Origin of the sequence: Rhizobium sp. R339 (genome assembly GCF_002211395.1) — a bacterium.
In the GTDB taxonomy this organism is placed as follows: Bacteria; Pseudomonadota; Alphaproteobacteria; order Rhizobiales; family Rhizobiaceae; genus Rhizobium.
On the sequence record NZ_LOKV01000012.1, the window covers coordinates 113,666 to 343,443 of the forward strand.

Sequence of the window (229,778 nt, forward strand, 5' to 3'; positions counted from 1 at the left end):
CCACGGGTCTCGACCATAAGTCCGCTTGAGACGCCGATTGCCGACCATCCTTCACGCCCGCCGGCGCAGAACGAACATCAGCATCGGGGCGCCGACTAGAGCCGAAATCAAGCCCGCAGGGACCTGGTAGGGAAAGGCGATCATACGGCCGGCCCAGTCGGCGATGACGAGCAGGGTCGCGCCGATCAGCGCAGCGGCGAGCAGCTGGGTCGAGGGACGGTGAAGGCCGAGGCCGTGGGCAAGGTGCGGCGCCATCAGGCCGATGAAGCTCAAGGGGCCGACGACGAGCGTGGCGGCGGCCGTCATGATCGCCGAGAGGCCGAACAGGATCGCGCGCGTGGGAACGATCCTCAGGCCGAGTTCGCTTGCGGCCTCCGGCCCAAGTTGCAATAGCGCCAGCCATCTGCTGGCGAGAAAGGCCGCGATGAGACAGGCGAGCGCAATCAGCATGGCGCTGGCCGCAACGTTGTTATCAACGAAATAGGTCGAGCCCGCCATCCAGCGGATCAGCGCCAGGCCGCGCGGATCGCCGCTTGCCGCGAGAACGCCGATCCCGGCGTCGAGGATCGCGCCGAAGGCGATGCCGGCGAGCAGCACACGGTTTGGGCCGAAGCCCGAACGGGCGCTCAACAGGAAGATCAGTAGCAGCACGGCCAGCGCGCCGCCGCCGGCAAAGGCAAGCTGGATGGTCAGCCCCGGTGCGGCGAAGGCGAACATGGCGGCGGCGACGCCGAGCGTTGCTCCCGCCGAAACGCCGAGCACTTCGGGACTTGCCATTTCGTTTCCGGTCAGCCGCTGCAGGATCAGCCCTGTCACGCCGAGAACGGTTCCGGCCCCGAAGGCGGCGGCAACGCGCGGTAGGCGAAGGGGAAGGATTTGGTCCCATGCGGCGGCCGGCAGCCAGGCCCAGCTTCCGTCCGGCGCGCGGCCGAAGAACACCGCGGCCGTTGCCAAAGCGGCAACCGCGAGGAGCAGCAGGACAAGCGATGTGGTTCTGCTGCCGACTGCAACCTTTGGCGAAGCCATGCCGGGCAGCGTGCGGGTAGCGGTGGCAAGGCGTGGCAGAAGCGCGATCAGGATCGGGCCGCCGAGCAAGGCGGTCACCGCCCCGGTCGGCACGAAATCGCCAGGCGCGAGAAGCTTGATCGCCTCATCGGTCAAAAGAAGAAGGCCGGCGCCGGCAATGGGAGACCAGATCAAGTGGCTGACGACGCGCCTTGCGCCGGCCAGCCGGACGATCTGCGGGGCGACCAGCCCGATGAAGCCGATGACGCCGACGGCGCTGGTGACGAGGGCGCTGAGCGCGATCGCGATCGCCAGGATGATGCCGCGCGCCCATTTGATCGGCAGGCCGAGGCTCGTCGAGCCGGCATCACCGAGCTGGCTCAGCGCCAACGGCCTCGCGGCGAGAAAGGCGAGAGCGGCGAGCAGGGCGACTTTCGGCAGCAGCGATATCGGGATCGCCCAGCTTTGCTGCGAGAGCGATCCGGCGCCCCAGATGAAGATCCCGGAGAGATATTGCTCGTTCATCAAGATCAGGATGGCGGCTGCGGCCCCGCACCAGAGACCGATGATCATGCCCGACAGGATGAGGGAAAAGGGCGAGAAGCCGTGCCGGGCGCTGATCGAGAAGATCGCGAAGGCGGCAGCGGCACTTCCGGCAAGCGCGACCGCGTCGCGGCCCCATCCCGTCAGCGACGGGAAGGCGAGCATGACGGAGACCAGCGCCAGATTGGCCCCGGCCGAAACGCCAAGCGTTGTCGGCGAAGCGAGCGGATTGCGCAGCACCTGCTGCAGGATCGTGCCCGACAACGCGAGGGCCGCGCCGGTGATCAGGGCTGTGGCCATGCGCGGAAGCGTCGAATAGAGAAGGAGAAGGTGCTGGGCGTCGTATCCGCCTGATGTCTCCAGATGCGGCAGCGCCGGCAGCAGGTCGAGGAGAGCCAGGCCGAGGCCCGAAAACAGCAGCAGCGCCGCGAGGGCGGGCGCGCCAAAGCCGGGAATTTGCGCTTTCATCAGGCGGCAGTCTCCAGAACATCGACCATCAAGGTCGAAAAGCGCAGCGCTTCCTGGACCATTCCAAACATCAAAACGCCTGGAACGACCGAGATCCGCTGCCGCCGGACGAAAGGAAGGCTGGTCCAGAGCGGGCTTTCGGAAAGCCGGGTCAGGACATCTGGCGGAAGCAGCGGCGAAACGACGACGAGATGCGCTTCTTCATCGAGCTCGGCGAGCTGTTCCAGCCCGATCGTCTGAAATCCCCAATAGCTCGCCTCGCCTTTCCAGGCGTTCTCGAGACCGATCCGGCGCATGGCGCCGCCGTAAAGTCCCGGGCCGCCATAGATGCGCGCATGCCTCTGGTCGATGAAATTGATGACGGCGACCGGCGGCGCCGACAGGCTTTTTATCCGGTCGCGCAGCCGATCGAACGTGGCGTCGGCGCGAGCGAGAAATGCTTCCGCTTCCTGACGTCGCCCGATCATGGTGCCGAGACGCAGCGTTTCGGCGTAGGAGCGGCCGAACGCCTCGCCGTTCTCGGCATAGACGGTGAAGGTCTCCACCGGCGCGATCCGGGACAGTTTCTCATCCATGGCTGCAAGAAAGGGTGTGCTGAGGATGAGCGATGGCCGGAGGCTTGTCAGGACTTCGAGATTGATCTCGGCGGTGGTGCCGATATCGACAACGCCAGAGGGCATCGCCGGCTCGACCACCCATTCCGGCCAGTTCCTCAAGGAAGCGATGGCGCGCGGCACGCTGCCGAGTGCCAGCATCGTCGATGCCAGCCCATAATCGAGCGAAACAACGCCGCCGTCACCGGCCTGTGTGATGGCGGGAGCGCCGGTCATTGCCAAAGCGCCAAGAAGGAAGTCTCGTCGTCTCAAAGCGCGGTCCTGCCCGGCTGCGTCTCCGTGAGCGGCTTGACCATGAACAGACACGGATGATCCTCGTGCCAGAGTTTCGGAAAGACCTCGGCCTTGACGAAGCCGGTCCGGTCATAGAAACGCCGCGTCGCCTCGAATTGCGGTTCGTCGCGGCCGCGTGGCGCAAGCGTCTTGACCGTCAGTAGCCGGGCGCCCGATTCATGGGCGAAGCGTTCGGCCGCGTCGACGAGATGACGCCCGGCGCCGCGGCCGTGATAGTCGGGCCGGGTCGCGATCAGCGCAATCTCGACGGCATCAGGCAGATGCGGCTTCAGCGCGATCATGGCGGTGACGACATCCGCTTCGACATAGCCGAACACCGGCAGTTCCTCGACCGCCCGGGCGCTTGCCTCGATGACTTCGGGTTCCGAAAACCAGTCGGGCAAAGCCCCCATGATCGATCGGCAGAGCTCCGCCTTGCCGGTCAGAATCTCGACTGTCCGTCCCATTTTTTCTCGCCTCCGCTCGGTCGATTTAAACTTGACTCCTGTTATCACCTTAAATTAGACACTGCAATCACATCGTGTACCTTTGTTCAAAAAGGAACACCGAGGCCGAACCGACCAGCAACGACAGAGCCTGATTTTCCATTTGTAAAAAGGGTACAGGACAATGCGAGCATCGCATCGTGATGTGAACGGAAATGCCGTGGTCAACGCCATGATCGAAAACAAGGAAAAGCTCCTGAAGACGATTGAAAGCGTTGTCAAATCAAGATCATATTCTGAGGATATATTTCAGGATGGCGTCATCAAAGCTTACGGGGTCAATATCGAGGGCGTCCGTTGCCCGATCGGCTATGCCTTCCGGATGGTCTATAACCTCGCACTCGACGAGAGCCGCCGGCGCCGCCAGCAGATGAACAACTATAGGTCGATAGACCAGGTTCAGGAGATCACGGCGCCCATCCCCACCGTGCTCGACCAGTTGGTCGCCGCTGAAACCCTGCGCGACGTGCTTGCCTCGCTCGAGGCGCTGCCGAAGCGCACCAACGACGCCTTCATCCGCCATCGCCTGAACGGCGTGCCGCAGAAGGATATCGCGGCCGAGCTCGGCGTCTCCCGAACGCTCGTCAATTTCATGATCAAGGCGGCGGAGCAGCATTGCCATCTGGCAATGGCCGAGCCTGCCCGCCCCGATCACGAACGGCCGCGGGATATTACCGCTTCGCGGCGTGCAGCGCCTGCTGCAAATCGTTCCACAGCAATTCCGGCTCTTCCAGCCCAACGGCGAAACGGATCGTCTGCTCGCTCACGCCGAACCGGATGAAGGTGGTCATCCGATCGGGGATCTGCAGCGCAACCTTGGCCGGAACCACCAGCGTTTCCGGCCCTCCCCAGCTGACGCCGAGGCGGATCTCGCGAAGCGCGTTGACGAAGCGCGCGACATCGATATCGGGCGTGAGGTCGAAGGCGAAAAGCCCGGCATAACCCGAGAGCGTCGCCCGGCCGGGATGATCCTGAAAGGCCGGGTGGCGGACACGCGCGATGCCGGGATGCTGCTTCAGCCGGTCGGCGAGCAGAAGCCCGCTGCGCTCATGCTCCTTGAGGCGCACCCGCAGCGTGCGCATGCCGCGCAGCAGCAGCCAGGCCTCGAAGGGCGCGAGCTTGGCGCCGATATAAGGGTAGGATGTCGAGTTGATCTTCGCGATCGCCTCCTTCGTACCGACGACGACGCCGGCGACCGTATCGCTATGGCCGCCGAGATATTTCGAGGCGGCGTGGATGACGATATCGACGCCATGCTGGATCGGCTTCTGGAAAAGCGGCGTCGCCCAGCTATTGTCGATGATGGTCGTCACGCCGGCTTCTTTCGCCATGGCCGAAAGGGCGACGATGTCCTGAAGCTCGAAGATGAAGGAAGACGGGTTTTCGAGATAGAGCAGCTTGGCGCCCGGCAGCGCCTTGCGCACCTCGTCATGATCGGAGGGATCGACGAAATCGACGGTGACGCCGAGCCTGCCGAGCAGCTTCACCAGAAGGCGGTAGACGTCATTATAGAGGTGACGGACCGCAACGACCCGGTCGCCCGCTTCCACCAGGCTGAGAATGGTCGCGGTGATGGCGGCCGTTCCGCTGGAGAAGGCGCGCCCGTCTTCGGCACCCTCCAGGCGGGCGACCAGCAGCTCGAATTCGCGGACGGTCGGATTGTCGCCGCGCGAATAGATGAAGTTGCGCGTCCGGCCGGCGAATACATCCTCCATCGCCTCGTAGCTGTCATAGGTGAAGAGCGACGTCTGGAAGATCGGCGGCGAGACGGCGTTGAAGGCGGCCGGCTCGACCGGCGTGAAGAGATCGTCGGCGGCCGCATGGGCGCCAAGGTCGCGGGGGCTGAACGACTGGTTCATGATAATCCTCTCATGGACAAAAGCTGGGATGGGGGCGGAGAGCGGTCAGATCGTTAGCCGAGCGCTGCCGAAGCGCGGCGAGCGATCTCGCCAGGCAGAAACATGACAGTAGGCCGGTCAGCGCCGAGGCCAGGAACATGGCGGCGAGCAGGCCGGAGAAGCCGAAGAAGGGCGGCAGCAGCGCGAGCAGCGGAAAGAGAAGATATCCGTTCTGTGCCAGGCCGACGGCAAGGGCGGCTTTCGGCCTGCCCTGCGCCTGGAAGAGGATTAGCACGGTTTGCCGGAGGCCGAACAGCAGGAAGGGAAGGTGGGTTGCGACGATCGCCTGGCCGGCGATCGAAAGCACGGCGGCTTCGTCGGTGAAAAACGCGGCAAGACGTTCGGAAAAGATGATCGCTGCCAGCCCGTAGACGCCGCCGACCGCGCTCGTGACAACTGAGAGCATGCGGGCTGCCGCCAGCACGCGCGATATATCCCCGCGCCCCCAGGCAAAGCTCAGGATGGACTGCGCCCCGAGCGAAATGCCGATGACCGGCAATGCGCCGACCGCAAGCAGCCGCAAGGCAATGCCGACGCCGGCGATGCCGTCTTCACCGTGATAGGTGCCGGCGACCGACAACATCAAGGCAATCGCACCTGCTGTCGCAAGGCTCGTCAGCGTCGTCGGCGCACCCACCGCAAGCACCGGCTTGAGATGCCTGATATCGGCGAACCGCCAGGAGAACGTCAGCCGAATCGTCCCGAGACGTCTCGCGTGATAGGCGCCGTAGATCGAGAGCGCCACGAGCTGGGAGAGGATGGTTGCCATCGCCACGCCCTGCAGGCCGAGGCCGAAGCCGAAGATCATGATCGGGTCGAGGATGATGTTCAGGGCGAAGCAGGCGACGAGCGTCCACATGCTGAAGCGGGCATTGCCCTCGGCGATCGCCAGGAAATCGAGAATGATCTGCGCCATCGTCAGCGGTATCGAGATCGCGATGATGAGGAGATAATGCTGCGCCAGCGGCTCGATCGCTGATGTGGCGCCGAACAGCAGGGCAGAGGGAAAGGCGACGATCGCAACCGCGCTTGCCGCGCCGAAGGCGACGCCGGCGGCAAGGCTGACCGAGGCAAGGGTGCTCGCCCGCGACCGGTCGCCGGCGCCGAGCGCGCGTCCGACCTCGGTCGCCACACCGACGCCGATGCCTTCGCCGAAAGCAGCGACGAGCATGAGGACCGGCAGCACGATCATGATGGCGGCGATCTGGTCTTCGCCGATCATGCCGACGAAGACCATGTTGATCGTGTGATGCGCGGCATTGATCGACAGGCCGAACATGGCGGGCAGCCCGAGCCGCAGCAGCAGCCTGAACAGCTGCGGGCTGGCAAGATCTTCCGGCGCAAGCCGCCGTTTCCGCAGGCTGCTGCTCATTTCGCTCATGTCGTTCATGATGCGGGCACCCAGAGATGATCGCCGAAGAAGCGCTCGCGGCTCAGCATGACGAGCAGTGCCCGCTTATGCGGAAAATCGAAATGCTTGATCTTGGCGAAGCCCGAGCGGTCGAGATTGCGGATCTGCTGCTCGTGGCTGGCGCGCGGCTCGCCGACGATGCGCTGCGTGCGGGGATCGTCGAGGAAGATGAAATGCATCAGCGAGGGAAGCCAGGCGCTGATCCATTTCTTGCCGCGATAATCCGGCTCGCCGATCGCGACATGCCAGCCGCGATCGTAATCGTCGGCATCGTAGAACGGACCGAGCCGGTTCTCCTTCGCCCAGTAGACCTCGAAATAGCCGAAGGGAATGTCGGCGAAACTGCCGATCAGCGGCAGCACATGCGGATCGGCGATCCGTTCTTCCAGGATCTCACGGTGTTTTTCGAGCGAGCCCGCATCCTCCCAGATCGTGTTGACCTGCTCGTCGTTCATCCAGCGGTGGAAGGCGGCAAGATCGGTCTTGGGATCGGCCACCCGGAAGCTGATGTCCCGCTCCAGCCAGGGAATGAATCGCTGGTAGACGGTGCCCTTCGGCTTTGCCGGCCGGCGCGGATGATAGCGGCCGGCGGTCATCTCTTGCACGGGCGGCAGCGGATAGGCGAGTTGCGGCAGCCATAGCGACGGCCATTGCCACAGGATCGCGGAATCGAGCTTTCCCGCGCTCGAAATATGCGGCGGTAAGCTCGCCTGATGCCCCTCGAAACGGACCGACTTGACCGACCGATCCTCCGCCGTCACCGCTTCGGCCGCCGCCATCAGAAGCTCCGCCGATTGCGTGGGATCACCGTGGTAGAAGGTGATTGTTGCGACGCCGGCCTCGGCCTCATAGGCGGCTTCGTGGTGCCCGTGCGCGGTCTTCAGGTGGACGATATTCGGGGCGAGCCTGATGTAGCTCCGCGACTGCAGAGCCCGCCTCTGTTTGGCGGCGTCGAAATCCATGATGTTCTCCTTGATCGGCAGGACTTTTGACGCTGCGAGCATGAAGCCCACTCCTGTGCCGATTTGGTAGAATGACGATCCATCTCCGGCCCGATTTAGGGTTTGATGAAGAAAAAAATTCTCATCATTTTTCTAAACCGCGGTCATCAGGATCCGTCATTTGCGCATGACGTCAATCTCTGCAGGAGCTTCGAATGGACAATCTTGAGCCCCGCGACGATCTCTGGATCGTCGTCATCGACACCGAGCGCCACTACTCGGTCTGGCCGCAGGACAAGCGGATTCCGGTGTGCTGGGAGGCCGAGGGCTTTGCCGGTTCGCGCCAGGAATGCCTGGCCCATATCTGCGACGTGTGGACCGATCCCCGCCCGCTCTCCCTGCGCTCGGCGATGGCCGGCGATGCGCGTCTCTGAAAACCTCTGGATGGCAAGATGAACAAGCAGATCACCAATTTCGCCGATGCCCGCCCGACCGACACAGTGGACGCCGTCTTCGAGAGTTTTCCGCTGACCATCGCGCAGAAGCGCATCTGGTCGCTGGAGCAGATCGGCAATTACACCGTCTTTCCCGACCAGGTCATCGGGCTGCGGCTGAGTGCCGCGATCGACATCGAGACGATTGCCGGCGCCTGCCGGGCGCTCGTGGCGCAAAACCCGTCGCTCGCCTCCCGTTTCCGCCGGCTGGCGGGCGGCCGGATCGAGCAATATCGCGGCGCATCGAGCGCAGTGCCGGTCGAAATCCTCGGCACGGACGGCGCGGCTCTTTCCGAGCCGGATGCCTTGGCCGCACGGAAAGCCTTCCGCGACAAGCGCTTCGATCTCTTGGAAGGCCCCGGTGCGCGCATCCAGATCATCCGGCTTGCCGATGGGCAATCGCTGCTAACGATCGTGCTGCATCCGATCATCTGCGACGACCGCGAAAAATCCGTTCTTGCCGGCTCGCTGGCCCGCACTCTCGATGGCGAACCGGCCGGCGACGTGCAGCCGGTGGAAATCTCGGCCGGAACGCGGGAGGCCGATTGGCTGGAGACGGATGAGGCGCGGCAAGCGCTTGCCTATTGGCGCGATACGATCGGTTTGGACTATGCCGGCTCGACCTTCCCGACCCGCTTCAACAGCGGCGGACTGGCAGGCGTGGCGCGCGCCGAGCATCGGTTTTCGATCGAGCCCGACCTCTGGGGCAAACTCGAACGGCATGCGAGAGGCAAGGGCATTCAGATCGAGCGGGTGTTGCACGCCGCCTTCTGCGCTCTGCTGGCACGCTACAGCGGCAACTACGCCCTGCTGACCGGCCTGCTCGTCGCGCGGCCGCGCACAGAACATCTCGCCAGCCGCGGCCGCGCCGAACAGGTTCTTCCCCTCGTGCTTTCGCTGACCTCCAGGCAATCGCTCGACGACGTCGTCGCGGCGATCTCGTCGGTGACGCAAGAGGGGCTTGCCCGCCTCGTGCCGCTGGAGCGCATCACGCAGGAGCTGGTCGTCGACGAGGCCTCCGCGCAAGAAGCCGTGGTCAAGGCCCTGTTCGAATTCCGCGAACCCTATCCCGTTCCAAAGCAGGCGACGAACCTGGAGCCGTCAGGCGCACGTGCCGACAGCGAGCTTTCCCTGGTGATCGAGGCGCGTGCCGACGGCGCCGCATACGGGCTGATCGACTATGCCGGGGATCTCTATGACGGCGCCCTAATCGCGCGTGTCGCCAGGCATTTTTGCCTGGTGCTGGAGCAGATCGTCGCTGAGCCGGATCTCAGGATCAAGGATATCGAACTCATGGGCAGCGACGAGCTCGACTGGCTGTCTGCGCCCTATGAGGATGACGTCGTCAACGACGACCGGCCGGTGCACGAGCTGATTTCGGCCCATTCGCGCCGCACGCCCGACAAAACAGCAATCGTCTATGGCGACGAGGAGTGGAGCCATGGCTGGCTGGAGGCGAGCACCAACCGCCTCGGGCATCGGCTGCGGCAGCTCGGCGTTCGCGCCGAAGTGACGGTCGCCATCTTCATCAAGCGTTCGCCGGAGGCGATCGTCGGCATCCTCGCGACCTTGAAGGCCGGCGGCGCCTATATTCCGGTCGAGCCAGACCATCCGCCGGTGCGCAACCATCACATCCTGCGCGATGGCGACGTCAAGATCGTGCTCACCCATAGCTGGCTGCGCCATCGCCTGCCGGAAGAACTCGACGCGACCGTCCTCGAACTCGACAAGCTCGATCTCGACGGCGAGCCGGATACGCCGCTCTATGTTCCGACGCACAAGGACCAGCTCGCCTATGTCATGTACACCTCGGGCTCGACGGGATTGCCGAAGGGTGTCGCCGTCGAGCACGGGCCGCTGACCCACCATCTGCAAAATACCTCGCGCGTCTATGGCATGAGCTCGGAATCCCGCGAGCTGCCCTTCCTGCCTTTCAGTTCGGACGGCGGCCATGAGCGATGGATGAACCCGCTGATGGAAGGCGGCAGCATCATTCTTCCCGACCAGCCGCTCTGGACACCGGAAGAGACGCTGACGGCGATGCGCAAGCACGGCGCCAACAATGCCAGCATCCCCACAACCTATCTGCAGCAGCTGGCGGAATGGGCTGATATCACCGACGGCGCGCCGCCGATGCGGCTTTACTCCTTCGGCGGCGAGGGGCTGGCACAATCGACCTTCGACCTCCTGTCGCGGGCGCTGAAATCGGAATGGCTGATCAACGGCTATGGTCCCACGGAAACGATCATGACGCCGATGGTCTGGAAGGTGAGGGCCGGCACGAAGTTCCAGGGCGTCTACGCCCCGCTCGGCCGCGCCGTCGGGCTCCGGCGCGTCTATGTGCTCGACCCCGACCTCAATCTGTGCCCGATCGGCGTGACCGGCGAGCTTTATATCGGCGGCGAGGGCATTGCGCGGGGTTATCTCGGCAAGCCGGATACGACGGCGGACCGCTTCATCCCCGATCCGTTTTCGCAAGAGGGCGGCCGGCTTTACCGCTCCGGCGACCTCACGCGCTGGCGCGAAGACGGAACCGTCGAATTCGTCGGCCGCGTCGACCATCAGGTGAAGCTGCGCGGCTACCGCATCGAGCTCGGCGAGATCGAAGCGGCGCTGCTCCAGCAGCCGGGCGTCGGCGAAGCCCTGGTCGTGCTGCGCGACGACGATGCCGGCGAGAAAGCGCTGGTCGCCTATGTCGTTCCGAAGAAGGACGAGAGGCTCGATGTCGAGACTGTTCGATCCGGCCTCGAACGCAGCCTGCCCTCCTACATGGTGCCGGCGGCCGTGGTCGAACTCGAAAAGATGCCGACCAATCCGAATAGCAAGCTCGACCGCTTCGCGCTGCCGGCGCCCCAGCCGGTCAAGCGCGCCATCATCGAGCCGGCGACCGCGCTGGAAGAAGAGGTGCTGGATGTCTGGCGTCAGGTTCTCAAGCTGGAAGCGATCAGCGTCGAGGATAATTTCTTCGCCATCGGCGGCAATTCGCTGGGCGCGATCCGCATCCTCACGCAGCTCAGGCAGCGCCGGCCGAAGGTTCCGCTGACCGTCGCCGATATCTTCAACAACCCCAACATTCGCGCCTTTGCCGGCGTGATGGAGCAGGGGGAGGAGCGCGATCTCTCCGAGGTGATCGTGCTGCGCGCCTCCGGCGCCAAGCCGCGGCTCTATTGCTTCCCGGGGCTTCTGGTCAGCACACGCGAATATGTGAAGCTCGTCGATTATCTCGGCGCCGACCAGCCGGCGACCGGCTTCATTTGCCATTCGCTGTCGGAAAAGAAGGAAGTCGGCGCGCCGATCGAAGAGATCATCGAGAGCTATGTCGATTACATCAGGACGCATAGCGGAGGCGCGCCCTGCTATTTCCTCGGCTGGTCCTGGGGCGGGCTTCTCGCCTACGAGGCTGCCCGCACCCTCGGCAACGAAGTCGATGTCAGGATGATGGCGATGGTCGACGTTTGCGATCTCGGCTCGGAATTCGCGATCGGCGCCAAGCCTCGCTTCCGGCCCGGCGAGCGCGATGCGCTGCATCGCGATGTGCAGGCATGGCTGCAGAAGACGGCGATGCGTCCCGAATGGGACCGGCTGCTTTCGACGATGGACGCAGATACCTACGAGCAGTTCCTGCGCTTCGTCGGCGACGAGAAGGATCCGCTTCCGACCGACGGGCCTGACATCAGCAGCCGCGAGCATACGTTCTGGGTGCTGATCGACAACGCCCTGATCTTCCGCAAGCATCGGCTCGTTCCCCACGATGTGCCGATCTATCCCTGGGCGGCCGACGACAGCCTCAACCGCGGCCTCAACCTGATCGACTGGCGCCGCCTGTCGCCGCGGGCGCGCGCGGCCGAAATCATCACCGGCACCAACCATCTGCACATGATCGGGTCTCCCGCCTTCCATTCAAGGCTTGCCCTGCGTCTCAAGGAAACAGAGAAGGATAACGCATGACCGTCGCTTTTACCCGCAGGGATGCCCTCAACGAGCCGCTCGATCTTGCCGGCATCGGCATCGGTCCCTCCAATCTGAGCCTTGCCTGCCTGCTGGAATCCGTGCCCGAGATCCGCAGCCGCTTCTTCGAGCGGCGCGGCACGTTCGACTGGCATCCCGGCATGATGATGCCCGGCGTCGAGCTGCAATCATCCTTCCTGAAGGACCTCGTCACCCCGGTCCTGCCGACGAGCCGATGGTCGTTCGTCTCCTATCTGGTGGCGCATAAGAGGCTCTACGCCTTCCTGAACGCCAATTACGACGCCGTGCCCCGGCAGGAATTCGCGCGCTATCTCGCCTGGGTCGCCAATGGCGTCGACGGCTTGCGTTACGGAACTGATATTCGCGACGTGGAGCACCGCGACGACCGTTTCGTCCTGCGCTTCGACAACGGCCAGGAAGAAGCGAAGAACCTGGTGATCGGCACGGGGTCTTCGCCCTTCGTGCCGGATTGGGCGAAACCCTTCCTTGGGCCAGATTGCTTCCACAACAGCGAGGCCAAAGCGCGCCTCAAGGATCTTCGCGCCGCCCGCATCGTCGTGGTCGGCGGCGGCCAGAGCGGCGGCGAGGTGGTCGAGGCGCTGCTTGGCAATCCCGATGAGATGAAGGAGCTGACCTGGATCAGCCGGCGCCACAATTTCGAGCCGATCAACGACACGCCGTTTTCGAACCAGGTCTTCTCGCCGGAATATGTGCAGGCCTATCTGAAGCTCAGCGGCGAGCAGAAGCAGGCGGCGCTGAAGAACTCGATCCTGACCAGCGACGGCCTGTCGATTTCGACGATCCACTCGATCTACCGCCGCCTCTACGCGCTGCGCTACCTCGATCAGAGCACGCTCACCGCATCCCTGTCGCCGAATCGCGACGTGATCCAGATGGAGCGGAACGGCAATGCCTATCGACTGATCGTCCGCAACCATTTCGACGGCGGGATCGAGGTGCTGCATGCCGATGCGGTGGTGCTGGCAACCGGCTACCGGTTCCGTTTGCCGGATGCGCTCGGCTCGCTCAGCGAAAGGATCAGCCTCGACAGAAACGGCTATCCCACCTTGAACGACGACTACACGATGCAGTGGACGGGCCCGAGGACCAACCGGCTATTCGCGCAGAATGCCGGCCGATACTCGCACGGCATCGCCGACTCGCAGCTCAGCCTGATGGCCTGGCGCAGTGCAAGCATCGTCAATGCGCTTCTCGGCCGACAGCATTTCGACGCCGAACCCGACAATGCGCAGCTGGTCTGGGCGACGGAGGCCGCTTCCGCCATGCCGCATCAGCTGCGCGCCGGCTATTCGGACGGCCTGCTCTCGTCCTGAAACATCCGGAGATGAATGCCGGGGGCGCCGGATTGGGAGCGGACGGCCAGCGCGACGACGTGCTGGCTGCCGCTTTCGAGCAGAAGGTGATGCCATTGCCGGTCGGGTTCGCCGCTCTGAACCAGGACCGGGATGCCGTCCTGCCAGGAAAAGGCGACGCTGCGGGCATCCCCGCGCAAGCCCACCCCGAGCGCCTTGAGATGGCTCTCCTTGAGTGTCCAAAGGGCAACGGCCGCACGCGGCCGTTCGCCCGCAGGCATTTGATCGAGCCAGCGCCGTTCGTCCGGACTGCAATAGCTCTCCAGTGCCGCTGCTTCGATTTCGGCATCGGCGCGTTCGCAGTCGATCCCGACGCGCTCGTATTCTGACGTGACCGCGACCGCCACCAGCCCGTCGGCATTGGAAAGGCTGAACTGCAGCCTGTCGCGGCCCTCGACCGTCAGCTTGCCGTACGCATCCGCCAGCAACACGACCTTGTCAGGCTGCGTTTCGGTATGCGCGCTCAGCAGTTGCCGCAGCAGATAGCGGCCGGCGATGAACGAGGTCCGGTCGCGTTCGAAGCGATAGGTCGCGGCGCGCTCCCGCTCGTTCGGTGAAAGCGACCGCAGCCAGCGCTCCCCATCGCTCCCGTTCTTCGGATATTGCCAGAGCACGACATCGATGGCGGCCGCTTGATTGTCTGATTGCTGCATCAGGCCAGTATGCGTAACGCCGCCCGATTGGCAATCGCCGCGGTCTATTCCGCGGCTTCGATGAAGCGGTGGCGTTCGTAGAGGAACTTCAGCACGGCTTCGCGGCATTTGAGATATGTCCGGTCGGAGGCGAGTTCGAGGCGGTTGCGGGGGCGGGGCATGGTGACGTCGAGCACTTCGCCGATGCGGGCCGCCGGACCGTTGGTCATCATCACGATGCGGTCGGAGAGCAGCACCGCTTCGTCGACATCATGGGTGATCATCACCATCGTGTTGCCGAGCCGGACATGAATTTCCATCACCGCATCCTGAAGATGGGCCCGCGTCAGCGCGTCGAGCGCGCCGAAGGGCTCATCGAGCAGCAGGATCTTCGGCTCCATGGCAAGCGCGCGGGCAATGCCGACGCGCTGCTTCATGCCGCCCGAGATCTCCGCGGGCCGCTTGTCTCTCGCATGCGCCATCTGCACGAGGTCGAGATTGGCCATGACCCAGTCATGCCGTTCGGCCTTGGTCTTCGTTCGGCTGAAGACCTTGGAGACGGCGAGATTCACGTTCTCATAGACCGTCAGCCACGGCAGCAGCGAATGGTTCTGAAAGACGACGGCGCGCTCGGGACCCGGTTCATTGACCTCGCGATTTTCCAGAAGCACGGCGCCTGAAGACACCGGAGTCAGCCCGGCGATGAGATTGAGCAGGGTGGACTTGCCGCAGCCGGAATGGCCGATGATCGAGACGAATTCGCCCTCCGATATCGTCAGGTTGATATCCTTCAGGACTTCGGCGCGCACGCCGCCGCGATCGAAATGCTTGTCGATATGATCGAGCTTGAGATAGGCGTTCATCGTACGGTCCTCAGTTGGCCATGGCGCCGCGGGTGACGAGTTTGCCGAGCGCGGCCACCAGCTTGTCGAGGGCAAAACCGACGATGCCGATATAGGCGAGCGCGACGATGATGTCTGGAAGGCGCGAGGAGTTCCACGCATCCCAGATGAAGAAGCCGATGCCGACGCCGCCCGTCAGCATTTCGGCCGCGACGATGGCGAGCCAGGAGAGGCCGACGCCGATCCTGAGGCCGGTGAAGATGTAAGGGGCTGCCGACGGCAGCATGACTTTCCAGAAGAATTCGAGCTGGTTGAGCCGCAGCACCTCGGCGACGTTGCGATAATCCTGCGGAATATTGCGGACGCCGACGGCGGTGTTGATGATGACAGGCCAGATTGAGGTGATGAAGATGACGAAGATCGCCGAAGGGTTGGAATCCTGGAAGGCCGCGAGCGACAGCGGCAACCAGGCGAGCGGCGGCACCGTGCGCAGCACCTGGAAGATCGGATCGAGGCCGCGCATCGCCCAGATCGACTGGCCGATGATCGCCCCGACGATGACGCCGGCGACGGCGGCGAGGCCGAAGCCGTAAGCGACGCGCTGCAGCGAAACCAGCACGCGCCAGCCGAGCCCGATATCCTGGGAGCCGTAGTTGAAGAACGGATAGGCGATGAGGTCGTAGCTATCCTGCCAGACCTGGTGCGGCGAAGGCAGAGAGGCGTCCGCCGATGAACAGAGCGCCTGCCAGAGGAGGAGGACAAGTGCCAGCACGACGGCCGGCGGAACGACATTTTGAAGTGCGGTCAGCGCCGCACGGCGAAGATCGATCCGCGAGCCTTGCTTGCCGGAGAATGACAGCACCTTCGCCGCCGGCTTGGCAGGGACGACTATCGAGGGAATTTCTTTATTTGCCAGGGCGGACATCAGCGCGCTCCTCACGGGAATGGAAGGCCGGCGCGCCGCGCGCGCCGGAGGCGGGATCAGGAGACGGCCTTGATCGACAGGCTGTCGAGATAGGCGGAAGGATTTTCAGGATCGAAGACCTTGCCGTCGAAGAAGGTCTCCTTGCCGCGCGACGAGGAGGCGGGAATGTCGGCCGCAGCGACGCCCAGATCCTTGGCGGCCTCGCGCCAGATGTCTTCGCGGTTCACTTGGTCGACCAGCGCCTTGATGTCGGTTGTACCAGGCAGATTTCCCCAGCGGACATTTTCCGTCATGAACCAGGTGTCGTGGCTCTTGAACGGATAGGAGGCGCCGTCCTTCCAGAATTTCATATAGAGGTCGGTGGCCTTGGCTTCGCGGCCGTTGCCGTAATTGATGTCGCCCCTGAGGCGGCCGAGCACGTCCTTGGTCGGAACGTTGAACCATTGGCGCTTGCCGAGGATCTCGGCCATCTCGGCCTTGTTATCCATGCTTTCGCACCATTGCTGCGCTTCCATGACGGCCATCAGCAGGGCCTTGGCGGCGTTCGGATTCTTCTCGATCCAGTCGGCGCGCAGGCCGAGCGCCTTTTCGGGATGCCCCTTCCAGAGCTCGCCGGTGGTCGCCGCGGTGAAGCCGATGCCCTGGTTGACGAGCTGCTCGTTCCACGGCTCGCCGACACAGAAGACGTCCATGTTTCCGACCTTCATGTTGGCGACCATCTGCGGCGGCGGCACGACGATGGTGGAAACATCCTTGTTCGGATCGATGCCGCCGGCGGCGAGCCAGTAGCGGATCCAGAGGTCGTGGGTGCCGCCGGGGAAGGTCATGGCGGCCTTGATCTCCTTACCCTCCGCCTTCTTCTTCTCGAAGGCGGCCTTCAGCTTGGAAGCATCGAGCTGCACGCCGGTTTCGGCATATTCCTTGGCGACGGAAATGCCCTGGCTGTCGAGATTGAGCCGGGCAAGGATCGCCATCGGCACCGGCTTGTTGTTCTGCGTCACCTTGCCGGTCTGCATGAGATAGGGGAGCGGCGAGAGGATATGCGCGCCATCGATGCCGTTGGCTGCGCCGCCGAGCACCAGATTGTCGCGGGTGGCACCCCAGGATGCCTGCTTGGCGACGTCCGTTTCCGGCAGGCCGTGTTTGTCGAAAAAGCCTTTCTCCTTGGCGATGATGAGCGGCGCGGAATCGGTGAGAGCGATGAAGCCGAGCTTGACGCCCTTCACCTCAGGGCCGGCCCCGGCCGCAAAAGCGCCGGAGGGAAAGGCAGTTTTGACGGCGCCGATCAAGGCGGCCGCCGCAGTCGTCTTGAGCATGCTGCGGCGGGTGATGCCACTTGTCGAAATCCCAGTCGTCGAAATCTTTTTCATCTGCAGGTTCCCCTCTGCTGTGAATTCGCACGCAAAAAAACGCCGCCGGACATTGCTCGCGGGATGGGAGTTTCCCGACAGCAAAGACCTTGCGACGCCATTGTCTATTGCAGGCGCTTATGCCGCGCCTATCCGCGCCGGTCGCCGTTGACCGGTGCGTCTAGGACTACGCAATCGGCGTGCCAATTTAAGAGTTGGCCCCTAAAGGGCTGGCATTAAACGAAAAGTTCCGGATTTTTAGCGATGCCTATTTCTTGGGCGTTGAGAAAAAATGGTAATGTTTTGTGCGGTTGCGAGGGCGAGGCTTTTTGCAGGAGCGCGCTATTTGTGCAATGCACAGTGGCGTCTGACGTAGCCCAGAAGTCTACGAGAACGGCGGATCAGCGGGCTTATCGGCACTCGGCAACTGAATGGCTCGCGGAATGACGGCAGGCATGCTGAGCCATCTCGGCTGCACCGCATGGCGGCGCGATTGCCGTGAGATGCCGATTAGCACTCTATAAAATATTCAATGAGACATTTGGGCGAACGAAACAGCGAGATCGCCTTGAATACGAAACGGTCCAGAACGAATGTCGAGCTTGAGAACCTGCTTCGCCAGCTTGGCCTGGCTCTCGAGGCATCCGGGATCGGCATCTGGCAGCACAACATCGCAAAGAACCAGACGCGGTGGGACGAGCAGCTCAAGGCGATTTATGGCGTGCCCAAGGCGCCGCTCGATGTCATCTGGCTTGACAGCGTCCATCCCGACGACCTGGCGCCGACCAATGCGGTCTTTCTGCGCGCCATAGAAACCAAATCGGATTATGCATCCGAGTTCCGCATCATCCGGCCGGACGGGGTAGTGCGTTATCTGCGCTCGCGCGCCCGCTATTTCGTCGATGCGAGCGGCGATCCCTGCTTCGTCGGCGCCGAATGGGACGTGACCGACGACGTGCTTCTCAACAAGGAGCTCGAAAGAAGCCGGGAGGAGGCGCGGCTCGCCGCCGACCACGATCATCTCACAGGGCTGCTGAACAGGCGCAGCTTCGATTTTGCCCTGGCCGAATTTGCCAGAAAAGAAAGCGCCAAGGTCACGCTTTTCCACATAGACGTCGATCACTTCAAGGAAATCAACGATCGTTTCGGCCATGCGGTCGGCGATTTCGTTCTTTGCCATGTCAGCAAGATTCTGCTGAACGCCATTTCCGCAGGCGGTGTCGCCGCGCGTCTTGGTGGCGATGAGTTCGCAATCCTCATCCCCGAAGACGAAGGCGCCCGGATCGATGCGGTGCTCGATCATATTCAGGAGAGCCTGGGCAATCCGATCCCGGTCGGCGATCAGACGCTGATCGTGCGATGCTCGATCGGCGTTGCCAGTGCCGCAAGCGCCGATTTCGCCAAGCTGCTCTCGCATTCGGATCTGGCGCTCTATCACGCCAAACGGAACGGCCGGAACCGCGCCGCGGTGTTTTCCGATGAGATGGCTTCGGCGCTCGCCAACGAAAGGCAGCTTGCCCAGGACCTTCGTTCGGGACTGGCGCTCGGCCAGATCCGGCCTTTCTATCAGGTTCAGGTCGACGCCAGATCGTTGCGGATCAACGGCGTCGAGGCGCTGGCGCGGTGGCACCATCCGACCAGGGGGATTCTCGCGCCCTCGCATTTCCTGTCGCTCGCCGCATCGAACGGACTGGTCGCAGAACTCGATGACGTCATTCTGAAAGCCGTTCTGTCGGATATGGAATCCTCGGCCGCACTCGCCGGAATCCGGGTGTCCGTCAATCTCTCCGCCGACCGTCTCGACGATCCCGAATGGATCACCAGGCTCGGATCGTTCGACATACCGCCCGGCCGGCTGAGCTTCGAGCTGATAGAGACGATATTCCTCGACAGCCTGAGCGATCAGGTGCGGGAGAATATCCAGACAATCAAATCCTTCGGCATCGACATCGAAATCGACGACCTCGGTTCGGGTCACGCCTCCTTGCTGGGCCTGCTCGAGCTGCGGCCGGATCGCGTCAAGATCGATCGCCAGCTGGTGATGCCGATCCTGCAATCGGTGCCCAGCCGCCGGCTGGTCAGCTCGCTGGTCGACATAGCGCGCGCGCTCGATATGGAAGTCATCGCGGAAGGGGTGGAAACCCTCGATCATGCCCAGGTGCTTGCCGGTCTCGGCGTCCACACCCTTCAAGGTTATGCGTTCGGACGTCCGCAATCCTTTGCCGATCTGACGGCGCGGCTTGAGCAGGAAGAGGCATCGGAGTTGAGACGGGCCGATGCTGGCTGCGCGAGTCAGTAAGTTGAGTCTCGAACCAGCAAAGGGTTTGAAGGCTCACAGCTGTCGCGCGGCCTGTGCTCGCCCGTGCAAACAGTTGTTGGACCGAATTTCCCTCAAAGATCCATCGTCACTGACAGACATTGAGCGGGCGGCCTAGCTCTCTCTCGTCAATGCGTCGCCTCGGCGGCAGAATGTAGCCAAAGTTTCGGGATCTTGAGATGACACTTCAGTCTGAAGAAGCGCGCCCAAGCCGCTTTATGGATTGATAGTCGCGGCGTAAGTTTCTAAGAGTTTCTTCACCGCCAAAGCGCATCATGCTTGTAAGGGCCAAGATCCGGGTACGCCATGTGGAAAATGCTGCACAAAGAGAACGCAATCGAAGGAGCAGCGATAACGGTCCGCTTCGCAGAGCCATTAAGCTCTATGGTTGCAAAAAGGGTCGTTCGCGATATCGAGGGTAGGGCTTCTGACGTAGGCTTTTTCGATAAGCAGCCATTGCAGCAAATTCATTTCCAATTTGAGAGCCAAAACGCCGATATCCGGCAAACGCCGATTAACGGCATGCTTTTTCAACATAACTCTCTTGTTCGCGACGCCAATGGCGTGGTAGCGCCTCAACTTGCAAAGCAGTTTGTCGTCCAACCAGAACAGACGGTCATGCAAATACAAAGGTACCGCGGTTGGGATGTGGAGTGGCCAGACGCAGAAAAGCTGTTTGTTCCAGCACTAAGGATTGCATCGGAAGTTGTGCCGGTCGCTGCGTTTCGATTGGAATACCTCAATAGGTTCGTTTTTGACGGTCCAGTTGAAGAGGGGAATGTGAACCACCTTCTTCAGAGGTCAGACTTCATCGCTCCGCATGTTTTCGAAGCTCAAGATTTGTTTCACTCGCATACCGGGCGGTTTGACGAGATCTCGCTTTCACCGATGAAACGCCGTCTGACTCAGGTGAATGCTGATCTGCAAATTCTAAGCCCTCCACACCCAACCGCAGGAAATAGAACTTTATCACTTATGATGGCAGTGGAGTGGCAGTTTGGTGTGCCGGGACTCGAAGTCCCCCCCCCTGAGGTCGAGGAGGTTGTCTCTAAATACTTCTCTTGCTTGCACGACGATATTCATGCCTTATTTAAGAAGTTGGTCGACTCAAAGTTTGCTTCGGAGAATAATCTGCCACAATGAACCTTTCGGTTTTCAAGGTATCCGGCTCAAATATAGGGCCGGTTCTTTCGGCAACTGCTCTAGCTGTAACGTCAACGGTGTCCCCATCGCCAGCACGCGCTGAGGGACAGCAGCTAACTATTTTTCCCGGGCAGTATGTGATGCGCGCGCAATCTCCTACCGATGTAAAGTTCATGCTTGGGCGTGACCTGGGCGGTCAACAAGAGCCTGTTGATACCGCGCAGATGCCGCATCAGATAGTAAGAGGAATTGACGAGCAACGAGCGGCAAGGCTGTTACTTCTGAAGCCCGAAATGGAGTTAGGCTATCTTGCGCCCAGCCTTGCCACATACAAGCCGTCGCTCACTCCGGATCCTCCGCTTTTCGTCGGAAGTGCAATCCAAATGGCATCGGAATTCTACGACAACGTGCCGGCCGAAGCGCGAAGCGAGATGCTGTGGGATGTAGTCTCTCTTTCATATGCCGTCGGCGGTCCCACTCCGAGAGTGGACGTTGTCGATGGGATGACAACGGTTGATTTCTCAGCGCCTGGACACCTTGTTAGCATCTTGATCGATCAAGACGTTTGTCATCTGTCTGCCTTCAGTCGTCAGAAGGAATTGAAGATGACGTACGTTATGGAGAAGGGTGTGCCGCGGGACGAATTCGTCGATGTCGTTTGGGGCCAACTTCGTGACTTCCATCGCTCCTCAGAGGCGTAGTGCATGGCGCGTTGGAGCCCTGGCGAAGCCGTGACGCCTTCCGAGGTCATTGCACGTCGTGTGTTTGACAAAAACTCGGACGCTCCGCTCGATATGCAATCGCTTGATCCCAACTTATTTTTAGACACTAGGCTTCAAGAAGATCTTTCGTTGGACCGCCTTGGTGAGGGACAGCCACTCAAGGCAGTTATCAGTCATCTTACGCCAGCTTGCGATGACGATGCGTCAAGGCAAAAGAAGCACTTTCGGGGCTGGTTGGCAACGCAGCGTAAGAATGTGAAGTTTGAGGCGGTTCGACCCGATGTCTTGACCATAGAGAGGGATGGCGTAGACAATCCCTTTCATGCGCTGCTGGACAGGAGCGCGGCTCGTGAAAAGGGGCAAGCTTGGCATTTAAGCCGATCGCTTTTTATGACATTCAAGGAACATGGCGCGACGGTGGCTCCCCTCAGGCGAGAGACGGAGCCGTAAGCTTGCAACCTTTAGAGTGATCTCGGATTTCTAACCTTCATGGCTGTCAGCAATTGTCCGAAGCGCGCCGCCGCTCGTCTCAGTGGATCGTGGGCCATTGCGCAATATGTGGAGCGTGAGACGCTCCGGCGGGAGACGCTCGATGCCTGGGATGAATTTCAGGCGACTGGTCGGCACGTGACCGGCGATGAGGTCGAGAATTGGCTTTCAACATGGGGAACTGACGAAGAACTCCCCACGCCCGAATGCCACAAATAATCTTTTCCCCGGCTGCAATGCGAAGCAGGGAAACCGTGCTCAGCGCTTTCCCTTCGTCCGCGTCGCCAGGACGTTGCGGATCGAGAAGCTGGAGTGAATTCTGAGGACGCCCGGCAAGGCCGACAGGATTTCCTTGTGGATCCGCTCGAATTCGCCCGCATTGGCGACTTCCACGCGCAGGAGATAATCCGAGCCGCCGGTCATCAGAAAACATTCCCGGATTTCCGGATGCCGGCGGACTGCCGCTTCGAAGCGGTCGAGATAATCTTCCGTCTGCCGTTCGAGGGTGATGTTGATGATCACGGCAATCATCGCATCCGCATTGCTCGTATCGAGAAGCGCCGTATAGCCGCGGATCACGCCCGTCTTTTCCATGATCTTGATGCGCCTGAGGCAGGCCGACGGCGACAGGCCGACCTCGGCCGCGAGCTTGGCATTGCTCATGCGGGCGTCGAGGCGCAGCAGTCTGAGAATGTTGCGATCGGTGGCGTCGAGAGCGGGCATGATCGATTGTTCCAAATTTTCATCGACTATGCGCATAATATGCAAAGTACGCAATAATCAATGACAGAATCGCAGGCAATTTCGCTCATTGTTTCATACACTCTTGGAAAAGAGGGGTGGACATGGATAGCGACATTTTGGTTTCCCACGCACGTACTGCCACGATCATGCAGGGAGCCACCGGCTATCTGACGATCGACCTCGCCGCACTCGGCCGCAACTACCGCAAGCTCGTATCCATGCTGGCGCCCGTCCGCGCCGGCGCCGTCGTCAAGGCCGATGCTTATGGCCTCGGCGCCGAACGGGTCGCCAGAACGCTCTACGCTCAGGGCTGCCGGCATTTCTTCGTCGCCCAGTTCGTCGAGGCCGTGCGGCTCCGGCCGGCGCTTGCCCAGGACGCCCAGATTTTCGTTCTGAACGGCTTGCAGCCGGGCAATGAAATCGCCTGCGCCGAGAGGGGCATCGTCCCGGTCCTGAACTCGCTCGCCCAGTGGCGGCAATGGTCGGCGGCGGCGCGCGCGCTGAAGCGCTGCCTGCCCGCCGTCCTGCAGTTCGACACCGGCATGTCGCGGCTGGGCTTCCCCCGTGAAGAGAGGGCAGACCTCGCGGCCGCCCTTCGCGACGGCGGCAATGTCGAGATCCTGTTCATCATGAGTCACCTGGCCTCGGCCGATGAGACGGACGGCGAGCAGAACGGCGAACAGCTGGCGGAGATGGCCTGCATCGCCGAGGAATTTCCGGGCTTCGATATTTCCTTCGCCAACTCCGGCGGCGTCTTCCTGGGCGATGCCTATCATGGCGTGCTCGCCCGGCCGGGCATCGCGCTCTACGGCGGCGCGTCGAATGCCGGTGCAGAGAATCCGATGGAGCCGGTCGTCAGCCTCGATGTCGCCGTCGTGCAGACGCGCGCCGTGCCTGAAGGCACGAAGGTCGGTTATGGCGGCGCGCATGTCACGCATCGGGAAACGCGCCTTGCCACCATTGCAGCCGGCTATGCCGACGGCCTGCCGCGAAGCCTGAGCGGCCGCGGCGCCGTCTATTTCAAGGGGATCCGCCTGCCGATCGTCGGGCGCGTGTCGATGGACAGCATCACCGTCGATATATCGGCGCTGCCGGAGGGTGCTCTGACGCTCGGTAGCCTTGTCGAAGTGCTCGGGCCGCACCAGACGCTCGAGGATATCGCGCGCGATGCCGATACCATATCTTACGAAATCCTAACCGGTCTCGGCGATCGTTATCACAGGCAATATCGCTGAGATCAGGCGCTTCATCATTGGGAAGATCATGAAAGTCATCGTTCTAGGCGCCGGCATCCTCGGCGTCACCTCCGCTTATCAGCTCGCCAAATCAGGCCACGAGGTGACGGTCGTCGACCGTCAGTCCGGCCCGGCGCTGGAGACGAGCTTTGCCAATGCCGGCGAAGTCTCCTTCGGCTATTGCTCGCCGTGGGCGGCACCCGGCATTCCTGCGAAGGCCATGAAGTGGCTGTTCATGAAACATGCGCCGCTCATCCTGCGCCCGAAATTCGACGTGGCCATGCTCGCCTGGATGGCGAGGATGCTGTCGAACTGCACCTCCGAGCGCTACGCGATCAACAAGAGCCGCATGCTGCGCCTTGCCGATTACAGCCGCATCGCGCTCGCCGAGCTTCGCGTCGAAACCGGCATTGCCTATGACGAGCGCATGCAAGGGACGCTGCAATTGTTCCGCACGCAGCAGCAGCTCGATGCTTCGGCGAAGGACGTCAAGGCGCTGGCCGCCGACGGCATTCCCTACGAGGTGCTCGACCGGGACGGCTGCATCCGAGTCGAACCGGCGCTGAAGCATGTGCGCGACAAGATCGTCGGCGGCCTGCTGACGCCGAAGGACGAAACCGGCGACTGCTTCAAGTTCACCAATGCGCTGGCCGCCAAAGCCGAAGCGCTCGGCGTCCGCTTCGTCTATGGCACGACGATCAAGGCGCTTGATGTCGAGGCCGGGCGCGTGCGCGGGATAAACACCGCTCGCGATGGAGATCCCGATCGCGAGCGCATGAGCGCGGATGCGGTGGTGGTCGCGCTCGGCAGCTATTCGCCGCTGCTGGTCAAGCCTCTCGGCATCAGACTGCCGGTCTATCCGGTCAAGGGCTATTCGCTCACCATTCCGATCACCGATGCGTCGCGTGCGCCGGAATCGACCGTCATGGACGAAACCTACAAGATCGCCATCACCCGGCTCGGCGATCGCATCCGCGTCGGCGGCATGGCCGAGATCTCTGGCTATACCAACGATCTCGGCCTGGCCCGCCGCAGCACGCTGGAGCACTCCGTCACCGATCTCTTCCCCGGCGGCGATGTTTCCAAGGCGTCCTTCTGGTCCGGCCTGCGCCCGATGACGCCTGACGGTACGCCGGTCATCGGCCCGACCAAGGTCGCCGGCCTCTTCCTCAATACCGGCCACGGCACGCTCGGCTGGACGATGAGCACCGGTTCGGCGCGGCTGATCGGCGATCTCGTCAGCGGCCGCTCGCCCGAAATCGACGCCAAGGATCTTGCAGTCGGCCGCTACGGCTGAGCGCGCAAGCGGCAGGAAAGGGAATGTGCATGATTGTACAAATTGGTTATCCCTTTGGGGCGTCGTCACCCGAGGTCGCGAATGTCCGTTGATCCCCACAGGCACAGCACCGCCGATCTTTCCCGGGAGACGGCGATGGCAGGCATGTCCTTTCGGGAAATGGTGCACATCGGAACGGAGCCGGACCAGCTCTCGGAAGCATTGTCGACGCCCAAAGCAGCGATCAGGATGACGGCGGAGGGCAAGGCGCCGATTTCTTATCGCTGCAATTTCATCTCGGCGGGAGATGTCAGCGTTGCCGATTGCTCCTATGAAGGCACGCTTGTCGGCAAGCGGGACGGGGTTGTCGACCGATTGGCCATATTTCTGCCGACGCAGGGCAACATGCTCTTCGGCGGCGGCAAGGAGCCGATTTATTCCGTGCCTGGCCGGGGCGTCATCCTGGAGCCGGGCCGTGCCAGGGGCACCAGCATCTTCGGCCCCCGCCAACACCTGTGCATGTTCATCGATCGGGGGATGATCGTCAGGCGCCTCACGCATATGTTCGAGCGAACGATCACGGGCGACATCGGCATTCATCCCGATATCGATCTTGCGGCCGGCCCCGGGCTCATCTTGCAACAGATCGTGGCGAACCTTCATGCCGGTCTTGCCGGAAATGGACCGCTGCGGCGCTCGCCGCTGGCTGTCAGCTCGCTCTCGGATGCGGTGATCTACCTGCTTCTGGAGGCCTGTCCCAATCGCTATTCGGACGAACTGGCGCTGACCGCTCCGGCGCCGGCGCCTCGCCATGTCAAATGGGCCATCGACTACATGCAGGAACACATCGCCGAGCCGATCTCGCTCGACGACATCGCGGCGGCGGCCAAGGTCAGCGTACGGACCTTGCAGCAGGGTTTCCGGCAGTTCAGGAACACGACCCCGATGTCCTATCTGCATGAAATCCGCATGCTGGCGGCCCATCGCGAATTGCTGGAATCCGACGGCAGGCAAGCCATTGCCGAGATCGCGCTGAGATGGGGCTTTACCCATTTCGGGCGTTTTGCTGCCGACTACAGGAAGCGTTTCGGCCAGCTGCCGTCACAGGTCTTCAAGCAATGAGCGTCAGCCTGCCCGGAGCCGCCGGCGGACGATTCCAGCGTGGAAGTCTACCCCATGGAGCAGGCCCGCATCGTTGAAATCGTAGGTCGGGTTGTGGAGCGGCGGTGAGTTTTCGCCATTGCCGAGGAAGACGAAGCAGCCCGGCACCTTCGCAAGGAACTGCGCGAAATCTTCCGATCCGGTCATCGGCTTGCTCGCGACGGCGACATTCGAAGCGCCGTAGAGATCGCGCCCCACCGTAAGGGCTTCCCCCGTCAGGACGGGATCGTTCATGAGCGGCACGAATTCCCTGGTGTAGAGAACGTCGGCCTTGACGTTGTAGGTCATGGCCGTGCCCTCGGCGATGACGCGCATCTGCTTTTCGATGGTTTCGCTGATCTCCGGACGGAAGCTGCGGGCGTCGCCGAGAATACGGGCAAGGCCGGGGAGCGCGTTCCGCGTGCCGTCGGTGATCAGCTCGGTGACGGAAACGACGCCGATATCGGCCGGGTCCAGCCGCCGCGAGACGATCGTCTGCAGGTTTGTCACCAGCGCGCAGGCGGCGACGAGCACTTCATTGCCCCAATGCGGTCGCGCGGCATGGCCGCCGATACCGGTCAGTGTGATCTCGAAATTGTCCTCGGCCGACATGATCGCTTCGGGACGCGTTTGGAAAATGCCGACGCCAAGCCCAGGCATATTGTGGATGCCGTAGATCTCGTCGAAGGGGAAACGCTCGAACAGCCCGTCGGCGATCATCGCGAGCGCGCCCTTGCCCCATTCCTCGGCCGGCTGGAAGAGGAAGCGCACGGTGCCGTCGAAACCGCCTTCTTGAGCCAGGGTCTTTGCCGCGCCGAGCAGCATCGTGGTGTGGCCGTCGTGACCGCAGGCATGCATGGTGCCGGGGTTCTGCGACCGGTAGGGGACGTCCGCCTGCTCGCTGATGCGCAGGGCATCCATATCCGCGCGCAACGCAATGGCGCGATTGCCGCTGCCGCGCTTCAGCGTTCCGACGACGCCGGTGCCGCCGACGCCTTCGGCGACCTCGTCGAAGCCGAATTCCCTGAGCTTGGCCGCGACGAAGGCTGCGGTCCGCTGCTCCTCGAAGCCGAATTCGGGATGGGCGTGGAGATGGCGTCTCCATTCCGTCATGTCCGCGTGAAGCGCATTCCTGTCGATGCTCATGCCGGCAGTCCTTCCGTGGCGAGGCGGCGAACGACGTCGAGCAGGATGTTGGCGCCTGCGACGAGATCTTCGTCGGCGGTGTATTCCTTTGGATTGTGGCTGATGCCGCCGGCGCTCGGAACGAAGATCATCGCCGATGGGGCGATCCTGGCGATCATCTGCGCATCGTGGCCGGCGCCCGAGGTCATCCGCCGGCAGGCGAGACCCCGCTTTCCTGCGGAGTTTCCGATGAGCTCGACAATTCCCAAATCGAATTTCACCGGCTCGAACCGGGCAAGCCTTTCCACCGATATGCCGACCTGCTCCTTCGCCGACAGGCTCTCCAGGAAGGATGCGAGCGCGGCTTCTTCTTCGCGGAGGCGGCCCTCGTCCGGATCGCGCAGATCGACCGTGAAGGTTGCCCGCGACGGGATCACATTGATCGCGTTCGGTTCGAAATTCATGCAGCCGACCGTCGCCACCGTCGGCGTGTTCGAGGCCTTTGCCCGGTCGCGCAGGAAGGTGACGACCCGTGCCGCGGCATGACCCGCATCGCGGCGCATCGAGATCGGCGTCGTTCCCGCATGGTTGGCGTCACCGATGATAGTCACCTTCTGCCAGGAAATGCCCTGAAGGTCTTCCACGGCGCCGACGGGAACGCCCTCGCGCTCGAGGACCGGCCCCTGCTCGATATGCAGTTCGACATAGGCATGCGGTTTCAGGAAGCCCGGCTCATATTCGCCGGCATAGCCGACGCGCTTCAGCTCCTCGCCGAGCACCGTCCCGTCGGTGCCGATGGTGGCAAGCGCGGCATCGACGTCGAGACCGCCCGCATAGACCAGCGATCCCATCATATCGGGCGCGTAGCGCACGCCTTCCTCATTGGTGAAGGCCGCGACGGCGATCGGCCGGGATGGCGCCAGACCTTCCGCCTTCAGCGTCTCGATCACTTCAAGCCCCGACAGCGTGCCGTAGCAGCCGTCAAAGATGCCGGCGCCGATGACCGTGTCGATATGCGAGCCGAGCAGAATGGGGGCATTGTCCGCCACGCCATCGGGCTTCCAGATGCCGAAGATATTGCCGATGCGATCGACGGCGACTTCGAGTCCCGCGTCTTCGATCCACGCCACGAACTGGTCGCGGCCGAGCTTTTCGCTATCGGACGCCGCCAGCCGGACGAGCCGGCCTTCGCTATCCCGGCCGATCTCGCCGAGCGTCCTGATGCGTCCGAGAAGACGCGCCGCATCGATGGATGGCCTGGTCATGCCATGGCTCCTTGCCGGTTCTTCGCGGCGACCGCGGCGGGCGGCAGTCCGGTTATTTCTTCATATTTGCCCGGATCGGTCGCGCCCTCCGTGTTGACGACGAAGATGCGGGAGCCTTGGCCGATCGCAAGCGCCGCCCTGATCGCCGGGTCGGCGGTGGCTTTGATGGCGGCTGCGAGGCCGACGCCGCCGCTTTCACCGGCGACGATCGCGGGATCGCCGGCAACAGGGCGGGCAAGGCGGTTCATGATCGCGGTCGCCTCCGTCTCCTCCACCGTCATGAAGGCATCGGCCGCACGCGAAAGAACACGCCAGGCGACCAGGGAGGGCTCATAACATTCCAGCATCGCCATGACAGTCGGCTCGCCATGGGCGACCGTAACGGGCTGGCCGGCGCGCGCCGTCTCGAAGAGGCATGCCGCGCGGGCGGGATCGACGACGGTGAAGACGGGACGCCGCTCGCCGAGCGCGATCGCCAGATGGCCGGCGACCGTCGCGGCGATGCCGCCGACGCCCGATTGAATGAACACATGCGTCGGCGGCTCCGGCATCTGCGTGAGAGCTTCCCTGATGAGCGCGGTATAGCCCTGCATCACCAGGCCGGGGATGCGCTCATAGCCCGGCCAGGAGGTATCCGAGACGATGATCCAGCCCTTCGCCTCGGCGATGCGGGCCGCCTCGCGGACGGAGTCATCATAGGTGCCCTCGACGCGGATCATCTCCGCGCCGAAACGGGCGATGGCGGCGACGCGTTCGTCGCTGACGCCTGCGTGCACGAAGATCGCGGCGCGCGCACCGACGAGCTCCGCGCCCTGGGCAACCGAGCGGCCATGATTGCCGTCGGTGGCGCAGGCAACCGTCATCCCGCGCGCAACGGCGCGAACCTCCTCCGAATGCAGCTCGGCCATATCGACGTCGCGGCCGAGTTTCTGCCGCGCCTGTTCGAGCACGAGGCGGATCACCGCATAGGCGCCGCCGAGCGCCTTGAAGCTGCCGAGGCCGAGGCGATGGCCCTCATCCTTGACGTGGATTGCGCCGACGCCGATCTCGCGCGCCAGTCCCGGCAGGGCGACGAGCGGCGTAACCGCATGGTCCTCGCGGAAGGCGAGGTAGCGCTCCACCTCTTCGGCGGCGGCGATGCCGAGCGTCTGCTCGTCTCGCGGATCGAGCGGCAGCCGATAGCCGGCAGTGGTATTTGGAAGAAACATGGCGAACCTCGATTTCGTGATGCCGCTGAACTCTATTGCACCGCTGGCGAAAAAGGCGCTGATATTGGCGGGTTCATATGCAATTTTGTTTCGCCGGAGCACTCATTTGAGCAAGCGCGTTCAGACCTCTCCTCTCGATGCCTTCGACCGCAAGATCCTCGCCATCCTGCAGCGGGACAATATGACGCCGCAGCGCACGATCGGCGAAGCAGTCAATCTTTCGGCGCCCGCCGTTCAGCGGCGGATCAAGCGGATGCGGGAGGAGGGCGTGATCCGGGCGGACGTCGCGGTCGTCGAGCCGGAGGCGGTCGGACAGTCGATCACGATCTTCGTCGAGGTGGAGGTGATCAGCGAAACGGCCGACCAGATCGAGCGGGCGAAGAAGGAATTCGCGGCCGCCGCTGAGATCCAGCAATGCTATTACGTCACCGGCGAAGCGGATTTCATTCTGGTCATCGTCGTGCCGTCGATGGCCGATTACGAGGCGCTGACGCGGCGGCTCTTCTTCGGCAACAACAACGTCAAGCGCTTCCGGACCTTCGTTGCGATGGACCGGGTCAAGGTCGGGCTCGGCGTGCCCGTCGGCTGAGCCGATGCGACAGCCATTCGCCCCCGCATCGGCTGGTTGGCAAGGTTATGCCGCGCGCTTCAGCGCATCGGCGATCGTCGAAACGATCGTGTCGATCTGCTCCTTCTCGACGATGAGCGGCGGAGACAGCGCGATGATGTCGCCGGTCACGCGGATCAGCAGGCCCTTCTTGAAGCAATCGACGAAGACGTCGTAGGCGCGGGTTCCGGGTGCAGCGGCGCGGGGTGCGAGTTCGACCGCGCCGACCAGGCCGAGGTTGCGGATGTCGACGACATGGGGCAGGCCCTTCAGCGAGTGGAGGGCTTCCTGCCAGTGGTCGGCGAGCTCGGATGCGCGGGTGAGCAGGCCCTCTTCCTCGTAGATTTCGAGCGTGGCGAGACCTGCGGCGCAGGCGACGGGATGACCGGAATAGGTATAGCCGTGGAAGAGCTCGATCGCATTTTCCGGGCCGACCATCAGGCCGTCGTAGATCTTGCGGCTGGCAAAGACCGCGCCCATGGGAATCGCACCGTTGGTCAGACCCTTCGCCGTGGTGACGAGATCGGGCATGACGCCGAAATAATCCGCCGCGAACGGCGTGCCGAGACGGCCGAAGCCGGTGATGACCTCGTCGAAGATCAGCAGGATGCCGTGTTTGTCGGCGGTGGCGCGCAGCTTTTCGAGATAACCCTTCGCCGGCAGGACGACACCCGCCGAGCCCGACATCGGTTCGACGATGACGGCGGCGATGGTTTCGGCGCCATGCAACTGCACCAGCCGTTCGAGATCGTCGGCGAGCTCGACGCCGTGAGCCGGAAGGCCCTTGGAAAAGGCGTTTCGCTCGACATCGAGCGTGTGGCGCATATGGTCGGCCGGGATTTGCGGGAAGACCCGGCGGTTGTTGACGAGGCCGCCGACGGAAATGCCGCCGAAGCCGACGCCGTGATATCCCTTTTCGCGTCCGATGATGCGCGTGCGGGTGCCCTGGCCGATGGCGCGTTGATAGGCGATGGCGATCTTCAGCGCCGTGTCGACCGATTCTGAACCCGAGCCGGTGAAGAAGATGCGGTCGAGCTTGGCGTCAGCGCCGCCCGGCGCGTTTGCCGCCAGTTTCGAGGCGAAGTCGAAGGCGATGGGATGGCCCATCTGGAAGGTCGGGGCATAGTCCATGGTCGAAAGCTGCCGCTCGACGGCCTGGGCGATCTTCTTGCGGCCGTGACCGGCATTGCAGCACCAGAGGCCGGCCGTGCCGTCGAGAACCCGGTTCCCATCGACATCGGTGTAATACATGCCCTCGGCAGCTGCGAGAAGCCGCGGCGTGGCCTTGAACTGCCGGTTCGCGGTGAACGGCATCCAGAAATTTTCGAGTACGGGCGCGTTCGTCTTGTTGATCTGGTCCATTCTGGCCTCCTTGGGAATGAACCGAGAATGGCGTGATTTCCGCTTTGCAAACAAGTCCTTTTCTTCAATTGCATAACGCATTGAAATATATGGCAGCGAAGGATATGTTTTCGATATTCTGGACAACAGCAACGAGCCCATCATGTCTATCGATATCGGCGGCCGCCTTCGCCATCTCCGCATCGCCCATAAGCTTTCCCAGCGCGAATTGGCCAAGCGCACCGGCGTGCCGAATTCGACGATCTCGCTCATCGAATCGAACGCCTCCAACCCTTCGGTTGGGGCCTTGAAACGCATTCTCGACGGCATTCCGATCGGGCTCGCCGAATTCTTCGCCTTCGAGCCCGACCGCCCGCGGAAGGCCTTCTATGCGGCCGAGGAACTGGTGGAGATCGGCAAGGGCGCCATTTCCTTCAGGCAGGTTGGCGAAAACCTGTTCGGCCGCAGCCTGCAGATCCTCAAGGAGTGCTACCAGCCCGGAGCGGACACCGGCAAGGTGCCTCTCGTCCATGAAGGGGAAGAGGGCGGGATCGTGCTGTCGGGAAGGCTTGAAGTGACCGTCGATGACGAGCGGCGCATTCTCGGGCCGGGGGATGCCTATTATTTCGAAAGCCGGCGCCCGCACCGCTTCCGCTGCGTCGGTCCGGTGCCCTGCGAAGTCATCAGCGCCTGCACGCCGCCGACGTTCTGAGTGATGTCAGCGGCCCTCGATGCGGGCAAGCACGCCGTCGAGCGCAGCATTCAGCGCGGCAAGGCCGCCATTCTTGTCAAAGTCGGAAAACACCTGTTCGTTGAGGCCGCCCTTGGTGGCGAATTCGCGGCTCAGGGCGCTGAAGGGTTCGTTGCCGGGATTGTTGGCCTTCTGCGCCAGGCTTGCAAAGAGCGGGGCGATATAGGCTTGGCCTTTTGTCCTTTCGAGACCGCTCTTTTCCAGCCAGCCAGTGATCGATTCCATGACGCCGAAATAGGTCGACATGACGGCGCTTGCGGCCGCGAGGAGATCGTACTCCTTCCTCGACTGACACTGGACGGCCGTGCCGAGCGTGTCGAACAGCGCCGCGATGGCGGCATTGGCGGGATAGATGGCGGTGACGCCGTGGCGCTGCGCGACGAAGGGCAGGGGAATGGCCTGAACGAGATTGACGTCGGCGCCAATCCAATCAAGCAGCGCCTGGCGCTCCGTCGCCGCGACGAGGCTGACGACCGTTTGACCGGTCCGGAACGACAGCGTGCGCACGACCTCCTCGGCAATCTGCGGCCTTATCGCCAGGAACACCATGTCGCTGCGGTCGACGACGGTCTGATTGTTCCCGGCAATTCTGACCGAGGCGAATTCGGCCGCCAGCGTCGCGGCGATGTGAGCGCTTCGCGGCGAGACATGAATCTCCGAGGCATAGGCCGGTTCGGCCAGAAACCCGCGGACCATGGCTTCGGTGATGGCGCCGGTGCCGACGAATCCTATGCTGTCGATCTTCATCCGATTACTCCGCCGCCCGCAGCGGGCCCAGCGCGACATCCGTCGTGTAGTTCTCGCGCATGAAGTTGATGAAATTGTCCTGGAACTGGCGCGTATGGGCGTGAGCGAGCTCGTCGGCCAGATCGACGTTCTTCTCCCTGATCGCATCGAGCATCAGCGTGTGCTCGTCGGTCAAGAGATAGCCTTCATGAGTCCGCTCCAGATATTCGAAATGCAGGTGGAGCATGCGCTGGCCCTGCGACAGGAGCTTCTCGTAGAAGGAAGCGAGATACTGGTTCTTGCCGGCATGGGCGATCGCCATGTGGAATTCCTTGTTGGCTTCCGACATGGCGAGATGATTGCCCGTCTTGACCGCCGCTTCGAACGACTTCAGGCGCTTGGCGATGATCTTCAGGTCGGCCTCGGTCCGGAGCGCCGCGGCTAGCCGCGTGTTCATGCGCTGGGCGATGTCGAGCGCCTCCACATATTTGGGAAAGGTCGCGACTTCGATGGGCGCGACGATCGTGCTGCGGTTCGAAAGCGTCACCACCAGTTCATCGGCGCCGAGCCGGATCAGGGCTTCGCGCACCGGTGAGCGCGACATGTCGAAGCGTTCCGCAAGCGTCATCTCGTCCAGAAGCTGACCCGGCGGCAGAGCGAGCGACAGGATCTCATTGCGCAGCGTTTCATAGACGCTTTTCCAGCCGGTCCCGCGGATGCGTTTCACTTCCGATTCTTCAGACACTTAAGTCCCCTTCTCCAGACGCCGGTCCATTGGGCCAGAAAAACAGCGTGTCGGCAATGTAATTTTTCCGCTTGACTTTGTCGACACGCTGTTGACATATTTCCTGCAGTCGACACGCAGCCGACAAAAAAACAATAGAAACGGCTTGAGCCGACGAGTGGAACCGCGCGCTTTGCGCACAGCAAAAGAGGAATGCCCGATGATTTCGAAGTTGATCGCGTCCGCCTTGCGGGCGCTGCCCGCGCTCGCCCTGATGGGAGGTCTTTCCGCAACCGCCGCACAAGCACAGACCGCCGAGGGATACTGGCAGGGCGTGCAGAAGGCGGGCGTTCTGCGCTGCGGCGCGGCCGTCGCACCGCCCTATGTCATGCGCGATCCGGCGACGGGCGAATATTCCGGCTTCTTTGCCGATCTCTGCAAGGAATTCGCCGATGTCCTGAAGGTGAAGCCCGAATTCGTCGATACGACCTGGGACAATATCGTCGCCGGTCTGCAGGCCGGCAAATGGGACGTGTCGCTGGCGCTCAACCGCACGCCGGCACGCGCCATGGCCGTGCAGTTCTCGATCCCGGCGATGGAGTACCAGATTTCGCTCGCCTATAACAAAAACAATCCGAAGATCGCCGCCGGCGCCGCTTCGGTGGCGGATATCGACAAGGCAGGCGTGACGCTTGCCGTCATGTCCGGCACGGCGCAGGACAAGGCTATCTCGGCAGCAGTGAAGAACGCCACGATCATGCGCCTACCCGGCAATGACGAGACCCGGCTGGCGGTCACCTCTAAGCGCGCCGACATCCTGGTCGACGCCTCCGACACCAACCAGCTCTTCACGCAGTCGAACCCGGACTGGGCGGTGGCACTCAACCCGACGCCGGCGCTCGCCAAACAGGGCGTCTCCTTCGGCCTGCCGCACCAGCTTTCGGCCGCCGATGTCGAGGTGGTCGACATCTTCCTTGAGGAGAGGATTGCGACTGGTCACGTCGACGAGTTGATCAAGAAGGCGGTCGACGACGTGCTCAAGGGCGCAAAGTAACCTCGCCGGGCCGGTGCGGGATCGCGCCGGCCCCCTCCAGCTTCGATCACCGGAGATTGGCCATGACCACGTCCTTCAGCCTTCCCCTCGTGAAAATGCAGGCGCTGCATAAAAGCTATGGCAGCGGCGCCATTCAGGTGCTGAAAGGCATCGACATCGAAATGAAGCCCGGCGAGCGCGTCGTCGTCATCGGCCCGAGCGGCGGCGGCAAGAGCACGCTGCTGCGCGTGATGATGGGGCTGGAGCAGATCGACAGCGGCTCGATCAGCTTCGATGGCAAACCCTATATTTCCTCCGACGGCGCGGCCAGGAAGACCCGGATCGACACCGATGTCCGCCGCTCGATCGGCATGGTCTTTCAGCATTACACGCTGTTTCCGCATCTGAATGTCACCCAGAACCTAATCCTGGCGCCCTGCAAGGTGCGTGGAGAAGCCAAGGCGAAGGCGACGGCCCGCGCCCAGGCGCTGCTCGAACGCTTCGGGCTCGGCGCCAAGGCCAATGCCTATCCGGCCCAGCTTTCCGGCGGCCAGAAGCAGCGCGTCGCCATCGCCCGCGCGCTGATGCTCGATCCGAAGCTGATGCTGTTCGACGAAGTCACCTCGGCGCTCGACCCGGAGCTCGTCAGCGAGGTCGAGCAGGTCATCCTGCAGCTCGCCGCCCAGGACATGCCGATGATGATCGTTACCCACGATATGTGGTTCGCCAAGAACATCGCCTCGCGCGTCATCTTCTGCGCCGGCGGCGTGGTCGTCGAGGACGGCCCGCCCGAGCAGGTGCTCGCCGCCCCGCGCGAGGAGCGGACCAAGGAATTCATCGACCGCGTCTTCCACATCAAGCAGTAGGAGGGGCAGGCCATGAACTACACGTTCGACTTCCACGCAGTCACGCTTGCGCCGCTCTTGCAGGGCCTGTGGGTTTCGCTGCAGCTGACGGCGGCGGCCAATGTCATTGGCATCGTCTTCGGCTTCGCGCTCGCGCTTTTGATCATGAGCCCCTACCGGCTCGTGCGGCTGCCCTTCATGCTGTTCGTCGAATTCTTCCGCTGCACGCCTGCGATCGTCCAGATCGTCTGGATCTTCTACTGCGTGCCGATGCTGTTCGACGTCTTTCTCGATCCGATAACGATGGGCATCATGGCGCTCGGGCTCAATCTGATGGCTTTCAACGCCGAAGCCTATCGCGCCGCGATCCAGGCGGTGCCGCGCGAGCAGCTCGATGCCGGCATCGCGCTCGGCCTCAATCCGCTGCAGCGGGTGCTCTACATCGTCTTCCCGACGGCCTTCCGCGCCTCGATCCCGGTGCTTTTGACCAATGGCATCGTCATCTTCCAGCAGAGCGCGCTGGTCGCGATCGTGGCGATCCAGGACCTGATGTACCAGGGCAAGACGCTGGCAACGGAGACTTACCGGCCGATCGAGACCTTCACCGTCGTGGCGCTGATCTATTTCGCCGTGTCCTTCCCGATCACCCAGATCGTCGGCCTGCTCGAACGCCGCCGCCAGATCCTCGTCAGCTAGGAGGCCAGCATGATGACGCTCGATTTCTCGATCCTGCTGCGTTTCGAAAACGCGCTGCTGCTCGGCCTGTGGATGACGATCAAGCTGACGCTGATCTGCATCGTGCTCGGATGTTCTCTCGGCTTCCTCGTCGGCCTCGCGAGGTCGTCGCGAAATCTCGCGCTACGCGCCACTGCCGGCGCCTATGTCGAATTCTTCCGCGGCACGCCGGTTCTGATCCAGCTCTTCTGGATCTTCTTCTGCCTGCCGCTCCTCCTCGGCGTCGAACTTTCGAACCTGGCTTCAGGCGTCATCGCGCTGACGCTCTATATGGGCGCGATCACCAGCGAGACCTTCCGGGCGAGCCTCAAATCCATCGGCCGCGAGCAGCTGGACGCCTGCGTCGCTCTCGGCCTGCCGAACAGGGTCCAGGTCGTCAATGTCGTGCTGCCGCAGGCTGTGCTGCGGGCAATCCCGACGCTGCTGTCGAACTGCGTCAGCCTGTTCAAGGAGAGCGCGCTGGTCTCCGCCGTCGGCATGGCGGACCTGATGTTCGTCGGCCAGAACATCTCCAACAATACCGCCCGCCCCGTCGAAGTGCTGACGGTGGTCGCCCTCATCTACTTCGTCATCGCCTTCCCCCTCACGCGGGCGGTCTCCCTCATCGAGGGACGCATTCTCAAGAAGCTCGCAATCTAAACAGCCGTTCCCAGGACAGGAGACATCTCATGAAACTTTCCGGCGTCATGCCCGCGCTCATCACTCCCTTCGACGCGAACAACAGGATCGACTTCAAGACGTTCGAAAAGCTTCTGGCGCATCTGCGCGAGGCAGGCGTCACCGGCTGGGTGCCGAACGGCTCGACGGGGGAATATTTCAGCCAGTCCAGCGAAGAGCGCCGCGACGTGCTGCAGTTCGTCAAGGAATTTGCCAGGCCGGGCGAAATCCTGATCGCCGGCACCAACGCGCCCGCCACCCGCGAAGTGATCGAGCAGACGGCGATGGCGAGCGACATCGGCTACGACACCGTGCTGCTGGCGCCGCCGTTTTATACCCGTCCGACGCAGGCTGAACTCGTTAAGCATTATGAAGCCGTGCTCGGCGCCGTCGATGTGAACCTCGTCCTCTATTCCTATCCGGCCAAGGATGGCTCGGACATCAGCTTCGAGCTGATCGACCATTTTGCCGACAATCCGCGCGTCATCGGCATCAAGGAAAGCTCAGGCGTGCTGCAGCGGGCGATCGACATCGCCAGCCGCTATGAGGGCAAGATCCAGCTCGTCAGCGGCTCCGACGATATCGCGCTCGATTTCATGTTCTGGGGCGCGGAAAGCTGGATCTGCGGCCCGTCCAACTGCATGGCCAAGGCCTGCTGCGATCTCGACCGAACCTACAAGTCGGGGGACCTCGGCAGGGCGCGCGAGATGATGAAGACCCTCTACCGGGCGATGAACATCCTCGAAAGCGGCAAGTTCGTGCAGAAGATCAAGTATGGCTGCGAACTTCAGGGCTTGCCCGTCGGGCAGTGCCGCGCGCCGCTCGGTGAGCTGACAGCGGAGGAAAAGGCGGAGTTCCGGGCGGCGATGGAGCCGATCCTCAACTGGTAACGGATAACAGATCCGGGGCGGCCAAGCCGCCTCGAAATCTCTGAAATTGCGAGGTTTCCGTGTCATCCATCGTGGTCGTCGGCGCCGGCATCATCGGCACCACCATCGCCTATGAACTCCAGCGCCGGGGCAACAGCGTCGCCTTGCTCGACAAGGCGCCCCCCGGCACGGGCGCCTCCTATGGCAACATGGCGAGCATTGCCGTCACCGAATTCATGCCGGCTTCGCGGCCCGGCATCTGGGCGCAGATGCCGAAATGGCTGCTCGATCCGGAAGGGCCGGTTCGCATCCGGCCCGGCTACCTGCCGAAGCTGGTGCCCTGGTTCCTGAGGTTCCTCGCCGCCAGTCGCCCCTCAAAATTGAGGGAGTTGGAGGCGGCCGGCGCTGCGCTCTGCGGCCGTGTCTACGAAGATCTGGACGCCCTACTCAAGCAGACCGGCCTGACCCACATGCTGACGGCCGAGGGGTGCCTCAGCCTCTATACCGACGACGCCGAGTTCCGGGCGGATCGGGAGCACATCGAAATCCTGGAGCGCTTCGGCTTCCGGCATGAAATCCTCGGCAGAAACGCCATCCGCGATCTGGAGCCGGCCTTGACGACGAAGATTGGCAAGGCGGTGCTCTTTCCCGACAACCGCTCGATCACCGATCCGTACAGGCTTGTGACCGCGCTTGCCGAAAAGTTCCAGGCGCTCGGCGGCCGGATCGTTCAGGGTGATGTCGTCGGCTTCGAACGGAGCGAGGCCGGCGTCTCGGCTCTGCGCCTGGCGGATGGGCGGAGCCTTGCGGCCGACAAGGTCGTGCTTGCGGCCGGTGCCTTCACCGCCCGGCTTTCCCAGATGCTCGGCGAACACATCCCGCTCGAAACCGAACGCGGCTACCACACGCAGATCATGGAACCCGGCATTTCGATGCGCCATTCGATCATCTGGCCGGCACGCGCTTTCATGGTCACGCCGACGGCGGGCGGCATCCGCGTCGGTGGCACGGTGGAGATGGCCGGCCTCGACGCTCCGCCGGATTATCGCCGCGCAAAGATCCTGGTGAAACGGGCTCGGGAGGCATTGCCTGATCTGGTGCCCCGTAGCGTGACGGAATGGATGGGGCATCGTCCGGCACTGCCCGACACCGTTCCGGTCATGGGCCCATCAGCCAAGCGCCGCAATGTCTGGTACGCGACGGGCCACGGACATCTCGGTCTCACCTATGCGGCCACCACCGGCCGTCTGATGGCCGATCTCATCACGGGCGTCGAACCGCCCGTGGACATGAAACCCTATCGCGTCGGCCGCTTCTGAAAGCGGCGCCGGCGCAAGGCAAAAGGGAGTGAACATGCGAAGCGAACTCTATATCGACGGACAATGGGTGAAACCAGTCAAGGGCGGCACCTGCACGGTGACCAACCCGGCAACGGAAGAGGTAATCCAGACGATCGGGGCGGCAACGGCCGAGGATGTCGATCTCGCCGTCAAGGCAGCGCGCCGCGCCTTCGACAAGGACGGCTGGCCGAAGCTGACGGGCGCTCAACGCGCCAGGTATCTCCGTGCCATCGCCGACGGCATCCGCGCCCGCCAGGCCGAGATCGCCCGGCTCGAAGTTCTCGACAACGGCAAGCCGTTTCCGGAGGCCGACTGGGACGTCGCCGACGCGGCGGGCTGCTTCGATTTCTATGCGGGTCTTGCCGAACAGCTCGACAACAATCCCGAGGAGGCGATCGCGCTTCCCGATCAACGCTTCACCTCCAAGGCGGTGCGCGAGCCTCTCGGCGTCGCCGGCGCGATCATCCCCTGGAACTATCCGCTGCTGATGGCGGCCTGGAAGGTCGCCCCGGCACTGGCCGCCGGCTGCACTGTGGTGCTGAAACCCGCCGAATTGACATCGCTGACGGCGCTTGAACTGGCGGCGGTTGCCGACGAGGCCGGGCTGCCGGCCGGCGTGCTCAATATCTTGACCGGCGCCGGGTCGGTCGCCGGCCAGGCGATCATCGATCACAAGCAGGTCGACAAGCTTGCCTTCACCGGTTCCGGACCGGTCGGCTCGAAGATCATGGCGGCAGCCGCCCGCGACATCAAGCGCGTCAGTCTCGAGCTCGGCGGCAAGTCGCCCTTCGTCGTCTTCGAGGACGCCGATATCGACAAGGCCGTCGAATGGATCATGTTCGGCATTTTCTGGAACCAGGGCCAGGTCTGCTCGGCAACGTCGCGGGTCCTCGTGCAGGATACGATCTACGAACGGCTGCTTGCCCGGCTTATCGAGGAAACGAAGAAGATCAAGATTGGCAACGGTCTAGACGAGGGCGTGCTCCTCGGGCCGCTGGTTTCCAAGCGCCAGCACGAGCAGGTCGTCGCGGCGATCGAAGCGGCGCGGCAGGCCGGCGCCACGGTCGCCTGCGGCGGCGCGCGGCCTGAAGGGTTTGACAAGGGCTATTACCTCCAGCCGACCGTTCTGACCGACGTTCCGCTCGACAGCGCCGCCTGGATGGAAGAAATCTTCGGGCCGGTCGTCTGCATCCGGCCGTTCAAGAGCGAGGAGGAGGCGATTGAGCTCGCCAATAATTCCCGCTTCGGCCTTGCGGCCGCCGTGATGTCGAAGGACGATGCCAGGGCCGAACGCGTCGCCGCCGCCTTCCGCGCCGGCATCGTCTGGATCAATTGCTCGCAGCCGACCTTCACCGAAGCGCCCTGGGGCGGCTACAAGGAATCCGGCATCGGCCGCGAGCTCGGCCGCTGGGGCCTCGACAACTATCTCGAGACCAAGCAGATCACCCGCTTCGTCAGCGAGGATCCCTGGGGCTGGTACATCAAGCCGGAGGCGGCCGAATGAACTGGGAGCGCAGCCTCGACCTGCTGCAAGTCCATTGCCAGGGCGAGATCGGCAAGGTCATCGTCGCAGGCGCGCCCGAAATACCGGGCGCGACCATGCTCGACAAGATGAACCACATCAACACGGTGGACGACAGCCTGCGCCGCTTCGTTACCTTCGAGCCGCGCGCCAATGTCGCCATGTCGGTGAACCTGTTGGTCGCACCGACGCGCCCAGGTGCCGATGCCGGCTTCATCGTGTTGCAGGCCGACCGCGCCCATCCGATGTCCGGCAGCAACTGCATCTGCGTGGTGACGGCGCTGCTCGAAAGCGGCCGGGTGCCGATATCGGAGCCGGAGACGGTCGTTCGCCTGGACACGCCTGCCGGCCTGATCGTGGCGCGCGCTACCTGCCGCGATGGCCGCTGCCTCTCCGTCAGCCTGGACAATGTGCCGAGCTTTGCCGAGGCGCTGGACAAGCAGGTCGAGACGCCGAAATGGGGACGCATCAGGATCGATATCGCCTTCGGCGGCGTCTATTATGCGCTCGTTGATGTCGATCAGCTCGGCCTCGATATCGCGCCTGCCAATGCCCGGCTGCTGGCGGAGGCCGGGATCGAGCTCAAGTCGCTGCTCGCAGGTCAGGTCTCGGTCGCCCATCCCGTTCTCAGCGGCGTCAACGAGATCGCCTATGTGATGTTCCGCGGACGCGAGGCCGATGGCGCTGTCAGGACCTGTACCACACTGCAGCCCGGCCGTGTCGACCGCTCGCCCTGCGGCACCGGCAGTTCGGCGAACCTTGCGACGCTCTTTGCCCGCGGCGAGGTTTCCGTCGGCGACATGAGGACGTCGCGGTCGATCATCGGCGGCGAGTTTTTGGCCGAAGCGATCGGCGAGACGGAGGTCGGCGGCCGCCGCGCCGTGCTGCCGAGAATATCAGGCCGGGCCTTCATCTATGGCCGTGAACAGCTTCGCATCTCCGACGACGATCCTTTCGCCACTGGTTTTGCGCTGTCCGATACCTGGGGACCCCAGGTCGGTTTACTCAGGTAGGAGCCGCCATGTCTCATCTTCAACCTCTGACCGGCCAGACCGTTCTCGTCACCGGAGCATCGGGCGGGATCGGCGCGGCGATCGTCGAGCGTCTGTCCACCGAGGGCGCGCGTCCGATCATCCATTACGGGCGCGACAGGCAGCGCGCGGAAGCCTTGCTTCACAAGCTTGGCGGAAATGGATTGATCGTGCAGGCCGACCTCTCCAATCCGGACGGCGCCTTCGCGCTCTGGCGCGACGTGCTCGCGGCGGCGGGGCGTATCGATGCTGTCGTCAACAATGCGGGCATCCGCACAGAGATCTCGATCGATGCCGACGCCTCCGATTGGCGGGCCGCCTGGCAGAAGGAATTTCAGGTGAATTTCTTCGCGGCGGCGGATCTTTGCAAGGAAGCGCTGGTGCATTTCAAGCAGCATGGCGGCGGGCGGATCGTCAACATTGCCAGCCGCGCCGGGCAGCGCGGCTATGCCGCCGACGCCATGCCTTACGGTGCGACGAAGGCGGCGCTCGTCAATCTCACAAAGTCGATCGCGAGGAGCTTCGGCCGCGACGGGGTCGTCGCCGTCTCCATCGCGCCGGGCTGGGTGCGCACCGATATGGCCGAGGATTTCGTCGCCAGGCACGGCAAGGATGCCGCTGTCGCCGACATCCCGATCGGCGAGATGGCCGAGCCGGATGAGATCGCCGAACTGGTCGCCTTCCTGCTTCGCCCTTCGCAGGCATCGGTCAATGGGGCGACCTTCGACGTCAACGGCGGCAGCTATATCAGATAGGGAGATTCGACATGAAGAGGTTCCACGGCAAGGTTGCGGTAGTCACGGGCGGAGGCGGCGGCATCGGCTCTGCCATATCGAAGAGGCTTGCCGATGAAGGCGCCCTCGTGGTTGTGACCGATGCCAATGCGCAGGCGGCGGGCGAGGTCGCTTCGCTTATCGAGGCGGCGGGCGGCTCGGCGGTCGCGATTGCGGCCGACATCTCGCGCAAGGAGGATTGCGTCGAGCTCATCGCCAAAGCCTTCGCCATCAAGGGGCGGCTCGACGTGCTCGTCAACAATGCCGGCATCAACCGGCGCGGCAACCTGCTGTCACTCTCGGATGAAGACTGGCAGCTGAGCTTCGCGGTCAATCTGGATTCGATGTTCCATCTCTGCCGCGCGGCTCTTCCGCATATGATCGCCGCCGGCGGCGGCGCGATCGTCAATACGGCCTCGCAATGGGGGCTTTACCCCGCGCCGAACCACATCGCCTACAACACGACCAAGGCCGCCGTCGCCGCCTTCACGCAGAACCTCGCCCGCGACTATGCGCCCGACAAGGTGCGCGTCAACGCCGTCTGCCCCGGGGAGATTCACACGCCGATGCTCGAAGCCGGCGTCAAGCGCTCCGGCCGGACGATCGCCGATCTCGACAAGCTCGTTCCCTATGGCCGCATCGGCAAGCCGGAGGAAGTGGCGGCTCTCGTCGCCTTCCTCGCATCGGATGAGGCGGCCTTCATGTGCGGCTCGCTCGTGGAAATCACCGGAGCGCAGGCCGTCGCCTAAAGCGCGAGCGGCCTTGAGCAAGGAGATCGTCTACGATATCCCAGGCGGGATCTTCATTCCGGAAGAAGGAGCCTGGGAATGCCTTTCAACACCGCGCAGGTGATAAATCTCGGCAAGGCGCCCACGGCCTCGGATGTGATCCTGAAATTCATCCGCGATTCCATCGCCGATGGGTCGCTTGACGAAGGCGAGCCGATCCGCCAGGACGATGTCGCCCGGCTGTTCAACGTCAGCAAGATTCCGGTCCGGGAGGCGCTGAAGCGGCTGGAGGCCGAAGGCCTGGTTGAATTCCACCGCAACAAGGGCGCGATCGTCACCAGCCTCTCCGAGCCGGAGATCGCCCAGATCTTCGAGGTGCGTGCGATCCTGGAAACCAATGCCTTAAAGCTTTCGATCCCCCACATGACGGAAGAGACCTTCAAAGAGGCGCTGGGCTATTGCGACGCGTTCGCGGATGAAACGGATGTCGCGCGGTGGTCGGAGCTGAACTGGCGGTTTCATAGCCGTCTTTATGAGGACGCCCGCCGGCCGTTCCTCATCAATACGATCCGCTCGGTGAACGATCGGCTGGAACGATATCTCCGGGTGCAGCTGACCCTGTCGCACGGCCAGCAGACCGCCGATCGCGAGCATCGGCAAATTCTCGAAGCGTGCCGCAAGCGGGATGAGGAAGCGGCGGCGGAACTGCTCTACGCCCACATCATGAGCGCCTGCCAGTCGCTTCTCCAGCATCTCCCCGCGAAGACGCCCGGCTGAGCCGTCAGGCGCCCGCGACCCTGGTGACGGCCTCGAAGACCGAGCGCGGCACTTTCAACATTTCCGACGCCGGCCTCGGATGGTCGATGCCGCTGACCCCCGGCACGAAGACGCCCTTCTCCTGAAGGCGGCCGGCCTGGCGGCGGGCGCGTTCGATCAGGCTATCATCAGTGCGCCCGGGCATCATCGCGACGACGGTCAATCCCACGGCGGGGCTGGCGCTCCCCTCCCTGAAGGACGGCGTGTCCAGGGACCAGGGGCCGCCGGAGAGGCCTGCGGACAGCATTTCCACCATCAGCGCCACATTGGCGCCCTTGCGCCCGCCGAAGGGAAGCAGCGCGCCGCCAAGTGCTTTCGCCGCGTCCTGGGTGTCCTTGCCGGCTTCGTCGACGGCCCATCCCTCCGGAATGCTGCGCCCTTCGGCCGCGGCTGCCACAATGTTGACGTAGGCCGTCGCGCTCGACGCCTGGTCGATGACAACAGGCAGCGAGCCTTCCCCCAGCGGAAAGCCAAAGGCCATCGGGTTGGTGCTGTAGACGGCGGGCCCGCCCGCCTTGGCGACCACCATGGCATTGGCATTGGTGGCGGCGAGGCCGACGATACCTTCGCCAGCAAGCCTGCGGACGTAGTAGCCGAGTTCGCCGGCCGTATAGCTGTTGGTCTGCGTGAAGATCGCAACGCCGAAAGTGCGCGCCGCCTCGACCAGGTGCTCGAAGGCAAGGTCGAAGCCGAGCTGGGCGATGCCCCGGTCGGCATCGGCGACGAAGAAGGCGGGGTAGGGCCTCTCGCAGGTCGGCGTGGGATCGCAGTTGATGCGGCCCTCGCGGAAGCTGTCGAGGTAATCGACCATATGCGGAAAGCCGAGCGCCGCAGGACCATAGAGCATGGCGGACAATGTGGCGTCGACGAGCGAGCGGGCGGTGGCTTCCCCGGCACCCGCTGCCAGGCAGGCCCGCATCGCCAAAGACTCGGCTTGCGCCCGCTCGAGTAGAACCTCATCCGTCATCGCAAATCTCCAATCCTTGTGTTTCCCTCGCCGCCGTGCCTTCGACGCTTCCGGTGAAAATGTACATCTATGTTCATAAACATGACTATCGTGATTGACAAGCTCGCGACTTCGTATAAATGATATCGTATACGAAATTTCTACAAATGGCGCAGCCGACCTCAGAGGAGAATGGTCATGGGATTCAAAAGAACGATCCACGCGGTCGATACTCACGCAGGCACGCCGATGCGCGTGATCACGGGCGGCGTGCCGCATATTCCCGGCAACTCCGTCTATGAGAAAATGAAATGGCTGGAGACCAATGACGACCAACTGCGCAAGCTGATGCTGCGCGAGCCGCGCGGTTATCCCGCCCATTGCTGCAACATCATCGTTCCGCCCTGTCATCCGGAGGCAGATGCCGGCTATATCATCATGGAGCAGGTCGAATATCCGATGATGTCCGGCGGCAATACCATCTCGGTGGTGACGGTCCTCCTGGAAATGGGCATGCTGCCGATGAAGGAGCCAGTCACCGAGCTGGTTCTCGAGGCGCCGGCCGGTCTCATCCGCGTGAAGGCGGAATGCAGCAATGGCAAGGTCAAGAGCGTGACCTTCAAGAACGTGCCGGCATTCGCCGCCCATCTCGACGCCGTCATCGATGTGCCGCATCTCGGAAAGGTCACTGTCGATGTCGGCTGGGGCGGCATGTTCTATGTCATCGCCGATGTCCGCCAGTTCAAGGGCCTCGAACTGATCCCGGCGCATGGGCGCGAGATCGCGCGCGTGTCCGCGATGATCCGGCAGGCGGCCATCGAGCAATTGCCGGTTGCCCATCCGCACTATCCCGGCGTCGGCATCACGATCTCGCAGCTCTCCGGCCCGACCGACGATCCGAACGCCGACTGGAAGAATACGGTGACGATGGCGACCGGCGATCTCTCCTGGGACGATCCGGCGACCTGGACGGGCGCGCTCGACCGCTGCCCCTGCGGCACCGGCACCTGCGCGAAGATGGCCGTTCTGCATGCCAAGGGCGAACTGCCGCTCCATCAGGATTTCCGGCATCAGGGGATTCTCGGCAATGTCTACACCGGCAGGCTGGTCGAGGAAGCAAGGATCGGCGACAAGGCCGCCGTCGTTCCCACACTGACCGGCACCAGCTGGATCTCCGGCCTGAACACGCTCGTTCTGGACAATGACGATCCTTTCACCGAAGGCTTCATGCCGGGCGATATCTGGGCCTGACGAAGGGCAGGCGGCATCGCCTGTGGCGACGATCCTGCTTCCGTTTCGGAGTTCGAATGTTTACAAGGCTGAGCCATGAACATTCGACCGAACGGAAGGCTTCATGAAGCTCATGCGTCGCACGCTCCTCGGCTCCCTATGGGCGATGATCGGCTGGAAGCCGTCCCTCGCCACGGAAACCAGCCCTGATACCAAGGAGGAAACGACGACGCGGGAGGAGGCGTCGTCGGTGAAGCCAAGGCATGTCCTCTGTTTCCTCGGCAGGGATAGCGATCTCAGCCGCTTGTCCGAGGCGGCGTCGCAGGCGATCGGCGATTTCGCCGCCGGCTTCAGCGTCGATGAGGATTATTCTCAGGGCGAGCCGGACGACAGAATGAGCCGATCCTTCGACGTATGCTGGGATCGGGTCGAACCCGACGCGTGGAGCGCGGCGGACGAGCAGGCCGTCGCGGATCATCAATCCGTTCTCTACGTCCTCGGGCCGGGCATGGAGCAGGCGGAGACGGTGAAGGTTTCGATGGTGGCGCTCCGCCTCATCGAACGGATGATCGATGCGGGCGCGGTTGCCGTAAAAGGCGAAAGCGCCGGCATCGCGCATGGGCTCGATCGCTGGAGAGCGCTGATCCGGCAAGGCGCCGATGCGCAAAAGGCGGGCGACACTCTCGCCGAGCAGCGCATCGACCGTCTGGCCTTCGCCAAGCGGCCGCTCTCGGCGCGCGGATATCTCGAAAGCGTCGGCTTCCATCTCGTCGGACTGCCGGAGGTCTATGTGCCCGACACGGCGGGCAGCGAAAGACAGATCGTCGCCATCATGGACGCCGTTGCCGACGAGATCGCCAGGCAAGGCCTCGAAGCCACTCTAAAAGCGCGCGGGGCTAGCCTCTCCTTCAAGTCCACCTATGAAATGGACGAGTTCAAGTTCAATCCCTACGGTACCGTCAAGCTCGCCGGGTGAGGCTCGCGGCTTAGTATAGGCTGGAGTGATATCGCCGCTGCAGCGTCTCGCTCATATACCGCCGCTCAATCGTTCTGCTGTTCCAGGGTCTTGGCGAGTTCTTCGTAATGGCGGGCAGATCCCGCATTCTTCTCGGCGGCATATTTGGCGCCGACCATCCGCGCCGCCTCGGCCGCGATGCGAAAGGCGTCTATCCTCTCCTGCGGGTCGGGATCGGCTTGTCCGCCGATGTCGCCGTCGCTGAAGTTGCCGGCCCTGTATCCGTCGGTCAGATCGACGACGCCGATCTCGGGAGTCCCGTCCTTCATCCGGCCGAAGAAGGCAGCCCCCGCCTTGTCGCCGTCGCGCCGGCGCAGCATGCCTTCACCCGACGCCTTTCCGTCGACGCATGCGCCGATCCAGAAGGTTGGTCCTGTCGTCAGGGAGGCCGGCGCCACGAAGCTGCAATGGCTGGCCGGGTCCTGCGACCAGTGAAGATCGGCTTGCGCCGCCCTTGAAGGCGCATGGAAACTCACGATCGCGGCCAGCACGATCGGCGCGATGGCAGGCAGTTTCCGTATGGCGCGGCAAGCTTTTCCTACCGTCATTTCACGTCCTTCATAGTCACGATGATGCATTGCGATTCCCTGGAAAAGCCGATCCGCCAAATGGCCGAAGCAATGCACCATTGTCGCGCCGGCGACAACGGTCAGAATGTCACCGAGCCTGCGGCTCAATTGTATTTGATCGTGTCGCTGACCCTAGGGCGATTGAAGAAATGATGGTCGAAGCCGTAGCCGTTCTGTCCGGTGAAATTCGAAAAGAACGCCGAAACCGGTGTCGTCAACGTGTATTCCACGCGGGTCAGCACCACCTGCACGCCGGTTTCCTGTATCTTTTTCGGTATGTCGATGGCGCTTGCCGTGCCGGAAGCGAGCGACGAGGTGTTGAACGCGGCCGACCAGTTGACGGTCGCCTTGCCGCTATTGTCGACATCGTTGACCGTGACCGTGATCGTCAGCCCGGTGGTGTCATAGGGCTGCAGGATGAAGCTCGCGCCGGAGAGAAGCTTGGTGACGTCGGTCTTCGTCCAGGTGCTCTGCTGGGCGATCATATCGCCTGTGCTGGACGCGATCTCGTCTATCTTGCGGCTGACGGTGAGGGCATGGCCGAGATCGACGGTGCCGAACAGCAGCATGATGAGGATCGGCAGCACCAATGCGAATTCGACGCCCGAAGCGGCCGTACGGTCGCGTGCGAGCCGGCGGATGCGGGAGCTGACGAAGGCGAGGAAAGCGAGGCTCCGTTTCATGATCATGTCAGAAAGGCTCGTTGCGGAACAGAGCGGACGATCCGAGGAGATATCGGCCGTCGGAAAGCTTGGCGCTCGACAGGCTGAAGAAATTGACGGTGGCTTCCCAGGGCAGGAATGCCTGCACCAGGATGTAGTCGCTGCCCTTGCCGATATCGTAGGTCTCGGTGACGGCGAGCTTGCCGCTGTTGTTGATGGGATCGGTGCTGGCGGCGGATGACAGGTCGGAAAGCACGCTGACCTTGACGACGAGACCGCTGGAACAGCTGAAAGCGAGAAACATGTCGTCGCAGATCTTGGCCTTGAAGCTGTTCAATGTGATCTTTGATGACGCGACCTCCCCGGTGCGGATCATCCGGGAGATCTTGTGAACCGAAGCGTCGAGCGAGGAATTGACGAAGAACATCAGCGACACTTCGATGATGCCGAATATCATGATGAAGAGCGGCAGCGCCAGGATCGCAAACTCGATCGCGGCCACCCCCTTGCGATCGCCGAGCAGGCGGCGAAACGGCGCAAAGCGTTTTCTTTCGGTCATTGGGTCAGCCGGACGGAAGAGAGATACTGGGTGAAGAGCGTCGACAGACCGGCCGTGATTTCCGAGGATGACGATGCCGAGATGAACAGGCTCTTCGATGATGCGCAGCCGGCAAGCGCATAGGGGATGTAATCGCGTCTCGTAATGCTGCTCGAAACGCCGCTGTCCATGGTGCCGCCCCACGTGTTCTTCCAGTTGGCGCTGGCCATGGTCGAGCCGACGGTCGCGTTATAGCCCCAGTCCGAGGTGATCGGCAGATATTCGGTGTAGAGCACCGCCATCGTGTTGGATTGGTTCTTGAGATAGCCGCACCATTCGGGATTGAGCGGCGCCACCTTGTTCCAGTATGCCCCGTACGTCCTGTTCTTGTTTACGCCGTCGGTTACCCATTCGCGTTGCGACTGCACGCCGTCCGTCAGCAGCAGAACCAGCTTGAGCGGCGAGCCTGAGGAAGTTCCATCCCCTCCGGCACCGACTTTCTGCTTGAGCGTCGCAAGCGATACATCGAAATAGGTGGCGGCCTTCGAGGTCGCGCTGGTAAGGCCGTAGCTCGCGTCAGCCAGGCGGGTGCGCGCCGTATCCGTGCTCAGCGTCGGGGTCAGAACTTCCGTGAGCGTATCTCCGAGGCTATAGAGCCCGATCTTGATCCGTTCATGATTGGCGTCGGATTCGTCGATCATGTCGAGCACTTCGCGCACGGCGTCGCCGGCGACGTCGGCACGCAGCTTTATCTTCTTTTCCGAGCTGTATTCGTAGTTGTTGGCATATGTCTTCTTGCCGATGGTGTGCGCGTCGCCGGTGTGGCAGGCGAACTGGCATTTGATGCCGGCATACATCGTCGCCTGGCCCGATGTCGTTGCCGCCAGCAACATCGAGGGCGAGGTGTCGATGACGATATAGACGTTGAGATAGGAGGTGGCCGGCCCCTTGACGGCGCTCGCCACGCTGACATCGACGGTATCGATGTTGGCGATCTTCATGAAGGTTGTGGGAACGGTGCCGCTCGCCGTCGCCGTGATGTTGTGATTGGCGGTATCGATGTCGATTTCACCGAGCGTGTAGCTGTTGTCCACCTGCGAGTGGAACCAGTCGGAAACCTTCGTCTTGAGGGCGTCGGTGTCCTCGGCGTTGTTGATCTGCTTGACCGCGGCGATCAGGGCCGCGTCAAGGTCGCTCTGCATTCGCTGCCGGACATTGTAGCTGCGAATGTAGTCGAAGCTCGCGCCGACCGCGACGAGCATCGGCACGAGGCTGAGGGCGACGACGATCGCGACGTTGCCGCCCCTCGCCCTTCCGAGGCCGCGAAGGGCGCTTGCAATTCGATCACGTGAGGATGAAAGGGCCGACTTCAAAAAACACCGTTGCGCAAAAGAAAAAATAGCAAAAGCAAGATGTATCCGGAAAACTTGAGGGTTTGTTAATTTCCCCGGTTCCCTGGAAAACCAGGCCGCCAGCCCGTTGTTTGCTGCGCGTTTCGGACATGTCTGCGACTTCTGGATATTCGCGCATCGCCGCATCTGCGCGCCGAGCCTCCCCTCAGCGCTGCATCAGCAGGTCGTGCAGGCGTTTTTGAACGTCTTGCGAAGACATGGTCCGGTCGTTGAAAAAGTCGCCGATCACGGCAATCCAGCCCTCCGACATCTGGGTCGGCATCGCCTGCGATTGGGCGCTGACTTCACCCTTCCTGGCCTTGATCATCTCCAGCCCGAGCTTGCCGCAGCGATCGAGCCCGGCTGGATCGACGTCGGTGCGCACCGGCAGCGATCCCTTGATCCGGCTGAACGCCACCTGATTGTCGCGATCGAGCACCATGCGGGCGAAAGCCTGCTGCGCCTGCGTCGCGCCGTCGCGATTGGTAAGCGGGAAGGCAAAGGCATCGACCACCATGAAATAGGCGATCGAGGTGCCGGGAACGAGGCTGCAATCGAAGTCCTTGTCGGCGCTGTAGCCGCGCGCCGCAAGCTCGCCCTTGGCCCAGTCGCCCATGAACTGCATGCCGGCCGTGCCCTGGCCGACAGCCGCCGTTGCATCGGCCCAGGTCTTGTCCTTGCGCTTCTCGAAAGGTTCGACATAATCGGACAGACGCTGCAGCAGGTCCAGGGCTTCGATCATGCGCGGATCCTGCACCAGCGCGGCATCGCCGCTTATCATACGGGCATAACCTTCCGGACCGAACTTGTGATAGACGATGTCGTTGAAGATGAGCGACACCTCCCACCGCTTGCCGCCGAGCGCGATCGGCACGCGTCCCGTCGCCTTGATCTTTTCGGCCGCCTCAAAGATCTCGTCCCAGGACTGCGGTGTCTTCACGCCCGCTTCGGCAAATGCCGCCGTGCTCGTCCAGAGCCAGTTTTCGGCGTGGATGTTGGTCGGGGCGAAGTAGACCTTTCCCTTGTAGGAGATGCGGTCGAGAACCGTCGCGGGAATGACGTCCCGCCAGTGATCCGCCTCGGCGACATCGTCGATATCCTGCACGATGCCCATCTCCGGCAGTTCGCGCGATCCTTCGTTCGCATTCCATTGCATGACTGCCGGCGCGTATCCGTTGGCGATGCGATCGCTCACCGCGCGCTGGACGGCGACCTTATTTTCCGCCGGCATGTCGGCCCACTGGTTGCCGGCCGCCGCCCAGGCCTTGCGGAAGACGTCGAGCGCGGCAGACTCGCTTTTCGACACCCAGAAATGCGCGACATCGACTGCCATGCCTTGTTCCGCAGAAGCTGATGCCGCAGGAGCTGCGGCCGCCAAAGCCGCGGCAAGCCATGCAAGTTTGATTGTCCGTTTCATGTCTTGCCCTCTTTTGATTGATTGATCCCGCTCCCGCTCAGGAGACGGCATCAGCCCGCAACTTTCTTGACCGCCCCGTTACTTCCCGCGCCGCCGGACGGCGCAGCAATCGTTCGGTCGCCACCGAAGCCGGTTCCGGCTTGGCGAACAGATAACCCTGGCCGGTCTCGCAGCCGGCGTTCAGAAGGAAGCCGCGCTGCACTTCTTCTTCGATGCCTTCCGCAACGCATCTCTTGCCGAGGTTGCGGGCGAGATCGATGATCGCCCTGATGATTTGTTCCGAGCGGACGTCCTTGCCGATTTCGGCAACGAAGCTGCGGTCGATCTTGAGCTCGTCGAAGGGGAAGTCGCGCAGATGCACGAGCGAGGCAAAGCCGGTGCCGAAATCGTCGAGCGAGACGGAGACCCCATGTTCGCGGAACCGCGAAATGGTTTCGGCGATCTGGTTGGCGCCGCGATTGAGAAACACGTCTTCCGTGACCTCGATCGCGAAATTGCGCCAGTCGAGCCGGTTCGCCTTGACCGCGGCGGCGATGAGATCATAGCCGTCATGGCTGACCAGCAGGGCTTCCGGCAGATTGATGGCGACCGAACCGGCGCTGAGCCCCGCCGCCTTCCATGCCCTGAGATCGCGCGCGACCGTATTGACGATGCAGCGCGTCATGCTTTGGATCAGGTGGCCCTCCATCAGCGGCAGGAAACGACCGGGGGGCAGGATGCCGAGCTGCGGGTGGCGCCAGCGCACCAGCGCCTCGAAGCCGAGATGCCTGCCCGTCTGCAGGTCGACCTTCTGCTGATAGTAGACGACGAACTCGTCACGGTCGGCGGCGAAGGCGAGGGCTGCGGCAAGCTGGTTCTGTTCCAGGCGCTGGGCGAGGGACGCTTCGTCGAAGATGACGGCCGTGTTGCGCTTGGCCTTGGCGGCATAGAGCGCCACGTCGGCGATGCGCATGAGGGTCGCCTCGTCGGCGGCGTGGCCGGGAACGACGGCGCCGCCGATGCTTGCCGAAACCGGCAGCAGCCGGCCCTCGAAATGACACTCCGCCGCAATGGCGGCAACGGCGCGCGCGGCAATGCCTTCCAGCGTCGCGGCGTCCGAAATGCCGGGAAGGAGCGCGGCAAACTCGTCGCCGCCGAGCCGGGAGACCACGTCGCCGGCGCGGAAGGTCTTCTGCAGCGCCTTTGCGACGTGGCTCAAAACGGCATCGCCTGCCGGATGGCCGAAACTGTCGTTGGTGGCCTTGAAGTAATCGAGATCGACCAGCAGCATCGAAAAGCCTGCGCCCGTCCGTTCGAGGGAAGCAAACAGCCCGTTCAAGGCGTCGTTGAACGAGGAGCGGTTGCCGAGGCCCGTCAGCGTGTCCGTGTGCGCGAGATGGGTGAGCTTGATCTCGAAATCGAGCGTCCGGCGGTGCTCTGTGCGCAGCTTTACCAGCAGCGGTATGAAGAGGATGAGGGTTGCCAGAATGAGCGTGGCCGCGGTCAGGCTGAGGAGCACGGCGCTGATGAGGCGGGTATGATCGATGCTCACGTCGCTCCTGTCATGCGCGCTGTCGATCAGGGCGCTGAACTGGCGCATCAGCATGCTGTCGGACGAAACCGCGAAATCGATCGGCCCCCAGAAGCTGTAACGCTCCCGCCGCTCCTGCAATTTCGCCGAGACGACGCGTTCGGCGCGATGAAGAAAATCCTCCAGCCGCCCGTCGAGTTCGAGCCGCAATTTCTCGGCCGCCGGGTCCGGCCCGTTGAGCCGCTGGAGGAAGTTCGCCTCGACCCTGTCGTTGAGGTCGTTCAGCTCGACGCTCATGGCGCGGATCTCGCCGATCGCCTTTTGAACGTCCTCGACCATCGGCCGGATGATATATTCCGGCATATTCGGATCGGTCGAGGCCCGCATGACCGCCCGCGTCTGGTTGGCGAGCTGCTGGAAGCGGATGAACTGGCGCCCGGTGAGATAGCTGATGTCCTGTTGCAGCGAATGGCGATCGAGGGCCACCTTGACCGTGAGGAAGGTCGCGCCGATCAGAACCGTCATGACGACGACGGCGGCGACGTAGTGCCGCCCGATGGAGCGAATATATTTCGCCACGGAAGAATGGGACTCGCCTGACGGCGCCGTATCTTCGATATCCGATCCGATCACCATTCGCGCTCCATCAGGAAAGATAGCCGGCCGAGCTGCTTTCGGCCTCAGCGCCGGTGAACTCGTTCTTGAGATTGTTCTGTTTCCAACAGGCAGGCTTCGAGCCACACGTTTTGGCGCCGGACGGTTGCGTCACGATGATTTACCTAGAGATCGGCCGTCATGGCCCTGGTCCGCGCGCCGGGCACTGGCACGCCGGGAATATGAAACCGCGCCGCCGATGGGCGCCGTTACTGGCGATCGCCGCCGGCTGCAGCGCTGCCGCGGGAGCTCTTGAAACCGCGGCAGCGCGCGCCTTCGCTTGCGGCGCTTGCCGCGAGCAAATGCCGGCGCAGGTCTGCGCCTTACGAATGTCAAACGACGGGAATGTTCCGTTTTTCAGGGCCGGCGCCGTTGCGCCGCGCCGTTAAGAGCTGCCGTCATGCGGATCCTGAATTATCGACCATGTTCCTCCCCCTTCGGCCTATGCCGTCTTCCCTGACGCACGGCGCGGATTCTGGCTCGTCCTGCGATCCGTCGTCATGGCGGAGAAGTTCAAGCGGCACCTCATTGATGATCAAACTGCGGAAGGTCTGGTTTCAGAAGCGTAAATGCTTTTGCCGAAAAGGCAATGAAACCAGTTTCTTGCAGGAATCGGATATGAAAGCGTCGTGATTTGGCTATAGGGTTCGGATTTCGGATAAAAATCTGTCCCGTTTCGAAACTGCTTGCGCTGGCCGCGCGTTCCAGCCGTCCGGCCGATGCCCTACAGGCGATTGCCGCAGCGAAAACCGGGCGATCGCCCGCGGTTTTGCCGGCATGACTATCCACTTTGCGCGCGGACGATCCGTATCGCGCGCCGAAAATTGCACCACCTCTGCAGACAGAGCGATCTTTTAATTTTCTGACCGCAGTGTTTCGGCCGAGCGACGTGCTCGATTGCAGCGGACCCGCGCCTCTCAAATGACTTGGGCGGCTTCTTGGAAGAATACTCGGCCGGTGGATGACGCATCTGGTTGTTGCTCATGGTGAGTAAATTCATGACGAAGCCATCGTCCCAATCGTCTCGGCCGCCTGCCCGCTTGATGGAAAAGCACGGCGGCGAGGGAAAAGGCGCTGAGCATCAGGACGCCGCGATCGACCGGGAAGCGCTTCTCGATGCGCTGCTGGGGCCGTTTCCCCTTCCGGTGTTCTACAAGAATTCGGCTGGCCGCTATGTTGGCTGCAACAAGGCTTTCGAAGATTTCTGCGGTCATGGGCGCGAAGAGATCATCGGGAAAACGGATTTCGATCTCAACTCGAAGCATCTGGCTGAACTCTATCTGATCGAGAACGAAGCCCTCCTCGAAAGAGGCGGAGCCCAGTATTCCGAAAGGAAGATGATCGCCGCAGATGGCGCGGTGCGGGATGTCGTCTGGAACAAGGCGGTGCTCTCGGGCGAAAACGGCACTCCGGCCGGCCTGATCGGCGCCGTCGTCGACATTACCGAACGCAAGCAGGCCGAGCGCGAGCTGAAGAAGGCGCTCGAATTCGCAGAAGGTATTCTCACCGCCATACCCGACGTTCTGTTCGAAGCGGACGAGGAGGGCCGTTATCTCCAGGTCTGGACGCGAAATCCCGACCTGCTCGCCCAGCAGAAGGAGATGCTGCTCGGCAAGACGGTCAACGATGTGCTTGCAGCCGATCAGGCCGCCATCGCGATGGAGGCTCTTCGCACGGCTGGCCGGGACGGAGTAGCCTACGGGCGATGCATCAGCATCGCTTTGCCGAATGGCGAAACGCGATGGTTCGAGCTGTCCGTGGCCAGGCGGCCGAGCGCCGATCCCACGGCCGAGACCACGCTGCTGGCATTCTCGCGCGATATCACCGAGCGAAAACAAGCCGAAGACGCCATCAACTCGGTGCGGACGCAGTTGCTGAGCGTGCTCCAGACCATGCCCGACATGATCTGGGTCAAGGACATGAATGGCGTCTACCTGCTGTGCAACCACACTTTCGAGCGGCTGACCGGGCTGACGGAAGCCGAGGTCGTCGGAAAGACGGATTTCGAGCTGTTCGATATGGAAAGGGCCCGGTTCTTTCAGGAGTCGGACAAGGCGGCGATCAAGGCGGGCGAATGCATCCTCAGCGACGAGGAATGGGTCGTTTCGCAGGAGAGCGGCCAATCCATTCTGCTGGAAACACGCAAGGTGCCGGTCACGGATGCGGCGGGAGAAATCGTCGGCGTTCTCGGCGTCGCGCGCGATGTGACCGAGCTGAACGCCTCGCGCCAGAAAATCCACCAGATGGCCTTTTACGATCCGCTGACCGCGCTGCCGAACCGCTCGCTGTTCAACGATCGGCTGCGGCAGATGATCACCTCGGCAGGGTCGCGCGGCCAGCGGGCCGGCGTGATGCTGATCGACATCGACCATTTCAAGGTGGTCAACGATACGATGGGCCATCCCGTCGGCGACGAATTGCTCTGTCAGGCGGCCGCCCGTCTCAATGCCAGCGTCCGCGATTACGATACCGTTGCCCGTCTCGGCGGCGACGAGTTCGCCATCCTGCTGCCGGATCTCCGGCAAGGCGATGATCTCGGCCGCATCGCCAGCAGCATTCTCGAAAAGTTCAAGGGCGGCTTCCTGCTCGATGGCAAGGAGGTCTTCATTTCCTGCAGCGTCGGCATCGCCCTCTATCCCGGCGACAGCGCCGACGCCAACGATCTGGTGAAATATGCCGACTCGGCGATGTATCTCGCCAAGCGCTCGGGACGAAACAATTTCAGCTTCTATTCCAAGGACCTGACGGCGAGCGCCGAGGAGCGCATGCGGCTGGAATCGGAGTTGCGCCGCGCCATCGAACGCGAAGAGCTGGAGCTGCACTACCAGCCGAAGGTGCTTCTGGACAGCGGCGCAATGGTCGGCTCCGAAGCGCTGCTGAGATGGCGTCACGCCGAGATGGGCATGATCCCTCCCGACCGGTTCATTCCAGTCGCCGAAGACACCGGGCTGATCGTCGAACTCGGGCGATGGGTTCTGCGCGAGGCCTGCCAGACTGCGGTCGAATTGAATGCCGGCAGCCAGGCGCCGCACAAGGTGGCGGTCAACCTGTCGGTCAAACAGTTCCAGTCCATCGGGCTGGTGAAGTCGATCGCCGAGATTCTCGACGCGACCGGCTGCCGCGCCGAATGGATCGAAATCGAAATCACCGAAAGCCTTCTCCTGGATCAGAAGGACGAGACGCTGCAGACGCTCTCCGAACTTCGCGGCATGGGATTTTCGATCGCCATCGACGATTTCGGCACCGGCTATTCGGCGCTGAACTACCTGGCGCGCTTTCCGATCGACACGCTGAAGATCGACCGATCATTCATCAACAGCGCCGACCGGCGCAACGAGGAGCTCGTCAAGGCGATCCTCTCCATCGCCCGCTGTCTCGGGCAGAATGTCGTGGCGGAAGGCGTCGAAACCGCCGAGCAGGCGGCCTTCCTCGCCGCCAACGGATGCGGCTCGGCGCAAGGGTTTCTCTACAGCAGAGCCGTGCCGAAAGCTGAGATCATCGCCCTGCGGCTGCGCTCTCCGGCCGGCGGCTCCAGCCCGGGCGAGGTGTGGCCTCGCGGGTGAGCGCGTCCGTGCGTCAACTATCCGCGTTGATGGTCCCAGCCGCGCCGGCAAGCCTCGCCTGAAGCTCCACGGTAAGCCACCGCGCCGCAGGCCTGGTCTACCTCAATCAATTCGCAAATCATTTCAGAAATTACACTGAACGGCAGAACATTTCACGACCACCTCTTGCCATTCGTAGTACCACAACAGACTTTGCGCGATAACAGTTGAGACGCCGACAACCAATATCATCTGTCGGAGCGTGAGGGACTTCCAAAACACAAGCCGAGCTAGAAGTAGGCAACTCGTCATTCCTGCCGGAAACATCAAAACTGGCACGAACGAACTAAATTCTGCTTCAGCTCGGTTTTTCGACGAACAACACAAGAAGTATTTGTGGTCTTCCGAAAGCCCAAAAACGACATCGGTCAACGCTATATACCCACTCCAAACCACCGACACCGGGCCAAGAAGAAATCCCGCGACAGCGACGACAAGGAACGCTCCGAATAAAAACAGGAACGCATTCAGGCCAATCATAAAAGCGAGTGTTTTCAGAACGAGGAAGATTGGCGATGCCAGAACACAAAGCAACGTCGCCAATGCCCAAGCCCTGTTTTGTCTCTGAGTTGGAAGGTCGACTTCCGCTTGCACATCCATGTGCGGCCCCTCAAATGTGAAAAAGCAAAACGACCATGTGGTGGTAGTGCGTGACCAAAAGCGTTGATCCCGCGATTAGTCTAACTCCAACCGCCGGCCTGCAGCCTTCGATTGCGCTATCCGATTGTCGCAGCTCTGTCCACTTGGCGCAGCAAAGCCGCAAAGTGAGCTGCGCGGCGCCCTAAAGTAGGATTTTGTTAAGGCTGATCCGGCGTTTACTGTCATACGAACACAGAGCAACTCATTGAAATGAATGGCGAACTGTTCCGGTTGTCCGGCGATGAAGCACGCCGCAGCCCATGCGCAATCGGACCTGGAGACATGAGCGTTTCCTGTCCTCCAGAATACGAAATAATGAAATGCACATTGCCGAAATCATTCCCTTTCCCCATCAGCTTTCCAACATCCCGGTAGACGCTTGCGAGCCGCAGGCCGTGGGCGGGCCGTCCGCCGTCACGGATACCGATATTGATCAGATGCTTCAGGCGCGCGCCCGGATCCGCAAGGTTCTGGACGAACTCGACAGGCTGAACGGTGAGTTGAGCCAATTGATCGTCGAAGGTTGATAGAGCAGACGATCGTCGGCGGGATCTTCACCGGTCCCGCCGACTGACTTCACTGAGGCGATTTTTCCGCAAGGCGGAGCGGGATGCAAAGCGGCCGGCCGTGAACGGGATCGGTGATGATTTTCGCCTGTACGCCGAAGACGTCTGCCACCCTCTCTTCGGTGACGAGATCGGCCGGCGCGCCGGTGGCGACGATCTCGCCGCCCCTGAGGAAGACCAGCATGTCGCCGTAGCGCGCCGCGAGATTGAGGTCGTGCAGGACGAGCACGACAGTTCTGCCGAATTGCTGCTTGAGACGGTAGACCAGTTCGAGGCATTCGAGCTGGTGGGCGAGATCGAGATGGTTGACCGGCTCGTCCAGGCAGATGATGTCGGTTTCCTGCGCCAGCACCATCGCAATCCATGCACGCTGCAACTGCCCGCCCGAGAGGGAGCCCAGCCTGCGCTCGCGCAGATGCCCGACGCCTGTGCCGGCCATCGCCTGCTCGATCGCCTCCGCATCGCCGGCGCTCCAGGGCTGCAGCAGCGTCTGATGCGGATAGCGGCCGAGGCGCACGAGCTCCTGCACCGTCATGTCTTCGGGCGCTGACGGGCTCTGCGTCAGCAGCCCGATCTTCCTGGCAAGCGCCTTTTCACCGAGACTGTGCAGATTGAGCTCCTCGAGGAGGATATGCCCCTTGCTCGGCTTGTGAAGCCGGCGGATTGCGCGCAGCAAGGTGGACTTGCCGCAGCCGTTCGCGCCTGCGAGCACGGTGATCTTGCCTCGGGGAATGGCGAGCGACAGGGAGTGGAGGACGTTGAGCTTGCCGTAATCGAGGCTGAGCTCCTCGATCGAAATCACGCTGTCGATGGCGGTCGTACTAGTCATGGCGCTGGTTTCTCATCAGGAGATAGAGGAAGTAGGGAGCGCCGATGACGGCCGGGACCGTTCCGGCGGGCACTTCGGTCGGCGAAAAGAGCACCCGGACGAGAAGGTCCGCGCCGACCAGCATCGATGCGCCGATGAAGAAGCTGCCGATCAGGCCGAAATGGACGGTCCGCCCGATCAGCCGGCGCGCGAGATGCGGCGCCATCAGGCCGATGAAGCCGACGCCGCCGACGAAGGCGGCGGAAAGCGCGGTGATGGCGGCGGCAAGGATGAAGATCTGGATGCGGAAGCTCGGCAGGTTGAGGCCGACGCTTCTGGCCGAGGTCTCGTCGAGATCTGCCGGCGGCAGCCTGCGCGCGACGATCAGCACGAGAAGCACGAGCGGCAGCATGCCGATCGCGGTGATGCGGATTTCATTCCAGTTGATCTCGTTGACCGCGCCGGCGATCCAGCGCGCCGCCTGTCCCGCCTGATAGACCGGGCCGACGAGCATGGCGATCACGGTCAGCGATTTCAAAACCGCGGCGACGGCGGTGCCGAAGAGAAGCAGGCGGATCGCCGACGCCGCCTGCCGGCCCGCGAAGGAGAAGACGACGAAGATCGCTGCAATCGACCCGGCGACGGCGGCGACCGGCTGATAGGCGACCGAGGTGACGAGGGCGTTGGACTCGTTGGAGAGCGCGGCGAGGAAGCAGACGACCGCGAGTGCGGCGCCATCGACGACGCCCAATATGCCGGGCGAGGCGAGTTCGTTGCGGGTGACGCGCTGAAGAAGATAGCCGGCGATCGCAAAGCCGCCTCCGGCGAGAGCCGCGATCACCACGCGGGGCAGGCGGAATTGCAGGATGATGACGGTCTTGCCGCGGATGTCGGCGCCGAGAAGCACGTCCCATACCTGCGCGAGCGGGATCCAGGTCGAGCCGAACGCGATCCCCGTCAAGGCGAGGACCGCGAAGAGAAGGATGATCGCGGCGAGCGTCAGCGGCGCTCTGGAGGCTGCGAGCGGGCGGGCAGGGGAAATCATGCCGCTCTCCGCTTCAGCAGGACCAGCAGGACGATGCCGCCGACGGTCGAAGTGATCGCGCCGACCGGCGCCTCGGCCGGGTAGATGATGAAGCGCGCGAGGATATCGGCCGCCGTCGCGTAGATCGCGCCGATCAGCGCCGAGGCGACGATGAGGCGGCGATGGCTGAGGCCGACGAAGCGTCGGGCAAGATGCGGCACGACGAAGCCGACGAAGCCGACCGGGCCTGCCATGCAGACGCCGGCGCCCGTCAGGAGCGAGATGGTCAGGAAGCCGGCCCAGCGCACGACGGCAAGCGGCACGCCGAGGTTTGCCGCCGTCGTATCGTCGGCCTGCAGCGCATCGAGCGGCTGCGCCAGCATCCAGGCGACTGCGAGCCCGGCCAGCACCACGGGCGCGCCGCCAAGGGCAAAAGCGATGGGGCGGTCTGCAAACGAGCCCGTCAGCCAGAACAGCAGCTCCTTCAGCTGGGCTTCGTTGGTGGTCAGGATAATCTGGACGATCGAATAGCCGAGGCCTCCGACGGTGACGCCGACCAGCACGATGCGGATCGGCGAGAAGCCTCCGGAACTGGCGGCGACGCCGAAGACGAGCAGGCTGGTGGCGAGCGCGCCTGATATGGCCGCCAGCGACATTCCGGCGATCGAGCCGACGCCGAACCAGACGCTCGACGCGACGACCGCGAGCGCCGCGCCGCCATTGATGCCGAGCGTATCGGGAGAAGCGATGCGATTGCGCGCCAGCGTCTGGGTCAGGACGCCCGCGACACCGAGCGCGGCGCCGACGAGCGGCGCGAGAAGGGCGCGGGGAATGCGCAGCGTGGTGATGACGACGGCGCTTTCCGATCCATCAAAGGAGAAAATCGCGTTCCACATCGCGGCCGGCGAATATTGCCGGTATCCGAGCGCCACGCTGGCGACGACGGCGGCCATCAGCACCGCCCACAGCAGGATCGTCAGCGATATCCCGGGTCGGGAAGAGGTGGAGACGGCAATCGGGCGCACGGTTTCAGCTTGACTTTAAGTGGACAATGTATCTCATCTTATGGCCCGACCGATTGGTCGGAAAATCATCCGATTGTCAAGTTCGAGGCGTCTGTGCGTACGAAATCCATTCTGCTTGCGGTCTTCACGGCCTTCCTCTCCCTCATCGTGGTCAATGCGGCCAGCGCGCGCGAAGTGACCCATGCCATGGGCGTGACAGAGGTGCCGGATGCGCCGAAGAGGATCGTCGTCCTGACCAACGAGGGAACGGAAGCGCTGCTTGCGGTCGGCATCAAGCCGGTCGGCGCCGTGCGTTCCTGGCTGGGCAAGCCCTGGTACGATCACATCGCAAAGCAGATGGACGGTGTGACGGTGGTCGGCGACGAATCGGCCGTCAATCTGGAACTGATCGCCTCGCTCGAGCCCGATCTCATCCTCGGCACCAAGTTCCGGCAGGAGAAGATCTATTCCCAGCTGTCGGCCATCGCGCCCACCGTGCTTTCCGAGCGGATCAGGAGCGATTGGAAGGGCAATATGAAGCTCTATGCCACCGCCGTCGGCAAGCTGGCGGAGGCGGATGCGGCCTTCAAGGCCTATGACGATCGCGTCGCGGCGATCAGCAAGGCGCTCGGGGACAAGAAGGCCGAGAAGATTTCGCTGGTGCGCTTCATGCCCGGGCGCACCCGGATCCTGCTGAAGGATACTTTTGCCGGCAACATACTGAGCCAGATCGGCTTTGCGCGGCCGGCAAACCAGGACCGGATGGAATTCGCTGACGAAGTGACGAAGGAGCGCACGCCGGAATTCGACGGCGACCGGCTCTTCTACCTCGTCTACGACACGGGCGACGGCAAGACGGCCGCCGCCGCCGCCGACTGGACTTCCGATCCGTTGTGGAAGAACCTCGCCGTCGTCAAGGCGGGCAAGGTCGACGCCGTCAGCGATGCCGTCTGGAACACGGCCGGCGGCATCCTCGCGGCAAATCTGATGCTCGACGATATCGAGAAGCTCTACGGGCTGCCTGCCTCGCGTTAAGGCGCCAAGCCAGGAACCTCACGTCATCCCGCTCAAGCACCGCAGGCTAGCGAGGCCTGTGGTGCTGCAGCCATTGCCGAAAATATCGCCGAATGATGGCGGCAATCGCCACCTGGCGCTCGCCTGAGAAGGCGTCGGGTCTTGGTCCGTTCGGGCTTCGGCCTTCGATCCAGCACTTCATGAAACGAATGATGGTGTAGCGCAGTTTGGGTGGCGGCATGCGCCCGTCCATCGCTGTTTCCCAGCGGATTCACTTGCCGAAGGGCAGGTCTTCGTGCTGTCGTCGAATTTCCAGTATTTACTTTTATAATTATATAATGCAAATTCCTTCCGTCCGGCTCAGAGGTGAGCCCCGCGATGCGAGGAGGAAAATCGCGATGCGCAATTTCATGAAATACGGTTTGATGGCTGCGATGATCGGCACCGCGCTGAGCGTCGGAAGCATCTCCGCAACTGCCCAGGATCTTGAACTGACCATCACGGCGCCTGCCGGCGCAGGCGGCGGCTGGGATTCCGCCTCCCGCTCGCTGCAGGAAGCCATGATGGCGAGCGGCAATGCCAAGAGCGTGCAGGTGGTCAATGTTCCCGGCGCCGGAGGCACGGTTGGCCTTGCCCAGTTCATTGGAACGGCTAAGGGTTCGCCCAACCAGCTTCTCGTCGCCGGCATCACCCTCGTCGGTGCCAGCATTTCCAACAAGTCGCCGGTCGATCTGACGCAGGTGACGCCGCTTGCGCGCCTGACCGGCGATCCGCTCGTGATCGTCGTCCCGAAGGATTCGCCGATCAAGTCGATCGACGATCTGCTGGCCGCCATCAAGGCCGATGTCGCCAAGACCATCTGGGTTGGCGGATCGGCGGGCGGCGCCGACCACATCCTGGCGGCGCTCGTCACCAAGGCGGCCGGCGCGGATCCGGCCAAGATCAATTATGTCGCTTATTCCGGCGGCGGCGAATCCCTTGCCGCCATGCTGGGCGGCCAGGCGACGGCCGGGGTGTCGGGCTATGGCGAATGGGAAGGCCAGATCAAATCGGGCGATCTCAGAGCGCTCGCCATTTCCTATCCGGAGCCGATCGAAGGCGTCGAAGCCAAGCCGCTCAAGGCGCAGGGCCTCGACATCGAGCTGGTGAACTGGCGCGGCATCTTCGCCGGCCCGGGCGTTGAGGGCGCCGATCTCGACGCGCTGAAGGCGGCCGTCGACAAGACGGTCAAGTCGGAGCAGTGGAAGGCGATCCTGAAGGCGCGCGGCTGGTCCGACTATTACGCTCCCTCCGACGAGTTCAAGAGCTTCATCGCCTCCGAGACCGATCGCGTCAGGACGATCCTGACCTCGATCGGGCTTGCCGACTGACGTGACGGCGACGGGGAGGGGTGTTGCTCCTCCCTTTCGCGGCGAGGAAACCATGACCCCCAAGACAATCCACTCTCCGACCCGTCCTCCGGTGGTGATCGCCGTCGTCCTGTTTGCGATCGCGGCCATCACCTATTGGGACGCCAGCCATATGACGGCCCGCGCGGCCTACGGGATGAGCGCCAGCGCTGCGTCGTACTTCGTCGCTCTCCTCTTCGCCGTTCTCGGCATCGGGCATCTGTTGTCAGCCTTCAAGCCCTCTGATGTCGAGGTCGAGACCGCCGACTGGAAGGCTGTCGCCTGGGTCGGCCTGGCACTCTGCGGCCTGATCGGCTCCATTTGGCTCGGGGCAGGTTTCATCGTCGGTTCGACCTTGCTTTTTGCCCTGACCGCCCGTGCCTTCGGCCGCAGGGCCTTTCTGGCGGATCTCTGTCTCGGGGCCGGAATCGGGCTCGTCGTCTTCCTGCTGTTCAACAAGCTTCTGACGCTCGCCTTGCCGCAAGGCCCGCTCGAGCGGCTTTTCTGAGGGACGCCCGATGGATTCAATTTCCTTTCTCATCGACGGCTTCGCGCTCGCAATACAGCCTGCAAACCTGATCTATGCCGCGATCGGCGTGATGATCGGCACGGCCGTCGGCGTCCTGCCCGGCATCGGCCCGGCGCTCACCGTGGCGCTGCTCCTGCCCGTCACCTTCAAGCTTGATCCCGGCGGCTCGATCATCATGTTCGCCGGCATTTATTACGGCGGCATGTATGGCGGCTCGACCACGGCGATCCTGCTGAATACGCCGGGTGAAAGCGCTTCCGTGGTGACCGCGCTCGAAGGCAACAAGATGGCCCGCTCGGGCCGGGGCGGCCCGGCGCTGGCGACCGCCGCCATAGGCTCCTTCGTCGCGGCGCTGATCGCCACGCTCGGGCTCGCCTTTCTGGCGCCGCTGCTGGTCAAGATCGCCGTGAAGTTCGGCCCATGGGACTATTTCGGTCTGATGCTGATCGCCTTCGTGACGGTCTCGGCCACATTCGGTTCCTCGCCGATGCGGGGCCTGACGAGCCTTGCCTTCGGCCTCTGGCTCGGCCTGATGGGAATAGATCAGCTTACCGGCCAGGCCCGGCTGACCTTCGGCGTTCCCGAACTGCTCGACGGCGTGGAAGTGACGACGCTCGCCGTCGGCCTGTTTGCGATCGGCGAGGCGTTTTTCGTCGCCTCGCGCCATCTCCACAAGCCGGAGAAGCCCATTCCCGTGAAGGGTTCGATCTGGATGACGAGGGAGGACTGGAAACGCTCCTGGAAACCCTGGCTGCGGGGAACTTTCATTGGTTTTCCGATCGGCGCGCTGCCGGCGGGCGGCGCGGAAATTCCGACCTTCCTCAGCTATAATATCGAGCGGCAGCTGAGCCGGAAACCGGAAGAATTCGGCCAGGGCGCGATTGAAGGCGTCGCCGGGCCGGAGGCCGCCAACAATGCCTCGGCCGCCGGCACGCTCGTGCCGCTGCTGACGCTCGGGCTGCCGACCTCGGCGACAGCAGCGGTGATGCTCGCCGGCTTCCAGCAGTACAATATCCAGCCCGGCCCGCTGCTGTTCACCCAGCATGCCGATCTGGTCTGGGGCCTGGTGGCAAGCCTGTTCATCGCCAACGTCATGCTGCTCGTGCTCAACCTTCCCCTGGTCGGCATGTGGGTGCGGCTTCTGGCGATCCCCCTGCCGTGGCTCTATGCCGGCATTCTGGTCTTCGCCTCGATGGGAACGATCGCCGCCAATCCCTCGGTCGTCGAATTGCTGCTGCTGACGGGCTTCGGCATCGTCGGTTTTCTGATGCGGCGGTACGATTATCCCATCGCGCCGGCGGTCGTCGGGCTGATCCTCGGGCCGCTGGCCGACAATGCGTTGCGCCGTTCGCTGCAGATGAGCCTCGGCGATCCGATGATATTGCTCCAGCATCCGAGCTCGGCGATCATGATCGCCATTGCGACGATTGCCCTGATCGCGCCTTTCATCTTCCGTGGCTTGTCGCGCTTCCGGCAGGATGAGGATTGACGTCGTGGCGCCGGTTGCGCGACATGCTGTGGATGATGTCGGGCAGCCGGGACGCCTCGTTCCTGTTGTCGAAGAGAAGAAGTGGCTCCGGACTTACATGGCAAGGAATAGCCTCTCACCGCAGATCAGCACGAGCATTATCGAATTCGTGAAGAGCAACGGGATGCGCAAGGGCGAACATCTGCCGTTGCAGATGCTCGCCGACACGTTCCGCGTCTCCCGCGCGCCGATCATGAGCGCGCTGCGCAAGCTGGAGGAGCGCGGCATCGTCCGGGCCGAGCCCAATCGCGGATATTTCCTCGGCATGGATGGCAACGAGATCGAGGTGGTGAAGGCGGAGGGCGATGAGCAGCCGGATGGCGACGAAGCGGTCTATTTCAAAATCGCCGAGGATCGGCTCTCCGGCGTCCTGCCCGAGCGCGTCAGCGAAAACGAACTCATGCGGATCTACGATCTGCCGCGCACGAAGCTCCTGAAAGTCCTTCATCGCATTGCCGACGAAGGATGGATAGAGCGCCTTCCCGGCAACGGATGGTCGTTCCGTCAGACGCTCACGTCCAGGCAGAGCTACGAGGAAGGTTATGTCTTCCGTGCGGTGATCGAACAGCAGGCGATGCTGCTGCCGACATTCGAGCCCGACGAGGAGGGCTTCCGCAAGGCGCGGCAGACGCAGACGGCGTTGCGCGACGGCGGATACGAAACCTGGTCGCGCGCCGAGATATTCAAAGCCAACAACGATTTCCATGAAATGCTCGTCGCCTGCTCGAAGAACGAGTTCTTCCTGGATTCTTTGAAGCGCATCAACAGGCTGCGGCGGCTGGTCGAATATCACATCACCATCGACAGAAGCCGCTTGCCGCGGCAGACGACGGAACATCTGCATATCCTCGATCTGCTCGAAAGCGACCGGCGCAGCGAAGCGGCGGCATTTCTCTACACCCACATCATGGGCGCCGGGCGCATCAAGGCGCCCAAGGTCTAGTTCACGAGGTTCTCAGCAATTCGACTACGGAACGCGATGAGGTGATGGCAATGTCAAATTGCATTTTATAATCATATAATGTAAACAAATGCGGATAGGATGCGGGAAGTGACGATGATCTCCAAAATGACGATCGATGAGAGGGAATATGATTTCATCGACCTGCCCAAGGCGGCCGGCGACGAACTCGAACGGCTTCCCTACATCCACCGCATCCTGCTGGAAAACGTGCTTCGCACGGCGGGGCAAGATGCCGGGAGGGCGCAAGCCGCGATCCTGGGGTGGCTCGATACCGGCACCAGCGATCTGGAAATCCCGTTCCTGCCCAACCGCGTTCTGATGCACGACACCACCTGCGGTCCGGCCCTCGTCGATATTGCCGGTATGCGTTCGGCCTTGGCCGAAGCCGGCGCCGATCCGGCGCGGCTCAATCCGGTCGTGCGCGTCGACGTCTCCACCGATCATTCGGTGGCGGTCGATTTCTTCGGCGGCGCCGGTTCGCTCTCCCGCAACATGGCGCGCGAATTCGAGCGCAACGCCGAGCGCTACCGCTTCATGAAATGGGCGACGAATACCCTCTCGGACTTCCACGTCCATCCGCCCGGCACCGGCATCATGCACACGCTGAACCTCGAAAGGCTGGCGACCGTGGTGAGCGTCATCTCCCGAGGCGGCAGGACCTGGATTGCGCCCGATACGCTGATCGGCACCGACAGCCACACGCCGATGATCAACGGCATCGGGGTGCTGGCCTGGGGCGTGGGCGGATTGGAGGCCGAAAGCGTCTTCTTCGGCATGCCGGTCGCGCTTCGCGTACCCGATGTGGTCGGTGTGCGGCTGTCGGGCGCGTTGAAGGACGGCGTGCTGGCGACCGATCTTGCGCTCGTCGTCACCCACATTCTTCGCAAGATCGATCTTCAGGACAAATACGTCGAATTCTTCGGGCCGGGCGTGTCGGCGCTGACGGCGGGCGACCGGGCTGTTGTCGCGAATATGACGCCGGAATTCGGCGGCAATAGCGGCTATTTCCCCATCGACGGCAATACGCTCGCCTATCTCGGCGCCACCGGCCGGACAGAGGCGCAGATCCGCCTGGTCGAGACCTACTGTCGCCGTGCCGGCCTCTGGTTCGATCCGGACGCTGCGCCGCGCTACACGAGCATCGTCGAGATCGACCTGTCGCTCGTCGAGCCCAGCCTCGCAGGCCCGGCGCGGCCGCAGGACAGGCTGGCCGCGAGCGCGACTAGGGCGGCGATCGCCCCGATGAAAAAGGCCTCCGCGCTCGCCGCCGGCGGGCCGAACGACGGCGCGGTCGCCATCGCCGCGATCACCAGCTGCACCAACACATCCGATCCGAGGCTGGTCGTCGCTGCCGGCCTGCTTGCCCGCAAGGCGAGGGCCTACGGGCTGCGCCCGCCGCATTGGGTCAAGACCTCGCTTGCGCCGGGCTCGCCGACCGCCGAGCGCTATCTCCGGCGCTCGGGGCTGCTTGACGATCTGGAAGCGGTCGGTTTCGGGATCGTCGGCTATGGCTGCACGACATGCATCGGCAATTCGGGACCGTTGACGGAGCCGATCTCCACCGCGATGGCCGAGCGTGGCATCCTGCCGGTCGCGGTTCTCTCGGGAAACCGGAATTTTCCGGGTCGGGTCCATCCGCAGCTCGAGGCGGGCTTTCTGGCCTCGCCGCCGATGGTGATCGCTTTCGCGCTCGCCGGCACGGTCGAGCTCGACATTATGACGGATGTCATCGGTCATTCCGGGGCCGGCGAGCCGGTGACACTGTCGATGCTCTGGCCTGAGAGTTTCGAGATCGACGACGCCCTCCTTTCAGCGTCGGACCCTGACGACTTCACGCCGGCCTATGACGAGGCGGAAGCCAGCCGGATCTGGCGGGAGCTCGAAGCCCCTGAAACCACGATCTTTCCCTGGGACGAGGCTTCGACCTATATTCGCAGGCCCCCCTTCGCCGGTGCCGGCAAGGGAAGCCTGCTCGGAACCTATGCGGCGCGGCCCCTGCTCGTGCTTGGCGACGACATCACCACCGACCATATTTCGCCGGCCGGCGCCATTCCCGCCGCCAGCGAGACGGGCCGATATCTGATCGGCATGGGCGACAGCCCGACGGATCTGAATGTCTATGCCTCCCGGCGCGGCAATTGGGAGGCCATGGTCCGCGGTCTCTTCACCAACCGGACGGTCCGCAACATGTTGGGGGATGAGATCCCTGCCGGCTCCACGATCCATTGGCCGTCGCAAGAAATCCTGCCCCTGTGGAAGGCGGCGGAGCGATATGCGGCCGAGCGGCAGCCAGTGGTGATCGTCGCCGGTGAAAGATACGGCATGGGCTCGTCGCGCGACTGGGCGGCGAAAGGCGCGTCGCTGCTCGGCGTGCGCGCCGTGCTGGCGCAAAGCTTCGAGCGGATCCATCGCTCCAATCTCATCGGCATGGGAATATTGCCGCTGCGGCTACCGTCTGGATACGAGCCGGCTTCACTGAAGCTCACGGCCGGCGATGTCATCGAGATCGCGGCGGAAGGCCACCTCGTCGCGCCACGCTCTCCCGTCCGCGTGACCATCCGGCGGGCCGGCGGCGATCGGATCTCGTTTGCGGCGGCGGCCGCCATCGAGACGATGGCCGAGGTCGAAACGCTCAAAGCCGGGGGGATTCTGCCGCTGATATTGCGGGATATCATCACGACTGCCGAAGAGCGGCGATGACGCGGTCGGCCATGAAAGCGCAGCGGGCGCCATCGAAGGGAAACAGCGCCGAGAAAGCGCCCGAGAGACGTTTTTCGATCGACTGGCGCATCATCCGGCGCGCCCGGTGCAGCCGGGTCTTGGCGGTTTCGGGCCTTATGCCGAGATAGGATGCGGCCTCGTCGGTGCTCATGCCCTCGACATCCCGCAGCACGAAGACAGCGCGAAAATCATCCGGCAGTTCGTCGACCGCGTTTTCCAGGAGATGCCGCGCCTGGCTTCGCGACAGCTCGGTTTCCGGATCGGCCGCCGGCAGGGAGGATGGAAACTGCAATAGCTGGCCGCCCGGCGACGTCGTCTGCATGTCGATTTCCTCGAGCGCGGTGGTGTTTTTCCGCGCCCGCACCCGGCCGAGCGCCTCGTTGAGCGCAATCCGGGTTAGCCATGTCGAAAGCTCGGCCTCGCCGCGGAACGCAGCCAGATTGATGAAAGCTTTGACGTAGGCTGCCTGCACAACATCCTCCGCCTCCGCATCGTTGCGGATGACGGCGCGGGCGGTGCGGAACAGGCGCCGATTGTGACGCTGGACCAAGGCGCGGATGGCGGACTCATCACCCGTCTTCGCAAGCGAGACGAGATCGACATCGGAAAGCGTCGATATGTCAGGCCGGTGTTGCGGGGCCGGAACCGGAATGGCTGTCATGGAAACTACGCCTGCTGCTTTGTCGTTCCTTCGGAGTCCGGCCTAAGGCCGGACCTCCAGTTTGCCCGTCATGGCGGGATGAAAGCGGCAATAGAAATCGACCGCTCCCGCTCGGCTGACCGTCATGCGGCCCTCCGATTTCGGCGGCAGGTCGATATCGAAGCTTTTGTCGCGGGCCGTTGCCGTGTGCCGGAATATATCATCGTTTCGCCAGACGATCACATCGCCGACTTTGAGTCCGGCGGGCGGCGGGCCGAATTTCATGCCTGATATGGTGACCTGATAGTCCGCCGCCGGGGCAGCGCCCGCCCAAAGCAGGGCGGAGAGCAGCAGCAGCGATTTCATCGGCGAGCCCATCCCCGGCCTACTTCATCGCCGAAGCAAGATGTTCGGCATGCATCTGGTGCTGTTTGAACAGGGTCAGGCCCGTTTCCAGAAGCGACTTCAGCTCCTTGTTTTGAGCCGAAGGGATCAGCACCTTGGCAAGCGCATCGTTGACCGACTTATGATAGGCGACCTCGTTTTCGACATAGGCCTTGTCGAATGCCGCGCCGTCGAGCGCGTCGAGCCTCGTCAGTTCCTTGCTCGCCTGGCTCGACAGCGACTGGCTGATGGCATTGTCCTCCGGCGTAACCTTCAGCGTCTTGACGAGGGCGAGCGCCTGGTCGTTGACGGCCTTGTGGTCGCGTTCCATGGTCTTGGCGAATTCGATAACGTCGGCATTCTTGCTTTTCTTCAACGCCTGCTCCGCGGCGGTGATGTCGATCTGGCCGGCCGTATAGGCGATATGGGCGATCTGAGGGTCGGTCGGCTTGGCATCGGCGGCAATCGATGCCGTGCCGAGCGATGCCGCGAGCAGGGCTGTGCCGAGAATTCGTTTCAACATGATCTGTCTCCCTTATGTCATAGGACGGAACCTCTTCCGGCAGCGGTGGTGCGCTTGGAAGCGAGCATTGGATGCAGATCGGATCAAAAGGTTCCCGATTTTTTTTTGGCCCCGGCAAAATGGTTCGTCAGCGCTTGCCGATGAAATGCCTAAGCACGATCGCGTGGTTGTGGTCCGCGTCTTTCGCCGCATAGAGAAGCGTTGCCGTCGATTTCCCGATATGGCGTTTAAGGTCTTCCACGGCCGACGAATTCTCTTCGAGTTCGTCGCGGTAGCGGCGCTGGAACTCGGTCCATTTGGCGGGATCATGGCCGAACCATCGGCGCAGCGCCGGGCTCGGGGCGATATCCTTCAGCCAGATATCGACCGGCGCATCCTCCTTGCTCAGCCCGCGCGGCCAAAGCCTGTCGACAAGGATGCGCGTGCCGTCCTTGTCGTCCTTCGGCTCGTAGATCCGTTTGATGTGCAAGGCCATTCGATCATCCGTCATGTTCGGAAAGCTCGTTCCCGACGAACAGGTCGGCTGAGGATTTGGTTCCGCCGCAGACAATGGTTGCCAATTAGCCACAGCGGTGCGCCTCTGAACTGTCACAATTGATTTTTCGCGTGCAACTGGTATTGCTCGGTCATTCACCGCTGATATTTTCCGATTCTCTCAACATTGCCAAAAGGATACGTGATGCGAAAGTTGGCGCCGTTCGTCCTTGTCGCGGTTCTCAGTGCCTGCGCCCGGCCATCGGATGGCCCAACTGCTGGTGGTTTTTACAACGCCACGTCGCCGCAAACCAATGAACGAATTCCGGTTGTACGGCTTTCGGAGGCGCCGATGGGGCCGGTTTCCGCCACGCCGCTCGCCTATGCCTCTACCGATCCGGGCCTCAGCGCCATGCGCTCGAGCGGATTTGCCGATACGCGGCTCAGGCGCGGCGACGTCATCGAGGTGACGATCCTCGATCCCGGCGAGGACGGGCTTTTCTCTTCGACCGAGAGCAAGACCCTCAATCTCGGCCGCTTCACCGTCGATTCGACAGGCAATGTGACGCTTCCCTTCGTCGGCAAGCAGCGGGTCGTGGACTCCTCGACCGAGGCCCTGCAGACGCGCATTGTTGCCGGCCTGAAGGGCTCCGCCGTCAATCCGCAGGCCGTCGTCACGGTGGTCGACAGGCCCTCCAGCGGCGTCACCGTCAATGGCGACGTGCGCTCCGCCGGGCGTTTCCCGCTGACCGCGCGCAAGGAGCGCGTGCTCGATGCGGTCGCGCTTGCCGGCGGCGCGTCTTCCGCGCCGGGCTCGGCGACCGTCACGCTGATGCGCGGCAAGCAGCGCGCCACCGTGCCGCTGCAGCGCGTCATCGACGACAGCAAGCAGAATGTCTACCTGCTGCCGGATGACCAGATCTACGTCGACAAGGATTCGCCGACCTTCACCGCCTTCGGCGCCTTCAAGAGCGTCGGCGAGTTCGAATTCGAGCCGGGCAGGCTGACGCTGGCCCAGGCACTCGGCCGCGCCGGCGGCCTGCTCGACGACCGGGCCGATGCGAGCAATTTCTACGTACTGCGCAACCAGCCGGTCTATACCCAGGTCGCGGCGGCGAATGCCAAGACGGCAGCGCCGGTCGTGGTCAGCAGCAAGCCGGCGATCTACCGCGTCAACATGAAGGACGTTTCCAATCTGGCGCTGATGCAGCGGTTCCAGATGATGGACGGCGATATCATCTATGCCAGCAATGCCGGCCTGGTGGACTTCGCGAAGTTCTTCAACGTCTACCAGAAGAGCGTGCCGACGGCCGCAGCGCCGATCCCCGGCTCGAGCGGCAACTAAAAAACAACAGCAGATTTCCAGGGGCTGCCGAGCAGATGCAAGGCGGCCTCTGCATTTTCTGGCCTGTCTTGCGGGTTCGGCTGGGAAAGACGGATGGCCAAAGCCTCCAACCCCTCGTCGCGTTCCGTGCAATGGCTGAGCAGCAGGGCCAGCAAACGCCCGGCCGCGTAGAGATCGCACCGCCCGTCGAGCGTCTCGCCGGCCGTCTGTTCCGGGGAGGCGAAATCCGGCTGACCGGCAAAGGCAAGATCGAACTCTTCGTGCCGGCATCCGGCTTTCAGCGCGATACCGAAATCGGCGATCTTCAGATGCGAGAGGTTGCCATCGAACAGAAGGTTGAGCGGCGACAGGTCGCAATGTACGAGGCCGGCGGCGTGGATGGCCTCCAGGCCGGAAAGCACCGAAGTCATCACATCAGTGATTTCGCGCGGGTTTAGCGGCCTTTCCTGCAAAAGATCCGCAAGTCGGTTTCCGAGCCATTCCGTGATGAGCGCAGGGCGTCCGTCGGCAAGGCGCAGGACGATCTGCGTTCCCGCGATATGGGGATGGCGGAGCGCCGTGCCGATCTCGGCCGCGCGCAGGATGAGTTTCCTGAGCACGGGGTCGTCGGCATGGTCGGGGCGCGGCATCTTGATGGCGTGAAGCGTTCCGAGATCGCGATGGCGCGCCCGATAGACCTGGGTCGCCGCGCCGTCATGAACCAGCGCCTCCAAGACGAAGCTGTTGGCGATGATCGCGGGATCGGCCTCGTCGAGGCGAGCCTCGCCCCGGTCGAGCGCGTCCCGGACCCTGTCTGTCAGCATCTTCCTGATATCAGGCGAATGGGCATGGCTGTTCAGCGCCTGCCAGAGATGCGAAAAGCGCCGGGCGATTTCCTCGAAATCCACGGGATGATCATCCGCCATCGGTCTTCACGTCGATCACGATGGCGCTGAGGTTCTCGCGGCAATTGGCGATCAGCCCTTCCTGCACGAGAATATCGGCGGCCTTTTCGATGTCTGCCGAAAGCAGGATTTCGGCGATGTTGCGCTCGGGAACGGCGTGCGGAAGGGCCGCGCTGCAGAGCAGGAGCCGGTCGCCGGCCTGCAATCCGCCGCTCACGACTTCGGGCGTTAGATGTCCGCGCATGCCGATGGCGCGCGAGAGCCTGCGCCGCAGGCCGATCTCCACATGATCGCGGGTGAGGCAGCGCATCATGCCGTCCCGCAGCAGATAGCAGCGGGCGTCACCCCCCCAGATGAGGGCGCAGTTCTCGTCAAGCGTGGCGAGCACGACGATGCTCGCAACCGACGGCTCGCGGTCCTGGGAAAGATAGGCCGACTGAAGCAGACCGTGGGCGCGGCCGAGCTTGCCTTTGATCTCCTGCACCAGAGCTTCGATCATCTGCTGCCCGACGGTTTCAGCCAGTACATGAACGGCGATCTTGCCGGCCTCGGCCGCGTTGTTGCCCTCGCCAACGCCATCGGCGACGGCAAAGAGCGAGGGCGTTTCGGAAATCAGCAGTGCATCGGCATTGACCGTAAGCCGGGTGCCGGGATGCGTGGCGTGACTATGCCGGAGCAGCAGAGAATGCTGCTGTTCGGCGATGACGGGGCGGGGCGTCGCGGCTGTTTCGGGCGGCGGCGAAACGGGTGGAGAATAGTCGTGCAGCAGCTTCGAAAAATGCGCGGGTTCGGGGGCGCCGCTGACGCCAAACCCCTTGGCCCGCCGCTCCTCCGGGTCGATCCGCCACCAGATCGTGCCGCGGCTGGAAGCTCTGTCCCGCAGCGTCTCGTTCTCCGCGAGGTCGGCCGGGCGCAAGCTGCGTAGCCGCTTCAGGCTCGCGGTGAAATGATTGATGTCGAAATCGCGCTTGGCCGAACTTTCGCCGATCGCCTCGACCGCGGTGAACCATGTGTCGTCGAGATAGAGCTGGCGCGGATGTTCGGCAAAGCCGTGAAGCTGGGCGGCGATGACGAGCGGAAAACTGCGGCCGACGCGGTCGAGGCTGGGCAGCAGCACCCCGGCGACGGTTGCCGATCCCCAGAGGCCGCGTTCGATGATAAAGCGCCAGGCCGGCATCGCGCGGAAGCGGCGTTCCCAATCCTCGCCGAGTTCCTGCTGCGCCGCTTGCATCCCCGCCTGCAGCCAGGCGTCGAGCGCAGATTGCAGGCTGCGGCCGAGCCCCATCGAAACGAAATCGCCGTGGCTCGGCAGCTTACCGTAAAAGCCGATCCTGTCGGCTTCGGCAGGATTTCGCTCGAGGGTGGCGCGCTCGTTCATGACGTCCCGATCAGAACTGTGCCGGGCAGGAGAAGGCGCCGAGCGCCTCCAGCCGGAATGGATTGAGCACCGAACCGAACTGCACGTCGAACTCCGCCGCCCGGCCATCCTGCTCGAATTTCGCCCGGAAAAGATCGTCGCCCTGGATCGTGACATTCGCATCGTCGAAGAGCCGGAAGGGCGACCAGTCGCCGTTCTCGGTCAAGGCCTGCTGCCAGCCGCCCGGCTGGAAGGCGATCCGTGAAGCGTTGCTCGCTTCCGTTGACGGCCAGGTGATCGATTTCGACTGGATCGGGCCATGGAAATAGACCACCCGTTCGCCCTCGATCTCCAGCATCACGGCGCTGGCGGCATCGGTCAGGGACACCGGCTTGACGTTGATGGTGATCGACGGGTCTTTGCTGCCGGCCGGGAAGAAGGCGCGGTTGATCTTGTCGGCATTCTCGAACTGGGCGATCGCCGCGCTCGGAATGCTCGCCGCGCCGAAGGTGCCCTTCCAGCCCCATGGCGAAGCGCTGGTATCGACGAAGGCTTCGAGCTTCTCCTTGAAAAAGCTCTTGAACAGGCCTTCCGGCCCGAAAAGCCTGACGAAGTCGCTCATTGCCACGTCGCGCCGAGAGCTCCGGTCGAAAGGATAACGGCCGGTGACGACATTCGAGCAGAAGCCGGCGCCCTCCGCGGCCCAGGCCTCGCTGATACGCGAACGGGCGGATTTGACCGCCAGCGATCCGACATCGGCGGCGAGCCCGGCCATCCAGGTGTCGACCGGCGCGGGCAGCTTGCGTGCCTGCTGGAGCAGATCCTGATTGGCGTCGGTGAGCTGGCTGTCGACGTCGAAGACCTTCGCGACTTCCGCGGATGAGGTGGTGGCGCGCGAAAGCTGTTCCTGCACCCTCTGCAGGATCGGTTCGAGCTGCCCGATCTCAGATCGCGGCGCCTCCTTCTGGTCCGCAGCCGACGACTGGCCGGCCGGCGCCTTCAGCGCGTCGCGAAGACGGCCGAAGGGATCGGGCGCATTGGCGGCGCCGGCCAGCGCCGTGGTCGAACCGGGCAGGCTGTCACCGGCGGCCGAGGCGATCTCGGCGCCGGGGCCGCGCAGGTCGGTGGCGGCGACGATCGATTTCGCGATCGTCTCGACCGGGCCGGGCTTGCCCGCCAGGATGCGGGTGGTCTCCGCCGCATCGCTGATCGTCTGCGAAGGCCTCACCCTGATATCGGCAAGCAGCGTCGACCAGCGCTGATCGAAATTGTCGAAATAGAGCTGAAGGGTGGCCTGGGCGACGGTATCGACCGTGACGCCGGCGGGATTGGGATCGCCGCGCACCCATTGCTCGTCGAGCGCTTCGCGCGCGGCGTCGGTAATCCCGGGCAGGACGACGGTGCGGTAGCCGGTCGCGGAGAAGAGGCCGGGAATACCGTCCGCGAGCGGTGTTTTGGAGGTCCGCTCGAAAGCCTGTTCGCCGAGCGGTCCGAGCGCGCCGGCCGGGCTCCAGGCGGGAAGGGCGCGGGAAGCGCGGTATCCGGCCAGGATATCGTAGGCGCGGCTGGCGATGTTCTGCGAGCGGATGATCTCGCGCGCTTTGGCGATCAGCGCTTTGTCGAGTTCGATCGGCGGCAGCGCGCCACTCGCCATGGTCTCGGCATGGGCGATTAGCGCCTTGCGGGCCGCGGCCCGGCCTTCGTCGGGATAGAGCCTGGTGAACATGTCCTCCGCTTCCAAAGAAGCGAAATCCGCATTCACAGGGCCGAGCCCGCCGAGCATGCCGTAGAATTTCAGCGCGTCGAAGGTCCTGTTGATGTCGGTGGTCTCGGTCATGTCCTTCTGGAGCTGCACCAGCATGCGCGGCAGAAGCAGCGTGTTCAGTGCCCGCTGATAGGCTTCGCGCTGGCGGCTCGCGACCTTGCCCTCCTGATCGAGGCCGAGGCTCACCGGCCAGACGCGGGCCTTGGAAAAATCGGTGGTGACGGCGGCGAGATTGTCGAGCGCTGGCAGGATGCGCAGGAAATCCGCATCCGAGACATCGCGCACCGGCACACCGCGCACCAGCTGCTCATAGGCGTCGATGCGTCTTTCCGCGCCGGCGAGCGCCGTGGTGTTCTGGAAGTAGGTGGCGGTCCAGCTCGTCAGCACCACGGCCAGCAACAGGACTGCGCTCGCGTAAGCCGCGCGACGGAAGAGCATCTGCCGGCCCGAAAGCCGCTTGTCGCGGGCAACCAGCGAGGCCTCGCCGAAGATCACCTCCTTGAAGAGGCGCGAGAGGAAATAGCTGCGCCGCATGCGCGGCGTCGCGGCCGCTTCCTCCCTCTGGGTGCCGGAGGCGAAATAGATGCCGCGCAGCAGCGGCGCCTCGACCAGTTTCGAGCCCGAGCAAAGCTCCGTCGTCACTTCATGCAGGCGCTCCTTCAGCGAGGCGAGCTCGGCGGGGAAGCGGAAGATGCGGCCGCGCAGTTCGGGATTGGGCTCCTGCTGCAGGCGCTCGATCAGCATGGCGTCGACGCGCTGCTGCAGCAGGGTGAATTCTTCGGTGAAGCGTTCCGGCAGGTTCCCCGCCTTGTAGCTTTCGTCGAGCCCGAAGGTCGTGCCCCAGACCTGTTCGCGGTCGCTCTTGTTGAAACCGTCGAAGAACTCGACGAAGCCGGTCAGGAGATCGGCCTTGGTCAGGAGCAGATAGACCGGCACGCGCGCATGCAGGAGTTCGTCGAGCTCGGAAAGCCGCTGACGGATCGCCCGGATTTCCTCGCGCTGCGCTTCGGGGTCGCGCGTCAAGAGATCGCCGATCGACAGCGTCACCAGCGCGCCGTTGATCGGCTGCGACCGGCGGTATTTGCGCAAGAGGCCGAGGAAGCCTTCCCAGCCGGCCTTGGCGGTGCCGTTCAGATCGTCCTGCGTGGTGTAGCGGCCGGCGGTATCGATGAGGATCGCCTCGTCGGTGAACCACCAATTGCAGTTGCGCGTGCCGCCGATGCCCTGGACCGAATTGCTGCCGAGCGCATCGCCGAGCGGGAATTTGAGGCCGGAATTGCTGAGCGCCGTCGTCTTGCCTGAGCCCGGCGCGCCGAAGATGACGTACCAGGGCAGCTCGTAGATATAGCCGAAGCGCCTCTTGGTGATGCGGCGCAAAAGCTGCAGAGATTCCTTGAGCCGGCTATGGATCTCGCCGACCTCGGCCTGCTGGCTGGCGGCCGCTTCGGCTTCGGCGTCGCGCTCGATTCCCTCGACCAGCTGCTTGTCGCGGCGCCGGTCGCGAATGACCGTGAAGAGGAGATAGGCGAGCCAGGCGGCGATGACGACGCCGATCAGGGTCAGCCGCGTCGAAGCGCTGGCGAGCGGCTTGAAGTCGCCATAGGCGGCGAGATAGCCGTAGAACCAGATGACGATGCAGATCGCCGCCACCCAGATGATCGAGATGAAGCGGCGGCCGAGAAGACCGGCATAGGCCTCCACATAGGAGCGCAGCGTATAGAAATAGCTTAGCGGATTCATCGCGACGCGCCTCCTGCGGCGGCAGCCGGTTCATTGGGTCTTTCGGTCTCGATCGGCGGCGTCTCGAAGCTGGCGTCGCCCAGCCGTTCGCTCGGATCGGTCAGCACCAGGATCTCGGTGCGGCGGTTCATCTCCCGGCCCTCCTGCGTGTCGTTGCCGGCGATCGGATCGCTGTCGGCGCGTCCCTCGGTCAGGATCGCCCCCGGCCCGGTGAACGAGGCCAGGATTTCGCCGACCGCCTTGGCGCGGGCTTCCGACAGGTGCCAGTTGGATGGGAATTGGACGGTGCGGATCGGTACATTGTCCGTATAGCCCACGACGACGGCGCGGAATTTCTCCGCGGCGAGCGCGCCGCCGATCCGCTGCAGGAGATCGTGGAACTTCTCGCTGACCTCGGCGCTGCCGGTGGCAAACAGACCGGAATTGCTGATGCGCACCAGCAGCCTGCCATTCGAATCCGAGAGCGTGACGAGCTTCTTCTCGACCTCCGGCTGGAGGAAGGCGAGCAGATTGTCGAGCCGGCTAGGCGGCTTCACCTGCGGCGGCGGAGGCGGTGGCGGCGGCGTTTGCGCGACGACGACGGGCGGCGGTTCGCGCGGCGGCTCCGGCATCTCGACCAGCACGCTGGGCGTCTCGCGCGGCGGCAGCTTGGCGAGGCGCTCGAACGTGCCGTCGGAGGCGCGGTTGAGCGAAAGCGTGAAGAAGAGATAGCCGAGCGCCAGGATCAGCGTCAGGACGGAAAGAAGCGTCCAGAGTGCCGCGGCGGTGCGCAGCGGCTGGTGCCGGGCGGAAACGCCTTTCCAATGCGGCGAAAGCTCTCGTTCGAAGACGCCGTATTGGCCGAGCAGCGTCTTATAGAGACTGTCGCGGATGCGTGCGAGTTCCAGCCCGCCGCGCGCGGAAACGCGGGTGCGGCCCTCGAAGGCGAGCGACAGGCAGAGATAGATGAGCAGCAGCAGGTCCTTGTTGGCACCGGGGCTCTGGTGGAAATGATCGAGCAGGTCGAACACGCGTTCGCCGCCGGTCACGTCCATATGGAAGGTGGAGACGAGGCCGGAGCGCGCCCAGCCGGCGCGCACGCCCCAGGCTTTGCTCAGCACGACATCGTCGACCGTCGCGCAAACGACATAATGGGCGGCGCGCGCCCGTTCGGGGCTGATGCGCGCGCTCGCGAGATCCCGCTCGTAGCGGCCGACGGCTGCGATCGCCACCGCTCTGAGTTCATCGATATCAGGCTGCTCTTCCGTGTAGCGCAGGCCATGGGCGAGATTGAGCAGCGGTGCGGCCGAGCGCACCAGGGTCGGCACGTCTTCGGCGCCGAAGCGGAAATCCCGCACGAGCGTTTCGACCGACACCCCGCCGCTCGCGGACGCTCCCGCTCCCTTTTCTCCTTCGGGAAAATCGAGAACGTCGTCCAGCATCTCCGCCATCTTGCGGGCGGATTGTTTTTTCTTCACGCCATCCTCGGTCAGTTCGACGATGGTCGGCAGGCTTTGCCAGGTGGAAGCGGGTTCGTTCTTCATTCTCTAAGGGCCCACAATTCTATTTCGAGCCCGGGGAAATCGCCGGCGAGATGCACGGCGATGGCGCCGGAGGTATCGAGTTGTTTCCAGAGCGGATTCTTGGTGTCGAGTTCGAAGTAGATGGTGCCGGAGCGATAGGGCAGCTGGCGCGGCAGCACCGGCAGCGGCCGCACGGGAATGCCCGGCAGCGCCACATTGACGAGATCGGCGATGCGCTCGACCGGCCCGACCTTGATCTGCGCCGGCAGCTTGCGGCGCACCTCTTCGGCCGGCATTTCGGCGCGGACCGCCAGCACGAAGCCGGCATCGCGAAGCAGGGTGCGGTCGTTGATCGTGCCGATCCTGACACCATGCCGGCGTTCGGCAAGCTCGATCGCGACCGCCGCCTGTTCGAGCACGGAGGAAAGCGAGGCTCTGAGATCATCGAAGACGGCCGCGAAGGTCGCCTTCAGGTCGTCATGCCGGTAAGGCGCGAAATCGCTCGCCCGCTTGCGCTCCGTCGTGAAGGTGGCGAGTTCGCCGGCAAGCTGGATGCAATGCTCGTAAAAGACGATCGGGTGGATGCGCGTGGCATTGGCGGAAATATGCTTCAGCATCGGATCGGCGCGGTTGAGGATCTGCAGGAGCAGGTAGTCGCCGACCTCGGCCGTCCCGCGGATGGTGGGATCGCCGATCCGTTCGGCAATCGCCTCGGCGCGATGGCGCACGATGCCGAGAAGCTCGGTGATCAATTCGTTCAGCCGGCCCGCGGCCGTGCAGTTGAGGCTCGGCAGGATATAATCGGGATCGAGGATCACGGCTCTGTCGGAACGCACTTCGATGATGCGCGCGAGCCCGATCAGTTCGTAGCCGGCAAGCTCGTCGCCGGTCCTGAGATAACGCAGGCTGAGGCGGCCGACATCGATCGGCGCCATGAAGTCGGTCTCGACATTGGCATCGGGCGCCTCATAGGGCGAGGCCACGAGGCGGACGCTGTTGCGCTGAGCGCCGCCGTTCAGCGCCACATCCGCCTTGCCGGGCTGGCGGGCGGGAAGTGCGAGATAGACGACCGCATTCTTGGTGTTCTCGTCGAGATCGAGCGGCGGCGGCAGGTCCGCATCGACGGGAGCGTCGAACGGCGTGCCGTCGGGCAACACGCCGCGCAGGTTCGACAGCGCGAACTGGCCGATCGCCAGCGCCCCGCGGTCGATGCCGATCTCCATTATCCCCCAGGGGTAAGGCGACAGGCCGTGCGTGGCGGTGCGCACGAGCCGCTCGGTCCAGCGGTCCGCCTGCTGGAAATGCTGCACGCGAAGGAACATGCCTTCGCTCCAGGCCACCCGGTTCTCATTCCTCATGATGCGCGTCTTTTCCTTCCTGCCTGCCTTGCGGGCGAGGCCCTGCCTCTCTGCCATTTACCGCGCCTGACATCGCGTCGCGGAAAACATCCTGGATCGACCGGCTCTTGCCGTCCTTCTCGAATTCCGCCCGATAGGCCTGCCAATAGTTTCGGTCCCGCCGCCAGGGCAGGCCCCAGGCGCCGGCCTCGACCTGTGCTTCGACGATGCGCGGTTCCAGCCGGCCCGCCGCCTGGACAAGGGCCTCGAGCCCGGAATTGAGCTTGAGCTGCTGCCCGAGCAGCGCCTCGATGCGGGCCAGGAGCGCTTCCTCCCTGCCGGCAAACAGATCCTGCTCCCGGCCGGAGGAGGGCGCATTCATCTCGAAGACGCCGTAGGCACCCTCGACGGCCTCTTCGAGCCGGGCGAGCAGCGGTTCCAGGCGCTCCGCGAAGGCTTCGGGCCGGCCGATCGACAGCGTTCGAAACGTCTCGGCTTCGGGCTGCGGCTCGTTGTCGTTGACGATCTCGATCACCTCAGGCCGGCGCTGCCCGATCGGCACGGAGACGTGAGTAGCCGAGCCATGTTCGAGGTGGCTGCCGTAATCGGTCTCGTCGGAGTTCCAGTCCTCCGGCAGAAGCTGGGTGAGCGAACGGGTCTCCGGCGGGCCGCTCCAGCCGATCTCGACATTGCGGGAGGAGGCCGCGCCTTTCTTGCCGCCCTGTTCGGGCAGGGCCCAATCATCGGCGGCGCGCTCGCCGAGAATGCCGCTGGCGGTACGCCCGCCCGGCGCGATGTCGGCAAGGATCGCGGAAATGGTCAGCGGCTCGTCGCTGAGCACGAGCCCGGCATCGGGATCTTCGATTTCCTGGTCCCTGCTGCCTGATATGTGGACGGAAAAGCTCAGTCCGCCCATTTCCAGCCGCGACCTGTCGGAAAGCCTGGCGATCTCGCCCTCATGCACGGCGACGCCGTCGACGCGGGAGCCGTTTGCGCTCTGGTCGCGCAGCAGGAAGCCGTCGCGGTCGCGCTCGATGATGCAATGGAGTTTCGAAATCGAGCGCCGGTCCTCCGGCAGCCGCCAGTCGCAGTCGGGCGCCCGGCCGAGCGTGCGCCGGCCGCGCTCGAAGAACCATTTCGGCCGGGTGGCCGTCGTATCGCTGGTGATCTCTCTCAGTTCGAGCCGCATTCTCGCCTCCTCACCGCATCTCGGCCGGCAGGCGCTCGACGATCACCGCGTCGCCGCTGTCCTTTGCCGCCGGTGCGACCCGCGCCCAGCTGTTCCAGCCCAGGCGCGGCGGATCGCCCGCCTGGCCCAGCCGGCAGAAGGGAACGTCCTCCTTCTTCAGGATGACCTGAATGTCGAAATCGAGTGCGGCGCCGACATAGAGCCGTGCCAGGGCGAAGAGCTCGGTAATGGCCCGCCCGCCCGGTGCCAGCTGGAGATAATCGGCATAACCGAGCGGGCCGATGACGATGCGAAAGCCGCCGCTGAAATCGTGGATCGCCGCACCCGCCGTCGCATTGACGCCGAGCTGCACACCCTGAGGCTGGCCCATGCGGCTGCGCTCCTCCATCGGGATGGTCAGCCAGCGGCCGCGGAACAATTCGATTTCCACCGGCAAGCCGCTGAATTCGGTCAGCATGGCGCGCAGGTTGACGGCATTGCGGTTGCGCGCGGCGAAGAAGCCGGAGAAACGCAGGATCAGTTCCTCGTCGACGCCGCTCTTTTCGACGAGACGCTTGGTGCCGAAGCCGGTGAGCGAGAGCAGTGTGGTGACGAAGGCGTTGCTCGCCCATATGCCGCCCCAGCGCAGCCGCCGGGCGATGCGGTATTTCTCGCTGGCATCGGCGAAGAGTTCCGTCATGCGCGCGCCGAAGAGATCGAAGAAGCCGGCGAGCGCCCGCGACCGGTTGCGCTCCTCGCGCATGATGAGTTCGTTATAGGCCGCAGGCATGGAACCGAGCGTGCCGACGAGACCTGCAAGGGCGCTGCGCACCGTCGCGCGGCCGGCCTTGCGCTTGTAGCCGCTGACCGCAAGCGGCGCCGGCGAGACGCCGACATGGGCGGCGACATCGAGCCGCCCTTCGCCGACCGACGCCTGCGCGACGCGGAAAGCCGTCACCGGCTCGAAGCGGCCGGGGTCGCGTTCGAGCAGGTCGGTCAGCGCATCTGGCTTGCTGGCGGCGTGCATGTCCATGGTTGGCTGGCGGTCCTTCCTTAGAGAAGCGGGCGTTCGGCGGCGCGCGCCGGCCACTGGGCGATCGGCCTCGACTGCCCCTTCATGCCGACGGTGAGCCGGGTGAAGCTGTTGACCGAGGTGTAGAGGCTGAAGAAGCGGTCGAGCAGGCTGCCGAACAGGAAGGCCGACGGCCGGTCGATGGCGGCCGGATCGAATTCCAGCGTGATCTCGGTGCCGGGCACCATGCCGCCGCTGCCGAGGCGGGCTGTCGAATTGGCGGCCTTGATCCGCACCAGCGCATCGACGAACTGCTTGGTCTCGGGGCTGTCGCGGAAAGCGTAGAGCGACAGGATATCTTTCAGCGCCGCGCCGCCATTGTCGAAGAGCGAGAGATGGTTGAGCACGAGATGCGAGATCAGCCGCCAGTTCCGCCCCTCCTGGTCGTTCATTCTAACCGACGGCGTCGGCGGGATCAGCGCCTCCACGCCCGCCGCCGCCTCATGGCCGGAGGCAAGCTGCAGGAAAGGATGACCGCCGCCGAAGGGCAGCTGTTCCGGCAGGTCGCGGTTGAGGCAGAGCGTATCGACGCTCGCCACCGCATCGACGGGACCGGCGGAGCGGCGCTGCCTGTCGACGAAGGCGATATCCATGTCGCTGGTCCGGTCGTCCTCGTCGAAGCGGCGATAGGCCTGCCAGTAGGTCGCGCTTGCGCCCGCCCGCTGCGACCGGCCGAAGAAGGGCTGGCAGAATTCCTCCTGGCCCCGCGATCCGGTCAGCAGCACGCGGTCGATCGAATAGATTTCACGGGTCTTCTGGCGCCGCGCATCGGGTATCAGGCGATATTCCGTGCGGGTGCCGTCGATGGCGATCGGCTCGCAGACCTGGCGGAAGAGATTGACGACGGGCGTGGCGTTGAGCGCGAAGTCGCGGACCGACACCGCTCGCTCCAGCTTGGCGTCGCTCTCCTTGAGATAGATGAAGAGCTCCAGCGTCTCGCCCTTCCAGGCATCGAGCCCTTCGATGTCGAGAAACAGAAACTTTCTGGGCAGGGCGAAGAATTCGGTGAGTAGCCGGTAACCGGTGAAGCTCGGCGCCGGATAAGGCAGCATCGCCTCTTCGGGCTCGAAGCCGACGGGCTTGAGATTTTTGGCCGGCAGGAAGACCGGCGAACGATCGTCCGCATGCTTGGCAAGCGCGATGCCGAGCGTGTGATTGGCGAGCAGCTCGTAGATCGCCACCGCCTGCTGCCAGGGGGAGGGAATGTGCAGACGCAGCCGGTTCAGGCCGAGGCTGCCCAGGGGTTTGCGGACATCGAGGGAGCGGATGGAGAGCCTGAGGCAGCCGGCAACGCCGGCATAGGCCGAAAGCGGCGCATTGATCGGCTGGCCGGAAAGGGTGGCGCTTGTAATTTCGATCGGCGCGATTTCCACATCCTGCGTCGTGCGGAAGCGGCAGGCTTCGCCGCGCACCGGCTCGGCCAGGATCTCGGTGTGGCGCGGCACGGTCTGCACCGAGGCCAGCGTATCGCTTGGGCGGAACTTCACGATGCTCATCGATGGCAGGGGCGCGAGATAATGCGGATAGAGCGTTTCGAGCAGGCTATCTGTCAGCTCGGGAAATTCGTCGTCGAGTTTCTGCCGAACACGCGCGGCGGAATAGGCGAAGCTCTGGATCAGCCGCTCCAAATGCGGATCGTCGGCGACGTCGCCGGTCATGCGCAGCCTGCCGGCGATTTTCGGAAAGGCATCGGCAAAGCGCGCGGCCCGGCGGCGCAGCGCCAGCAATTCCTCATTGTAACGGTGAAGGAAGTTTTCAGCCATGCGCGGCCTCCACCAGGAAACGCTGGGTGGAGGGATCGATGGTCGATTCGAAGCTGATCGGCGGCATGCCTTCATGCAGGCGGAAGGTCGCCTGGATGCGCAGGCGCAGCGCCCGCTCGGTCATCGTCCGGCTTTTCAGGATCGTCACCCTGACATCGGAAAGCCGCGTTTCGAAGAGCGCGATCCGCCGCTCAATCGCGGCCGCCAGCCTGAGCTTCGCCTCGTCGGTCATCAGATTGGCCGAGACGACACCATCGACGCCGTAGCTCACAAGCGCATCCTTCAGTTCGGCAAGAACGGCCGGCGGCGTGGTCGGGCAGCGGCGCGTGTTGAGCAGCGCTTCGAGATCGCGGCGGATCGCCTCGCGCATCTCGCGCACCTGGTCGACGAAGTTCACCGGCGGATCGGCGGCGCGATCCGGGGCCTCGTCGATCAGCCTGTCGAGGATCGAGCGGGCCAGGACGCGGTCGCGCTGCCGGTAGCGTTCGAGCGGATCAGCCATGCGCGGCCTGCCTGCCGGCAGAGCTTGCCGGGACGATCTCCAGAGTCTGGGTGTCATGGAAGGAGACGAGTTCGTCGCCGGCGAGGAAGCAGCGCTGGCCGCGGCCGGTGGTGATGCCGCTCTTTTCCTCGACCCACTCGGTTTCCCGGCCGAGTCTCAGCGCCGCATCCTTGCCGGTGCCGTGATAGACCGCCGGCAGCAGCACCGATGCGGCGGCGCCGTCGATCAGCGACAGTTCGGCGCGGCGGAAGGCGAGATCGCGCGGCCGGGCGATCGGCTCGATCGATACGGCTGAGATCTTGGCAAAATCGATCCAGAGATAGGCGCCGCCCGTCATGATGACCTCGAGGGCGTGCGGGATGCGGTCGTCGAGATCGCGGAAATCGGAGATTGCCTTGCCGTTCCAGATCAGCGGACGCTCGCCCCTGACGGTTTCGAGCGCATCGAGCGCGGCCTTCGCGTCATCGGCATTGCCGCCGCGATCGGCGATGCCGAGCCGCAGGGCGAGCTTGTCGAGCTCGCTCGGCCCCTGCGGAAACTCCGGCACGGCGCCGCTCACGAACCAGGCATCACGCGCTGCCATGGCCCGCAGCTCGTTGCGCAGCAGAGCAAAGCCCATCGTGGCGTCGGGTGTCAGCGTGGCGGCGAGGCTGCACTGATTGTCGGCGCGCTCATATTCGCCGGCAAGGACCAGAAGATCGATATAGAGGTGCCGCGCCTCCTGATCCGATGGCCTGGCCTTCAGATGCGCCTTGACCTCTTCGAGCGCCTCGTCGAGGGCGTTGTCGCTCAGCGATTGGGCGATGTTGGCGGAAAGCGTCATGCGGACATCCTCTCGGGCATGGCGACGGGACGGCTCAGGATCTGGCCCGTGGTCGCGGTCTCGGCGATCAGGTGGAAGCTCGTGGCGACGTCATCGAGCTGGAAATGCGGCTGCAGGCGGACGGTACAGGAGAAGCTGCCGGGCTTGCCCGGAATTTCGGCGACGCTGATGCCGGCGGAGCGGAGCGGAAAGCGGGTGCGCAGCGCGATATCGGCATCGTCGTTGCCGAGCGTATAGGCGGTCAGCCAATCCATGAGCTTGCGCTCGATCGAGATCGCATCGGAGAGCTGGCCGATCTCGTCGCGCATGATGACCTTGAGATAATGCGAGAAACGCGAGGCGCAGAGCACATATTGCAGCATGGCGGCGAGCCGGGCGTTCTGGCGCGCATGCTCGTTGGCATAATGCGGCGGCGCATGCAGCGACTGATTGGAATTGAAGATCGCCGAAGAGGAGAGATAGGTGGTCGCGGCGGGAATGATGCCGAGTTCGCAGAGCTGCTGTTCCTGGCTGCTGGTCAGGTGGATTTCGACAGGCGCCTGGGCGGAGAGCCCGTTGCTTTCGGTGCCGAAGTCATAGGGCGGCAATTCGGCACCGCTCAGCAGGCCGCCGTCGATCGCATCCTGGGTGACGCCGCGAATATCGGCGAACCAGCCGGAATTGATGAAATTCCGGATGACGACGGTCGCGAAGGCGAAGGCGGCATTGCCCCAGAGCAGCGAACTGCCGTCGGCGGCAATGCTTTCGCGGAAGGGAAAGCCGTCATTGCGATGGCGGGAATGCGGCATCAGCGGCGAGCGCATCAGGATGCGCGGCGCGGCGAGACCGAGGAAACGTGCATCCTCGCTGGCGCGGAGGCTGTTCCAGCGGATGCGGGCCGTCTCGGTGGCAAGCCAGGAAAAGTCGTTGACCCGGTTCAGCTCGTGAAAATCCTCAAGGCCGACCGCAAGCGGCGCGGCGCCCGCAACGAAGGGGCAGAAGGCGGCCGCCGCCACCATGCCGAGCTGCGACAGCGTGCTGACGGGATCGCCGTCGGCGGGATCGGCGGGAGACAGATGATAATCGCCGATCAGCAGACCGAAGGGCTCGCCGCCCGGCATGCCGAATTCGCGGCTGTAGATCAGCTCGAACAGATGGCTCTGGTCGAAATCGCTGGCGCGCTCCATGCTGCGCGCGAGTTCGCGCCAGCTGACGCCGAGCAACTTGACCTTCACTTCGCCGCTGCGGCTTGCCTCGCGCACGAGCATGGCAAGGCCGCGCCATCTCGCCTCCATCGCCTGGAAATCGGGATGGTGGAGAATGGCATTGACTTGCCTGTTCAACGCCTCGTCGATCAGCGCGATCAGCTGATCCGCCCGGCGCCGCCATTCAGTGCTGGAACCCATCGTCAACCTGAAAGAGATGTTTCGAGAGGACCCGCGCAGCTGGATTGCCGCGCCGGTCCCGGTTTCATCAGTTCTTCGAGGGAATCCGGGCGACCATGCGCAGTGAGGTGGTCAATTCCTCCATCTGCAGCCAGGGACGCATCCAGGCGACGGCGTTGTAGGCGCCCGGCCTGCCGGGGATTTCCTGCACGGTGACCTTGGCCTCGCGCAGCGGATATTTGGCGCGCGATTCTTCGCCGGCCTCGTCATTGGCGTTGACGTAGTTGGAGATCCAGCGGTTGAGCCAGGCCTCGCAATCTTCCGCTTCCATGAAGGAGCCGATCTTATCGCGGCCCATGACCTTGAGGTAATGGGCAAAGCGCGAGGTCGCCATCATGTAGGGCAGGCGAGCCGAAACGGCCGCATTGGCATTGGCCTCGGGGCGGTCGTAGAGCTTCGGCTTGTGCGCCGTCTGGGCGCCGAAGAACACGGCATAATCGGTATTCTTGTAGTGGCAGAGCGGCAGGAAGCCGAGCTTGCCGAGTTCGGCGTCGCGGCGGTCGGTGATGCCGACTTCCGTCGGGCATTTCAGGTCGAGATCGCCGTCGTCGCTGGAGAAGATATGCATCGGCAGGCCTTCGACCTTGCCGCCGTTTTCGGCGCCGCGGATGGCCGTGCACCAGCCGTTCTTGGCGAAGGCCTCGGTTAGGCGCGTGCCCATCACATAGGCCGCGTTCATCCAGCAATAGGAGCCGTGCGGCAGTTCGCCGGTCTTGGAGCCGCCGGTCTCATCGAAGTTGAATTCCTCGATCGGGCTGGTCTTCGGACCGTAGGGCATGCGGGCGAGCACGCGCGGCATGGCGAGGGTCACGAAGCGCGAATCGTCGCTTTCCCGCAGGCTGCGCCACTTGGCATATTCCACCGTTTCGAAGATCTTTTCGAGATCGCGCGGTTTTGCCAGCTCGCGGAAATCCTCGAAGCCGAACATGCGCGGGCTGGCGGCCGAGATGAACGGGGCGAAGGCGGCGGCGGCGATCATCGAGACGCCCTGCAGGAGCTGCACGTCGTCGAAGGAATTGTCGAATTCGTAATCGCCGATCAGCGCGCCCATCGGCTCGCCGCCCGGCGTGCCGAACTCGTCTTCATAGACCGATTTGAACAGCCGGGACTGGTCGAACTCGACGGCCTTGGCGAGATCCTTGGCGATATCCCGCTTGGATGCGTTGAGCACGCGGATCTTCAGATTGGCGCTCGTCTCGGTGTTCTTGACGAGATAGTGCAGGCCGCGCCAGGCGCCTTCGAGCTTGGTGAACTCGGGCGACTGCATGATTGCGGCGAGCTGGCTTGATATCGCCTTGTCGATCTCGGCGATGGCGTTGTTCAAGGTGATCGTCAGGTTGCGATCATAGGTGACGGTGCCCTTGAGGGCCTGGTCGGTAAGGGTGCGCAGGAGGTCCTGGGCACGGTCGGGCTCGGTCTGGCGGGTTGCGGCCACGACCTTCGAGAGCAGGTCCTGATCAGGCGCGAACCCTGCTTCTTCCCTTGTCTGCAATTGCGTTTCAGCGGTCATCTATACGATCCTTTTTGCGAAAGCGGCGGGCCTTGAGGGATGAGGCTTCCCTTCGAAGGGGCCGCTGCCGGACAACGACTCTTCAGAATTTCAGCGCAGGCCTGCCGGCCCGCGATTCCAGGCATTCAGTTCACCACGTCCTTCGGCTCGTCGGCCTTGCCGCCAAGCTGGGCGATCAGCTGCGAAAGGTCGGCCTTGTTCTGCAGAATGTCTTCGAGCAGCCGTTCCAGCTCTTCCGAGCGGTCCGCCTTGCTCATCAGGTCGCGCAGCTGGTTGCGGGCATTGAGCAGCGCCTTCAGCGCCGGCACCTGGTCGACGATCGCGCCGGGTTCGAAATCGGCCATGCTTTCGAATTTCAGCGAGACCGGAAGCTGGGTTCCGTTGTTTTCCAGCGTGTTTTCGACCGAAATCGTCAGGCCCGGCGTCATCCGGCGCATGACGTCGTCGAAGTTGTCGCGGTCGACCTGCACGAATTTGCGCTCGCCGAAGGGCTTCAGCGGCTGCGTGGGATTGCCGGAAAAGTCGCCGAGCACGCCGACGACGAAGGGCAGTTCCTTCACCACCATCGCGCCTTCGGTTTCCACTTCGTATTTGATGTGGACCCTGGGCTTGCGAACCCGTTCCAGTTTCTCATGCACACTTGCCATCGAGGCTCTCCTTCGTCTCATCGGCGGATTACGGATTGGGAAGATGCGGATTGCGGCCGGGCCGCACGCCGTCAGCCTCCCCTGTCGTTTGCGGGCTGTATGCCGGCTGCCGTCAGCACGGCATTGCGGGCGTGCTGTTCGGGCAGAAGCTCGGCAAGAAGCTCGGAAAAATCCATGCGGCCGCGGCGCACCAGCGTCTCGATCGACATGGAAATGGGTGAATGGGGCTCGGTACGGCGGAAATAGCGGGCAACGGCAGCCAGAAGCTCGAAGGCTTCTTCCCGCGAGCGAATCGCCTCGGTGCTGACGGGCCGCGGCCGAATGGCCTCCACCTCGCCGCCGCCGGCGGCTGGCGGGTGCTCGAAATCATGCGCAGCAGGGGCTTCGGACGCCGCGACGGGATCTTCTATACCGGCGAGTACGCGGATTGCAGCGGCGGCCTCTTGCAACACATTGCGTGTATTCGAACTCGGCGGCGCCTGGTCGCCGCAGTGCTCGTCAAGTATTTCGACCATGCGGTCGAAAGCGGCGATGCACTCGGTGAGCACGCCGAGATAGGCTGACATGTGAGCGACACCGGCTTCCGCCGCCGCCTGCTGCAATTCCTTGCGCCGCTCGATTTCGTTCGGCCGTTGCGAAAGCTGGAAATCCCACAGCGAAAATTGGGCGAACTTTCCGTCCGGGATCAACGATGTCAAACGAATAGCCTGGATCAGCGTTCCCTCGCCGCCCACGCCGTTGAGGCCCGCGAAAGGCGCAAACCGTTCCTCGAAGTCGCCATCCCCGATCGAATGCAAGGCATCGAAATACTTGTCTAAAAGCGACACGGTTGCAACATATACGTCACGCAATCCTGAGAAGCCGCGCAGCCGCAACTGGGCTTCGGCAAGCCAGGCCAATACTTCGATGTCCTTGCTTTGGGAAGAAAGGATTTGCAATCCAAGATTGCTAACATCGTGCCAAGCAGGTGCAAGCGTAATAACTTCACCCGGAGAAATACTACGTTCGGCTGTACGAGCGGCGTTTCTCGCGTCCTTAATTCTATAGTATATTTCACGATGGATAGTATTGTTGCGCACGTTTTCTCCGCACGGGCGATCTTCTTCAAGTGAATTTATAATTTCTCGGACGTTCACGCTGTTAAATACCTCGAAAATCAGAGCATACTGCGGAGAGCGGGCATTTTGGGCGGCCTGTATTGGCTTGTCAACCATTTCAGAACGATGACGGATTTATGACGACTTTCTTTATGCTCATTTTTTTAAATAGAGTCGTTTTTGTTCTGGACAAGGGTTTATGAGCGCCCTAGTTGTTGCTTCGCATCACGAGAGCGCGCCGAATTTCGACGTATAAACAGGACTTGCGGATGTCTCATATCGATCTCAATCGTCTCATAAGAACGCTTGAGCCCAATCTACGTGTCGGTCTTGAGACAGCGGCTTCGCTCGCCGTGCGTCATCAGCACGCCATGGTGGACATCGCCCACTGGCTTCGCTCCCTTCTTGATATTGCGGGATTTTCCGCCGTTTTCGAAGAACTCGCGGTTTCTTCCCAAGCGCTGAGAGCCGAGCTCGATGCCGCGATCGCCGACGTCCCCCGGGAAGCCGGCGCCGCGCTTGCGCTCTCGCCCAACCTGCTTTCCCTCGGCCGGGAGTCTTGGCTGGTTGCATCGCTGCAATGCGGGCGCAATGTCGTGCTTCTTGCCGATCTGCTTGCCGCGCTGACGAGCGATTCGGCGCTGCGCGCCGTTATCCGCGGCATTGCCCCCTCCCTGCGCAACCTCGACAGGGCGACACTCGACAGGCTGCTGGAGAAGGCGGCGCCCAGCGCGTCGGAACAGCTTTCCATGCCCGCCGCCTCATCCGGGGACAACGAGTTCCTGCGCCTCTACACCCACGACATGACGGCGGATGCCCGCGGGGGCCGTATCGATCCGGTTATCGGGCGCGATCGCGAGTTACGGCAGTTGATCGACATCCTGACGCGCCGGCGGCAGAACAACCCCATCCTCGTCGGTGAGGCGGGCGTCGGCAAGACCGCGGTGGCGGAAGCGCTGGCGCTGGAGATCGCCGCCGGCAACGTGCCGGACCGGCTGAAAGATGTGAAACTGCTGCTCCTGGATCTGAGCCTGCTGCAGGCCGGCGCCGGCGTCAAAGGCGAATTCGAGCGGCGGCTGCATGGCGTGGTCGACGCAGTGAAGACCTCGCCGCAGCCGATCATCCTATTCATCGACGAAGCCCATGGGCTGATCGGCGCCGGCGGACAGGCGGGCCAGGGCGATGCCGCCAACATTCTGAAGCCCGCTTTGGCGCGCGGCGAGCTGCGCACGATCGCGGCGACGACCTGGGGCGAATACAAGCGCTTCATCGAGAAGGACGCGGCCCTGACCCGCCGCTTCCAGACCGTGCATGTTCGCGAACCCGACGAGGAATCGGCGATCCGCATGCTGCGCGGCGTGGCCGAAAGCCTGAAGGCCCATCACAAGGTTCGCATCCGTGACGAGGCGATCGTCGCCGCCGTCCGGCTTTCGGCACGCTATCTGCCGGACCGGCAGCTGCCCGACAAGGCGATCAGCCTGATCGACACGGCCGCAGCGGCCGTCGCGCTCGCGCGCCAGACGATGCCGGAGGCGCTGAAATCGCTTTCCGAGGAACGCGATCTTCTGGAAGCCGAATCAAGCTGGCTGGCGCGCGAACCGGAGACGCCGGAAAAACTCGCCCGGCTTGAAGAGATCGCCGTCAAGCAGCGGGAGATCCTCGCGGAAATCGAGGCGCTCCGATCGAAATTCGACGACGAGAACCGGCTCGTCCGCGAGGCCGACCGGCTGGAGGAAGTCTTCTCTCCCGACGAAGCCGTCGCTCCGCTGGCGCCGGCCGACAATTCTGGCGACGGCACGAATGTCGCGCCATTCCCGCCCCAGGCCATGACGGTGGAAAGCGCGCGGGCCGCTCTTGCCGCGACCGAACGCAGCCTGGCGGCGGTGACGGACCGCACACCGCTGCTGCCGCGCGTCGTCGACAAGGAAGTCGTCGCCGCCGTGGTCGCCCGCTGGACCGGAATTCCGCTCGGCAAGCTGCTCGCCGACCAGATCGAGACCGTCAAGACGCTCGATGCCCGCCTGAAGGAAAGGGTGCTGGGGCAGGATGCGGCGATCGGTCGGATCGCCTCGGCCATGCGCGCGGCGCGCGCCGGGCTTTCCGATCCGCGCCGCCCGCCGGCCGTCTTCCTGCTCGTCGGCATGTCCGGCACCGGCAAGACCGAAACCGCGCTGTCGCTCGCCGACATGCTCTATGGCGGCAGCCGTTATCTCACCACCATCAACATGTCCGAGTTCAAGGAGGAGCATAAGATTTCCATGCTTCTCGGTTCGCCGCCCGGTTATGTCGGCTACGGCGAAGGCGGCGTACTGACCGAAGCGGTGAGGCGCCGGCCCTATGGGGTGCTGCTGCTCGACGAGATCGACAAGGCGCATCCCGGCGTTCAGGAAATCTTCTATCAGGTGTTCGACAAGGGAACGCTGCGCGACGGCGAAGGCCGCGACATCGATTTCAAGAACACCACCATCGTCATGACCGCCAATACCGGCTCGGAGATGATCGCCGCACTTTCGGCCGATCCCGAGACGATGCCGGAGGCGGAAGCGCTCGAAGCGATGCTGCTGCCGGAACTGCAGAAGCATTTCAAACCGGCCTTCCTCGGGCGCACCACCGTGCTGCCCTTCATGCCGCTTGGGTCCGAGACGCTGTCCGGCATCGTCGATATCCAGATCGGCCGCATCCGCGAGCGAGTCGGGACGACCTACGGGACGACACTTTCGCTCTCGCCGCAGGCGCGCGAGGCGCTGATTTCACGCGCCCGCACCAGCGAGATGGGCGCCCGCGCCATCGAGGTGATGATAGCGCGCGACCTGCTGCCCGTTCTTTCGACGTTTTTCCTCGAAGCGGTCGCGCAGCAGAAGAAGATTACGGGGATCACCATCGGTTACGACGGCCATCAATTCGGCCTCGATGCCGAGGAGGCCGCCCCACAGGAATTCGGCACGCCGGGGGAAAGCCGGTTGTCGGATGAAGTAACCCCGAGCCGCAAACGCACTCGGGGAGCAGCGAAAAGAAAGGCAACTACGCCTTAGACGCAACTAGGCACTCAACCGCCAATAGGAGAGCTGACAGCATGCCGATTTATCTTCAGATCGACGGTATCCAGGGTGATGCGACTCACGAGCAGCATCGCAAGTGGATGGACATCGAAGCCATTCACTGGAACGTTTCCCGCAACATGAACACCTCCGCCGGTTCGGCCGCGAACCGCGAGGCTTCCGAGCCGACCGTTTCGGAAGTGATCCTCACCAAGGTGAGCGACTCCTCGTCGACCAAGCTCTTCCAGGAGGCCTGCTCGGGCCGCACCGGCAAGCGCTCCGTCATCCACCTCGTCACGACGGGCAATCCCGGCGACACCTATATCGAATATTCGCTCGAGAACACGCTGATCGCCAGCTACTCGATCGATTCCAACGGCGACCGCCCGGTCGAGACGATCAAGCTGAACTTCACCAAGATGGAAGTGAAGTACACGCCTTACGACGACAAGCACTCGCCGCAGTCGCCGATGATCGCCTCCTACGATCTCGCCACCACCAAGGCCGCTTAAGCCTCTCGACATCGGCAGTGCCAGCCTTGCTGCTGGCACTGCAACTCCATGTTTCCGGCTGCCTTCCCCGCCCTCGGGAAGGCGCTGAAACATGCTGTTTCCGCAGATGATTTGAGAGACATCCTCGCGCTTTGACAATGGAGATGATCGTGTCGGCTGCAACTGAGCGTTTGAACGATATTCTGGTAGAACTGCCCAAGTACAAGTCCCAGTGGGAGACGAACGTTTCCAGTCCCTATGTCAGGGCCTACGATCTCGCCATCGATAATTTTCAGAAAACGTCGAAAGCCCAGGAAGCCCGCGACCGGATGCTGGCCGAGCTCTTCGTGTTTTCCGCTTCGATCCTGACGGGCAGCATCATGATGGCTGCCTTCGCGACGACCTCGGTGCGCGTGCTGGCCGGCCGCGCCGCGCTGAGCGTGATCTGCAACAACAACCTCAACCGCACCTTCAACGTCATGCATGCCGCCGCCAACAGCAAGGTGGTGATGTTTGCGCTGGGTGGCGTCCTCGACGAAGCCAAGAAGCTCGCCAACAAGCAGGTGACGAGTGCTGCGGAAAAACTGACGAGCAGCGCGCCGGTCGCCTCTGCGCCGACCGCTCTGAATTTCAAGACGCGGATCGACGATTTCATCGCCATCAACCACGTCTGCGTGCATGAATTCATCAGGGGCGTGCAGCATGACAACACGATCAGCGAAGCTGGCAAATCCAGGCTTGCCGATCTGGTCGGCCAGACGCCGTTCTGCAATCCGCCCGAAAGCAGGCGCGTGGACGAAAACCGCCTCTCCCAGAAGATGGAGCTGCTGTTCTACATGAGCGCGGTTCTGGATTCCGACAAGCTCGTGACCTATGCGCCCTCAACGGGCGGCACCGTTGGCGGCATCGGCCGCGACATCGAATATAGCAAGAAGGCCATCCCGCAGCTGCCTTCGGCAACCGACTATCCGAAATCCATTTCGCCGCGCCTGACGGGCCGGCCCTTCCAGCCCTACGATCCCGGTCAGCGTATCGAATACGACAATATCGGATCGGTCGTGCGCGAACGCATCAACACGCTCAGCCGTCTCACCGGCAATTCTTCCTTCTATCCGGAGCAGAATTTTGCCGAAAAGCTGTTCATCGATCCGACCGGCAGCGCCCAGATGGCAAAGGCGGAGCAGATCATCAACCGCCTTTCCGCCGATGCGCGGCCGAAGCAGCTCACCGATGTCAGGATGATCTAAGGCGGTGCCGATGCTGTTGACCGGTCTTCTCAAGCAAGGATTGATGGGGCGCATGCGCTGGCCGCTGGTTGCGGCCGCTTTCGCGGGTGTCATGGTCGCGAGCGCTGCCGCCATGGTCGGCGCATCCGGTTCCACCGATCGCTCCCTGCTTGAGATCGAAGCGGTGTCCTCGCGCCTTTCCGCCACGCCGGCCGCTGTCGAAAGCGTCGCCAAGGCGGCCGCCGACCGGAGCGTTCCCACATCCGATGCGCAGCCGCTGCTCGAGACCGCTGCGCGGTCTTCCTTCGATGCCGACGGCATGCTTGCCGAAATCTCGAAAGCGGTGGCTGCGGCTGGCAGCAATGCCGTGGACCCCAAGGCTTTCGCCAAAGCGGCCGCGGCATGGCAAGAGGGGCAGGCAAAGGTCGCGCGCATGTACCAGGCGCAGGATCAGGCAGCCGCGAAGGAGATCGAAACACGCCTTGCCGACCCTGACAAAGGCCCCGGTATCAAAGCGCTTGCCGATCTGATGGCCGGCCCGGATCTTGCTGTGGAAAGCGCCGTCACCTCGCAAGCCATGTATCTGTCGCTGGAGGCCCTTTCCAGCGCCGATGCCGGAAAACTGGCGTCGGTTTCGCAGGACAAGCTGCAATCCGAGATGAAGGGCGTGATCGCGTCGCTGCGTGCGAGAAGCGAAAACGAAAAGCCGCTTCCCAAGGATATGGCGCGGGCGGACGAAAAGGCGCGGCTGACCTTCGTGCTGGCCACCCTGCCGCCGGAAGACCTATCGGTGCTGACGGAATTCTATGAGAGCTCGGGCGGAAAGGCCAAGCGCGACGCGCTCGTCGAAAGTTACAGGCGGGTGTCCGACCAGGCCAACGGCCAAATGCTGGGGCAATATTTCCAGGCGCTGGCGGATTATCTCAAGACCCATCCTCGGCCGCAGCAGCAGTAATTCGGCTTTCCAAGACGGAACGTGATGTTATGGACGATTTGCAATCCCTCGCCGCCGATTTCATCCAGGCGAACCGTATTCTGAAGATCGTTTCGCCGCTCGGCGAGGACCAGCTTCTGCCGGAGCGCGTGACGATCGAGGAAGGCATTTCTTCGCTCTTCGAAATCAAGGTTTCGGCGCGCGCCAAGAAGCCGTCCGTCAAGCCGGAGGAACTGATCGGCCGCCTGATGGATGTTTCCGTGGAGGTGCAGCAGGGCGATGGCGAAGGCGGCGTGCGCCGGCCGTTCAACGGTCTGGTGACCGAGCTCAACGAAGGCCCGCCGATCACCCGCGGCCTGCGCTCCTATTCCATGGTGCTGAGGCCGCAAATGTGGCTCTTATCGCGCCGATCCGACTGCCGCATCTGGATGGACAAGACCTCCGTCGACATCGTCGAGACGCTATTTTCCGAGCATGGCATCCCGGCGCCCGATACGTCGGGCGTGATCACGCCACCGCCGCCGCAGCATTATTCGGTGCAGTGGAACGAAACCGACCTTGCCTATCTCACCCGCCGCTTCGAGGAAGACGGCCTGTTTTACTGGTTCTCGCACGAGGACGGCAAACACAAGCTGCATGTGGCCGACAGCGCCCAATCCTGGCTCGGCTCGTCGCCCTCGGCGCAGGGCGAGGCCCGGGTCCGCCTGGCGCAGGGTTCGGCCGACCGCAACCACATCACCGAGTGGAGCCGGCGCTATTCCTATGTGCCGGGGCAACGCGCCGGCGCCGACTGGAATTTCGAAACCCCACGCATGGTGCCCGGCACCATGACGCCGTCGCTCGTGCAGATGCCGGAAGCGACCAAGCGCGAACTCTACGAATATCCGGCGCGCATTTCCTCCGTCGCCGAGGCGGAACGGGCCGAAAAACTCAGAATGCAGGCCTCCGAAGCCGATCACGACCGGGTCTTCGGCGATTCCACATCCCGCATACTGGAGGCAGGGCGCCGCTTCACGCCTTATGAGGTCGCCCATCCCGATCACGTGTATGACGAGCATGTGGTGGTGAAGGCGACCCATACCGTCGTCGACCGCTCCTACGAGACCAACAGCAATGAGCCGGAATATACCAACACCTTCGAGGCGGTGCCGTCGCGGGTGCCGATGACGCCGCATCGCGGGACGAAGCGGCCGCGCATCGAAGGCACGCAGGTGGCAATCGTCGCCGGGCCCGTCGGCGAGGAGATCCACCCCGACCAGTACGGCCGCATCAAGCTATGGTTCCCCTGGGACCGCAAGGCCAAGAGGGACGGTTCCGACACCTGCTGGGTGCGCGTCAGCCAGGTCTGGGGCGGCGGCACCTGGGGCGCACAGGTCATTCCGCGCATCGGCATGGAGGTGATGGTCGCCTTCGTCGACGGCGATCCCGACCGGCCGCTGGTGACAGGCGTGGTGCCCAATCCTTCCAACACGGTTCCATACGATCTGCCGGCCAACAAGACCCGCATGGTCATGCGCTCGAACACGCACAAGGGCACCGGCTTCAACGAAATGACCTTCGAGGACGAGGCCGGCCAGGAGAACATGTTCTTCCATGCCCAGAAGGACCAGACGACGCGCGTGCTGAACGACCGCACCAAACGCGTCGACCGCCACGAGGTCTCGGCCATCGGTGGCAATCGCGCGGTAGAAGTGAGCGGCAACCAGAAGCACGAGATCGGCGGTTCGGTGAACACGGTCGTCGGCGGCACGGGGCCGATGGCGATGGCGCTGATGGGAGCGGTCAGCGGGCTCTCCGGACATACTGCGGGGCTCCTGGCGCAGGCCGGGCAAATTGCAGGCGGCGGCGGGGCCGGGCTTGCGGCCTTTGTCGGCACGGTTGCGTCTTCGGCGCTCGGCTTTCTCGGCGCCGGCGGACTGGGCAGCCGCGAGGGCGTGGTGTCGGGACCGTCGCCAAGAGCGGATGCGGGCACGGCGCTCGCCGGCTCCGGTACGGGCGTCGGCGATGCGGCTTCGGGCCTTTTCCCGATGCCAGGCATCATGAACACGATCGTCGGCGCCTTCAAATCCGACACGATCGGCATAGCGCGGGCCGAGCAGATCGGCATGAGCAAGGTCACCAATGTCGGCCAGACCTCGCTGGAGAGCGTCGGCAAGTTCAAGAAGATCGCGGTCGGCGAGGAATTCGTCATCGAATGCGGCGATTCCAAATTCATCATGAAAGCCAACGGCGAAGTGATCATTCTCGGCAAGACCTTCAACTTCGTTGCGACCGAACATTTCCAGATGCGCGGCAAGCCGATCGACCTGAACTGAGGAGGAAGTTGCTTGGAACTGATCAACCGACTTCCCTTTCCAGCCATGGCTTTCCGGCAGTTCGATGCGAACGGGGATCTGGATTGCGTCGTGTCGGTTCGCGGCACGTTTGTTCATCGCCAGGGCGAGACGCTCGCCATCGCCGCGAAACAGGAAGATTTTCAGTGGGAGGACGCCTATGACGGCGATCCCCATGCCGGCCCCCTGCTGCGCCAGACCGACTTGACACCGGAGAAGGCTGGAACCGACATCACATTCCTTGGCAATGCTTATGCGCCAGGCGGCACGCCAGCCCCGTCTTGGCAGGTTGGCCTGCGCGTCGGAGAGCTTTCCAAGAGGCTCGAAGTCCACGGTGCGCGTTTCTGGCGCCCTGTGATCAAAGAAAAATGGGCGGGCTTTTCTGCCAGAGAACCCAAACGCGTCCTGACGGATTGGCAACTCACGCAAGCCGAGCCGGCATCCCAGGTGCCGATTTGCTGGAGTAAGGCCTATGGCGGCCAAATCCCTGGTACGGGCGATCCGGAAACCGAAACACCCCCCGATGTCGAAGCGCGCAATCCGCTCGGCTGCGGCATCGTTAATCTCGACAGGCCGTTCGACCACCCACCCGTCGCCGCGCCGCAAATCACCTTGCCCGGGGAGAAACTGAATTGGCGGGAGCCGGCCGAGCCGCAGGGGTTGGGCCTCGTGTCGCCGTGGTGGCGGTTCCGCCAGCAATACGCCGGCACCTATGACGATCTCTGGCTAAACGAGCGCCATCCGCTTCTGCCTAGGGATTTCGACACACGCTTCTGGCAAAGCGCTCATCCTGATCTCGTTGCGATCCCTTCTCTGGCGGGGGGCGAAGACTACCAGTTGGATGATCTGCACCCTCGCTTCGCACACGCCGCAGGGCGGCTGCCTGGGCTGACGCTGGGGTTACATTGTGCCGGTCACGATCGTGACGAATGGCATGTGCTTTCACTCGATGGCGTGCATTTCGACTGGCGGAACGATGACCGGGTAATGCTGACTTGGCGGGGGCGCTTTCCGCTGCCGGAAGCTCTAGGAACCCAATTGATGCTGACACGGGTTCAGGTCAACGTCGCGGCTGTTGTCCCTGGCAGCAGGGTCGCGGCATGAGCATCCCACGCGATAATTACGTCGGTGAGCCAGATTATCCAAGCCCTTGGACGACAAGGCAACCGCGGGAGGGGTTGCGCGATTTGGACGAAGCGCGGGTTGTCTCGCTGTCGCCGGACGTCTGCCTGACGCCGGTAGGTTCTTCGGTCGTTCCCATTCCCTATCCGATCGTCGACTATTGCGGACACGACAAAGACTACACGCCTTCCGTCCGCTTTACCGGGAAGAAAGCAATGGTCATGCGCTCTTGTACGACGCACGTCCACGGTGATGCCCCGGGCACGAAAAAGGGTGTCAAATCCGGTACTGTTGAAAATATCTGCGAGCCCATTGGACATGCCGAGCAGGTACGCGCCGAAGGCTCCCATGTCATCCGCCATCTCGATCGTTTCTGGATGAACAATCGGAATACGCAAGGCGAAGCGATCTTCGTGCGTGGGACGCAGACATATGCGCCGCCGAAAGACGACGATCCCGTTTTAGGATCGCTGCGCTCCAATGGCACGAGCGCAAACGAAGGCCGCGTGATGAGCGATGCCTCGCCTGAGCCGCTGATCATGGGTGCGCAGTACGCGCAAGCGAATGTCGGCACGATGACGAATGGTGGTGGCGGACTGATAGGTGGAACGACGAGGGGAGCGACCACGACCGCTCCGCCGACAACTCAGACGCCAACCGCCAACTGGCCTAAAGTTGGTTCGACGGTCCTTAAAAGATTCGGAATTTGGGGCCGCGCTGCATCGCTTGTATTAGACGACCTTAGCAAGACGCAGGCTGAGAAAGCTGCGGAAGCGCGTGCTTTTCAGGCGATCCTGTCTGGCGCAGGCGATCACGTTATCACTCAGAACCGTCTGCTTGGTGGCCGCGAACATGTCAGCAACCCATTGGATATGTTCAACTCTTCAACTTGGGAAGGGAAATACGGCCTCATCATTAATGATAGCGAACGCGTCCCGCTTGCCAATGACATCTTGTCGACATTGGCCGGAAAGCCGATGGACGTCCGCACAATGTCGGATGCCGAAGTTCAAAGTGTCCTCTCTCCTTTTCAGGGCCTGTCGGACGACCAGATCGAGCAGAAGCTCAAGGAAATGAACGAGGCCCGGAAAAAAGAAGAAGAGGAGAAGAAACCGAAGCCAATTCCGCCCCCGCCACTTGATCCGGGGTCCAATACAAGGGTCGATGATAAAAAAAAGAAAGAGTGCCTTATAGGCCCCTACGACGATATCTACGGGCCATGCACGGCGCGCGGTGGCAAGACCCATCACGTCGTGCCCGATATGGTCTACCGGTTAGGAGATCGAGCGGGAAAGGTGACGACAGAACGCGTTCCGAATGCACCTACAGAGGGCCAAGGCGAGTCAATCTGCCTGACGAGCGATGAGCACAGCAATAAAAATGACTCAGGAGGGGTGCATGAACACATCAGGAAAGAGTTTGCAGGGATTGATCATCCGGAATTTCCCGGTACCGCTCCCATGGAAGACATCCTATTAAGATCACAGGCGGCGCTCCTGCAAACAAAGGATATCGACAAGGTTTGCGCAGAAGCCGCTAATGCGCGAGCGGCGGCGCAAGTGAAAGCAAAGACCGGTTTGACTGCGCCAGGCCGTACGAAGGAAAAGCCACTTCCTACCGGCCGGATTGCGGAAGTTCTCCGAAATGGCCGATATCCCTAATAGATCGAGAGTGTGACGATGACTGATGCCATCGACGACGACGAAGATTTCGAAGAGCTTTATGGCGCGTGGGAGCCAACGCTTTACGCGGCGGTTATGGCGGATGATCGATATTTTGCGCTTTTGCTCGGCGGCCCGCGCTGGGACGATCCCTATACGATCATACTGACGCGCGACGTCAAAGCGCAGACATTTTCACGCCTCGATGTGCGGCGGGAATTGCGGGATATCCGGGTCGTGCCGCAGCCTGATGGTGCGGGCGAGCCGTCCTATGTAACGCTGAGCCTGAACGGGGACATTTATGTGATCAGTCCCAATGGCGCTGAGCATTCGATCATACCCGGAACCCAAGCCGAATCTGATGACGCGCCCGAGATCCTGTTCAGCTCCATTTTACCTGTAGAGGACCAATGGTTGGTTGCGGGCGGTGACGGCTTTCTTAAGCTTGGTAAAGAAAAATCCTGGCAAGATGTCTCTCCTCCTTTACAGACAGAATATCCCTACAAGGCCCCTGATTGGACGATCATAGGAGCCAATCGGGCGGGCGATATCTTTATTGTCGGCACGCAGACAGTGAATACGCGGCATTTCAATCTCTATCCCGGACACCCTCTCTATCGGAAGGATATGCCCGATGAAGAGCGCTTTGAATTGAAGAAAAAGCTCTATGCCGAAATGGACAGCTACCCGCGTCTGAAAACACTTTTCACTGGCCAGCCTGAGTCTTGGACGCAGCAGAAATTGCCGGATCGTATCGCTCGGTCTCTGCCTGCATATTCTTATGTTGCCGATGTCGAGAGTGATGGGTCCGACGCTGACTATGTCATCGGTTCTGATGGCCTTGTGATGAAGGGAAATCCGCAAGCCGGGTTTAGCGATATTTCGTCCATTGCCGATCGGGAGAAAAACTTCAAGGATGGCGCTCGCTTGCGCAACGATCTGATCCTTGCGACCGGCACCGAATTATTCCGGTTCGACGGTCATGTTGCAAAGCCGTTCGCGCCTAAGGTGAAGATGCGCTCCGCCCCTTTCGTGCTGCAGCCGAGCGCAATCTTCGTCCATAACGAGAAGCTCTATGTGTTCGATTATGGGCTTCGCTATTACATTTTGGACGACGAAGGCTGGCATCAATACGATATCCCTAAAGAGCTTTCGGCAAGGCCGTTCAAGGGTGGCGTTAAAGTCGCGCCTTGAGCCCTATAGAGCGCAATGAGCATCTGGAGCCGAAATGTCTGTCACACCTCGACGCCCCCTGCAGGACGTACTGGATGAATTCGGACCGCTCAAAGATGGTACAACGGTTTCTGCTTCGCAGGCTGAGGGCTATCGTGGGAGGCTGCCTGACGCCATGATTGATTTTTGGATTGAACATGGTCGGGGGCAGTGGCGCGATGGTCTTTACTGGATCTGCGATCCCGAGCCGATCATGCCTGTTTTGCATACGCTGTTTGCCGGCGATCCGGAATTCGACGCCGCAAAAATGGTGCCCTTCATGCGGGATGCGTTCGGTGAAGCCAGCATTTGGCATCCCAAATTTAAGGTGATCACACTCAATGTGAATTCCGGCACGGTCACCACCACGGACATCACTGCCAAAGTCATCGAGGGTATCCCTCCCTTCGATGACGATATGGCGGTAGCTTCCGCCGTAGACGCCAACGTTTTCGATGTTCACGGCTGGGTGGATTCTAAGGACCGGCAAGCCTGTTTTCGAGGCCGTGCGCCGCCGGCTTGGGCCGATCAGTGCGAATCAGGTCTATACCATGGTTCCTCACTTCCGCCTCGGCGGTGATGGTGCCGCCAAGGATTTCTCAATCGGCGGCTTCATCGAATATCTCGGCGTTCTGACGCAGATGGGATCCTTTACATTTGAACGCTACGTTGATCCGAAGGAGGGCGGTCGGGGTGCCTTTGGCATCTCGAAGCTGTTCGTTACGATCGGTCACGACCGTCTGATCGACAATTGATGCTTAGGTGCACTCCGCACCACTAAGGGACATCTGGCGCCCGCTTTGCTCTCTGGAGGCCAATGGTCGTACCTGTTAAATTCGTTGTCGCTTGCGCCGCAGCCGACGAAATCTTCGTTATTGCGACGATCCCTGATGAACTGCCGCAGGATGCGGAATTTACCCGCCTTTACTATCTGTGCCCGGAAACGGAGGAGGTATGGCACTATCGGGATTGGCCCACGAGCAGGGGGTGTCGCTAGGTCTGCGACGGCAGCGGGAACGGAAGAGACGCGCAGCCTGCGCCATGACGGCGGAGGGCGACGTCGAGATCGCGAACTCTGCGGAGGAGATCTATGAAAAAATCGCCGACGCAGGCCTGATGGGAAAGCGCGCTCTCGGCGCGGTGACACGGATCAGAGAGATCGGTTCTACCTTGTTTGTCTGCGGCAACTACGGGCAGGTCTATCGGCGCGATGAGATCGGTTGGGCGCCTATCGACAAAGAACTGGCGGAACTCGGCAAAAATGCCTTGAGCCTGCCGTTTCCAAATGCGGCGTCGGTTCCGATGACATGCTGCGCCAGTTTACGCAATCGATGCGGCAAGCGCCTAATTTCAATGATATGGATGGCGCAAACGAGACGGATGTCTATGTTTGCGGCAATGGTGGGAACCTCTTTCACTACGACGGAAAGGCCTGGGCTAAGATCGATACCAAAACAGATGCCATTCTAACCGCGATGCATTGCATCTCAGCAGAGGAAGTGCTGGTCGTGGGCGAAGACGGCACTGTTTTGATCGGCAATGCCCGTGCGGGCTTCCGCAGTTTGGGGGAGTTTTTCCCTGGCGATTACATCTGGTCGGTCCGTAGCTTCCAAGGGAAGATCTATCTGGGCACCTTGCATGGTCTTTATGTGCTCGAAGGCTCTCGTGTGAGGCTGCTTACGGGCGAAAAGCTGGACGGCAAGACCCAGATCATCAGCCTCGACAGCGTGTCTGATAACGCTTTGTGGATAGCGACCAACCGCCATGCATTCCGTTACGACGGCAACGCGTTCACATTCTATCAGCATGGCGACAATATCGCGCACTGACCGCGGCGAGCATGGAAATTTAGATGCTGAGAGCCGGCCTAGTCCCACTCGACCGCCTTCGCCACGCTTCTCGCCCAATGGCTGGAGAGCTGAACGCCGCGCGCATCTTGAACAATCTTCGGCTGACGGCGTAGCCGGCGTGCTTAGCTCTCGAAGCGGGCGAGCATCGTCCTGAGCTGAAGATTTTCGGCGTGGAGCTGTTCGGCCCGCAGGCTTTTGAGCCGCTTGTTTTCCGCTTCGAGGAAGGCAATGTCCTGTTTGGAAGCCGGAGCGTCTTCGGCTTCGAATTGCGGACGCGGGTTCGCCTCGACGGTCAAAGCGGATGCGACCGTGGCCGGCTCGCGCTTCGAATATCTGCGCGGCGCGCGCTTCGACGCGGCTGCAGGCTTCGATGCTGGCTGGCTCTCCTGCGCGGGCACGGTGGCTTCGGCAATCAAGATGGCGGCCTGCTGCTGCGCCGGTTCCGATGGCGCCGCTTCCGCGGCCTTCGCATCGATCTGGCCGATAGGGTGTTGGTTCAGCGGCTCGGGCAAGGTGTCGCGGCTTTCGGCGGCGGTTTCGGTCGCGTTGAACGGATGCGGCGACTGGTCCTGCACTTCGCGCGCCAGGGCCTTGAAATCCGTGTCGCCCCAGATCGAGGTCGTCCGCGCCTTTGGTTGTCGCCGTCCCGACTTGAATTCGACGACGAATTTCCGCTGCGGCGTTTTCATCTATTCTCGACCTCAAGAAAGCTGTCAAAGCCCGCCATCAGCGGCGCTGGGTTTCTGCCGGCCGGGGAATATATCGCCGCGCCGCGTGCTTCAACCGACCAGCGCGGGAGAAATGCGGATCTCCGCACGTATCCACCGCTCGATTACGATCAAAATACGCAGGGACTATCCGATCTGCGCGAAAAACCGGCGGCTGCGGAAGCGGCGAAGGATTTCCTTAAACGTTACCGCCTTGGATGAGGCCGGTTTCCGCCACCCGTGCGATCCGGCTCGCTCAGATGTGGTACAGGCGCGATAGGTCAGCAGGCATATGGAAATACGATATGGTTCATAGCGGTTTTGCTCTCATGCTTTGCTGCGGCTCTCGCCGCAACGGTGCTTTGCTCTAGGGCCTGGCGCGCATGGTCGAGATAACGAATGGCCGGGGGCGGGATATGGCCGTGAACCCGGTCCTAGATCCGGATCAGAAAGGCAGATTCTGCGCTGAAATCGCGGCCTTGGTGCCTGCCGTCATGAGTGGCGATCTGACGGCGCGCATGAGCGCCGACTATGCGGATGCGGATCTTTGCCGCTCGGCAGCCGTTCTCAATGAGCTGATTGCGTCGATCGACGACAACCTCTGCGATTTCAACGCGGCGATGGCCGCTCTCGCTCACGGAGATCTCCATGCAGGCATGCGGGACAAACATCGCGGCGCATTTGGGCAACTGCAGAAGAACTTCAATCTCGCCTTGGTGACGATCCGTACGGTGCTCGGGGAACGAGGTTCGGATCGGTTTACGGACAGGGCCACGAAATTCCGCCGGATGCTGGCGGGCTCCGGCTCGACCGAGCTCGCTTACGAAGTCAGGGCCTCCGATGAGGATTCGCGGCCGATTCCTTCGCCGCCCCATGATCTCTGGCTGAAACTTGCCGAGGCGCTGGCCCGCTTCTCGGTCTGAGCGGACCCGCGCCACAACGGAATAACCACTGCGGCGCGGTGGCGCCTCCCTCAGAAGGGATAGTGTTGGGCGGAATCCTCCACCGTGATCCAGCGCAGGTCGGTGAATTCGGCGATCGCCGCCTTGCCGCCGAAGCGGCCGTAGCCACTGCCTTTGACGCCGCCGAAGGGCATCTGCGCCTCGTCGTGCAGTGTCGGCCCATTGATGTGGCAGATGCCGGATTCGATGCGCGCGGCAACCGCCATGGCCCGCTGGATGTCGCGGCTGAAGACGGCGGACGACAGGCCGTATTCGGTGTCGTTGGCAATACGGATCGCTTCCTCTTCGCCGGAGACGCGAATGATCGGCTTGACCGGCCCGAAGGATTCTTCCGCATAGACGCGCATTTCAGGTGTGACGCGATCGAGCAGCGTCGCCTCGACGACGGTGCCCGAGCGCTTGCCGCCAGCCACGAGTTTTGCGCCCTTGGCCGTCGCATCGGCGATCAGCCCTTCCATTTTCTTGGCGGCGTCGAGGCTGATCAGCGAACCGAGCACGACATGGCCGCGCGGGTCGCCGGCCGGCAGTTGGCTGGCGCGGGCGGCGAGTTTGGCGACGAACTCATCGGCGATCGCCTCGTCGACGATGATCCGCTCGGTCGACATGCAGATCTGGCCCTGATGCATGAAGGCGCCGAAGATTGCGGCATTGACTGCGCCGTCGATATCGGCGTCGTCGAGAATGACAAGCGGCGCCTTGCCGCCGAGCTCGAGGAGAGCGGGCTTGAGATATTTGCCGCAGGTCTCGGCAATGATCCTGCCGACCTTGGTCGAGCCGGTGAAATTGACGCGCTTGACGGCGGGATGGGCGATCAGCGCGGCGACGATTTCAGGCGCATCCTCCGGCGCGTTGGTGAGGACGTTGATGACGCCGGCGGGAAGGCCCGCCTCGGTGAGAGCGGTGGCGATCAGCCGGTGCGTGCCGGGGCATTGCTCGGATGCCTTGAGGATGACGGTATTGCCGCAGGCGATCGGCATGGCGATGGCGCGGGTGGCGAGAATGACGGGCGCATTCCAGGGGGCGATGGCGAGGCACACGCCGGCGGCCTGGCGAACGCCCATGGCGAGCGTGCCCGGCTTGTCGGAGGGAATGATTTCGCCTGAAATCTGCGTCGTCATGGCGCCGGCCTCGCGCAGGATATTGGCGGCGAGCATGACGTTGAAGCCGGCCCAGGGCGCGGTGGCGCCGGTCTCCTCGATCATCAGCCGGGTGAACTCGCCGGCCTTGGCATCCATGATGTCGGCCGCCTTCATCAGGATGGCGCGGCGCTGGCCGGGGCCGGTCTTCGACCAGGTGACGAAGGCGGCGGAAGCGGCGTCGACGGCGGCGGCGACATCCTCCAGGCTTGCGGCGGCGGCGCGGCTGGCGAGCTTCTCGGTGAACGGATCGAGGCGGTCATAGGTCCGGCCGCCGGAGGCCGCGCGGTCCGCGCCGTTTATGAGCAGGGAAATATTCATCGGGGATCTCCTCAGAAACAGAATTAGAAGCCGAGAACTTCGGCATTGATGGATGCTTCGAGGCCGCCGTCGGCGGCAAGATTGGTGCCGTTGATCCAGCGCGCGCCATCCGAGCAGAGGAAGAGCACGGCGGGGGCGATGTCGGCGGCGGTGCCGGCGCGGCCGACGCGGGTGATGTCGCTGTCGACTCTGGCGTCGCCGAGCACCGCGCGGAACTGTTTGAGGATCGGCGTTTCCACCGGTCCCGGGCTCACCGCATTGACGCGGATACCACGGTCCTTGAACAGGGGTTGGTGCGCCGCGCGCATGGTCCAGAGCAGCAGCAGTTCCTTGGAAAGCGGATAGCCTTCCTCGTCCCTGAGGCCGTGTTCGGCGGCGACCGCCGAGACATCGGGAAAGCCTTCGATGCCGGTCAGGATCTTTGCCCGATCGAGATTAGCACGCCAGCCATAGCCGGCGATCGAGGCGACGTTGACGATGGCGCCGCCTTCGCGCAGGCGCGGTGCCACGGCTTCCGACAGGGCGCGAAGACCGTAGAAATTGACGGCGAGCGTCGAGACGACGCCTGTGTTACCGGAAAGGCCGGCGACATTGGCGAGTGCATCGAGGCGCGAGGGAAGCTGCGCGACGATCTCGGCAACGCCCGAGGGCGTGGACAGATCGCCCCGGATGAAGGCGGCGCCTCCATGGGCGGGTTCGCGCACGTCGATGCCGATGACCTCGGCGCCCATTTGGCCCGCCAGTTCCGCCGTGCGCGCGCCGATGCCGGACGCCACGCCGGTTACCAGGATCGTTTTACCAAAAAGCATGAATGTCACCTTTCACAAGAGAAACTGGAGGCAGGCTCATTCTTCCCATTTGATCTTGTTCGGACCGGGAAGTTTCAGCCGATAGCCGACGGGCAGAAGCTGGAAATCGAAGCGGCGTTCGATTTCGCCCCAAAGCCCCCGCGGCAAGTAGAGGGAGAAGATCAGGGCGGTGGCGCCGAGACCGATCAGATACCAGACGCCGGCGCTGCCGAAGAAGGTTTCGATGACGAAGAACAGAAGAGCGCCGAGGATCGCGCCCTCGAACTTGCCGATGCCGCCGACGAGCACCATGAAGATCATGTAGGCGGTCCACTGGACGCTGAAATAGGTCTTCGGCTGGAAGGTGGTGGCGCTCGCGAGCCACAGGCCGCCGGCGACGGCGATGCCGAAGGCGGCGAGCACGAAGAGCAGCCGCTTGGTCGCGATCACCCGCACGCCGACCGAGGTCGCTGCCTCCTCATTGTCGCGGATCGCCTGCATGGCCGCCCCCGCGCGGCTTCTCATCAGCATGAAGAGCGCGCCGAGCAGGGCCGCCATGGAGGCGAGCGCAAGCCAATAGATCGCCGCCCGCCGCGTGCCGCTGTCATAAAGGTTGAGCGAGATCAGCGAGGTTCCCGTTTCGCCCTGGATGAGGCTGTCGAGATTGACGAGGAGATGGGCGAGCGTGGCCACGACCCACATGCCGATCGCGAACTCGCCGCCCTTCAGCCGCAGCATGAAGAGCGAAAGCGGCACCGACAGCGCACCGGTCACGATCGCGGCGGCAAAGATCGAGACGAAGGGATCGAGCCCTGCATCCGCAAGCCGGATGGTGAAATAGGCGCCGAGGCCGAAGAACACCTGCTGGCCGACGGAGACGAGCCCGCCGAAACCGGCGAGCGCATTCCACATGGCGGCAAGGATCACATAGATGAACAGGGCCGTCATCCGGTCGATCGCGCCGGCGCCGAGCATTATGGGAGCGAGCGCCAGCAGGGCAAGCAAGGCGGCCATGGCGCCGAGCGCCATCCGTGACGATGTCGTCCAGCGTTCGATCGATATTCCGTTGGAGACGAGTGTCATGTCGGGCTCCTGAGACGTGCTCGAAGGTTGAGGAAGGCGCCGAGCCTGTCGAGCCGAGGCATGCCAAACCGGGACAGCCTGATAAAAAGGACGAGCAGGAATACGGCGTGGCCGCCGATCAGGAAGCCTTGCGGATGCAGTTGCGCGCCGAGCGACTGGGCAAGGCCGAGAATGATGCCGCCGGCAAGCGTGCCCCAGAGCGATCCGGCTCCACCGATGAGGGCCGCCTCGAAGGCGAAGAGCAGCTGCGGCCCGCCCGCATAGGGGCTGAAGGTCGCCCGCATTCCGAGAAAGGCGCCGGCGATCCCGATCGTGACCATGGTGATCGCGGTGGCGACGGCATTCACTCTACGTGCATCGATGCCGACGAGCCCAGCCGTATCGGGATCTTCGGCCGTGGCACGGATGGCGCGGCCGAGTGCAAAGCGGCTGAGGAAGAACTGCAGCGCGCCGAGAAGGAGGATCGCCGTTACCATCATCATGACAGCGAGCTTGCCGACGAAGATATGGCCCGGCAGTTGCCAGGATGCATAGGAGAGATTGCCGATGAAGGGCGCGAGCGAGCGCGTGTCGGCGCCGAACTGCTCGAACAGCAGGTTGTCGATGACGATCGACAGGCCGAAGGTCGTCAGGATCGGCAGCAGTGTGCCGCCGCGGGCGCTGCGTTCCAGGATGAAACGCTGCAACAGCCAGCCGAGGATCGCCATGGCCGGCAGCACGATCAGCAGGCCGGCGAAAGGCGGAATGCCAACCTTGGCGGCGAGCAGCCACAGCCCGTAGGCGGCGGCGATCGCCAGGCTGCCATGCGCGAGATTGATAATCCGCATGACCGAAAACATGAAGGACAGTCCGCAGGCGATGACGGCGTAATAGCCACCGAGCAGGATGCCCTGGATCAGGGAATTGATCATGATGCGCTCCTCTCGCCGGCGGCCCGGTGCAATCCGAAATAGGCCTGGGTGACGTGCTCGCGGGTGACGGCCGCCGCCGGCCTGTCGAGCACGATACGTCCTTCCAGCATGCAGATGACCCGGCTTGCGACACTCATGGCGCGGGCGAGATCTTGCTCGACGAGCACGATCGTCGTCCCCGATGTGAGCAGGGACTGCAGCTGGGTATAGACGCGGTCGACGACGAGCGGCGAAAGCCCGAGCGAGACCTCGTCCAGCAGCAAAATATCCGGGTTGCTCATCAGGGCGCGGCCGATCGCGGTCGCCTGCTGCTCCCCGCCCGAGAGGTGGCCCGTCTTGGCATGGCGGCGCGGCTTCAGGTTCGGAAAGGCGTCGAGGACACGGTCGACGCTCCACTCGCCCTTGCGCCCGCAGCTCTTTCCGAGAAGCAGGTTCTCTTCGACGGTCATCTGCGAAAACAGGCGCCGGCCTTCCGGCACCAGGGCGATGCCCCTGGCGATCCGCTTGTGGGAGGGGATGGCGGCGAGATCCTCGCCGTCGAGAAGGATCTCGCCGGAGGCGGGAAGGTGGGCGCCGGCGATCGAGCGAAGCAGCGTCGTCTTGCCTGCGCCGTTGGCGCCGACCAGCGCCAGCACCTCGCCCTTGGCGATATCGAAACTGACCCCGCGCACCGCCTGCAGCAGGCCGTGGCGGACGTCGAGGTTACGGATGGAGAGAAGGCTCATGCCTGCGTTCCTCCGAGATAGGCCTTGACGACTTCGGCGTTGCTCATGACCGCTTTCGGCTCGCCATCGGCGATGATCCGCCCGGCATCCATGCAGATCAGCCGCTCGGCCACCTGCAGCAGGATATGGACGATATGCTCGATCCAGACGATGCCGATGCCGCGGCGGCGCAATTCGAGAATGGTTTCCACGAGTTCGCTCGCCTCGCCGTCGGTGAGCCCGCCGCCGATCTCGTCGAGCAGCAGCAGCCGCGGCTGCGTGGCGAGAGCGCGGGCAAGCTCCAGGCGTTTGCGATCGAGCAGGCCGAGCGTGTCCGCCGGGCGGTTGGCGACGCCGAGCATGCCGCAGAGCGAAAGCGAATCCACCACGCGGTCATAGGCCTCGTCGCGGCTTGCGGCATTGCCGTGGGACGCGGCGACGAAGACGTTTTCGAAAGTCGTCATGCCGCTGAAGGGCTTCGGGATCTGATGTGTCCGCACCAGGCCCGAGCGGCATCGTTCCGCCGCCGTCCGGCGCGTGACGTCGGCGCCATCGAAGGTGATGCTTCCCGCGCTCGGCGGGAAAGCGCCGGCGAGCACGGAGAGCAGCGTCGTCTTGCCGGCGCCGTTCGGCCCGACGATGCCGACCGCGTCGCCGTCGCCCATGGAAAAATCGAGATTTTCCAAGACCACGAGCGCGCCGAACCGCTTGTGGATTCCCCTGGCCGAGAGAAAGGCTCCTCCCGGCCGATTTTGAGTTTGCTGCTGCACCGTGCGTTATCCGTTGTAGGCGGTGAGCTTGGCGCCGACCGGGACGTTGGGGTCGGTGGCGTTTTCCGTGACGACGTAGTCGAGCGCGAATTTCGAGCCTTCCGCCGCCTTGACCCATTGCGTGCCGATGATCGGTCCGGGCGAGACATTGGCGACGGGGCCGCTGGTGAAGTCGACCTTGCCGGCGATCGTCGTCGTCTTCAGCGAGGCGAGCGCCTTGGCAACGGCCTCCTTGCTCTTGACGTCGCTGCTCGCCTTCAGCGCGTCGAAGCCGGCATCGAGAAGCGCGAGGCTGGCGCCGAGCTGCTGCGTCCACTGCTTGCCGCTTGTCGCTTCATAGCCATCGGCAAGCTCGGTTCCCGAGACGCCGGTCAGCGTCGATTTGTAGGGGAAGGCCTTGTGCCAATAGGCGGCGCTGCCGATGTTCATGCCGAGATCGCCGAGCGCCTCGATGTCGGAAGGAAACAGGCCCGTCTTGGCAACCTGGCAGATCTTGATCTGCTGGGTGAGCCCTTGCTGGGCGGCCTGGCGCCAGAAGGCGGCGAAGTCGGGCGGAATGGGGAAAGAGTTGAAGATCTCGACGCCCTCCTGCCGGAAGAGGGCGATCTGCGCCGAGAAATCGGTGGTGCCGGTTTCATAGGCGCCTGGATCGACGATGGTGAAGCCGGCCTTGGCAAGCGCGGGCGCCAGGTGAGCGCGGATCGCATTGCCATCGGCGTCGTTGGGATACATGACGCCGACCTTCTTGTTGGTCTCGATCAGGCTCCACTGCGAGACATAGGCCTTGTGAAACTCCTCGACGCCGAAGCCGAAATGATAGGTCCATTTGAAAGGCGAGGGCGCGCCCGGCTTGGCGCCGCGGCCGAAATACCAGGCTTCCCAGGGCATGACAGTGGAGAGGCAGGGCACGCCGGCCGCCTCGCAGGCATCGGACACCGGATTGATCGTTTCGGGCGTCGAGACGGCGAGCATCAGGTCGATCGCCTGGTTGTTGATCAGCTCCTTCGCCAGCTGGCCGGCGCGCGAGGGATCGGACTGGGTGTCCTGATCGAGAATATCAACCTTCCAGGTCTTGCCGCCGGCCTGCAGGCCGTTCGCCAGCGCCTTGCGTGCGAGGTCGAGCACATAGCCATCAGTCTCGCCGAAGCCGCCGAGCGGGCCGGTGCGCGGGCTGATGAAGCCGACCTTCAGCGTGTCGCCGCTCTCGGCAAAGGCCGTGCGGCCGGAAAGCGCCAGCGCCGCGCTGCCCGCGGCGGCCGATGCGATGAAAGAGCGGCGCGTGAGAGACGCCGTGTTGAATGTCCTGCTCATGAAATTGTTCCTCCCTCTTGGTGCGGGCCTCCCGCCCGTTTCCTGTTCATTCCGGCCGATCTGCCGTCAGATCGGGTATTGTCGTTTTCCCGATGCGATGGTGACCCATCGAAGCTCGGTGAATTCATCGATCGCGGCCTTGCCGCCGAAGCGGCCGTAGCCGCTCGATTTGACGCCGCCGAACGGCATTTGCGGCTCGTCGGAAACCGTCGCCTCGTTGATGTGGCAGATGCCGGATTCGAGCCGCATGGCGACGGCGAGCGCGGCATTGACATCGCCGCTGAAAACCGCCGCCGAAAGCCCGTATTCATTGTCATTGGCGATGGTCACGGCCTCGTCGATGCTGCCGACGCGGATGATCGCCGCGACCGGCCCGAAGCTCTCCTCGCGGTAGATGCGCATGGCAGGCGTGACGTGATCGATGACGGTCGCATCCATCAGCGTGCCGTGGGCCTCGCCGCCGCAGACGAGGACGGCGCCTTTCTGCACGGCGTCGTCGATCAGCGACCGCACACGGCGCACGGCTTCGGCGTTGATCAGCGTACCGAGCGGCGTATTGCCGTCCTTGGGGCTGCCGGCGATAAGGGTTGAGGCTTTCGTTCGGAACTTGCCGACGAAGCCGTCGGCGATCTCGTCCATCAGGATGATCCGCTCGGTCGACATGCAGATCTGGCCCTGGTTCATGAAGGCGCCGAAGGCGGCGGCGCCGACCGCCTCGTCGATATCGGCATCGGCAAGCACGATGAAGGGCGCCTTGCCGCCGAGTTCCAGCAGGCAGCGCTTGAGATGCCGTGCCGAGGCTTCGGCGATGATCCTGCCGACGCGGGTGGAACCGGTGAAGTTGATGCGGCGCACGGCCGGATGGGCGATCAGCGCGTCGACGACGGCGGCGGCGTCACTTGGTGCATTGGAGACGACATTGACGACGCCGCGCGGAAAGCCGGCGTCGCGCAGGATGTCGCCGATCAGGCCATGGGTCTTCGGGCAGAGTTCGGAGGCCTTGAGGACGACGGTGTTGCCGCAGGCAAGCGGCATGGCGACGGCGCGGGTGCCGAGGATGATCGGCGCATTCCAGGGGGCGATGCCGACGCAGACGCCGGCCGGCTGGCGCACCGCCATTGCCATGCTGCCCGGAATGCCTGATGGAATGAGCTCACCTGAGATTTGCGTCGTCATCGCCGCTGCCTCGCGCAGAATATCCGCGCCGAGCCCGCAATTGATTGCCGCCCATTGCGCGGTGGCGCCGGTTTCGCCGGTCATGGCGGCGATAAGTTCGGGCGTGCGGGCTTCGAGAAGGTCGGCTGCGGCATTGAGCAGCCTGCGGCGCTCGCCCGGGCCGGTCTGCGACCAATCGGGAAAGGCGGCTGCGGCTGCATTGGCGGCCCTCGCCATGTCGGCGACGGAGCCCGCCGCGGCGACCGTCGCGACGTCGCCGGTCAGCGGATCGATGCGTTCGAACGTCGCCCCGTCGGACGCCTCCACCGCCTCGTTGTTGATCATCAGCTTTGCCGAAAACACGGTTTTCCCCATCCGCCGCCAGCCGGCGCTTATTTCATTGCCATGGGGGAAGACGAGCGGAAGCCGCGGCCCGAGGGCCGTCCAACCATTCCCGCATCTGTCGAGGTGCCTCCTCCCAAAGGCTGATGGAGATGAGGTTACGCCGATCGTTTCAGGATGGAATGCGATTTGTTGGGTTAATATTGTAATTATCCGGCGATTGCCGCACTGTTCGATGCGCAAAGAGGAGGCGAGCGTTGGCAACGAACGGAGGCATTCATCATTATGCGAGGGGCGAATGGCACGGGCCGTCGCTTTCGCACCGGCGCATTCGTTTCCAGAAAGGGATCTATGCCGATTTTCATCACTTCCTCCTGCTAGGGGACGGCGCGGCCGAACTGCATTTCGACAATGGCGAAGACCGGCCGCTGCAGGGACCGCTCATCGCCTTCCTGCCGCCGCAGGCGCGATGCGATCTTTCCATTGCCGCCGGCACCGCGGCTCATCTTGTCGGGGTGTCGGCGCAGATCATGGTCGATGCGATCGGCGACAAGGTGGAATCCTATTCGCTGCGCCTCTTCACCGAGCAGCGCAAGCTGGTCGAAGCCGCCGATCCTCAGCTGGTGGCCGAAATCGCGCCGCTGATTTCGGGTTTCGTGCGCGAACTCGGCGATCCCGCCCGCTCGTCCTGGATGGTCGCAGCCGCTTATATCAGGCTGGCGCTGATGGCGCTTTGGCGCGGCTGCGGCGGGGAGAGAGGCGAGGAGCGAGGGCAGGGCGAAACCGGATCGATCCTGCAGCGATACCGCCAGCTCGTCGAGGCCGGTTTCCGCAAGCACCGTCCTATCAGCGATTATGCCGCCGAACTCGGCGTCACCGCCGACCGGCTTCATTCCATCTGCCAAAGGGCGCTCGGCCGCTCGCCGATCCAGCTCCTGCACGAACGCGTGGTGCAGGAGGCAAAGCTGAGATTGGAACGCTCGGCCCGCAACATCCAGGAAATCTCCGACAGTCTCGGTTTCCGCGACCCGACCTATTTCAGCCATTTCTTCAAGCGCAAGACCGGCCTTTCCCCCGCCGGCTACCGCGAGATCGCCCGCGCTTCCGCCGGTTCGGAAAACAGCATGCTGTCTTCGGGGTATGCGGATTGGCCTTAGGCCCAGAGTTATTGGGTCGCAAATCGTGCTGACCTAATTCCAAGCCGGCATAGGACTGCAAAGTGCAAATAGCATCATTGCGCGTCAAAATCGGTAATGCCGACATGTGGCCGAAGGCCGACTGTCCGCTGGTAAACACCCAAAACGAAAGCGGAGATCAGAGTTCTTGCCGCTAGGGTCTGGGGTCGGCCCTTTGCTGCCGTTCGAGGTCGATGCGAGGAACGTGCGGTATGTGCTAGGGTCTAAGGCGGAACGCGACAGACGCACTGCGAAGGGCGGTGTGATCGAACCGGAATTCGCGCGACCGAGTGTCAACGTTGTGTTCTTGGAAGGGGAGACGAAGGCGATGCCGACACCAGAGCAACCCAGCCTAATAGTTCGACAGAAATCCCCACCGAACATCGAGTTTCCGTTTGCGTCGCTCTCCGATTGGCTGATCCCAACCGAGCTGTTCTTCGTGCGAAACCATTTCCCGTCGCCGGACCTCGATGCGCGAGACTGGAGATTGCGCGTTGGCGGGGCGGTGGAGCGGCCGATCGAACTTGACCTCGACAGCATCAAGGCGATGCGGAGCACGACTCTCACTGCCGTCGTCGAGTGCGCAGGGAACGGGCGCGTTTACTATGTGCCGCCGAGGGAGGGATTGCAGTGGCAAAACGGAGCCGTCGGGAACGCCGCGTGGACAGGTGTGCTTCTGCGCGAGATTTTGGAAATGGCGGGCGTCAAGCCAACCGCACGTGAGGTTCTGCTCGTAGGTGCCGACAGCGGCGTCGTCGATGCGAACAAGAAAACGGCTTCTCCCGGCCCTATCGCTTTTGCGCGCAGTTTACCGCTTGAGAAGGCCATCGCTGACAGCACGATCCTTGCCTATTCGATGAACGAGGAGCCGTTGACGCGCGACCACGGTTACCCGCTACGCGCGGTCGTGGGTGGCTGGTTCGGCATGGCTTGGGTCAAGTGGATCACTGATATCACGGTTGTGGAGCAACCGTTCCTTGGCTACTGGCAGGCGCGCGACTATTTCCGTTGGGAGCGCAGCCTCGGGGAACCCAGGCTGGTCCCCCTTGCGGAGATGCAGGTCAAAGCGCAGATGGCGCGTCCCGTGCAGGGGGCGCGTCTCATCGTCGGCCAACCGTATCGGATTTTCGGAGCCGCCTGGAGCGGAGAGGCTGTTGTCCGGCAGGTGCAGGTCTGCGCCGGAGATGGCAGGGGCTGGCGCGAGGGAAGGCTCCTCGAAACAGAACGTCCCTTTGCATGGCGCTTGTGGGAGTACATATGGACCCCTGAAGAGGTGGGGCAATATATACTGCGGTGCCGCGCGATCGATGGGGCGGGGTGCGTGCAGCCCGACCTCCCGCATTCCGACTGCGAGAGCTACGCGGCTAATTGGATCGTTCCGGTGGAAGTTACGGTCGTTCCCGAGCCACGGACGTATGAGGAGGAATTCGTGATCTAATTACCGATGGGGCGGAATGGCGGCTTTTTGGCGCAACTGCGACCCGCGTTGTGTCATGTCCGCTTTGCAGCAACTGCGACCCGCGGCTCGATGACCATTGTGACGGCGCGAGGCTGCCGAACACTGATTGCCCAACATCAGGGCAGGCGGATGCTAGGTGTGTAGTCCCGAAAGCTGCCGCTTTTCACATCAAGCCGATGCCGGCTTCGCGCTACCGGCGCTCTCCCGGGCCCGACAGCCCCTGCGGGGAGACAGGCTTTCCGCTTATGGGGCTTACGGCCTTGGCAGCTTGCCACGCGCGTTGGAAGAAACGGATTTCTGTGGCGATGCTTTCGCGGAACGGATCGGTTTGGTTGAAGTAGTTGCGGTCGAGACCCAGCTTTGCACCTTCTGCTTCACCCTCGTAATAGGTGCCGAACAAATGATCCCAGATCGGAAAATAATTGGCGAAATTCTTGTCGTGATGTTCCCGCACTTGGGAGTGATGGATGAAGTGGTCGCGTGGTGACTGGATCACGTATTTGCCAAACCAGCCATGCCAGGGAATGGCACTGTGCTTGACCAGACCAATGGCGCCAAAGGTGATGGTCACGAAGGCGAATTCCGCCGTTGGCAGCCCGATAAGCAGCGCCGGAACGACCATGATGGCCACGTTTATGGCCTTCTCCAGCGGATGCTCGCGCGACGAAGTCAGCGCGTTGAACTCTTCGGCTGCGTGGTGAAATTCGTGCAGCCGCCATAGTACGGGCAGCCGGTGCATCAGCCGATGCTGCCAGTAGCTCAAGAAGTCTGACAGCACTAGGAACAAGAGAACTTGTGCCCAGCCTGGCAGCCTCCGGGCAAGATCCAGGTGGGGGGCATCCTGGGCCGCGTGGGTGATGGCATAGGACAGACCGAATGATGCGAGCGCCGCGAATAACGTAATCATACCCGTCGCCTGAAGGACGAAATAGACGATGTCGGTGATTGTGGATTTGGTGCGTTCGAAGAAAACCCGACGGAACCCGGAATTGCCGAACCCCACATAGGCGAGTTCCACCGCGAAAACGGTCAGAACCAAGCCAATAGAAATGGCGAAACTGAGCGCCATTGCCCGACCATTCAGATAATAAGTGTTGTAAAAAAAGCTCCCAAGCTTGTGCACGCAGTAATAGACCAGCTCCATGGCACCTTACCCCAAACGCGAACCCTTACAGCCTAGTCCTGGCGACGCGCTTTCGACCGATTGCTCAAAAGGACGATCGGGGCGTCCTTTTGATGGTGGAAGTGCAGAGTCATCGACCGCCGATCTACTGAAGGTTGGCGCGGGTCTGAAGATAATCAATTGCCTGAATTTATTAATCTGCCGGGGTATAGTTGAAACTAGCGACGGGCTCTTTACGACGTAAAGTGCCAGAGTGAGCATACAGCTTGCCGAAGTATTTTTGCCGCTGAGACGACGCCGTTGGCCCTGCTACGCAACACGAGCATGAGGCGTGGCGGGACGGACCAAATGGAACGAACTTAGGAGCCGAGCTCTTCGAAATGATTGCCGGACTCATCCTCTGCGCCTCGCTGACGGCCGTCGACGGCGACACGATGAAATCCGACGGCAAAAATATGCGACTGCTAGGGGAAGGCGTTGCCTGCGTTTCCGGCATCGACACACCGGTGATCGGATCGCATGCGAAGTGCGTCAAGGAACGGAAGCTGGCGCTGATCGCCAAGGGAAGGCTGAAAGAGCTTTTGACTGAAAGGGCTTACGGGATCGAATCGAGCAGTGCGGTGGACAAGACGCAGTCGAACCGGCCGCTCGTCAACATCGAACGAGTGACGAAGATAGAAGATATCGGAAGGACCCTGCTACAAGAAGGGTTCGCCCGGCCGTGGACGCCGGGGCGTCGCAACGATTGGTGTGACTGATGCCAGGCCGGATGGCCGCCCAGCGCACAGGAGACACCATTGCTTGGGGCAAGCAAATAATCGCCAGGCGGCACTACATCTATAATAGGAGATATTATTTCGCTTTGTAGATGGCGTCCGATCTTTTGTCCGGCAACGTACAACACGTTACTTTACAGTCGGAAATATAATTCAAAAGGATAAAGTACGACTTATTGCGGACCAAAAGAAAATTATGCAAAATTTTGTAGGCGCCTCGGCGCAATGCTTACAAAACAACCCCACACACTACCCCGGCAAATTGCGGGGGTTTCTCGTCCGGCACCTTACGGGAACTACACAGCGACAATCAGGTTAGATCACTGGATCGCGGGAGAAAACCAGTACTTTTAGATCGCATTATGCCCTTCTCCTAGCGATCCACCCGATTCCAGAGTTGGGTCGTGCGGAGGTAGGTTTACGGTCTGCTCCCAAAGCGACGCTCCGCGCGGCCCGACGCCCTCGATGCAGGCCGAACACTAGGTCGTGAGGTGCTCTCACGTTGAACCATCGCGCTCACGGCCTAAGGTTAGCATGGGAAGTGAGGGCGTCATGATCCTGTCTCAGGTATTCCAGACCCAAAGCGTGCTGAATGATGACGAAGTGGCCCTATGCCAAAGGGTGTTCGATCACGTCGTTCTGGCCAAACAGGTCAAATCGGATGCAGAGCGGCAGGATCTGGCGGCTCGGATCATCCAGTCGTATCAACACGGAGTTACAGACGAAGAGGCTCTATTGCGTTTGTTGATTTGAACATTGCAAAATACATGGGAACTTCTCTTGCTTTGCGGCGTTTTACTATCGGACGTACAGTCTCTACGGAGACTCGCACATTCGTCCTTTCCAAAAGCGTTAACTAGCCCCGCCAATCCAGCGGGGCTTTTTTTGACCAGTTTCGTGGGGAAACGTCCGTGACCCGCTTGCCCCAGCGCCACTTCGGACCTCCCCTACCACACCTGTCAGCGTACGCTGACGAACATCGTGGAACTGCGGAATCCATCGTCCGTTTATCCGGCGGGTCGTGCGGTCAAGCAGTTCGCTGCACTGCCACACCCCATGGCAGTAGCCGTGCGGCCCACCTTTTTGGCGCCGCGTTCAGAACGATTTTGCCGGCTATCTAGTCTAGCTTCAGCCAGTGCCTTGCCCACGCAATTGCGCTATCGCTTATGTAGGCCACAATGCTGCCGATCGTCAGGCCGGCGATGGCAATCAAACCCGATATGCCATAGCTTGGCTTGCTCGTCGAGGCGCTTGTGAATGACGGCCATCCCCTCGTGGCGTTCGCCTTCTCGTCGCTCAGATCTTTTCGGAGCAGGGCCACGCTGTCGTATGCCGTCGAGAGTGCCTTCCAGGCGCCCGAGGGGTCGGATGATGTCGTCATTGGACGCCATTTCTCGTCTTTCGGGAGCTAGTTTCCCTTATAGATCCGCTTCAGCGCGGTGAGCAGCGCCGCCATTTCATCGCCCGAAAACAGGTCGATGAAATGCTGTTCATGCCTGTCGATCAGCTTGCGGGCGCGTGCGAGCATCGCCCGTCCCGCGGTCGTCAGATGCAGTTCCTGGCGGCGGCGGTCTGCCGCGGAGGGGCGGCGCTCGACCAGGTCGCGGGCGGCCAGCCGGTTGACGAGGGCCATCATGGTTGCGCGGTCGGTGCCGAGCGTGTTGGCGAGGTCGATCTGCGATGCGCCGGGATTGGCTGAGATGAGTTCCATCACCGCGAGCTGCTTCTGTGTCAGCGCCAGCTCCTCCATGGTTTCGGCGAAGTCGCGATAGATCGCGACATGCGCCATGCGCAGATGAAAGCCCAGGAGATCGCCAAGCCTGCCGACGTCGAGAGGAGGCGTTGCGGAAGCTTCCTCGGTGTCGAAATCATCCTGCGGTGGTTTTGCTGCCATCGTTCGTCTCGCCTCGTTGAGGCGCCATAACCATCAAAATCAGCGGGTTAGTCAATATGCCTTATGCGGCGGCCGGGAGTATTTCTCTCGTCCACTCGGGCTTTCGGATTTTCTTTGAACAGCATCTTGCATCCCGCCGGGAAACGATATTAGTATGTGTTGCATACAAATTTGATGCCTGCCGCGGAGGAGCGGAGGGCATGGGAGGAGAAAATGGCGCATTCCTTTTCCGGGATCGCTTCGCCTGCGGATTGCGGGCTGGTGCAAGACGATCCGATCCTCTACCGCGCCCGCGTCGCGCCGGATCGTCAGGCTCTGTTCGAGATCGCCACCGGCCGGCAGCTCACCTATGCCGAACTCGATCGGCGGATCGCCCGCTGCGCCGGTTTCCTGAGCGTGATGCTCGGGGCGCGGAGGGACGGAGCGCGTGTCGCCATGCTGGCGCGCAATTCGATGGATTCGATCGTGCTCGCCTTTGCCTGCCAGCGCGCCGGCGCCGTCTATGTGCCGCTCAACTGGCGGCTCAACGCCGCCGAACTCCGGCCGATCCTTGCCGATTGCGCGCCGCTCATCCTGGTGCATGACGAGGAGTTTTCATCCGCCGTGGCGATCCTTACCGAGGCCGATCCCGAGATGACGGTGATTTCGACGGCCGATGGCCGGGCCGGCCTTGCCGCGCAAATCGAGGCGAGCCTGCCTGCCGGTCCGGTGCCCGCAGATACCGACGGAGCTTGCATCCTTCTCTATACGTCAGGCACGACGGGACAGCCGAAGGGCGTCGTCATCAGCCGCCGCAACGCCTTTTTCGCCGCGGTCAATTTTTCCTTCGTCGGCGAGATCGGACCGGGCTCCGTCGCGCTCTGCGACCTGCCGTTCTTCCACACGATCGGGCTGATCGCGGTGGCGCGCACCACCTTGATGCTCGGTGGCACGCTCGTCGTCTCCGACCGCTTCACGCCGGCACGCACGCTGGCTGCCCTTGCCGATGGTGAACGCGCCATCACCCATTATTTTGCCGTACCGCAGATCGCGCTCGCGCTACGTAACGATCCTGCCTATAGCGCCGCGGCTCTTTCCGGCCTGCACGCGCTCTTCGTCGGCGGCGCGCCGCTGACGCAGGCGCTGATCGAAAGCTATCTCGACGATGGCGTCGCACTGGTCAACGGCTACGGCATGAGCGAAGCGGGAACGGTGCTGCACGTGCCGATCGACCGGCGCGCGGTGCAGGACAATCCCGGCAGCGTCGGCCTTCCGGCGCCGCTGCTCGACATCCGCATCGTCGGCGAGGATGGCCGTGATGTCGGGGAGGGCGAGATCGGTGAATTCTGGCTGCGCGGACCGGCGGTAACGTCGGGCTATTGGAACAAGCCGCGGGAAACCGCGGCCGCCTTTACCGACGGCTGGTACCGCACCGGCGATCTCGGCCGGCGCGAGGCCAACGGCTTCTATCGCATCGTCGACCGGCTGAAGGACATGTACATCAGTGGCGGCGAAAATGTTTACCCCGCCGAAGTCGAGGCCACGCTCGCAAGCCATCCCGCCATTCTCGACGCCGCCGTTATCGGGGTTCCCGACGAAAGGTGGGGCGAATGCGGCGTCGCTTATGTCGTGCTGCGGCCGGCGGCTGCGGCAACGGGTGAGGAGATCGCCGGCCATTGCGCGGAAAGGCTCGCCGCCTTCAAACGCCCGGCCCGCATCCTCTTCGTCGAAACCATCCCCCGCACTGCCTCCGGCAAGGTGCAGAAACATGTTCTGCGCCAGCACCATTCCGAAGAAATCCTTCAACGACAGGCCCCGTAAAGCGGCCCCGGTCTCGTGCCGAAACCAATGGAGTGAACTCATGACTGAAAACACATCGCCGGTCCTGGTCGAATTCGATGGCGGCATCGCCTTCGTGACGCTGAACCGCCCGGAAAAGCGCAATGCGATGAATCCGGCTCTGAATGCCCGGATGCTCGAAGTGCTCGACGAACTCGAAGGCGACGAGCGCTGCGGCGTCCTCGTCCTGCGCGGCGCCGGCGAATCCTGGTCGGCCGGCATGGACCTGAAGGAATATTTCCGCGACAACGACGACAAGCCGCGCGATGCCACGCTGAAGGCGCGGCGCCAATCCGGCGGCTGGTGGAACCGGCTGATGTATTTCGAAAAGCCGACCATCGCTATGGTCAATGGCTGGTGCTTCGGCGGCGCCTTCACGCCGCTCGTCTCCTGCGACCTCGCCATTGCCGCCGAGGAGGCGAATTTCGGCCTTTCCGAGATCAACTGGGGCATCCTGCCGGGCGGCAACGTCACCCGCGCGGTGGCTGAGGTGATGCGCCATCGCGACGCGCTCTATTACATCATGACCGGCGAGCTGTTCGGCGGGCGCAAGGCTGCGGAAATGGGTCTCGTCAACGAGGCAGTGCCGCTCGCAGAGCTTGAAGCCCGCGTCCGCAAAATCTGCGCCAGCCTGCTCGAAAAGAACCCGGTGACGCTGAAGGCCGCAAAGGACACCTACAAGCGGGTGCGCAACCTGCCGTGGGAACTCGCCGACGACTATATCTACGCCAAGCTGGAGCAGATGCTGTTTCTCGACAAGACCAAGGGGCGCGACGAGGGGCTGAAGCAGTTCCTCGACGACAAGACCTATCAGCCGGGGCTCGGCGCTTACAAGCGCGGCGGCTGAGGCAGGCCCGGCATGGCCGGGCCGTTACGGATTGCTATCGGGAGGAGGAAGCAATGAAGATCCATGCCGCGGTGGCGCGTGCGCCGCATATGCCGTTTTCGCTGGAAAGCCTCGATCTGGAGGAGCCGCGCGAGGGCGAGATCCTGGTTCGTGTCGTGGCAACGGGAGTTTGCCATACCGACATCGTCATGCGCGATCAGTATTTGCCGGTGCCGCAGCCGGTCGTGCTCGGCCATGAAGGTGCAGGCATCGTCGAGCGCGTCGGGTTCGGCGTCACCAAGGTGGCGCCCGGCGATCACGTGGTCATGACCTTCAATTCCTGCGGTCATTGCCCGAGCTGCAACGATCACGAGGAGACCTATTGCCACGAATTCTTCCCGCGCAATTTCTTCGGTTCGCGGGCGGATGGTTCGAGCGGGCTTTCCTATCGGGGAGCGCGGGTGAACGGCAATATTTTCGGGCAGTCCTCTTTCGCCAGCCACGCGCTCTGCCATGAGCGCAACATCGTCAAAGTGCCTGAGGACGCCGATTTGGCGCTGCTCGGGCCGCTTGCCTGCGGCATCCAGACCGGCGCCGGGGCGGTCATGAATGCGCTCAAGGTCGAGCCGGGAAAGGTGCTCGCGGTTTTCGGCATGGGCTCGGTCGGCCTTGCCGCCGTCATGGCGGCGCGGATCGTCGGCGCGTCCCGGATCATTGCGGTCGATGTGAACGAAACGCGGCTGGCGCTTGCTGGTGAACTCGGTGCGACGGATATCGTCAAGGGCAAGACCGGCGATGCGGTCGCAGCGATCATGGCGCTGACCGGCGCCGGCGTCGATTATGCGATCGATGCCTCCGGCGTGCCTGCCGCGATCGATCAATGCGTGCGCGTGCTCGCGCCGCGCGGCACCTGCGGGATCGTCGGGGCCTCGCCGCACGGCGCGACGCTGACGCTCGATCTCACCCATATCCTCTCTGGCGGACGCCGGGTGCGCGGCATCGTCGAGGGTGATTCCAATCCCGATGTGCTGATCCCGCTCTTGATCGATCTTCATCGGCAGGGCCGCTTTCCCTTCGACAGGCTCGTCACCTTCTATGATTTCGCCGACATCAACCGGGCGGTGGAGGATTCGGAGAAGGGCATCGTGCTGAAACCGGTCGTGCGCCAGCCGGCCGCCTGACACCGTTCAAAGGGAGGAAAGAATGAACAGCGTCACCTCAATCGCCGCCGATACCAGCCCCGACGCCATGAAGGCGCTGCTTGCCCGGCAAAGGGCGTCGTTCCTGAAGGACGGGCCGCCTGACATTGCGACCCGCATCGATCGCATCGACCGCGTCATCGCCCTTCTCGTCGATCATAAGGATATGATTGCCGCAGCGCTGTCGGAGGATTTCGGCAGCCGCAGCGTCGAGGCGAGCCTGCTTCTCGATGTCTTCACCTGCGTCGGCTCGCTTAAATATGCCAAGACCCATCTTGCCGAATGGCTGAAGCCGGAAGAGCATGAGGCGCTGTTCCCGGATGCGGTGGCCCGGGTGATCTATCAGCCGAAGGGTGTCGTCGGCATCCTGAGCCCGTGGAATTTTCCCTATCAGCTCGCGCTTGCGCCGCTCGCCGGCATCCTTGCCGCCGGCAACCGCGCCATGATCAAACCGTCGGAGGTAACGCCGGCCTCTTCCGCGCTGATGGCCGAGCTTATCGCCCGCGCCTTCGACGAAACGGAGATCGCCGTCGTTCAGGGTGGGCCGGCGACGGGCACCGCCTTCACATCGCTTGCCTTCGACCATCTGATCTTTACCGGCGGCACCGCGATCGCCCATCATGTCATGCGCGCGGCGGCGGAAAACCTGACGCCGCTTACCCTCGAACTCGGCGGCAAATCGCCCGTCGTCGTCGGCCGTTCGGCAGATCTCGCGGATGCGGCGCGCCGGGTGATGACGGTCAAGACGCTGAATGCCGGCCAGATCTGCCTTGCGCCCGATCATGTCTATGTGCCCGAGGAAAGCGTCGAAGCCTTTGCCGAACATGCGGTTGCTGCGGTCGGTGCGATGTATCCGACGCTGAAGGAAAATCCCGACTACACTTCGATCGTCAATGCCCGTCATCATGCCCGCATCCGGGGTTTGATCGATGATGCGAGGGCCAAGGGCGGGCGTGTCGTAGAGATCAATCCGGCGGCGGAGAACTTCTCCCAGCAATCGGCCCATCGCATAGCGCCGACCCTGATCCTCGATCCCACCGACGACATGCGCGTGCTGCAGGAGGAGATCTTCGGACCCGTGCTGCCGGTCGTTGCCTATCGCGATATTGCCGAGGTTGTCGATCGTATCAATGCCGGGCCGCGCCCGCTGGCCCTCTATTATTTCAGCCAGGATCAGGAAGAGGAGCGTCGTGTCCTCGACAATACGGCCTCCGGCGGGGTGACGGTCAACGACTGCATGAGCCACGTCACGGCGGAGGGGCTGCCGTTCGGCGGTGTCGGTCATTCCGGCATGGGCGCCTATCATGGCAAGTTCGGCTTCCTCGCCTTTTCGCACCCACGCGCAGTCTATCATCAGAGCAAGATGGTGGAAGCGGAATACATGATGCGGCCGCCCTATGGCGATGCGATGCGCGGCTTCCTGGCCGCGGCGATCTGCAAGTAGCGGAGGATGCGCAACAACCATCGGTTTCCGCTGAAGCCGCATATCGCGCAAGGATAGTCTTATTGCGCAGGCCTATCCGAATAGCGCATGCTTGTGTCGTCGGGATAAGTTTCCCGGCGATGATGCGAGGCGTTGTTAAGCATGCGTTATATTCTGCGTGACAGCGTCGTTCTGGCGCCGACACCCCTCTGGCGGCCGGGTAGCGGAACTAGCAAACCGTGAAAATATTGCGAGGCTGCGGCAGCAACCGGGTTCAGGCCTTCCGGCCGATGCTCCGCGCCGCGTAATGAAATCAGAAAATGCCGCGGCATGACCGCCGCCGGCCGATCGAGGATCAATTTTTGAGCCATCAGCCTTTTTGCGGGAATGCAGGCCGATCGGTTCCGATTTAACCAAGCCCAAACCAGTTTTGCCTATGATGAGTTCGTTACATGTCTTGGAAGGTGGATCCAACGCGGTGAATGGCATCTGGACGCAATTTGGTGGCAACCTTTCATTCGTGTGCCTGGCAATTTCGCTCTGGGCGCATTTTTCGATCCAATTTCAGCACCGTTCGTTCAGGCAGGAAAAGATCGCTTTCGGCATCCTGGCCGGCAGCGCCTCCATCGGATCCATCTTGCTGGCGATCGAATTCATCCCCGGCATCTATATCGACCTGCGCTTTGCGCCTCTTGCTCTGGCCGGCCTGTTCGGTGGGCCGATCGCGGCGGCTTTTGCCGCATCGCTGGCGATCGCTTTCCGTTTTGTCGTCGGCGGCACGGCGATGATCGACGGGATCATTGCGATCGCTGCCGCGACCGGTGTCGGTCTGGCGGGTTACTTCTGGACACGCAAACGGTCTGCCGGGCTCCGCGATGTTGCGCTGGTGAGCCTGGCCCTCGGCGGCGCACTGGTCGCCTCGATGGCCTTGCTTCCCACCCTCGTGAAGGCCCATGTTCTGGCCGGCGTCGGGTTTCCCCTGACCTCCTTGAATTGCCTGGCGACCGTGCTCGGCGGCTTCGTTCTGCTGAAGACGCAGCAATGGGAGCTGGAGCGAAGCATATTGGTGACGGCATTTTCGCAGTCGCCGGACTATCTCTATGTGAAGGACCGCAACAGCCGCTTCATCACGGTCAATGAAAACATGACCCGCCTCTTCCGTTTCAGAACGACGGCGGAGATGACCGGATTGTCTGATTTCAATCTGATGTCGCAGCCGCTCGCTGAGGAACTGTATCATCTCGAGCAGCAGGTGATGGAAACGGGCAAGCCGCTGATCGATTCCAGCGAACGGATCGAAGGCCGTTTCCTGCTCGCTTCCAAAGTGCCGCTGCGGGACAAGCAGGGGCGGGTGATCGGCCTTGCGGGTGTCACGCGCGACGTCACCGAGCGTGCCGCGCTGGAGCGGCAATTGCGTGAAAGCAAGAACCTGCTGTCGCATGCGATGGCCAGCATGTCCGATGGCATTGCCATGTATGACAGCAAGGGTTTTCTTCTCTTCTGCAACGATCAGTATCGCGAAGCCTTCCCGCTCTCCGGGGATGCGCGCGTGGTCGGCGCCAACATCCGCGATATCCTGCGCCGCGTCATCGAAACCGGCGAGCGGCCTGGTGCTGTGGATGGCGATCTCGAGGAGTGGATCGAGCGCGCCAGCACTTCGCTTCACAGCAACAAGGACGAAGAGGTTCAGCTTCACAACGGCGATTGGCGCAGCATCCGCACACGGCTTGCGGAAGACGGTACGGCGATGGCCGTCGTCTCGGATATCACCGCGACGAAGCAGGCGGAAATCGCGCTCAGGCTGTCGGCCGAGCAACTGAAGAACCTCGCCGAAACCGACGGACTCACCGGCATGGTCAACCGCCGCGCCTTCGATGAGGCTTTCGCACGCGAGACCGCGGGCAGCGCCAGGAAGAACACGCCCTTCAGCCTGCTGATGGTCGATATCGACCGCTTCAAGGCCTATAACGACACCTATGGTCATCCCGCCGGGGATGAATGCCTGCGTGTCGTCAGCAAATGCCTGCGCCAGTCCGTCAGCCGCCCGGCCGATATCGTCGCGCGCTACGGCGGGGAAGAATTCGTGGTCTTCCTCCCCGACACCAGCGCCAAGGGAGCGATGATCGTCGCCGAGCAATTCGCGCGCCGCCTGGCTCAGGAGAATATCGTGCATACCGGCAGCGAATTCCAAAGGGTGACAGCGAGCATCGGCGTCTCCTGCGCGACGGGCGCCGTCCTGCGGACCAATCCGAACCGCCTGCTGACCGAGGCCGACGCGGCGCTCTACGACGCCAAGACGCAAGGCCGCAATCGCATTCTGGCGCACTCGCCGAACCATGATCGGCACGCCATCAAGGAAGCCGGCTAAACCGACAGCGAACATCGTCAGCCGCCTTCGTGCGTTTTGATAGATTTTTTCTATCGAACCATCATCCCTATGGCCTTGATGTTCTCCCCGCTTCGACAATAGAGGAGCGCATGGACGCAAAATTCATTGGCAAAAAATCGGCGGCAGCCGGCGGCTGGGGCGCTCTGAAGAGCTGCGGCAAGCAATTGCTGCAAAGCGGCATGCCCCTTTCAGGGGCGCGGACCATGCTGAAGGCGAACCAGCCGGATGGCTTCGATTGCCCGGGCTGCGCCTGGGGCGATCCGGAACACGGATCGTCGTTCGAATTCTGCGAAAACGGCGTGAAGGCCGTTGCGTGGGAGGCGACGGAAAAGCGGGCGACGCCCGCCTTTTTCGCGGCGAATACGGTGTCGCAGCTTCGCCAGTTGTCGGATTATGAGCTGGAGCTCAACGGCCGCCTCACTCATCCGATGCGCTATGACCGCACGAGCGACCGTTACCTGCCGGTTTCCTGGGAAGATGCCTTTGCCGAAATCGGCGGCATATTGAAGGGCCTCGACAATCCGAACCGGGCGGAATTCTACACGTCGGGCCGGGCGAGCAACGAGGCCGCCTTCCTTTACCAGCTCTTCGTGCGCGTCTACGGCACCAATAATTTTCCCGATTGCTCCAACATGTGCCACGAGGCGAGCGGCATCGCCATGCGCCAGGCGGTCGGCGTCGGCAAGGGCACCGTGCTTCTGGAGGATTTCGAAGAGGCCGATGCGATCTTCGTGATCGGGCAGAACCCCGGCACCAACCATCCCCGAATGCTCGGCGACCTCCGCCGGGCCGCACTTCGCGGCGCGCGCATCGTCGTCTTCAATCCGATCCGCGAGCGCGGCCTGGAGCGCTTCTCCGATCCGCAGGACAAGATCGAGATGATGCGCCGCGGCTCCACCGACATTGCCAGCCACTATCTGCAGCCGCAGCTCGGCGGCGACATGGCTGCGGTCCGGGGCATGGCGAAAGCGGTGCTCGCCGCGGAGAACGCCGCGCTCGCCGCCGGTCTGCCTTCCGTCCTCGATCACGCATTCCTTGCCGAACATTGCGCCGGTTTTGACGAATACCGGGCCGCCGTCGAGGCGACGAGCTGGGCGGAGATCGAAGACCAGTCGGGACTGAGCCGCGAGGAGATCGAGCGGGCGGCCGATGTCTATATCAAAGCCGAGCGGGTCATCTGCACTTGGGCGATGGGTGTCACCCAGCACCTGCATTCGGTGGCGACGATCCGCGAGATCGCCAATTTCATGTTCCTGCGTGGCAATATCGGCAAGCCCGGCGCCGGCCTCTGCCCGGTACGCGGCCATTCCAACGTGCAGGGCGACCGCACTGTCGGCATCAACGAGAAGCCGTCGGAGGATTTCCTCGACGCGCTGGAAAAGCATTTCGGTTTCACCGTTCCCCGCGAACACGGCCACAACGTGCTTGCCGCGATCGGGGCGATGCTCGACGGCTCGGCCGATGCCTTTATCGGGCTCGGCGGCAATTTCGCACGCGCCACGCCCGACAGCGCGCTCGTCGAACAGGCGCTGCGGCGGCTGAAGCTGACGGTACACATTGCGACCAAGCCCAACCATTCGCATCTCATGCCCGGCGAGACGGCCTTCATCCTGCCCTGCCTCGGCCGCACCGAGATGGATCGCGATGCTGCCGGCGGCTCCCAGCTCGTCAGCGTCGAGGATTCGATGAGCATGGTGCACGGGTCGGCCGGCATCAACCGGCCGGCCTCGCCGCATCTGCTCTCGGAAGTCGCCATCATCGCCGGCATCGCCGAGGCGACGGTCGGTTCCGCCGTGGTCGGCTGGGCCGGGCTTGCCGGCGATTACGACCTGATCCGCGATCATATCGAGGCGACCATTCCGGGCTTCGAGGACTACAATGCCCGTCTGCGCAAGCCGCGCGGCTTTCATCTGCGCAATGCCGCCGCTCATCGGGAGTGGGACACGCCGGCCGGCAAGGCGTCTTTCTCCTCCGAGGCGCTTCCCGAGGAGACGGTGCACCAGCGGGCGCGAAAGGGCGGCGAGCATTTTGCGCTGCAGACGTTCCGGTCGCACGACCAGTACAATACGACGGTCTACGGTCTCGACGACCGCTATCGCGGCGTCTACGGAGAGCGGCAGGTCATCTTCATTCATCCTGCCGACCTGGAGGCGATGAATGCCACAGCCGGCGACCGCGTCGATGTCGTCGGTGAGCATGATGACGGCATCGAGCGCATCGCGCAGGACTTCCGCTTCGTGCCCTATGACATTCCAAGGGGCAGCATTGCCGGCTATTATCCGGAATTGAACGTGCTCGTGCCGCTTGCCAGCGCCGGCAAGGAGAGCGATACGCCGACTTCGAAATCGATCATGGTGTCCTTCCGCCGGCGAAACGCCGCGTGAGCGAAGAGCCGTCGGAGGTCGACCGCTTTCTTGCCCTGGTCGCCAAGGCGCAGGAGCGGGATGATAGGCTGACCTCGATCCAGGCCGGTCTGCTCGTCGCAGCCGAACTGGGAATTGCAGAGGATAGCCGCTCCTTTGCGCGCCTGCTCGGGATTGCGCATTCCCTCGTGCTCAGGGAACTCAATGCGCTCACTGAGCGCGACGGCGTGCTTGAGATCGTCAAGCGGGATCCGAGGACGATGAGAGTGCACTATAAACTGTCCGAACCTTAAGCTCCGGCATATCGGCGGCCGACGCGCTTCCTGGTGTCGGAAGGATATTCCCCATAGGTCGACTTATAGACTGCGGAAAATCGGCCAAAATGGAAGAAACCCCATTTGAGGCAGATGGCTTTCATGGTGTCGGTGCTCTCGGGATCGAGCAGATCCTGCCGCGCCGCGCGTAGGCGCAGCGTCAGCAGATAGGCGGCGGGAGACGTTCCCCGGAACGCGCGAAAGCCGGTTTCGAGCGCCCGGCTGGATACGCCGGCCGCTTCGGCCACTTTCGGCATGGTGATCGGCTGATCGATATTGGCCTGCATGAATTCGATCGCCTTGCGGACATGGCGGGGAGCGATCAGGGCGGGTCCCTTGTCGAGGAAATGCGAAAGCCGGTTCGGCACCATGCGGACCACGAGATCGGCCAGCGCCTGCGTCATATGCGCCATGGCGATCGGCGATTGCAGCAGCGGCCCGTCGTCGCGCATGCCGATGGCGATCGTTTCGGTGAGGTTGCCGATCGTCCGGCCGGCCGGCGTGGAGAGATCGAGTTCGGGCAGCAGGTCGAGAGAACCGCTGAACGGTATCTCGAATGTCTGGCCGATCGTCTGGAGGATAACAGACCAGTTGATCAGCAATTCGTCGATGACATTGGACTGCCCGTGCATGATGACGCTGTCGGGTTCGAAATTGTTATAGAGAAGCAACTTGCCTTGCCCCGCTTCCGCGACGCGGGATCCATAGGCCACACCCATGCCGCCGCTGCGCGGCACGACGATCGACAAATACTCCGTCGTATCGGCGGTCGGCTCGATATTGAACTGAAACTCCGCCTCGTGATAGCCGGTGAGCAGGACAGCGGTGTCGGCGACCGAAAAATCCAATCCCCAATGGAAGTTCTGGGAGCGGCCGATGGGTGCTGCATCGAATGCGCCGAAAGCGCCGCCGAGCGTTTCAACCATGTTGTCGAAGGACGAGCCGCGGAAGCGAAACGAGAATGGCTGGGTGCTGGTTTCCGTCATGCTCTCCCCCGATTATTTTTATCTCGCTGCATCGAGCGGCGTGACGCCTGTTCCGCTTGGATGCGATGTCGCTGTACGTCCCTATTCATGCCCCGCAGCTGTTCATGGATGATCATTCTCCCTGAGATTTCGTCAGAGTCCAGCAGAAGGGATGATGGATGAGGCTTGGCCGGCGGAACTGCATTGAAATCAGCGGCTTGCGCAAGCCGGTGCAGCACGATCCGCTGTGCGGCAGGTGTGGTGAAAATCAGCTTGTGAATTGCGTTGTCGATCGTTCCATCCAGTCAGGTTTTTCGAGCCAGACGACAGGAACTGACAGAAGCGGGACCGGCTGGCAATCCGTCGATCTGCCGGTTTTTAGGTTGTTCCGATGGTAAAACGATTAGCCAAATTGCGCATGGCGGCCCGCCTGATTGCGCGCCATCGCCAAGTCGCCTGCCGAAGGTTCTAGTGGACCGCTCGACCCTTCGGCAGGCTGACAGGCATTGGTCATACGCACGGGATGGAGCGCGTATGGACTTATCCCCCTCCCATCACTTGGGGTGATCGATGGACGGGTTTGGCTTTAGGACCCTAGACCATCATGGTCCTGGTCGAGATCCATTGTATTGTTCCGCAGCCATGGAGCAATTGTCGGGTGCCGATATTGTCGGCAGATCGGCCTTTCGCGACGCAGTCTGGCCTGATCATGCGCAAAATGTATAGGCAGTCATCGCGCCCATTCTGCACGATCTCTACGCAAAGTGGACACGGATCGCAATTTTCTCATGAAGCGCGAAGGAAATCGCAACGCGGTTGTCTGCGTAACAATTTGCCCTGGACGCGCCGCGCGGTAAACCGATTCTGCCGGTGCCGACCGATGGGGAGATCGCGCGCTATTCGTGCGCTTTGAGGGGCGAGCCGGCAATGCTCCTGCGCACATGGCGAACCGCGGCCCAGACGGCGAAGAGCACGAGGGGGATGGCGCCGAGAACGGCAAGCTTCGCCACATGCGGATCGACGCCGAGCGCGGTAATGCTGTCGAGGCAGATCTTCGCCAGGCCGATGGTGTAATAGGTGATGGCGATGACGGAGAAGCCTTCGACCGCCTGCTGGATATGCACCTGGATGCGCGCCCGCTCTTCCATCGAGGTCAGAAGCGAAGCGTTCTGGTCCTCGAGCTGCACCTGCACCGTGGTTCTCAACAGATCACCGGCCAGGCTGACGCGTTCGGCCAATTCGTCGAGGCGGCGTTCGGCGGCGCTGACCGAGCGGACGGCCGGCTGAAAGCGTCGGTCGATGAAGGTGCCGATCCTCTGGCGCTGCTCGGCGCGCTCCTCGCGAAGCTCCGATATCCGGCTGGCGACGATCTCGGCATAGGCTTTCGTCGCGCCGAAGCGGTGGCGGGCAAGGGCGGAGAAGTTGAGGACGTCGGAAGAGAGCCTGGTCACTTCGGAGAGCAGCGCCTTGTCGACTTTGACGGCGCTCTGCATATGCGTGATCAAAAGATCGAGGCGCCGGTCGAAAGCCGAAAGCTGCGAGACGGTCTCGCGCGCCATCGGCAGGGCCAGCAGCGCCATCATCCGGTAGGTCTCGATCTCCAGGAAACGCCGGACCATGCGGCCGGTCCTGTAGGCGTTGAGATTGCGGTTGAAGAGCAGGAATTCGACGAAACCGCTGTCGCTCAGGCGGAAGTTAGAATGCACTTCCGCATCGCCGCCGCCGACCTTGGAGGCGACATAGTCGAGCTTCGGTCTTTCCAGAGCCTGCCCGTCCTTCTCGTCGCGTACCAGCACGCGGACGGCCGCGATGACCTTTCCGTCGATCTCGCGGCAGCAGGCCTGAAAGGCTTCAGGCGGGCCGCTGCCGGGCTCGGCCGATGCCGGAACGACGAAGGTGAGGGTCAGGAATTCGGTATGGGCTTCCCATTTCAACCAGCCGCCGCCGAAGCGGCCGATGCCGTGATTGCCCTGGTGGGTCGTGGAAACATCCTCCAATCCCGGCAGCGAAGCCGGGATCGGGGGAGGGGCGTTGTCGCCGACGATGGCGACATGCCAGACATCGGTGTCGCCGTCGAAATAGAGAGACGGCCGCGCGTGGAGTTCATTGTGCAACTCCTTGCGCAGCGGATGCTCGGAGCCGAATGGCATGCTGCGTCGTCTCTCCCTCGTGGTGCCTCAGAGCGCGACCGAAAGGGTGCTGTCGCGCCGATGACCGGTCTCTTGAGAGTTCACCATAGCACCGGCAAGTTGACGGAAGGTGACGAGACCCAAGGTTTCTCCGGATGGCGAAATCACGCGGGCATCGCCTTCCGGCGCGGACGCCAGCATGCGCACCGCCTCTTCGACCGTCGTTCCCGCCGCAATCGCCAGCCCGACGGGTGCGGCACCGGAATGCAGCGGCGTCATGACGGCTTCGACATGGATAACCCGGCCGCGGTTCACTTCCTTGACGAAGTTGGCGATGTATTCGTCGGCCGGGCGCAGGACGATGTCCTGGCTGGTACCCTGCTGGATGACTTCGCCGTCGCGCAGGATGGCGATCTGGTCGCCGAGGCGCAGCGCCTCGTCGAGATCGTGGGTAATGAAGACGATGGTCTTCTTGATCTCCTTCTGGATGTCGAGAAGAACCGTCTGCATATCCGTGCGGATCAGCGGATCGAGCGCCGAATAGGCTTCGTCCATCAAGAGGACCGGGGCATCGTTGGCGAGCGCCCGCGCCAGGCCGACGCGCTGCTGCATGCCGCCGGAGAGCTGGTTGGGATATCTCTGCTCGAAGCCCTTGAGGCCGACCCGCTCCAGCCAGCGCATGGCGATGTCGACGGCCTTGCCGCGCTCCATGCCCTGGACTTCGAGGCCGAAGATGGTGTTGTCGAGGACGTTGCGGTGCGGCAGCAGCGCGAACTTCTGAAACACCATCGCCGTCTGCTGCCGACGGAACGTCCGCAATTCGGTCTCGTTCATCTTCACGACGTCGACGCCGTCGACCAGCACTTCGCCTGATGTCGGGTCGATCAGCCGGTTGATGTGGCGGATGAGCGTCGACTTGCCCGAACCCGAAAGCCCCATGACGACCTGGATGCAGCCGGAGGGAATCTCGAGATTGATATCCCTCAGGCCGAGCACATGGCCGTATTTCTGGTTGAGTTCGGTCTTGGTCAGGCCTTTCTGAACCGCCTCGACATGCGCGGCGGGGGTGGGGCCGAAGATCTTGTAGAGGTTGCGGATCTTGATGCCGCCGAAATGATGCTCAGCCATGGACGGTCTCCCGATGCTTCTGGAGCCTTTTGCCATAAGCCTGGCTGACCCGGTCGAAGATGATGGCAATGCCGACGATGGCAAGGCCGTTGAAAATGCCAAGCGTGAAGTACTGGTTGGCGATCGCCTTCAGCACCGGCTGGCCGAGGCCCTGGACGCCGATCATGGAGGCAATGACGACCATAGCGAGCGCCATCATGATGGTCTGGTTGATGCCGGCCATGATGGTGGGAAGCGCCAGCGGCAGCTGCACCTTGAAGAGCTTCTGCGATCGCGAGGTGCCGAAGGCGTCGGCCGCTTCCAGCACGTCCTTGTCGACGAGGCGGATGCCGAGATCGGTCAGGCGGATCATCGGCGGGATGGCGTAGATGACGACGGCGATCAGGCCGGGCACCTTGCCGATGCCCAAGAGCATGACGACCGGGATGAGATAGACGAAGCTCGGCATCGTCTGCATGACGTCGAGGATCGGGTTGACGACGCGTTGCAGCCTGTCGGAGCGGGCCATCAATATGCCCATCGGAATGCCGATGGCGATGGAGAGCACGGTGCAGACGAAGATCATCGAGACCGTCCGCATCGTATCGTCCCACATGTCGAAGTAACCGATCAGCAGCAGGGTCACGAGACAGCCGAAGACGATCTTCAGGCTGCGGCTCGCAAACCATGCGATGGCGAGGATGATCGCGGTGATGATCGGCCACGGCGTCTGGGTCATGAAGCGTTCGGCGGCAATCAGGAAGTGCTGGAGCGGAACGAAGAGGCTTTCGATCCCGTCGCCGTAGCTGCGGGTGAATGCGCGAAAACCGTCGTCGATCGCCTTCTTCAGATTGCGAAGCGCGTCGTCGTTCATGTGCGGGAATTTATAAAACCATTCCATTCGGATCCCCTTTTTCTTCAAAGAGCCGTGGCAGTCTTTTTGATTTTATCGGCAGCGAGAGGCGGTGCGCTTTCGCGCACCGCGTAGTCGGTTGTTAAAGGGCAGCTTCGATCTTCGCGGCCGCCTCAGGCGAAACCCACTTGGTCCAGATGTCCTTGTTTTCTTCCAGGAAGTGCTTGGCGCCGTCTTCGCCGGTCGCCTGGTTGTCGGTCATCCAGGACATCAGCTTGTTGACCGTGTCGTTGCTCCAGGAGCGCTTCGCCAGATAGTCCATGACCTCAGGGCCGACCTTTTCGGAGAAGGGCTTGGCAACGAGCGTCACGACGTGGTCGACCGGCCATGAGGCGGCCTTCGGATCGGGGCAATCGGCAACGGTGATGCAGCGCTTCCACTCTGCCGAATCTTCCGGCACGCCGGCTTCGAGCTTGACCATATCATACTTGCCGAGCAGCGCGGTCGGCGCCCAGTAGTAACCGACCCAGCCTTCCTTGCGTTCGTAGGCCTTGGCGATCGAACCGTCGAGGCCGGCAGCAGAACCGGTGTCGACGAGGGTGAAGCCCGCTTTCTCGGCGCCGAAGGCCTTGTAGAGCTGCGAGGTGACGACCGTGCCGCCCCAGCCCTGCGGGCCGTTGACGATGGCGCCCTTCTTCGGGTCCTCCGGATCAGGGAAGAGTTCCGGATGCTTCAGCACGTCGCCGATGGTCTTGATGTCGGGATGGGCGTCGGCGAGATATTTCGGAATCCACCAGCCCTGTACGCCGCCGTCCGGCAGCGGCGAGCCGACCTGCACGATGCGGCCTTCTTCCGTGCCCTTCTTGACGACATCCGGCAGCAGATCGATCCAGGCTTCCGGGGCGATATCCGGCTGACCCTTTTCGGCCATGGAGGTGATCGTCGGGACGGTATCGCCGACGGTGATGTCAGCCTGGCAGCCGTAACCTTCGTTGAGGATGAACTTGTCCAGGTTGGAGAGAACTTCGGCGCTCTGCCAGTTCATGCTGGCGATGGTCACGCTGCCGCATTCGGCGGCGCTGGCGAAAGATGCACCACCGATCAGGCCGAGCGTCAGACATGTCGATGCGAGTAGTGTTTTCATTCTCGTTCCCTCTGTTTAGCGGCTGTACTTGATGAACGGGGCGCCGCAGTAACCCGCTCCAACGGTTTTCAGGAGGCGTCTCCCATACTTACCGATTTCGTAAATGCCGCCGAAAGACCATTGGCGACCGAGGCGTCGAACCCGGCGGCACGCATGGTTTCGATGGCTGCCGCGGTCGTGCCGCGGTAGTCGAGAAAGGTCTGAACGACATCGTCGGGCGACTCGTCGCGGCGCTCCAGCAGGCGCCCGGCGCCTGTCATCACCGTGTTGACGGCGCGGCGCGCCACATCTGCCGGCAGGCCATGGGCGACGGCATCGCGCATCATCGCGGCGGCGAGCAGCGCCGGGAAGGCCGGTCCGGATCCGGAAAGGCCGGTCAGGTAATCGATATCGCTTTCCCTTGCGACCTCGTCCTGCGATCCGCATGTCTCGAAAATGGCGCGCACGATAGCGCGGTCGTCTTCCGTGATGCCGCTCGCGCCGATCCAGGGCGTATAGGATTTCGCCACTTCGGCCGCGGCATTCGGCAGGGCGCGCACGACGCGGTTGGTCTTGTGCCGTGCGGCAAGGGCGGCGAGGCGAATGCCGGCCATGACCGAAATGACGAGCTTGCCGGAAGCATCGACCTCGAGGGGATGCCAGTCATCGGGGCGAACGGAGAGCAGGATCACGTCCGAACGGTCGGCAAGCTCCTGGCTGTCGGTCGTCCAGAAAGAATCCGGAAAACGGCGCGGCTGCTCCCTGCGATAGGAGAGGGAGAGATTTTGAGGAACGACCAGGCCGGAATCGAGGATCGAGCCGGCAATGGCTCCGCCAAGCCAGCCGCCGCCGCCAATGATGCCGATCCTCAAGGAAGCGCTCATCTCAGGTCTTCCTCTCACCGGGCTTATAGCCATGCCGCGAGAAGAAGCGGTCGAGCTCCCTCTGCTGCGGCACTTCGCCGGTGTAGATCGCGATATATTCCGGAATCCGTTTCATGCGGACGGCGAGTTCCTCCCTCGATTGCATCGATATGTAGCCTATCTGGACGAGATAAGTTGTCCGCGCTCTGACATCTGATGTCGTTTCTGGTAACCCGAAGCGCATGAACATGCGTTTTAGCGCCTCCAGCCGGATCTGATCGGCCTGCTGGACTTCGGCCAGAAGCTCGTCGGACTGGAGCGCCCAGCTGCGCACGGCAAATTCGAATTTGGCGTCGAAAAGATCGGTGTTGAGCCAGCAATCGAAGACGTTGAGCATCGCCTCGGCCAGCGATTCCGCATAGGCTTCCGACTGCTTGACGATGTTGCCGGTGTTTTTATCGCGCCAACGCGCCACCAGTGCGCTCAACAGTTCCTCCCGATCCTTGAAGAACCAGTAGAAGCTCGTTCGCGAGAGATTGAGCTTCTTTGCCAGCGGCAGAATCTTCACCGAATCGACGCCGGAATCGAGCAGGGAGTGGTAAGCTGCTTCCAGCCATCCTTCCTGCGATCCGCGCCAGCCGGTGTCGTTCAAAGCCTGCTCCATGCGTTATCTCCTATCAAATTCCGAGGCTGAGTGCAAGAAAAATGTACATCAGTGTCGAAAATAACGACTTCTTTGTTTTCAACATTGACACATATGTACATTGCGCTTAGCGTCTGCTCGACGTTTTTAATACGGAACCACGGCCCATGTCGAACGATCCTCTCCTTCAGCCCTATCAGCTCAAGCATTTGACGCTGCGCAACCGTATCATCGTGACCTCGCATGAGCCGGCCTATCCCGAGGATGGCATGCCGAAGGAGAAATATCGCGCCTATACGGTGGAGCGGGCGAAGGGCGGCGTGGCGCTGACGATGACGGCCGGCTCTGCCGCCGTCTCCAGGGACAGCCCGCCGGTTTTCAACAATCTGCTGGCCTACAAGGATGAGATCGTTCCCTGGATCAGGGAAATGACCGACGCCGTGCACGAAGAGGGGGCGGCGATCATGATCCAGCTCACCCATCTCGGCCGGCGCACGCGCTGGGACAAGGGCGACTGGCTGCCGGTCGTCGCTCCGTCGCATCATCGCGAGGCTTCGCACCGCGCCTTCCCGAAGAAGATGGAAGACTGGGATATCGAGCGGATCATCAAGGATTTCGCCGATGCCGCCGAGCGCATGAAGGCGGGCGGCATGGACGGCGTCGAGCTCGAGGCCTACGGCCACCTGATCGACCAGTTCGTGTCTCCGCTCACCAACGAGCTCGAAGGCCCCTATGGCGGCTCCTTCGAAAATCGTCTGCGCTTCTGTTTCGACGTGTTCAAGGCGATCCGGCAAAGGGTGGGCGAGGAGTTCATTCTCGGCCTGCGCTACACCGCCGACGAATGTCTTCCCGGCGGCACCGGCAAGGCCGAAGGTCTCGAATTCTCCAAGCGCCTGAAGGAAAGCGGCCTCATCGATTACCTGAATGTGATCCGCGGCCATATCGACACCGACGCGGGCCTGACCGACGTGATCCCGATCCAGGGCATGGCGAATTCGCCGCATCTCGATTTCGCCGGCGAAATCCGCGCCGTCACCCAGTTTCCGACCTTCCATGCGGCGAAGATCCCGGATGTCGCCACCGCGCGCCACGCGATCGCGGCCGGCAAGGTCGACATGGTCGGCATGACCCGCGCCCACATGACCGATCCGCATATCGTCCGCAAGATCATCGAGAAGCGGGAAGAGGATATCCGCCCCTGCGTCGGCGCCAATTACTGTCTCGATCGCATCTATCAGGGTGGCGCTGCCTATTGCATCCACAATGCCGCCACCGGCCGCGAACTGACCATGCCGCACATCCTGGCGAAGGCCGACGTGAAGAAGAAGGTCGTCATCGTCGGCGCCGGCCCGGCCGGTCTCGAGGCGGCGCGCGTCGCCGGGGAGCGCGGCCACACGGTCGTCGTCTTCGAGGCGGCGAACAATCCGGGCGGCCAGATCCGTCTCACCGCGCAGAGCGAACGCCGCAGGGAAATGATCAGCATCATCGACTGGCGCATGAGCCAGTGCGAAAAATACGACGTGACCTTCCACTTCAACACCTGGGCGGAAGCCGACACGATCGAGGCCGAAAGCCCCGATGTCGTCATCATCGCGACGGGCGGCCTGCCGCATACGGAGGTTCTCGCGAGCGGCAACGAGCTGGTGGTTTCCGCCTGGGACATCATCTCCGGCGATGTGAAGGCGGGCTCCAACGTGCTGATCTTCGATGATGCCGGCGATCATGCCGGTCTTCAGGCGGCGGAGTTCCTGGCCAAATCAGGCGCCAAGGTCGAGATCATGACGCCGGACCGGTCCTTCGCGCCCGAAGTCATGGCGATGAACCTGGTGCCCTACATGCGCTCGCTGCAGAAGTACGACGTGACCTTCACCGTCACCTACCGCCTGGAAGCCGTCGAAAAGAGCGGCAACCAGCTTGTCGCCCATGTCGGCAGCGATTACGGCGGGATTGCCCGGCAGCACAGCTACGATCAGATCGTCGTCAATCACGGGACCATCCCGCTCGACGAACTCTATTTCGAGCTGAAGCCCAGTTCGACCAATCTCGGCGAGATCTCGCACGACCAGCTTCTCCAGGGAGAGCCACAATCCGTCATTCGCAATCCGGAAGGCAAGTTCCAGCTGTTCCGCATCGGTGACGCCGTCGCTGCGCGCAATACGCATGCCGCCATTTATGACGGTCTGCGCATCGCGAAGGATATATGATCGCAGGATCGGCCGGTTCGCCGGCCGTTCGTCTGGAGCATGATGGCGGAAAGCTTAAGCCGGTTTCGGATGACGTCATGCTCCCAAGGGAGGGGATGGTATGAGTTCACGCAATGAAAACCTCCAGCATTTCCTGGAGGCGGCTTCCGTGGCTTTCGGCCAGTTCGCCAAGGCGCCGGAAGCCCGCCGCTCGCTCGACGGGTTCTTTGTCGCGCTGGAGCGCCCGGGGACTGCGCGGGCGGGCGAAGGCAGCCGTTTGCCGGTCTGCGCTGATCACCTCGATGTGGCGCTTTCGGCCGATAGCTCCTATGCTTCGCTGACGCAGTTGATCGAGCGGTTCAAAGGCATCGAGCCAATGCTTGAATGGCGCCGGCGCACCAAGTATGACCACACGGCCAGCGACAATTTCGTCGATGGGCATGCCAATGCCATGATCATCGGCCCGGGCGGATTGGAGGAGCGGAACGACCTGTGGCTCGGCGTGACATTGATGGCGCCGCACGTGCGCTATCCCGATCACGACCATGCGCCGGAGGAAGTCTATCTCGTGCTTTCCGAGGGGGAGTTCCAGCAGGGGGAGGGGGACTGGTTTTCGCCTGGTATCGGCGGATCGTTCTACAATATCCCGGGGATCAAACATGCCATGAGGTCGGTGGAGACGCCGCTCTTCGCCTTCTGGGCGCTGCTTGCCGACCGGCCGCACTGACGGCCGTCTAGAATTATAAGGGGTTCGCAAAATGAAGATTCTCGTCCCAGTCAAACGGGTTGTCGACTACAACGTGAAGATCCGGGTGAAGCCGGACGGCACGGGTGTCGAGCTTGCCAATGTGAAGATGTCGATGAACCCATTCGACGAGATCTCGGTGGAAGAGGCGCTGCGGCTGAAGGAGGCCGGCAAGGCTGAGGAAGTCGTGGTGGTGTCGATCGGCCCGGCCAAGGCCGAGGAGACGCTGAGGACGGCGCTCGCCATGGGCGCCGACCGGGCGATCCTGGTCGAGACCGACGATCAGGTCGAGCCGCTCGCCGTCGCCAAGATCCTGAAAGCAGTCGCCGATGCCGAGCAGCCGGGCCTCATCATCACCGGCAAGCAGGCGATCGACGACGATTCCAACCAGACCGGCCAGATGCTGGCGGCGCTGCTGGGTTCTGCCCAGGCAACCTTCGCCTCGAAGATCGAGATCGGTGACGGCAAGGCGACGGTCACCCGCGAGGTCGATGGCGGCCTGCAGACGATCGAGATCAAGCTGCCGGCGGTGGTCACCACCGACCTGCGGCTGAACGAACCGCGTTATGCCTCGCTGCCGAACATCATGAAGGCGAAGAAGAAGCCGCTCGACAAGAAGAGCCCGGCTGACTTCGGCGTCTCCACGATGCCGCGGCTGAAGGTGCTGAAGACCGAGGAGCCGAGTGGCCGCAAGGCGGGCGTCAAGGTCAAGTCGGTGGCCGAACTGGTCGACAAGCTGAAGAACGAAGCCGGCGTGCTGTAATCGGGCAGGAACAGGAGCAACTATCATGACCATTCTTCTTCTGGCCGACCATGACGGCAATCATCTCTCCGACCAGACCGCCAAGGCGCTGACGGCAGCCTCGCAGATCGGCGGCGACGTGCACGTGCTGGTCGCCGGCAAGGCCGCCAAGGCCGCGGCCGATCAGGCGGCGAAACTCTCCGGCGTTGCCAAGGTTCTGCTCGCCGAAAGCGATGCGCTTGCCAACAATCTCGCCGAGCCGCTGGCCGATCTGATCGTTTCGCTGGCCGGTTCCTATGACACGATCCTGTCTGCCGCCACCTCGGTCGGCAAGACGGTGCTGCCGCGGGTGGCCGCCCTGCTCGACGTTGCCCAGATCTCGGAGATCATCGAAGTCGTCTCCGCTGACACCTTTAAGCGGCCGATCTATGCCGGCAATGCCATCCAGACGGTGCAGGCCAGCGATGCGAAGAAGGTGATCACCGTGCGCACCGCCTCGTTCGCTTCGGCTGCTGAAGGCGGCTCGGCAACGGTGGAGGCGATCCCGGCCATCTCCGATCCGGGTCTGTCGCGGTTCGTCTCCGATGCGCTGTCGGCCTCGGAACGTCCGGAACTGACGTCTGCGAAGATCATCATCTCAGGCGGCCGGGCGCTCGGCTCGGCGGAGAAGTTCAAGGAGGTCATCCTGCCGGTTGCCGACAAGCTGGGTGCCGCCGTCGGCGCCAGCCGTGCGGCCGTCGATGCCGGTTATGCTCCGAACGACTGGCAGGTCGGCCAGACCGGCAAGGTGGTCGCCCCCGATCTCTATATCGCCGCCGGCATCTCAGGCGCCATCCAGCATCTGGCCGGCATGAAGGATTCGAAAGTGATCGTCGCCATCAACAAGGACGAGGAGGCGCCGATCTTCCAGGTCGCCGACTACGGCCTCGTCGCCGATCTCTTCGACGCACTGCCGGAATTGCAAAAGGCGCTCTGAGCGAAGGGGATCGAACGTGGCTCGCGCGGTAGGACGCCCAATCAAACCTGGTGCCGACCTTCTTCTGAACGATGACGCAAAGCCGGCCTATGTCCGGCTTCACGACATCGGCAGGGAAAGGCGGCCTCGGCCGCTGCAGGAATTCCTCAACGACGTCGGCGGACTGATGCTGTCGGCGGAAGCGCCGGCCGTCGCCAGTTTCGTCGCCGGCAAGGTTCTTCAACGGCTGCTCAAGACAGGCAAGATGCGCCCCGAGGGCCAGCCTCTTCCCGGTGCGCCCCAGGGGCTCGATGATGCGATTGGCCATCTTGCGAAATCGGGACGGAAATACGAGGCGATCGCCGGCCAGTTCCAGGCTCTCGCCGACAAGCTGCTCTGGAGACGCGGCCGCTCCGGCCCGTTTGCAAGCCTGAATTTCGGCAACACCCATTCCCATGCGGTGCTCGTCGGCCCCGGCGGCATGGAGGAGCGCGCCGATCTCAGGGTCGGCGCGATCTATATGGATCGCTACACCCGTTTTCCCGATCATGTTCAGACGCAGCCGCGCGCCTTCCTTCTGCTGTCGCCGGCAGAAATCTCGCTTGGCGATTCCCAGTGGTTTTCTGCCGCTACCGGCACAGTCTTCGCGAATGATGCGGGGCAATCCTTCGCGATAAGATGCACGGCCCGGCCGCTTCTCGCAGTCTGGTGCCAGGTCGAGCCGGAGACGAATGGATGAGCGAGATGACAGATCTGCCCGAACGCGAGAGCATGGAATTCGACGTGGTGATCGTCGGCGCCGGTCCGGCCGGTCTGGCGGCGGCGATCCGGCTGAAGCAGGTCAATCCGGAACTATCGGTCGTCGTCTTGGAGAAGGGCGCCGAGGTCGGCGCCCATATCCTCTCGGGCGCCGTCGTCGATCCGATCGGCATCGACCGGCTGCTGCCCGGCTGGCGCGAGGATGCCGATCATCCCTTCAAGCCCGAAGTGACCGACGACCAGTTCCTGTTGCTCGGGCCCGCCGGCTCGATCCGTCTGCCGAATGTCATGATGCCGCCCTTGATGAACAACCATGGCAATTACATCGTCTCGCTTGGGCTCGTCTGTCGCTGGCTGGCGGGCAAGGCGGAGGAACTCGGCGTCGAGATCTATCCGGGCTTTGCCGCCGCCGAAGTGCTCTACGACGACAAGGGTGCGGTGATCGGTGTCGCCACCGGCGACATGGGTATCGAGAAGAACGGCGAGCCGGGACCGAACTATACCCGCGGCATGGAGCTGCGCGGCAAATATACGCTGATCGGCGAAGGCGTGCGCGGTTCGCTCGCCAAGCAGCTGATCGCCAAGTTCGATCTGCAGAAGGACCGCGAGCCGCAGAAGTTCGGCATCGGCATCAAGGAGCTCTGGCAGGTCAAGCCGGAGAACCACAAGCCGGGCCTAGTACAGCACTCCTTCGGCTGGCCGCTCGGCATGAAGACCGGCGGCGGCTCCTTCCTCTATCACCTCGAAGACAATCTGGTGGCGGTCGGCTTCGTCGTTCATCTGAACTACAAGAACCCCTATCTCTATCCTTTCGAGGAGTTCCAGCGCTTCAAGACGCATCCTGCCATTCGCGGCACCTTCGAGGGCGGCAAGCGGCTCTCCTATGGCGCGCGTGCCATCACCGAGGGCGGCTACCAGTCGGTGCCGAAGCTTTCCTTCCCCGGCGGGGCGCTGATCGGCTGTTCGGCCGGTCTCGTCAACGTGCCGCGCATCAAGGGCAGCCACAATGCGGTGCTGTCAGGCATGCTGGCGGCCGAGAAGCTGGCCGCAGCGATTGCATCAGGCCGCAGCCATGACGAGGTGGTGGAGATCGAGAAGGAATGGCGGGCGACCGACATCGGCAAGGACCTCAAGCGTGTCAGGAACGTCAAGCCGCTGTGGTCGAGGTTCGGCACGGCGATCGGCGTGGCGCTCGGCGGTCTCGACATGTGGACGAACCAGCTCTTCGGCCTTTCGCTCTTCGGCACGCTGAAACATGGCAAGACCGATGCTGAAAGCCTGGAGCCGGCCTCCCAGCACAAGCCGATCGCCTATCCGAAACCGGATGGGGTGCTGACCTTCGACCGGCTGTCCTCGGTGTTCCTGTCGAACACCAATCACGAGGAGGACCAGCCGGTGCATCTTCAGGTCAAGGACATCGGCCTGCAGAAGGCTTCCGAACTCGGCATCTATGCCGGCCCGTCGACGCGCTACTGTCCGGCCGGCGTTTATGAATGGGTGGAGAAGGACGGCGACAAGATCTTCGTCATCAACGCCCAGAACTGCGTGCACTGCAAGACCTGCGACATCAAGGACCCCAACCAGAACATCAACTGGGTGCCGCCGCAGGGCGGCGAGGGGCCGGTCTATCCGAATATGTGACAACCCTATTTAATTTAAGAGGAAGGATATCGAAATGGACGTTCGCGCCGCTGTAGCCGTTCAGGCAGGAAAACCGCTCGAAGTGATGACCGTTCAGCTCGACGGCCCGAAGGCCGGCGAAGTGCTGGTGGAGGTCAAGGCGACGGGCATCTGCCACACCGACGATTTCACGCTCTCCGGCGCCGATCCGGAAGGCCTCTTCCCCGCCATTCTCGGCCACGAGGGCGCGGGCATCGTCGTCGACGTCGGCCCCGGCGTCACCTCCGTGAAGAAGGGCGATCACGTCATTCCGCTTTACACGCCGGAATGCCGCGAATGCTATTCCTGCCTGTCGCGCAAGACCAATCTCTGCACCGCGATCCGCTCGACCCAGGGCCAGGGTCTGATGCCCGACGGCACGTCCCGCTTCTCGATCGGCAAGGACAAGATCCATCACTATATGGGCTGCTCGACCTTCGCCAATTACACCGTGCTGCCGGAGATCGCGCTCGCCAAGGTCAATCCGGACGCCCCCTTCGACAAGATCTGCTACATCGGCTGCGGTGTGACCACGGGCATCGGTGCGGTCATCAATACCGCCAAGGTCGAGATCGGCGCCACGGCGATCGTCTTCGGTCTCGGCGGCATCGGCCTCAACGTGCTGCAGGGCCTGCGGCTGGCCGGTGCCGACATGATCATCGGCGTCGACATCAATCCTGACCGCAAGGAGTGGGGCGAGAAATTCGGCATGACGCATTTCGTCAATCCGAAGGAGGTCGGCGACGATATCGTGCCCTATCTCGTCAACATGACGAAGCGCAATGGCGACCTGATCGGCGGCGCCGACTACACCTTCGACTGCACGGGCAACACCAAGGTCATGCGCCAGGCGCTGGAAGCCAGCCATCGCGGCTGGGGCAAGTCGATCATCATCGGCGTGGCCGGCGCCGGCCAGGAAATCTCAACGCGTCCGTTCCAGCTGGTGACCGGCCGCAACTGGATGGGCACCGCCTTCGGTGGCGCGCGCGGGCGGACCGACGTGCCGAAGATCGTCGACTGGTACATGCAGGGCAAGATCCAGATCGATCCGATGATCACCCACACGATGCCGCTCGAAGACATCAACAAGGGCTTCGACATGATGCACAAGGGCGAAAGCATCCGCGGCGTGGTCGTGTACTAAGCCATGAAAACCATCTCGACCGACAAATCTTACGGCGGCACGCAAGGGGTCTACGTCGATCGCTCCGAAGCCTGCGGCTGCGACATGACCTTCGCCGTGTTCGTGCCGCCGCAGGCGGCCGAGGGAAAGCTGCCGGTGTTGTGGTATCTGTCCGGCCTGACCTGCACGCATGCCAATGTCATGGACAAGGGCGAGTATCGGCGGCTTGCCGCCGAGCTCGGGCTGATCGTCGTCTGCCCGGATACCAGCCCCCGCGGCGACCATGTTCCCGACGAAGCCGACAATTGGCAGTTCGGCAAGGGTGCCGGTTTTTATGTCGATGCCACCGAGCCGCCGTTTTCGGCGAACTATCGCATGTACAGCTACATCACCGGCGAGCTGCCGCGGCTGCTTGCCGAGGAGTTTCCCGTCGACATGGATCGCCAGGGGATCTTCGGCCATTCGATGGGCGGGCACGGCGCGATCACCATCGCGCTCAAGAACCCGGATCGCTTCCGGAGTTGCTCGGCCTTCGCGCCGATCAGCCACCCTTCGGTGTCGGGCTGGTCGAAGCCGGCCTTCCGGAAATATCTCGGGCCTGACGAGAAAACCTGGCGGGCCTATGACGCCTGCTCGCTGATCGAAGACGGGCACCGGTTCTCCGAGTTCTTCGTCGATCAGGGGACGGCGGATTCATTCCTGGAGGACGGCCTGCATCCCGACGAACTCCGGCAAGCCTGCGAGGCGGCGGGTATTCCCCTCAAGCTTCGCATGCAGGAAGGGTACGGCCACTCCTACTTTTTCATTTCGACATTCATGGAAGACCATCTGCGCTGGCACGCGCAGAAGCTCGAAAAGTGATTGCAGGGCTCGGCCGGGCATAACGCAAACGGCCAGGGAGGGAAGGAGAGAAGCAATGAGCAGCATAGCCATACATCCGGCAGTGGATTCAGGCTTTCGAGCGACTGACGCTGCTTTCGCAGGCGGGACGCTGGTGTGCAAGTGCGCGAGCAATCCCGTCAGGGTCAGGATCAAGGGCGATATCGCCCACAATCACGCCTGCGGCTGCACCAAGTGCTGGAAGCCGGAGGGAGCAGCCTTTTCGGTCGTGGCGGTCGCTCCGACCGAGAGCGTCGAAGTGATCGAGAACGGCAACAAGCTCGCCGTCGTCGATCCCGCCGCTCTGATCCAGCGGCACGCCTGCAAGGAATGCGGCGTGCATATGTATGGGCCGGTCGAGCGCGAACATCCCTTCCAGGGGCTGTCCTTCGTCCATCCCGAGCGCTTCCAGGAAAGCGGCTGGGCAAAACCGACCTTCGCGGCCTTCGTGTCGTCGATTATCGAAAGCGGCTTCGACCCCGCCAAGATGGACGCCGTCCGGGGGCAGCTGAAGGCATCGGGCCTTGAGCCCTATGACTGCCTCTCGCCCGGCCTGATGGACTACATCGCGACTTGGACCGCCAAGAAAAGCGGCGCGCTCGCCGCATGATCTTCCGGGGAGCGCCGACCGGCGCTCCCCGACCCCGCCGTCGCAAAAGCGGGATATCCCGTGATGGCCGCGCCGCCTTGCCGGCGTCCAGGCGTTCGAGCCTGACGATCCACAGAATTCCCATCACCTGTCACGCTAACCGCCTGGGTAAACTCCGCAACGGCTGCCCGCCGCGGCGCTTTCGGCCGTGCCGGTCATCCCGCAATCAGCATCAGGCCAGCTTCGGCGAAAATTCGCTCATCGCGCTCTGGGCGGTCTCGGTATGACGGCCTCCGCGCATTGTGTATCTCACGAATAATAATTGTGTACGTGATGTACACAATTATTGACTCCCTTGGGAAGGCGTGGCATCTTCGCGGCATAGGGCAACAATCGGCCGGAGATCGACGATGGCGAAGACACCCAAGAGCAATCTCTACGACGACCTGAAACGTCAGATTCTGACGATGGAACTGGACCCGGACGCCGATCTGGACGAGGCCAGTCTGAGCGAGCGGTACGGGTTGTCGCGGACACCGGTGCGGGACATATTCCGCCGCCTTGCCGGAGAGGGCTACATCGACATCCGCGAGAACCGGGGTGCGCGGGTCATCCCGATGAACCACTCGACGCTGCGGAATTTCTTCCTCGTCGCGCCGATGATCTATGCGGCGATCGGCCGTCTCGCCGTGCAGAATTTCAAGCCGGCGCAGCTGTCGGACCTGAAGCAGACCCAGGAGCGGTTCCGCGCCGCCAGCGAGAGCATGGATGCTCTGGCGATGGTGCTGGAGAACAATCGCTTTCACGAAATCTTCGGCGAGATGTCGGGCAACGTCTACATGCAGCCGAGCCTCGGCCGGCTGCTGATCGACCACGCGCGCATCGGCCATACGTTTTTCCGGCCGAGGAACGAGGATATGCGGCGCCGGCTTCGGCTGGCCGTCGAGCATCATGACAGCTTCATCGCAGCGCTCGGCGCTCATGATGAGGACGCGGTCGTCGATCTCGTTTTCGAACACTGGGAATTGTCCCGCGAGAACATGGAGATGTTCATCGCTCCGCAAGGCCTCAAGGCGGACGCCTTCGTCGGTGGTCCGGCCACGCAATTATTGGAGAAGTCATCGTGAAATTTGAGGGGATCTACACGCCGGCGGTCACGCCGCTCGATCGAGATGGTCAGATTGACCGGGCCGGCTTCGCCGCCGTGCTGGAGTCGCTGATCGAGGCGGGCGTCCACGGCATCATCGTCGGCGGCTCGACCGGCGAATACTACGCCCAGAGCAGCCAGGAGCGTTTTGAGCTCGGGGCCTATGCCAAAGAGGTCATCGGCACGCGGCTGCCGCTCATCATCGGCACCGGCGCCACGCGCACCGAGGATTCGGTCGAATATGCCAAGGCCGCAAAGGAAATCGGCGCGGATGCGATCCTCGTGTCGTCGCCACCCTATGCGCTGCCGACCGAACGCGAGAATGCGGTCCATGCGCTGACGGTCGATCGCGCCGCCAACCTGCCGATCATGCTCTACAACTATCCCGCCCGCATGGGCGTGGTGATGGGCGAGGAGTATTTCTCCCGCGTCGGCAAGTCGAAGAACGTCGTTGCCATCAAGGAAAGCTCCGGCGACATGGCCAATCTTCACCTGCTCGCCCGGAAATTCCCGCATATTTCGCTGTCCTGCGGCTGGGACGACCAGGCGCTCGAATTCTTCGCCTGGGGCGCCAAGAGCTGGGTTTGCGCCGGCTCCAACTTCCTGCCGCGCGAGCATGTCGCCCTCTATGAAGCCTGCGTCGTCGAGAAGAATTTCGACAAGGGCCGGGCGATCATGAGCGCCATGCTGCCGCTGATGGATTTCCTCGAATGCGGCAAATTCGTTCAGTCGATCAAGCACGGATGCGAGATCATCGGCCTCAAGGCCGGCCCCGTGCGGGCGCCGCTGCGCGGACTGAACTCCGAAGAGAAAAGAACCCTTGAGACCGTCGTTTCCACGCTGAAGCGCACGGTCGGCCAGATCACGTCGGGAGCCAACCATGCATGAACCTTTGACCGCAGCCGAATACAAGGCGATTGCCGCCGGTCTTCAACTTCCGACGAATGCCTTCATCGACGGCGCTTTCCGTCCGGCAAATTCCGGCAAGACCTTCACCTCCACCAATCCTGCGACGGGTGAAGTCCTTGCCGAAATCGCCGCCTGCGATTCCAGCGATGTCGATTTCGCCGTCGAGAAGGCGAGGCAGGCGTTCGAAGACGGGCGCTGGCGGCTTCGCTCGCCGGGCGAGCGCAAGGAAGTGCTGCTGAGGTTTGCCAAGCTGCTGGAGCGCAACCGGCATGAACTCGCCGTCATGGAAAGCCTCGACAGCGGCAAGCCGATCCGCGAGTGCCAGACCGTCGACGTTCCCGATACCATTCATACGCTGCGCTGGCACGCCGAGCTGATCGACAAGCTCTACGACAACACCGCTCCCGTCGGCGCCAACGCGCTGACGATGATCGTGCGCGAGCCGATCGGCGTCGTCGGCTGCGTGCTGCCGTGGAATTTCCCGCTGCTGATGCTCGCCTGGAAGATCGGCCCGGCGCTCGCCGCCGGCTGCTCGGTCATCGTCAAGCCGGCGCAGGAAACGACCTTCACCACGCTGCGCGTCGCCGAACTCGCCCTTGAGGCAGGCATTCCGGCCGGCGTCTTCAACGTCGTGACCGGCTCCGGCCGCGAGGTCGGCGAGCCGATCGGCCTGCATATGGATGTCGACATGGTCGCCTTCACCGGTTCGACGCCGACCGGCCGCCGCTTCCTGCGGTATGCCGCGGATTCGAACCTCAAGAAGGTCGTGCTCGAATGCGGCGGCAAGAACCCCGCCGTCGTTCTCGACGATGCCGAGGATCTGGATCTCGTCGCCGAGCAGGTCGTCAACGGCGCCTTCTGGAACATGGGCGAGAATTGCTCGGCCACGTCCCGCCTCATCGTCCATGCCAAGGTCAAGGACGAGCTGATGAAGCGCATCGGCGCCTATATGCGCGAATGGAAGACGGGCGATCCGCTCGATCCGGAAAACCGCATCGGCGCGCTTGTCAGCAAATCGCACTTCGAGAAGGTCAAATCCTTCCTCGACGACGCCAAGACGGAGAAGCTGTCCGTCACCCAGGGCGGCGAAACCTATAACGGCATCTTTATCGAACCGACCTTGGTGGAGGGTGTGACGCCGGCGAGCCGCCTGTTCCAGGAGGAGATCTTCGGGCCGATCCTGTCGGTCACGACGTTCAACACGCTCGCCGAGGCGACCGCTCTGGCCAACGACACCAATTACGGCCTGACGGCATCCGTCTATACCGGCAGCCTGCGCAATGCGATCCGGCTGACCCGCGACATCCGGGCCGGCCTGATCACGGTCAACTGCTTCGGCGAAGGCGACGCCACCACGCCGTTCGGCGGCTACAAGGAGTCCGGCTTCGGCGGCCGCGACAAGTCTGTCTTCGCCCACGACAATTACTGCGAGCTCAAGACCATCTGGATCGACATTTCGGAACGCTCCGTCGACGAGACGATCCGATGACCCGCCATGTGATCAAGCACCTGCCGACCGATACCGGCGTTTCGGGATGGGAGGCGACCAGCGAACGCGCCTTTCCCGTAACGGCGCTTGAACACGACATCACCGCCGATTGGCTGATCATCGGCGGCGGATTTGCCGGCCTTTCGGCGGCCCGCCGCCTCTCGCAGTCGCGGCCGCAGGACAAGATCGTCATCCTGGATGCCCGCGAACTCGCCAAGGGTCCGGCCGGAAGGAATTCCGGCTTCATGATCGACGTGCCGCACAACCTCTCCTCCGGCGAATATTCGGTGGCGGACGAGGCGGCGACCAAGGACGAGATCCGGCAGAACCGTCTGGCGATCTCCTTCGCGGCCGATGCCGCGGCCGAATACGGCCTGTCCCGGGAAACCTTCGATCCCTCGGGCAAGGTCAATGCCGCGGCCTCCGACCGGGGGCTCGGCCTCAACGACAATTACCGGAAATCGCTGGAGAAGATCGGCGAGGAACACCGCGTTCTCGATGCCGACCAGATGCTAGATATGACCGGCACGCATTATTATCGCGGCGGCCTCTATACGCCGGGCGCGGTGATGATCCAGCCCGCCGATTATATCAGAGGCCTGGCGCGCGGCCTTTCCTCGAAGGTCGCCATCCACGAGCACTCGCCGGTGCTGGAGCTTTCGCGCGAAGGCCGGACCTGGAAGGCGAAGACGGCCCGCGGCTCCGTTTCCGCCCCGAAGGTCATTCTCGGCGTGAACGGCCATATTCAAAGCTTCGGCCATTTCCGCGGGCGGCTGATGCATATCTTCACCTACGCCTCGATGACCGCGGCCTTCTCCCAGAACGAATTCGCAGGCGACGTGACGGGGGCGGACCGCTGGGCGCTGCTGCCGGCTGATCCGATGGGCGCGACGGTCAGAAAGATCACCACCGACGGCCGCTCGCGGATCGTCATCAGGACGCGGTTCACCTACGACCCGAGCCTCAAAGTATCGGAAAAGCGCGTCGCCGGTATCGCCGCCGAGCAGCGCCGGTCCTTCGACGCCCGCTTCCCGGGGCTGGAAAACCTGCCGCTGGAATATAGCTGGGCAGGCGCGCTCTGCCTCAGCCGGAACCATGTGCCGGCATTCGGCGAAGTGGAGGAAGGGCTTTTCTCTGCCTGCTGCGAAAATGGTCTCGGCACCGTCAAGAGCACGCTTGCGGGCATGATGGCCGCCGATCTCGCGACGGGTGCGGCAAGCCCCGAGCTCGACAAATACAAGAACCAGCCGGAACCGACGAGACTGCCTCCCGAGCCCATCGCATGGCTCGGCGTCAATTCGGTCATCCGCTTTCAGGAATTGCGTGCAGGCCGCGAGGGATGATCCCTCGGCCCCGCAATATGAAGACTGCCGCGCGCAGGCTTTGATGGGAACGTAAAACAGGAGTAACAACAATGAAAAATTTGTGGAAGGCGCTCTGCGCCGCTGCGATGGTCGGGATCAGCGTCCTGCCTTCTCGCGCGGAAGAAAAGACGATCACCATGGGCACGATGTCCTGGGAGGACCTGACGCCCATCACCGGCATCACCAAGAAGGTCCTCGAAGACGCCGGCTACACCGTCAAGGTGACCGAGTTCTCCGAGTGGGGCATTGCTTACGCCGCTCTCGCCAAGGGCGACATCCAGGTTCTCACCTCGCAGACGGATTATGTCGCGCAGGATTACTGGGACAAGAACAAGAACCGCCTCGAAAAGATTTCGCCGGTTTCGCACGGCCTCTACCAGGGCGTCGCGGTTCCGAAATACGTTCCGATCGACTCGCTGGAACAGCTCAATGAAAATGCCGACAAGTTCGGCGGCAAGATCATCGGCATCGAGCCGGGCGCCGGCCTGATGCGCGATACCTCGAACGCGGTCAAGGATTACGGCCTCAAGCTGCAGCTCGTCGAAGGGAGCACCGCGGCGATGACGGCTGCGCTGAAGTCCGCCTACGACCGCCAGGAGTGGATCGCGGTGACGATCTGGGAGCCGTCGTGGATGGTCCAGAAATACGAGGTCAAGTACCTCAAGGATCCGAAGGGCGTCTTCCCGCCGCCGCAGAGCTACTACTGGATCGGCCATAAGGGCTTCTCGGAAGAATATCCGCATGCCCGCGAAGTCATGGCCAGCGTCTACGTGCCGATCGCCGACATCACCGCCATCAACGGCGCCGTCAAGGACGGCAAGACCATGGACCAGGCCGTGCAGGATTGGATCGGCGCCCATGCCGACCTGATCAAGCGCTGGGAAAACATCAAGAAGAACTAAACGCGTCGTGGCCGTCCGACCTCTCGGGCGGCCACTCTCAAACTCAAGGAAGAAGCCAGCGCCGATTGGCTCAAAGGGGATCGCTATGAAAACCGCCAATATCGATGCCAAGGATGTCCTGATCGACTGCCAATCCCTCTGGAAGGTCTTCGGAGGCAAGTCCGCCGCGGCGATGAAGTCGATCAAGGAGCGCGGCCTCGGCAAGACCGAGGTCCTCAAGGAATTCAACTGCGTCGTCGGCGTGTCCGATGCCAGCATCCAGGTCCGGCGCGGCGAAATCTTCTGCATCATGGGATTGTCGGGCAGCGGGAAATCGACGCTCATCCGCCTTCTCAACAAGCTGATCACGCCGAGCTCCGGCAAGGTTCTCGTCAAGGGACGCGACCTCGCCTCCCTGTCGCCCGTCGATCTCCGGCAGATGCGGGCGAAGAATATCGGCATGGTGTTCCAGAGCGTCGCCCTTCTGCCGCACCGGACGGTTCTGGAAAACGCCGCTTTCGGCCTCGAAGTCCAGGGCATTGCGAAGGCGGAGCGCAACAAGACCGCTGCCGCCGCGCTCGAAAAGGTCGGCCTCGCCGACTGGCTGAGCCGATATCCCAGCGAGCTTTCCGGCGGCATGCAGCAGCGCGTCGGCCTTGCCCGCGCGCTCGCCTCCGACCCCGAGATCATTCTGATGGACGAGCCGTTCAGCGCGCTCGACCCTTTGATCCGGCGCCAGCTTCAGGATGAATTCCGCCAGCTGACCAAAGCGCTCGGCAAGTCCGCCGTCTTCATCACCCATGATCTCGACGAGGCGATCCGCATCGGCGACCGCATCGCGATCATGAAGGACGGCGTCATCATCCAGACCGGCACGGCCGAGGAAATTATCCTCAATCCGGCGGATGCCTATGTCGCCGAATTCGTCGCCGGCATTTCCCGCCTTCACCTGATCAAGGCGCATTCCGTCATGCGCAGCGTTGCCGAGTTCCAGCAGAGCGCGCCGAACCCCGACATTGCGTCGCTGGCGCGCACTACGCCCGACGCCGATATCGACGAGTTGATCACCCTGACGATGCAGTCGGAGCGCGACGCCATCGCGGTCGTCGACAAGGATCAGGTCGTCGGCGTCGTCACTCCGCGCAGCCTGTTGATGGGCGTCAAGGGCACCTCCGCTCACGAACTCACACCGGCATAACCGGAGGAGACGAACGAGATGGATACTTCAGTCTTCACCGATCTTTTCGACGAATGGACGGACACCGCGCTCGAATGGGTGAGCGACAACGGCGAGTTCCTCTTCGACTCTATCAGGCAGGTTCTCGAAGGGCTCTATGACGGGATCCTCTGGCTCCTGCAGCTTCCGCCTTTCTATGTGATCGCGCTCGTCGTCGCTCTCATCGGCTGGCGCCTCGTCAATATCTGGTTCGCGGTCGCAGCCGGCGTCGCGCTGGCGCTCTGCTTTTCCATGGGACTCTGGCCGGAGACGATGAGCACGCTGGCGCTCGTCCTGACCGCGACCGTGCTTGCGCTGGCGATCGGCATCCCGATCGGCATTGCCGCCGGTTTCTTCACCGCGCTCGACCGCTTCATGGAGCCGGGTCTCGATCTGATCCAGACGCTTCCGCCCTATATCTATCTGCTGCCGGCGATCGCCCTGCTCGGCTACGGGCCGGCCACCGCCCTGATCGCGACGGTGATCGTCGCCGTGCCGCCGGCCATCCGCCTGACCTCTCTCGGCATCCGGATGACGCCGAAGGAGTTCATCGAACTCGGAGAAGCCCTTGGGATGACGCCGGCGAAGATGTTCTTCAAGATCCGTCTTCCCTTTGCGCTGCCGAGCATCATGGCCGGCATCAACCAGAGCCTGATGATGGCCTTCGGCATGGTCGTCATCGCCGGCATCGTCGGTTCCGGCGGACTTGGAGAGACGATCTACGGCGCAATCAGAACGCTGGATATCGCGACCTCTATCAATGGCGCGATCGCCATCGTGGTACTGACTATGGTGCTTGACCGGATAACCCAGAGCGCTGCACGCCTGGGAACAGGGAGGAAGTCATGAATCCTGCTATGCTGCAGTTTTCGCCAGGCGCTTTCCTGGCTCCATCAGTCGATTGGCTGAACACCAATCTTCATCCGCTGTTTGCGGCGATCAGCTATGTGGTCGAAACGGTTCTTTCAGCCATCGAAGCCGCACTCCTCTTCGTGCCGCCCTATGCGCTGATCGCGATCGTCGTCGTCGCGGCATTCTTCGCCGTCAGCCTGCGCGCGGCGATCCTCGCCGGTCTTTGCCTCGGCTTCTGCCTGCTTGTCGGCCTGTGGACGGCGTCGATGCAGACGCTTTCTCTCGTCACTGTCGCAGTCATGATCTCGGTGCTCATCGCCTTCCCGGTCGGCGTGCTCTGCTCGCGCCACAAGGCGCTGGAGGCGGTGGTCCGCCCGATCCTCGACGTGATGCAGACCGTGCCGCCATGGGTCTATCTTATTCCCGCGGTCATGATCTTCAGCCTCGGGCGCGTGCCGGCGATCATCGCCACCATCGTGTACGGTATCCCGCCGATGCTGCGCCTGACGACGCTGGCCTTCAACCAGGTGCCGAAGGTCTTCATCGAGCTTGGCAGCGCCATCGGCGCGCCGCCGCGCTCCATCCTCTGGAAGATCGAGATCCCGCTCGCCAAGCAGACGCTGCTGGTCGGGCTCAACCAGTGCATCCTTCTGTCTCTGGCGATGGTCGTTTTGGCCGGCCTCGTCGGCGCCGGCGGCCTCGGCGCGGAAGTCACGCGCGGCCTGACGCGCATGGAGATGGGGCTTGGCCTCAGAGCAGGCCTGGCGATCGTTGCGGTCGCCGTGCTGCTCGACCGGCTGTCGCGCGGCTTGCTCGATCGCGACAGGCTGCCGAAGGCGAGATAGTGAGGACATAACGGAATGAGAAACAGCTTCTTCTGCATCGACGCGCATACCTGCGGCAACCCGGTTCGTCTCGTCGCCGGCGGCGGTCCGCTGCTGCCTCATTTGCCGATGGGCGAGCGCCGGGAGATCTTCGTCCGTGATCACGACTGGGTCCGCAAGGCGCTGATGTTCGAGCCGAGGGGGCATGACATCATGTCGGGCTCGATCATCTATCCCCCCTATCGGGAGGATTGCGATTTCGCCGTGCTCTTCATCGAGGTGAGCGGCTGCCTGCCGATGTGCGGCGCCGGCACCATCGGCACGGTGACCGCCGCAATCGAGGAAGGGTTGGTCAAACCGCGCGTGCCTGGACGTGTCGCCATCGAAACGCCGGCCGGCCGAGTCGATGTCGCTTATGAGGAGAAGGACGGCTATGTCGATTCCGTCCGTCTCCACAATGTCGCGAGCTATCTCCATGAGGCCGATGTCACCGTGGATGTGCCCGGTATGGGCCGCCTGCGCGTCGATATTTCCTATGGCGGCAACTACTACGCGGTGATCGAGCCGCAGGAGAACTGGAGCGGGCTCGACGGCATGAGCGCATCCGACATCGTCGGCTGCAGCCAGAAGCTCAGGGCGGCACTTGCCGATATCTGCGATCCCGTCCATCCCGACGACGACCGAATCCGCGGCGTACATCACGCGATTTGGTGCGACCGCCCCGTGAACGACGTCTCCGACGGGCGCTGCGCCGTCTTCTACGGCGAGAAGGCGATCGATCGGTCGCCGGGCGGCACCGGTACCTCGGCGCGCATGGCGCAGCTCTATGGTAAGGGACGGCTTGCGATCGGCTCGAAATACCGTCACGAAAGCCTGATCGGGACCATCTTCGAGGGCCGGGTCGAAGGCGAGGCGGGCATCGGCCCTTACAGCGGCATTCTTCCGAGCATCGGCGGGTGGGCGCGCGTCATCGGCCACAATACCATTTTCGTTGACGACCGCGACCCTCTGGCGCACGGTTTTCAGATCAGATGAGCGCGGTGAGACCGGCAAGGAGATGACTATGCGACCGGAACAGCATCGGCAGGGAGACGGCGCCGCGAAACCCGCTGCCCGGCTCAAGGTGGGTTTCGTTCTGGCCCGGTCGTTCACGCTGTCGGCCTTCGCGCTCTTCGTGGATACGCTGCGGCTGGCCAGCGACGAGCAGGATCGATCCGGCCGGGTGCTGGCCGACTGGCAGGTGATCGGCAGCACGCGGCATCTGATAACCTCGAGCTGCGGGGTCCAGGTCGCGCCGACTTCCGATTTCGTCGATCCGTCGCGCTTCGATTACATCGCCGTCGTCGGCGGCCTGCTGACGGTGGAGAACCCTGTCGACCAGCAGACCATCACCTTCCTCAAGCAGGCGGATGCCAAGAAGGTGCCGCTGATCGGCGTCTGCACCGGTTCGTTCATTCTGGCCTCGGCCGGCCTGATGAAGCGGCATGAATCCTGCGTGAGCTGGCTGCATTACAAGGAGTTCCGCGAGCGCTTCCCCGAACTCAGCGTCCGTTCCGACCGGCTCTTCAATCTCGATCGCCAGCGCGGAACCTGCGCAGGCGGCAGCAGCGCTGCCGATATGGCCGCATTGCTGGTGCGCAAATACATCAGCCGCGACGCCGAACGAAACGCGCTCGAAGTGCTGCAGATCGAAAAAGCGCGCGCTCCGGCCGACATTCAGCCCCGCCGCCCGCTCTACGACGATTACGACGATGCCCGCGTCAAGGCGGCGATGATCACCATGGAGCAATTCGTCGACGGCAGCATGCCGATCGAAAAACTCGCCGCCATGGTCGGGCTCTCGCGGCGGCAGCTGGAGCGGATCTTCATCGAGAAGACGGGCATGTCTCCCGCCAAGGCCTATAATCGCGTCCGCATGGAGCGGGCGAAATCGATCCTTGCGCAGTCGAAGGCGCCGCTCATCGAGATCGCGCTCGACGTCGGTTTCGAAAACGCCTCGCAGTTCACGCGGACGTTCAAGCGCACCTTCGGGCAGACGCCTTCCCAGCATCGCGCCGCGGCTTTGAGAGCGCACTGACGCGGGCTCAGACATCCTCCCACGGAAAGCTGTGCAGCCGCTCCGCGCCCCTTGATGTGATCAGGGCCTGGGTCTCCAGCTTGATGCTCTCCGAGCCGGCCTCGGCGATCAGGCTTTCGACGTTCAGCACCATGTTCTCCTCGATGATGCCGCTGAAATCGGGATCGAAATCCGGATGCAAGAGCACGCCCGGCCATTCGTCCGCCATGCCGGTGCCGTGCAGGGCGAGCGTGTAGCGATAGGGCTGATATTTCTCCGGGATCTGCCAGGACAGCTCGTTGAATTCGCGGAACGTCATGCCGGGCCGGATGACGGACAGATTGTGTTCGATCTGATCCCTGGCTGCCGCGTAAAGCTCCTTCTGCTTGGCGTTCATCGCGACATGCCCACACGTCCATGAGCGCGAGAGGTCGGCGCAATAGCCGTAGGGGCCGATCATATCGGTGTCGAAGGAGATCATCTCGCCGCGCTTGATGACGTAGTCGGAACATTCCTGATACCAGGGATTGGTTCTCGCGCCCGCTGTCAGCAGCTTGGTTTCCAGCCATTCGCCGCCGCTGCGGGCATTTTCGAAGTGAAGCTCGGCCCAGATTTCCCGTTCTGTGCGGCCCGGCTCTGAAGCCTCGTACATCCGCGCCATGCCCGCTTCGCAGACGCGGATCGTCCAGCGCATCAGCTCAATTTCGTCGGCACTCTTGATCGACCGCGCCCGTTCGGCAAGTTCCTGGCCGTCGAGCAGTGTGAAGCCGCGTTCCGTCAGTTCGAAGGCGCCTGATGGTTCGAGCCGGTCCACGGCGATGCGCCGGTTGCCGCCATTGCCCTTGACGATGTCGGCGATCTCGTCTGCCCAGGCCTTCAGGCGCGGCTCCACGAGATTGCCTGCCGTGAAGAAGATCCAGGATTTCGACGGCCGGATCTCGTCGATGCCGGGCAGCCCGTCATTGACATGCTCGGCGCCTTCGAACTCGAAAATGATCGCCGGGCCGTCGGCCAGGATCAGCGCGTAGCGCGACGGATTGTGCATCGTCCAGATGCTCATATTCGACGAGTCGAAGGCATAGCGGATATTGACGGGATCGTAGAGCAGCAGGGCGCCGCAATCCCATTCGCGCATCTTCATGCGCAGCCGTTCCAGCCGGTAGCGGCGCGCCCGGTCGAGGGTCGCGGCCGGCACCGGACTGATGAGCGGCCGGTCGGCGCCATCGGGGTTGAGATAGGCCTGTTTCCGCTCGTCCTTGAAGACTGCCGAGCCGGTCAGCTCGACGGAATCGGTTTCGTCTCGCAGCATCCGGGTGATCCCCCGTTATCGGTGATTGATGCGGTGTCGCTCAGCGTTCGATGACGAGATCGCTGAGCGGCTTCGAGCAGCAGGGCAGGAAGAAGCCGGCGTCGATTTCCCGCTGGCGGATGCCGCCATTGTGGTTCATGTCGACCGTGCCCGAGGTGAGCTTCGACTTGCAGGTGCCGCAAACGCCGTTGGCGCAGGAGGATGGTATCCTGATGCCAGCCTTCTTCGCGCAGGAGAGCACGCTCTGGTCGCCTGTGACCTCGATGTTGCGCGCCTGCTTGGAGAAGCTGACCTGGAAGACCTTGGCGGCCGCCTCCTGGATCGCGGGGATTTCAGGCTCGTCGATGACGGCGGCGTCGAAGCTTTCCTCGAGATAATGCGTAGCGGGAACGCCGAGTTCGGCGGCGATGCCGCGCGCCGCCGCCATGAACGGAGCCGGGCCGCAGCACATCACCGTGCGCTCGGCTATATCGGGAACCGCGAGCCTGAAATAATCCGCCGAAATGCGGCCGGTGAGACCGGACCAGGACGGTTCGCCCGCAACCGTTTCCGGCAGGAAATGCAGCCGCAGCCCTTTCAGCTTGCGGGCGATGCAGGCAAGTTCGTCGCGGAAGATCAGATCCAGCGGCGTGCGCGCGGCATGCAGGAAGACGACGTCGGCCGGCTCGCAGCTGTCGGCGAGTTCACGCAGAATCGACATGACCGGTGTGATGCCGGAGCCGCCGGAGAGCAGCAGAAGCTTCGGCTTCGTCGCCTCGGAGCGGACGAAATGGCCGAGCGGGCCGTTCGCCTTGACCGATGCTCCCGGCACCAGCGTGTCGTGAAGCCAGTTGGAGATCTTGCCGCCGGGAACGCGCTTCACCGTGACGGAGAAGGCGTTCGTGCGGTGCGGCGAAGAGGAGATGCTGTAGCATCGGCTCTCAGGCTCGCCGTTATGCTCCAGATCGAACAGAAAATACTGGCCGGCCTTGAAGGCGAACCGCTTCCCGTCAGGAGACGCGAAGGTGAAGGTCTTGACGTCATGGGTTTCCTGCTGGACGTCGAGGCAGACGAGCGCCTCGTCTGCCTCGGGATTCCAGACGTCGTGACGGGTTGCCTTTGCGAGCGGCGCTTGCTGGGTTCTAGTATCCATGAGCGCGCATCCGGTCGATGTACCAGGTGGCGAACTTGTCGAGGTTCGTCTCGGAGAAGCGGGAATAGGGACCCGGCTGATAAGCGGGATCGAGGGCGCCGGCATGGGAACGAGCGACGAGGTCGGCGTCCTGATCCGTCGTTGCGACCCAGACATCCGTCAGCTTGTCGAGGTCATAATCGACCCCTTCGACGGCGTCCTTGTGCACCAGCCACTTGGTGCGGACCAGCGTCTTGCCGGCCGAGAGCGGGATGACGGTGGCGACGACCGCATGGTCGCCCATGAAATGGTTCCAGCTGTTATGGCCCCAGAGATGCGTGTCGCCGAGATCCTTGCGGGTCATCTGCCCGAGCAGCTTGGAAGAGGCGGCGGTGGCATCATGCGTCTGGGATTCGCCGGCGCCCGATATGATCAGCCGCTGCGTGCGGAAGTTCGTGGCGCAGTCGGTGAGCTGCTCGATGGCGGCCGAGGGGTAGCCATCGGCTTCCCATGCCTGGGTGCGTTCGTCGTACAGCCGGAAATGCTCCTGGGCCTGTTCGCGATCCTCCGGGCTCAGCGTTTCAGGGTCGAAACCGAAATCGAGATCGACGAAGGAGACGCAGAGCTCGGGATGGTTCGCGGAGCAATGGTAGCACTCGCGGTTGTTCTCCATCGTCAGCTTCCAGTTGCCGTCTTCGATGACGTCGGTCTGGTGGGCGATCTTGGCGTTGCGAATGTCGTAGGGCGCGAGACGCTCGACCATCGCCTGTTCGAGGCCGGCAATGTCCTCGGGCGGATTGTCGGACAGGCAGACATAGATCAGGCCGCCGATCGATTTGAAGGTAACCGGCTTCAGACCGTGACAGTCCTTGTCGAAATCCTTGCCCATGTGCGGCGCATAGCTCAGCTCGCCCGTCAGCTCATAGGTCCAGGTGTGATAGGGACAGACGAGCTTCGAAACGATCGTCTTGCCCGGGTTGAGAAGACGCGAGCCGCGATGGCGGCAGACATTGTGCAGCACGCGGATTTCGCCGTCGTCGTCGCGCAGCAGGATCAGGCTCGTCTTGCCGATGTCGACGACGGTGGCGTCGCCGGGCTCCGGAACATCGCAGTCGAGGCCGACGCAGATCCAGTGCTTGTGGAAGAACACATCGATATCCGCTTCGAACACGTCTTCTCTAATGTAGAGGCCGGCCGGCAGCGAATGGCCTTCCGCGCGGGAGTCGAGAAGCGCCGAAATGGAAGAAGGAAGCCTGTTTAGCATGAGAACCTCTTATGTGAGAGTTTCCCTAGATTGCTCTTGCAGCGTCGGCCTTTCAACGGCATAAAAAATTAGCTTCGCATAAGTTTTTATCATGCGAATAGGAGTCTTGTGATGCAATTTCGAAGACGGCTCCCGTCGCTGACGGCGCTGGTGACGCTGGAAGCAGTGCTGCGCAGGAAGAGTTTCACCACGGCGGCGAGCGAACTCGGCGTTACCCAGGCAGCCGTCAGCCGGCAGATCGCCGCTTTGGAAGAGGAACTCGGCCAGCCGCTCTTCCTGCGCAAGCACCGGGCGATCGAGCCGACGCCGGCCTGCGTCAGCCTCGGCGCGACGCTGGCGAAGAGCTTTGCCGATATCGCGGAAAGCGTGGAAGCGATCCAGTCGCGCAGCCAGGATGTGGTGACGATCGGCTCGACCGTCGCCTTCTCCTCCTTCTGGCTGCTGCCGCGGCTCGCCGAATTCCGCCGGGCCAATCCCGGCATTCTGGTGCGGGTGATATCCCAGGATAACCCGATCACGCTTGACGACGGAGAGATCGACGTGGCGATCCGATACGGCGTGCCGCCCTTCAGCGATGGCACCGTCATTGCCTCGCGCGGCGACGTCGTCTGCCCCGTCTGCTCTCCCGATCACCTCAGGCGCCGGGGAAATGGCCCGCTCGGCTCCGCCGACGAATTCATCGAAACGGATGTGCTCGATCGTTCCTGGTACGGCTGGGCGCAATGGGTGTCGCTGACCGGCGGCAATATCGAGATCAAGCCGTCGCTTCGCTTCAACCATTACACCGAAAGCATCGCGGCCGCGCGCGCCGGGCAGGGGATTGCCCTTGGCTGGCGCATGCTGATCGGCACCTTCCTGGAGGACGGAACCCTGGTGCCCGCCTCGCAAACCGAGCTTGCCGCCGAAGGCCGCTACAACGTGATCGTGCCAATCAAGGCCAAGCGCAGCCATGCGCGCGATCTCGCCGCCGCCTGGCTGACGGCATCGCTGCACGGTTGATCAGAGGCCGAGGCCGGGTGTCGCCGTTCGATGAACGCCCTTGGGGACGAATGCGAACCGATCCGCTAGGCCAAGGAAATCGGCCGCCAGATGAATGACCGAAAGCCACATTTCCGTCCCCTGCAGGCTCGGCTCGCCACCATCGGCGAATGGGAAACCCTCGCCATCCCGCCATCTGTCGAGCGCCCTGGAGATCAGGCTGCGGGCGATCGCCTCGCCATCGGTCCGGCGGTAATCGGTCTGCCGCCCGATCAGCAGCAGCGGATGGATCGTGTCGAGCAGGTTGCAGGCATTGTATTTCTCGGCAACGAAGCCTTTATGGTTGCGATAATTCAGATGAACCGTCTCGATCGCGGCATGCGGGTGCGGAAGCGGCATCCCGAACTGCGCGTAGGTGCCGCGCGTCAGGCGATAAAAACCGTTCACCGGCTGGAGCCATCCCTCCAGCGCCGTTGGCTCGCCCCAGAGGCCGGAAACGCTGTTGGCATTGCGGCTCAGCCACTCGAAGAGTGCCTGCCGCGGCCCTTTGATGCCGAAATACCGGGCGTTGAAATACATCGCGGTTCCAATGGTATCGACGACGCTGCCGGCATGCCACGCCCGGCTCGACCAGGGCAGGCCGCCCAGCGATTGCTCCAGCTCCGGAGCATCGATCTGAACCGCCTGGATCGGGTGCCGTGGCCCGGAGCCGAGCAATTCAAGCGCATAGCCGACCGAAAGCACATTGTAGAGCGCTTTCGAATCTTCTCTCAACGTCCGGCCATGCACAGGCGAATGCTTTTCCGGAAAGAGGCCCGTCTCCCGATCCTGAAGACCTTGGAGACGCTCGACAGTCTGCGACGGATCGAGCCCGGGCGGCAGATGCCCGAAGCCGGCCGCGATCTCAATGGCGTCGCAGAGATGCCGAATCGCCGGCCGCCTGATCCCGTCCGCTTCCAGTGATTCATAACCCTCAGGGGTTTTCCAGCGGGCAAGGATATCAGGCCATTGCTCCTTCGCCTTCTGCCCGAGCCTGCCTAATTGATCCTCGATATCGCCTACACTTGATTTCCTGGCCGGTGCGCCCCGGCTCCGCAGCACCTTTGCCGGCACGCCACCGGCAATCGCAAGCGCAGGAATGTCCTGCGTGACCACCGCTCCGGCGGCAATCACCACGCCATTGCCGATCGTGACGCCGTCGAGGATCACGCAATTGGCGCCGATCCAGACGTCGTCGCCGATGACAATGCCGATGCTGACGACGCCCTGGCGATGGATGGGCCGATCGGGATCGTCGAATCCATGATTGAAGCCGACGATCGAGGCATGCGAGGCAATCCTGACCCCATTGCCGCACGTCACCTTGCCGGAAACGCAGGCATAGGGATTGATCGAGCAATCGTCGCCGAGGATCACATCGCCCCGAACGAGCGCATGCCCGGCAATCCACGACCGCTCGCCCATCACCAGGCTCTCGGTGAAGATCGCGGCCTCTTCGGCGATGTAGGACGTCTCGGCCAGCTCGGCGGCGCACGCTCGCCGAAGCGCTGCCTTGCGGGCGAGATGAGCGGGATGATCGAGATCCGCCGCGATGCGTTCCCAGGGAAGATATTGCAGCCGGCGCGTTTCGCGCTGTTCATTCGCCGATACTTGCGGGCTGTTGGCGTGATCCATCTGATCCTCATTTGCAGTTCCACCGCCGAATATTTGTCTGCTTTCAGCAATCGTAGCCGGTCGGCATCGGACGTCGTAGTCGCTGTGAATTGTAGCTGTATCAATGCGCTAAACGCGGACATCGGATCCGCAGTCTGGACCGACATTTCAACCGACGCCAGTCTCATCGCCTGGAATTTCCGAGGATGGCGCGCTGCTTCTTGTCCCGCGTTTTGTCGGGATCCTCAGTCGCCTCAACCGACAGAATATGTACATCGATGTATTCCGCTGGCAGGCTGTGCTCCATGGCTCCTGCCAAGACGAGGTCTTTGTACCACCCATAAGGCTTGAGGCTATCATCGGTGTAGCCGGGGGTGGCGATGTAGGTAAGGACTTTTCGTCTGCGGCCTTTGTCATTGATAACCGTCACCATCGCGTGCTCGTAGCCGTTACCTACGCCTTCTGCCTTATCCAATGCGGCACGTTCGGTAAGATCGAAGCCAAACAGGACTCCGATTACGCTATCGTCGTCGCCACTGGCAAATGCGTTGCACTTTCCGGACCCATCCACGCTGCGCTTATGGAACCGAAGGCTATGACCCGGTAGGCTAGCGGTGCCGAGCGCCTTGCAACTTGGCATGCGTTCACGCAGCCGGGCTGTCGACATGTTGGACCCATAAGCGAAGTAAACGATCGCCTCTGGACGCCCGGTCTCGGTTTGCCTCAACGGCTTGATCTGTGGATCTCCGGGCTTGAGAATGGTGCGCAGAGGAACCGTCATAATGCTGTGCTCGTCGGAATCTTCGCCTTCGCGACTGATGATGGGCCGCCCATCCTCGAAGTCGATGATTGGAACAGCTCTCCCGGTCCAGCCGCAGTCTGCGCAGTGCGGCCGTTCCCAGAGCACGCCGGGGGCTGCTGTATTCTCGCCCTGCTGAGGCTCGAGATGCGGTGAGCGGCATTTTGGGCATTCCTCTGGCACCCCGCGCAACTCGCGAACAATCAACGAGGTCGCCATGCCGATGGCATGCTGCATCAACGACGATGCCATGTCGGCATCAATCCAGGTCGCCGACTTCGAATGCGTCAGCCAGTTCGAAAACGTCCAAGCGGACTCAAGCGCCCCCTTGATGACCCCACGACGCTCTTTGTTGGTGTCGCTTGGCAGGAGATCGTTGCAGATGATTTCTATCCATGCACGGAAGTTGGCCCGCTGCGGTGGCGCCTCAGTCTTCCACATTGCCGCATCCTGCGCTACGCCGATTAGTTCGAGCAGCGCCTCGCGACAACGGACGCCGACAGCTTGGTAGTCCGGGAGTCTGTGCGCCTGCGTTATGGCGGTACTGGCTTCTTCCATTTTCTCAAACACGGGGCCGAACGGAAGGATGCGGATATCGTCTTCCTGTTGTTCTTCCGTGCGTGGGATGCGGAGCATCAGACCGATATGGAACGTTAGAGCAAGGTCCATATTTGGGAATTGCTCCTGGGAGTAGAGATTTGTACCGCCCGTAATAACCCACCAGCGATCCTTATCGGTGTGGATATCCCATACGTCGTGGCGGGCGTTGAGGACTGCCTCTAAGTAGACTTTTTGCATAAAAGTCACTTCGAGATCGGGCGCCTGCCATTCAAAGTATTCCCGAATTTCCTCGATTTCGTCTTGGGTAGCTTTCAACATGATCTACTCCCGCGAAAGGTTAGTTGGCAGCCGCACTGCAACGAATTCGCGAAAAGCTTCTCGATAGAACAAGGTCGTTTGAATTTCAAAATCCAACGCAGCAACACGGGCAAGGGTAGCAAAGTGGCCCCGCGACTTGTCATCGTGGAGCGATCCTCATGCGCTCATTGTCAGCAAGGTTCGCGCATGTGTGTGTTTTTGCTCATCGCCAGGTGGTCACAAGCATCCACAGACATGATCACGAAAGACTAGACCCGAACTTGTCCCAGCCTTCCTTGATCGTCTCCATCGCGACGTTGGTCGAGGTGTTGGCAACATGGGGCAGCGTCGAGATGCGCTCGCCCAGCACGCGGCGGTAGCGGCCGATGTCGCGGGTGCGGATCTTCAGGAGATAGTCGAACCGGCCGGCGATCATGTGGCACTCTTCGACTTCCCTGATCTTCTTGATGGCCTCGTTGAAACTTTTCAGCGCATCCTCGCGGGTGTCGGAAAGCTTCACCTCGACGAAGGCGATGTGGTCGAGGTGCATTTTCGACGGATTGAGGACGGCCTTGAAGCCTTCGATGTAGCCGTCGCTGATCAGGCGCTTGAAGCGGATCTGGCATGGCGTCTTCGAAAGCCCGACGCGCGCGGCGAGATCGGTGATCGACAGCCTGCCGTCCTCGGCGAGCGCGGCGAGGATCTTTCTGTCGAACTGGTCCAATTCACTAAAGATGTCGGTTTCCATGGCCATTTGAACTCTCGATGCTCTGTTTATAAGTTCATACAGCTTGAAAACGGTTGAAATCAAGTGAGATCGCGATTCACGACTGTGGTAGATTATGCATCGGCAATGGGAGGAAGGGCGCAGCCGCTCGGGGCATTGCCGAAATCGGTGGCTACGACGCTTGAAAAGGGAGATCATGGATGCATGAGAGAAAAGCGGATGGCGATCAAAAACCGGATCTGCTCGCTCACTATCGGCCGGTGGCGATAAGAGCGGTCGCAGCCGCATTCACCCTCAAGCGCGACAAGCCCAATGCGCGCCCGCTTCGCGAGACGGAATATTCCGGCCCGATTTTTACGGATGATGGCACCTGGGACGACGAGCCCGGTGTTCCATTTATCCGTTAGACGAAACATTCACCGATCAGGGACTCCCATGTTGAACGCAGCGATCGACCCCGCATCCTCTCAAGAACCTGCCGGCGGCGCGCCGTTCGCCGCATTCGCGCCGCCGATCCGGCCGCAATCGGATCTTCGCCGGGCGATTACGGCAGCCTATCGCCGTCCGGAAACCGAATGCCTGCCGCCGCTCGTGGCGGCCGCGCGCGTTTCCGAAGCGAAGCGTTATGACATTCGCAGCACGGCTCGCACGCTGATCGAAGCCTTGCGCGCCAAGCACAAGGGAACCGGCGTCGAGGGCCTGGTGCAGGAATATTCGCTCTCCAGCCAGGAAGGCGTGGCGCTGATGTGCCTTGCCGAGGCGCTGCTGCGCATTCCCGATACCGATACCCGCGACGCGCTGATCCGCGACAAGATCGCCGAAGGCAACTGGACCTCCCATATCGGCGGCGGCAAATCCATGTTCGTCAACGCCGCCACCTGGGGTCTCGTCGTCACCGGCAAGCTGACCTCGACGGTCAACGACCGCAGCCTGTCGGCGGCGCTGACGCGGCTGATTGCGCGCGCCGGCGAGCCGGTCATCCGCCGCGGCGTCGATATGGCGATGCGCATGATGGGCGAGCAGTTCGTCACCGGCGAAACCATCGAGGAGGCGCTGAAGCGCGCCCGGCCGCTCGAAGCGCGCGGTTTCCGCTATTCCTACGACATGCTGGGCGAGGCCGCGACCACCGCTGCCGACGCCGAACGTTATTTCAAGGACTACGAAAAGGCGATCCACGCCATCGGCAAGGCTTCCGACGGGCGCGGCATCTATGACGGTCCCGGTATCTCGATCAAGCTTTCGGCGCTGCACCCCCGTTATGTCAGGGCGCAGGCCGGCCGGGTGATGGGAGAGTTGCTGCCGAAGGTCAAGGCGCTCGCCGCTCTCGCCAAGGGTTATGACATCGGCCTCAACATCGACGCCGAGGAGGCCGATCGGCTGGAGCTTTCGCTCGATCTGCTCGAGGAGCTTTGCTTCGCGCCGGAGCTGGCAGGGTGGAACGGGCTCGGCTTCGTCGTGCAGGCCTATGGCAAGCGCTGCCCCTTCGTGCTCGATTACATCATCAATCTCGCCCGCCGATCGGGACGGCGGATGATGGTCCGTCTCGTCAAGGGCGCCTATTGGGATGCGGAGATCAAACGCGCCCAGCTCGACGGTCTCGACGACTATCCCGTCTATACCCGCAAGATCTACACCGACGTCGCCTATATCGCCTGCGCCCGCAAGCTGCTTGCCGCCGCCGATGCCGTCTTCCCGCAGTTCGCCACCCACAATGCGCAGACGCTGGCGACGATCTATCATCTCGCCGGTCCCGATTTTGCGGTCGGCAAATACGAGTTCCAGTGCCTGCACGGCATGGGCGAGCCGCTCTATGACGAAGTCGTCGGCAAGGAAAAGCTCGACCGGCCCTGCCGCATCTACGCGCCTGTCGGCACCCATGAGACGCTGCTCGCCTATCTGGTGCGCCGCCTTCTGGAAAACGGCGCCAACTCCTCCTTCGTGCACCGCATCTCCGATCCGAACGTTTTGGTCGAGGCGCTGGTCGCCGATCCCGCCGAGACCGTCGCGGCGATGCCGGTCGTCGGCGCGCCGCATGCACAGATCGCCGCGCCCAAGGCGCTCTACGGCAATGCCCGCGCCAATTCGGACGGGCTCGATCTCTCAAACGAGGCGACGCTGACGGATCTGGCGCAGGCGCTCGCCTCCACGGCCGCGAGCCCGTGGCATGCGCTGCCGATCCTCGCCGACGGCTCTACCGATGGGGTGACACGCGACGTCCCCAATCCTGCCGATCACAGCGATGTCGTCGGCACGGTCACCGAGCTGAAGGTCGAGGAGGCCGCCCGTATCGTTGCGATGGCTGCCGACTATGCGCCGCAATGGGCGGCCGTGCCGCCGGCCGAGCGTGCGGCTTGCCTGGAACGGGCCGCGGACATCATGCAGGCCCGCATCAAGACGCTGATGGGCATCATCATGCGCGAGGCCGGCAAATCCGCGGCCAACGCCATCGGCGAAGTGCGCGAGGCGATCGACTTTCTGCGCTATTACGCCGAACAGGCGCGCAAGACCCTCGGCCCCTCTCATGCGCCGCTCGGACCCATCGTCTGCATCAGCCCGTGGAATTTCCCGCTGGCGATCTTCACCGGACAGGTGGCGGCCGCACTCGTGGCCGGCAATCCCGTGCTGGCGAAGCCCGCCGGCGTCACGCCGATCATCGCTTCGGAGAGCGTGAAGATCCTGCACGAGGCCGGCGTGCCCGTCGGCGCCCTGCAGTTCGTGCCCGGCAGCGGCCGTCTCGGCGCCGGCATGGTCGGTGCCGAGCAGACAGCAGGTGTGATGTTCACCGGTTCGACCGAAGTCGCCCGGATGATCCAGGCGCAGCTCGCAGAACGGCTGTCTTCCACCGGAAAGCCGATCCCGCTGATTGCTGAAACAGGCGGCCAGAACGGCATGATCGTCGACTCCTCGGCTCTCGCCGAGCAGGTGGTGGCCGACGTCATCACCTCGGCTTTCGACAGCGCCGGCCAGCGCTGTTCGGCGCTGCGCGTTCTCTGCCTGCAGGACGATGTGGCCGACCGGACGCTCAACATGCTGAAGGGCGCCTTCCGCGAACTGACGATCGGCCGCACCGATCGGCTGAGCATCGATGTCGGCCCCGTCATCAATGACGGCGCGAAGGCCGAGATCGACCAGCATATCGAGAAGATGCGCGGCGCGGGCCGCAAAGTGGATCAGCTGCCGCTGCCGGCAAGCGCCGGCGCCGGCACCTTCGTTCCACCGACGATCATCGAAATCAAGTCGCTGTCGGACCTGACGCAGGAGGTCTTCGGCCCGGTCCTGCACGTCGTCCGCTTCAAGCGCAACGGGCTCGACCGTCTGATCGACGACATCAACGCATCGGGTTACGGCCTCACCTTCGGGCTTCACACCCGCCTCGATGAGACGATCGCCCATGTGACGAGCCGCATCAAGGCCGGCAACCTCTACGTCAACCGCAACATCATCGGCGCCGTCGTCGGCGTCCAGCCTTTCGGCGGGCGCGGCCTGTCGGGAACCGGTCCGAAGGCCGGCGGTCCGCTCTATATCGGCCGTCTCGTGCAGCGCGCGCCGGTGCCGCCGCAGCAGGATTCGGTTCATACCGATCTCGCCCTTCGCGACTACATCGTCTGGCTCGACAAGAAGGGCCTGACGGCAGAAGGGGAAGCGGCGCGCGGATATGCGAGCCGCTCGGCCCTCGGGCTCGAGCGTGAGCTTACCGGTCCGGTCGGGGAGCGCAATCTCTACGCGCTTCATCCCCGCGGCCGCATCCTGCTCGTGCCGCAGACCGAAAGCGGGCTCTATCGCCAGGTCGCCGCCGCGCTTTCGACCGGCAACCAAGTCGCAGTGGATGCCGGTTCCCTGTCGAAATCGGTGCTGGCGGATCTGCCGGCGGCCGTCGCCAGCCGGCTTTCCTGGACATCGGATTGGGCAAAGGACGGGCCGTTCTCCGGTGCGCTCGTCGAGGGCGATCGCGACAGGGTTCTTGCCGTCAACAAGAAGATCGCCGCGCTGCCCGGTCCGCTTCTGCTGGTCCAGGCTGCGACGACGGAGGAGCTGACGGGCGATCCCGAGGCCTATTGCCTCAACTGGCTGCTGGAAGAGGTATCGACCTCGATCAACACGGCCGCTGCCGGCGGCAATGCAAGCCTGATGGCGATCGGCTGAGTGAGGCGCGAGGGTGCAGAGATGCGCCTTCAAGGCCGCTGACAGAGCCCTCTTTCGTCATGCTCGGGCTTGTCCCGAGCATCTGCTTCCGGTGATAGGGAAGCAGGTCCTCGGCACAAGGCCGAGGATGACGTCGAGGAAAAGGCGAGGTTGCCAGCAAATCGGAGGCAGAAGAAGCAGAAAAGATATGCCTTCGGTCATCCTCGCGAACAAACTCGACACCATTGACTATTTTTTTAAGAGTTCTGCCTATCGTGATGGTCTCAGGCGCGGCCACCGCCAATTGAGGGCGATGGTCAATTGCGCGCAGGCGTGCTGTCGCATGGTGGGGCGCTGGAGTTGAGAGCCGAATTTCCTGGGCGGGGGCCACCATTTCATGTCATTGATTGACCGACTGTTGCAGCGTATGCGGATCGTGACGAAGGTCCTGGTCTTCGTGGTTCCTCTGATCGTTCTCATCGCGGGCATCGGTCTCTTCGGTTACTTCACCGCCGGCACGCTGAATGGCCAGATGACGCTGACGCGGCAGACGATCGATACGCTTTCCAGTTTCCAGCAGCTGCGTTCTTCGCTGACCGCCTTTACCGATCTGCCGGCATCGGCTACCCGCGATCGGCTGATCGCCAGCATCGCCGATCAGCAGAAGGGCGCGGCGACCCTCGATGCCATGTTGATCGATCCGTCGCAGAAACAGCAGATCTCCGCCGTGCGCGAACTCGGCGGTAAGATGCAGGGCAGCGCCGATACGCTGTGGGCCGTGTCCCAGGAACGGGCGAATACCGAACAGGCGATCGACGAGGCGGTGGCGCAGCTTTTCAGGGAAAGCCAGACCGCCCGCAAGCAGCTCGACGTTCTCCAGGATCAGGCCAATGGCAAGGAGGCCTTCGTCCGGGCGCTTCTTCTCGATGCCTCGGCCTATAAGAACCTCGCGGCGCGTATCACGAAATTGCGCAAGGCGACCGCCGGTGCCGCCGACCCGCAGAAACTTGCCCAGGCCATCGGCAGCCTTCTGCCGCCGCTCGTCAAGGAAGTCGGCGAGAGCGAGACGCTTGGCTCCGATAAGGCAAAAAGCCAGATCGCTTCGCTGAAGCCGGTTCTGGAGAAGCTCGCCGCCATGGCGAAGGACAGCGCCAATCTGTCGCTTGAAGGCTACGCGCCCGTCGATCAGGACCTGCAGCGTTTCGAGGAGCAGTTCGCAAAACTTGCCTCCGGCAATGCGGACACCGCAATCGAGCGCTTCGTCGGCATGGATGCGAGCATCGCGACGCTTCGCTCGATGGTGGCGATCGTCAACACCGCTTTCAAATCGATCGACGATCTGCGCCTGCACTTGAGCGAACTGAACAGGCGCGTCGATGCGGAATCGCGGGATGCGGTTCTGGTGGATCTGAAGGCGCTGCGTGAAAGTGCTGCCAAGCTCGAACCCCTGAGCGGCAAAAATGCCGCCTTGAAGGATCTTGCCAAGAAGATCGAGCCTTCCCTTGCCCTGATCGAAAAGAGCACGTCGGCGCTGATATCGATCGCGGACCGGTGGCAGAACAACAAGGAGGCGGCGACCGAGCTGGTGGCGGCCGCAAGTCACACGCTCGAACAATTCGTCAGCACGGCACAGGAGAGCGGCAAGGAAATCAGCCAGCGCTCGGCCACGATGTCGCTTGCGGCCATGATTGCGGGCACCGTGCTTGCGATCATCGGCGCCCTGATGCTGATCGAAACGCTGCGCGGACCGCTGAAGCGCATCACCCAGACGATGATGCGCCTTGCCGACGGCGATCTGAACGTTCCGATCGGCGACGGCAAGCGCGGCGACGAGATCGGCGACATGATCCGCTCGGTCACCGTCTTCCGCGACCAGGCGCTCGAAAAGACCAGATTGGAAGAGGTCGCCGAGGCAAGCAGGGCGCGCGACGAACTGGAGCAGGCCCGCCGTGCCGCCGAGCAGGCGCGCATCGAGGCGGAACAGAGCGAGGCTCTGAACGCGCTCTCCGACATGCTCGGCAAGCTCGCCAACGGCAATCTCGCCGCCGAGATGAGCGAGGATCTCGCTGCCGAATACGTCGCCATGGCCCGCACCTATAATCACGCCATCGACGCCTTGCGCCTGACGCTCGCCGAGGTTCGCAACTCCACCTACGAAATCGCCGAGGGCAGCACCAATCTGTCGGGCGCCGCCGACGATCTCGCCCGCCGCACGGAGCAGCAGGCGGCCGCCCTCGAACAAAGCTCGCGGGTGCTCGGCGAGCTGACGGCCAGCGTGCGTACGACGGCCGAGAATGCGCGTCAGACCTCGCTTTCAGTCGCCGAAGCCCACCGCCAGGCGGAACATTCCGCCGCCGTCGTCGCCAAGGCCGTCGATGCCATGGGCGCCATCAACCGCTCGTCCGAGAAGGTCACCAGCATCATCGGCGTCATCGACGAGATCGCCTTCCAGACCAATCTGCTTGCGCTCAACGCCGGCGTCGAGGCCGCGCGCGCCGGCGAAGCCGGCCGAGGCTTCGCCGTCGTCGCCCAGGAAGTGCGCGAGCTTGCGCAGCGCTGCGCCAAGGCTGCCCGCGAAATCAAGGATCTGATCTCCAACAGCGCATCCCAGGTCGGCGCCGGCGTTACGCTGGTCGAAGAGACCGGCCAGGCGCTTTCGGCCATCATGGAGCATTTCACCTCGATCAACGGGCTGGTGCAGGTCATCTCCTCTGCCACGACCACGCAATACAAGGGCATCGACGAGGTGAACAACGCGGTTCGCGATGTCGAGCACATCACTCAGCACAATGCCGCCATGGTCGAGGAAAACACCGCCGAAATTCACCGGCTCCGGCATCAGGTGGAGGTGTTGAACGAGAGAATTTCTCACTTCCAGACAGCCGCTGCCGAGGGCCGCAGGCCATCGATCGCGCTCGCATCCTGACGGCGCAGGCGCTCATCAGGGTTAGTTAAGCGCCAGGACAGAGAGGAATGTCGGCTGAAGCCTGCCGGCGTTCGGACTCGGTGCGGAAGGAGCGATATTGCCAGACGCCCTCAGGGCTTTCCCGCCGGTAGACGGTTTCGAGCCAGAAGACTGTATCGTCGATCGGCAGGACCGGATGCCATGCATACCATTCCGACCAGATCTTTCTTGCGGGATCGCTCTGCATGATCGTCGCCCATCGAAGGAGTTTCTTGTCTCCGGTCTCCGGCACCGGCTCTTCATATTCGATAATCGAGAATTATAATTCAAGATCATTCTTTAATTGAAATCTTTATCGCGCAACGCTTGAAATATTTCACGGCTACCACCACAACGTTTCCGGTTGCACAAGGATGCCCGGCGGGCGAGCCGTGAGATTCCGTTCGGGGTGAAGCCGAGGGGCTATCAGGCGATCGAGCGCAGCCCGAGATAGGCGGCGAGACTGACGGCGGAGAGCGCGATGGTCAGCCTGGGTCTTGCATCGTCGAACATCGCCGCCAGCAGAAGGCCGAGCATCAGGATGACGAATTTCGCCCAGAGATCCTGGTCGGAAACGGTGAAGGCCATTGCTGCCAGGAAGACGGCGCTTGCGACGATCGTCACCGGAGCGGATTTCTCGCCGAGATCGCCGCCCGGAAAATAGGGCAGAAGAAAACGCCGCATGCTCAAGCCGGAAGCAACGCTCAGGAGAAGACAGGTCAGGACAAGGTGCAACATGGGCCGGCGCCGATCGATCTGCAGATAAAATTAGATGCAAACCCCATGCCAGCCTGAAACCCTCTATTCGCCGTTCCGCAGCGCCATATCCGGCTTCGCATGGCTATTTCCGCGGCGTCGCGTTCGTTTTTTCGGCAGCCGTTTCCTCTTTCACCCAGACGATCAATTTATATCGCATTACGACTTGAGCGGCGGCAATGATTTTTATATAGAGAATTATCCGTTCCCATAATTTCGAAAACGAGATTTTCATTGGACCTTTCGTCGATCGAGATATTCCTCGCCGTCGCCAGCGATCGAAGCGTTACGAAAGCCGCCAAGGCCGTCGGGCGGGTGCCGTCGAATGTGACGACGCGCATCCAGCAGTTGGAGGAAGATCTCGGCGCTTCCCTCTTCAGCCGTGACGGCAAGAAGATGACGTTGACGCGGGAAGGCGAGACCTTCCTCGCCTATGCCAACAGGCTGATGGCGCTGGCGCTCGAAGCGCGCCAGGCCGTGCGGCCGCTCGCGCCTTCGGGCACACTGCGGGTCGGCACGATGGAGAGCACGGCGGCAAGCAGGCTGCCGGCGGCGCTGACCCAGTTCAACCAGATGTGGCCCGATGTGTCGCTGCAGCTGACCATGGGCGCCTCCCGCGATCTCGCCCGCGCCGTTATATCAGATGGCCTGGATTGCGCGCTGATTGCCCGGCCGCCCAAGGCGATGCGCGAGGAAGATCAGGATTTCGATGCCGAGCTTAAGACGCTGGCAACGGAGCCGGTCTTCGTCGAGGATCTGCTGATCGTCCTGCCGTCGGGCCATCCCTCGATCAAATCCGCCGCCGACCTGCGTGTCGCTTCGCTCGCGGCTTTGGAGCCCGGCTGCACCTATCGCAGGATCGCCGAGAGCTGGGCGCGCAAATCCGGCGCCTTGCCGACCCGCGAACTCGGCTCCTACCACGCCATTCTGGCAAGCGTTGCGACCGGCAATACGGCCGGCGTCATGCCGAAATCCGTTCTGGATCTCATGCATTGGCCGACGGCCGTCCAGACCCATCCGCTCGGCCCTGTCGAAACGCTGCTCGTCTACCGCAAGGGCGACTGCCCCAGCGCCTTCAATGCCTTCCACGAAGTTCTCGGTGCGACGAAGGGCAGAGATCTCAGGCTGGCAATGAACTAGCTCGCCCGCCTCCTTCAGTCGCCGATATCCCTCACGCAATTGGTCTTGTCATGCAGTATCCCGTTTCCCCGAAGGTGGGACCGAGCCGTTTCCGTCGCTTCCGCCTGTTCTCGCCGATCCTTGCCGGCGCGACCTTGCGCGAGCGATTGATCGCCTGCCTCGGCGCTTTGCTGGCGATCGGGTTTACCGGCGTCATAAGCGGCTATCTCTTTGGTCAAGGCCCGCATCTTCCGCTGATCGTGGCGCCGATGGGAGCGTCGGCCGTGCTTCTTTTCGCCGTGCCGGCAAGCCCGCTGGCGCAGCCATGGTCGATCATCGGCGGCAACACCATCTCCGCCATGATGGGCATCATCGCCGCGTACTTTATCGGCGATCCGATCATCGCGACCGGTGTGGGCGTGTCGCTCGCCATCGGCGCGATGTCCTTCACGCGCTGCCTGCATCCGCCGGGAGGCGCGGCGGCGCTGACTGCCGTCCTCGGCGGCCCCGTCGTCGCCGGCTGGGGTTTTCTCTTCCCCTTCGTGCCGGTCGCCCTGAATTCCTGCATTCTCGTTGGCCTCGGCCTGCTGTTCCACAAGCTTTCCCGGCGGAACTATCCGCATGTGGTGCCGAAACCCGCGGAGAATACGCACCAGACAATCGACCTGCCGTCTGCCGTGCGGGTCGGCTTCCGCGAGGAAGATGTCGATGCCGCGCTCGAAGCGCTCGATGAAACCTTCGATATCGATCGCGCCGACTTGAGCCGGCTGCTGCAGCAGGTCGAGCTGCAGGCGGCGATCCGGTCGAATGCGAGGATCAGCTGCGCCGACATCATGTCGCGCGATGTGATCGCCGTCGGCGAAGCCGCGGGACCGGAGGCCGCGCGCCAGCTTCTCCTCAAGCACAATATCCGCACGCTACCGGTGAAAGACCCTGAAGGCCGCCTCATCGGCACCGTCGGCCTGCGGGAATTGTCGACGAGCACCGATACGATCTCGGGCGCAATATCGAGGCCGGCGGTGGCGAGGCCGGCGGATGCGGCCCTGTCGCTGCTGCCCGTGTTGACCGACGGGCGCACGCATGCCGTCATCATTGTCGATGACGATTACCGCATCCTCGGCCTCATATCGCAGACAGATCTCCTGAGCGCCGTGGCGCGGCTGCTGCCGAATGACAGCGCGCCAATCCCGGCCGTGGCCTGATCTCGGAATGATTGGAGAATGAGCCGATGATGATCGAACGCGATCCGAACGGGGATTTCATCCTCGATTCATCCGAGCTCGCGCAGCGGTTCGGCCTGTCGCTGGCCGATCTTCGCCGGCACATGCGCCATGGCTCCCTCGTCAGCTCCGTGGAAATCGGCACTGCGGAACACGAAGGCACGAAGCGGGTGTCGCTGCGCCTCGGCAACAGGCTTTGGCGCGCGGTGCTGAACGACGAGAACGAAGTGCAGCACGAGGAAATGACCGTTCTTCGGGCAAACGCGCCCAGGTGGTCGCGGCGCTGAAATATCGCCGCGGATCCGCTTTAGGCTCAGGCCTTCGATTCGTCGCCTTTCACGGGTTCGAACAGGCCTCGGGCCGCTTCGACCATCGAGCGCAGGTGATTGGGGTCGCGCACGCCCTGCCGGTAGAGCTCGATGATGATGCTCGCCATCCGTCCGGCCTCGTCGCTGTCCTTTGCCACCCGATAATCGGCGCTGATCGTGTCGAAGACGCGCTGGCAGGTTTCGAGGTCGCAGGAATCCAGCGGAACCTGCGACCGGCTTACGATCGTTTGAACCATCTTCATTCCCTCGGAAAAGGCCCGTCCGGCGGTGCGGGCGGGCCGGCGATTGTGTTAGAAATCCATGCCGCCGCCGCCGGGCATGGCGGGAGCGGCGTCCTTCTTGGGCTTCTCGGCGACCATGGCTTCGGTCGTGACAAGAAGGCCGGCGATGGAGGAGGCATCCTGCAGCGCGGTGCGGACGACCTTGGCCGGGTCGATGACGCCTTGCGCGTAGAGGTCGCCATATTCCCCTGTCTGGGCGTTCCAGCCGTAGGAGAACTCGCTCTTCTCGCGCAGCTTGCCGACGATGATGGAGCCTTCCGCTCCGGCATTTTCGGCGATCTGGCGAACCGGCGTTTCGACGGCGCGGCGAACGATGTCGATGCCGACGCGCTGGTCGTCATTGGCGGTCTTGATATTGCCGAGCGCTTTGACGGCGCGCAGAAGCGCCACGCCGCCACCCGGCAGAATGCCTTCCTCGACCGCCGCCCGCGTCGCATGAAGCGCATCGTCGACGCGATCCTTCTTCTCCTTCACTTCGACTTCCGTCGAGCCGCCGACGCGGATGACGGCAACGCCGCCGGCTAGCTTGGCAAGTCGTTCCTGCAGCTTCTCGCGGTCGTAATCGGAGGTGGTTTCTTCGATCTGGGCCTTGATCTGGGCGATGCGGCCCGAGATGTCGGATTTCGAACCGGCGCCATCGACGATGGTCGTGTTTTCCTTCTCGATCGAGATCTTTTTCGCTTTGCCGAGCATGTCGAGCGTCACGCTCTCAAGCTTGATGCCGAGGTCTTCGGAGATGACCGTGCCGGCGGTGAGGATCGCGATGTCTTCCAGCATGGCCTTACGGCGGTCGCCGAAACCAGGCGCCTTGACGGCAGCGATCTTCAGGCCGCCGCGCAGCTTGTTGACGACGAGCGTTGCGAGCGCTTCGCCTTCAACGTCTTCGGCGATGATCAGGAGCGGTTTGGCGGATTGAACAACGGCTTCGAGCACCGGAAGCATCGGCTGCAGGTTCGAAATCTTCTTCTCATGGATGAGGATATAGGGATCTTCGAACTCGGTCCGCATCTTGTCGGCATTGGTGACGAAGTAGGGGCTGAGGTAGCCGCGATCGAACTGCATGCCTTCGACGACTTCGAGCTCGGTTTCGGCGGTCTTGGCTTCTTCGACGGTGATGACGCCGTCATTGCCGACTTTTTCCATGGCCTGAGCAAGATAATGGCCGATGTCGGCGTCGCCATTGGCCGAGATCGTGCCGACCTGGGCGATCTCTGAATTGTTGGAGATCTTGCGGGCGTTGTTCTTCAGTTCCGCGACGATGGCGCTGACAGCAAGGTCGATGCCGCGCTTCAGGTCCATCGGGTTCATGCCGGCAGCAACGGCCTTGGCGCCTTCGCGAACGATCGCCTGGGCAAGAACGGTTGCGGTCGTGGTGCCGTCGCCGGCGATGTCGCTGGTCTTCGAAGCGACTTCGCGGACCATCTGGGCGCCCATATTCTCGAACTTGTCTTCGAGTTCGATTTCCTTGGCGACCGAAACGCCGTCCTTGGTGATGCGCGGCGCGCCGAAGGACTTGTCGATCACGACGTTGCGGCCCTTGGGGCCGAGCGTGACCTTCACCGCATCGGCGAGAATGTCGACGCCGCGCAGCATCTTGTCGCGGGCTTCGGTGCTGAATTTGACTTCTTTAGCAGCCATGTCCTCACTCCTTCATAGGCAGCTAGTTCACTCCGAGCGCAGCCGCCTCAGGCGGCCTGCTTCCCTTCGCTCTGGGCTTCGATGATGCCCATCACGTCGCTTTCCTTCATGATCAGCAGGTCTTCGCCTGCGATTTTGATCTCGGTGCCGGACCATTTGCCGAACAGGATGCGGTCGCCGGCCTTGACGTCGAGCGGCTGGATCTGGCCGGCATCGTTGCGCGCGCCGGGGCCGGCGGCGATGACTTCGCCTTCCTGCGGCTTTTCCTTGGCAGTATCGGGAATGATGATGCCGCCTTTGGTCTTCTCCTCGGAATCGACGCGGCGGACGAGAATGCGATCGTGAAGCGGTCGGAACGACATGCCTTCCTCCATGCACAAACGATGATGACGGTCCCCTGGCCGAACCGGATGATCAGTCCGGCGGGTGCGCCTCGCGTGCGGGCGCGTTTGCGGGAATGATCTGGTTCGACGGCTTTTCGATTTCAAGAGGATGAAGGAAAAATTTAGCACTCTCCGGCGGCGACTGCCAGCCCTCATCGGACCAACGTCCAGGGGAGCAGCGCTTAAGGGAACCGAAGATCAACTCCTGCGTTCGAAATGCAGGCGATGGTCGTCGCGCTCGGGTTTCGAAGGCGCGTTCAAGCGTACCGAGGCTTGAATCCGCACCTTGGCATTCCCAGCTCTTCGGTGATCGAGGCTTGATGAGCTCGGTTGTGTCCCACGTCTTTTTGGAGTGGCTGAAATGGAAGAGAAAACCAATATAATCAAAGACCTCAGTATCGAAGAGCGCGAAGAAGTCTTCGTCGATATCGCCCGCACGCTGGAGGATACGGCGCGTGAGGCGCTGGTCGAAGGCAATAGTCACTTTGCCGCCGTTTCCACCAACATGGCCGAGGCGATCCGCATCAATGCCGACGAACTTGCCCGTGACGATCCTGAAAATGCCGAGCTCGTCTTGCAGCAGGCGACCGCGATGATCCTGCAGTTCGAGGCCGTGCACCCCTATCGCATGGTGAGCATGGCCGTTCATTGATCGCCGGCCGCCTGCCCGGGCGGCCGTCTCCTTCCAAATCAATCGCATCATCCGGAACTCTCGCTGCCCCCGACGGTTATTGGATCGCGGGGCGAGCCTGCGCGCCTTGCATGACGGAAGGAGGACGTGACATGACTTCCAATTCGACCGTGCTGCCCGAAAGCGGCACTGATGATGCGCGCTCAGCGGATACGGCACAGGCCGAGAGCGACCGCAAAAAGGCGCTGGACGCCGCCCTGCGCAACACGAGCTTGCCGGCAGACGCCGACAGCGGCTCAGAAACCCAGAGCCTGAGACTAGCGAAGGAATATCTTCGCCTCGGCGGCAACCGCCGCTCCAAGATCGACGACAACATCACCACCGTCCGCCATTGGAAGGAAGACCCGCCGGAGGCCGAGCGGTTCTGGCAGGAACGGGTCGAGACGCTCTCGAAGGACGAGCGCAAGCAGGTGGAAGATTTTCTGCCGACCATCAATACGCCCTGAAGACCGCCGCCTTCGGGCGGCTCCCTCAACCGCGTTTCAAAGAGGAGGATGAAGAATGCATCGGCTCGACGCGAAAATGCAGACATGCATCGATAATTGCCTGCGCTGCTACAGCGTTTGTCTTCAAACGGCGATGAACCATTGTCTCGAAGCCGGCGGCAGGCATACCGAACCCGCGCATTTCAGATTGATGATGGCTTGCGCCGAAATCTGCCGCACATCGGCGCACTTCATGCTGATCGGCACGGATCATCATAGGCACACATGCCGCGAATGCGCGGAAATCTGCTCGGAATGCGCAGCCGACTGCGAAAGGGTGGGCGACATGCAGGAATGCGTCGATGCCTGCCGAAGCTGCGCCGAAAGCTGCCGCGAAATGGCAGCCTAGCGCCTCGATCCGCTGAACCCCGGAGGAGATCATGGCCATAGACAAGCACGAGCAGATACGCCAGCGCGCCTATGAGATCTGGGAGGCGGAAGGCCGCCCGGAGGGCGCGGACCTGCGCCATTGGTTGCAGGCCTGCGATGAACTGGCCGGCGAAGACGAGCATGAGACGCTGCAGGACCTGATCGACGAAGACGACCGCGACGACGCTGCCCTGCTTCAGGCCGCAGGTGAGAGCGGCGATTTCGACCCGCCGCGAACGGCGCCTGGCCAGTTTGCCGCGGCGCCCGTGCCCGATGTCGAGATCACGACGGGCGCAAAGCCTTCCGCGCGGGAGGTCAGGAAGACCGAAGGGCCTTGATCGCCATGCAGCATCTCGATCACGCCATGCAGATCGCTATGGAGGCTCATAAAGGGCAGGCGGACAAGACCGGCAAACCCTACTTCGAACACTGCCAGCGGGTGGCATTTCTCGTTTCCGGCGATGAAGCGAAAACAGTCGCTTATCTCCACGACGTCGTCGAGAAAGGCAGCGGCTGGACGCTCGATCGGCTGAAGGAAGAAGGCTTCCCACCGGCGATTATCTCCGCCGTCGATGCCTTGACGCAGCGGCCGGACGAGCCGGACGATGACTTCGTCAGGCGCGCGGCATCAAACCCGCTTGCCTTGCCGGTCAAGAGGGCCGACCTCGAAGACAACCTGCAACAGGCCGAGCAGGCCGGCAAGAAAACCGAGAAATATCAGCGCGGGCTCGATATCCTCAGAGAGATGGGAAACGCAGGGTAGTCCATCGGCCGCCAGAGGCAGCGCGGTGGCGCTGTGCTGATATCACTACTTCTGGCGCGGCGGCTGCAACTCCTCTCCCGCGGAAACCTGATGCCCCCTGCGCTTGGCCGCAACGGCCTCATAAAGCGTTCGAGCCGCGTTGCGAACCTCCTCCTGCATAGGCTGGTCTTTTTCATAGGCAGCATGGCTCGTCGCATAAGGCTCCCAATAGCCGATATATCGATCGATTTCGGCAAGCGCGCCGGCTGGAACGAGATCCATAGACTTCAGCCAGTCCGACAGGCTTCTGCGGGCATTCTCCGTCCCTTCGGTGTCGCCATGAACGATGACGGAAAACATGCGGCCCGCCAGATGCCGGGGATAGGGCCAGCCTTTCATTTCGAGTTCCTTGGCCTCCTTGGCATGCTTGCCATGGGTGCTTGTCGGATCGGGGTTGCCGCCATCGGCGCAGACGAGCCGGTCGATCATCAGCTTCAGGGCGGATGGCGCCTGGTACCAGTGCACCGGAGTGACGATCATGATGCCGTGCGCCTCGACCCACATCGGATAGATCTCGTTCATCCAATCGTGGATCTGGCCAAGCGAATAATTGGGATAGCAGCTGCAGGGCCAATGACAGAGTGCGGCCGAGGTGGAGAAGCAGGCCTTGCACGGATGGATTTGCCGGCCATATTCGGAGGCCACTCGGCTGAGATCGAGGACCTCGACCTTCACGCGCGGCTGCTGCTCGAGCACCGCCCGTGCGATCTCCACCATGCGGTAGCTTTTCGAAAGTTCTCCCGGACAGGTGTGCTCGCTGCGGGTGGAACCATTGATGAGAAGAATGCGGATGGGACCGTTTGGATCTTCGTTCCGTTCCTGCGCGGCATGAATGGCATCGCGGGCGGCCAGCCAGTCCTCGGCCAGATCGTAATCAGGGTCCGCGAAGCCCGGTCCCCCTTTCCGCGTCTTCGGGCTCTTTCTCGAATGTGCGTAAGCCTCCCAGGCCGCCGAAGCGAGCTTCGAAAGCTCGGCCTGCAAAGCGCCATAGGCCGGGTCCTTGAACTGGTTGAGGAAGCGCCGTTTGAACGCAGCTTCGTCGAGCCTTGGGCTGGGGCTGCCCTTGCGAGGTTCGAGATCGGCGGTTGAAACGGCGGGGTCGGCGGACATGAGACCTCCTGAGGCCGGTGCTTGGGTGAACGCATCGGCGAATGGAGGGTTCCTCCGCTTGCCGGCCAGGAGCACCATCCACACTGGGCGACAACGACCACCGGTAAGGCGCTTATTAACCGGCACGACCTATAGTCGCGTTTCTATGGGCAAACGGAGGATGGTCTTGTCCGGCGAGCTGCACACAATCTTTGCAACGGGCGGCGCATTGTCGAGCCGGCTTGATCTTGGCGATGGCCTAACTCAACATGGCATCGTGATCAGCCTTCTCGATCGCAACGAGCTTCATGAGCGCGCCGGCAAGCGGCCCCTGCCTGACCTTATCCTGCTGGACGCGACATCACCGGAGGGACGCGGCCTGGAAGACTGCCGGCGTCTCAAGGAAAATGCTGCCACGCGCGATATCCCTGTCATCATCCTCGTGTCGCCGCAGGACGAGGAGACTGCGATTGCAGCACTTGCTGTCGGCGCGGTGGATTGCGTTTCCAATCTCGTCTCCACCCCCGAACTCGTCGCCCGCATCAAGAGACATATCGAACTCGGCACGGCTCAGGCGCGGCTGCAGGAGCGCAACGAGCAGCTCGATACGGCCCTTGCCAGCATGGGGCAGGGCGTATGCCTGTTCGACGAAGGCGGCCGGCTGCTGCTTTCGAACAGCCGCTACGCGGAGGTCTACGGACTCGATCCATCCGTCATCCACCCGGGACAGTCGCTCGAAGACATCTTGAACCTCCGGCATGAAGTCGGCGCCGTTCCCTTTGCATCGACCTCGGAATATCTCGTCTGGGCCGAGGCGACCAATATGGGCGATACCCCCCAGGACTGGATCAAGGAGCTCAAGTCCGGCCAGATCATCCGCGGCTATCATCAGCGCACGCGCGATGGCGGCTGGGTATCGACCCACGAGGATATCACCCAGGCTTGGCGCGCCGAAAAAGCCCTTGCGCAGGCGCACGCCCAGGCGGAGCGCGCCGAGCAGGAAGCGCGGGCGGCGCATGCCCGGCTTCTCGCGGCCTTCGAAGTCGTGCCGGAAGGGCTCGTCCTGTTCGACGCCGAAGACCGCTTCGTGCTGTGGAACCGCAGATATGAACAGCTCTACGAGGAAAGCGGCGACAAGCTTCTCAAGGGAATGCGTTTCGAAGACCGCCTGCGCGCCGGCATCGAATGCGGCCAATATCCGGAAGCAATCGGACGCGAGGAAGAGTGGCTCACGGAGCGGCTGGCCTATCATACCGAGCCCAGCAGCAAGCATGAGCAGCGCCTGCCCGGAAACCGATGGATAAGGATCGAGGAGCGCCGCGTTTCCGACGGCGGCAGCGTCGGCATCCGCGTCGATATCACCGATCTCAAGATGCAGGAGGCCTCGTTCAGGCTGCTGTTCGAAGGCAACCCGATGCCGATGTGGGTTTATGATCGGGACACCCTGAAATTCCTGCACGTGAACCAGGCTGCCATAGACCATTACGGCTATCGCCTGGACCAGTTCCTGACGATGACGCTGCTCGACATCCAGGCGCCGGAAGATGCAAGGCGGCCGGAGACTGCTATCTTCGACGCCGAGGACCCGGCCGTCGCTTCGACCCGCTCCTCCCGGCATATGAGGAAGGACGGCACGGCGATCGACGTTACCGTCTATTCCACCTGCCTGAACTACAAGGGCAGCGCCGCGGCGCTGGCGGCCGTCGTCGACGTTACCGAAGCCAAGCTTGCTGAAAAGGCATTGCTGCAGCACCGGGACACGCTCGAAGAGATGGTGCGCTCGCGCACCGTCGAACTGGCGCGGCAGACCGAAGAACTCGAACGGATGCTCGAACAGGAAAAGCAGATCAACGAGTTGCAGCGCCAGTTCGTATCGATGGCATCGCATGAATTCCGCACGCCGCTTGCTGTCATCGATGGTGCCGCGCAGCGGCTGATCCGGCGCAAGGAGGCGGCGACGCCCGAGTTCCTGGCGGAAAAGGCGGAGCAGATCCGAAGCTCGGTGTCCCGCATGCTCGAACTGATGGAAAGCATTCTCGCCGCCGGGCGGCTGGATCATGGCCGCATCACCATCGTGCATAAGCCCTGCTCGATTGCCGAGATCATCGAAACCTGCAGCGCCCGCCAGGAGGGCATCCGGCGCTCGCATCGTTTCCTGCTCGAACTCGATCGCCTTCCTCCGACCATCTTCGGCGATCAGCCGGCGCTGGACCAGGTCTTCAGCAACCTCTTCTCGAACGCGGTGAAATACGCGCCCGATGCCCCGAACGTCCACGTGACAGGCTGGCAGGAAGGCGAAAGCGTCTGCATCCGGGTGCGCGACGAAGGCATCGGCATCGATGCCGACGACCTGCCGAAAATGTTCCAGCGCTATTTCCGCGCCAGAAGCTCCACCGGCATCGCCGGCACCGGCATCGGCCTCAACCTCGTCAAGCAGATCATCGAACTGCACGGCGGCACGATCGAGGTGGCAAGCAGCCGCGGCAACGGCACGACCTTCACGCTGCGGCTTCCGATCGGCGCGGAGATATCGGACGAGCTGCGCGTTGCTGGTGCCCGGTAGGCGGGACAAGGCAGCTCCTTTTTCGGCGCGGCTTTCGCTTTTCGGCTGTGATCGGTAATCTCATTGACCGCAGTGAGATTGCAGAGGTTCAAAATGATCGACCGCCAACCCTTCGATCTCGAAGCCTATGTGCAGGATATTGCAACAAGGCCTTGCTTTATCTGCGGCCTTGTCGGGAACGACCCCGCTTTCTTTCATCATCGTATTTTCGAGGACGAGGAAACCGTCATCTTCCTCAGCAAATATCCGACTCTGCCAGGCTATTGCCTCGTCTGCCCGAGGGAGCATCGGGAGGATTTGGCACGAGACATATCGACAGATGAATATCTTCGGCTACAGGAGAAGGTGCACATTTTGTCTCGTGCCCTCAAAAGCGTGTTCGATGCCGAGCGAATTTATGTGCTTTCGCTTGGCAGTCAGCAAGCCAACAGCCACTTGCATTTTCACGTCGTTCCCTTGCCTTTCGGCGTGCCCCTTGAAGAGCAGCAATACCACGCGTTGATGGCGGAGCATGGCGTTCTCCAGATACCCGACGATCAAATGGCGGAGTTGGCGCAACGGATCGCTGCGGCATACAATGTTGAGTGGACCGCAGGAAAACGGTCCTAGAAATGTCAAAGAGGCTCGCCAACCTTATGAATCGATTATCGGATTTCAGCAGCATCCCATAAAAGGTTCAAAGAATTGACGACCATTTTTCTCCTTCGACACGGCGAGACCATCTGGAATGCGGCAGGTCGCTTTCAGGGGCAGAAGGATTCACCGCTTACTGAAAGAGGGCAGCAGCAAGCGGATGAGACGGGTCGGCGGCTCGCTCGCGAACTTGAGCGGCATCCCGGTCAAATTGATGTTCATGTCAGCCCGTTGGGCCGCACGAAGGAAACAGCGGCGCGCATTGCGCGGTATGTGCCCTTGGGCAGCCGCGACGAACCGCGATTGATGGAAGTGACGACCGGCTCCTGGGATGGCATGAGCCACTATGAAATCGACATGGAATATCCGGGCATGCTCGAAGGTGCGGATGCCTTCAACTGGTTCTTTCGATCGCCGGATGGAGAAACATTCGATGCAGCCTGCGCCCGCATCACGGAGTGGCTGTCGCAGCTTCGCTCGACCACGATAGCCATATCCCATGGACTGACGGGGAGACTGATACGAGGCATGTATCTTGGATTATCAAGGGAAGAAATGCTAGAATTGCCGGTGCCGCAGACTGGATTTTATCGGCTACAAAATGGCCAAGCCCAACACATCGAATAGTTCTCCTCGACGAGATCGTCGCGTCGAGTTGATGCCGACACTCAGCGATCAGGAGTTTGACGCGATCGAGGCGTCGCAGATGCAGCCGGGACTTAGTCATCTCGATGCCAAGCTTTTGAATGACAAGCACATCGCCGATGGACCGAAAGTCCTCTGACTTCTGCTATCCCTACCTCTTACCTTTCAAGGCACCTACGGCCGAAGAGCGAATGCCGGAACACGCACGCCGTTCTCGCGGATATCGCGCTCCACCTCTTCAAGATCGGGACATACCGGCAGATCGCGTAGCGCCTCTGCGCAATCCTCGCCGCTGGGCAGCGCCATTGCCGCGGTCACGAGCACGGTGGTGCCGGAGCCGATTTTGCCGCGCAGCTGTGGCAGCAGGGTCTTGGCGTGGATCAGGTTGGTGTTCGGGATAGGGCTCATCGCATGGCCGGCTCTGGGGTTCGGCGATAGATCGAGGATCGCGCTGACATCGGTCTGTCCGTACCAGACGGCGCGGCCAGCCGTCTGTTCGGAGCGATCGGCGTTGAAATCGGCGCGTTCGATCGCGAAGCCGCCCTCGATGGTGCTCAGCGTTCGGGGTGTGGCAACGCGGTGGATGCGGATGTGCCAGGGGTTTGCGGGAATGAGCCAGGTTTCGATGATGACGTCGTTCCAGGGGCGCCAGCGCGAATAGAGCCGATCGCCGGATATCAGCGCCTCTTCCATTGTCTCGCGCATGCGGAAATGGGTGCCGTCGTCGGAGAGGCCGAGCATGCTGTCGAAGCTGGCGGCCGCAAAATTGCGGTCGTCGGCCTCGATGTTGAAGGCGTAGCGGGTGGAATAGACGAATTTCGAATATTTCTCGTTGGCGCCGCGCATCTTGTCGTGCTGCTGGCCGGAGGAAAGCACGACGACATTTCCCGGCGTATGCATGGCCACCATCCCGGCCGGCTTCAGTGGAACCGGCTGCGGGAATTGCGGTTGCGGCGCTTCTTCGGCGCTCCAGAACGGATGGCTTTCGGGAAGGGCGAGCGGCAGGAAGAATTTGAGCGCCCAATAAGGCGAGCCGGGGGAGTTGTAGCTCTCGCTCATCAGGAGGTTCGGATAGCCGTAGCCAACGGAGAGAACGCCATCGCGGTCGGCGATCGGCAGCGCCGACCACCAGCGGATATGGCGCATGTAATAGCCCTTGATCTCGGCCCAAGGCAGCGCTTCGACACCGGCAAAGGCAAGCGCGCCCCAGAAGCCGCCGGCCGCAAAGCGGTAGGTCTGGCTGCGGCCGAAGGCAAGGGCTGCTCCATCGGGGCCGAACCAGTGGCGGATATCCCGGGCGAAGATTTCGGCGCGTTGGCGGAAGCGCTCCTTGCGCGCCTCGTCGCCGCGCGCCAGCACGGCATAGATCAGGCCGTAGAAATGCATGGCGAAGGGGATGTAATGATCGACCCGTCTGACCGGCCCGTCGCGATACCAGCCTTCGCCGAGATCGAAAGCCTCCGCTTCGTCGAGATAGGAGACTGTTTTGCCGTGGTCGAACGGAACACCCACGCGCTCCAGCCCGAGATCGATGAGGACGCGGAAGAATTTCCAGTTGTTGTCGATGAATTCCAGTTCCCGCGCCGCGCTGAGATAGGCGGCGACCGTCTGCTTGTCGCCGTCGCTCAACGGTTCCCAGATATGTTCGGGCACAAGCGCCAGCGCGAAGCCGACGGCCGCGAGTTCGACGAGCCGCTGGTTGCGGTCGGCGAGATCGCCCCAATATTCGGGATGAGCGGGGTTAGTGCCGTTCGCGAGCCCGCGCCGGTAGAGATCCCAATGCGGGAAGTGGCCTCCGCCGGCAGCAAGGGGAACGATGCCCCAGAGCGGCCGCGCAAAACCTTCCAGATCCGCCGCAGCCCGGTCGAAAATCGCGCCGGCAGCGCCGAGGCGCACGCGGGCGCCGCCTTCGGAAAAATAGGGCAGGAGCGGCTCGAAAAGGTCGATGACGGCCTTTGCCAGATCGTCGCGCGTCTTCAGGGGATTGCCGGAAAGCGGGTTGGCCCTGCTGGGATCGTAGATCATTGTCTGCTCTGACTCTTCTAAAACAGGATCGGCCGCGGGCAGTGCTGGCCCGCGGCCGCCGATATCTCACGAAGCCTACTTGATGGCCTTCACGCCTTCGGTCATTTCCTTCAGCCCGTCGTCGACGGAGGTGTTGTCGGTCATGATCGCGTCATGGGCGCGGTTGAGCACCACCTCGATCTTGGCGGCGTTCGGATTGACCGCCATTTCCAGATAGGCTTTGGCCGGTATCAGCGCTTCCTTGCTGGCCTCATCCTGCGGGAAACCGGGCGTCGAGGCGATCTTGGCGCTGACGTCGGCGGTCTTCAGCGCCGGGAAGGTGCCGGTCGATGCGACGACGGCCGCGCCCTCGGGGCCGGTGACGAACTTGATGAAATCGAGCGCGGCCTCCTTGTGGGTAGAATTGGCATTGACCGCCAGGCCCGATATCTGCGCGGCCGTGGTTCCGGCCGGTACGCCATCGGGATGCGGGAACTTCACGATGCCCCAGTTCTTGCTCTTCGATTCACCCGATTTGACCTTGGCGATCTGGGTGCCGACGAACCAGGTGCCCATCGGCAGCATGCCGATCGTGCCGTTGAAGAAGAGCGCCGAATAGTGCGTGTTCGAGGTCTTCAGGAAGGCATAGGAGGGGATGGCGCCATCCTTCTGCAGGGTGAGCGCGCGCTCGTACCAGGGCTTCAGAAAGGCGTAGTCGCCATCGACCAGCGTGTGCTTTCCATCGAGAATGCCGGGCAGCTGGACAGTCGAACGCCAGGTATGCAGCAGCGCGCCATAGGTCTTGTTGGTGCCCATGCCGCCTGCGAGCTTCTCGGCGGTCTCGTCGAACTGCGCCCAGGTCATGTCGTTGGTGGGGTAGGGGACGCCCGCCTTGTCGAAGATGTCCTTGTTGTAATAGACGATCCAGAAGTCGGAGCGGAACGGCAGCGAATAGATCTTGCCGTCGATGGTCAGCTCCTCGATCAGTCCGCCATAGGGCGCCGGATCGATCTTCTGATCCTTCACGAAGCCACTGAGATCGGCGATGTTGCCGGCGCGCACCAGATTGGTATAGCCCGGCACGTCCTTGATGGTGACGATGTCGATATCTTTCGAGCCGCCGGTCAGCTGCGTCGAAATCATCTGCTGGTAATCCTGCGAGCCGAGATCCATCGGCTCGAACTTCACGTTCGGATGCTTGGCCTGATAGGCCTCGATCAGCGGCTTGTAATAGGCCGTCTTGTCCCAGTCCCACAAAGCCCATTTCAGCGTCACGGCCTCCTGAGCAAGTGCTGCGCCTGCCGTCGTCGCGGCCAGAGTGAAACCTGCCACGGCAAGTTTCACCGTCCTCCCGAATTTATCCATATACATTGCTGTTCTCCTTCCCTGGATCAGTTATTTATGAAGCGTCTCTTGCATGCTGTTTGCCGTGCGTCGGCACGTCCAGAACCATCATCGCCGCGCGATGGACGGCGAATGCGACGGCGAACATTCCGAGCGAAAAATTGAAGGTCGCCGGCATGAACACGGAAACCGGATAGAAGAGGATGTGCGCCAGCCACAGTGCGGCGTTGAAGGCGAGTGCGGCAAGTGCCGGAAGCGGGCGGGCGACGGAGGCGAGCGCGGCGAGGCGCAGGAGCCGCAGCGCCGGCAGGTCGCGCATGACCATCAGCACGATGAGATGGCAGGCGGTGACCGCGAGGAAAGCGGTCGCCACGAGCGCGATCGCCAGCGGTGCGGCGAGCATCAGATTGCCGCGCGCGCCGGCTGCATAGGTGGCAGTCGCATGGACGCCGATCGCAAGCGCGCCTGCCAAGGCCAGGCCCCAGGCGGTAGCGCGCCAGAAGTAGCGCAGGAAGGCTTCAGTGAAGTCACGCAGCAGATAGGTATTTCGATCTTCGACGAAGGCCACCGAGACGCGGGCCATGGCGGCGAGGGCTGCCGGCAGCGTCACCACGAAGAGCGAGGCCAGGATGAACAGGATGTTGAGCTTGACCATCTCCCACCATTCGCGGGCGAGGATGTCGGCGAACAGGGCAAGGCCGGTCTTCGCAGGCGCATCCTTCGGAATGCCCGGCCCCTCCTTCGTCCACATGTCCCGCAACCACTGCATGGCCGTCTCCCGCAGGCGCCTCAGTAAAGAATCGAGCGTTCCGTTTCCTTGTCGAACAGCTGCGCATTGCTCATGTCGGCGACGAGGCTCGCCTCCTCGCCGATATCGGGCCGGAAGCGCGGCGACACACGGGCGATGAGATTGCGGCCGCCGGCGACCATGTTCAGATGCACCTCCGAGCCCATGGGTTCGGCAAGCTCGACCACTGCCTTCACGGGCGCGAGATTTTCGGCCGGGATGTCGGCCGGCGGCAGTTCATGGAAATTCTCCGGGCGGATGCCGAGCACCAGTTCGCGGCCCTCGTAAGGCGCGATCCTGCTCTTGTCGAAATGCGCAGGCAGCGGCAGCTCCCGGCCGTCGAAAATGGCGACGTAACCGTCGTCCCGGCGCTGAATGGTCGAGGGCAGCATGTTCATCTGCGGCGCGCCGATGAAGCCGGCGACGAACATGTTGACGGGGCGGTCGTAGAGGTTCTGCGGTGTGTCGACCTGCTGGATGTGGCCGTCCTTCATCACGACGATCCGGTCGGCCATCGTCATGGCTTCCACCTGGTCGTGGGTGACGTAGATGAAGGTGGCGTTGAGGCGCTTGTGCAGCTTGGTGATTTCCGACCGCATCGTGCCACGCAGCTTGGCGTCGAGGTTGGACAGCGGCTCGTCGAGCAGGAAGACGGCCGGGTTGCGCACCATGGCGCGGCCGAGCGCGACGCGCTGACGCTGCCCACCCGAAAGCGCTTTCGGCTTGCGGTTCAGGAGATGGGTGATGTCGAGGATCTTGGCCGCATCCTGCACCTGCTTGTCGATGAAATCACGCGACACTTTGCGCAGCTGCAGGCCGAAAGCCATGTTCTTGTAGACGGTCATATGCGGGTAGAGCGCATAATTCTGGAAAACCATGGCGATATCCCGGTCCTTGGAGGGGACGTCGTTCATGACGTCGCCGCCGATCTTGAGTTCTCCGCCGGAGATCTCCTCGAGGCCGGCGATCATCCTGAGCGTCGTCGATTTACCGCAACCGGAGGGCCCGACCAGGATGATGAATTCCTTATCGGCAATTTCCAGATCGATATCGTGGACGACGGTGAGCGCGCCGTAGGATTTGTTCAGGTCTTTAAGCGAAATGCTGGCCATCGGGTTCTCCTGACGTCACCAATAGGAAGACCAGCGGCGCGAAAGGCGCGTCAAAGCTTCCATGTAATAATAATCTCCCCAGGAGACGCACTCATCGACGCCCTCGCCGCGGCAGGTGTTGAAGGGCGACTTTTTCGAATAGGTGGCGTGCAGCACCAGGCCGTTGGAAACGGTGGGGTCCTTGACCGCATAGTGGTCGGCGAGGCTCTTCATCATGCGCCGCGCCAGCATGCGGTAGTGCTCGGCGGCTTGCGCCTCGACGAGGTCGGCCATTTCAAGCAGGCCGCAGGCGGTGATCGAGGCCGAAGAACTGTCGCGCGGCTCGCCGTCGCCATCGGAAAAGACGAGATCCCAATAGGGCACCATGTCGGCCGGCAGCCGATTGAGATAGAAGGCGAGCAGCCGGTCGAAGGTCTGGCGATATTCCTCGATCCGCTCGTAGCGGTAGGAGATCGCCATGCCGGCGATGCCCCAGGCCTGGCCGCGCGCCCAAGCGCTATCATCCTTGTAGCCCTGTTTGGTGGCGCCGCGCACCGGCGCTCCGGTGACCGGGTCCATGTAGAAGGTGTGGTAGGTGGAATCGTCAGGGCGGACCGAATTGGCGAGCGTGGTGCGGGCATGAATGAGCGCGATCTCTCGGTATTTCGGATCGCCGGTCTCGCGGCTTGCCCAGTAGAGAAGCGGCAGGTTCAAGAGGCAATCGATGATGTAGCGGTATTCCTCCGCCTTGCCCTTGTGGCCCCAGGCCTGGATGAACTGGCCGATCGGCTGGAAGCGCTCGATCAACTGGTCAGCGGCCAGGATCGCCGCCTTGCGGCCGTCCTCGTCCCCAACGAGTTTCCAGGCGGCGATGCAGGAGGGCGAATAGAGAAAGCCCATGTCGTGGTGATCGGTCTCGATGCGGTTGACGATCCGATGCAGGAAGGACTGGACTTGGATCTGCGCGGCATGCCGGAACACAGGATCGCCGCTATGCTCGAAGGCGAGCCATAGTTCGCCGGGCCAGAAGCCCGCCGTCCATTGGTCGTTGGCGACTGCGGGATAGAAGTTGTTGACGCTCGAATGGTTCTGCGCGGCATAGGTGAATGTGGGAAGGTTGCGCCTGACCTGCTCGACGGCGAGATCGAGCGCGGCGTTCACTTCCTTGTCGGTGATCGGCTGCGGGGCGACTGTTGAAACGGCATTCATGGCTTTAACCCTTCAGTCCCGTCGAGGCGATGCCTTCGACGAAGAAGCGCTGCAGAGCGAGGAAGACGACGAGAACGGGCACAAGGGCGACAACGGAGGCCGCCATGATCAGCCCGTACTCGGCCGAATATTGCGAGATGAACATGCGCAGGCCGATCTGGACGGTCTTCAGCTCGGTCTTGGTGAGATAGATCATCGGCCCGAGGAAATCGTTCCAGGTGCTGACGAAGGTGAAGATCGTCAGTGTCGAGAGGGCGGGCTTGGAGAGCGGCAGCATGATGCGCGCCCAGATCTGATATTCGTTCATGCCGTCGATGCGGGCCGCTTCGCAAAGCTCGGTCGGGATCGACATGTAGAATTGCCGCATCAGGAAAACGCCGAAGGCGGTGAAGGCCTGAAGGCAGATCAGCGCCAGATGCGTGTTGTTGAGGCCGAATTCACGCATCAGCAGGAATTGCGGCACCATATAGACCTGCCAGGGCATGGCGATGGTGGCGATATAGCCGAGGAACAGCGTGTTCTTGTAGGGGAAATTCAGCTTGGCGAAGGCGTAGGCGGCAAAGCTCGACGTCAGAAGCTGCAGCAGCGTGACGATGATCGTCAGCTTCGACGTGTTGTAGATGAAAAGCGCGAGCGGGATCTTGGTCCAGATGTCGACGTAGTTCTGCCACTGCGGCTGCGACGGTATCCACTCGATCGGGAAGGCGAAGACGTCACGGCTGAGCTTCAGGGACGCCGAGAGCATCCAGGCGAAGGGCATCAGCATCACCACAGTCACCGTGATGACGATCGCATAGAGGAGGACGGTTTTGACGGTGATCTTGCGTCCGGCGATCCTCATGCTTCGTCCTCCCTCTGGCGGTGGAACTGGAAGACCGTGACCGCGAGCACCAGGAAGAACAGTACAAGCGAAATCATGCTGGAATAGCCGAGATCCCAGGAAATGAAGGCCTCGTTATAGATGTGGTAGACGAGCACGAGCGTCGATGTGCCGGGGCCGCCCTGGGTGATCATGAAGATCTGGTCGAACACCTTGAAGGACTGGATCGTCAGCATGACGGTGACGAAAAAGGTCGTCGGCCCGAGCTGCGGCACGGTGACATGAATGAACTTCTGCCAGGAATTGGCGCCGTCGAGATCGGCAGCTTCATAGAGCTCGGCATTGATCCCCTGCAGGCCGGCCAGATAGATGACCATGTAATAGCCCATGTTCTTCCAGATGCCGAAGAGGATCACCGTCACCATCGCCCAGTGGCGGTCGGCCGCCCATCCAGGCATGTTCTTCGGGTCGAGGCCGAGCGTGTAGAGGATCATGTTCACCGGTCCCATCTCGGGATTGAAGATCATGTTCCAGACGACGGCGACGGCGACCAGCGAGGCGACATAGGGAAAGAACATCGCCGTGCGGAAGAAATTACGCCCCGCGATCTTCTGGTTGAGGAGGACGGCGAGGCCGAGTGCGCAGAGCAGCGTCGCCGGCACCGAGGCGACCGTATAGATGATCGTGTTCCAAAAGGCCGCGACGAAGGCCTTGTCGTCGAACAGCCGCCAGAAATTGTCGAGCCCCGCGAATGTGATCGCATTCGAGCCGTCCCAGTGCATGAAGGCGAGCGCGAAGGCGAAGAGGATCGGACCGAGCGTGAAGACGGCGAAACCGATGAAATTCGGCGCGATGAAGGAATAGGCGACGAGCGCGCTGCGAATCTTGCGCTGGCGCTTGGACAGGGCCGCGACCTTCCGGCGTGGAGTTGCCGGGGCGCCATCCCTGGCGATGACCGAATTCGATATGGACACCGATGCTTCCTCCTGGTCGGGCATTCCGCTGGCGGCTTCCGGGCTTTTCTAGCCTCAATCCAGAGCCGTTCGGGCGGACGGGTGCCGCCTGTTCTTCCTCCTGCCAAGGACATAGCACATCTCCGGTATTGGTCAAACAAGTTCTGAATAGATCATACAAATTTTATGGCGAGCGCCAAAAACATATGATAGGTGGAAATGGAGGCAGAGGCCCATCGATGCTTTTTCCGGTGCGGGGAGCGACATGTTCAGCGAGATTTCAGGCGCGTTGCCGCACGTCCTCGGCGATTTCATGCCAGGAGCCGTCTACTCCGACCGCAAGAAATGGAGCGCGGTGCCGCAGGCGGTGCGGGACGTGGTCGTGCGCGACGCCGAAGCCACGCTTGCGCGAACATGGCCTTTGATCACGGCCGCGGATTACCGGGAATATACGGCGACCGGCAATCGCTCGCGATTCGAGGAACTTTATTTCACACGGCGGCGGATGCTCAACGATCTGGTGCTGGGCGAACTCGTCGAAGGGAGCGGCCGGTTCCTGCCCGGCATCGTCGACGGCATCTTCCTGATCGCCGAGGAGAGCGGCTGGCAGCTTCCGGCACATAATGCCTATGGGCGCGGCGGCCCGCGTCTGCCGCTTCCCGACAGTTCGCAGCCGGTCGTCGATCTCTTCGCCGCCGAAACGGCAGCCCTTCTGGCAACGATCGTCGCCTTGCTCGGCGATGCGCTCGACAGCATCAGCCCGGAGATCGCGGCGCGTGTGAAGCGCGAGATCGAGGCCCGCATCCTGACGCCCTATCTCGGCCGGCATTTCTGGTGGATGGGCAACGGCGCGGAGCGGATGAACAACTGGACGGCCTGGATCACCCAGAACGTTCTGCTGACCGCCTTTTCGCTGAAGACCGATCAGCCGGCGCGCCGCGCCGTCACCGAAAAGGCGCTCGGCAGCCTCGATGCCTTTCTGAAGGACTACGCCGAGGACGGCGCCTGCGAGGAAGGCGTGGTCTATTACCGCCATGCCGCACTCTGCCTGCACGGCGCGCTGACCGTGCTCGACAGCGTTGCGCCCAGCCTGTTCGACAGGATCTGGCGGCAGCCGAAGATCCGCAACATGGCCGAATATATCGCCCACATGCATGTGGCCGGCCGCCATTATATCAACTTCGCGGATTCCTCCGCGGTGGTCGAACCCTGCAGCGCGCGCGAATATCTGTTCGGCAAGGCTGTTGGTTCCGAGATGCTGGCCGCCTTCGCCGCAGCCGACCGGGCGGAAGCCGAGAGCCCGCACCTGCCGGGAGAATGGAACCTCTGGTATCGCGTGCAGGAACTGCTGACCGGGCCGGCAATTCCAAAGACCGAGCCGAATCCGGTGTCCGGGCGGGATATCTTCTATCCCGGCATCGGCCTGTTCGTCACCCGCGACGGGCAGTTTTCGCTCGCGGTCAAGGGCGGCAATAATGGCGAGGGCCACAATCACAACGATGTCGGCAGCGTGACGCTCTATAAGAACGGACGCCCGTTCCTGATCGATGTCGGCGTCGAGACCTACACCGCCAAGACCTTCTCGCCGCGGCGCTACGAGATCTGGACGATGCAGTCGGCCTATCACAACCTGCCGACCTTCTCCAGCGTCATGCAGTCCGCCGGCGAAGCCTTCGGCGCCAGGGATGTCGAGGTCGAATTCGGCGAGGAAAGCGCGCGCATATCCCTCGAAATATCAGGCGCCTATCCCGAGGAAGCGCAACTGCGCAGCTATCGGCGCACGGTCTCCCTGCAACGTGGCCGCCATATCGAGATCGTCGATACCCATGACGGCGACCGGCCGGCGGTCCTGTCGCTGATGACGAGCCTCGCGCCTGTTATCACCGAGAACAGGATCGATCTCGCCGATCTCGGCAGCATTTCTGTCGATGGCGCTGGCGAAATCGAAATCGACGAGATCGAGGTGAACGACGCCAGGCTGAGATCGGCCTGGCCCGAGAAGCTCTACCGGCTGCGCCTGCCGTTCGCCGGCAAGTGCCTGAGATTGCAGATAAATTGAAAAGTTAGAGCATGATGTTGTCCGAAAACCGCTTACAGTTTTCGGCATCATGCTCCGAGGAGGCCGAACATGGAATTGACGCTGAAGATCGTGGATGCCGATGGGTTCGTGCTGGCAAGCGCCACCGGGCGGGACGAGACTTTTCTCGTCTATCGCCAGAACTATCGCGACGGCGACTGCGTCGTCGTCGAGGCTTCCGAGCCCGGCCATGTCTTCCTCGCGCTCGATAGCGCGATCCATCCCGCTTTGGTCTATCTCAGGGAAAGCGCCTATTCGCTTGCCGTGCCTTTCGGCGACAAGCGCAAGTCCTATTCCCCGAACGCCTTCAAGGGCGATATCCACCGGCTTTCGGCGCGAAGCGCGCGGCCCGACGAGCGCGCCCATCGGCGCAATCTCGCTTTAAACCCCTGGGACGACCACGCCAACCGGGCGCTCTTTCCGCATGCGCGCGCCAATGTCGAAACCCGCGGCGAAGCGGTCTTTGCCGCGCGCAACGCCATCGACGGCGAAAAAGCCAACGACAACCACGGATTCTGGCCCTACACCAGCTGGGGCATCAATCGCGATCCCAAGGCCGCGCTGACGGTGGAATTCGGCCGGCCCGTTCGGATCGACGAGATCGTCTTCTACATCAGGGCTGATTTCCCGCATGATTCCTGGTGGGAGCAGGCAAGCGTCACTTTCTCGAACGGCAGAACCTCCGCTTTTCCGCTGGTGAAATCCGGCGCGGCGCAGCGCTTTCCGATAGAGCCCTGCACCGTCGAATGGGTTGAACTGCACGGGCTTATCAAGGCCGAGGACAGCTCGCCTTTTCCGGCGCTGACGCAGATCGAAATCTGGGGGACGGAGGCGCTCGGCGCTGCGGCCGTCGCCGCCGAAGATCAGGCCGGTCACGCCGCTCTTTCTCTTCCTCTATGAACCCAAGGCCGGCCTCGGCCGCGCCGCGCTCGGCGGGCTCTCATGCAGCCGGTTCCACGCGCGGCGCAGCTGCCGGGCAGAGCCGAAGCCGGCGCGCATTGCCACGGCCTCCATATCCAGCCGCGAGCCGGCGAGCATCTCGCGGGCGAGCGCCACGCGCATGCGGTTGACGAAATCCGTGACGCTCATGCCGGTCTGCTCGTTGAACAGCCGCGAGAGGTTCCGCGGGCTGGCGCCGCTGAGGCGCGCCAGCGAGGCGACCGACCAGTCGCGAGTGGGGTCGGCGGCCACCGCATCCTGTGCACGATGAATGACCGGGTGGATATGGTTGCGGCCTTCGAGCCAGGGCGAAAGCTGCGGGTCCGAGCCGCCGCGCCTGAGATAGACGACGAGATATCGCGCCACCGCAAGCGCGCAGGCATGCCCCGCCGCTTCGGCGACGATATGCAGCATGAGATCAATGCCGGCGGTGATGCCGGCGCTCGTCAGACGCTCGCCGTCCTCGACGTAGAGCCGGTTTTCCCGGATGCGGGCGGTGGGCGCGAGCCTCGCGAGATCCTCCATGCAGCCGTGATGCGTGGTGCATTCGCGGCCGTCGAGCATCCCGGCCTCGGCGGCGAGCAGGGCGCCGGAGCAGATCGAGACCAATCGAATCCCCGGACGGATGGCGCGTTTCAGCCACGCGACGATCGCGGCCTGCGCGGCCCGCTCCTCCTCGTCCCAGGGACGGTTGTTTTCCATCGGGGCGTCGGCGCTGCCGGCGATGACGACGAGCGCCCGATCGGGCAGGTGCTCCGGCAGGGCGGCAACGCCGGTGACGGCAAGGCCGATCGAGCTGCCGACCGTTGCCGACGGGCCGATATAGGTGACGCTGAAGCGCACCGCCCGCTGTTCGAGATTCGCCTTGCGCAGCACTTCGATCGGGCCGGCGACGTCGAGCAGCAGCACGCGCGGCGGCACGACGACGAAGACGGAGATATCGAAGGGCTGCGCGGTATCCGTCATGCGGCGAGCGGCTTTCCGCGCTCCGCCAGCGCCTGCTCGACGGTGGCGATCCTGGCGAAACGGCCCGACAGGACCAGTTCCGTGCGGCCGCGGATTTCCCCGGCGCTCCAGGTGCGTCCCGCCGCGTCGGTCATCGGAAAGGTCAGCGTCGCTTCGCCGACATAATCGACCTGGTAGCCGAGATCCGATGCGTGGCGGGTCGTGGTCTCGCAGCATTGTTCGGTGCGGATGCCTGAGACGATGATGCGACGCACGCCATTCTCGGTCAGCCAGACGTCGAGTCCGGAGCCGACGAGGGCGCTGTGACGGCTCTTCCTGAAAGTCGCGCCGGGGGCGATCCTGAGCGGGGCGAGCGTCTTGACGAAGCCCGAGCCTTCCGAAAACGGTCCGCTTCCATCGACGTGGAAGATCTGAATGACGGGTATCCTGCTTGCCACCGCGCCATCGATCAGAGCCTGCTGGCGATCGATATAGGCGGATGCGAGGCTTTCATCCCAATAATCGCGCTGACGGAAGGACTCTTGAGCGTCGATGACGAGAAGGACGGTATCATGGCCGGACATTTCTTGCTCCGTGGATGTTGATCATGAACACCATATTCGGCGATCCCTGGACAGAGGAAAATGCATGCGCCGGACAAATAGCGGACACTTCGCGCCATTCATGGCGGAGAGCGGTCCGATGCCGCGAGCGGCGGGCGATAGCGAATGTTGTCAGCCATCCATGCGCACGCTTCCGCGAGCCCCTCCGCACGTGCTAAGGGGATCGGATGCGACTGCTTGTGGTGGAGGACAACAAGGATCTGGCGGCTTGGCTGGGCAAGGCCCTGCGGCAGGCGCAATATACGATCGACATTGCCTATGACGGCGAAGACGCCGAGCATCTGCTCAAGGTGGCGGAATATTCGGCGATGATCCTCGACCTTTCGCTGCCGAAGCTTGACGGATTGACGCTTCTGAAGCGGCTGAGGCAATCAGGCAACAAGCTCCCGATCATCATCCTGACCGCCAATGCGAGCCTGGACGGCCGCGTGGCGGGGCTCGACAGCGGCGCCGACGACTATCTCGCCAAACCCTTCGAAATCGCCGAACTCGAAGCGAGGATCCGCGCTGTGGTGCGCCGCGGGCAGGACCGGGCCTCGTCGGAGATCACCGTCGGGAACCTGCGTTTTTCCGGCGGCACGCGGCAGTTCCTCGTCGAAGGCGAGCCGCTGCAATTGACGCCGCGCGAATATGCCGTTCTCGAGCAGCTGGTCATGAAGGCGGGCAACACGGTCTCGAAGGCCGCCCTTTCCGAAAGCGTCTTCGGTTTCGACGACGAGGCGGATCCGAGCGCCATCGAAATCTATGTCCACAGGCTTCGAAAGAAGCTCGAGGCCAGCTCCGTGCAGATCGCGACGTTGCGCGGCCTCGGCTATCTCCTCAGACATGTTCAGTAGCGCCTTCAGCAAGAGCGTCGCCGCCATCGGCCGGCTCAGCCAGAGCCTCAGGGTGCAGTTGCTTTCCCTGGTGCTGCTGACGCTGTTCGGCGCGATCGCCTTCAATCTCTACGACAGTTTCTGGTCGGCCGATGCGACGGCGAAATTGGTGACGGACCGCACGCTTCTGGCCTCGGCCCGGGTGATTGCCGAGGCGGTGCGCGTCGACGAGGGTGGCAATGTCCAGGTCGATGTGCCGCCCGCCGCACTCGAGATGTTCGATACGGGGTTCGGCGACCGCGTCTTTTACCAGGTGATCACCGTGTGGGGCAATCTGGTGAGCGGCTTTCCCGACCTGCCGCTGCCAACAGCCCAGCGCGTCGGCGAGGATCGCGCTTTTCACGGTGCGGATGTGCGCGTCCTGATGCTCGACCATCCCGTCGTCGGGCTTCCCGATGACGGCACGATCTCCGTAACCGTCGCGGTGACGCATAACAGCCAATATGCGATGCGAAGGCAGCTGTGGCTTTCGGATTTTGCAAAGCAGTTCGTGCTGGTCTTCCTTGCAAGCCTGGTGACCATTCTCGGGCTGCAGCGCGGCCTTGCGCCGGCTCTGAGGCTGCGGGACGCCGTGCGGGAACGTGGCCGCAACCGTCTCGATCCGCTGCCGCCGGAGATGGTGCAGAGCGAGTTGCGCCCGCTCGTCCACGCGCTGAACGACCATATGGAGCGCGTGCAGAGCCAGATGGCCGCACAGCGGCGGTTCGTATCCAATGCGGCGCATCAGCTCAGAACGCCGCTCGCACTGATTTCGACGCAGGCGAGCGTGGCGGCCCGCGAAGGCGATGCGGCGCGCCGCGACGAGGCGCTTGCCGCGCTTCGCACCAGCACCAGGCAGATTTCGCGCCTCGCCGGCCAGCTCCTGACCTTGTCGCGGGCCGAGCCCGGGAGCCGGCGCCCGCGCAGCGACGTAACCGATCTCAGCAAGGCCGCCCGCGAAATATTGGAAGCGCATGCCGAAGAGGCGCTGAAACGCAACATCGATGTCGGCCTGGAAGCGGACGGCCCCGTCACCGTCGAGGGCGACGGCACCATGCTGCGCGAAATGCTGGTCAACCTCATCGACAACGCCATCCGCTACAGCGGTGCGGATGGACGGGTGACTGTCTCTATCAGGCAGGCGGACGGAAGCGCGGTCGTGACCGTGGAGGACAGCGGTCCGGGCATTCCCGAAGGCGAGCGCGAACAGGTTTTTGAACGCTTCTACCGGATCATGGGGACCGAAAGCGAAGGGAGCGGCCTCGGGCTCGCGATCGTCCGCGAGGTCGTCGAAGGGGCCGGAGGTTCGGTATCACTCGGCGATGCGAAGGGCGGCGGGCTCATCGTGACGGTGCGGCTGCCGCTTGCTTAGAGGCGAGGCGCCTCCATAAAAAGCGCTGGATCTGACGCCCAGGAACTGGCTTGATGGCACTCCTCACTCTACCCGGCGTCATCCTCGGCCTTGTGCCGAGGATCTGCTGCCCTATCGAACGGAGGCAGATGCTCGGGACAAGCCCGAGCATGACGAAAGGGAAGTTCGCTGACCTTGCGATCAAAAGAAAAGGCCGGGCTTCGCGCCCGGCCTTCGCCTCGATCTGCCTTGGGAGGAAGCAGATCCGATTATTGCGTGTCGATGTTCTGCTGCGGGCGCCATTTCGCCAGGCGGTTCTCGATCAGCGTCATGATGTATTCGGCAACGAGCGTCACGACCATGACGAGGAGGATTGCGGCGAACATGCCGGCGGCGTCGAAGGTGCCCTTGGCGATCGAGATCAGCTGGCCGATGCCGAAGCGGGCGCCGACGAATTCGCCGACGATGGCGCCGATGATCGCGAAGCCGAAGGAGACGTGCAGGCTGGCGAAGATCCAGCTCATCGCCGAGGGAATGACGACCGTGCGGGTTACCTGCCAGTCCGAGGCTCCGAGGATGCGGGCATTGGCGATCATGTTGCGGTCGGCTTCGCGCACGCCCTGGAAGGCGTTGGCAAAGACGACGAAGAACACCATGATGAAGGCGAGCGCCACCTTGGACGGCAGGCCGAGGCCCATGATCATGATGAAGATCGGCGCAAGCACCACGCGGGGGATCGAGTTGATTGCCTTGATGTAGACGGAGAAGATATCCGACAGGAAGCGGTTGCGGCCGAGGCCGATGCCGACGAAGACGCCGGTGATCGAGCCGGCGAAGAAGCCGATCAGCGCCTCTTCCATCGTCACCCAGAGATTATACCAGAGCGACCCTTCGGTGGTGCCCTCGGTTGCCCATTCGTAGAGGCGTTCAAGGACGCCGCTCGGGCTCGAATAGAAGAACGGATCGATCCAGTTCATGTTGGATGAGAGTTCCCACATGCCGATCACGAAGACCAGGATGGCGATCTGCCAGAAGCGCACCAGCATGTTGCGCCGGCGTATCGCCTTCATTGCGGAGGCTTCGATCTCGGCATCCGACGTGCCCGGGCGAAACAGGGTGGCCGAACCGGCCTCGAAAGTCGTGTTTGCCATGATATCCTCCCCCTCAGGCCGCTTCGCTTGCGCGGCGGTAGCTGGTCTCGACCTCTTCGCGCAGGTCCTCCCAGATGGTCTTGCAATAGTCGATGAAGCTCTGCTCGTAACGGATCTCCGACACCACGCGCGGGCGCGGAAGATCGATCGGATAGACCGACTTGACCGTGGCCGGGCCGGCGGTCAGCACATAGACCTTGTCGGCAAGCGCCACGGCCTCTTCGAGGTCGTGGGTGACGAACACCACCGAAGCCTTGCGCTCTGCCCAGAGCTTCAGCAGTTCCTCGTGCATGACGGTGCGGGTCTGCACGTCGAGTGCCGAGAAGGGCTCGTCCATCAGCAGGATCTCAGGCTCGTTGATGAAGGTCTGGGCCAGCGAGACGCGTTTGCGCATGCCGCCGGAGAGCTGATGCGGATAGTGATGCAGAAACTTCGACAGGCCGACGCGGGCCAGCCAGTCGCGGGCGCTCTGTTCCGCCTCGGCGCGCGACTTGCCGCGAAACAGCGGCCCGGCCATGACGTTTTCGATGACGTTCTTCCAGGGAAAGAGCGCATCAGTCTGGAAGGCGAAGCCGACACGCGGATCGATGCCGGTGATCGGCCCGCCCATCAGGCGGACTTCTCCGGCGGAGGGGCGTGCAAGGCCCGTCACGAGGTTGAGCGTCGTCGACTTGCCGCATCCTGTGGGGCCGACGACGGCGACGAACTCGCCGCGGGCAACCGTCATGTTGAAATCGCGCAGCGCAGTGAGCGACTTGCCTGTGGGCGAGACGAAGCGGCGGCTGACATTGATCAGCTCGATCGCCGGGACCTGTTTGTTGTCCTGTTGCATGGTGATACCTGAGGCGTGCTTGAGGGCGCGCACGCAATGCCCATGATCGAACGGAGGCCGCTCCCGCTTGGGAGCCGGGAGCGGCGCGGCTGACTTACTGGACGTTCTTGACGAATTCCGTCGTGTAGGTCTTGGAAAGGTCGATCTGCTTGCCCTTAACGTTCTTGGAGAACTCCGAGAGCACGGCAAGCACGGTCTTCGGGCCGTCTTCCGGCATGACGCCATCGGCCGTGAACATGCCCTTGCCCTCTTCGAGAGCCTTGACGTAGCCGTCCTTGTCGCCGACGTAGAAATCCTTCGGCATCTTGTCGGCGATTTCGGCCGCCGAATGGGTGTCGATGTATTTCAGCGTCTTGACGAAGGCGTTGGCGAGTTTCTGCGCCTCTTCCTTGTGCTCATCGACCCAGGAGGCTTCCATGTAGAGCGAGGCGGCCGGATAGGTGCCGCCGAGCGCCTGACGGGTTGCTTCGACGGTGCGCATGTCGACGAGAACGCTCGCTTCGCCTGTTTTGATCATGCGCGAGATCGTCGGCTCCGTCGTCATGCCGGCCTGAATCTGATCCTGCTGCATGGCGGCGATGAAAGTGCCGCCGGCGCCGACCGGAATGGTGACGACGTCGCCGGGCTTGAGGCCGGCCTTGGAGGCCATGAAGAGGGTGAGGAAGTTGGTGGAGGAGCCGAGGCCGGTGACGCCGAGGCTCTTGCCCTTGAAGTCGGCCGGCGACTTGATCTCGGGATGCTTGCTCGACACCATCTCGACCTCGCCCGGCGCCTGGCTGAACTGGACGATGGATTCGACGAACTTGCCCTTGGCCTGGAGATCCACACAGTGGTCGTAGAAGCCGACGACACCCTGGACAGCGCCTGCCAGCAACTGGTTTTCGGCATCGACGCCGGCGGCTTCGTTCAGAAGCTCGACATCGAGACCCTCGTCCTTGAAGTAGCCGAGGGATTCGGCGAGCTTGGCGGGCAGATAGATCTGCTTTTCATAGCCGCCGACCATGATGGTGATCTTGTCGGCTGCATGGGCGGCTGTCGTAGCAAAGGATGCTGCGGTCAACAGGGCGGAAAAAGCGACGGTGTGAAAAAGGCTGCGTGAAGAACGCATGGAAAACTCCTCCTAGTGGTTTACCCGCATCGTCGTCTCGCCACCTTTGACCCGTGTCTCCTCCACGATGCTGCCCTTTCCTATGACGCCGAAGCTTTCAACTAGCTTTCAGCCGCAGACGGGTAAACTATCCGTCCATGCCGCATGCGGATAGCGGCCGCGCAGCAGCCCTAGAATAGACGTGATGACGCAATCGGCCAGCAGATTTGCTTGCTGCGGCCGGATGGGCTTGCGGCGCTTCCCGCCGGCCTCAGCTTGTAAAGCTGCGCAGATCCTTCAGCAGATTGCGATATCGCGCCTGGCTGCCGACCAGATGCTCACGCATGGCGTTGCGCGCCGCCTGATCGTCCCTGTCGGAGATCGCGACAATGATCGCTTCATGTTCGCGATGGATGAGCTTGCGATAGGCGGTCTGCTCGGCGGTTCTGGTTTCCGGGACGAGCCTCGATTGCGGGATGATCGCCGAGCCCTGGGATTCCAGGAAGTGCTTGAACAGCGGATTGTTCGTCGCCTCGGCGATGGCGACATGCAGTTCCAGATCCGCCTCGCGGATGGATTGGTCTGTCTCGATGCAATGGAGGATTTTCCGGTGGCATTCGAAGATCGCCTCCTCCTGCGCCGGGGAACGGCGGAGCGCGGCAAGTCCCGCCGCCTCGATTTCAACGGGCGTGCGGATTTCGAGCACTTCGAGATCGGAAGCGACGCGGGCCTTGTCGACCTTCCGGCCCGACAGCGCCGGGTCGGGGCTGATCACGAAAATTCCGGCACCCTGGCGCACCTCGACCAGCCCGTCGGAGCGCAGCGCGGCGACCGCCTCGCGCACCACGGTTCGGCTGACGCTGTGCGTTTCGGTCAGTTCATGCTCGCTCGGAAGCTTGTCGCCGGCCGCATACTGCCCGCTCAAAATGGCTTGCCGAAGGCTTTCGCCGACCCGTGAGACCAGCGACCCCGAGCCCCTACCGCGATCCTTCCCCTGCATAGCCACGCCTTCACCCCGCATCGGCCTTCATCCGGATGCCGGCGGCACTCCGAAATTTACGATTCATCACACATGTATGACAAATTCTCGGATCTTTCAATGGTGAGCGGAAAGTCCTTACAGCCGCCTAGTCGACTCCCCGCGCACGAATCTTGGGGTCAGAATGAAATCCCGCGGCGGCTCGGCGGCGGCTTCCGGGCTTGAGATTCTTGCCAACAGACGCTGCGCCGCCAGTTCGCCGAGCTTATGGGCATCCTGCACTACCATGGTGATGCGCGGTGTGATGACGTTGCTCCAGGGCACGTCGTCGACCATCGCCAGCGATACGTCCTCAGGGCAGCGGAAACCCATTTCCTGCATCACCTGCAGCGTCGCGAGCCCCATCATGTTGTTGGCGCCGATGATGGCGGTCGGCCGGTCGCGGCGGGTGAGCAGGCGCATCGCCTGCGTATGGCCGCCCGTCCTGGTATAGCCGCCTTCGGTGACCAGCGAAGGATCGACATCGACGCCGGCGGCCGCCATCGTATCCATGAAGCCCTTCAGGCGCTCGTCGGCGGTGTGCAGGCCGCTCGGGCCGGAGATGAAGGCGATGCGCCGGTGGCCGAGTTGCAGCAGGTGCTCGGTCAGGATGGTCGTCGTCAGCGGATTGTCGGAGCCGACGAAATCGCGCTCGGCACCCTCCACCTTCTGGTCGAACATCACGATCGGCGTCTTGAAGTCACGCAGAAAGGCCGCGTATTCCTCGCCGTGGCCGTTGGTCGCCAGCGCGATGCCGGCGATCTTCTGGGCTTCCATTCGCTCCAACAGCGCCCGTTCGAGATCGGCCCTGCCGGAGGAGTCGGCGATCAGGACGAAATAGCCGTGGTCGAGCGCCTGGTGCTCGATCTCGCGGCGGATGTCGCCGAAGAACATGTTGCCGAGATTGGCGGACACGAAACCGATGAGCGAGCTGCGCCCGCGCGCCAGCGTCTGGGCCACCGGATCGATGCGGTAGCCGGTCGATTTGATCGCCTGCTGGATGCGGTTCAGCGTCTCGGCGCCGACCCGCTTCGGGCTGTTGAGCGCAAGCGAGACGGTCGAGATCGAAACCCCCGCCAGGCGCGCGACATCTCGTATGGTCGTCATATCTATCGAACCGGTTCTAAAGCTTTCCTTTTGTCAGATTTCTTTCATCTGCGCAACTTATCCTCCATGATTAGCCGGAATGTGTGCCAATACAACGGGTTTCACGATTTCCGAATTTCAGCTTGACAGGCACGGTATCAAGCAAGATGATCAGTCACCGAACCGGTTCGATATGATGTCGAGCCGGAAAACAGGGAGGAGAAACCTGTGACGAGTTCGGAAAGCCAGCCGGAAAATCCTGTATCGGGAGGGGCGGGCAAGCACGCCTGGTTCAGCCATGATCGCCTTGGCATGTTCATCCATTGGGGCCTTTATGCTCTGGGGGCGCGGCATGAGTGGCTGAAGAACCGCGAAGAGCTGAACGACGACCACTATCAGCGCTATTTCGAGAATTTCGATCCCGATCTCTACGATCCTAAGGCCTGGGCGCGCCGCGCCCGGCTTGCCGGCATGAAATATGTCGTGGTGACGACCAAGCATCACGAAGGCTTCTGCCTGTGGGACAGCAAGGTCACCGGTTACAAGGCGCCGAACACGCCCTGCGGCAAGGATCTGCTGACGCCGCTGGTCGAGGCCTTTCGCGCCGAAGGGCTGAAGATCGGCTTCTACTATTCGCTGCTCGACTGGCACCATCCCGACTTTCCGATCGACGTCCACCATCCCCTGCGCAACCATCCCGACGCCGAGGCGCTGAATTCAGGGCGCAACATCGCCAATTACGCCGCCTATATGCGCGAACAGGTGCGCGAGCTTCTGACCGGCTTCGGCCGCATCGACATCATCTGGTTCGATTTCAGCTATCCCGGCCGCGAATATCGCGGCCTGCCCGGCAAGGGGCGGGCGGACTGGGAGAGCGAACGGCTGCTGGAACTCGTGCGTGAGTTGCAGCCCGAAATCATCGTCAACAACCGCCTCGACCTGCCGCAGGGCAAGCTACCCGATGTGACGACGCCGGAGCAGTATACGCCGCGCGTGGCGCCTGCCATCGCCAGCCAAGGTGTGCTCTGGGAAGCCTGCCACACCTTCAGCGGCTCCTGGGGGTATCACCGCGACGAGGACAGCTGGAAGAGCCCGGAGCAGATCATCCAGCTGCTGATCGATTCCGTGGCGCTCGGCGGCAACCTCCTGATGAATGTCGGCCCGACCGGCCGCGGCACTTTCGACGCCCGCGCCATTTCCGCGCTCGAGGTCTACCAGAACTGGATGGAGGTCAATGGACGCTCGATCTACGGCGCCGGTCCCTCGGAATTTCCGGTGCCGGCCGGCTGCCGCTACACGCAGCGCGGCAACCGCCTCTATCTGCATGTCTACAACTGGCCCTACCGCCACATTCATATCGAGGGCCTCGCCGACAGGATCGCCTATGCGCAGTTCCTGCACGACGCCAGCGAAGTGCGCTGGCTCAGCCAGACGAAAGACGTGGATTCCAATATCGGCGTGATGGTGCCGGAGGGCATGATCACGCTCGAACTGCCGGTCCGGCGACCTGACGTTACCGTCCCGGTGATCGAGATCGTCCTCAAGACGTGAACTCGGTCGCACTCGCGTGTTCATTGCGTCATGGAGGGAGGAGAAACCCATGAAGGTTCTGAAGAAAACGCTTTTGCTTGCCGCAATCGGCAGCAGCCTCTTTGCCACAACAGCATCGGCCGAGCAGATCAACCTGACCTGGCAGATGTGGACCGGTTCCGATGCCGACACCAAGGGCTGGCAGCACCTGGCCGACATGGTGACCGCCAAATATCCCGACATCAAGGTGACGCTGACGACGACCGGCTGGGTCGATTACTGGACCCGGCTGCCGGTGCTGGCGGCCTCGGGCCAGCTCGCCGACATCGTTTCGATGCAGTCGCTGCGCATGCCGAATTTCTATTCGCTGCTCGAGCCCTTGAACGACCGGATCGCGGCCGACAAGTTCGATCTCGGCGCCTTCACGCCCTCGATTATCGGCGGCATGTCCGTCGACAAGCAGCTCTACGGCCTGCCCTATGATGTCGGTCCGTGGGTCATCTACTATAACCAGGATGCGCTCGAAGCCGCCGGCGTTCCACTGCCGAAACCGGGCTGGACGCTTGCCGAATTCACCGATGCCGCCAAGAAGCTCACTAAGGACGGCAAATACGGTTTTGGCATCACGCCGCAGAACTATTCGGTTCTGGCCTCTGCCTGGGGCGATAAGTATCTCAATGACTCCGGGGAGCTTGACCTTACCAACCCGAGCGCGATGGCCGCCGCCGACAGGGTGATCGGCTTTGCCGCCAAGGACAAGGTCGCGCCGCTGGTGCCGTCGAGCGCCGATGCCGGCACGGTGATCCAGGGCCGGTTCTATTCGGGCAATGTGGCCATGTACGTCGACGGCCCGTGGTCGATCATCGGCATGAAGGACAAGGTTAAGTTCAAGGTTGGTTCTGCCACCCTCCCGCGCGCGGACGGCGAGCTTACAGCCGTCACGGCGGGCTCAGGTTTCGGCATCGCCACGACCAGCAAGAACAAGGATGCGGCCTGGAAGGCGATCCAGGTGCTGACCAGTCCGGAGGCATTGCAATATCTCGCCGAACAGGGCCGCGCGCTGCCGGCACGAACGGCCTCGCAATCCTCCTGGTATAAGGTGGCCGCCAAGGACATCACCAATGGCGGCGAGGCGCTCGATTATTCGCTGGCACATTCCGTCCCCTATGTGATCACCAACAACTGGGCGGCGGTGGAAAACCTGTTCAACCAGTATTTCCCGCCGGCCTTCGCCGGCAGCGCCGACGCCAAACAGACGATGGAGACCATCCAGAGCCTCGCGCAGCAATAGAGCCCGCGCGTCCTGGAGATGCGCAGGCGCCCGCCGCGGCAGGAATTGCCGCGCATGGAGGAAGATATGTCGGAAAGCGCCGTTGCCGAAATCAGCCTGCAGTCCGGTCAGCCACGGCGCTTCCTGAAGCCCGAGACACAGACGGCCATGCTGTTCCTGTTGCCGAGCTTCCTCGGCTTCATGATCTTCATGGCCCTGCCGATCCTGGCGTCGCTGGCGCTCTCCTTCACCAACTGGCAGCTGATTTCGACGCCGTCTTTCGTCGGCTTCCAGAATTACATCAAGCTCTTCACCGTCGATCCCGCCTTCTACACCATATTGAGAAACACGCTGTTTTTCGCCGTCGAATATCTGGCGGTGAACATCATTGTCTCGCTGGTGCTGGCGGTGTGGATATCGAGCCTCAAGCGCGGCAAGGCGATCTTCCGGGTGATCTTCTTCCTGCCCACCTTCACCCCGACGATCGCAGCTTCCGTCGTGTGGCTGCTGATCTTCACGCCGGACGGGCTCGCCGATAGCATCATTCGGTCGCTCGGCCTCGGCCTGCCGAATTTCCTGCTGAGCTCCAGCTGGGCGATGCAGGCGGTGGTGCTCGTCACGCTCTGGGCCAATGTCGGCTACAACGTCGTGATGTTCAACGCCGCGCTCGACCTGGTGCCGAAGCACTATCTCGAAGCGGCGATGATCGACGGGGCAGGGCCCTGGCGGCGCTTCTGGCGCATCCGCCTGCCGCTCATCTCGCCGACGGTCTTCTTCGCCACCGTCATGACGGCCATCACCTCGCTGCAGGTCTTCGACGAGATCTTCGCCATGACGCGCGGCGGCCCGGGCTCGGCGACGGCCACCCTCGGCTTCGCCATCTACCAGAAGGGCTTCACCAATTTCCAGATGGGCTATGCCTCGGCGCTCGCCTGGGTGATGTTCGTCATGATCATGGGCCTCACCATCCTGCAGTTCCACATGCAGCGCAAATGGGTGCATTATGACGATTGACGCGACCTCCCGGCATCCGCATTCCGTGTCCCAAAACCGGCACCGCATCCTGCGGCGGATCGGCACCTTCATCAGCTATGCGGGCCTTTCGCTGATTGCGCTGCTCTTCCTCTTTCCCTTCTTCTGGATGGTGTCGAACGCGGTGCGCTCCAATACCGAAGTGCTGGCCGTGCCGGTGCGTATCCTGCCTGAGGAATATCAGTGGGGCAATTTCGTCGAGGCGCTGGTTTCGCTGCCCTTCGGTACCTTCCTGATGAATTCCTTCATCGTCGCCTGCGGCGTGACCGCGATCGTACTCGTGGTCTCCTGCCTCTCGGCCTATGCTTTTGCCCGCCTGCGGTTTCCCGGAAGGGAAGGGCTGCTGCTCACCTATCTGAGCACGCTGATGATCCCGCAGGTGATGCTGGTCATCCCGCTCTTCCTCGTCGTCAGCAAGCTCGGCTGGATCAACACCTATCACGGCATGATCCTGCCGGTCGCCTTCTCGTCTTTCGGCACCTTCCTGCTGCGGCAGTTCATCCTCGGCATTCCCAAGGATCTCGACGAGGCGGCGATGATGGACGGGGCGTCGCGCCTGCGCATCCTGGTCACCGTCATCGTGCCGCTCGCCATGCCGGCCATCGGCCTCTTGTCGCTCTTCACGTTCATCGCCCAGTGGAAGAGTTTCCTCTGGCCGCTGATCGCCACCAGCGGCCTCGACAAAGCCACGCTGCCGCTGGGGCTCACTCTGTTCCAGACCCAGCAGGGCACCTCCTGGAACTACATCATGGCCGGCGCGACAATATCCATGGTGCCGGGCGTCATTCTCGCGATCGTGCTGCAGCGGGTGATCTACAAGGGCATCACCGTCGGCTCCGGCTTTGGCGGACGCTGATATTTAAAAACAAAGACCTGCTGCCGTCACTTCAAATCCGGCTCCACCTGTTTCAAGCCAGCGGCGTGCCGCCGCAAGATTCCGATTCCCCGCGTTACTTCTCTCTTCGGCGCGCAAAGTAAAATTTAACCATGATTTGAAATAACGCAGTTCCATCCGAATTGCGCAGGGGAATTCATGAAAACGGCCACGCTTGCATCCATCGCCTTGGCGATGTCGGTCACTGTCGCGAATGCGCAGACGATCGGCGTCTCGATGTCCGATCTCGATAAATTCAGGACCGCGCTGCTGAACGGCGTCGTCAACCACGGCCAGACGATCTCCGGCCTCAAGCTCGTCACCGAAAACGCCAAGGGCGACAACGAGCTGCAGAAGAAGCAGGTCCAGAAGCTGATTGCCGACAAGGTCGATGCGATTATCCTGGCCGTTTCCGATGGCGATCTCGGGCCGCAGATGACCAAGATGGCGGCGGATGCCGGCATTCCGCTTGTGTACATCAACAACGTTCCCTCCAACCTGCTCGATCTTCCCGAAAACCAGGTGGTGGTCGCCTCCAACGAAAAGGAATCCGGCACGCTGGAGACCAAGCAGGTCTGCGCTCTGCTCAAGGGCAAGGGCCGTGTCGTCGTGTTGATGGGCGAACCCTTCCACGCGGCCGCCCGCGCCCGCACCCAGGATATTTCAGACGTCATCGCCACGCCCGAGTGCAAGGGGCTTGAGATCGTCGAGCGACAGGCGGCCTATTGGTCGCGCGATTATGCCGATGAGCAGATGCAGGAATGGCTTTCGGCCGGCGTCAAGTTCGACGCCGTCATCGCCAACAATGACGAGATGGCGCTCGGCGCGATCCGCGCCATGAAGAAGGCCGGCATGCCGATGAAGGACGTCGTCGTCGCCGGCGTCGACGCAACCGACGATGCGCTGGCTGCGATGGTCGCCGGCGATCTCGACGTGACCATTCTGCAGAGCGCCGTCGGGCAAGGTGCCGCCGCCGTCGAGGCTGCCGTCAAGCTTGTCAAGAAGGAGAAGGTGCCGCGGGAAAACAACGTTCCCTTCGAGCTCGTGACCCCTGAAAACATTGCCCAATACCTGCCGAAGAGCCAGTGAGCATAAGAGGCCTATGATGTTGCATTTCTGGAATAAATTCGGCATTCGCGCGCAGATCACCGCAGGCTTCGTGCCGCTGATCCTGCTGATGAGCCTGCTGACCGTCAGCGCGATCTCGGGCATGAACGGGCTCGCTTCGATCTTCGCTTCCTACCGCGCCACGGCCGGCCAGAGCCTCGCCATCTCGGACTACAGCGACCAGCTGCACGAGATCCAGATGTCGGCCGAAGCCTTCCGCACCACGCCGACGCAGGCGGTGGTCGACAGCTTCCGCGCCGGCGTCAAAGCTTTCGAAGCGGACGATCCGCGTTTTGCCGGCAACAAGGACCTTCAATCGGGCCTGGCGACGATCCGCCAGGATATCGCCGCCTATGGCAAGGCTTTCGAACAGATCGTCTCGCTCCAGGCCCGCCGCGACCTGCTGATCTCCAAGGTCACCGAATTCGGCCCCTGGACCAGCATCGCGCTCAACGACGTCATGCGCAGCGCCTGGCGCCAGAGCGACGTCGCCCTGCTGCACATGACAGCGGAGACGCTGGAGGCCCTGAACCGCAGCCTTTATTTCTCCGAACGCTTCGTGCATTCCGACGATTTCGCCGCCTATGATACGGCGCAGGCGGCACTCGCCGAAGCGGTGGCGCTCAACGATGCCGCCGCCAAGGCTGCGAAGAACGAATTGCAGAAGAAGCGCCTGATGGGCGCCGGCCAGCTGATGCAGAACTACACCGCCCGTCTCGGTGACATGAAGGATGTGCTGCAGGCCTCGGGCAATATCCGGCAGACTGAGCTCAACGTGCTCGCGCCGAAGATCGCCGGCGAGTTCAGGGATCTGCAGGCGACAGTGACCGGCGCGCAGAAGACGCTCGACGGTTCGGTGGAAGCAACGGTCGCTTCCGCGACCAGCACGACGCTCGTCATCAGCGGCCTGCTGATCGTCATCGGCCTTGTGCTCTCTTATTTCGTCGGCCGGCTGATTTCCTCCGCAGTTCGCGGCATGGCGCAGTCCATGGAGCGGCTTGCCCGCGGCGAGGAGTCGATCGTAATCACCGGCGTCGACCACCGTCATGAACTCGGCGCCATGGCGCGTTCGCTGAAGGTCTTCCAGGAAACCGGACGCGCCAAGCTGATCGCCGAAGCCAACGCCGAGCGCGCGCGCCTCGCCGCCGAGGAAGAGCGGCTGCGCCAGGAGGCCGAGCGGCTTTCCGACGCGCAGGTGATGGAGCACGCCTTCCGCCAGATTTCGCTGGGTCTCGATGCGCTTTCGAAGGGTGATCTCTCCGTGCGCGTCGGCGAAGTCGACCACCGCTATGTCAGGATCCGCGATCACTTCAACAGCTCCGTCGCGAGCCTCGAAGAAGCGGTCGACTCCGTCATCCGCGCGGTCACGACCATCCGCTCCGGCCTTGCGGAAATCTCCACCGCCTCCAATGATCTCGCCCGCCGCACCGAGCAGCAGGCGGCTTCGCTGGAGGAAACCGTCGCCGCACTCGGCGACGTCACCCGCGGCGTCAATGGAACGGCGGAGGGCGCGAGCCGCGCCCAGGCCGTGGTGGCGACGGCCCGCACCAATGCGGAAAAGGGCGGCGAAATCGTCTCCCGCGCCATCGCCGCAATGACGGAGATCCAGAATTCCTCGTCGAAGATCGGCAACATCATCAGCGTCATCGATGAGATCGCCTTCCAGACCAACCTCTTGGCTCTGAATGCTGGCGTCGAAGCCGCGCGTGCCGGTGAAGCCGGCAAGGGCTTCGCCGTCGTTGCCCAGGAAGTGCGCGAGCTCGCTCAGCGTTCGGCCAACGCGGCAAGGGAAATCAAGGAGCTGATCTCCACTTCCTCGATGCAGGTCAAGACAGGGGTCGAGCTGGTCGGCGAATCCGGTGTCTCGCTCGAACAGATCGTCGAGCAGGTCACCGCGATGAATGCGACCGTCGCCGAAATCGCGGTCGCCGCCCGCGAGCAGGCGACAAGTCTGCGCGAAGTCTCCGCCGCCGGCGATCAGATGGACAAGGTCACGCAGCAGAACGCCGCGATGGTGGAAGAGACCACCGCCGCCGCCCAGAGCCTGACGCAGGAAACCGAAAGCCTCGCCGAACTGCTGCGCCGCTTCAAGACGGGCAGCCGCCGGGGATCGGAGCCGCGTTACTACGCCATGGCGTCCTGACCGCCGGAACTGGCGGTCATCCTCCCCGCCGGGCAAGGTCCGGCGGGGCGGCGTCATCATCAAAGCCCGACGGCTCGATGCGATATTTTCCGGAGGCGGTTTCACGTCTCCGGAGATCAGTTCAAAGCGTTCCGAACTGGACCTGCAGCTTCCCCGACCGGCCGGTGCGGTAAAGACCGGCCGCGATGTCGCTGTCTAGGAGCAGCGGTTTCCGGCCCGGGCCTGCCTGTCAATACGGCGCCTGTACCGGTCCCATGCCGACGTAGACCGTCTTCAGCTCGGAATAGTACTCCAGCGCCGCCAGCGAATTCTCGCGGCCGAAGCCGGATTGTTTCGAGCCGCCGAAGGGGATTTCCACCGGAGCGAGGTTGTAGCTGTTGATCCACAGCGTGCCGGCCTCCAGCCGGTCGACGACGCGGTGAGCGCGGGTGAGGTCGGCGGTGAAGACGCCGCCGGAGAGGCCGAATTCGCTGGCATTGGCGCGGGTGATGACCTCGTCCTCATCGTCGAAATCGAGCACCGACATCACAGGCCCGAAGATCTCTTCCCGGGCGATGGTCATGTCGTCGGTGACGTCGGCAAAGACCGTCGGCTGCACGTAGTAGCCTTCGCCGGAGACGTTGTTCGGAATGCCGCCGCCGGCAATCAGCGTCGCCCCTTCGGCCTTGCCCTTCTCGATATAGGCAATCACCTTCTCGCGCTGCGCCCAGGAGACCATCGGGCCGATCTGCGTCGCCTCGTCCATCGGGTCGCCGATCAGCATCGCCTCGGTGCGCGCCTTCAGCCGCTTCAGGAATTCGGCCTTGATCCCCTTCTGCACGAAGACGCGGGTGCCGTTCGAGCAGACTTGGCCGGTCGAATAGAAATTGCCGAGCATGGCGCCGCCGACCGCCGAATCGAGATCGGCATCGTCGAAAACGATGAGCGGCGACTTGCCGCCGAGTTCCATCGTCACATGCTTGAGGCTGCCGGCGGCGGCCGCCGCGACGCGGCGCCCGGTCGGCACCGAGCCGGTCAGCGACACCTTGGCGACGTCGGGATGGTTGACGAGCAGCGGCCCGGTGTCGCGGTCGCCCTGGATGACGTTGAAGAGCCCCTTCGGCAGCCCCGCCTCATGCAGGATCTCGGCGATCTTCAAGGCGCCGAGCGGCGTGTTTTCCGAGGGCTTGAACACCATGGCATTGCCTGCGATCAGCGCCGGCGCGCCCTTCCAGCAGGCGATCTGCTGCGGATAGTTCCAGGCACCGATGCCGACGCAGACGCCGAGCGGCACGCGCTTGGTATAGGCGAAATCCTGGCCGAGCGGGATATGGGCGCCGTTGAGGCCGGCCGGCGCGACACCGCCGAAGAATTCGAAGGCGTCGGCGCCGGAGGTCGGATCGGCGACGATCGTCTCCTGGATCGGCTTGCCGGTGTCGAGCGTTTCCAGTTCGGAGAGCTCGCGGTTTCGCTCGCGCATGATCTCGGCCGCGCGTTTCAAGATGCGGCCGCGCGCCATCGGGCTCATCGCCGCCCATTCTGGCTGGGCGCGTTTGGCCGCCGCGATCGCCTTCTCGATGATGGCAGGCGTTGCCGCATGCAGCCGGGCGATCACCTCGCCGGTGGCGGGATAGAGGCTCTCGATGACGGTGCCGTCGGTATCCTCGACATATTCGCCGTCGATGAAGTGCGAGGCTGTCGGCTGGGCTTTGAGCTCCAATTTGTCACTCCTTTTCGATGTTCAGAGGCCGGCGCGACTCTTGGAAGAGTGGATAAAAGAGCCTGCCCTTGCGGGCAGGCAAGTGCCGCTCTTGGGAACGAAATGAGCGGGAGAGGTTTCAACGAGAGGACGCGTGAATTACGCCGGCGATCCGGTGTCATGGTACATGTAGAGGTTGGTGATCGGCTCCAGCACGGTCCAGACACCTTTGATGTCAGGCTTGATCGTCACGAAATCGTCTTTCTGGACGGCGAGCCTCGTGCCGTCTGTGAAGGCAATTTCCGCCCGTCCCTCCATGACACAGAACGACACCGCGCGGTCATAGTGGATCTCGAAGGGCTCCCTCGCATCCGCCTCCCATACCGTCCAGGATTCGACCTTCTTCTTAATGTCTGGCGTCGCGCGATCTCGCTGGACCCGATCCGTTTGAAAACTACGATCCGACTGCATGGTCACGATGTCCTTCCGTTGGGGCTGTGTAGTAGGCGACCTCATTTGCCGGCAGCGGCGTTCGGCCCCGAATGAGGTCTGATGCCTTTTCCGCGATCATGAAGGTCGTGGCATTGATGTTTGCGCTTGGGATCGAAGGAATGATCGAGGCGTCGACGATACGCAGACCCTCCGCTCCGATGAGACGAAGTTCGAGATCGACGACCGAGCGGGAATCGCCTGTCCGGCCCATCCGGGCGGTTCCGCAAGGATGGAACGAGCTCGTTACATCCTGCCGGATAAACGCCTCCAGTTCCGCATCGCTCCTGCATTGTTCGCCCGGAGCGTCCTCGCGCCTTCTGTAGGATGCGAATGCCGGCTGGGCCAGGATCTCCCTGCCGAGCTTCAGGCCCTGGAGGGTTTCCTTCCTGTCCCGTTCGGTCGCCAGATAGTTCGGATCGATCAGAGGCGGCTGTGCCGGGTCCGGTGATCGAAGGCGCAGCGAACCGCGGCTTTCCGGCCGCATCGGACCGACGCCGAGGCGATAGCCGCCGACGCGGGGGTCGGGGATCCAGTTCGGTCCGAAGAAGACAGGGAAAAAATGGATCTGCAGGTTCGGATGCGTCACGCTGCAGTCGCTGCGCATGAAAGCGCCGACGTGACACTGGTTGACGGCCGCAACGCCACCCTTGAACGCGAACCACTGGATGCCGGCCAGGACCATTTTGTCGAACCGGAGATACTGGTTAAGGCTGTACTTGAGATCGCATTCGACCTGGATGTGGGTTTCGAAATGATCCTGAAGATTCTGTCCCAGCATCGGAACGTCGATCAGGGGCTTGATCCCGAGTCTCTTCAGATCGTCCGCCGGTCCGACTCCCGACAGCATCAGGATCTGAGGGCTGCCGAAAGCTCCGGAACTCATGATGATCTCTTGGGCGGCGAAGACATCGACGGTCTCCGATCCACGGCGGACCCGGACGCCAATCGCCCGATTGCCCTTGAACAGGACTTTCAGAACCTGGCAGCCGGTGTGGATATGCAGGTTTCGCCGGGCCGGCTGCGCATGAAGGTAGGAGGTGGAGGAACTTGAGCGAATGCCCTGCCCAACGCTCATCTCGAAGCGGCCGACGCCCTCCTGGCGATAGCCGTTGAAGTCCGCGACTTCTTCGTGGCCGGCCTGCTTGCTCGCATCGAGAAAGGCCTGGTTCAAGGCGCCGAGATGCTCCTGACGCTTGACTTTCACCTTGCCCTCGGAAGAGCGGAAAGGGCCTTGTGCGCCTTCCAGACGCTCGAACCGTTTGAAGTAGGGAAGGCAATCGGCGAACGACCAGCCTTCGCAGCCGTCCCTGTCACGCCAGTCGTCAAAGTCGCGGGGATTGCCGCGCAGGAACGTCATGCCATTGATCGATGACGAGCCGCCAAGGACGCGGCCGCGCGGCTGGTCGATCTCGCGATTGTCGAGATAGCGCTGCGGGGTCGTCTTGAACCAGTAATTATAGGTGCTGGTCGGCTTGAAAGCCGAACGAAGGCCGGCGGGCATTCGCAAGATCCAGCTGCGGTCCGAAGGGCCGGCCTCCAGGAGGAGAACCGAGGCGCTCTCGTCCTCGCTGAGCCGGCTGGCAAGCGTGCAGCCGGCCGTCCCTGCACCGACAATGATGTAGTCGTATCCTTCAGCGCGAAATGTCGGCACAGAAGATCTCCTGGCAGCAAAGGTTGGTATTGAGGGGCGGCAAAGCCGCCCCTTCCCGGGCTCTCATCAGAGGGAGGCTTTGATCTTTTCCGCGGCCTCTGGCGAAACCCACTTCGTCCAGATTTCCGGGTGCTCGGAGAGGAAATGGCGGGCGCCATCTTCGCCGGTCGCCTGGTTCTCCGTCATCCACGCCATCAGCGCGTTCACGGTCTTGTTGTTCCAGCTGCGCGCCTTCAGGTAATCGACGGCGGCCGGATCGGTGCGCTCGATGAAGGACTTCGAAGCGAGCGTCAGGACATTGTCCTTCGGGAAGGTGTTCGGCTTGGGGTCCGCACATGTATCGACGGAGGTGCAGCGCTTCCATTCGGCCGCATCATGCTGCACGCCGAAGTCCACCGGCACCATATCGTACATGCCGAGAAGTGAGGTCGGCTCCCAATAGAAGCCGAGCCAGGGCTCCTTGCGCTCATAGGCCTTGGCCATGGAGCTGTCGAGGGCAGCCGCAGAGCCGGTGTCGATGACCTCGAAACCCTTGCCCTTGACGTCGAAGGCTTTGGAAAGCTGGTTCGTGGCGATCGTGCCGCCCCAACCGGTCGGGCCATTGAAGATCGCCCCCTTGGAATGATCCTCCTGCGACGGGAAGGCTTCGGGATGAGCAAGTATCTCGGCAATTTTGTTGATGTTCGGGTTCTTGTCGAGCATGTAGCGCGGAATGAACCACCCGGCCTGGCCACCGTCGGTCAGCGAGGGTACGAGAGCGACGACGCGGCCCTCTGCCAGCGGCGCCTTGACCAGCTCGGGGAACAGATCGACCCAGGCCTCCGGGATGATGTCGGGCTTGCCCTTCTCCACCTGAGAGGTGATGCCGGATGCCGCGTCGACCACGATGATATCGGCGCTGCAGCCATAACCGTCGTTGAGAATGATCTTGTCGACGTTCGAAAGCACTTCCGCGCTCTGCCAGTTCATGCTGGCGATGGATACCTCACCGCAATCCGCCATGGCGGCGGGAGCAAATGCGACGAGCGGAAGTGCGATGGCCGCACCAAGAGCGATAGTTTTCATGTTCCTTACTCCGTTGGTTTTTATGGTTCCCGGTGGGGAGGAGCAGCCATCGGATGTCGCCACCCGACAATTTCCTGCATGGTCGGACAGCGATGGCTGCCTTCTTGTCTGCTGCCATGACCATGGATCGGCCGCGCCAAGCGGCGGCTATTCGGCGGCCTGGTGCGTGACCAGCCACGGCGCCACCCAATCGCCGTTGACGCGAAGCTCGATACCGGCGTCGTCCTCGACGACCTTGCACACCGTCATCTCGCCGGCATCAGGTCCGTAGCGTTCGGCCGCTTCGCGGAAACGCGCATGGCAGGCGTCGAGGAGGTCGGATCGCGTGCCGGTGTCGTCAATCAGTTCCTTGATCAGCCCAAGGTCCTTGAGGCAGAGTTTGAGCGGGAATGAAGGATCGTAATGGCCGGCAAAGATCGACGGGACATCGTGCTGCATCACGAAGCTGTCGGCCGCACCGCCCTTCATCACGTTCCACCAGACATCCGGTTCGAGGCCCGCCTGCTTGGCGCAAACCATCGCCTCGCCGATCGCCGCGGCGTGAACCTTCCACAGCTGGTTGTTCACCAGCTTGGCGACGTAGCCGTTGCCGTACTGCCCGACTTTTCTCAACTCGCCCATGGCTTCGATCACAGGACGGGCGGCCTCGACGTCCGCATCCGCGCCGCCGACGAACATCGGCATGTCGCCGCGGATCGCTGCGTCGACCGACCCCGTGACGGGCGCATCGACGGGCCGGCCGCCGGCATCGACGAAGGGCTTTACCAGTTCGCGCATGAAGCGCGGCGACGACGTCGTCATGTCGATCCAGATCCTCCCCCGGCAATCGCCGCGGAGCAGCCCTTCCGGTCCGTTGAGAACGGCATCCAGATGCGGCGGGCCGAAGACCATCGAGACGACGCAGTCGACGAGGCTGATCATCTCGCCCGGGCTGCCGACCCAGGTGGCGCCCATCGCAACGTGGTCGGCGGCCGCTTCGCGCCTGAGATCGAAGACGCAAGTCTCGAACCCCGCGCGAATGATGTTCTTCGCGGCGTTGCTGCCCATGGTTCCCAGCCCGATAAAGCCGACTTTCATCTTAATCCTCCCGGATGCATGTCCTCGGAAAAGACTAGACCGCAGCTTTGCTATTGGTAAAATGAGAAGTACCTATAGGTATGATTGGGTATCTTAATAATGATCGATCTCGATATGAGACTGCTGCGGTCGTTCGTATCGGTGGCGACCGAGCGGAACTTTTCCCGCGCCGCCGAGCGGCTTGCGTGCTCGCAGGCCACCGTGTCGCTGCGCATCAAGAGCCTGGAGGAGATTCTCGGGCGGAAGCTCTTTAACCGGAGCTATCATCTCGTTGAACTGAGCATTGCTGGCAAGGAACTCCTGCCGCATGCGCAGATCATCCTCGATCACCATGATGCTCTCTTTGACAAGATGAGGAGCGGGAAAGTGGCGGGAAGCGTTAGCCTTGGCATCGCCGAGGATTACGGTGAGCCGTTCCTGTCGCGTCTCATGCGGGTTATCGACAGTTCGTTCCCTGGTATCGAACTGAACGTGACATGCGCGATGAGCGTCAGGCTTCAGAAATTGCTGGAGTCGCGGAAACTGGACCTGGCGATCGTCACATTGCCAAATCAGAAGGAGCGCTCGACGCTGCTGAGCCGTCCGAAGCTGGTCTGGGTTTCCTCGAGGGATTACGTCGTCGACAGAAGAAAGCCGTGGCCGATGGCGTTCTATTCCGAAGGCTGCGCATTTCGCGCAGCCGCGGAAGCGGCGCTGAAACGGGAAGGCCACGCCTATCGCGAGGTGCTGACCACGGGAAGCGGCGAGGCAATCAAGAGTGCGGTCAGCTCCGGTACTGCGATAACGGTCATGGCCGAGGGAATCGTGCCCTATGGCTTCTCCGTCCTGCAGAAGGAGGCCGGTCTTCCCGAGCTTCCCGAGAGCTGCATCCAACTGGTCGAACGGGAGGATGGCCTGTCCAAGGCAGCGCAGCAGGTGAAGGTTTCGATCATGAAGCTGCTCGGCGTATCCGCGGATCATCCGGCCGCTTATCAGGCCTGAGTTTCCGCTGCCGATCGAAGTGGCGGGTCGGCCGCCCGGATAAGGGCCAAAAAAACGATCAGCCACGGCCTGTTGCGAGGTCGTGGCTGATGCAGCGCGCAATCTGTGGGAGACAGGCGCGGCCGGTTACTTGTTGGCGGCAAGCGCCACGTTGACCTTTTCGACGTCGGCGCTCATTGCCTTGAAGGTGTCTTCGAGGGAAAGCTCGCCGACGATCAGCTGGCTCATCCGCTGGACGATGAGCTGATAGATGGCGGACGAGCCCTTGAGGCGTTCGAGGTCGCGGGCTGCCTTCGGCGCGCTGTTGCGGGCCGAAAGGAAGACGGACATGGCCTCCTTGGCGTTCTTGCTCTCGAGCTTGTACTGCGGATCCTTGATGTCGGCGCCGGTCAGGATGACGTAGTTTTCGGCGATTTCACGCTGGATCTTTTCCGAGCCGAGGAACTCGATGAAGGCGGCGACAGCTTCAGGATGCTTGGTGCGCTTGAAGCCGACGATCGCTGTACCGCCCGGCATCGCGTAGCAGCCGGCATCGCCGCAGGGCGCGCTGATCGCCGTCCAGTCGAAGGCGTCGGCGATCTTCTTCTGGAACGGATTGACCATCCAGTTGCCGGCGAGATAGGTCACGACATTGCCGTTGACGAATTCGTCACCCATGTTCTTGTACTGGGTTCCGCCGGCAGCACCCCACATTTCCTTCGGGAAGGAGCCATCCTTCGTCCAGTTGTAGAGATCGGTGATGTAGCGCTTGGCGGCATCGTCGGGGAAGGAGAACTTGCCGTCCTTGACGTAGTTCGAGCCGTAGGAGAAGGCCGCGCCGGAGAAGCGGTGGCCCGAGCGGTCCATCGTGAAGGGGATCTGGGCGCCGGTCGCCTTGGCGACGCGCGCGGAGGCTTCGACGATCTCCTTCAGCGTGGCGGTCGGCTTCGGAAGCGGTTCATTCGCCTGTTCGAAGAGCGTCTTGTTGACGAAGGGCAGATTGAAGGTCTGTGACGCGACATAGCCGTTGATCGAGTTCGGATCGTTGACGCCGGGGAAACGAAGCGTGTTCAGGCTGTCGCCGTGCAGCTTGGCGAAGCCGTCCGGGTCTTTCATCAGCGGGCGCATGTCGAGGTAATAGGGCGCGAGCTGCCAGTCGGTGATCTTGGCGATATCAGGACCTTCGCCGATGGCAAGCTGTACCGGCAGCTGCTTGGCGACGGCATCATAACCCGAGGAGACGAAGTTCACCTTGATGTCGGGATGCGCGGTTTCGAATTCCTTGCTCAGCGCTTCCATCCGCTCGACATAAGCCTGGTCGTCGTCGGTGAAGAGAAAGGTGATCGTCTGGGTTTCGGCCATGGCCACGCTGGACCAGGCGAAAGAAACGGTGGCCAGCGCCAGTGCGAAAGCCCCTGAGAGATAGATTTTCATTTTCATCCTCCCATGAAAACATTTTCATCAATCGCGGCCTCAGCCATCGATAAGTGAATTTCATATACTTGACATTCGTTCCGTCAAGCTATTTTCTAAGCGAATAGCGATGTTTTTGAGCATTTTTCAAAAATAACGCACCCAAATCACCTAATGAAAATATTTTCATTGGATTGCGGAGGAGGCGATCTGTGAAAACGGAAAGCATCAAGCGGCCGGACGACACGGCGCCAGCCTACAGCGTGGCCGAGGGGCAGACGATCACGGCATGGGCCGTTTCCGCCCTTATCGAGCGCTATTTTCCCGGCGAGCCGGCTCCGGCCGAAGATCGCGTCAACTATCGTTTCATCAACGGTTTCGTCGATGTCGGCGACCTGCCGTGCCGCAAGGCTTTCTGGTCCACCATGGTCGGCCGCGATCTCGCTCCCGACACCTCCTGGCCGACCGAAAGCCTCTATCTTCCCGGCTCGAACCGCCGTGTCGAATTCACCAGCTTCTGGCATGTGCCGACACATGTCAGCCGGTGGCTGAAGGGTACGTTCAGGACGGAAGCGCCGCGCAGGCTCAATCTCGCGCTCAAGACCTGCGGCGGCGTTCGCATATGGGTCAATGGGCAGGAGGCGGTGCGTTTCGAGCCGTTCAAGCGCAACACCGAGAGCGCAACCGAGATCGCGCTGTCGCTCGACGCCGGCGACAACGAGATCCTCGTCCATACCGAAGATCTCGCCGAACGCGATACGACCTGGTTCTTCGAGCTCGAAATGCTGGACAGGGAGCCGCTCTCGGTTCTGCTGCCGGTCGCGCTCGATCAGGACGAGGTGCGCGAACTGGAGGCGCTTTCGCGCGGCGTGCGCCCGGCGCGCGACGTCTTCGTCAACCAGCCGCTGGAAATCGTCTTCGATACCGCGCCCGAGCGCGACCTTCCGGTGGAGATCAAGGTCGTCGGCCATGGCCATGAGCGGCCGGTTCTCGCCCATGCGAAACTGACCCTTCACGCCCATCAGAGCCTGCTAATCGCTGAGGATGTCTGCGGCATTGCCGACGGTTATCACGGCATCCACATGACGATCGGCTCCGGGCCAGGCTCCGTCACCCGCGTCATCGATGCCGCCTTCATGAGCAGCATCGCGCCATTGCCGGAAGAGGCATCGCTTGCCGCCCGCAAGCGGCAGGCGCTGGAATACAGCGCCCGCTTCGGCGCCAACCGGGCCGGACGTCTCATCGCGATGATGGAAACCGGCCATCACGACCCGGAAAGCTTCGACCGCATCGTCGATGCGACGCTCGCCTCCATCGATGCGCGCGAGGATTGCTCCGATTTCATCATGGTGCCGCTCCTGTGGCTGCTCGGCGCCTATGGCTCCCGGATGCCGGAGGCGACGGTCGAACGCATCCGCCATTCCGTCCTCTCGTACCGCTACTGGGTCGACGAGCCGGGAAATGACGCGATGTGGTTCTGGAGCGAGAACCATGTGCTCTGCTTCCATACGAGCCAGCTGCTGGCCGGGCTTCTGCTGCCCGACGCGGTGTTTTCGGCCTCCGGGCGGACGGGGCGGCAGCAGGCGGAACTCGCCGCCGAGCGGCTCGGGCGCTGGTTCGACAGCGTCGAGGCCCATGGCCTGGCGGAATGGAATTCGGCCGCTTACTACCCGATCGATTTCATCGGCCTGCTGGCGCTGGAGCGCTGGGCGGAAAGCGGGATCGCCGATCGCGCCCGCGGCCAGATCGACCTCATCTTCCGCATGATCGCGCTCCACACGCTCGCGGGCGTTCCTGCCGGCTCCCAGGGCCGCGCCTACGACAAGGAGCTGCGCGCCGGCCCGCTGACCGAGCTTGCGCCCTTCGCCCAGGTCGCCTTCGGCACCGGCTGGCTGAACAACGGCGTTGCGGCGCTGACCATGTTCTGCGCCGGTGATTATGAGCCGCCGGCCGATCTCGCCGAGCTGGCTTCGCTGTCGCGGGGAAGAAGCGTCGAGGCGCGTTACAGCCAGGGGCTGGAGAGCGGAAAGCTCGTGCTCTTCAAGAACGAGGCGGCGCAGCTTTCGACGGTTGTCGACCACAAGACCGGCCGGAAGGGGCACCAGCAGCACGTTCTGGATATCCGGCTCGCCGGCCATCCGATGGCGAGGCTGTGGGTCAACCATCCCGGCGAAGACGATCCGTGGGGCAATCAGAGACCGTCCTATTGGGCCGGAAACGGCATCCTGCCGCGTGTCGCCCAACATCGCGATGTCGCCCTGCTGATCGAGGACACGGGCGACGCACGGCACGCCTGGACGCATGCCTATATCGGCCGCGACGGTCTCGACGATCTGATCGTCGAAGACAAGTGGCTGATTGCCCGGTCGGGCAGGGGATTTGCCGCCCTCTGGGCGTCGAACGGCCTGGAGTTGGTCACCGACGGCCCGACGGCCGGCCGCGAGGCGCGCTCCTACGGACCACTCTGCGGCTGGGCGGCCATCGCGGCATGCGGCAATGGCGATGAGTTCAGGGCCTTCCTCGAGCGCCTGTCCCAGACGGCGGTTTCCTTCGATCCCGCGCTTCGGCGTCTTTCCCTGACGCCGCTGGGCGGCCCGGCGATCTCCCTCTCTTATGCCGATGGTCTTTCGATCGCCGGCAAGCCACGGCCGTTCACGCATGACCAGCCGCACCCGATCCTCACCCACGACAGCGCGGCTGCCACCGCTGCCGCTGACGGGCCGTTTTACTCCTGAGAATATAGGATTTCAGCATGAACACAGCATCTGTCGACAACGCCGCTCTCCTGACGACGATCGATCGCGTGGCGACGGCTTTCAGCCGGCTCAGGGGCATCAAGGAAGGTCTCGTGACCGACAATGCCGCCTCGGGAATCCAGTTCGACGAATGGGACTGGGAAGTCGGCGTCGGCCTTTACGGCTTCCTGCGCCGTGCGATTTCCGCCAACGACCAGAAGGCGCTGCAGGAACTCGTCGCCTGGTACGGCGCCCAGATCGACCGCGGCCTGCCGCCGCGCCAGATTAACAGCACGGCGCCGATGCTGCCGCTCGCGATCCTCGTCGAGCATGTCGACCGCCCGGATTTCCGCGCCCTCGTCGAGGACTGGGCCGAATGGCTCGTCAAGGAACTGCCGAAGACCGAGGACGGCGGTTTCCAGCACGTCGTCAAGGAACGTCTCAACGACGGCGAATTGTGGGACGACACGCTGTTCATGGCCTGCCTGTTCCTCGCCCGCGCCGGCGTGCTGTGCAAGCGCAACGACTGGATCGACGAGGCCGTCTATCAGTTCGTCATCCACACCCGCTATCTCTCCGATCCGGTGAGCGGCCTCTGGTATCACGGCTGGACCTTCAACGGCCGGCACAATTTCGCCAATGCCTTCTGGGCCCGCGGCAATGCCTGGATCACCGTCGCCATTCCTGAACTCTTCGATCTCGTGCCGACGCTCGGCGAAAAGGACCGGCGTTTCCTGTCGAACGTCCTCGTCAGCCAGGTACGTTCCCTGAAAGCATATCAGCGGCCGGACGGCATGTTCACGACGCTGCTCGACGATCCCTCTTCGCCGCTGGAAACCTCGGCCACCGCAGGCATCGCC

At 62.7% G+C, this 229,778-nt stretch carries 205 protein-coding genes and 2 pseudogenes (1 of these 207 cut by a window edge); 107 read left to right on the forward strand and 100 right to left on the reverse strand.

Going from position 1 to position 229,778, the window contains the following annotated elements; all coding sequences use genetic code 11:
• Positions 1-51: 51 nt before the first annotated feature.
• Genes fhuB through ATY76_RS14815 form a run of 3 tightly spaced genes read right to left on the reverse strand, consistent with a single transcriptional unit; the run spans position 52 to position 3,370 of the window.
• Complete coding sequence (gene fhuB, locus ATY76_RS14805) at positions 52-2,016, reverse strand: Fe(3+)-hydroxamate ABC transporter permease FhuB (RefSeq protein WP_088675504.1); 1,965 nt, start codon at positions 2,014-2,016, stop codon at positions 52-54.
• Positions 2,016-2,846 (reverse strand): iron-siderophore ABC transporter substrate-binding protein, encoded by an 831-nt coding sequence (locus tag ATY76_RS14810; RefSeq protein ID WP_088675505.1) that lies wholly within the window; start codon positions 2,844-2,846, stop codon positions 2,016-2,018. The genes fhuB and ATY76_RS14810 overlap by 1 nt, the downstream gene beginning before the upstream one ends.
• Before the next feature lie 32 nt (positions 2,847-2,878).
• A complete protein-coding gene (locus ATY76_RS14815; protein WP_088675506.1) occupies positions 2,879-3,370 on the reverse strand; it encodes a GNAT family N-acetyltransferase in 492 nt (163 codons plus the stop codon).
• A gap of 163 nt (positions 3,371-3,533) precedes the next feature.
• Here ATY76_RS14815 and ATY76_RS14820 point away from each other — a divergent pair, with 163 nt between their 5' ends.
• The gene (locus tag ATY76_RS14820; RefSeq protein ID WP_088675507.1) at positions 3,534-4,190 is read left to right on the forward strand and encodes a sigma-70 family RNA polymerase sigma factor; all 657 of its coding nucleotides are present in this window, start codon (positions 3,534-3,536) and stop codon (positions 4,188-4,190) included.
• Here ATY76_RS14820 and ATY76_RS14825 read toward each other — a convergent pair.
• Genes ATY76_RS14825 through ATY76_RS14835 form a run of 3 tightly spaced genes read right to left on the reverse strand, consistent with a single transcriptional unit; the run spans position 4,081 to position 7,680 of the window.
• Positions 4,081-5,268: a PLP-dependent transferase gene (locus tag ATY76_RS14825; RefSeq protein WP_088675508.1), complete on the reverse strand. Its 1,188-nt coding sequence runs from the start codon at positions 5,266-5,268 to the stop codon at positions 4,081-4,083. The two genes, ATY76_RS14820 and ATY76_RS14825, sit on opposite strands and share 110 nt — an antisense overlap.
• 10 nt (positions 5,269-5,278) lie before the next feature.
• On the reverse strand, positions 5,279-6,697 hold the full coding sequence (locus tag ATY76_RS14830; protein WP_088675509.1) for an MATE family efflux transporter: 1,419 nt from the start codon (positions 6,695-6,697) through the stop codon (positions 5,279-5,281).
• Positions 6,694-7,680, reverse strand: coding sequence for a GNAT family N-acetyltransferase (locus ATY76_RS14835; protein WP_190233679.1), 987 nt, complete (start codon positions 7,678-7,680; stop codon positions 6,694-6,696). Before ATY76_RS14835 ends, ATY76_RS14830 begins: the two co-directional genes overlap by 4 nt.
• A gap of 194 nt (positions 7,681-7,874) precedes the next feature.
• On the opposite strand from ATY76_RS14835, the gene ATY76_RS14840 reads away from it, so the two are divergent.
• From ATY76_RS14840 to ATY76_RS14850, 3 genes are read left to right on the forward strand one after another with little or no spacing between them, the layout of a single operon-like run.
• The gene (locus tag ATY76_RS14840) at positions 7,875-8,093 is read left to right on the forward strand and encodes an MbtH family NRPS accessory protein (protein WP_088675510.1); all 219 of its coding nucleotides are present in this window, start codon (positions 7,875-7,877) and stop codon (positions 8,091-8,093) included.
• Between the two features lie 18 nt (positions 8,094-8,111).
• On the forward strand, positions 8,112-12,101 hold the full coding sequence (locus ATY76_RS14845; protein ID WP_088675511.1) for a non-ribosomal peptide synthetase: 3,990 nt from the start codon (positions 8,112-8,114) through the stop codon (positions 12,099-12,101).
• On the forward strand, positions 12,098-13,456 hold the full coding sequence (locus ATY76_RS14850) for a SidA/IucD/PvdA family monooxygenase (RefSeq protein WP_088675512.1): 1,359 nt from the start codon (positions 12,098-12,100) through the stop codon (positions 13,454-13,456). The genes ATY76_RS14845 and ATY76_RS14850 overlap by 4 nt, the downstream gene beginning before the upstream one ends.
• Here ATY76_RS14850 and ATY76_RS14855 read toward each other — a convergent pair.
• Genes ATY76_RS14855 through ATY76_RS14870 form a run of 4 tightly spaced genes read right to left on the reverse strand, consistent with a single transcriptional unit; the run spans position 13,429 to position 17,264 of the window.
• Complete coding sequence (locus ATY76_RS14855; protein WP_088675513.1) at positions 13,429-14,148, reverse strand: 4'-phosphopantetheinyl transferase superfamily protein; 720 nt, start codon at positions 14,146-14,148, stop codon at positions 13,429-13,431. The genes ATY76_RS14850 and ATY76_RS14855 overlap by 28 nt on opposite strands.
• 44 nt (positions 14,149-14,192) lie before the next feature.
• Positions 14,193-14,990: an ABC transporter ATP-binding protein gene (locus ATY76_RS14860; RefSeq protein WP_088675514.1), complete on the reverse strand. Its 798-nt coding sequence runs from the start codon at positions 14,988-14,990 to the stop codon at positions 14,193-14,195.
• 10 nt (positions 14,991-15,000) lie between these two features.
• Entirely contained in the window at positions 15,001-15,894 is an 894-nt protein-coding gene (gene ntrB, locus ATY76_RS14865) for a nitrate ABC transporter permease (protein WP_088675515.1), read from the reverse strand.
• A gap of 56 nt (positions 15,895-15,950) precedes the next feature.
• The gene (locus ATY76_RS14870; protein ID WP_088675516.1) at positions 15,951-17,264 is read right to left on the reverse strand and encodes a CmpA/NrtA family ABC transporter substrate-binding protein; all 1,314 of its coding nucleotides are present in this window, start codon (positions 17,262-17,264) and stop codon (positions 15,951-15,953) included.
• Positions 17,265-17,811: 547 nt separating this feature from the next.
• Here ATY76_RS14870 and ATY76_RS14875 point away from each other — a divergent pair.
• From ATY76_RS14875 to ATY76_RS14895, 5 genes and pseudogenes are all read left to right on the forward strand, one after another.
• Positions 17,812-19,542, forward strand: a complete 1,731-nt coding sequence (locus ATY76_RS14875; RefSeq protein WP_245309884.1) for an EAL domain-containing protein — start codon at positions 17,812-17,814, stop codon at positions 19,540-19,542.
• Positions 19,543-19,866: 324 nt separating this feature from the next.
• Entirely contained in the window at positions 19,867-20,703 is an 837-nt protein-coding gene (locus ATY76_RS14880) for a TIGR04255 family protein (RefSeq protein ID WP_088675518.1), read from the forward strand.
• Positions 20,700-21,404, forward strand: a complete 705-nt coding sequence (locus tag ATY76_RS14885; RefSeq protein ID WP_141105020.1) for a hypothetical protein — start codon at positions 20,700-20,702, stop codon at positions 21,402-21,404. Before ATY76_RS14880 ends, ATY76_RS14885 begins: the two co-directional genes overlap by 4 nt.
• Positions 21,405-21,407: 3 nt before the next feature.
• A complete protein-coding gene (locus ATY76_RS14890; RefSeq protein WP_088675520.1) occupies positions 21,408-21,875 on the forward strand; it encodes a hypothetical protein in 468 nt (155 codons plus the stop codon).
• 26 nt (positions 21,876-21,901) lie between these two features.
• A pseudogene (locus ATY76_RS14895) lies at positions 21,902-22,133 on the forward strand (CopG family ribbon-helix-helix protein).
• A gap of 39 nt (positions 22,134-22,172) precedes the next feature.
• On the opposite strand, the gene ATY76_RS14900 reads toward ATY76_RS14895, so the two are convergent.
• The gene (locus ATY76_RS14900; protein ID WP_088676050.1) at positions 22,173-22,637 is read right to left on the reverse strand and encodes an Lrp/AsnC family transcriptional regulator; all 465 of its coding nucleotides are present in this window, start codon (positions 22,635-22,637) and stop codon (positions 22,173-22,175) included.
• A gap of 122 nt (positions 22,638-22,759) precedes the next feature.
• Here ATY76_RS14900 and alr point away from each other — a divergent pair, with 122 nt between their 5' ends.
• The 3 genes from alr to ATY76_RS14915 all read left to right on the forward strand — a co-directional run bounded on the left by alr (position 22,760) and on the right by ATY76_RS14915 (position 26,291).
• On the forward strand, positions 22,760-23,893 hold the full coding sequence (gene alr, locus ATY76_RS14905; protein WP_088675521.1) for an alanine racemase: 1,134 nt from the start codon (positions 22,760-22,762) through the stop codon (positions 23,891-23,893).
• Between the two features lie 28 nt (positions 23,894-23,921).
• Complete coding sequence (locus ATY76_RS14910; protein ID WP_088675522.1) at positions 23,922-25,190, forward strand: D-amino acid dehydrogenase; 1,269 nt, start codon at positions 23,922-23,924, stop codon at positions 25,188-25,190.
• A gap of 81 nt (positions 25,191-25,271) precedes the next feature.
• Positions 25,272-26,291: an AraC family transcriptional regulator gene (locus ATY76_RS14915; RefSeq protein WP_088675523.1), complete on the forward strand. Its 1,020-nt coding sequence runs from the start codon at positions 25,272-25,274 to the stop codon at positions 26,289-26,291.
• A 3-nt stretch (positions 26,292-26,294) separates the two neighbouring features.
• Here ATY76_RS14915 and ATY76_RS14920 read toward each other — a convergent pair whose 3' ends face one another.
• The 3 genes from ATY76_RS14920 to ATY76_RS14930 are packed head-to-tail and all read right to left on the reverse strand — an operon-like array spanning position 26,295 to position 29,907.
• Positions 26,295-27,455, reverse strand: coding sequence for a M20 aminoacylase family protein (locus ATY76_RS14920; RefSeq protein WP_088675524.1), 1,161 nt, complete (start codon positions 27,453-27,455; stop codon positions 26,295-26,297).
• Entirely contained in the window at positions 27,452-28,699 is a 1,248-nt protein-coding gene (locus ATY76_RS14925; RefSeq protein ID WP_088675525.1) for a Zn-dependent hydrolase, read from the reverse strand. Before ATY76_RS14925 ends, ATY76_RS14920 begins: the two co-directional genes overlap by 4 nt.
• Positions 28,696-29,907: a diaminopropionate ammonia-lyase gene (locus tag ATY76_RS14930; RefSeq protein ID WP_088675526.1), complete on the reverse strand. Its 1,212-nt coding sequence runs from the start codon at positions 29,905-29,907 to the stop codon at positions 28,696-28,698. The genes ATY76_RS14925 and ATY76_RS14930 overlap by 4 nt, the downstream gene beginning before the upstream one ends.
• A 106-nt stretch (positions 29,908-30,013) precedes the next feature.
• Here ATY76_RS14930 and ATY76_RS14935 point away from each other — a divergent pair, with 106 nt between their 5' ends.
• On the forward strand, positions 30,014-30,496 hold the full coding sequence (locus ATY76_RS14935; protein WP_088676051.1) for an Lrp/AsnC family transcriptional regulator: 483 nt from the start codon (positions 30,014-30,016) through the stop codon (positions 30,494-30,496).
• 45 nt (positions 30,497-30,541) lie between these two features.
• Here the strand turns inward: ATY76_RS14935 and ATY76_RS14940 are convergent, their stop codons facing one another.
• Positions 30,542-31,876, reverse strand: coding sequence for an aspartate aminotransferase family protein (locus tag ATY76_RS14940; protein WP_088675527.1), 1,335 nt, complete (start codon positions 31,874-31,876; stop codon positions 30,542-30,544).
• Between the two features lie 142 nt (positions 31,877-32,018).
• On the opposite strand from ATY76_RS14940, the gene ATY76_RS14945 reads away from it, so the two are divergent.
• Positions 32,019-32,567, forward strand: coding sequence for a cupin domain-containing protein (locus ATY76_RS14945; RefSeq protein WP_064696882.1), 549 nt, complete (start codon positions 32,019-32,021; stop codon positions 32,565-32,567).
• A gap of 6 nt (positions 32,568-32,573) precedes the next feature.
• On the opposite strand, the gene ATY76_RS14950 is transcribed toward ATY76_RS14945, so the two are convergent.
• The gene (locus tag ATY76_RS14950; RefSeq protein ID WP_088675528.1) at positions 32,574-33,353 is read right to left on the reverse strand and encodes a pyrroline-5-carboxylate reductase; all 780 of its coding nucleotides are present in this window, start codon (positions 33,351-33,353) and stop codon (positions 32,574-32,576) included.
• Positions 33,354-33,357: 4 nt separating this feature from the next.
• A complete protein-coding gene (locus ATY76_RS14955; RefSeq protein WP_010031835.1) occupies positions 33,358-34,077 on the reverse strand; it encodes a GntR family transcriptional regulator in 720 nt (239 codons plus the stop codon).
• A 199-nt stretch (positions 34,078-34,276) separates the two neighbouring features.
• Here ATY76_RS14955 and ATY76_RS14960 point away from each other — a divergent pair, with 199 nt between their 5' ends.
• The 11 genes from ATY76_RS14960 to ATY76_RS15010 all read left to right on the forward strand — a co-directional run bounded on the left by ATY76_RS14960 (position 34,277) and on the right by ATY76_RS15010 (position 44,366).
• Positions 34,277-35,110, forward strand: a complete 834-nt coding sequence (locus ATY76_RS14960; RefSeq protein WP_088675529.1) for a transporter substrate-binding domain-containing protein — start codon at positions 34,277-34,279, stop codon at positions 35,108-35,110.
• A gap of 62 nt (positions 35,111-35,172) precedes the next feature.
• Complete coding sequence (locus ATY76_RS14965; RefSeq protein WP_088675530.1) at positions 35,173-35,955, forward strand: amino acid ABC transporter ATP-binding protein; 783 nt, start codon at positions 35,173-35,175, stop codon at positions 35,953-35,955.
• A gap of 12 nt (positions 35,956-35,967) precedes the next feature.
• Positions 35,968-36,630 (forward strand): amino acid ABC transporter permease, encoded by a 663-nt coding sequence (locus ATY76_RS14970; protein ID WP_088675531.1) that lies wholly within the window; start codon positions 35,968-35,970, stop codon positions 36,628-36,630.
• A gap of 9 nt (positions 36,631-36,639) precedes the next feature.
• Positions 36,640-37,308, forward strand: a complete 669-nt coding sequence (locus ATY76_RS14975; RefSeq protein ID WP_190233659.1) for an amino acid ABC transporter permease — start codon at positions 36,640-36,642, stop codon at positions 37,306-37,308.
• Between the two features lie 29 nt (positions 37,309-37,337).
• On the forward strand, positions 37,338-38,216 hold the full coding sequence (gene dapA, locus ATY76_RS14980) for a 4-hydroxy-tetrahydrodipicolinate synthase (RefSeq protein ID WP_088675532.1): 879 nt from the start codon (positions 37,338-37,340) through the stop codon (positions 38,214-38,216).
• A gap of 59 nt (positions 38,217-38,275) precedes the next feature.
• Positions 38,276-39,514, forward strand: coding sequence for an FAD-binding oxidoreductase (locus tag ATY76_RS14985; RefSeq protein WP_088675533.1), 1,239 nt, complete (start codon positions 38,276-38,278; stop codon positions 39,512-39,514).
• A 34-nt stretch (positions 39,515-39,548) separates the two neighbouring features.
• Entirely contained in the window at positions 39,549-41,039 is a 1,491-nt protein-coding gene (locus ATY76_RS14990) for an aldehyde dehydrogenase family protein (RefSeq protein WP_088676053.1), read from the forward strand.
• Positions 41,036-42,070 carry a proline racemase family protein gene (locus ATY76_RS14995; protein ID WP_088675534.1) on the forward strand — a complete coding sequence of 345 codons (1,035 nt, stop codon included), beginning with the start codon at positions 41,036-41,038 and terminating at the stop codon, positions 42,068-42,070. Before ATY76_RS14990 ends, ATY76_RS14995 begins: the two co-directional genes overlap by 4 nt.
• An 8-nt stretch (positions 42,071-42,078) precedes the next feature.
• Positions 42,079-42,843 carry an SDR family oxidoreductase gene (locus ATY76_RS15000; protein ID WP_088675535.1) on the forward strand — a complete coding sequence of 255 codons (765 nt, stop codon included), beginning with the start codon at positions 42,079-42,081 and terminating at the stop codon, positions 42,841-42,843.
• Between the two features lie 11 nt (positions 42,844-42,854).
• A complete protein-coding gene (locus tag ATY76_RS15005; protein WP_088675536.1) occupies positions 42,855-43,610 on the forward strand; it encodes an SDR family NAD(P)-dependent oxidoreductase in 756 nt (251 codons plus the stop codon).
• 78 nt (positions 43,611-43,688) lie between these two features.
• On the forward strand, positions 43,689-44,366 hold the full coding sequence (locus ATY76_RS15010) for a GntR family transcriptional regulator (protein WP_088675537.1): 678 nt from the start codon (positions 43,689-43,691) through the stop codon (positions 44,364-44,366).
• Between the two features lie 4 nt (positions 44,367-44,370).
• On the opposite strand, the gene ATY76_RS15015 is transcribed toward ATY76_RS15010, so the two are convergent.
• The gene (locus ATY76_RS15015; protein ID WP_088675538.1) at positions 44,371-45,372 is read right to left on the reverse strand and encodes an Ldh family oxidoreductase; all 1,002 of its coding nucleotides are present in this window, start codon (positions 45,370-45,372) and stop codon (positions 44,371-44,373) included.
• Between the two features lie 177 nt (positions 45,373-45,549).
• Between ATY76_RS15015 and ATY76_RS15020 the strand changes: the two genes are divergently transcribed.
• Together ATY76_RS15020 and ATY76_RS15025 are read left to right on the forward strand one after the other, a co-directional pair.
• Positions 45,550-46,602, forward strand: a complete 1,053-nt coding sequence (locus tag ATY76_RS15020) for a proline racemase family protein (protein WP_190233660.1) — start codon at positions 45,550-45,552, stop codon at positions 46,600-46,602.
• 103 nt (positions 46,603-46,705) lie between these two features.
• Positions 46,706-47,557, forward strand: coding sequence for a hypothetical protein (locus ATY76_RS15025; protein WP_088675540.1), 852 nt, complete (start codon positions 46,706-46,708; stop codon positions 47,555-47,557).
• Positions 47,558-47,622: 65 nt separating this feature from the next.
• On the opposite strand, the gene ATY76_RS15030 is transcribed toward ATY76_RS15025, so the two are convergent.
• From ATY76_RS15030 to ATY76_RS33245, 7 genes are all read right to left on the reverse strand, one after another.
• Complete coding sequence (locus ATY76_RS15030; protein ID WP_190233661.1) at positions 47,623-48,144, reverse strand: hypothetical protein; 522 nt, start codon at positions 48,142-48,144, stop codon at positions 47,623-47,625.
• Between the two features lie 125 nt (positions 48,145-48,269).
• Positions 48,270-48,854, reverse strand: coding sequence for a TadE/TadG family type IV pilus assembly protein (locus ATY76_RS15035; RefSeq protein WP_088675541.1), 585 nt, complete (start codon positions 48,852-48,854; stop codon positions 48,270-48,272).
• 1 nt (position 48,855) lies between these two features.
• On the reverse strand, positions 48,856-49,386 hold the full coding sequence (locus ATY76_RS15040; protein WP_088675542.1) for a TadE/TadG family type IV pilus assembly protein: 531 nt from the start codon (positions 49,384-49,386) through the stop codon (positions 48,856-48,858).
• A complete protein-coding gene (locus ATY76_RS15045) occupies positions 49,383-50,738 on the reverse strand; it encodes a TadE/TadG family type IV pilus assembly protein (protein WP_088675543.1) in 1,356 nt (451 codons plus the stop codon). Before ATY76_RS15045 ends, ATY76_RS15040 begins: the two co-directional genes overlap by 4 nt.
• 184 nt (positions 50,739-50,922) lie before the next feature.
• A complete protein-coding gene (locus tag ATY76_RS15050; protein WP_088675544.1) occupies positions 50,923-52,173 on the reverse strand; it encodes an ABC transporter substrate-binding protein in 1,251 nt (416 codons plus the stop codon).
• Between the two features lie 37 nt (positions 52,174-52,210).
• Positions 52,211-54,319, reverse strand: a complete 2,109-nt coding sequence (locus ATY76_RS15055) for an EAL domain-containing protein (protein ID WP_088675545.1) — start codon at positions 54,317-54,319, stop codon at positions 52,211-52,213.
• 543 nt (positions 54,320-54,862) lie between these two features.
• Entirely contained in the window at positions 54,863-55,126 is a 264-nt protein-coding gene (locus ATY76_RS33245; RefSeq protein ID WP_141105021.1) for a hypothetical protein, read from the reverse strand.
• 254 nt (positions 55,127-55,380) lie between these two features.
• On the opposite strand from ATY76_RS33245, the gene ATY76_RS15060 reads away from it, so the two are divergent.
• Positions 55,381-57,900 carry a bifunctional diguanylate cyclase/phosphodiesterase gene (locus ATY76_RS15060; RefSeq protein WP_245309957.1) on the forward strand — a complete coding sequence of 840 codons (2,520 nt, stop codon included), beginning with the start codon at positions 55,381-55,383 and terminating at the stop codon, positions 57,898-57,900.
• A gap of 123 nt (positions 57,901-58,023) precedes the next feature.
• Here the strand turns inward: ATY76_RS15060 and ATY76_RS15065 are convergent, their stop codons facing one another.
• Complete coding sequence (locus ATY76_RS15065; RefSeq protein WP_088675547.1) at positions 58,024-58,539, reverse strand: hypothetical protein; 516 nt, start codon at positions 58,537-58,539, stop codon at positions 58,024-58,026.
• A 359-nt stretch (positions 58,540-58,898) separates the two neighbouring features.
• Between ATY76_RS15065 and ATY76_RS15070 the strand changes: the two genes are divergently transcribed.
• Positions 58,899-59,105, forward strand: a complete 207-nt coding sequence (locus tag ATY76_RS15070) for a hypothetical protein (RefSeq protein ID WP_088675548.1) — start codon at positions 58,899-58,901, stop codon at positions 59,103-59,105.
• Between the two features lie 49 nt (positions 59,106-59,154).
• Here the strand turns inward: ATY76_RS15070 and ATY76_RS15075 are convergent, their stop codons facing one another.
• From ATY76_RS15075 to ATY76_RS15085, 3 genes are read right to left on the reverse strand one after another with little or no spacing between them, the layout of a single operon-like run.
• Positions 59,155-59,973 carry an ABC transporter ATP-binding protein gene (locus tag ATY76_RS15075; protein WP_088675549.1) on the reverse strand — a complete coding sequence of 273 codons (819 nt, stop codon included), beginning with the start codon at positions 59,971-59,973 and terminating at the stop codon, positions 59,155-59,157.
• Positions 59,966-60,997, reverse strand: coding sequence for an iron ABC transporter permease (locus ATY76_RS15080; RefSeq protein ID WP_088675550.1), 1,032 nt, complete (start codon positions 60,995-60,997; stop codon positions 59,966-59,968). Before ATY76_RS15080 ends, ATY76_RS15075 begins: the two co-directional genes overlap by 8 nt.
• Complete coding sequence (locus tag ATY76_RS15085) at positions 60,994-62,001, reverse strand: iron ABC transporter permease (protein WP_245309887.1); 1,008 nt, start codon at positions 61,999-62,001, stop codon at positions 60,994-60,996. The genes ATY76_RS15080 and ATY76_RS15085 overlap by 4 nt, the downstream gene beginning before the upstream one ends.
• A gap of 93 nt (positions 62,002-62,094) precedes the next feature.
• Here ATY76_RS15085 and ATY76_RS15090 point away from each other — a divergent pair, with 93 nt between their 5' ends.
• On the forward strand, positions 62,095-63,015 hold the full coding sequence (locus tag ATY76_RS15090; protein WP_245309888.1) for an iron-siderophore ABC transporter substrate-binding protein: 921 nt from the start codon (positions 62,095-62,097) through the stop codon (positions 63,013-63,015).
• 46 nt (positions 63,016-63,061) lie between these two features.
• Here ATY76_RS15090 and ATY76_RS33720 read toward each other — a convergent pair whose 3' ends face one another.
• The gene (locus tag ATY76_RS33720) at positions 63,062-63,235 is read right to left on the reverse strand and encodes a hypothetical protein (protein WP_190233662.1); all 174 of its coding nucleotides are present in this window, start codon (positions 63,233-63,235) and stop codon (positions 63,062-63,064) included.
• Positions 63,236-63,392: 157 nt separating this feature from the next.
• Here ATY76_RS33720 and ATY76_RS15095 point away from each other — a divergent pair, with 157 nt between their 5' ends.
• The 5 genes from ATY76_RS15095 to acnA all read left to right on the forward strand — a co-directional run bounded on the left by ATY76_RS15095 (position 63,393) and on the right by acnA (position 70,103).
• The gene (locus tag ATY76_RS15095) at positions 63,393-64,364 is read left to right on the forward strand and encodes a tripartite tricarboxylate transporter substrate-binding protein (protein WP_088675551.1); all 972 of its coding nucleotides are present in this window, start codon (positions 63,393-63,395) and stop codon (positions 64,362-64,364) included.
• Between the two features lie 52 nt (positions 64,365-64,416).
• Positions 64,417-64,890 carry a tripartite tricarboxylate transporter TctB family protein gene (locus ATY76_RS15100; protein WP_088675552.1) on the forward strand — a complete coding sequence of 158 codons (474 nt, stop codon included), beginning with the start codon at positions 64,417-64,419 and terminating at the stop codon, positions 64,888-64,890.
• A 10-nt stretch (positions 64,891-64,900) separates the two neighbouring features.
• On the forward strand, positions 64,901-66,400 hold the full coding sequence (locus ATY76_RS15105) for a tripartite tricarboxylate transporter permease (RefSeq protein WP_088675553.1): 1,500 nt from the start codon (positions 64,901-64,903) through the stop codon (positions 66,398-66,400).
• A 97-nt stretch (positions 66,401-66,497) separates the two neighbouring features.
• Positions 66,498-67,382 carry a GntR family transcriptional regulator gene (locus tag ATY76_RS15110; RefSeq protein ID WP_088676057.1) on the forward strand — a complete coding sequence of 295 codons (885 nt, stop codon included), beginning with the start codon at positions 66,498-66,500 and terminating at the stop codon, positions 67,380-67,382.
• A gap of 114 nt (positions 67,383-67,496) precedes the next feature.
• Positions 67,497-70,103 carry an aconitate hydratase AcnA gene (gene acnA / locus ATY76_RS15115; RefSeq protein ID WP_245309889.1) on the forward strand — a complete coding sequence of 869 codons (2,607 nt, stop codon included), beginning with the start codon at positions 67,497-67,499 and terminating at the stop codon, positions 70,101-70,103.
• Here acnA and ATY76_RS15120 read toward each other — a convergent pair.
• The 4 genes from ATY76_RS15120 to ATY76_RS15135 all read right to left on the reverse strand — a co-directional run bounded on the left by ATY76_RS15120 (position 70,078) and on the right by ATY76_RS15135 (position 72,146).
• On the reverse strand, positions 70,078-70,785 hold the full coding sequence (locus ATY76_RS15120; protein ID WP_088675554.1) for an RNA polymerase sigma factor: 708 nt from the start codon (positions 70,783-70,785) through the stop codon (positions 70,078-70,080). The genes acnA and ATY76_RS15120 overlap by 26 nt on opposite strands.
• A gap of 42 nt (positions 70,786-70,827) precedes the next feature.
• Entirely contained in the window at positions 70,828-71,142 is a 315-nt protein-coding gene (locus tag ATY76_RS15125; RefSeq protein ID WP_088675555.1) for a cupredoxin family copper-binding protein, read from the reverse strand.
• Between the two features lie 7 nt (positions 71,143-71,149).
• Positions 71,150-71,671 (reverse strand): DUF4142 domain-containing protein, encoded by a 522-nt coding sequence (locus ATY76_RS15130; RefSeq protein WP_088675556.1) that lies wholly within the window; start codon positions 71,669-71,671, stop codon positions 71,150-71,152.
• A gap of 127 nt (positions 71,672-71,798) precedes the next feature.
• A complete protein-coding gene (locus ATY76_RS15135; RefSeq protein ID WP_088675557.1) occupies positions 71,799-72,146 on the reverse strand; it encodes a DUF488 domain-containing protein in 348 nt (115 codons plus the stop codon).
• Positions 72,147-72,350: 204 nt separating this feature from the next.
• On the opposite strand from ATY76_RS15135, the gene ATY76_RS15140 reads away from it, so the two are divergent.
• Positions 72,351-73,490 (forward strand): polysaccharide biosynthesis/export family protein, encoded by a 1,140-nt coding sequence (locus ATY76_RS15140; protein WP_088675558.1) that lies wholly within the window; start codon positions 72,351-72,353, stop codon positions 73,488-73,490.
• Here the strand turns inward: ATY76_RS15140 and ATY76_RS15145 are convergent.
• The 14 genes from ATY76_RS15145 to tssA all read right to left on the reverse strand — a co-directional run bounded on the left by ATY76_RS15145 (position 73,487) and on the right by tssA (position 92,120).
• Positions 73,487-74,395 (reverse strand): serine/threonine-protein kinase, encoded by a 909-nt coding sequence (locus ATY76_RS15145; RefSeq protein WP_088675559.1) that lies wholly within the window; start codon positions 74,393-74,395, stop codon positions 73,487-73,489. The genes ATY76_RS15140 and ATY76_RS15145 overlap by 4 nt on opposite strands.
• On the reverse strand, positions 74,385-75,752 hold the full coding sequence (tagF, locus tag ATY76_RS15150; RefSeq protein ID WP_088675560.1) for a type VI secretion system-associated protein TagF: 1,368 nt from the start codon (positions 75,750-75,752) through the stop codon (positions 74,385-74,387). Before tagF ends, ATY76_RS15145 begins: the two co-directional genes overlap by 11 nt.
• Before the next feature lie 10 nt (positions 75,753-75,762).
• Positions 75,763-79,236: a type VI secretion system membrane subunit TssM gene (gene tssM, locus ATY76_RS15155; RefSeq protein WP_088675561.1), complete on the reverse strand. Its 3,474-nt coding sequence runs from the start codon at positions 79,234-79,236 to the stop codon at positions 75,763-75,765.
• Positions 79,233-80,759, reverse strand: a complete 1,527-nt coding sequence (tssL, locus tag ATY76_RS15160; protein WP_088675562.1) for a type VI secretion system protein TssL, long form — start codon at positions 80,757-80,759, stop codon at positions 79,233-79,235. The genes tssM and tssL overlap by 4 nt, the downstream gene beginning before the upstream one ends.
• Positions 80,756-82,096, reverse strand: coding sequence for a type VI secretion system baseplate subunit TssK (gene tssK / locus ATY76_RS15165; RefSeq protein ID WP_088675563.1), 1,341 nt, complete (start codon positions 82,094-82,096; stop codon positions 80,756-80,758). Before tssK ends, tssL begins: the two co-directional genes overlap by 4 nt.
• Positions 82,086-83,264: an FHA domain-containing protein gene (locus tag ATY76_RS15170; RefSeq protein WP_088675564.1), complete on the reverse strand. Its 1,179-nt coding sequence runs from the start codon at positions 83,262-83,264 to the stop codon at positions 82,086-82,088. The genes tssK and ATY76_RS15170 overlap by 11 nt, the downstream gene beginning before the upstream one ends.
• Positions 83,265-83,274: 10 nt before the next feature.
• Complete coding sequence (gene tssG / locus ATY76_RS15175; protein WP_088675565.1) at positions 83,275-84,276, reverse strand: type VI secretion system baseplate subunit TssG; 1,002 nt, start codon at positions 84,274-84,276, stop codon at positions 83,275-83,277.
• Positions 84,277-84,296: 20 nt separating this feature from the next.
• Positions 84,297-86,078 carry a type VI secretion system baseplate subunit TssF gene (gene tssF, locus ATY76_RS15180; RefSeq protein ID WP_088675566.1) on the reverse strand — a complete coding sequence of 594 codons (1,782 nt, stop codon included), beginning with the start codon at positions 86,076-86,078 and terminating at the stop codon, positions 84,297-84,299.
• Positions 86,071-86,580 carry a type VI secretion system baseplate subunit TssE gene (tssE, locus tag ATY76_RS15185; protein WP_088675567.1) on the reverse strand — a complete coding sequence of 170 codons (510 nt, stop codon included), beginning with the start codon at positions 86,578-86,580 and terminating at the stop codon, positions 86,071-86,073. The genes tssF and tssE overlap by 8 nt, the downstream gene beginning before the upstream one ends.
• Positions 86,573-87,403 (reverse strand): type VI secretion system accessory protein TagJ, encoded by an 831-nt coding sequence (locus ATY76_RS15190; protein ID WP_088675568.1) that lies wholly within the window; start codon positions 87,401-87,403, stop codon positions 86,573-86,575. Before ATY76_RS15190 ends, tssE begins: the two co-directional genes overlap by 8 nt.
• Positions 87,400-88,788, reverse strand: coding sequence for a type VI secretion system contractile sheath large subunit (tssC, locus tag ATY76_RS15195; RefSeq protein ID WP_088675569.1), 1,389 nt, complete (start codon positions 88,786-88,788; stop codon positions 87,400-87,402). Before tssC (ATY76_RS15195) ends, ATY76_RS15190 begins: the two co-directional genes overlap by 4 nt.
• A 67-nt stretch (positions 88,789-88,855) precedes the next feature.
• Positions 88,856-90,337, reverse strand: a complete 1,482-nt coding sequence (gene tssC, locus ATY76_RS15200) for a type VI secretion system contractile sheath large subunit (RefSeq protein WP_088675570.1) — start codon at positions 90,335-90,337, stop codon at positions 88,856-88,858.
• A gap of 125 nt (positions 90,338-90,462) precedes the next feature.
• Entirely contained in the window at positions 90,463-90,984 is a 522-nt protein-coding gene (tssB, locus tag ATY76_RS15205) for a type VI secretion system contractile sheath small subunit (protein ID WP_088675571.1), read from the reverse strand.
• Positions 90,985-91,055: 71 nt separating this feature from the next.
• Positions 91,056-92,120 (reverse strand): type VI secretion system protein TssA, encoded by a 1,065-nt coding sequence (tssA, locus tag ATY76_RS15210; protein ID WP_280950936.1) that lies wholly within the window; start codon positions 92,118-92,120, stop codon positions 91,056-91,058.
• 230 nt (positions 92,121-92,350) lie between these two features.
• Here tssA and tssH point away from each other — a divergent pair, with 230 nt between their 5' ends.
• The 11 genes from tssH (at position 92,351) to ATY76_RS33250 (ending at position 105,927) form a co-directional block, all read left to right on the forward strand.
• On the forward strand, positions 92,351-95,113 hold the full coding sequence (gene tssH / locus ATY76_RS15215) for a type VI secretion system ATPase TssH (RefSeq protein WP_088675573.1): 2,763 nt from the start codon (positions 92,351-92,353) through the stop codon (positions 95,111-95,113).
• Between the two features lie 41 nt (positions 95,114-95,154).
• Complete coding sequence (locus tag ATY76_RS15220) at positions 95,155-95,631, forward strand: type VI secretion system tube protein Hcp (protein ID WP_009990920.1); 477 nt, start codon at positions 95,155-95,157, stop codon at positions 95,629-95,631.
• A gap of 143 nt (positions 95,632-95,774) precedes the next feature.
• The gene (locus ATY76_RS15225; protein ID WP_245309958.1) at positions 95,775-96,857 is read left to right on the forward strand and encodes a hypothetical protein; all 1,083 of its coding nucleotides are present in this window, start codon (positions 95,775-95,777) and stop codon (positions 96,855-96,857) included.
• 10 nt (positions 96,858-96,867) lie between these two features.
• Positions 96,868-97,791, forward strand: coding sequence for a hypothetical protein (locus tag ATY76_RS15230; protein WP_245309899.1), 924 nt, complete (start codon positions 96,868-96,870; stop codon positions 97,789-97,791).
• Between the two features lie 29 nt (positions 97,792-97,820).
• Complete coding sequence (gene tssI, locus ATY76_RS15235) at positions 97,821-100,085, forward strand: type VI secretion system tip protein TssI/VgrG (RefSeq protein WP_088675574.1); 2,265 nt, start codon at positions 97,821-97,823, stop codon at positions 100,083-100,085.
• A gap of 12 nt (positions 100,086-100,097) precedes the next feature.
• Positions 100,098-101,207: a DUF2169 domain-containing protein gene (locus ATY76_RS15240; RefSeq protein WP_088675575.1), complete on the forward strand. Its 1,110-nt coding sequence runs from the start codon at positions 100,098-100,100 to the stop codon at positions 101,205-101,207.
• Positions 101,204-102,886 carry a PAAR-like domain-containing protein gene (locus tag ATY76_RS34210; protein WP_245309901.1) on the forward strand — a complete coding sequence of 561 codons (1,683 nt, stop codon included), beginning with the start codon at positions 101,204-101,206 and terminating at the stop codon, positions 102,884-102,886. Before ATY76_RS15240 ends, ATY76_RS34210 begins: the two co-directional genes overlap by 4 nt.
• Positions 102,887-102,904: 18 nt before the next feature.
• Entirely contained in the window at positions 102,905-104,080 is a 1,176-nt protein-coding gene (locus tag ATY76_RS15250) for a hypothetical protein (RefSeq protein WP_088675576.1), read from the forward strand.
• Positions 104,081-104,114: 34 nt separating this feature from the next.
• Positions 104,115-104,678, forward strand: coding sequence for a GAD-like domain-containing protein (locus tag ATY76_RS15255; RefSeq protein ID WP_245309902.1), 564 nt, complete (start codon positions 104,115-104,117; stop codon positions 104,676-104,678).
• Positions 104,650-104,853: a hypothetical protein gene (locus ATY76_RS34215; RefSeq protein ID WP_245309904.1), complete on the forward strand. Its 204-nt coding sequence runs from the start codon at positions 104,650-104,652 to the stop codon at positions 104,851-104,853. Before ATY76_RS15255 ends, ATY76_RS34215 begins: the two co-directional genes overlap by 29 nt.
• 465 nt (positions 104,854-105,318) lie before the next feature.
• On the forward strand, positions 105,319-105,927 hold the full coding sequence (locus tag ATY76_RS33250) for a hypothetical protein (RefSeq protein ID WP_141105022.1): 609 nt from the start codon (positions 105,319-105,321) through the stop codon (positions 105,925-105,927).
• A 143-nt stretch (positions 105,928-106,070) separates the two neighbouring features.
• Here ATY76_RS33250 and ATY76_RS15270 read toward each other — a convergent pair whose 3' ends face one another.
• Positions 106,071-106,637, reverse strand: a complete 567-nt coding sequence (locus ATY76_RS15270; RefSeq protein WP_088675579.1) for a hypothetical protein — start codon at positions 106,635-106,637, stop codon at positions 106,071-106,073.
• A 434-nt stretch (positions 106,638-107,071) separates the two neighbouring features.
• On the opposite strand from ATY76_RS15270, the gene ATY76_RS15275 reads away from it, so the two are divergent.
• A complete protein-coding gene (locus ATY76_RS15275; protein WP_245309905.1) occupies positions 107,072-107,578 on the forward strand; it encodes a chemotaxis protein in 507 nt (168 codons plus the stop codon).
• 50 nt (positions 107,579-107,628) lie between these two features.
• Here ATY76_RS15275 and ATY76_RS15280 read toward each other — a convergent pair whose 3' ends face one another.
• The 8 genes from ATY76_RS15280 to ATY76_RS15315 all read right to left on the reverse strand — a co-directional run bounded on the left by ATY76_RS15280 (position 107,629) and on the right by ATY76_RS15315 (position 116,171).
• Entirely contained in the window at positions 107,629-109,074 is a 1,446-nt protein-coding gene (locus tag ATY76_RS15280) for an aldehyde dehydrogenase (RefSeq protein ID WP_088675581.1), read from the reverse strand.
• Positions 109,075-109,097: 23 nt separating this feature from the next.
• A complete protein-coding gene (locus tag ATY76_RS15285; protein WP_088675582.1) occupies positions 109,098-109,883 on the reverse strand; it encodes a coniferyl-alcohol dehydrogenase in 786 nt (261 codons plus the stop codon).
• 36 nt (positions 109,884-109,919) lie between these two features.
• Positions 109,920-110,945: a branched-chain amino acid ABC transporter permease gene (locus ATY76_RS15290; RefSeq protein WP_088675583.1), complete on the reverse strand. Its 1,026-nt coding sequence runs from the start codon at positions 110,943-110,945 to the stop codon at positions 109,920-109,922.
• Positions 110,942-111,856: a branched-chain amino acid ABC transporter permease gene (locus ATY76_RS15295; RefSeq protein ID WP_088675584.1), complete on the reverse strand. Its 915-nt coding sequence runs from the start codon at positions 111,854-111,856 to the stop codon at positions 110,942-110,944. The genes ATY76_RS15290 and ATY76_RS15295 overlap by 4 nt, the downstream gene beginning before the upstream one ends.
• Positions 111,853-112,581: an ABC transporter ATP-binding protein gene (locus ATY76_RS15300; protein ID WP_088675585.1), complete on the reverse strand. Its 729-nt coding sequence runs from the start codon at positions 112,579-112,581 to the stop codon at positions 111,853-111,855. Before ATY76_RS15300 ends, ATY76_RS15295 begins: the two co-directional genes overlap by 4 nt.
• Entirely contained in the window at positions 112,578-113,330 is a 753-nt protein-coding gene (locus ATY76_RS15305; protein ID WP_088675586.1) for an ABC transporter ATP-binding protein, read from the reverse strand. Before ATY76_RS15305 ends, ATY76_RS15300 begins: the two co-directional genes overlap by 4 nt.
• Before the next feature lie 6 nt (positions 113,331-113,336).
• Positions 113,337-114,641, reverse strand: coding sequence for an ABC transporter substrate-binding protein (locus ATY76_RS15310; RefSeq protein WP_088675587.1), 1,305 nt, complete (start codon positions 114,639-114,641; stop codon positions 113,337-113,339).
• A gap of 66 nt (positions 114,642-114,707) precedes the next feature.
• Entirely contained in the window at positions 114,708-116,171 is a 1,464-nt protein-coding gene (locus ATY76_RS15315; protein ID WP_088675588.1) for an aldehyde dehydrogenase, read from the reverse strand.
• 224 nt (positions 116,172-116,395) lie between these two features.
• Here ATY76_RS15315 and ATY76_RS15320 point away from each other — a divergent pair, with 224 nt between their 5' ends.
• Complete coding sequence (locus ATY76_RS15320; protein ID WP_088675589.1) at positions 116,396-117,295, forward strand: AraC family transcriptional regulator; 900 nt, start codon at positions 116,396-116,398, stop codon at positions 117,293-117,295.
• A gap of 280 nt (positions 117,296-117,575) precedes the next feature.
• Positions 117,576-118,751, forward strand: coding sequence for a sulfite oxidase (locus tag ATY76_RS15325; RefSeq protein WP_190233664.1), 1,176 nt, complete (start codon positions 117,576-117,578; stop codon positions 118,749-118,751).
• A gap of 211 nt (positions 118,752-118,962) precedes the next feature.
• Here ATY76_RS15325 and ATY76_RS15330 read toward each other — a convergent pair whose 3' ends face one another.
• Positions 118,963-119,916, reverse strand: a complete 954-nt coding sequence (locus ATY76_RS15330) for a sterol desaturase family protein (protein WP_088675590.1) — start codon at positions 119,914-119,916, stop codon at positions 118,963-118,965.
• A gap of 359 nt (positions 119,917-120,275) precedes the next feature.
• Here ATY76_RS15330 and ATY76_RS15335 point away from each other — a divergent pair, with 359 nt between their 5' ends.
• Together ATY76_RS15335 and ATY76_RS15340 are read left to right on the forward strand one after the other, a co-directional pair.
• Complete coding sequence (locus ATY76_RS15335) at positions 120,276-120,653, forward strand: nuclease (RefSeq protein ID WP_088675591.1); 378 nt, start codon at positions 120,276-120,278, stop codon at positions 120,651-120,653.
• Positions 120,654-121,223: 570 nt separating this feature from the next.
• Complete coding sequence (locus ATY76_RS15340) at positions 121,224-121,424, forward strand: hypothetical protein (RefSeq protein WP_088675592.1); 201 nt, start codon at positions 121,224-121,226, stop codon at positions 121,422-121,424.
• 364 nt (positions 121,425-121,788) lie between these two features.
• Here the strand turns inward: ATY76_RS15340 and ATY76_RS15345 are convergent.
• Both ATY76_RS15345 and ATY76_RS15350 read right to left on the reverse strand, forming a co-directional pair.
• A pseudogene (locus tag ATY76_RS15345) lies at positions 121,789-122,062 on the reverse strand (hypothetical protein).
• A 17-nt stretch (positions 122,063-122,079) separates the two neighbouring features.
• Positions 122,080-122,565 (reverse strand): MarR family winged helix-turn-helix transcriptional regulator, encoded by a 486-nt coding sequence (locus tag ATY76_RS15350; RefSeq protein WP_088675593.1) that lies wholly within the window; start codon positions 122,563-122,565, stop codon positions 122,080-122,082.
• A 213-nt stretch (positions 122,566-122,778) separates the two neighbouring features.
• Between ATY76_RS15350 and ATY76_RS15355 the strand changes: the two genes are divergently transcribed.
• The 7 genes from ATY76_RS15355 to ATY76_RS15385 all read left to right on the forward strand — a co-directional run bounded on the left by ATY76_RS15355 (position 122,779) and on the right by ATY76_RS15385 (position 132,876).
• Entirely contained in the window at positions 122,779-124,365 is a 1,587-nt protein-coding gene (locus tag ATY76_RS15355; RefSeq protein WP_088675594.1) for an AMP-binding protein, read from the forward strand.
• Positions 124,366-124,405: 40 nt separating this feature from the next.
• On the forward strand, positions 124,406-125,230 hold the full coding sequence (locus tag ATY76_RS15360) for a p-hydroxycinnamoyl CoA hydratase/lyase (protein ID WP_088675595.1): 825 nt from the start codon (positions 124,406-124,408) through the stop codon (positions 125,228-125,230).
• A gap of 53 nt (positions 125,231-125,283) precedes the next feature.
• A complete protein-coding gene (locus tag ATY76_RS15365; protein WP_088675596.1) occupies positions 125,284-126,390 on the forward strand; it encodes an NAD(P)-dependent alcohol dehydrogenase in 1,107 nt (368 codons plus the stop codon).
• Between the two features lie 22 nt (positions 126,391-126,412).
• A complete protein-coding gene (locus ATY76_RS15370) occupies positions 126,413-127,852 on the forward strand; it encodes a coniferyl aldehyde dehydrogenase (protein WP_088675597.1) in 1,440 nt (479 codons plus the stop codon).
• 415 nt (positions 127,853-128,267) lie between these two features.
• Positions 128,268-130,199 (forward strand): diguanylate cyclase, encoded by a 1,932-nt coding sequence (locus ATY76_RS15375; RefSeq protein ID WP_088675598.1) that lies wholly within the window; start codon positions 128,268-128,270, stop codon positions 130,197-130,199.
• Positions 130,200-130,309: 110 nt separating this feature from the next.
• Positions 130,310-132,604 carry an FdhF/YdeP family oxidoreductase gene (locus tag ATY76_RS15380; protein WP_088675599.1) on the forward strand — a complete coding sequence of 765 codons (2,295 nt, stop codon included), beginning with the start codon at positions 130,310-130,312 and terminating at the stop codon, positions 132,602-132,604.
• Positions 132,601-132,876 (forward strand): hypothetical protein, encoded by a 276-nt coding sequence (locus tag ATY76_RS15385; RefSeq protein WP_088675600.1) that lies wholly within the window; start codon positions 132,601-132,603, stop codon positions 132,874-132,876. Before ATY76_RS15380 ends, ATY76_RS15385 begins: the two co-directional genes overlap by 4 nt.
• Here ATY76_RS15385 and ATY76_RS15390 read toward each other — a convergent pair.
• The 7 genes from ATY76_RS15390 to ATY76_RS15420 form a co-directional block, all read right to left on the reverse strand.
• Positions 132,873-133,883, reverse strand: a complete 1,011-nt coding sequence (locus tag ATY76_RS15390) for a helix-turn-helix domain-containing protein (protein ID WP_088675601.1) — start codon at positions 133,881-133,883, stop codon at positions 132,873-132,875. The genes ATY76_RS15385 and ATY76_RS15390 overlap by 4 nt on opposite strands.
• 875 nt (positions 133,884-134,758) lie before the next feature.
• Positions 134,759-136,012 (reverse strand): DUF3422 domain-containing protein, encoded by a 1,254-nt coding sequence (locus ATY76_RS15395; RefSeq protein ID WP_088675602.1) that lies wholly within the window; start codon positions 136,010-136,012, stop codon positions 134,759-134,761.
• A 27-nt stretch (positions 136,013-136,039) separates the two neighbouring features.
• Positions 136,040-137,119, reverse strand: a complete 1,080-nt coding sequence (locus tag ATY76_RS15400; protein ID WP_088675603.1) for a glycine betaine/L-proline ABC transporter ATP-binding protein — start codon at positions 137,117-137,119, stop codon at positions 136,040-136,042.
• Entirely contained in the window at positions 137,112-137,999 is an 888-nt protein-coding gene (locus ATY76_RS15405) for a proline/glycine betaine ABC transporter permease (RefSeq protein ID WP_088675604.1), read from the reverse strand. Before ATY76_RS15405 ends, ATY76_RS15400 begins: the two co-directional genes overlap by 8 nt.
• Before the next feature lie 94 nt (positions 138,000-138,093).
• A complete protein-coding gene (locus tag ATY76_RS15410; RefSeq protein ID WP_088675605.1) occupies positions 138,094-139,095 on the reverse strand; it encodes an ABC transporter substrate-binding protein in 1,002 nt (333 codons plus the stop codon).
• 68 nt (positions 139,096-139,163) lie between these two features.
• Entirely contained in the window at positions 139,164-139,958 is a 795-nt protein-coding gene (locus ATY76_RS15415) for a pyrroline-5-carboxylate reductase dimerization domain-containing protein (protein ID WP_088675606.1), read from the reverse strand.
• Position 139,959: 1 nt separating this feature from the next.
• Positions 139,960-140,601 (reverse strand): TetR/AcrR family transcriptional regulator, encoded by a 642-nt coding sequence (locus tag ATY76_RS15420; RefSeq protein WP_088675607.1) that lies wholly within the window; start codon positions 140,599-140,601, stop codon positions 139,960-139,962.
• A gap of 146 nt (positions 140,602-140,747) precedes the next feature.
• Here ATY76_RS15420 and ATY76_RS15425 point away from each other — a divergent pair, with 146 nt between their 5' ends.
• The 19 genes from ATY76_RS15425 to ATY76_RS15515 all read left to right on the forward strand — a co-directional run bounded on the left by ATY76_RS15425 (position 140,748) and on the right by ATY76_RS15515 (position 160,973).
• A complete protein-coding gene (locus tag ATY76_RS15425; RefSeq protein WP_088675608.1) occupies positions 140,748-142,784 on the forward strand; it encodes an NADH:flavin oxidoreductase in 2,037 nt (678 codons plus the stop codon).
• 100 nt (positions 142,785-142,884) lie between these two features.
• Positions 142,885-143,490: a dimethylsulfoniopropionate lyase gene (locus ATY76_RS15430; RefSeq protein WP_088675609.1), complete on the forward strand. Its 606-nt coding sequence runs from the start codon at positions 142,885-142,887 to the stop codon at positions 143,488-143,490.
• A 31-nt stretch (positions 143,491-143,521) separates the two neighbouring features.
• A complete protein-coding gene (locus ATY76_RS15435; protein ID WP_088675610.1) occupies positions 143,522-144,271 on the forward strand; it encodes an electron transfer flavoprotein subunit beta/FixA family protein in 750 nt (249 codons plus the stop codon).
• A gap of 25 nt (positions 144,272-144,296) precedes the next feature.
• Positions 144,297-145,226 (forward strand): electron transfer flavoprotein subunit alpha/FixB family protein, encoded by a 930-nt coding sequence (locus tag ATY76_RS15440; RefSeq protein ID WP_088675611.1) that lies wholly within the window; start codon positions 144,297-144,299, stop codon positions 145,224-145,226.
• 16 nt (positions 145,227-145,242) lie between these two features.
• Positions 145,243-145,944, forward strand: a complete 702-nt coding sequence (locus ATY76_RS15445) for a dimethylsulfonioproprionate lyase family protein (protein ID WP_088675612.1) — start codon at positions 145,243-145,245, stop codon at positions 145,942-145,944.
• Positions 145,941-147,605, forward strand: a complete 1,665-nt coding sequence (locus ATY76_RS15450) for an electron transfer flavoprotein-ubiquinone oxidoreductase (protein WP_088675613.1) — start codon at positions 145,941-145,943, stop codon at positions 147,603-147,605. The genes ATY76_RS15445 and ATY76_RS15450 overlap by 4 nt, the downstream gene beginning before the upstream one ends.
• Positions 147,606-147,639: 34 nt before the next feature.
• Positions 147,640-148,767, forward strand: a complete 1,128-nt coding sequence (locus ATY76_RS15455; protein ID WP_088675614.1) for an S-(hydroxymethyl)glutathione dehydrogenase/class III alcohol dehydrogenase — start codon at positions 147,640-147,642, stop codon at positions 148,765-148,767.
• Between the two features lie 3 nt (positions 148,768-148,770).
• Entirely contained in the window at positions 148,771-149,607 is an 837-nt protein-coding gene (gene fghA, locus ATY76_RS15460; RefSeq protein ID WP_088675615.1) for an S-formylglutathione hydrolase, read from the forward strand.
• Between the two features lie 55 nt (positions 149,608-149,662).
• On the forward strand, positions 149,663-150,235 hold the full coding sequence (gfa, locus tag ATY76_RS15465; protein ID WP_088675616.1) for an S-(hydroxymethyl)glutathione synthase: 573 nt from the start codon (positions 149,663-149,665) through the stop codon (positions 150,233-150,235).
• Between the two features lie 389 nt (positions 150,236-150,624).
• Positions 150,625-151,341: a GntR family transcriptional regulator gene (locus ATY76_RS15470; protein ID WP_088675617.1), complete on the forward strand. Its 717-nt coding sequence runs from the start codon at positions 150,625-150,627 to the stop codon at positions 151,339-151,341.
• The gene (locus ATY76_RS15475; RefSeq protein WP_088675618.1) at positions 151,338-152,249 is read left to right on the forward strand and encodes a dihydrodipicolinate synthase family protein; all 912 of its coding nucleotides are present in this window, start codon (positions 151,338-151,340) and stop codon (positions 152,247-152,249) included. Before ATY76_RS15470 ends, ATY76_RS15475 begins: the two co-directional genes overlap by 4 nt.
• Complete coding sequence (locus ATY76_RS15480) at positions 152,242-153,759, forward strand: aldehyde dehydrogenase (RefSeq protein ID WP_088675619.1); 1,518 nt, start codon at positions 152,242-152,244, stop codon at positions 153,757-153,759. The genes ATY76_RS15475 and ATY76_RS15480 overlap by 8 nt, the downstream gene beginning before the upstream one ends.
• Positions 153,756-155,102: an FAD-binding oxidoreductase gene (locus ATY76_RS15485; protein ID WP_088675620.1), complete on the forward strand. Its 1,347-nt coding sequence runs from the start codon at positions 153,756-153,758 to the stop codon at positions 155,100-155,102. Before ATY76_RS15480 ends, ATY76_RS15485 begins: the two co-directional genes overlap by 4 nt.
• Positions 155,103-155,173: 71 nt before the next feature.
• Positions 155,174-156,025 (forward strand): glycine betaine ABC transporter substrate-binding protein, encoded by an 852-nt coding sequence (locus tag ATY76_RS15490; protein WP_088675621.1) that lies wholly within the window; start codon positions 155,174-155,176, stop codon positions 156,023-156,025.
• An 85-nt stretch (positions 156,026-156,110) separates the two neighbouring features.
• Entirely contained in the window at positions 156,111-157,202 is a 1,092-nt protein-coding gene (locus ATY76_RS15495; RefSeq protein WP_088675622.1) for a glycine betaine/L-proline ABC transporter ATP-binding protein, read from the forward strand.
• Positions 157,203-157,220: 18 nt separating this feature from the next.
• Complete coding sequence (locus tag ATY76_RS15500; protein ID WP_088675623.1) at positions 157,221-158,069, forward strand: ABC transporter permease subunit; 849 nt, start codon at positions 157,221-157,223, stop codon at positions 158,067-158,069.
• Entirely contained in the window at positions 158,066-158,917 is an 852-nt protein-coding gene (locus tag ATY76_RS15505) for an ABC transporter permease subunit (protein WP_088675624.1), read from the forward strand. The genes ATY76_RS15500 and ATY76_RS15505 overlap by 4 nt, the downstream gene beginning before the upstream one ends.
• Positions 158,918-158,932: 15 nt before the next feature.
• Positions 158,933-159,931, forward strand: a complete 999-nt coding sequence (locus ATY76_RS15510) for a 4-hydroxyproline epimerase (protein WP_088675625.1) — start codon at positions 158,933-158,935, stop codon at positions 159,929-159,931.
• Between the two features lie 28 nt (positions 159,932-159,959).
• Positions 159,960-160,973: a GlxA family transcriptional regulator gene (locus tag ATY76_RS15515; RefSeq protein WP_088675626.1), complete on the forward strand. Its 1,014-nt coding sequence runs from the start codon at positions 159,960-159,962 to the stop codon at positions 160,971-160,973.
• Positions 160,974-160,980: 7 nt separating this feature from the next.
• Here ATY76_RS15515 and ATY76_RS15520 read toward each other — a convergent pair whose 3' ends face one another.
• The 3 genes from ATY76_RS15520 to ATY76_RS15530 are packed head-to-tail and all read right to left on the reverse strand — an operon-like array spanning position 160,981 to position 164,636.
• On the reverse strand, positions 160,981-162,261 hold the full coding sequence (locus ATY76_RS15520) for a Xaa-Pro peptidase family protein (protein ID WP_088675627.1): 1,281 nt from the start codon (positions 162,259-162,261) through the stop codon (positions 160,981-160,983).
• A 40-nt stretch (positions 162,262-162,301) separates the two neighbouring features.
• Positions 162,302-163,393 (reverse strand): hybrid-cluster NAD(P)-dependent oxidoreductase, encoded by a 1,092-nt coding sequence (locus ATY76_RS15525; RefSeq protein ID WP_088675628.1) that lies wholly within the window; start codon positions 163,391-163,393, stop codon positions 162,302-162,304.
• Complete coding sequence (locus tag ATY76_RS15530; protein WP_088675629.1) at positions 163,383-164,636, reverse strand: aromatic ring-hydroxylating dioxygenase subunit alpha; 1,254 nt, start codon at positions 164,634-164,636, stop codon at positions 163,383-163,385. Before ATY76_RS15530 ends, ATY76_RS15525 begins: the two co-directional genes overlap by 11 nt.
• 111 nt (positions 164,637-164,747) lie before the next feature.
• Here ATY76_RS15530 and ATY76_RS15535 point away from each other — a divergent pair, with 111 nt between their 5' ends.
• Positions 164,748-165,635 carry a LysR substrate-binding domain-containing protein gene (locus ATY76_RS15535; protein WP_088675630.1) on the forward strand — a complete coding sequence of 296 codons (888 nt, stop codon included), beginning with the start codon at positions 164,748-164,750 and terminating at the stop codon, positions 165,633-165,635.
• Here the strand turns inward: ATY76_RS15535 and ATY76_RS15540 are convergent, their stop codons facing one another.
• The 3 genes from ATY76_RS15540 to ATY76_RS15550 form a co-directional block, all read right to left on the reverse strand.
• Positions 165,636-167,288, reverse strand: coding sequence for an acyltransferase (locus tag ATY76_RS15540; protein ID WP_088675631.1), 1,653 nt, complete (start codon positions 167,286-167,288; stop codon positions 165,636-165,638).
• A 163-nt stretch (positions 167,289-167,451) separates the two neighbouring features.
• Positions 167,452-168,945, reverse strand: coding sequence for a gamma-glutamylcyclotransferase family protein (locus ATY76_RS15545; RefSeq protein ID WP_088675632.1), 1,494 nt, complete (start codon positions 168,943-168,945; stop codon positions 167,452-167,454).
• 238 nt (positions 168,946-169,183) lie between these two features.
• Positions 169,184-169,678, reverse strand: a complete 495-nt coding sequence (locus ATY76_RS15550; protein ID WP_088675633.1) for an Lrp/AsnC ligand binding domain-containing protein — start codon at positions 169,676-169,678, stop codon at positions 169,184-169,186.
• Between the two features lie 173 nt (positions 169,679-169,851).
• Between ATY76_RS15550 and ATY76_RS15555 the strand changes: the two genes are divergently transcribed.
• From ATY76_RS15555 to ATY76_RS15565, 3 genes are all read left to right on the forward strand, one after another.
• Positions 169,852-170,058 carry a hypothetical protein gene (locus tag ATY76_RS15555; RefSeq protein ID WP_088675634.1) on the forward strand — a complete coding sequence of 69 codons (207 nt, stop codon included), beginning with the start codon at positions 169,852-169,854 and terminating at the stop codon, positions 170,056-170,058.
• A gap of 28 nt (positions 170,059-170,086) precedes the next feature.
• On the forward strand, positions 170,087-173,794 hold the full coding sequence (putA, locus tag ATY76_RS15560) for a trifunctional transcriptional regulator/proline dehydrogenase/L-glutamate gamma-semialdehyde dehydrogenase (protein WP_088675635.1): 3,708 nt from the start codon (positions 170,087-170,089) through the stop codon (positions 173,792-173,794).
• Between the two features lie 376 nt (positions 173,795-174,170).
• Complete coding sequence (locus ATY76_RS15565) at positions 174,171-176,699, forward strand: methyl-accepting chemotaxis protein (protein ID WP_088675636.1); 2,529 nt, start codon at positions 174,171-174,173, stop codon at positions 176,697-176,699.
• 25 nt (positions 176,700-176,724) lie between these two features.
• Here the strand turns inward: ATY76_RS15565 and ATY76_RS15570 are convergent, their stop codons facing one another.
• Together ATY76_RS15570 and ATY76_RS15575 are read right to left on the reverse strand one after the other, a co-directional pair.
• Positions 176,725-176,925: a hypothetical protein gene (locus ATY76_RS15570; RefSeq protein ID WP_088676062.1), complete on the reverse strand. Its 201-nt coding sequence runs from the start codon at positions 176,923-176,925 to the stop codon at positions 176,725-176,727.
• Positions 176,926-177,143: 218 nt separating this feature from the next.
• Positions 177,144-177,455, reverse strand: coding sequence for a hypothetical protein (locus ATY76_RS15575; protein ID WP_088675637.1), 312 nt, complete (start codon positions 177,453-177,455; stop codon positions 177,144-177,146).
• Positions 177,456-177,707: 252 nt separating this feature from the next.
• On the opposite strand from ATY76_RS15575, the gene ATY76_RS15580 reads away from it, so the two are divergent.
• From ATY76_RS15580 to ATY76_RS15590, 3 genes are read left to right on the forward strand one after another with little or no spacing between them, the layout of a single operon-like run.
• A complete protein-coding gene (locus ATY76_RS15580) occupies positions 177,708-178,613 on the forward strand; it encodes a LysR family transcriptional regulator (protein WP_088675638.1) in 906 nt (301 codons plus the stop codon).
• Positions 178,614-178,663: 50 nt separating this feature from the next.
• The gene (locus ATY76_RS15585; RefSeq protein ID WP_088675639.1) at positions 178,664-179,794 is read left to right on the forward strand and encodes an HPP family protein; all 1,131 of its coding nucleotides are present in this window, start codon (positions 178,664-178,666) and stop codon (positions 179,792-179,794) included.
• Between the two features lie 26 nt (positions 179,795-179,820).
• Entirely contained in the window at positions 179,821-180,099 is a 279-nt protein-coding gene (locus ATY76_RS15590; RefSeq protein ID WP_088675640.1) for a DUF6522 family protein, read from the forward strand.
• Positions 180,100-180,125: 26 nt separating this feature from the next.
• Here the strand turns inward: ATY76_RS15590 and ATY76_RS15595 are convergent, their stop codons facing one another.
• Genes ATY76_RS15595 through ATY76_RS15605 form a run of 3 tightly spaced genes read right to left on the reverse strand, consistent with a single transcriptional unit; the run spans position 180,126 to position 182,422 of the window.
• Entirely contained in the window at positions 180,126-180,377 is a 252-nt protein-coding gene (locus ATY76_RS15595) for a hypothetical protein (protein ID WP_088676063.1), read from the reverse strand.
• A 54-nt stretch (positions 180,378-180,431) separates the two neighbouring features.
• Entirely contained in the window at positions 180,432-182,060 is a 1,629-nt protein-coding gene (gene groL, locus ATY76_RS15600; RefSeq protein ID WP_088675641.1) for a chaperonin GroEL, read from the reverse strand.
• A gap of 47 nt (positions 182,061-182,107) precedes the next feature.
• A complete protein-coding gene (locus ATY76_RS15605; protein WP_088675642.1) occupies positions 182,108-182,422 on the reverse strand; it encodes a co-chaperone GroES in 315 nt (104 codons plus the stop codon).
• 382 nt (positions 182,423-182,804) lie between these two features.
• Between ATY76_RS15605 and ATY76_RS15610 the strand changes: the two genes are divergently transcribed.
• The 5 genes from ATY76_RS15610 to ATY76_RS15630 all read left to right on the forward strand — a co-directional run bounded on the left by ATY76_RS15610 (position 182,805) and on the right by ATY76_RS15630 (position 184,751).
• Positions 182,805-183,095 carry a hypothetical protein gene (locus ATY76_RS15610; protein ID WP_088675643.1) on the forward strand — a complete coding sequence of 97 codons (291 nt, stop codon included), beginning with the start codon at positions 182,805-182,807 and terminating at the stop codon, positions 183,093-183,095.
• A 131-nt stretch (positions 183,096-183,226) separates the two neighbouring features.
• A complete protein-coding gene (locus ATY76_RS15615; protein ID WP_088675644.1) occupies positions 183,227-183,580 on the forward strand; it encodes a hypothetical protein in 354 nt (117 codons plus the stop codon).
• 55 nt (positions 183,581-183,635) lie between these two features.
• Positions 183,636-183,968, forward strand: a complete 333-nt coding sequence (locus ATY76_RS15620; protein WP_088675645.1) for a four-helix bundle copper-binding protein — start codon at positions 183,636-183,638, stop codon at positions 183,966-183,968.
• 31 nt (positions 183,969-183,999) lie between these two features.
• Positions 184,000-184,326 carry a DUF2934 domain-containing protein gene (locus ATY76_RS15625; protein WP_088675646.1) on the forward strand — a complete coding sequence of 109 codons (327 nt, stop codon included), beginning with the start codon at positions 184,000-184,002 and terminating at the stop codon, positions 184,324-184,326.
• 5 nt (positions 184,327-184,331) lie between these two features.
• Positions 184,332-184,751, forward strand: coding sequence for an HD domain-containing protein (locus ATY76_RS15630; protein WP_088676064.1), 420 nt, complete (start codon positions 184,332-184,334; stop codon positions 184,749-184,751).
• A gap of 45 nt (positions 184,752-184,796) precedes the next feature.
• On the opposite strand, the gene ATY76_RS15635 is transcribed toward ATY76_RS15630, so the two are convergent.
• Positions 184,797-185,900 carry a flavodoxin family protein gene (locus ATY76_RS15635; RefSeq protein WP_088675647.1) on the reverse strand — a complete coding sequence of 368 codons (1,104 nt, stop codon included), beginning with the start codon at positions 185,898-185,900 and terminating at the stop codon, positions 184,797-184,799.
• Positions 185,901-186,066: 166 nt separating this feature from the next.
• Here ATY76_RS15635 and ATY76_RS15640 point away from each other — a divergent pair, with 166 nt between their 5' ends.
• From ATY76_RS15640 to ATY76_RS33255, 4 genes are all read left to right on the forward strand, one after another.
• Positions 186,067-188,442, forward strand: coding sequence for a PAS-domain containing protein (locus tag ATY76_RS15640; RefSeq protein ID WP_088676065.1), 2,376 nt, complete (start codon positions 186,067-186,069; stop codon positions 188,440-188,442).
• 93 nt (positions 188,443-188,535) lie between these two features.
• Positions 188,536-189,051, forward strand: a complete 516-nt coding sequence (locus ATY76_RS15645; protein WP_088675648.1) for an HIT family protein — start codon at positions 188,536-188,538, stop codon at positions 189,049-189,051.
• Between the two features lie 75 nt (positions 189,052-189,126).
• On the forward strand, positions 189,127-189,702 hold the full coding sequence (locus ATY76_RS15650; RefSeq protein WP_088675649.1) for a histidine phosphatase family protein: 576 nt from the start codon (positions 189,127-189,129) through the stop codon (positions 189,700-189,702).
• Positions 189,677-189,859, forward strand: a complete 183-nt coding sequence (locus tag ATY76_RS33255) for a hypothetical protein (RefSeq protein ID WP_141105023.1) — start codon at positions 189,677-189,679, stop codon at positions 189,857-189,859. Before ATY76_RS15650 ends, ATY76_RS33255 begins: the two co-directional genes overlap by 26 nt.
• Positions 189,860-189,894: 35 nt before the next feature.
• On the opposite strand, the gene ATY76_RS15655 is transcribed toward ATY76_RS33255, so the two are convergent.
• From ATY76_RS15655 to ATY76_RS15685, 7 genes are all read right to left on the reverse strand, one after another.
• Entirely contained in the window at positions 189,895-191,745 is a 1,851-nt protein-coding gene (locus ATY76_RS15655; RefSeq protein ID WP_088675650.1) for a DUF2264 domain-containing protein, read from the reverse strand.
• Between the two features lie 75 nt (positions 191,746-191,820).
• The gene (locus tag ATY76_RS15660) at positions 191,821-193,095 is read right to left on the reverse strand and encodes a sugar ABC transporter substrate-binding protein (RefSeq protein WP_088675651.1); all 1,275 of its coding nucleotides are present in this window, start codon (positions 193,093-193,095) and stop codon (positions 191,821-191,823) included.
• Positions 193,096-193,123: 28 nt separating this feature from the next.
• Positions 193,124-193,837 carry a YesL family protein gene (locus tag ATY76_RS15665; RefSeq protein WP_088675652.1) on the reverse strand — a complete coding sequence of 238 codons (714 nt, stop codon included), beginning with the start codon at positions 193,835-193,837 and terminating at the stop codon, positions 193,124-193,126.
• 20 nt (positions 193,838-193,857) lie between these two features.
• Positions 193,858-194,967: a sn-glycerol-3-phosphate ABC transporter ATP-binding protein UgpC gene (gene ugpC / locus ATY76_RS15670; RefSeq protein ID WP_088675653.1), complete on the reverse strand. Its 1,110-nt coding sequence runs from the start codon at positions 194,965-194,967 to the stop codon at positions 193,858-193,860.
• Between the two features lie 15 nt (positions 194,968-194,982).
• On the reverse strand, positions 194,983-196,155 hold the full coding sequence (locus ATY76_RS15675; protein WP_088675654.1) for a glycoside hydrolase family 88 protein: 1,173 nt from the start codon (positions 196,153-196,155) through the stop codon (positions 194,983-194,985).
• 4 nt (positions 196,156-196,159) lie between these two features.
• Positions 196,160-196,996, reverse strand: coding sequence for a carbohydrate ABC transporter permease (locus ATY76_RS15680; protein WP_016735859.1), 837 nt, complete (start codon positions 196,994-196,996; stop codon positions 196,160-196,162).
• Entirely contained in the window at positions 196,993-197,973 is a 981-nt protein-coding gene (locus tag ATY76_RS15685; RefSeq protein ID WP_245309908.1) for a sugar ABC transporter permease, read from the reverse strand. Before ATY76_RS15685 ends, ATY76_RS15680 begins: the two co-directional genes overlap by 4 nt.
• Before the next feature lie 220 nt (positions 197,974-198,193).
• On the opposite strand from ATY76_RS15685, the gene ATY76_RS15690 reads away from it, so the two are divergent.
• Positions 198,194-199,987, forward strand: coding sequence for a heparinase II/III family protein (locus ATY76_RS15690; RefSeq protein WP_088675655.1), 1,794 nt, complete (start codon positions 198,194-198,196; stop codon positions 199,985-199,987).
• A 69-nt stretch (positions 199,988-200,056) separates the two neighbouring features.
• Positions 200,057-200,905 carry a carbohydrate-binding protein gene (locus ATY76_RS15695; protein WP_088675656.1) on the forward strand — a complete coding sequence of 283 codons (849 nt, stop codon included), beginning with the start codon at positions 200,057-200,059 and terminating at the stop codon, positions 200,903-200,905.
• Here the strand turns inward: ATY76_RS15695 and ATY76_RS15700 are convergent.
• Both ATY76_RS15700 and ATY76_RS15705 read right to left on the reverse strand, forming a co-directional pair.
• Positions 200,900-201,910 carry a helix-turn-helix domain-containing protein gene (locus ATY76_RS15700; RefSeq protein ID WP_088675657.1) on the reverse strand — a complete coding sequence of 337 codons (1,011 nt, stop codon included), beginning with the start codon at positions 201,908-201,910 and terminating at the stop codon, positions 200,900-200,902. The genes ATY76_RS15695 and ATY76_RS15700 overlap by 6 nt on opposite strands.
• Positions 201,907-202,473, reverse strand: coding sequence for an isochorismatase family protein (locus ATY76_RS15705; RefSeq protein ID WP_088675658.1), 567 nt, complete (start codon positions 202,471-202,473; stop codon positions 201,907-201,909). Before ATY76_RS15705 ends, ATY76_RS15700 begins: the two co-directional genes overlap by 4 nt.
• A gap of 206 nt (positions 202,474-202,679) precedes the next feature.
• Here ATY76_RS15705 and ATY76_RS15710 point away from each other — a divergent pair, with 206 nt between their 5' ends.
• Together ATY76_RS15710 and ATY76_RS15715 are read left to right on the forward strand one after the other, a co-directional pair.
• Positions 202,680-203,348: a response regulator gene (locus ATY76_RS15710; protein WP_088675659.1), complete on the forward strand. Its 669-nt coding sequence runs from the start codon at positions 202,680-202,682 to the stop codon at positions 203,346-203,348.
• The gene (locus ATY76_RS15715) at positions 203,338-204,738 is read left to right on the forward strand and encodes a sensor histidine kinase (RefSeq protein ID WP_088675660.1); all 1,401 of its coding nucleotides are present in this window, start codon (positions 203,338-203,340) and stop codon (positions 204,736-204,738) included. Before ATY76_RS15710 ends, ATY76_RS15715 begins: the two co-directional genes overlap by 11 nt.
• A gap of 248 nt (positions 204,739-204,986) precedes the next feature.
• Here the strand turns inward: ATY76_RS15715 and ATY76_RS15720 are convergent, their stop codons facing one another.
• The 5 genes from ATY76_RS15720 to ATY76_RS15740 form a co-directional block, all read right to left on the reverse strand.
• The gene (locus ATY76_RS15720) at positions 204,987-205,868 is read right to left on the reverse strand and encodes an ABC transporter permease (protein WP_088675661.1); all 882 of its coding nucleotides are present in this window, start codon (positions 205,866-205,868) and stop codon (positions 204,987-204,989) included.
• A 13-nt stretch (positions 205,869-205,881) separates the two neighbouring features.
• Complete coding sequence (locus ATY76_RS15725; protein WP_088676067.1) at positions 205,882-206,700, reverse strand: ABC transporter ATP-binding protein; 819 nt, start codon at positions 206,698-206,700, stop codon at positions 205,882-205,884.
• Between the two features lie 94 nt (positions 206,701-206,794).
• Entirely contained in the window at positions 206,795-207,808 is a 1,014-nt protein-coding gene (locus tag ATY76_RS15730; RefSeq protein WP_088675662.1) for an ABC transporter substrate-binding protein, read from the reverse strand.
• 250 nt (positions 207,809-208,058) lie between these two features.
• The gene (locus ATY76_RS15735; RefSeq protein WP_088675663.1) at positions 208,059-208,787 is read right to left on the reverse strand and encodes a FadR/GntR family transcriptional regulator; all 729 of its coding nucleotides are present in this window, start codon (positions 208,785-208,787) and stop codon (positions 208,059-208,061) included.
• Positions 208,788-208,904: 117 nt separating this feature from the next.
• Entirely contained in the window at positions 208,905-209,912 is a 1,008-nt protein-coding gene (locus ATY76_RS15740) for a LacI family DNA-binding transcriptional regulator (RefSeq protein ID WP_088675664.1), read from the reverse strand.
• A 207-nt stretch (positions 209,913-210,119) separates the two neighbouring features.
• Between ATY76_RS15740 and ATY76_RS15745 the strand changes: the two genes are divergently transcribed.
• From ATY76_RS15745 to ATY76_RS15770, 6 genes are all read left to right on the forward strand, one after another.
• Entirely contained in the window at positions 210,120-211,442 is a 1,323-nt protein-coding gene (locus ATY76_RS15745) for an alpha-L-fucosidase (protein WP_088675665.1), read from the forward strand.
• 49 nt (positions 211,443-211,491) lie between these two features.
• Positions 211,492-212,712, forward strand: coding sequence for a sugar ABC transporter substrate-binding protein (locus ATY76_RS15750; protein ID WP_088675666.1), 1,221 nt, complete (start codon positions 211,492-211,494; stop codon positions 212,710-212,712).
• Positions 212,713-212,730: 18 nt separating this feature from the next.
• The gene (locus ATY76_RS15755; protein ID WP_190233665.1) at positions 212,731-213,705 is read left to right on the forward strand and encodes a sugar ABC transporter permease; all 975 of its coding nucleotides are present in this window, start codon (positions 212,731-212,733) and stop codon (positions 213,703-213,705) included.
• On the forward strand, positions 213,695-214,579 hold the full coding sequence (locus ATY76_RS15760) for a carbohydrate ABC transporter permease (RefSeq protein WP_088675667.1): 885 nt from the start codon (positions 213,695-213,697) through the stop codon (positions 214,577-214,579). The genes ATY76_RS15755 and ATY76_RS15760 overlap by 11 nt, the downstream gene beginning before the upstream one ends.
• A 177-nt stretch (positions 214,580-214,756) precedes the next feature.
• A complete protein-coding gene (locus tag ATY76_RS15765; RefSeq protein ID WP_088675668.1) occupies positions 214,757-215,686 on the forward strand; it encodes a substrate-binding domain-containing protein in 930 nt (309 codons plus the stop codon).
• Positions 215,687-215,702: 16 nt separating this feature from the next.
• The gene (locus ATY76_RS15770; RefSeq protein ID WP_088676069.1) at positions 215,703-217,847 is read left to right on the forward strand and encodes a methyl-accepting chemotaxis protein; all 2,145 of its coding nucleotides are present in this window, start codon (positions 215,703-215,705) and stop codon (positions 217,845-217,847) included.
• A 229-nt stretch (positions 217,848-218,076) separates the two neighbouring features.
• Here ATY76_RS15770 and betB read toward each other — a convergent pair whose 3' ends face one another.
• The 6 genes from betB to ATY76_RS34220 form a co-directional block, all read right to left on the reverse strand.
• A complete protein-coding gene (betB, locus tag ATY76_RS15775; RefSeq protein ID WP_088675669.1) occupies positions 218,077-219,546 on the reverse strand; it encodes a betaine-aldehyde dehydrogenase in 1,470 nt (489 codons plus the stop codon).
• 138 nt (positions 219,547-219,684) lie between these two features.
• Positions 219,685-219,996: a cupin domain-containing protein gene (locus tag ATY76_RS15780; protein ID WP_210199519.1), complete on the reverse strand. Its 312-nt coding sequence runs from the start codon at positions 219,994-219,996 to the stop codon at positions 219,685-219,687.
• Positions 219,980-221,668 carry a choline dehydrogenase gene (locus tag ATY76_RS15785; protein WP_088675671.1) on the reverse strand — a complete coding sequence of 563 codons (1,689 nt, stop codon included), beginning with the start codon at positions 221,666-221,668 and terminating at the stop codon, positions 219,980-219,982. The genes ATY76_RS15780 and ATY76_RS15785 overlap by 17 nt, the downstream gene beginning before the upstream one ends.
• Positions 221,669-221,734: 66 nt before the next feature.
• On the reverse strand, positions 221,735-222,733 hold the full coding sequence (locus ATY76_RS15790; RefSeq protein WP_088675672.1) for a glycine betaine ABC transporter substrate-binding protein: 999 nt from the start codon (positions 222,731-222,733) through the stop codon (positions 221,735-221,737).
• 147 nt (positions 222,734-222,880) lie between these two features.
• The gene (locus ATY76_RS15795) at positions 222,881-223,810 is read right to left on the reverse strand and encodes an NAD(P)-dependent oxidoreductase (protein ID WP_088675673.1); all 930 of its coding nucleotides are present in this window, start codon (positions 223,808-223,810) and stop codon (positions 222,881-222,883) included.
• Positions 223,811-223,903: 93 nt separating this feature from the next.
• The gene (locus tag ATY76_RS34220; protein ID WP_245309910.1) at positions 223,904-224,143 is read right to left on the reverse strand and encodes a hypothetical protein; all 240 of its coding nucleotides are present in this window, start codon (positions 224,141-224,143) and stop codon (positions 223,904-223,906) included.
• Between the two features lie 33 nt (positions 224,144-224,176).
• On the opposite strand from ATY76_RS34220, the gene ATY76_RS15800 reads away from it, so the two are divergent.
• Positions 224,177-224,791, forward strand: a complete 615-nt coding sequence (locus ATY76_RS15800; protein WP_245309912.1) for a LysR substrate-binding domain-containing protein — start codon at positions 224,177-224,179, stop codon at positions 224,789-224,791.
• Between the two features lie 126 nt (positions 224,792-224,917).
• On the opposite strand, the gene ATY76_RS15805 is transcribed toward ATY76_RS15800, so the two are convergent.
• Positions 224,918-226,204 carry an ABC transporter substrate-binding protein gene (locus tag ATY76_RS15805; RefSeq protein ID WP_088675675.1) on the reverse strand — a complete coding sequence of 429 codons (1,287 nt, stop codon included), beginning with the start codon at positions 226,202-226,204 and terminating at the stop codon, positions 224,918-224,920.
• Between the two features lie 191 nt (positions 226,205-226,395).
• Between ATY76_RS15805 and ATY76_RS15810 the strand changes: the two genes are divergently transcribed.
• The gene (locus tag ATY76_RS15810) at positions 226,396-228,918 is read left to right on the forward strand and encodes a hypothetical protein (RefSeq protein WP_088675676.1); all 2,523 of its coding nucleotides are present in this window, start codon (positions 226,396-226,398) and stop codon (positions 228,916-228,918) included.
• Between the two features lie 17 nt (positions 228,919-228,935).
• Positions 228,936-229,778, forward strand: partial view of a glycoside hydrolase family 88 protein gene (locus ATY76_RS15815; RefSeq protein WP_088675677.1) — the 5' portion only. The gene runs 252 nt beyond the window's last position; 843 of the gene's 1,095 nt are visible here — the first part of the coding sequence; its start codon is at positions 228,936-228,938; the stop codon falls past the right edge of the window.

Bases quoted from the DNA above. Each gene is read 5' to 3' on its own strand.
- fhuB (WP_088675504.1), bottom strand. From the start codon at position 2,016: ATGAAAGCGCAAATTCCCGGCTTTGGCGCGCCCGCCCTCGCGGCGCTG.
- ATY76_RS14810 (WP_088675505.1), bottom strand. From the start codon at position 2,846: ATGACCGGCGCTCCCGCCATCACACAGGCCGGTGACGGCGGCGTTGTT.
- ATY76_RS14815 (WP_088675506.1), bottom strand. From the start codon at position 3,370: ATGGGACGGACAGTCGAGATTCTGACCGGCAAGGCGGAGCTCTGCCGA.
- ATY76_RS14820 (WP_088675507.1), top strand. From the start codon at position 3,534: ATGCGAGCATCGCATCGTGATGTGAACGGAAATGCCGTGGTCAACGCC.
- ATY76_RS14825 (WP_088675508.1), bottom strand. From the start codon at position 5,268: ATGAACCAGTCGTTCAGCCCCCGCGACCTTGGCGCCCATGCGGCCGCC.
- ATY76_RS14830 (WP_088675509.1), bottom strand. From the start codon at position 6,697: ATGAACGACATGAGCGAAATGAGCAGCAGCCTGCGGAAACGGCGGCTT.
- ATY76_RS14835 (WP_190233679.1), bottom strand. From the start codon at position 7,680: ATGGATTTCGACGCCGCCAAACAGAGGCGGGCTCTGCAGTCGCGGAGC.
- ATY76_RS14840 (WP_088675510.1), top strand. From the start codon at position 7,875: ATGGACAATCTTGAGCCCCGCGACGATCTCTGGATCGTCGTCATCGAC.
- ATY76_RS14845 (WP_088675511.1), top strand. From the start codon at position 8,112: ATGAACAAGCAGATCACCAATTTCGCCGATGCCCGCCCGACCGACACA.
- ATY76_RS14850 (WP_088675512.1), top strand. From the start codon at position 12,098: ATGACCGTCGCTTTTACCCGCAGGGATGCCCTCAACGAGCCGCTCGAT.
- ATY76_RS14855 (WP_088675513.1), bottom strand. From the start codon at position 14,148: ATGCAGCAATCAGACAATCAAGCGGCCGCCATCGATGTCGTGCTCTGG.
- ATY76_RS14860 (WP_088675514.1), bottom strand. From the start codon at position 14,990: ATGAACGCCTATCTCAAGCTCGATCATATCGACAAGCATTTCGATCGC.
- ntrB (WP_088675515.1), bottom strand. From the start codon at position 15,894: ATGTCCGCCCTGGCAAATAAAGAAATTCCCTCGATAGTCGTCCCTGCC.
- ATY76_RS14870 (WP_088675516.1), bottom strand. From the start codon at position 17,264: ATGAAAAAGATTTCGACGACTGGGATTTCGACAAGTGGCATCACCCGC.
- ATY76_RS14880 (WP_088675518.1), top strand. From the start codon at position 19,867: ATGTGGAAAATGCTGCACAAAGAGAACGCAATCGAAGGAGCAGCGATA.
- ATY76_RS14885 (WP_141105020.1), top strand. From the start codon at position 20,700: ATGAACCTTTCGGTTTTCAAGGTATCCGGCTCAAATATAGGGCCGGTT.
- ATY76_RS14890 (WP_088675520.1), top strand. From the start codon at position 21,408: ATGGCGCGTTGGAGCCCTGGCGAAGCCGTGACGCCTTCCGAGGTCATT.
- ATY76_RS14900 (WP_088676050.1), bottom strand. From the start codon at position 22,637: ATGCCCGCTCTCGACGCCACCGATCGCAACATTCTCAGACTGCTGCGC.
- alr (WP_088675521.1), top strand. From the start codon at position 22,760: ATGGATAGCGACATTTTGGTTTCCCACGCACGTACTGCCACGATCATG.
- ATY76_RS14910 (WP_088675522.1), top strand. From the start codon at position 23,922: ATGAAAGTCATCGTTCTAGGCGCCGGCATCCTCGGCGTCACCTCCGCT.
- ATY76_RS14915 (WP_088675523.1), top strand. From the start codon at position 25,272: ATGTCCGTTGATCCCCACAGGCACAGCACCGCCGATCTTTCCCGGGAG.
- ATY76_RS14920 (WP_088675524.1), bottom strand. From the start codon at position 27,455: ATGAGCATCGACAGGAATGCGCTTCACGCGGACATGACGGAATGGAGA.
- ATY76_RS14925 (WP_088675525.1), bottom strand. From the start codon at position 28,699: ATGACCAGGCCATCCATCGATGCGGCGCGTCTTCTCGGACGCATCAGG.
- ATY76_RS14930 (WP_088675526.1), bottom strand. From the start codon at position 29,907: ATGTTTCTTCCAAATACCACTGCCGGCTATCGGCTGCCGCTCGATCCG.
- ATY76_RS14940 (WP_088675527.1), bottom strand. From the start codon at position 31,876: ATGGACCAGATCAACAAGACGAACGCGCCCGTACTCGAAAATTTCTGG.
- ATY76_RS14945 (WP_064696882.1), top strand. From the start codon at position 32,019: ATGTCTATCGATATCGGCGGCCGCCTTCGCCATCTCCGCATCGCCCAT.
- ATY76_RS14950 (WP_088675528.1), bottom strand. From the start codon at position 33,353: ATGAAGATCGACAGCATAGGATTCGTCGGCACCGGCGCCATCACCGAA.
- ATY76_RS14960 (WP_088675529.1), top strand. From the start codon at position 34,277: ATGATTTCGAAGTTGATCGCGTCCGCCTTGCGGGCGCTGCCCGCGCTC.
- ATY76_RS14965 (WP_088675530.1), top strand. From the start codon at position 35,173: ATGACCACGTCCTTCAGCCTTCCCCTCGTGAAAATGCAGGCGCTGCAT.
- ATY76_RS14970 (WP_088675531.1), top strand. From the start codon at position 35,968: ATGAACTACACGTTCGACTTCCACGCAGTCACGCTTGCGCCGCTCTTG.
- ATY76_RS14975 (WP_190233659.1), top strand. From the start codon at position 36,640: ATGATGACGCTCGATTTCTCGATCCTGCTGCGTTTCGAAAACGCGCTG.
- dapA (WP_088675532.1), top strand. From the start codon at position 37,338: ATGAAACTTTCCGGCGTCATGCCCGCGCTCATCACTCCCTTCGACGCG.
- ATY76_RS14990 (WP_088676053.1), top strand. From the start codon at position 39,549: ATGCGAAGCGAACTCTATATCGACGGACAATGGGTGAAACCAGTCAAG.
- ATY76_RS14995 (WP_088675534.1), top strand. From the start codon at position 41,036: ATGAACTGGGAGCGCAGCCTCGACCTGCTGCAAGTCCATTGCCAGGGC.
- ATY76_RS15000 (WP_088675535.1), top strand. From the start codon at position 42,079: ATGTCTCATCTTCAACCTCTGACCGGCCAGACCGTTCTCGTCACCGGA.
- ATY76_RS15005 (WP_088675536.1), top strand. From the start codon at position 42,855: ATGAAGAGGTTCCACGGCAAGGTTGCGGTAGTCACGGGCGGAGGCGGC.
- ATY76_RS15010 (WP_088675537.1), top strand. From the start codon at position 43,689: ATGCCTTTCAACACCGCGCAGGTGATAAATCTCGGCAAGGCGCCCACG.
- ATY76_RS15015 (WP_088675538.1), bottom strand. From the start codon at position 45,372: ATGACGGATGAGGTTCTACTCGAGCGGGCGCAAGCCGAGTCTTTGGCG.
- ATY76_RS15020 (WP_190233660.1), top strand. From the start codon at position 45,550: ATGGGATTCAAAAGAACGATCCACGCGGTCGATACTCACGCAGGCACG.
- ATY76_RS15025 (WP_088675540.1), top strand. From the start codon at position 46,706: ATGAAGCTCATGCGTCGCACGCTCCTCGGCTCCCTATGGGCGATGATC.
- ATY76_RS15030 (WP_190233661.1), bottom strand. From the start codon at position 48,144: ATGACGGTAGGAAAAGCTTGCCGCGCCATACGGAAACTGCCTGCCATC.
- ATY76_RS15035 (WP_088675541.1), bottom strand. From the start codon at position 48,854: ATGATCATGAAACGGAGCCTCGCTTTCCTCGCCTTCGTCAGCTCCCGC.
- ATY76_RS15040 (WP_088675542.1), bottom strand. From the start codon at position 49,386: ATGACCGAAAGAAAACGCTTTGCGCCGTTTCGCCGCCTGCTCGGCGAT.
- ATY76_RS15050 (WP_088675544.1), bottom strand. From the start codon at position 52,173: ATGAAACGGACAATCAAACTTGCATGGCTTGCCGCGGCTTTGGCGGCC.
- ATY76_RS15055 (WP_088675545.1), bottom strand. From the start codon at position 54,319: ATGGTGATCGGATCGGATATCGAAGATACGGCGCCGTCAGGCGAGTCC.
- ATY76_RS15060 (WP_245309957.1), top strand. From the start codon at position 55,381: ATGGAAAAGCACGGCGGCGAGGGAAAAGGCGCTGAGCATCAGGACGCC.
- ATY76_RS15065 (WP_088675547.1), bottom strand. From the start codon at position 58,539: ATGGATGTGCAAGCGGAAGTCGACCTTCCAACTCAGAGACAAAACAGG.
- ATY76_RS15070 (WP_088675548.1), top strand. From the start codon at position 58,899: ATGCACATTGCCGAAATCATTCCCTTTCCCCATCAGCTTTCCAACATC.
- ATY76_RS15075 (WP_088675549.1), bottom strand. From the start codon at position 59,973: ATGACTAGTACGACCGCCATCGACAGCGTGATTTCGATCGAGGAGCTC.
- ATY76_RS15080 (WP_088675550.1), bottom strand. From the start codon at position 60,997: ATGATTTCCCCTGCCCGCCCGCTCGCAGCCTCCAGAGCGCCGCTGACG.
- ATY76_RS33720 (WP_190233662.1), bottom strand. From the start codon at position 63,235: ATGCCGCCACCCAAACTGCGCTACACCATCATTCGTTTCATGAAGTGC.
- ATY76_RS15095 (WP_088675551.1), top strand. From the start codon at position 63,393: ATGCGCAATTTCATGAAATACGGTTTGATGGCTGCGATGATCGGCACC.
- ATY76_RS15100 (WP_088675552.1), top strand. From the start codon at position 64,417: ATGACCCCCAAGACAATCCACTCTCCGACCCGTCCTCCGGTGGTGATC.
- ATY76_RS15105 (WP_088675553.1), top strand. From the start codon at position 64,901: ATGGATTCAATTTCCTTTCTCATCGACGGCTTCGCGCTCGCAATACAG.
- ATY76_RS15110 (WP_088676057.1), top strand. From the start codon at position 66,498: ATGGCAAGGAATAGCCTCTCACCGCAGATCAGCACGAGCATTATCGAA.
- acnA (WP_245309889.1), top strand. From the start codon at position 67,497: ATGATCTCCAAAATGACGATCGATGAGAGGGAATATGATTTCATCGAC.
- ATY76_RS15120 (WP_088675554.1), bottom strand. From the start codon at position 70,785: ATGACAGCCATTCCGGTTCCGGCCCCGCAACACCGGCCTGACATATCG.
- ATY76_RS15125 (WP_088675555.1), bottom strand. From the start codon at position 71,142: ATGGGCTCGCCGATGAAATCGCTGCTGCTGCTCTCCGCCCTGCTTTGG.
- ATY76_RS15130 (WP_088675556.1), bottom strand. From the start codon at position 71,671: ATGTTGAAACGAATTCTCGGCACAGCCCTGCTCGCGGCATCGCTCGGC.
- ATY76_RS15135 (WP_088675557.1), bottom strand. From the start codon at position 72,146: ATGGCCTTGCACATCAAACGGATCTACGAGCCGAAGGACGACAAGGAC.
- ATY76_RS15140 (WP_088675558.1), top strand. From the start codon at position 72,351: ATGCGAAAGTTGGCGCCGTTCGTCCTTGTCGCGGTTCTCAGTGCCTGC.
- ATY76_RS15145 (WP_088675559.1), bottom strand. From the start codon at position 74,395: ATGGCGGATGATCATCCCGTGGATTTCGAGGAAATCGCCCGGCGCTTT.
- tagF (WP_088675560.1), bottom strand. From the start codon at position 75,752: ATGAACGAGCGCGCCACCCTCGAGCGAAATCCTGCCGAAGCCGACAGG.
- tssM (WP_088675561.1), bottom strand. From the start codon at position 79,236: ATGAATCCGCTAAGCTATTTCTATACGCTGCGCTCCTATGTGGAGGCC.
- tssL (WP_088675562.1), bottom strand. From the start codon at position 80,759: ATGAAGAACGAACCCGCTTCCACCTGGCAAAGCCTGCCGACCATCGTC.
- tssK (WP_088675563.1), bottom strand. From the start codon at position 82,096: ATGAGGAATGAGAACCGGGTGGCCTGGAGCGAAGGCATGTTCCTTCGC.
- ATY76_RS15170 (WP_088675564.1), bottom strand. From the start codon at position 83,264: ATGCGGCTCGAACTGAGAGAGATCACCAGCGATACGACGGCCACCCGG.
- tssG (WP_088675565.1), bottom strand. From the start codon at position 84,276: ATGGACATGCACGCCGCCAGCAAGCCAGATGCGCTGACCGACCTGCTC.
- tssF (WP_088675566.1), bottom strand. From the start codon at position 86,078: ATGGCTGAAAACTTCCTTCACCGTTACAATGAGGAATTGCTGGCGCTG.
- tssE (WP_088675567.1), bottom strand. From the start codon at position 86,580: ATGGCTGATCCGCTCGAACGCTACCGGCAGCGCGACCGCGTCCTGGCC.
- ATY76_RS15190 (WP_088675568.1), bottom strand. From the start codon at position 87,403: ATGACGCTTTCCGCCAACATCGCCCAATCGCTGAGCGACAACGCCCTC.
- tssC (WP_088675569.1), bottom strand. From the start codon at position 88,788: ATGGGTTCCAGCACTGAATGGCGGCGCCGGGCGGATCAGCTGATCGCG.
- tssC (WP_088675570.1), bottom strand. From the start codon at position 90,337: ATGACCGCTGAAACGCAATTGCAGACAAGGGAAGAAGCAGGGTTCGCG.
- tssB (WP_088675571.1), bottom strand. From the start codon at position 90,984: ATGGCAAGTGTGCATGAGAAACTGGAACGGGTTCGCAAGCCCAGGGTC.
- tssH (WP_088675573.1), top strand. From the start codon at position 92,351: ATGTCTCATATCGATCTCAATCGTCTCATAAGAACGCTTGAGCCCAAT.
- ATY76_RS15220 (WP_009990920.1), top strand. From the start codon at position 95,155: ATGCCGATTTATCTTCAGATCGACGGTATCCAGGGTGATGCGACTCAC.
- ATY76_RS15225 (WP_245309958.1), top strand. From the start codon at position 95,775: ATGATCGTGTCGGCTGCAACTGAGCGTTTGAACGATATTCTGGTAGAA.
- ATY76_RS15230 (WP_245309899.1), top strand. From the start codon at position 96,868: ATGCTGTTGACCGGTCTTCTCAAGCAAGGATTGATGGGGCGCATGCGC.
- tssI (WP_088675574.1), top strand. From the start codon at position 97,821: ATGGACGATTTGCAATCCCTCGCCGCCGATTTCATCCAGGCGAACCGT.
- ATY76_RS34210 (WP_245309901.1), top strand. From the start codon at position 101,204: ATGAGCATCCCACGCGATAATTACGTCGGTGAGCCAGATTATCCAAGC.
- ATY76_RS15250 (WP_088675576.1), top strand. From the start codon at position 102,905: ATGACTGATGCCATCGACGACGACGAAGATTTCGAAGAGCTTTATGGC.
- ATY76_RS15255 (WP_245309902.1), top strand. From the start codon at position 104,115: ATGTCTGTCACACCTCGACGCCCCCTGCAGGACGTACTGGATGAATTC.
- ATY76_RS34215 (WP_245309904.1), top strand. From the start codon at position 104,650: ATGGTTCCTCACTTCCGCCTCGGCGGTGATGGTGCCGCCAAGGATTTC.
- ATY76_RS15270 (WP_088675579.1), bottom strand. From the start codon at position 106,637: ATGAAAACGCCGCAGCGGAAATTCGTCGTCGAATTCAAGTCGGGACGG.
- ATY76_RS15275 (WP_245309905.1), top strand. From the start codon at position 107,072: ATGGCCGTGAACCCGGTCCTAGATCCGGATCAGAAAGGCAGATTCTGC.
- ATY76_RS15280 (WP_088675581.1), bottom strand. From the start codon at position 109,074: ATGAATATTTCCCTGCTCATAAACGGCGCGGACCGCGCGGCCTCCGGC.
- ATY76_RS15285 (WP_088675582.1), bottom strand. From the start codon at position 109,883: ATGCTTTTTGGTAAAACGATCCTGGTAACCGGCGTGGCGTCCGGCATC.
- ATY76_RS15290 (WP_088675583.1), bottom strand. From the start codon at position 110,945: ATGACACTCGTCTCCAACGGAATATCGATCGAACGCTGGACGACATCG.
- ATY76_RS15295 (WP_088675584.1), bottom strand. From the start codon at position 111,856: ATGATCAATTCCCTGATCCAGGGCATCCTGCTCGGTGGCTATTACGCC.
- ATY76_RS15300 (WP_088675585.1), bottom strand. From the start codon at position 112,581: ATGAGCCTTCTCTCCATCCGTAACCTCGACGTCCGCCACGGCCTGCTG.
- ATY76_RS15310 (WP_088675587.1), bottom strand. From the start codon at position 114,641: ATGAGCAGGACATTCAACACGGCGTCTCTCACGCGCCGCTCTTTCATC.
- ATY76_RS15315 (WP_088675588.1), bottom strand. From the start codon at position 116,171: ATGGGGAAAACCGTGTTTTCGGCAAAGCTGATGATCAACAACGAGGCG.
- ATY76_RS15330 (WP_088675590.1), bottom strand. From the start codon at position 119,916: ATGGAGCTGGTCTATTACTGCGTGCACAAGCTTGGGAGCTTTTTTTAC.
- ATY76_RS15335 (WP_088675591.1), top strand. From the start codon at position 120,276: ATGATTGCCGGACTCATCCTCTGCGCCTCGCTGACGGCCGTCGACGGC.
- ATY76_RS15340 (WP_088675592.1), top strand. From the start codon at position 121,224: ATGATCCTGTCTCAGGTATTCCAGACCCAAAGCGTGCTGAATGATGAC.
- ATY76_RS15350 (WP_088675593.1), bottom strand. From the start codon at position 122,565: ATGGCAGCAAAACCACCGCAGGATGATTTCGACACCGAGGAAGCTTCC.
- ATY76_RS15355 (WP_088675594.1), top strand. From the start codon at position 122,779: ATGGCGCATTCCTTTTCCGGGATCGCTTCGCCTGCGGATTGCGGGCTG.
- ATY76_RS15360 (WP_088675595.1), top strand. From the start codon at position 124,406: ATGACTGAAAACACATCGCCGGTCCTGGTCGAATTCGATGGCGGCATC.
- ATY76_RS15365 (WP_088675596.1), top strand. From the start codon at position 125,284: ATGAAGATCCATGCCGCGGTGGCGCGTGCGCCGCATATGCCGTTTTCG.
- ATY76_RS15370 (WP_088675597.1), top strand. From the start codon at position 126,413: ATGAACAGCGTCACCTCAATCGCCGCCGATACCAGCCCCGACGCCATG.
- ATY76_RS15375 (WP_088675598.1), top strand. From the start codon at position 128,268: ATGATGAGTTCGTTACATGTCTTGGAAGGTGGATCCAACGCGGTGAAT.
- ATY76_RS15380 (WP_088675599.1), top strand. From the start codon at position 130,310: ATGGACGCAAAATTCATTGGCAAAAAATCGGCGGCAGCCGGCGGCTGG.
- ATY76_RS15390 (WP_088675601.1), bottom strand. From the start codon at position 133,883: ATGACGGAAACCAGCACCCAGCCATTCTCGTTTCGCTTCCGCGGCTCG.
- ATY76_RS15395 (WP_088675602.1), bottom strand. From the start codon at position 136,012: ATGCCATTCGGCTCCGAGCATCCGCTGCGCAAGGAGTTGCACAATGAA.
- ATY76_RS15400 (WP_088675603.1), bottom strand. From the start codon at position 137,119: ATGGCTGAGCATCATTTCGGCGGCATCAAGATCCGCAACCTCTACAAG.
- ATY76_RS15405 (WP_088675604.1), bottom strand. From the start codon at position 137,999: ATGGAATGGTTTTATAAATTCCCGCACATGAACGACGACGCGCTTCGC.
- ATY76_RS15410 (WP_088675605.1), bottom strand. From the start codon at position 139,095: ATGAAAACACTACTCGCATCGACATGTCTGACGCTCGGCCTGATCGGT.
- ATY76_RS15415 (WP_088675606.1), bottom strand. From the start codon at position 139,958: ATGAGCGCTTCCTTGAGGATCGGCATCATTGGCGGCGGCGGCTGGCTT.
- ATY76_RS15420 (WP_088675607.1), bottom strand. From the start codon at position 140,601: ATGGAGCAGGCTTTGAACGACACCGGCTGGCGCGGATCGCAGGAAGGA.
- ATY76_RS15425 (WP_088675608.1), top strand. From the start codon at position 140,748: ATGTCGAACGATCCTCTCCTTCAGCCCTATCAGCTCAAGCATTTGACG.
- ATY76_RS15430 (WP_088675609.1), top strand. From the start codon at position 142,885: ATGAGTTCACGCAATGAAAACCTCCAGCATTTCCTGGAGGCGGCTTCC.
- ATY76_RS15435 (WP_088675610.1), top strand. From the start codon at position 143,522: ATGAAGATTCTCGTCCCAGTCAAACGGGTTGTCGACTACAACGTGAAG.
- ATY76_RS15440 (WP_088675611.1), top strand. From the start codon at position 144,297: ATGACCATTCTTCTTCTGGCCGACCATGACGGCAATCATCTCTCCGAC.
- ATY76_RS15450 (WP_088675613.1), top strand. From the start codon at position 145,941: ATGAGCGAGATGACAGATCTGCCCGAACGCGAGAGCATGGAATTCGAC.
- ATY76_RS15455 (WP_088675614.1), top strand. From the start codon at position 147,640: ATGGACGTTCGCGCCGCTGTAGCCGTTCAGGCAGGAAAACCGCTCGAA.
- fghA (WP_088675615.1), top strand. From the start codon at position 148,771: ATGAAAACCATCTCGACCGACAAATCTTACGGCGGCACGCAAGGGGTC.
- gfa (WP_088675616.1), top strand. From the start codon at position 149,663: ATGAGCAGCATAGCCATACATCCGGCAGTGGATTCAGGCTTTCGAGCG.
- ATY76_RS15470 (WP_088675617.1), top strand. From the start codon at position 150,625: ATGGCGAAGACACCCAAGAGCAATCTCTACGACGACCTGAAACGTCAG.
- ATY76_RS15480 (WP_088675619.1), top strand. From the start codon at position 152,242: ATGCATGAACCTTTGACCGCAGCCGAATACAAGGCGATTGCCGCCGGT.
- ATY76_RS15485 (WP_088675620.1), top strand. From the start codon at position 153,756: ATGACCCGCCATGTGATCAAGCACCTGCCGACCGATACCGGCGTTTCG.
- ATY76_RS15490 (WP_088675621.1), top strand. From the start codon at position 155,174: ATGAAAAATTTGTGGAAGGCGCTCTGCGCCGCTGCGATGGTCGGGATC.
- ATY76_RS15495 (WP_088675622.1), top strand. From the start codon at position 156,111: ATGAAAACCGCCAATATCGATGCCAAGGATGTCCTGATCGACTGCCAA.
- ATY76_RS15500 (WP_088675623.1), top strand. From the start codon at position 157,221: ATGGATACTTCAGTCTTCACCGATCTTTTCGACGAATGGACGGACACC.
- ATY76_RS15505 (WP_088675624.1), top strand. From the start codon at position 158,066: ATGAATCCTGCTATGCTGCAGTTTTCGCCAGGCGCTTTCCTGGCTCCA.
- ATY76_RS15510 (WP_088675625.1), top strand. From the start codon at position 158,933: ATGAGAAACAGCTTCTTCTGCATCGACGCGCATACCTGCGGCAACCCG.
- ATY76_RS15515 (WP_088675626.1), top strand. From the start codon at position 159,960: ATGCGACCGGAACAGCATCGGCAGGGAGACGGCGCCGCGAAACCCGCT.
- ATY76_RS15520 (WP_088675627.1), bottom strand. From the start codon at position 162,261: ATGCTGCGAGACGAAACCGATTCCGTCGAGCTGACCGGCTCGGCAGTC.
- ATY76_RS15525 (WP_088675628.1), bottom strand. From the start codon at position 163,393: ATGGATACTAGAACCCAGCAAGCGCCGCTCGCAAAGGCAACCCGTCAC.
- ATY76_RS15530 (WP_088675629.1), bottom strand. From the start codon at position 164,636: ATGCTAAACAGGCTTCCTTCTTCCATTTCGGCGCTTCTCGACTCCCGC.
- ATY76_RS15535 (WP_088675630.1), top strand. From the start codon at position 164,748: ATGCAATTTCGAAGACGGCTCCCGTCGCTGACGGCGCTGGTGACGCTG.
- ATY76_RS15540 (WP_088675631.1), bottom strand. From the start codon at position 167,288: ATGGATCACGCCAACAGCCCGCAAGTATCGGCGAATGAACAGCGCGAA.
- ATY76_RS15545 (WP_088675632.1), bottom strand. From the start codon at position 168,945: ATGTTGAAAGCTACCCAAGACGAAATCGAGGAAATTCGGGAATACTTT.
- ATY76_RS15550 (WP_088675633.1), bottom strand. From the start codon at position 169,678: ATGGCCATGGAAACCGACATCTTTAGTGAATTGGACCAGTTCGACAGA.
- ATY76_RS15555 (WP_088675634.1), top strand. From the start codon at position 169,852: ATGCATGAGAGAAAAGCGGATGGCGATCAAAAACCGGATCTGCTCGCT.
- putA (WP_088675635.1), top strand. From the start codon at position 170,087: ATGTTGAACGCAGCGATCGACCCCGCATCCTCTCAAGAACCTGCCGGC.
- ATY76_RS15565 (WP_088675636.1), top strand. From the start codon at position 174,171: ATGTCATTGATTGACCGACTGTTGCAGCGTATGCGGATCGTGACGAAG.
- ATY76_RS15570 (WP_088676062.1), bottom strand. From the start codon at position 176,925: ATGCAGAGCGATCCCGCAAGAAAGATCTGGTCGGAATGGTATGCATGG.
- ATY76_RS15575 (WP_088675637.1), bottom strand. From the start codon at position 177,455: ATGTTGCACCTTGTCCTGACCTGTCTTCTCCTGAGCGTTGCTTCCGGC.
- ATY76_RS15585 (WP_088675639.1), top strand. From the start codon at position 178,664: ATGCAGTATCCCGTTTCCCCGAAGGTGGGACCGAGCCGTTTCCGTCGC.
- ATY76_RS15590 (WP_088675640.1), top strand. From the start codon at position 179,821: ATGATGATCGAACGCGATCCGAACGGGGATTTCATCCTCGATTCATCC.
- ATY76_RS15595 (WP_088676063.1), bottom strand. From the start codon at position 180,377: ATGGTTCAAACGATCGTAAGCCGGTCGCAGGTTCCGCTGGATTCCTGC.
- groL (WP_088675641.1), bottom strand. From the start codon at position 182,060: ATGGCTGCTAAAGAAGTCAAATTCAGCACCGAAGCCCGCGACAAGATG.
- ATY76_RS15605 (WP_088675642.1), bottom strand. From the start codon at position 182,422: ATGTCGTTCCGACCGCTTCACGATCGCATTCTCGTCCGCCGCGTCGAT.
- ATY76_RS15610 (WP_088675643.1), top strand. From the start codon at position 182,805: ATGGAAGAGAAAACCAATATAATCAAAGACCTCAGTATCGAAGAGCGC.
- ATY76_RS15615 (WP_088675644.1), top strand. From the start codon at position 183,227: ATGACTTCCAATTCGACCGTGCTGCCCGAAAGCGGCACTGATGATGCG.
- ATY76_RS15620 (WP_088675645.1), top strand. From the start codon at position 183,636: ATGCATCGGCTCGACGCGAAAATGCAGACATGCATCGATAATTGCCTG.
- ATY76_RS15625 (WP_088675646.1), top strand. From the start codon at position 184,000: ATGGCCATAGACAAGCACGAGCAGATACGCCAGCGCGCCTATGAGATC.
- ATY76_RS15630 (WP_088676064.1), top strand. From the start codon at position 184,332: ATGCAGCATCTCGATCACGCCATGCAGATCGCTATGGAGGCTCATAAA.
- ATY76_RS15635 (WP_088675647.1), bottom strand. From the start codon at position 185,900: ATGTCCGCCGACCCCGCCGTTTCAACCGCCGATCTCGAACCTCGCAAG.
- ATY76_RS15645 (WP_088675648.1), top strand. From the start codon at position 188,536: ATGATCGACCGCCAACCCTTCGATCTCGAAGCCTATGTGCAGGATATT.
- ATY76_RS33255 (WP_141105023.1), top strand. From the start codon at position 189,677: ATGGCCAAGCCCAACACATCGAATAGTTCTCCTCGACGAGATCGTCGC.
- ATY76_RS15655 (WP_088675650.1), bottom strand. From the start codon at position 191,745: ATGATCTACGATCCCAGCAGGGCCAACCCGCTTTCCGGCAATCCCCTG.
- ATY76_RS15660 (WP_088675651.1), bottom strand. From the start codon at position 193,095: ATGTATATGGATAAATTCGGGAGGACGGTGAAACTTGCCGTGGCAGGT.
- ATY76_RS15665 (WP_088675652.1), bottom strand. From the start codon at position 193,837: ATGCAGTGGTTGCGGGACATGTGGACGAAGGAGGGGCCGGGCATTCCG.
- ugpC (WP_088675653.1), bottom strand. From the start codon at position 194,967: ATGGCCAGCATTTCGCTTAAAGACCTGAACAAATCCTACGGCGCGCTC.
- ATY76_RS15675 (WP_088675654.1), bottom strand. From the start codon at position 196,155: ATGAATGCCGTTTCAACAGTCGCCCCGCAGCCGATCACCGACAAGGAA.
- ATY76_RS15680 (WP_016735859.1), bottom strand. From the start codon at position 196,996: ATGAGGATCGCCGGACGCAAGATCACCGTCAAAACCGTCCTCCTCTAT.
- ATY76_RS15685 (WP_245309908.1), bottom strand. From the start codon at position 197,973: ATGCCCGACCAGGAGGAAGCATCGGTGTCCATATCGAATTCGGTCATC.
- ATY76_RS15690 (WP_088675655.1), top strand. From the start codon at position 198,194: ATGTTCAGCGAGATTTCAGGCGCGTTGCCGCACGTCCTCGGCGATTTC.
- ATY76_RS15695 (WP_088675656.1), top strand. From the start codon at position 200,057: ATGGAATTGACGCTGAAGATCGTGGATGCCGATGGGTTCGTGCTGGCA.
- ATY76_RS15700 (WP_088675657.1), bottom strand. From the start codon at position 201,910: ATGACGGATACCGCGCAGCCCTTCGATATCTCCGTCTTCGTCGTCGTG.
- ATY76_RS15705 (WP_088675658.1), bottom strand. From the start codon at position 202,473: ATGTCCGGCCATGATACCGTCCTTCTCGTCATCGACGCTCAAGAGTCC.
- ATY76_RS15710 (WP_088675659.1), top strand. From the start codon at position 202,680: ATGCGACTGCTTGTGGTGGAGGACAACAAGGATCTGGCGGCTTGGCTG.
- ATY76_RS15715 (WP_088675660.1), top strand. From the start codon at position 203,338: ATGTTCAGTAGCGCCTTCAGCAAGAGCGTCGCCGCCATCGGCCGGCTC.
- ATY76_RS15720 (WP_088675661.1), bottom strand. From the start codon at position 205,868: ATGGCAAACACGACTTTCGAGGCCGGTTCGGCCACCCTGTTTCGCCCG.
- ATY76_RS15725 (WP_088676067.1), bottom strand. From the start codon at position 206,700: ATGCAACAGGACAACAAACAGGTCCCGGCGATCGAGCTGATCAATGTC.
- ATY76_RS15730 (WP_088675662.1), bottom strand. From the start codon at position 207,808: ATGCGTTCTTCACGCAGCCTTTTTCACACCGTCGCTTTTTCCGCCCTG.
- ATY76_RS15735 (WP_088675663.1), bottom strand. From the start codon at position 208,787: ATGCAGGGGAAGGATCGCGGTAGGGGCTCGGGGTCGCTGGTCTCACGG.
- ATY76_RS15740 (WP_088675664.1), bottom strand. From the start codon at position 209,912: ATGACGACCATACGAGATGTCGCGCGCCTGGCGGGGGTTTCGATCTCG.
- ATY76_RS15750 (WP_088675666.1), top strand. From the start codon at position 211,492: ATGAAGGTTCTGAAGAAAACGCTTTTGCTTGCCGCAATCGGCAGCAGC.
- ATY76_RS15755 (WP_190233665.1), top strand. From the start codon at position 212,731: ATGCGCAGGCGCCCGCCGCGGCAGGAATTGCCGCGCATGGAGGAAGAT.
- ATY76_RS15760 (WP_088675667.1), top strand. From the start codon at position 213,695: ATGACGATTGACGCGACCTCCCGGCATCCGCATTCCGTGTCCCAAAAC.
- ATY76_RS15765 (WP_088675668.1), top strand. From the start codon at position 214,757: ATGAAAACGGCCACGCTTGCATCCATCGCCTTGGCGATGTCGGTCACT.
- ATY76_RS15770 (WP_088676069.1), top strand. From the start codon at position 215,703: ATGTTGCATTTCTGGAATAAATTCGGCATTCGCGCGCAGATCACCGCA.
- ATY76_RS15780 (WP_210199519.1), bottom strand. From the start codon at position 219,996: ATGCAGTCGGATCGTAGTTTTCAAACGGATCGGGTCCAGCGAGATCGC.
- ATY76_RS15790 (WP_088675672.1), bottom strand. From the start codon at position 222,733: ATGAAAACTATCGCTCTTGGTGCGGCCATCGCACTTCCGCTCGTCGCA.
- ATY76_RS15795 (WP_088675673.1), bottom strand. From the start codon at position 223,810: ATGAAAGTCGGCTTTATCGGGCTGGGAACCATGGGCAGCAACGCCGCG.
- ATY76_RS34220 (WP_245309910.1), bottom strand. From the start codon at position 224,143: ATGGTGATCGAGGATGATCTGCGCATGCGGCAGGAGTTCCTTGCCAGC.
- ATY76_RS15805 (WP_088675675.1), bottom strand. From the start codon at position 226,204: ATGAAAATCTATCTCTCAGGGGCTTTCGCACTGGCGCTGGCCACCGTT.